This window comes from Streptomyces sp. TP-A0874 (genome assembly GCF_001748085.1).
Lineage (GTDB): Bacteria > Actinomycetota > Actinomycetes > Streptomycetales > Streptomycetaceae > Streptomyces.
The window spans coordinates 5657-236342 of the sequence record NZ_BBZK01000006.1; the positions used below are offsets into that span (position 1 = coordinate 5657).

General features: G+C 71.3%; 201 protein-coding genes, 7 tRNA genes, 4 pseudogenes and 1 riboswitch (1 of these 213 only partly in view). Of the genes and pseudogenes, 58 read left to right on the forward strand and 154 right to left on the reverse strand.

Annotated elements, in window-relative coordinates:
- Window positions 1-826: cupredoxin domain-containing protein (locus BGP73_RS23080; RefSeq protein WP_212732799.1), on the reverse strand; the 826-nt coding region annotated here is incomplete at its 3' end.
- Window positions 827-837: 11 nt separating this feature from the next.
- Window positions 838-3336: a ThuA domain-containing protein gene (locus BGP73_RS10480; protein ID WP_079127416.1), complete on the reverse strand. Its 2499-nt coding sequence runs from the start codon at window positions 3334-3336 to the stop codon at window positions 838-840.
- Between the two features lie 223 nt (window positions 3337-3559).
- On the opposite strand from BGP73_RS10480, the gene BGP73_RS10485 reads away from it, so the two are divergent.
- Window positions 3560-4525, forward strand: a complete 966-nt coding sequence (locus BGP73_RS10485) for a multicopper oxidase domain-containing protein (protein ID WP_069814027.1) — start codon at window positions 3560-3562, stop codon at window positions 4523-4525.
- 84 nt (window positions 4526-4609) lie between these two features.
- Here BGP73_RS10485 and BGP73_RS10490 read toward each other — a convergent pair whose 3' ends face one another.
- The gene (locus BGP73_RS10490) at window positions 4610-5245 is read right to left on the reverse strand and encodes an endonuclease (RefSeq protein WP_069814028.1); all 636 of its coding nucleotides are present in this window, start codon (window positions 5243-5245) and stop codon (window positions 4610-4612) included.
- A 182-nt stretch (window positions 5246-5427) separates the two neighbouring features.
- Here BGP73_RS10490 and BGP73_RS10495 point away from each other — a divergent pair, with 182 nt between their 5' ends.
- Complete coding sequence (locus tag BGP73_RS10495) at window positions 5428-6483, forward strand: glucose 1-dehydrogenase (RefSeq protein WP_069814029.1); 1056 nt, start codon at window positions 5428-5430, stop codon at window positions 6481-6483.
- A gap of 253 nt (window positions 6484-6736) precedes the next feature.
- Here BGP73_RS10495 and BGP73_RS10500 read toward each other — a convergent pair whose 3' ends face one another.
- A complete protein-coding gene (locus BGP73_RS10500; RefSeq protein WP_069814030.1) occupies window positions 6737-7240 on the reverse strand; it encodes a GreA/GreB family elongation factor in 504 nt (167 codons plus the stop codon).
- A gap of 535 nt (window positions 7241-7775) precedes the next feature.
- Here BGP73_RS10500 and BGP73_RS10505 point away from each other — a divergent pair.
- From BGP73_RS10505 to BGP73_RS10515, 3 genes are read left to right on the forward strand one after another with little or no spacing between them, the layout of a single operon-like run.
- Complete coding sequence (locus BGP73_RS10505) at window positions 7776-9095, forward strand: ABC transporter substrate-binding protein (protein ID WP_069814031.1); 1320 nt, start codon at window positions 7776-7778, stop codon at window positions 9093-9095.
- Window positions 9092-10030 carry a carbohydrate ABC transporter permease gene (locus BGP73_RS10510; RefSeq protein ID WP_069814032.1) on the forward strand — a complete coding sequence of 313 codons (939 nt, stop codon included), beginning with the start codon at window positions 9092-9094 and terminating at the stop codon, window positions 10028-10030. The genes BGP73_RS10505 and BGP73_RS10510 overlap by 4 nt, the downstream gene beginning before the upstream one ends.
- A gap of 5 nt (window positions 10031-10035) precedes the next feature.
- Window positions 10036-10926, forward strand: coding sequence for a carbohydrate ABC transporter permease (locus BGP73_RS10515; protein WP_069814308.1), 891 nt, complete (start codon window positions 10036-10038; stop codon window positions 10924-10926).
- Window positions 10927-11145: 219 nt separating this feature from the next.
- On the opposite strand, the gene BGP73_RS10520 is transcribed toward BGP73_RS10515, so the two are convergent.
- Both BGP73_RS10520 and BGP73_RS10525 read right to left on the reverse strand, forming a co-directional pair.
- Window positions 11146-11571, reverse strand: coding sequence for a PPOX class F420-dependent oxidoreductase (locus tag BGP73_RS10520; RefSeq protein ID WP_069814033.1), 426 nt, complete (start codon window positions 11569-11571; stop codon window positions 11146-11148).
- 41 nt (window positions 11572-11612) lie between these two features.
- Window positions 11613-12506, reverse strand: coding sequence for a universal stress protein (locus BGP73_RS10525; protein ID WP_069814034.1), 894 nt, complete (start codon window positions 12504-12506; stop codon window positions 11613-11615).
- 347 nt (window positions 12507-12853) lie between these two features.
- Between BGP73_RS10525 and BGP73_RS10530 the strand changes: the two genes are divergently transcribed.
- Window positions 12854-13471 carry an Rv1733c family protein gene (locus BGP73_RS10530; RefSeq protein WP_069814035.1) on the forward strand — a complete coding sequence of 206 codons (618 nt, stop codon included), beginning with the start codon at window positions 12854-12856 and terminating at the stop codon, window positions 13469-13471.
- A gap of 134 nt (window positions 13472-13605) precedes the next feature.
- On the opposite strand, the gene BGP73_RS10535 is transcribed toward BGP73_RS10530, so the two are convergent.
- The 3 genes from BGP73_RS10535 to BGP73_RS10545 form a co-directional block, all read right to left on the reverse strand.
- Window positions 13606-14280: a helix-turn-helix domain-containing protein gene (locus tag BGP73_RS10535; RefSeq protein ID WP_306303452.1), complete on the reverse strand. Its 675-nt coding sequence runs from the start codon at window positions 14278-14280 to the stop codon at window positions 13606-13608.
- A gap of 358 nt (window positions 14281-14638) precedes the next feature.
- Window positions 14639-15544 (reverse strand): polysaccharide deacetylase family protein, encoded by a 906-nt coding sequence (locus BGP73_RS10540; protein WP_069814037.1) that lies wholly within the window; start codon window positions 15542-15544, stop codon window positions 14639-14641.
- Entirely contained in the window at window positions 15538-16413 is an 876-nt protein-coding gene (locus tag BGP73_RS10545; protein WP_069814038.1) for a DMT family transporter, read from the reverse strand. The genes BGP73_RS10540 and BGP73_RS10545 overlap by 7 nt, the downstream gene beginning before the upstream one ends.
- A gap of 309 nt (window positions 16414-16722) precedes the next feature.
- On the opposite strand from BGP73_RS10545, the gene BGP73_RS10550 reads away from it, so the two are divergent.
- The 5 genes from BGP73_RS10550 (at window position 16723) to qcrB (ending at window position 22901) form a co-directional block, all read left to right on the forward strand.
- Entirely contained in the window at window positions 16723-17829 is a 1107-nt protein-coding gene (locus BGP73_RS10550) for an MGDG synthase family glycosyltransferase (protein ID WP_069814039.1), read from the forward strand.
- 220 nt (window positions 17830-18049) lie between these two features.
- Window positions 18050-18907 carry an SDR family NAD(P)-dependent oxidoreductase gene (locus BGP73_RS10555; protein WP_069814040.1) on the forward strand — a complete coding sequence of 286 codons (858 nt, stop codon included), beginning with the start codon at window positions 18050-18052 and terminating at the stop codon, window positions 18905-18907.
- Window positions 18908-19281: 374 nt separating this feature from the next.
- Complete coding sequence (gene ctaD, locus BGP73_RS10560) at window positions 19282-20919, forward strand: aa3-type cytochrome oxidase subunit I (RefSeq protein WP_069814309.1); 1638 nt, start codon at window positions 19282-19284, stop codon at window positions 20917-20919.
- Complete coding sequence (gene ctaF / locus BGP73_RS10565) at window positions 20916-21299, forward strand: aa3-type cytochrome oxidase subunit IV (protein WP_069814041.1); 384 nt, start codon at window positions 20916-20918, stop codon at window positions 21297-21299. Before ctaD ends, ctaF begins: the two co-directional genes overlap by 4 nt.
- 33 nt (window positions 21300-21332) lie before the next feature.
- Window positions 21333-22901: a cytochrome bc1 complex cytochrome b subunit gene (gene qcrB / locus BGP73_RS10570; protein WP_069814042.1), complete on the forward strand. Its 1569-nt coding sequence runs from the start codon at window positions 21333-21335 to the stop codon at window positions 22899-22901.
- A gap of 48 nt (window positions 22902-22949) precedes the next feature.
- On the opposite strand, the gene BGP73_RS10575 is transcribed toward qcrB, so the two are convergent.
- From BGP73_RS10575 to BGP73_RS10585, 3 genes are all read right to left on the reverse strand, one after another.
- Window positions 22950-24746 (reverse strand): thiamine pyrophosphate-requiring protein, encoded by a 1797-nt coding sequence (locus tag BGP73_RS10575; RefSeq protein ID WP_069814043.1) that lies wholly within the window; start codon window positions 24744-24746, stop codon window positions 22950-22952.
- A 372-nt stretch (window positions 24747-25118) separates the two neighbouring features.
- Window positions 25119-25409, reverse strand: a complete 291-nt coding sequence (locus tag BGP73_RS10580; RefSeq protein WP_069814044.1) for a hypothetical protein — start codon at window positions 25407-25409, stop codon at window positions 25119-25121.
- Complete coding sequence (locus tag BGP73_RS10585; protein WP_069814045.1) at window positions 25406-26119, reverse strand: HNH endonuclease family protein; 714 nt, start codon at window positions 26117-26119, stop codon at window positions 25406-25408. The genes BGP73_RS10580 and BGP73_RS10585 overlap by 4 nt, the downstream gene beginning before the upstream one ends.
- Window positions 26120-26331: 212 nt before the next feature.
- Between BGP73_RS10585 and BGP73_RS10590 the strand changes: the two genes are divergently transcribed.
- Window positions 26332-26529 (forward strand): antitoxin, encoded by a 198-nt coding sequence (locus BGP73_RS10590; RefSeq protein ID WP_069814046.1) that lies wholly within the window; start codon window positions 26332-26334, stop codon window positions 26527-26529.
- Between the two features lie 87 nt (window positions 26530-26616).
- Here the strand turns inward: BGP73_RS10590 and BGP73_RS10595 are convergent, their stop codons facing one another.
- Complete coding sequence (locus BGP73_RS10595) at window positions 26617-28029, reverse strand: peptidase C39 family protein (protein ID WP_069814047.1); 1413 nt, start codon at window positions 28027-28029, stop codon at window positions 26617-26619.
- A gap of 429 nt (window positions 28030-28458) precedes the next feature.
- Between BGP73_RS10595 and BGP73_RS10600 the strand changes: the two genes are divergently transcribed.
- Complete coding sequence (locus BGP73_RS10600; protein ID WP_244501164.1) at window positions 28459-29070, forward strand: uridine kinase family protein; 612 nt, start codon at window positions 28459-28461, stop codon at window positions 29068-29070.
- Window positions 29071-29700: 630 nt separating this feature from the next.
- Here the strand turns inward: BGP73_RS10600 and BGP73_RS10605 are convergent.
- From BGP73_RS10605 to BGP73_RS10630, 6 genes are read right to left on the reverse strand one after another with little or no spacing between them, the layout of a single operon-like run.
- Window positions 29701-31176, reverse strand: a complete 1476-nt coding sequence (locus tag BGP73_RS10605; RefSeq protein ID WP_212732801.1) for a class I adenylate-forming enzyme family protein — start codon at window positions 31174-31176, stop codon at window positions 29701-29703.
- Complete coding sequence (locus BGP73_RS10610; protein WP_069814048.1) at window positions 31176-31922, reverse strand: CoA-transferase subunit beta; 747 nt, start codon at window positions 31920-31922, stop codon at window positions 31176-31178. Before BGP73_RS10610 ends, BGP73_RS10605 begins: the two co-directional genes overlap by 1 nt.
- Window positions 31915-32742: a CoA transferase subunit A gene (locus tag BGP73_RS10615; protein ID WP_069814049.1), complete on the reverse strand. Its 828-nt coding sequence runs from the start codon at window positions 32740-32742 to the stop codon at window positions 31915-31917. The genes BGP73_RS10610 and BGP73_RS10615 overlap by 8 nt, the downstream gene beginning before the upstream one ends.
- Complete coding sequence (locus BGP73_RS10620) at window positions 32739-33461, reverse strand: enoyl-CoA hydratase/isomerase family protein (RefSeq protein ID WP_079127418.1); 723 nt, start codon at window positions 33459-33461, stop codon at window positions 32739-32741. Before BGP73_RS10620 ends, BGP73_RS10615 begins: the two co-directional genes overlap by 4 nt.
- Entirely contained in the window at window positions 33461-34624 is a 1164-nt protein-coding gene (locus BGP73_RS10625) for a CaiB/BaiF CoA transferase family protein (protein WP_069814051.1), read from the reverse strand. The genes BGP73_RS10620 and BGP73_RS10625 overlap by 1 nt, the downstream gene beginning before the upstream one ends.
- 3 nt (window positions 34625-34627) lie before the next feature.
- Window positions 34628-35401: an IclR family transcriptional regulator gene (locus BGP73_RS10630; protein WP_069814052.1), complete on the reverse strand. Its 774-nt coding sequence runs from the start codon at window positions 35399-35401 to the stop codon at window positions 34628-34630.
- 187 nt (window positions 35402-35588) lie between these two features.
- On the opposite strand from BGP73_RS10630, the gene BGP73_RS10635 reads away from it, so the two are divergent.
- From BGP73_RS10635 to BGP73_RS10645, 3 genes are all read left to right on the forward strand, one after another.
- A complete protein-coding gene (locus BGP73_RS10635; protein ID WP_069814053.1) occupies window positions 35589-36929 on the forward strand; it encodes an MFS transporter in 1341 nt (446 codons plus the stop codon).
- Between the two features lie 461 nt (window positions 36930-37390).
- Window positions 37391-39316: an AAA family ATPase gene (locus BGP73_RS10640; protein ID WP_069814054.1), complete on the forward strand. Its 1926-nt coding sequence runs from the start codon at window positions 37391-37393 to the stop codon at window positions 39314-39316.
- A 302-nt stretch (window positions 39317-39618) separates the two neighbouring features.
- On the forward strand, window positions 39619-40713 hold the full coding sequence (locus tag BGP73_RS10645; protein WP_069814055.1) for a PP2C family protein-serine/threonine phosphatase: 1095 nt from the start codon (window positions 39619-39621) through the stop codon (window positions 40711-40713).
- A gap of 30 nt (window positions 40714-40743) precedes the next feature.
- Here the strand turns inward: BGP73_RS10645 and BGP73_RS10650 are convergent, their stop codons facing one another.
- The 11 genes from BGP73_RS10650 to BGP73_RS10700 all read right to left on the reverse strand — a co-directional run bounded on the left by BGP73_RS10650 (window position 40744) and on the right by BGP73_RS10700 (window position 51364).
- The gene (locus tag BGP73_RS10650; RefSeq protein ID WP_079127419.1) at window positions 40744-41913 is read right to left on the reverse strand and encodes a hemolysin family protein; all 1170 of its coding nucleotides are present in this window, start codon (window positions 41911-41913) and stop codon (window positions 40744-40746) included.
- On the reverse strand, window positions 41910-43346 hold the full coding sequence (locus tag BGP73_RS10655; protein WP_079127420.1) for a hemolysin family protein: 1437 nt from the start codon (window positions 43344-43346) through the stop codon (window positions 41910-41912). Before BGP73_RS10655 ends, BGP73_RS10650 begins: the two co-directional genes overlap by 4 nt.
- Window positions 43347-43598: 252 nt before the next feature.
- Complete coding sequence (locus tag BGP73_RS10660) at window positions 43599-44036, reverse strand: PH domain-containing protein (protein WP_069814312.1); 438 nt, start codon at window positions 44034-44036, stop codon at window positions 43599-43601.
- A gap of 115 nt (window positions 44037-44151) precedes the next feature.
- Window positions 44152-45003, reverse strand: a complete 852-nt coding sequence (gene hisG, locus BGP73_RS10665; RefSeq protein ID WP_069814056.1) for an ATP phosphoribosyltransferase — start codon at window positions 45001-45003, stop codon at window positions 44152-44154.
- 91 nt (window positions 45004-45094) lie between these two features.
- Complete coding sequence (locus tag BGP73_RS10670; RefSeq protein ID WP_069814057.1) at window positions 45095-45367, reverse strand: phosphoribosyl-ATP diphosphatase; 273 nt, start codon at window positions 45365-45367, stop codon at window positions 45095-45097.
- Between the two features lie 37 nt (window positions 45368-45404).
- Window positions 45405-45890 carry a 6,7-dimethyl-8-ribityllumazine synthase gene (ribH, locus tag BGP73_RS10675; RefSeq protein ID WP_069814058.1) on the reverse strand — a complete coding sequence of 162 codons (486 nt, stop codon included), beginning with the start codon at window positions 45888-45890 and terminating at the stop codon, window positions 45405-45407.
- Between the two features lie 43 nt (window positions 45891-45933).
- Window positions 45934-47238 carry a bifunctional 3,4-dihydroxy-2-butanone-4-phosphate synthase/GTP cyclohydrolase II gene (locus BGP73_RS10680; protein WP_069814059.1) on the reverse strand — a complete coding sequence of 435 codons (1305 nt, stop codon included), beginning with the start codon at window positions 47236-47238 and terminating at the stop codon, window positions 45934-45936.
- Window positions 47235-47888, reverse strand: a complete 654-nt coding sequence (locus tag BGP73_RS10685; protein ID WP_069814060.1) for a nicotinamide mononucleotide transporter family protein — start codon at window positions 47886-47888, stop codon at window positions 47235-47237. Before BGP73_RS10685 ends, BGP73_RS10680 begins: the two co-directional genes overlap by 4 nt.
- Window positions 47885-48589: a riboflavin synthase gene (locus tag BGP73_RS10690; protein ID WP_069814061.1), complete on the reverse strand. Its 705-nt coding sequence runs from the start codon at window positions 48587-48589 to the stop codon at window positions 47885-47887. Before BGP73_RS10690 ends, BGP73_RS10685 begins: the two co-directional genes overlap by 4 nt.
- Window position 48590: 1 nt before the next feature.
- Window positions 48591-49697: a bifunctional diaminohydroxyphosphoribosylaminopyrimidine deaminase/5-amino-6-(5-phosphoribosylamino)uracil reductase RibD gene (ribD, locus tag BGP73_RS10695; RefSeq protein WP_069814313.1), complete on the reverse strand. Its 1107-nt coding sequence runs from the start codon at window positions 49695-49697 to the stop codon at window positions 48591-48593.
- A gap of 177 nt (window positions 49698-49874) precedes the next feature.
- Window positions 49875-50005, reverse strand: a riboswitch (FMN riboswitch).
- Window positions 50006-50140: 135 nt separating this feature from the next.
- A complete protein-coding gene (locus BGP73_RS10700; protein ID WP_069814062.1) occupies window positions 50141-51364 on the reverse strand; it encodes an ROK family transcriptional regulator in 1224 nt (407 codons plus the stop codon).
- A gap of 241 nt (window positions 51365-51605) precedes the next feature.
- Between BGP73_RS10700 and BGP73_RS10705 the strand changes: the two genes are divergently transcribed.
- Window positions 51606-52805 carry an MFS transporter gene (locus tag BGP73_RS10705; RefSeq protein WP_069814314.1) on the forward strand — a complete coding sequence of 400 codons (1200 nt, stop codon included), beginning with the start codon at window positions 51606-51608 and terminating at the stop codon, window positions 52803-52805.
- Window positions 52806-53203: 398 nt separating this feature from the next.
- Here BGP73_RS10705 and BGP73_RS10710 read toward each other — a convergent pair whose 3' ends face one another.
- From BGP73_RS10710 to fmt, 8 genes are all read right to left on the reverse strand, one after another.
- Entirely contained in the window at window positions 53204-53680 is a 477-nt protein-coding gene (locus tag BGP73_RS10710) for a phospholipase (protein WP_069814063.1), read from the reverse strand.
- Window positions 53681-54001: 321 nt separating this feature from the next.
- A complete protein-coding gene (locus BGP73_RS10715) occupies window positions 54002-55723 on the reverse strand; it encodes a flavin monoamine oxidase family protein (protein WP_069814064.1) in 1722 nt (573 codons plus the stop codon).
- A gap of 358 nt (window positions 55724-56081) precedes the next feature.
- A complete protein-coding gene (locus BGP73_RS10720) occupies window positions 56082-56525 on the reverse strand; it encodes an Lrp/AsnC family transcriptional regulator (RefSeq protein WP_069814065.1) in 444 nt (147 codons plus the stop codon).
- Window positions 56526-56636: 111 nt separating this feature from the next.
- A complete protein-coding gene (locus BGP73_RS10725; RefSeq protein WP_069814066.1) occupies window positions 56637-58076 on the reverse strand; it encodes a GuaB1 family IMP dehydrogenase-related protein in 1440 nt (479 codons plus the stop codon).
- A 98-nt stretch (window positions 58077-58174) separates the two neighbouring features.
- Window positions 58175-59167, reverse strand: a complete 993-nt coding sequence (locus tag BGP73_RS10730; protein WP_079127421.1) for a sugar-binding transcriptional regulator — start codon at window positions 59165-59167, stop codon at window positions 58175-58177.
- Between the two features lie 255 nt (window positions 59168-59422).
- Complete coding sequence (rpe, locus tag BGP73_RS10735) at window positions 59423-60100, reverse strand: ribulose-phosphate 3-epimerase (protein WP_069814067.1); 678 nt, start codon at window positions 60098-60100, stop codon at window positions 59423-59425.
- Between the two features lie 131 nt (window positions 60101-60231).
- Window positions 60232-61647, reverse strand: coding sequence for an RsmB/NOP family class I SAM-dependent RNA methyltransferase (locus tag BGP73_RS10740; protein ID WP_069814068.1), 1416 nt, complete (start codon window positions 61645-61647; stop codon window positions 60232-60234).
- Between the two features lie 115 nt (window positions 61648-61762).
- Window positions 61763-62731, reverse strand: coding sequence for a methionyl-tRNA formyltransferase (gene fmt / locus BGP73_RS10745; RefSeq protein WP_069814069.1), 969 nt, complete (start codon window positions 62729-62731; stop codon window positions 61763-61765).
- Between the two features lie 1089 nt (window positions 62732-63820).
- Between fmt and BGP73_RS10750 the strand changes: the two genes are divergently transcribed.
- Window positions 63821-64372, forward strand: coding sequence for a hypothetical protein (locus BGP73_RS10750; protein WP_069814070.1), 552 nt, complete (start codon window positions 63821-63823; stop codon window positions 64370-64372).
- A 255-nt stretch (window positions 64373-64627) separates the two neighbouring features.
- On the opposite strand, the gene BGP73_RS10755 is transcribed toward BGP73_RS10750, so the two are convergent.
- From BGP73_RS10755 to pyrR, 14 genes are all read right to left on the reverse strand, one after another.
- The gene (locus tag BGP73_RS10755; RefSeq protein WP_079127423.1) at window positions 64628-66793 is read right to left on the reverse strand and encodes a primosomal protein N'; all 2166 of its coding nucleotides are present in this window, start codon (window positions 66791-66793) and stop codon (window positions 64628-64630) included.
- A gap of 226 nt (window positions 66794-67019) precedes the next feature.
- Window positions 67020-68228 carry a methionine adenosyltransferase gene (gene metK, locus BGP73_RS10760; protein ID WP_069814071.1) on the reverse strand — a complete coding sequence of 403 codons (1209 nt, stop codon included), beginning with the start codon at window positions 68226-68228 and terminating at the stop codon, window positions 67020-67022.
- Window positions 68229-68469: 241 nt separating this feature from the next.
- The gene (coaBC, locus tag BGP73_RS10765; RefSeq protein WP_069814072.1) at window positions 68470-69678 is read right to left on the reverse strand and encodes a bifunctional phosphopantothenoylcysteine decarboxylase/phosphopantothenate--cysteine ligase CoaBC; all 1209 of its coding nucleotides are present in this window, start codon (window positions 69676-69678) and stop codon (window positions 68470-68472) included.
- Between the two features lie 93 nt (window positions 69679-69771).
- The gene (gene rpoZ, locus BGP73_RS10770; RefSeq protein ID WP_069814073.1) at window positions 69772-70050 is read right to left on the reverse strand and encodes a DNA-directed RNA polymerase subunit omega; all 279 of its coding nucleotides are present in this window, start codon (window positions 70048-70050) and stop codon (window positions 69772-69774) included.
- 50 nt (window positions 70051-70100) lie between these two features.
- Window positions 70101-70691 (reverse strand): guanylate kinase, encoded by a 591-nt coding sequence (gmk, locus tag BGP73_RS10775; RefSeq protein ID WP_069814074.1) that lies wholly within the window; start codon window positions 70689-70691, stop codon window positions 70101-70103.
- 38 nt (window positions 70692-70729) lie between these two features.
- The gene (locus tag BGP73_RS10780) at window positions 70730-71053 is read right to left on the reverse strand and encodes an integration host factor (protein WP_069814075.1); all 324 of its coding nucleotides are present in this window, start codon (window positions 71051-71053) and stop codon (window positions 70730-70732) included.
- A gap of 215 nt (window positions 71054-71268) precedes the next feature.
- Window positions 71269-72159, reverse strand: a complete 891-nt coding sequence (gene pyrF, locus BGP73_RS10785; RefSeq protein WP_280138148.1) for an orotidine-5'-phosphate decarboxylase — start codon at window positions 72157-72159, stop codon at window positions 71269-71271.
- Window positions 72160-72192: 33 nt separating this feature from the next.
- The gene (locus BGP73_RS10790; RefSeq protein ID WP_069814077.1) at window positions 72193-73308 is read right to left on the reverse strand and encodes a quinone-dependent dihydroorotate dehydrogenase; all 1116 of its coding nucleotides are present in this window, start codon (window positions 73306-73308) and stop codon (window positions 72193-72195) included.
- Between the two features lie 143 nt (window positions 73309-73451).
- Window positions 73452-76772, reverse strand: a complete 3321-nt coding sequence (gene carB, locus BGP73_RS10795; RefSeq protein WP_069814078.1) for a carbamoyl-phosphate synthase large subunit — start codon at window positions 76770-76772, stop codon at window positions 73452-73454.
- Window positions 76765-77922, reverse strand: coding sequence for a glutamine-hydrolyzing carbamoyl-phosphate synthase small subunit (gene carA / locus BGP73_RS10800; RefSeq protein ID WP_069814079.1), 1158 nt, complete (start codon window positions 77920-77922; stop codon window positions 76765-76767). Before carA ends, carB begins: the two co-directional genes overlap by 8 nt.
- On the reverse strand, window positions 77919-78509 hold the full coding sequence (locus BGP73_RS10805) for a PH-like domain-containing protein (RefSeq protein ID WP_069814317.1): 591 nt from the start codon (window positions 78507-78509) through the stop codon (window positions 77919-77921). Before BGP73_RS10805 ends, carA begins: the two co-directional genes overlap by 4 nt.
- Window positions 78510-78526: 17 nt before the next feature.
- The gene (locus BGP73_RS10810; RefSeq protein ID WP_069814080.1) at window positions 78527-79849 is read right to left on the reverse strand and encodes a dihydroorotase; all 1323 of its coding nucleotides are present in this window, start codon (window positions 79847-79849) and stop codon (window positions 78527-78529) included.
- Window positions 79846-80877, reverse strand: a complete 1032-nt coding sequence (locus tag BGP73_RS10815) for an aspartate carbamoyltransferase catalytic subunit (RefSeq protein WP_069814081.1) — start codon at window positions 80875-80877, stop codon at window positions 79846-79848. The genes BGP73_RS10810 and BGP73_RS10815 overlap by 4 nt, the downstream gene beginning before the upstream one ends.
- A gap of 215 nt (window positions 80878-81092) precedes the next feature.
- Complete coding sequence (pyrR, locus tag BGP73_RS10820) at window positions 81093-81677, reverse strand: bifunctional pyr operon transcriptional regulator/uracil phosphoribosyltransferase PyrR (RefSeq protein WP_069814082.1); 585 nt, start codon at window positions 81675-81677, stop codon at window positions 81093-81095.
- A gap of 306 nt (window positions 81678-81983) precedes the next feature.
- Here pyrR and bldD point away from each other — a divergent pair, with 306 nt between their 5' ends.
- Window positions 81984-82484: a transcriptional regulator BldD gene (gene bldD / locus BGP73_RS10825; protein ID WP_069814083.1), complete on the forward strand. Its 501-nt coding sequence runs from the start codon at window positions 81984-81986 to the stop codon at window positions 82482-82484.
- A gap of 289 nt (window positions 82485-82773) precedes the next feature.
- Here the strand turns inward: bldD and nusB are convergent, their stop codons facing one another.
- From nusB to rpsD, 15 genes are all read right to left on the reverse strand, one after another.
- On the reverse strand, window positions 82774-83202 hold the full coding sequence (gene nusB, locus BGP73_RS10830) for a transcription antitermination factor NusB (protein WP_069814084.1): 429 nt from the start codon (window positions 83200-83202) through the stop codon (window positions 82774-82776).
- A 2-nt stretch (window positions 83203-83204) separates the two neighbouring features.
- Complete coding sequence (gene efp, locus BGP73_RS10835; protein ID WP_069814085.1) at window positions 83205-83771, reverse strand: elongation factor P; 567 nt, start codon at window positions 83769-83771, stop codon at window positions 83205-83207.
- A 74-nt stretch (window positions 83772-83845) separates the two neighbouring features.
- The gene (locus BGP73_RS10840) at window positions 83846-84976 is read right to left on the reverse strand and encodes a M24 family metallopeptidase (protein WP_069814086.1); all 1131 of its coding nucleotides are present in this window, start codon (window positions 84974-84976) and stop codon (window positions 83846-83848) included.
- A gap of 65 nt (window positions 84977-85041) precedes the next feature.
- On the reverse strand, window positions 85042-85857 hold the full coding sequence (locus tag BGP73_RS10845; protein ID WP_069814087.1) for an AAA family ATPase: 816 nt from the start codon (window positions 85855-85857) through the stop codon (window positions 85042-85044).
- 124 nt (window positions 85858-85981) lie between these two features.
- Window positions 85982-86422 carry a type II 3-dehydroquinate dehydratase gene (gene aroQ, locus BGP73_RS10850; RefSeq protein WP_069814088.1) on the reverse strand — a complete coding sequence of 147 codons (441 nt, stop codon included), beginning with the start codon at window positions 86420-86422 and terminating at the stop codon, window positions 85982-85984.
- Window positions 86419-87507 carry a 3-dehydroquinate synthase gene (gene aroB / locus BGP73_RS10855; RefSeq protein WP_069814089.1) on the reverse strand — a complete coding sequence of 363 codons (1089 nt, stop codon included), beginning with the start codon at window positions 87505-87507 and terminating at the stop codon, window positions 86419-86421. Before aroB ends, aroQ begins: the two co-directional genes overlap by 4 nt.
- Window positions 87504-88040, reverse strand: a complete 537-nt coding sequence (locus tag BGP73_RS10860; RefSeq protein ID WP_069814090.1) for a shikimate kinase — start codon at window positions 88038-88040, stop codon at window positions 87504-87506. The genes aroB and BGP73_RS10860 overlap by 4 nt, the downstream gene beginning before the upstream one ends.
- On the reverse strand, window positions 88037-89254 hold the full coding sequence (gene aroC, locus BGP73_RS10865; protein WP_069814091.1) for a chorismate synthase: 1218 nt from the start codon (window positions 89252-89254) through the stop codon (window positions 88037-88039). The genes BGP73_RS10860 and aroC overlap by 4 nt, the downstream gene beginning before the upstream one ends.
- Before the next feature lie 134 nt (window positions 89255-89388).
- A complete protein-coding gene (locus tag BGP73_RS10870) occupies window positions 89389-90225 on the reverse strand; it encodes a shikimate dehydrogenase (RefSeq protein ID WP_069814092.1) in 837 nt (278 codons plus the stop codon).
- Window positions 90222-92027, reverse strand: a complete 1806-nt coding sequence (mltG, locus tag BGP73_RS10875) for an endolytic transglycosylase MltG (protein WP_069814093.1) — start codon at window positions 92025-92027, stop codon at window positions 90222-90224. Before mltG ends, BGP73_RS10870 begins: the two co-directional genes overlap by 4 nt.
- Window positions 92028-92152: 125 nt before the next feature.
- Window positions 92153-92638, reverse strand: a complete 486-nt coding sequence (ruvX, locus tag BGP73_RS10880; RefSeq protein WP_069814094.1) for a Holliday junction resolvase RuvX — start codon at window positions 92636-92638, stop codon at window positions 92153-92155.
- Window positions 92635-95301: an alanine--tRNA ligase gene (alaS, locus tag BGP73_RS10885; RefSeq protein ID WP_069814095.1), complete on the reverse strand. Its 2667-nt coding sequence runs from the start codon at window positions 95299-95301 to the stop codon at window positions 92635-92637. Before alaS (BGP73_RS10885) ends, ruvX begins: the two co-directional genes overlap by 4 nt.
- Entirely contained in the window at window positions 95301-95624 is a 324-nt protein-coding gene (locus BGP73_RS10890; protein ID WP_069814096.1) for a hypothetical protein, read from the reverse strand. Before BGP73_RS10890 ends, alaS (BGP73_RS10885) begins: the two co-directional genes overlap by 1 nt.
- A 7-nt stretch (window positions 95625-95631) precedes the next feature.
- Window positions 95632-96075: a DUF948 domain-containing protein gene (locus tag BGP73_RS10895; protein ID WP_069814097.1), complete on the reverse strand. Its 444-nt coding sequence runs from the start codon at window positions 96073-96075 to the stop codon at window positions 95632-95634.
- 163 nt (window positions 96076-96238) lie between these two features.
- A complete protein-coding gene (gene rpsD, locus BGP73_RS10900) occupies window positions 96239-96850 on the reverse strand; it encodes a 30S ribosomal protein S4 (RefSeq protein WP_069814098.1) in 612 nt (203 codons plus the stop codon).
- Between the two features lie 157 nt (window positions 96851-97007).
- On the opposite strand from rpsD, the gene BGP73_RS10905 reads away from it, so the two are divergent.
- Window positions 97008-97829 carry a DUF2470 domain-containing protein gene (locus tag BGP73_RS10905; protein WP_107474017.1) on the forward strand — a complete coding sequence of 274 codons (822 nt, stop codon included), beginning with the start codon at window positions 97008-97010 and terminating at the stop codon, window positions 97827-97829.
- 39 nt (window positions 97830-97868) lie between these two features.
- Here the strand turns inward: BGP73_RS10905 and BGP73_RS10910 are convergent, their stop codons facing one another.
- The 4 genes from BGP73_RS10910 to BGP73_RS10925 all read right to left on the reverse strand — a co-directional run bounded on the left by BGP73_RS10910 (window position 97869) and on the right by BGP73_RS10925 (window position 102328).
- Window positions 97869-99287 (reverse strand): replication-associated recombination protein A, encoded by a 1419-nt coding sequence (locus tag BGP73_RS10910; RefSeq protein WP_069814099.1) that lies wholly within the window; start codon window positions 99285-99287, stop codon window positions 97869-97871.
- A gap of 95 nt (window positions 99288-99382) precedes the next feature.
- Window positions 99383-100033, reverse strand: a complete 651-nt coding sequence (locus tag BGP73_RS10915; protein WP_069814100.1) for a vitamin K epoxide reductase family protein — start codon at window positions 100031-100033, stop codon at window positions 99383-99385.
- Between the two features lie 308 nt (window positions 100034-100341).
- Window positions 100342-101601: a histidine--tRNA ligase gene (gene hisS, locus BGP73_RS10920; RefSeq protein ID WP_069814101.1), complete on the reverse strand. Its 1260-nt coding sequence runs from the start codon at window positions 101599-101601 to the stop codon at window positions 100342-100344.
- A gap of 13 nt (window positions 101602-101614) precedes the next feature.
- Window positions 101615-102328, reverse strand: a complete 714-nt coding sequence (locus BGP73_RS10925) for an MBL fold metallo-hydrolase (RefSeq protein ID WP_069814102.1) — start codon at window positions 102326-102328, stop codon at window positions 101615-101617.
- A gap of 140 nt (window positions 102329-102468) precedes the next feature.
- Here BGP73_RS10925 and BGP73_RS10930 point away from each other — a divergent pair, with 140 nt between their 5' ends.
- Window positions 102469-103299: a peptidylprolyl isomerase gene (locus BGP73_RS10930; RefSeq protein ID WP_069814103.1), complete on the forward strand. Its 831-nt coding sequence runs from the start codon at window positions 102469-102471 to the stop codon at window positions 103297-103299.
- A gap of 266 nt (window positions 103300-103565) precedes the next feature.
- A complete protein-coding gene (locus tag BGP73_RS10935) occupies window positions 103566-104795 on the forward strand; it encodes a DUF349 domain-containing protein (protein WP_069814104.1) in 1230 nt (409 codons plus the stop codon).
- 155 nt (window positions 104796-104950) lie between these two features.
- Here the strand turns inward: BGP73_RS10935 and BGP73_RS10940 are convergent, their stop codons facing one another.
- From BGP73_RS10940 to pgsA, 14 genes are all read right to left on the reverse strand, one after another.
- A complete protein-coding gene (locus BGP73_RS10940; protein WP_069814105.1) occupies window positions 104951-107488 on the reverse strand; it encodes a RelA/SpoT family protein in 2538 nt (845 codons plus the stop codon).
- Window positions 107489-107756: 268 nt separating this feature from the next.
- Window positions 107757-108317 carry an adenine phosphoribosyltransferase gene (locus BGP73_RS10945; protein WP_069814106.1) on the reverse strand — a complete coding sequence of 187 codons (561 nt, stop codon included), beginning with the start codon at window positions 108315-108317 and terminating at the stop codon, window positions 107757-107759.
- On the reverse strand, window positions 108314-109414 hold the full coding sequence (secF, locus tag BGP73_RS10950) for a protein translocase subunit SecF (RefSeq protein WP_069814107.1): 1101 nt from the start codon (window positions 109412-109414) through the stop codon (window positions 108314-108316). The genes BGP73_RS10945 and secF overlap by 4 nt, the downstream gene beginning before the upstream one ends.
- A 1-nt stretch (window position 109415) precedes the next feature.
- Window positions 109416-111245 carry a protein translocase subunit SecD gene (gene secD / locus BGP73_RS10955; RefSeq protein WP_069814108.1) on the reverse strand — a complete coding sequence of 610 codons (1830 nt, stop codon included), beginning with the start codon at window positions 111243-111245 and terminating at the stop codon, window positions 109416-109418.
- A gap of 183 nt (window positions 111246-111428) precedes the next feature.
- Window positions 111429-111920: a preprotein translocase subunit YajC gene (gene yajC, locus BGP73_RS10960; protein WP_069814109.1), complete on the reverse strand. Its 492-nt coding sequence runs from the start codon at window positions 111918-111920 to the stop codon at window positions 111429-111431.
- Window positions 111921-112081: 161 nt separating this feature from the next.
- Complete coding sequence (ruvB, locus tag BGP73_RS10965) at window positions 112082-113182, reverse strand: Holliday junction branch migration DNA helicase RuvB (RefSeq protein WP_069814110.1); 1101 nt, start codon at window positions 113180-113182, stop codon at window positions 112082-112084.
- A gap of 100 nt (window positions 113183-113282) precedes the next feature.
- The gene (ruvA, locus tag BGP73_RS10970) at window positions 113283-113909 is read right to left on the reverse strand and encodes a Holliday junction branch migration protein RuvA (RefSeq protein ID WP_069814111.1); all 627 of its coding nucleotides are present in this window, start codon (window positions 113907-113909) and stop codon (window positions 113283-113285) included.
- Complete coding sequence (gene ruvC, locus BGP73_RS10975) at window positions 113906-114520, reverse strand: crossover junction endodeoxyribonuclease RuvC (protein WP_079127424.1); 615 nt, start codon at window positions 114518-114520, stop codon at window positions 113906-113908. The genes ruvA and ruvC overlap by 4 nt, the downstream gene beginning before the upstream one ends.
- A 198-nt stretch (window positions 114521-114718) precedes the next feature.
- Window positions 114719-115471, reverse strand: coding sequence for a YebC/PmpR family DNA-binding transcriptional regulator (locus BGP73_RS10980; protein WP_069814112.1), 753 nt, complete (start codon window positions 115469-115471; stop codon window positions 114719-114721).
- Window positions 115472-115731: 260 nt separating this feature from the next.
- Window positions 115732-116646: a pyridoxal 5'-phosphate synthase lyase subunit PdxS gene (pdxS, locus tag BGP73_RS10985; RefSeq protein WP_069814113.1), complete on the reverse strand. Its 915-nt coding sequence runs from the start codon at window positions 116644-116646 to the stop codon at window positions 115732-115734.
- Window positions 116647-116848: 202 nt separating this feature from the next.
- Window positions 116849-117394: a hypothetical protein gene (locus tag BGP73_RS10990; RefSeq protein ID WP_069814319.1), complete on the reverse strand. Its 546-nt coding sequence runs from the start codon at window positions 117392-117394 to the stop codon at window positions 116849-116851.
- A gap of 108 nt (window positions 117395-117502) precedes the next feature.
- Window positions 117503-118690, reverse strand: a complete 1188-nt coding sequence (locus BGP73_RS10995) for a glycosyltransferase family 4 protein (RefSeq protein WP_069814114.1) — start codon at window positions 118688-118690, stop codon at window positions 117503-117505.
- Window positions 118687-119640 (reverse strand): phosphatidylinositol mannoside acyltransferase, encoded by a 954-nt coding sequence (locus tag BGP73_RS11000; protein WP_069814115.1) that lies wholly within the window; start codon window positions 119638-119640, stop codon window positions 118687-118689. Before BGP73_RS11000 ends, BGP73_RS10995 begins: the two co-directional genes overlap by 4 nt.
- Window positions 119637-120365, reverse strand: coding sequence for a phosphatidylinositol phosphate synthase (gene pgsA, locus BGP73_RS11005; RefSeq protein ID WP_069814116.1), 729 nt, complete (start codon window positions 120363-120365; stop codon window positions 119637-119639). Before pgsA ends, BGP73_RS11000 begins: the two co-directional genes overlap by 4 nt.
- A gap of 382 nt (window positions 120366-120747) precedes the next feature.
- Here pgsA and BGP73_RS11010 point away from each other — a divergent pair, with 382 nt between their 5' ends.
- Window positions 120748-122406, forward strand: coding sequence for a hypothetical protein (locus BGP73_RS11010; RefSeq protein ID WP_069814117.1), 1659 nt, complete (start codon window positions 120748-120750; stop codon window positions 122404-122406).
- A gap of 172 nt (window positions 122407-122578) precedes the next feature.
- Here BGP73_RS11010 and BGP73_RS11015 read toward each other — a convergent pair whose 3' ends face one another.
- The 3 genes from BGP73_RS11015 to BGP73_RS11025 all read right to left on the reverse strand — a co-directional run bounded on the left by BGP73_RS11015 (window position 122579) and on the right by BGP73_RS11025 (window position 125598).
- The gene (locus BGP73_RS11015) at window positions 122579-123139 is read right to left on the reverse strand and encodes an HIT family protein (RefSeq protein ID WP_069814118.1); all 561 of its coding nucleotides are present in this window, start codon (window positions 123137-123139) and stop codon (window positions 122579-122581) included.
- 201 nt (window positions 123140-123340) lie between these two features.
- Window positions 123341-125317 (reverse strand): threonine--tRNA ligase, encoded by a 1977-nt coding sequence (gene thrS / locus BGP73_RS11020; protein ID WP_069814119.1) that lies wholly within the window; start codon window positions 125315-125317, stop codon window positions 123341-123343.
- Window positions 125318-125526: 209 nt separating this feature from the next.
- A tRNA-Val gene (locus tag BGP73_RS11025) sits at window positions 125527-125598 on the reverse strand.
- A 206-nt stretch (window positions 125599-125804) separates the two neighbouring features.
- Between BGP73_RS11025 and BGP73_RS11030 the strand changes: the two genes are divergently transcribed.
- Window positions 125805-126236, forward strand: coding sequence for an SCO7613 C-terminal domain-containing membrane protein (locus BGP73_RS11030; RefSeq protein ID WP_069814120.1), 432 nt, complete (start codon window positions 125805-125807; stop codon window positions 126234-126236).
- A gap of 153 nt (window positions 126237-126389) precedes the next feature.
- On the opposite strand, the gene BGP73_RS11035 is transcribed toward BGP73_RS11030, so the two are convergent.
- Together BGP73_RS11035 and BGP73_RS11040 are read right to left on the reverse strand one after the other, a co-directional pair.
- Window positions 126390-126461 (reverse strand) — tRNA-Val (locus tag BGP73_RS11035).
- A gap of 440 nt (window positions 126462-126901) precedes the next feature.
- The gene (locus BGP73_RS11040; protein WP_079127426.1) at window positions 126902-127384 is read right to left on the reverse strand and encodes a TIGR02611 family protein; all 483 of its coding nucleotides are present in this window, start codon (window positions 127382-127384) and stop codon (window positions 126902-126904) included.
- 189 nt (window positions 127385-127573) lie between these two features.
- Here BGP73_RS11040 and BGP73_RS11045 point away from each other — a divergent pair, with 189 nt between their 5' ends.
- Together BGP73_RS11045 and BGP73_RS11050 are read left to right on the forward strand one after the other, a co-directional pair.
- A complete protein-coding gene (locus BGP73_RS11045; protein WP_003959770.1) occupies window positions 127574-127987 on the forward strand; it encodes an SsgA family sporulation/cell division regulator in 414 nt (137 codons plus the stop codon).
- Between the two features lie 380 nt (window positions 127988-128367).
- Complete coding sequence (locus tag BGP73_RS11050; protein WP_069814121.1) at window positions 128368-128925, forward strand: CGNR zinc finger domain-containing protein; 558 nt, start codon at window positions 128368-128370, stop codon at window positions 128923-128925.
- Between the two features lie 3 nt (window positions 128926-128928).
- On the opposite strand, the gene BGP73_RS11055 is transcribed toward BGP73_RS11050, so the two are convergent.
- On the reverse strand, window positions 128929-129135 hold the full coding sequence (locus tag BGP73_RS11055) for a hypothetical protein (protein WP_069814122.1): 207 nt from the start codon (window positions 129133-129135) through the stop codon (window positions 128929-128931).
- Between the two features lie 69 nt (window positions 129136-129204).
- Window positions 129205-129675, reverse strand: a complete 471-nt coding sequence (locus BGP73_RS11060) for a hypothetical protein (protein WP_069814123.1) — start codon at window positions 129673-129675, stop codon at window positions 129205-129207.
- A gap of 315 nt (window positions 129676-129990) precedes the next feature.
- Here BGP73_RS11060 and BGP73_RS11065 point away from each other — a divergent pair, with 315 nt between their 5' ends.
- Window positions 129991-130503 (forward strand): DsbA family protein, encoded by a 513-nt coding sequence (locus tag BGP73_RS11065; RefSeq protein WP_069814124.1) that lies wholly within the window; start codon window positions 129991-129993, stop codon window positions 130501-130503.
- Window positions 130504-130543: 40 nt separating this feature from the next.
- Here the strand turns inward: BGP73_RS11065 and BGP73_RS11070 are convergent, their stop codons facing one another.
- Both BGP73_RS11070 and BGP73_RS11075 read right to left on the reverse strand, forming a co-directional pair.
- Window positions 130544-131431: a GNAT family N-acetyltransferase gene (locus tag BGP73_RS11070; RefSeq protein ID WP_069814125.1), complete on the reverse strand. Its 888-nt coding sequence runs from the start codon at window positions 131429-131431 to the stop codon at window positions 130544-130546.
- A 63-nt stretch (window positions 131432-131494) separates the two neighbouring features.
- Entirely contained in the window at window positions 131495-132322 is an 828-nt protein-coding gene (locus BGP73_RS11075) for an aminotransferase class IV (protein WP_069814126.1), read from the reverse strand.
- 290 nt (window positions 132323-132612) lie between these two features.
- Here BGP73_RS11075 and BGP73_RS11080 point away from each other — a divergent pair.
- The 5 genes from BGP73_RS11080 to BGP73_RS11100 all read left to right on the forward strand — a co-directional run bounded on the left by BGP73_RS11080 (window position 132613) and on the right by BGP73_RS11100 (window position 133108).
- A tRNA-Gly gene (locus BGP73_RS11080) sits at window positions 132613-132685 on the forward strand.
- A 27-nt stretch (window positions 132686-132712) separates the two neighbouring features.
- A tRNA-Cys gene (locus BGP73_RS11085) sits at window positions 132713-132783 on the forward strand.
- 1 nt (window position 132784) lies between these two features.
- A tRNA-Val gene (locus BGP73_RS11090) sits at window positions 132785-132856 on the forward strand.
- Window positions 132857-132933: 77 nt separating this feature from the next.
- A tRNA-Val gene (locus tag BGP73_RS11095) sits at window positions 132934-133005 on the forward strand.
- 31 nt (window positions 133006-133036) lie between these two features.
- Window positions 133037-133108 (forward strand) — tRNA-Val (locus BGP73_RS11100).
- A gap of 177 nt (window positions 133109-133285) precedes the next feature.
- Here the strand turns inward: BGP73_RS11100 and BGP73_RS11105 are convergent.
- Window positions 133286-133552, reverse strand: a complete 267-nt coding sequence (locus tag BGP73_RS11105; protein WP_079127427.1) for a TFIIB-type zinc ribbon-containing protein — start codon at window positions 133550-133552, stop codon at window positions 133286-133288.
- Window positions 133553-133614: 62 nt separating this feature from the next.
- Window positions 133615-134616, reverse strand: coding sequence for a phosphotransferase family protein (locus BGP73_RS11110; RefSeq protein WP_069814128.1), 1002 nt, complete (start codon window positions 134614-134616; stop codon window positions 133615-133617).
- Window positions 134617-135573: 957 nt separating this feature from the next.
- Between BGP73_RS11110 and BGP73_RS11115 the strand changes: the two genes are divergently transcribed.
- A complete protein-coding gene (locus BGP73_RS11115) occupies window positions 135574-136866 on the forward strand; it encodes a serine/threonine-protein kinase (RefSeq protein ID WP_079127428.1) in 1293 nt (430 codons plus the stop codon).
- 30 nt (window positions 136867-136896) lie between these two features.
- Here the strand turns inward: BGP73_RS11115 and BGP73_RS11120 are convergent, their stop codons facing one another.
- The 8 genes from BGP73_RS11120 to BGP73_RS11155 form a co-directional block, all read right to left on the reverse strand.
- Window positions 136897-137721, reverse strand: coding sequence for a TrmH family RNA methyltransferase (locus BGP73_RS11120; protein WP_069814129.1), 825 nt, complete (start codon window positions 137719-137721; stop codon window positions 136897-136899).
- Window positions 137714-138994: a uroporphyrinogen-III C-methyltransferase gene (gene cobA / locus BGP73_RS11125; RefSeq protein WP_069814130.1), complete on the reverse strand. Its 1281-nt coding sequence runs from the start codon at window positions 138992-138994 to the stop codon at window positions 137714-137716. The genes BGP73_RS11120 and cobA overlap by 8 nt, the downstream gene beginning before the upstream one ends.
- Before the next feature lie 249 nt (window positions 138995-139243).
- Entirely contained in the window at window positions 139244-143320 is a 4077-nt protein-coding gene (gene cobT / locus BGP73_RS11130) for a nicotinate-nucleotide--dimethylbenzimidazole phosphoribosyltransferase (RefSeq protein ID WP_069814131.1), read from the reverse strand.
- 279 nt (window positions 143321-143599) lie between these two features.
- Window positions 143600-144829 (reverse strand): precorrin-6y C5,15-methyltransferase (decarboxylating) subunit CbiE, encoded by a 1230-nt coding sequence (cbiE, locus tag BGP73_RS11135; RefSeq protein ID WP_069814132.1) that lies wholly within the window; start codon window positions 144827-144829, stop codon window positions 143600-143602.
- Between the two features lie 103 nt (window positions 144830-144932).
- The gene (locus BGP73_RS11140; protein WP_069814133.1) at window positions 144933-145571 is read right to left on the reverse strand and encodes a GNAT family N-acetyltransferase; all 639 of its coding nucleotides are present in this window, start codon (window positions 145569-145571) and stop codon (window positions 144933-144935) included.
- A gap of 157 nt (window positions 145572-145728) precedes the next feature.
- A complete protein-coding gene (locus tag BGP73_RS11145) occupies window positions 145729-146577 on the reverse strand; it encodes a MetQ/NlpA family ABC transporter substrate-binding protein (RefSeq protein WP_069814134.1) in 849 nt (282 codons plus the stop codon).
- A 14-nt stretch (window positions 146578-146591) separates the two neighbouring features.
- Window positions 146592-147407, reverse strand: a complete 816-nt coding sequence (locus BGP73_RS11150; RefSeq protein ID WP_107474019.1) for a methionine ABC transporter permease — start codon at window positions 147405-147407, stop codon at window positions 146592-146594.
- Window positions 147404-148483 carry a methionine ABC transporter ATP-binding protein gene (locus tag BGP73_RS11155; RefSeq protein WP_069814135.1) on the reverse strand — a complete coding sequence of 360 codons (1080 nt, stop codon included), beginning with the start codon at window positions 148481-148483 and terminating at the stop codon, window positions 147404-147406. Before BGP73_RS11155 ends, BGP73_RS11150 begins: the two co-directional genes overlap by 4 nt.
- 784 nt (window positions 148484-149267) lie before the next feature.
- Between BGP73_RS11155 and BGP73_RS11160 the strand changes: the two genes are divergently transcribed.
- Both BGP73_RS11160 and BGP73_RS11165 read left to right on the forward strand, forming a co-directional pair.
- On the forward strand, window positions 149268-149636 hold the full coding sequence (locus BGP73_RS11160; RefSeq protein ID WP_069814136.1) for a hypothetical protein: 369 nt from the start codon (window positions 149268-149270) through the stop codon (window positions 149634-149636).
- Window positions 149637-149673: 37 nt separating this feature from the next.
- The gene (locus BGP73_RS11165; RefSeq protein ID WP_069814322.1) at window positions 149674-150165 is read left to right on the forward strand and encodes a hypothetical protein; all 492 of its coding nucleotides are present in this window, start codon (window positions 149674-149676) and stop codon (window positions 150163-150165) included.
- 103 nt (window positions 150166-150268) lie between these two features.
- Here the strand turns inward: BGP73_RS11165 and BGP73_RS11170 are convergent, their stop codons facing one another.
- The 3 genes from BGP73_RS11170 to BGP73_RS11180 all read right to left on the reverse strand — a co-directional run bounded on the left by BGP73_RS11170 (window position 150269) and on the right by BGP73_RS11180 (window position 152767).
- Window positions 150269-150772 (reverse strand): GNAT family N-acetyltransferase, encoded by a 504-nt coding sequence (locus tag BGP73_RS11170; RefSeq protein WP_069814137.1) that lies wholly within the window; start codon window positions 150770-150772, stop codon window positions 150269-150271.
- Between the two features lie 120 nt (window positions 150773-150892).
- On the reverse strand, window positions 150893-151444 hold the full coding sequence (locus BGP73_RS11175) for an RNA polymerase subunit sigma (RefSeq protein WP_069814138.1): 552 nt from the start codon (window positions 151442-151444) through the stop codon (window positions 150893-150895).
- 159 nt (window positions 151445-151603) lie between these two features.
- Window positions 151604-152767: a glycerophosphodiester phosphodiesterase gene (locus tag BGP73_RS11180; protein ID WP_069814139.1), complete on the reverse strand. Its 1164-nt coding sequence runs from the start codon at window positions 152765-152767 to the stop codon at window positions 151604-151606.
- A 258-nt stretch (window positions 152768-153025) separates the two neighbouring features.
- Here BGP73_RS11180 and BGP73_RS11185 point away from each other — a divergent pair, with 258 nt between their 5' ends.
- Window positions 153026-153697: a lysophospholipid acyltransferase family protein gene (locus BGP73_RS11185; RefSeq protein ID WP_069814140.1), complete on the forward strand. Its 672-nt coding sequence runs from the start codon at window positions 153026-153028 to the stop codon at window positions 153695-153697.
- Window positions 153698-153797: 100 nt separating this feature from the next.
- Here BGP73_RS11185 and argH read toward each other — a convergent pair whose 3' ends face one another.
- Entirely contained in the window at window positions 153798-155252 is a 1455-nt protein-coding gene (gene argH / locus BGP73_RS11190; RefSeq protein WP_069814141.1) for an argininosuccinate lyase, read from the reverse strand.
- 144 nt (window positions 155253-155396) lie between these two features.
- A complete protein-coding gene (locus BGP73_RS11195) occupies window positions 155397-156593 on the reverse strand; it encodes an argininosuccinate synthase (RefSeq protein WP_069814142.1) in 1197 nt (398 codons plus the stop codon).
- Window positions 156594-156810: 217 nt separating this feature from the next.
- Here BGP73_RS11195 and BGP73_RS11200 point away from each other — a divergent pair, with 217 nt between their 5' ends.
- Window positions 156811-157383, forward strand: coding sequence for a hypothetical protein (locus BGP73_RS11200; RefSeq protein ID WP_069814143.1), 573 nt, complete (start codon window positions 156811-156813; stop codon window positions 157381-157383).
- A 93-nt stretch (window positions 157384-157476) separates the two neighbouring features.
- On the opposite strand, the gene BGP73_RS11205 is transcribed toward BGP73_RS11200, so the two are convergent.
- The 8 genes from BGP73_RS11205 to BGP73_RS11240 form a co-directional block, all read right to left on the reverse strand.
- Window positions 157477-158046 (reverse strand): arginine repressor, encoded by a 570-nt coding sequence (locus BGP73_RS11205; protein ID WP_069814144.1) that lies wholly within the window; start codon window positions 158044-158046, stop codon window positions 157477-157479.
- A gap of 17 nt (window positions 158047-158063) precedes the next feature.
- A complete protein-coding gene (locus BGP73_RS11210) occupies window positions 158064-159257 on the reverse strand; it encodes an acetylornithine transaminase (protein WP_069814145.1) in 1194 nt (397 codons plus the stop codon).
- A complete protein-coding gene (gene argB / locus BGP73_RS11215; protein WP_069814146.1) occupies window positions 159254-160201 on the reverse strand; it encodes an acetylglutamate kinase in 948 nt (315 codons plus the stop codon). Before argB ends, BGP73_RS11210 begins: the two co-directional genes overlap by 4 nt.
- Window positions 160198-161349 (reverse strand): bifunctional glutamate N-acetyltransferase/amino-acid acetyltransferase ArgJ, encoded by a 1152-nt coding sequence (argJ, locus tag BGP73_RS11220; RefSeq protein WP_069814147.1) that lies wholly within the window; start codon window positions 161347-161349, stop codon window positions 160198-160200. Before argJ ends, argB begins: the two co-directional genes overlap by 4 nt.
- Window positions 161350-161419: 70 nt before the next feature.
- The gene (gene argC / locus BGP73_RS11225) at window positions 161420-162448 is read right to left on the reverse strand and encodes an N-acetyl-gamma-glutamyl-phosphate reductase (RefSeq protein ID WP_069814148.1); all 1029 of its coding nucleotides are present in this window, start codon (window positions 162446-162448) and stop codon (window positions 161420-161422) included.
- A gap of 159 nt (window positions 162449-162607) precedes the next feature.
- Window positions 162608-163813: an MFS transporter gene (locus BGP73_RS11230; protein ID WP_139134553.1), complete on the reverse strand. Its 1206-nt coding sequence runs from the start codon at window positions 163811-163813 to the stop codon at window positions 162608-162610.
- Window positions 163806-165326 (reverse strand): class I adenylate-forming enzyme family protein, encoded by a 1521-nt coding sequence (locus BGP73_RS11235; RefSeq protein ID WP_079127429.1) that lies wholly within the window; start codon window positions 165324-165326, stop codon window positions 163806-163808. Before BGP73_RS11235 ends, BGP73_RS11230 begins: the two co-directional genes overlap by 8 nt.
- 48 nt (window positions 165327-165374) lie before the next feature.
- On the reverse strand, window positions 165375-166103 hold the full coding sequence (locus tag BGP73_RS11240) for a TetR/AcrR family transcriptional regulator (protein WP_244501173.1): 729 nt from the start codon (window positions 166101-166103) through the stop codon (window positions 165375-165377).
- A 265-nt stretch (window positions 166104-166368) separates the two neighbouring features.
- On the opposite strand from BGP73_RS11240, the gene BGP73_RS11245 reads away from it, so the two are divergent.
- From BGP73_RS11245 to BGP73_RS11305, 14 genes and pseudogenes are all read left to right on the forward strand, one after another.
- Window positions 166369-167325 (forward strand): amidohydrolase family protein, encoded by a 957-nt coding sequence (locus tag BGP73_RS11245; RefSeq protein WP_069814152.1) that lies wholly within the window; start codon window positions 166369-166371, stop codon window positions 167323-167325.
- Between the two features lie 66 nt (window positions 167326-167391).
- On the forward strand, window positions 167392-168450 hold the full coding sequence (locus tag BGP73_RS11250; RefSeq protein WP_079127431.1) for an ABC transporter substrate-binding protein: 1059 nt from the start codon (window positions 167392-167394) through the stop codon (window positions 168448-168450).
- Between the two features lie 11 nt (window positions 168451-168461).
- Window positions 168462-169325 carry an ABC transporter ATP-binding protein gene (locus BGP73_RS11255; protein WP_170837812.1) on the forward strand — a complete coding sequence of 288 codons (864 nt, stop codon included), beginning with the start codon at window positions 168462-168464 and terminating at the stop codon, window positions 169323-169325.
- The gene (locus BGP73_RS11260) at window positions 169325-170197 is read left to right on the forward strand and encodes an ABC transporter permease (RefSeq protein WP_079127432.1); all 873 of its coding nucleotides are present in this window, start codon (window positions 169325-169327) and stop codon (window positions 170195-170197) included. The genes BGP73_RS11255 and BGP73_RS11260 overlap by 1 nt, the downstream gene beginning before the upstream one ends.
- Window positions 170198-170254: 57 nt before the next feature.
- Window positions 170255-171400, forward strand: a complete 1146-nt coding sequence (locus BGP73_RS11265; protein ID WP_069814154.1) for an FAD-dependent monooxygenase — start codon at window positions 170255-170257, stop codon at window positions 171398-171400.
- A complete protein-coding gene (locus BGP73_RS11270) occupies window positions 171397-171819 on the forward strand; it encodes a VOC family protein (RefSeq protein WP_069814155.1) in 423 nt (140 codons plus the stop codon). Before BGP73_RS11265 ends, BGP73_RS11270 begins: the two co-directional genes overlap by 4 nt.
- Window positions 171816-173315, forward strand: coding sequence for an aldehyde dehydrogenase family protein (locus BGP73_RS11275; protein WP_069814156.1), 1500 nt, complete (start codon window positions 171816-171818; stop codon window positions 173313-173315). The genes BGP73_RS11270 and BGP73_RS11275 overlap by 4 nt, the downstream gene beginning before the upstream one ends.
- 19 nt (window positions 173316-173334) lie before the next feature.
- Window positions 173335-173682: pseudogene (locus tag BGP73_RS23915) on the forward strand (thiamine pyrophosphate-binding protein); the annotation flags it as partial.
- Window positions 173683-173721: 39 nt separating this feature from the next.
- A pseudogene (locus tag BGP73_RS23920) lies at window positions 173722-174198 on the forward strand (hypothetical protein); the annotation flags it as partial.
- Between the two features lie 351 nt (window positions 174199-174549).
- A pseudogene (locus BGP73_RS23925) lies at window positions 174550-174972 on the forward strand (thiamine pyrophosphate-dependent enzyme); the annotation flags it as partial.
- Entirely contained in the window at window positions 174969-176657 is a 1689-nt protein-coding gene (locus tag BGP73_RS11290; protein ID WP_069814159.1) for a thiamine pyrophosphate-binding protein, read from the forward strand. The pseudogene BGP73_RS23925 and the gene BGP73_RS11290, both read left to right, overlap by 4 nt.
- 3 nt (window positions 176658-176660) lie before the next feature.
- Complete coding sequence (locus BGP73_RS11295; protein WP_069814160.1) at window positions 176661-177077, forward strand: Zn-ribbon domain-containing OB-fold protein; 417 nt, start codon at window positions 176661-176663, stop codon at window positions 177075-177077.
- Window positions 177077-178216, forward strand: a complete 1140-nt coding sequence (locus BGP73_RS11300) for a thiolase family protein (RefSeq protein WP_069814161.1) — start codon at window positions 177077-177079, stop codon at window positions 178214-178216. Before BGP73_RS11295 ends, BGP73_RS11300 begins: the two co-directional genes overlap by 1 nt.
- Window positions 178217-178692: 476 nt before the next feature.
- Complete coding sequence (locus tag BGP73_RS11305; protein ID WP_069814162.1) at window positions 178693-179190, forward strand: nucleoside deaminase; 498 nt, start codon at window positions 178693-178695, stop codon at window positions 179188-179190.
- A 69-nt stretch (window positions 179191-179259) separates the two neighbouring features.
- Here the strand turns inward: BGP73_RS11305 and alaS (BGP73_RS11310) are convergent, their stop codons facing one another.
- From alaS (BGP73_RS11310) to BGP73_RS11320, 3 genes and pseudogenes are all read right to left on the reverse strand, one after another.
- The gene (alaS, locus tag BGP73_RS11310; protein ID WP_069814163.1) at window positions 179260-181905 is read right to left on the reverse strand and encodes an alanine--tRNA ligase; all 2646 of its coding nucleotides are present in this window, start codon (window positions 181903-181905) and stop codon (window positions 179260-179262) included.
- Window positions 181906-181977: 72 nt separating this feature from the next.
- Window positions 181978-182472 (reverse strand): annotated as a pseudogene (locus BGP73_RS11315) (tRNA (adenosine(37)-N6)-threonylcarbamoyltransferase complex transferase subunit TsaD); the annotation flags it as partial.
- A gap of 87 nt (window positions 182473-182559) precedes the next feature.
- The gene (locus tag BGP73_RS11320; RefSeq protein ID WP_069814164.1) at window positions 182560-184734 is read right to left on the reverse strand and encodes a SpoIIE family protein phosphatase; all 2175 of its coding nucleotides are present in this window, start codon (window positions 184732-184734) and stop codon (window positions 182560-182562) included.
- Window positions 184735-184976: 242 nt separating this feature from the next.
- Here BGP73_RS11320 and BGP73_RS11325 point away from each other — a divergent pair, with 242 nt between their 5' ends.
- Window positions 184977-185219: a DUF1918 domain-containing protein gene (locus tag BGP73_RS11325; protein WP_069814165.1), complete on the forward strand. Its 243-nt coding sequence runs from the start codon at window positions 184977-184979 to the stop codon at window positions 185217-185219.
- Window positions 185220-185329: 110 nt separating this feature from the next.
- Here the strand turns inward: BGP73_RS11325 and BGP73_RS11330 are convergent, their stop codons facing one another.
- Entirely contained in the window at window positions 185330-186589 is a 1260-nt protein-coding gene (locus BGP73_RS11330; protein WP_069814166.1) for a glycoside hydrolase family 10 protein, read from the reverse strand.
- 148 nt (window positions 186590-186737) lie between these two features.
- Here BGP73_RS11330 and BGP73_RS11335 point away from each other — a divergent pair, with 148 nt between their 5' ends.
- Complete coding sequence (locus BGP73_RS11335; protein ID WP_069814167.1) at window positions 186738-187598, forward strand: 3-hydroxybutyryl-CoA dehydrogenase; 861 nt, start codon at window positions 186738-186740, stop codon at window positions 187596-187598.
- 143 nt (window positions 187599-187741) lie between these two features.
- Here the strand turns inward: BGP73_RS11335 and pheT are convergent, their stop codons facing one another.
- From pheT to infC, 7 genes are all read right to left on the reverse strand, one after another.
- Complete coding sequence (gene pheT / locus BGP73_RS11340; RefSeq protein ID WP_069814168.1) at window positions 187742-190300, reverse strand: phenylalanine--tRNA ligase subunit beta; 2559 nt, start codon at window positions 190298-190300, stop codon at window positions 187742-187744.
- Window positions 190300-191421, reverse strand: coding sequence for a phenylalanine--tRNA ligase subunit alpha (gene pheS / locus BGP73_RS11345; protein ID WP_069814169.1), 1122 nt, complete (start codon window positions 191419-191421; stop codon window positions 190300-190302). The genes pheT and pheS overlap by 1 nt, the downstream gene beginning before the upstream one ends.
- 135 nt (window positions 191422-191556) lie before the next feature.
- Window positions 191557-192699, reverse strand: coding sequence for a PAS domain-containing sensor histidine kinase (locus BGP73_RS11350; protein WP_069814170.1), 1143 nt, complete (start codon window positions 192697-192699; stop codon window positions 191557-191559).
- A 208-nt stretch (window positions 192700-192907) separates the two neighbouring features.
- On the reverse strand, window positions 192908-193756 hold the full coding sequence (locus tag BGP73_RS11355) for a TrmH family RNA methyltransferase (protein WP_069814171.1): 849 nt from the start codon (window positions 193754-193756) through the stop codon (window positions 192908-192910).
- 189 nt (window positions 193757-193945) lie between these two features.
- Window positions 193946-194332 (reverse strand): 50S ribosomal protein L20, encoded by a 387-nt coding sequence (gene rplT, locus BGP73_RS11360; RefSeq protein ID WP_069814172.1) that lies wholly within the window; start codon window positions 194330-194332, stop codon window positions 193946-193948.
- 126 nt (window positions 194333-194458) lie between these two features.
- The gene (rpmI, locus tag BGP73_RS11365) at window positions 194459-194653 is read right to left on the reverse strand and encodes a 50S ribosomal protein L35 (protein WP_069814173.1); all 195 of its coding nucleotides are present in this window, start codon (window positions 194651-194653) and stop codon (window positions 194459-194461) included.
- A gap of 152 nt (window positions 194654-194805) precedes the next feature.
- Window positions 194806-195432, reverse strand: a complete 627-nt coding sequence (gene infC / locus BGP73_RS11370; RefSeq protein ID WP_079127465.1) for a translation initiation factor IF-3 — start codon at window positions 195430-195432, stop codon at window positions 194806-194808.
- Window positions 195433-195845: 413 nt separating this feature from the next.
- On the opposite strand from infC, the gene BGP73_RS11375 reads away from it, so the two are divergent.
- Window positions 195846-196232 (forward strand): DUF1844 domain-containing protein, encoded by a 387-nt coding sequence (locus BGP73_RS11375; RefSeq protein ID WP_069814175.1) that lies wholly within the window; start codon window positions 195846-195848, stop codon window positions 196230-196232.
- 23 nt (window positions 196233-196255) lie between these two features.
- Here the strand turns inward: BGP73_RS11375 and BGP73_RS11380 are convergent, their stop codons facing one another.
- The 5 genes from BGP73_RS11380 to BGP73_RS22620 all read right to left on the reverse strand — a co-directional run bounded on the left by BGP73_RS11380 (window position 196256) and on the right by BGP73_RS22620 (window position 201772).
- Window positions 196256-196993, reverse strand: coding sequence for an MIP family channel protein (locus tag BGP73_RS11380; RefSeq protein ID WP_069814176.1), 738 nt, complete (start codon window positions 196991-196993; stop codon window positions 196256-196258).
- A 55-nt stretch (window positions 196994-197048) separates the two neighbouring features.
- Complete coding sequence (locus BGP73_RS11385; RefSeq protein WP_107474022.1) at window positions 197049-197828, reverse strand: SseB family protein; 780 nt, start codon at window positions 197826-197828, stop codon at window positions 197049-197051.
- Window positions 197829-197887: 59 nt separating this feature from the next.
- Window positions 197888-199147: a type VII secretion-associated serine protease mycosin gene (gene mycP / locus BGP73_RS11390; protein WP_374701138.1), complete on the reverse strand. Its 1260-nt coding sequence runs from the start codon at window positions 199145-199147 to the stop codon at window positions 197888-197890.
- On the reverse strand, window positions 199144-199908 hold the full coding sequence (locus BGP73_RS22610; RefSeq protein ID WP_069814177.1) for a hypothetical protein: 765 nt from the start codon (window positions 199906-199908) through the stop codon (window positions 199144-199146). The genes mycP and BGP73_RS22610 overlap by 4 nt, the downstream gene beginning before the upstream one ends.
- A gap of 928 nt (window positions 199909-200836) precedes the next feature.
- On the reverse strand, window positions 200837-201772 hold the full coding sequence (locus BGP73_RS22620) for a DUF2510 domain-containing protein (protein WP_069814179.1): 936 nt from the start codon (window positions 201770-201772) through the stop codon (window positions 200837-200839).
- Between the two features lie 311 nt (window positions 201773-202083).
- Here BGP73_RS22620 and BGP73_RS11410 point away from each other — a divergent pair, with 311 nt between their 5' ends.
- Window positions 202084-203757 (forward strand): glycine/sarcosine N-methyltransferase, encoded by a 1674-nt coding sequence (locus BGP73_RS11410; protein WP_441350752.1) that lies wholly within the window; start codon window positions 202084-202086, stop codon window positions 203755-203757.
- A gap of 150 nt (window positions 203758-203907) precedes the next feature.
- On the opposite strand, the gene BGP73_RS11415 is transcribed toward BGP73_RS11410, so the two are convergent.
- From BGP73_RS11415 to BGP73_RS11425, 3 genes are all read right to left on the reverse strand, one after another.
- Entirely contained in the window at window positions 203908-204627 is a 720-nt protein-coding gene (locus BGP73_RS11415; RefSeq protein ID WP_069814181.1) for a helical backbone metal receptor, read from the reverse strand.
- 139 nt (window positions 204628-204766) lie between these two features.
- Complete coding sequence (locus BGP73_RS11420) at window positions 204767-207379, reverse strand: ABC transporter permease/substrate binding protein (protein WP_069814182.1); 2613 nt, start codon at window positions 207377-207379, stop codon at window positions 204767-204769.
- Window positions 207372-208499: a quaternary amine ABC transporter ATP-binding protein gene (locus tag BGP73_RS11425; protein WP_079127438.1), complete on the reverse strand. Its 1128-nt coding sequence runs from the start codon at window positions 208497-208499 to the stop codon at window positions 207372-207374. The genes BGP73_RS11420 and BGP73_RS11425 overlap by 8 nt, the downstream gene beginning before the upstream one ends.
- Window positions 208500-209004: 505 nt before the next feature.
- On the opposite strand from BGP73_RS11425, the gene BGP73_RS11430 reads away from it, so the two are divergent.
- Together BGP73_RS11430 and BGP73_RS11435 are read left to right on the forward strand one after the other, a co-directional pair.
- The gene (locus BGP73_RS11430; protein WP_170837822.1) at window positions 209005-209901 is read left to right on the forward strand and encodes a 5'-3' exonuclease; all 897 of its coding nucleotides are present in this window, start codon (window positions 209005-209007) and stop codon (window positions 209899-209901) included.
- A 135-nt stretch (window positions 209902-210036) separates the two neighbouring features.
- The gene (locus tag BGP73_RS11435; RefSeq protein ID WP_069814185.1) at window positions 210037-210915 is read left to right on the forward strand and encodes a siderophore-interacting protein; all 879 of its coding nucleotides are present in this window, start codon (window positions 210037-210039) and stop codon (window positions 210913-210915) included.
- 96 nt (window positions 210916-211011) lie between these two features.
- On the opposite strand, the gene BGP73_RS11440 is transcribed toward BGP73_RS11435, so the two are convergent.
- The 16 genes from BGP73_RS11440 to arc form a co-directional block, all read right to left on the reverse strand.
- The gene (locus BGP73_RS11440; protein ID WP_069814186.1) at window positions 211012-213834 is read right to left on the reverse strand and encodes a DEAD/DEAH box helicase; all 2823 of its coding nucleotides are present in this window, start codon (window positions 213832-213834) and stop codon (window positions 211012-211014) included.
- Between the two features lie 96 nt (window positions 213835-213930).
- Complete coding sequence (locus tag BGP73_RS11445; protein WP_069814187.1) at window positions 213931-214821, reverse strand: diacylglycerol kinase; 891 nt, start codon at window positions 214819-214821, stop codon at window positions 213931-213933.
- 40 nt (window positions 214822-214861) lie between these two features.
- Window positions 214862-215824, reverse strand: a complete 963-nt coding sequence (gene tatC / locus BGP73_RS11450; RefSeq protein ID WP_107474023.1) for a twin-arginine translocase subunit TatC — start codon at window positions 215822-215824, stop codon at window positions 214862-214864.
- A gap of 53 nt (window positions 215825-215877) precedes the next feature.
- Window positions 215878-216171: a Sec-independent protein translocase subunit TatA gene (tatA, locus tag BGP73_RS11455; RefSeq protein ID WP_069814188.1), complete on the reverse strand. Its 294-nt coding sequence runs from the start codon at window positions 216169-216171 to the stop codon at window positions 215878-215880.
- 212 nt (window positions 216172-216383) lie between these two features.
- The gene (locus tag BGP73_RS11460; protein ID WP_069814189.1) at window positions 216384-216587 is read right to left on the reverse strand and encodes a hypothetical protein; all 204 of its coding nucleotides are present in this window, start codon (window positions 216585-216587) and stop codon (window positions 216384-216386) included.
- Window positions 216588-216692: 105 nt separating this feature from the next.
- The gene (locus BGP73_RS11465) at window positions 216693-217646 is read right to left on the reverse strand and encodes a helix-turn-helix transcriptional regulator (protein ID WP_069814190.1); all 954 of its coding nucleotides are present in this window, start codon (window positions 217644-217646) and stop codon (window positions 216693-216695) included.
- A 33-nt stretch (window positions 217647-217679) separates the two neighbouring features.
- On the reverse strand, window positions 217680-218639 hold the full coding sequence (locus BGP73_RS11470; protein ID WP_069814191.1) for a helix-turn-helix transcriptional regulator: 960 nt from the start codon (window positions 218637-218639) through the stop codon (window positions 217680-217682).
- Between the two features lie 158 nt (window positions 218640-218797).
- A complete protein-coding gene (locus BGP73_RS11475) occupies window positions 218798-219172 on the reverse strand; it encodes an FKBP-type peptidyl-prolyl cis-trans isomerase (RefSeq protein WP_069814192.1) in 375 nt (124 codons plus the stop codon).
- A 54-nt stretch (window positions 219173-219226) separates the two neighbouring features.
- Complete coding sequence (locus BGP73_RS11480; protein ID WP_170837813.1) at window positions 219227-220231, reverse strand: FKBP-type peptidyl-prolyl cis-trans isomerase; 1005 nt, start codon at window positions 220229-220231, stop codon at window positions 219227-219229.
- 306 nt (window positions 220232-220537) lie between these two features.
- Window positions 220538-221899 carry a Pup--protein ligase gene (pafA, locus tag BGP73_RS11485; protein WP_069814193.1) on the reverse strand — a complete coding sequence of 454 codons (1362 nt, stop codon included), beginning with the start codon at window positions 221897-221899 and terminating at the stop codon, window positions 220538-220540.
- Between the two features lie 9 nt (window positions 221900-221908).
- Window positions 221909-223183, reverse strand: coding sequence for an MFS transporter (locus tag BGP73_RS11490; protein ID WP_069814329.1), 1275 nt, complete (start codon window positions 223181-223183; stop codon window positions 221909-221911).
- A 203-nt stretch (window positions 223184-223386) separates the two neighbouring features.
- Window positions 223387-224157 carry a proteasome subunit alpha gene (gene prcA / locus BGP73_RS11495; RefSeq protein WP_069814194.1) on the reverse strand — a complete coding sequence of 257 codons (771 nt, stop codon included), beginning with the start codon at window positions 224155-224157 and terminating at the stop codon, window positions 223387-223389.
- A 64-nt stretch (window positions 224158-224221) separates the two neighbouring features.
- A complete protein-coding gene (prcB, locus tag BGP73_RS11500; RefSeq protein WP_069814195.1) occupies window positions 224222-225067 on the reverse strand; it encodes a proteasome subunit beta in 846 nt (281 codons plus the stop codon).
- Between the two features lie 114 nt (window positions 225068-225181).
- Entirely contained in the window at window positions 225182-225400 is a 219-nt protein-coding gene (locus BGP73_RS11505; RefSeq protein ID WP_069814196.1) for a ubiquitin-like protein Pup, read from the reverse strand.
- A 120-nt stretch (window positions 225401-225520) separates the two neighbouring features.
- Window positions 225521-227032 carry a depupylase/deamidase Dop gene (dop, locus tag BGP73_RS11510; RefSeq protein ID WP_079127439.1) on the reverse strand — a complete coding sequence of 504 codons (1512 nt, stop codon included), beginning with the start codon at window positions 227030-227032 and terminating at the stop codon, window positions 225521-225523.
- Between the two features lie 282 nt (window positions 227033-227314).
- Window positions 227315-229081, reverse strand: a complete 1767-nt coding sequence (gene arc / locus BGP73_RS11515; RefSeq protein ID WP_069814330.1) for a proteasome ATPase — start codon at window positions 229079-229081, stop codon at window positions 227315-227317.
- Window positions 229082-229321: 240 nt separating this feature from the next.
- Here arc and BGP73_RS11520 point away from each other — a divergent pair, with 240 nt between their 5' ends.
- Window positions 229322-229648, forward strand: coding sequence for a ferredoxin (locus BGP73_RS11520; protein ID WP_069814198.1), 327 nt, complete (start codon window positions 229322-229324; stop codon window positions 229646-229648).
- A gap of 22 nt (window positions 229649-229670) precedes the next feature.
- Here the strand turns inward: BGP73_RS11520 and BGP73_RS11525 are convergent, their stop codons facing one another.
- On the reverse strand, window positions 229671-230297 hold the full coding sequence (locus BGP73_RS11525) for a hypothetical protein (protein ID WP_244501166.1): 627 nt from the start codon (window positions 230295-230297) through the stop codon (window positions 229671-229673).
- A 195-nt stretch (window positions 230298-230492) separates the two neighbouring features.
- Window positions 230493-230686: the final stretch of a tRNA (adenine-N1)-methyltransferase gene (locus tag BGP73_RS11530; protein WP_069814199.1), read on the reverse strand. Its footprint extends 733 nt past the window's final position; the window shows 194 of its 927 coding nt (coding positions 734-927); its start codon lies off the right edge, out of view — the gene reads right to left on this strand; its stop codon occupies window positions 230493-230495.

Below are 230686 nucleotides of genomic sequence, written 5' to 3' on the forward strand. Positions count from 1 at the left end.
TGACGGTGGCCCCGCCCACGTACGCACCATCGGAATCCTGCTCACCACTCACCTCAGCGGACACCTCCGGCGGCGTCGTGTCCTCCGCCGGCGGCTCCACCACCACGAAACCGACCGACTCCACCTCCGAGGCATTACCCGCCCGGTCCACCGCACGGTAATCCACCGAATGCTCCCCCACCGCGTCCACCAACACCGGCGCGGAATACCCGGCGTACTCACCACCGTCCAACGCGTACTCGATCCGCTCCACCCCCGACCCCGAGTCCGAAGCGGTGAGTTCGATGGTGGCTCCGCCGATGAAGGCGCCGTCCGGGTCCTTCTGGCCGGTCAGCTCGGCGGACACCTCGGGTGGGGTGGTGTCCTCGTCGCCGTCACCGGTGACCACGAGCACCCCGGACATCAGGGAGTGGCCGGGGATGGTGCAGTGGTAGTAGTAGGTGCCGGCGCTGAGCGTGACCTCGGCGGTGTGCCTGCCTCCCGTGGAGTCGCTCGGGCTGGCCAGGATGTTGAGCTGGACGTCGGAGTTGTGTTCGGGGTCGGTCGTGACGAAGGTCAGCGTGTGCGGCATGTCGGTGGTGTTGCCGGTCGCCTCGCTGTTTTCGAAGACGATCGTGGCGGGTCCGGCCACCGCGGTCTCGGGCGCGGTCTTGTACCGGGTGGTGTCGTTGTCGGCGGTCCAGGTCAGCACCTGCTCGGCGGCGCCGGCTCCCGGCGTCCCGGCCTCCTGGCCGTGGGCCGCCGGCGGGGCGGTCAGGCAGAGCGCGGCGAGCAGCACGGTCACCAGCGCGGCCGCGGCGCGCCGCGGCGCATAGCGGAGTCCCATCGCCGTCCCCTTCATCGGTCGTTCACCGGCTTCCGTCCGACCAGGTCCGCGGGGAGCGGGGTGGCCGGCCCGCCGCGGTAGGTGACGCGCCACAGGGCGGAGTGGTCGTCGAAGTTGAAGAAGCCCCGGCCGTAGTCGAGGACGTACAGCGTCCCGTCCGGGCCGAAGCGCCAGTCCATGAGGTTGCGGATACCGCTCTCACCGATCGGGACGATCTTCTTGAGACTCTCCGCGTGCACCGGCAGCCCGCCCTGGGTGACGGTCTCCGGGTCCATCTCCACCGCGTGCCGCGGCTGGTCGTCGTCGTAGAGGTCGCCGACGAACCACTTGCCGTCCCAGTACTCCGGCCAGCGGTCCGCACCGCCGCCGTCGGGGTCGTAGCGGTAGACGGGACCGTCCATGGCGGCCTGCCCCCCGCCCTTCAGCCAGGGCAGTCGGTACTCCGCCTCGTCCTGCTTGTAGCTGGGGACGCCGTTCCCGTCCCTGGGGTAGTCGGGCGCCCCGCCCTGCGGGGAGTACCAGATGTTGTTGGAGCGGGCCGGCGGGAGGTCGACCAGGCCGTCGTTGTTCGGGGACTCGTTCTTCAGGTGGTCGCAGTCGTACCAGTCGAGCGGCTGGCTGGGATCAGGCAGGTTGCGGTCCCGGTAGGGCTGCTTGTTGCCCATGCAGTACGGCCAGCCCTGGTTGCCGGCGCTACCGATCACCGCGAAGGTGTCGTACTTGGCCGGCCCCCAGGTCGTGCTGGGTTCGCCGGCGTCCGGCCCGACCCAGCCCGCGTAGAGCAGGTCGGTCTTCTCGTCGATGGAGATCCGGGCCGGGTTGCGCACCCCCATCACGTAGATCTCCGGCCGGGTCTTGCCGCCGCCCTCCTCCTGGCCGGTGAAGAGGTTGCCCTCCGGGATGCTGTACGTGCCGTCGTCCTCCGGGTGGATCCGCAGGATCTTGCCGTTGTAGTTGTTGGTGTTGCCGGCGGTGCGGCGGGCGTCGGCGAAGGACACCCCCTTGTAGTTGGGCTCCGGGTTGTTGCCCGAGTAGCCGTCGCTGAAGCCGGAGGAGTTGTTGTCGCCGGTGGCGATGTAGAGGTTGTCCTCGGAGTCCCAGGCCATCCCTCCGCCCGCGTGGCAGCAGCTGTGGATCTGTACCGGCCAGGCGAGGAGTACCTTCTCGGAGGACTCGTCGAGCCGGCCGGTCTGCGGGTCCACGGTGAACCGGGAGACCCGGCGTTCGGCCGAGCGGGCGTCCCGGTCGATCCGCGAGTGCGGGGTGTAGTGCAGGTAGATCCAGCCGTTGTGGAGGAAGTGCGGATCGAGTTCGATGCCGAGCAGCCCTTCCTCGACCTTGACCAGCTCTTCGCCGCCGCCCTTGTTGCCGAAGACGTCCAGCGCGCCGACGAGCCGGGACTTGCCCGTCTCCGGGTCCCACACGTGGATGGTGCCCTGGCCGAGCCCCACATCGGGGTCGTCCCAGTCGGTGACCACCGGTGCGTCGGGGCCTCCCCCGCCGCGGCCGATGTAGAAGACCCGGCCGTCCTCGGCGACCACCAGCCCATGGGGTTCGCCGATCTGGTCGGCCTGCCCCGGCTGGTTCGGCCGGGTGAGGCGGGTCGCCTCGTAGTTGGCGGTGATGGTGGCCTGGCAGTCGGCCCGGGAGAGGCGACTGGTCCACAGCAGGGCGCCGCGGAGGTGGTCGCGGAACTTCTTTTCGCCGAAGCTCCGTTCGGTGCCGCCCATCCCGGTGTAGAAGGAGCGTCCACCCCGGTAGTCGCGGCACCAGGAGATCGGATGGTCCGGGCCGTTGGCCCCGGCACCGGGCTGGTATCCGCGTTCCCGGACCCGGGCCACGGTGTGCACCTCGCCTGAGGGGTTGGGGGACCAGTTCAACCAGACGTCCGGCCGCTTCCACTCCACCGGGAGGTCCCTGGTCGCCGGGTGCGAGCGGTCTCCCACCTCGACCACGGCGTGCTGGGCGTCCTCGGGGCTGTCGGCGGGTCGGGTGCCGATGAGGCCGGTGAACCAGGAGGAGTCGGGCTCGGTCCGGGCCGCCTCGTGCACGCCCAGGAAGCCGCCGCCGCTCTCGATGTACTCCCGGAAACCGTCTTCCTGGGCGTTGTTGAGCACATCGCCCGCGGTGGCGAGGAAGACGACCGCGTTGTAGGCGCGCAGCGTCCGGCTGGTGAAGATCGCGGGGTCGGCGGTCTCGGTGACGGTGAAGCGTTCCTCGGCCGGTCCTTGGGCGCCGATCTCCTCGATGGCGTCGATCGCGGCCCTGGTCCGCGCCGCCGGGTCCCGGCCGTCTCCATCGTGGAAGACCAGTACGGAGACGTCGTCGCTCCCGGGCGGGTCGGCCCGCACCGACGTCTCGGCCACCGGATCGGGATCATGGGGGTCGGCGGAGGCCGGGGTCCCGCCTGACAGCAGGGCCACCGTCGCGGCCAGCGCTGCTGTGCTCCACTTTCGGCCGGTGCTCAACCCTCGTCTCGGCGAGGATCCTGACTGCGGATTGATCCGCATAGTTCCACTCACCCCTCTGCGGTTACAGCAACGTTATGAAGCTAGACCCCTTTTAACGAGCCGCCAATAGCTATGACCGCGAGTCAACTAACTTTGTCCTGGAGCTAGAAGAACTCCCGGACGGCCCGTTACCGTGAAAGCTCCGCACCCGTGGTCGCCCGTTCGGGCCCCCTTCGGTGCGGAGCTCTCCAGGCGTCGAAGATCCGTCACGGATTGGAGAACGATGAGCGGGACAGAACCAGGGAATTCTCGGCGCGGCTTCTCCCGGAGATCGTTCGCCGGCGGCGCGGCGGCCGCGCTGCTGCCGACGGCACTGGCCCCGTCCGCCGTCGCCGCGCCGAGAACCGCCTCAGCGGCACGCGCCGGTGCTTCGGACGAGGTCCGCTACCTGACCCTGTACGCGGAGAAGCTCTCCGACGGACGGCTCGGCTACGGCCTGAAGCCGGGAGAGGCCAGCGTGCCCGGGCCGCCGATCGAGATGTACGAGGGCGACACGCTCCACATCGAACTGGTCAATCTGCTGGACGTCACCGCGAGCCTGCATGTGCACGGGCTGGACTACGAGATCACCAGTGACGGGACGCGGATGTCCGACTCCGTCGTCGAGCCGGGCGAGCGGCGGACGTACACCTGGCGCACCCACCGCCCCGGGCGGCGGAAGGACGGCACCTGGGAGGCCGGCAGCGCGGGCTACTGGCACTACCACGACCATGTCGTGGGCACGGACCACGGCACCGGTGGCATCCGGCAGGGCCTCTACGGTCCGGTGATCGTCCGTCGGGAGGGGGACGTCCTGCCGGACAAGCAGTTCACCATCGTCTTCAACGACATGACGATCAACAACCGCGAGCCCGACGACCCGTACGACTTCACCGCACGGATCGGAGAGCGGGTCGAGATCATCTCCATCACGCACGGCGAGTACTACCACACGTTCCATATGCACGGTCATCGTTGGGCGGACAACCGGACCGGTCTGCTGGAGGGGGAGAACGACCCGAGCCGGGTGATCGACAACAAGATCACCGGGCCGGCGGACTCCTTCGGGTTCCAGATCATCGCCGGTGAGCGGGTGGGGGCCGGGGCCTGGATGTACCACTGCCATGTGCAGTCCCACGCCGACATGGGCATGGCGGGGACCTTCTACGTGACCGAGCGGGACGGCTCTGTTCCGGGAGACGGCCACTGACCGCGGCCGCGACGGCGAGAAGAGGGCGGGGCGGCGGTGAGCCGGCTCGTCGGGCCGCCGTACTCCCGCCCGGCCCGCGGCGGCTCACCGCCGCCCGGGCCGCACCTCCGCCACGATCTCCTTGTGCAGCGCCGCACGCACCAGACCGGCCGCCAACTGCGGCAGTTCCTCGTCGGAGACCAGGCCGGCGAGGGAACGTGAGCTCTTCGGCAGTCCGAGGCGCTCGGCGCCCTGCAGCGCCTTCCCGTCGATACGGGGCCGGAACTCGGGCCAGATCCCCTGCACCTCCCGGAGGAAGATGTCCGCTCCGGTCGGCCCGATCCCGGGGAACTCCTGGAGCCGCTCGGCGGTCCTTGCTCCGTCACGCAGCCTTCTGAGGTCGCCCCGGTAGTCCCGGAGCAGGAGTTCGGCGCCCTGTCCCAGCTGGGTCGCGGTCCGCTCGTCGTACCTGCGGTACCCGCCGACGCCCAGGGCGTCCACCCGCTGCTGCCAGGTCGCGTCCGCCATGCCCTGCGGCGTGTGCATACCCGCGTCGAAGAGCGCACGCGCGGTGGCGACCGCGATCTCCGCCTTGATCCGCGCCGAGAGCAGCAGGGAGAGGACCAGCAGCTGGTAGAGGGGCGCGGGGGTGTCCCGCAGGCGGATGCCGGCCTCCTGGGCGTAGGTCCGGCCGTGATCGTCGAGCAGGGCCCGCACCACGCTCTCGTTCTTCTCGCTCATGGCACCGCGAGTGCCCCCTCGCCCGCGAGGTAACCGGCCACCGGCCCCGGTTTGCCCGACTCCGCTGCCGGGGACCCGGGCGCTGCCGAACGGCTCGCCGACCGCCGTCGCGTGCAGCCGAGCCGCTCGGGTGCCGGCGGTCGGCGGCCACACCGGCGCGGGCGGAACGGGAGGAGAGGATGATGCGGGCACTGACCGTCCAGCCGCTCCGGCCGGACACCCTGGAGGTCCGAGAACTGCCGGAGCCCCAGCCCGGTGACGGGGAACTGCTGGTCGACGCGGTGGCCGTCGGGGTGTGCGGTACGGACAAGGAGATCCTCGCCGGCGACTACGGCGCGGCGCCACCCGGGCACGAGCGGCTGGTGCTGGGACACGAGTCCCTCGGGCGGGTCCGGCGCGCCCCCGCCGGCAGCGGCTTCGCTTCCGGCGACCTCGTGGTGGGGGTCGTCCGCCGGCCGGACCCGGTGCCCTGCGGGGCCTGTGCGCACGGTGAGTTCGACATGTGCCGCAACGGTCGCTTCACCGAGCGGGGCATCAGCGGCCTGGACGGGTACGCGGCCCAGACCTGGTGCGTGGAGTCGGATTACGCGGTGCCGCTGCCGTCCGAGCTGGAACAGGTCGGGGTGCTGTTGGAGCCGACCAGCGTGGTGGCGAAGGCCTGGGAGCAGGTGGAGCGGGTGGGCGCCCGCGCCTGGTTCGAGCCTCGACGGGCATTGGTGACCGGTGCCGGACCGATCGGCCTGCTGGCCGCGCTCCTCGGGCTTGAGCGCGGGCTCGAGGTGCATGTTCTGGACCAGGTGACCGAGGGCCCCAAGCCCGAACTGGTGCACGACCTGGGAGCCGCCTACCACTGCGAGGACATCGACGACGCGCTCTCCCGCGTCGAACCGGACATCGTCATCGAGGCGACCGGTGCCGGCCGGCTCATCATGGAGTCGTTCTCCGGGGTGTCGAACTACGGCATCGTCTGCCTCACCGGGGTCTCCGCCACGGGCGGCCGGCTGCCCGTCGACGCCGGCGCGTTGAACCGGGACATGGTCCTCGGCAACGACGCGGTGGTCGGGTCGGTCAACGCCAATCTCCGTCACTACCGGAAGGCCGTGGAGTCGCTCGGCCGCGCGGACCAGGGATGGCTCGACCGGCTCATCACCCGCCGGGTTCCGCTGGGCCGGGCGCCTGAGGCCTTCGAACACCGAGCGGAGGACGTCAAAGTGGTCATCACCATGGACGGCACTTAAGGGTTGTCCCGTAATCCCCGGTGGATCAGCGCACGACGGCAGATGCGGTACATCGCAAGGCGGAGGGACGTCCCGATACTGGGCGTATCAGGATGTTCCGACAACGCGGCGAGGTGCCGTAGCTGTCGTCGTGCGCCCACCGGGGATTGCGGGACAACCCTTAGGGCGTCCGCCGCCACGGCGCAGCCTCAGGGGAGCGAAACCGGGACGACGCGGCGAACAGCTCCGGGCCCGACCGTTCGGCCCGTCCCGGTCAGCTCCCCGCGGAGAGCTCCACCAGCGTGGCCCGGAGCTTCCCCTCGGGGGCGTCGTAGGTGATGCTGTCCCCGGTCGCCCGTCCGATGAGCGCCCGGCCGAGCGGGCTGCCCGGGGTGATGACATCGCCGTTCCCGCTCTCCTCGGCGATATCCCCGATGCGGAGGGTGGCGCGCCCCCCGTCCTCGTACTCCAGGGTCACGGTGGAGCCGACGGCCACGAAGTCGGAGGTCGGGGGTTCGGCGGTGCCGCTGTTCGCGAGCCGGTCGTCGATCTCGGCGATGCGGTCGTCGAACCGCCGGAGCCGGTCACGGTTCTCGATCGCCTGCGACTGGTCTCCGGTGTCGCCCAGCGGGTCCGCTCCCACCGCCCCCATGCTGTCGGCGAGGTCCCGCCGCTGTTCGTGTAGCAGTTCCCGTTCCTCTTCCAGGCGGCGCCGCGCCGTCTCGGTGAGCGGCGCGTGCTGCGGCCCCGTGGCTCTGGAACGCTCGGGCGTTGCCATCGTTTCTCCTTGGGACGGAGGGTGGGTGCCGGTGCCGGGCCCCGGCTTCACTCACGGCGGTCCGGCCGCGGGCGGTGACCGGTGCGCCACTCCCCCGGCCGCGGCCGGGGGTCGCTCCGAGGCGAGCGGGCGGGCTCCGCTGCCACCGCCACGGGCGGCGGGGCTAGGCCGACCACATCGCTGCAGTCCATGGTGGGAAAGATACTGCGGACCTGTGGTGACGGCGCGTCGAGTGCGGCAGGCGGGGTGGGCCGCTGAGCCGCTCGCCCGCGCCGACCGGCCGCCGCAGCCCGCTTCCGCTCGCCCTTCCCGTCCGGGAACTCCGGATGGCCAGGTGCGTGGACACACCCCCGGGCAGGCCCCCAGATCCCGGCGTCCGACGGGGGCCGGGAGCCCGAACAGCCATGCCCAGCCGGGCTGGTCCGGCTGGAAAGGGCTTCGCTCCCGCAGCCTTGACGGGCCTTCGAGCGGCTCCTAGTGTTCCCGCCACCGGTTTACATCACTGAAGGTCATTCACGCTGATGAACGGAAGGTCATGTCGAGAATCTCCACGGCCCGTGTCACGGCGGCCCTGCTGACCTCCGGGGCACTCATCGCAGCCGTCAGCGGATGCGGCTCCGACGGTGGCTCCGCCGACGCCTCCAAAGCCCCCCTGGAGGTCTGGACCCGGAGCGCCCCCGATCCGGCCGCCACCTACAAGAAGATCTTCGCCGCCTTCACCGAGAAGACCGGGATCAAGGTCAACTACCAGCCCGTCCTGGAGTTCGACAAACAGCTCCAGTCCCGCGCCTCCAGCAAGAACCTGCCGGACGTGCTGATCAACGACAGCGCCTCTCTGGGGACCTACCAGTCCCAGGGTCTGGTCCTGCCGGTCGACCCCGCGTCGGTGGCGGGCCATCAGGACATCTCCCGGGCGAACTGGGACGTGACCCGGGGCCTCGACGGCAAGCACTACGGTGTGCCCTTCTCCCGACAGGCCTTCGTCACCCTCATCCGCAAGGACTGGCGCGAGAAGGTCGGGCTTCCGCTGCCGAAGACCTGGGAAGACCTCACCGAGTTGGCCCACGCCTTCGCCACCCGGGATCCGGACGGCAACGGCAAGGACGACACCTACGGCATGGTGGTGCCGGGCAGCACCGACCGCGGCTACCTCGCCTGGTGGGCGTCCTCGTACGTCTGGCAGGGCGGCGGCGACTTCATCGAGCAGGCGGGGGATGGGAAGTACCGGCCCGCCGTCGACTCACCGGGCACCCGCAAGGCCGTGGAGTGGATCAAGGAGCAGTTCTGCACCAAGGGGAACGTCCAGCCGGGAGCCCTCACGGCGACCACCGCCAACGCCCTGCAGTTCCAGGAGAACGCCGCCGGGATATACCACACCGGCCCTTACTACATCATTCCGTACGACCACAAGCCGGGTAAGGAGACCTACGAGGTCATCCTCCCCCCTCGCGGTCCGGCCGGCACCACCACCCTCGCCGAGGGCGAGAACATCTATTTCGGGGCGGGTTCGCAGAAGACCGAGGCCGCGAAGAAGCTCGCCGAGTTCCTCATCACCCCCGAGGCGCAGCGGCTCGGGATGAAGAGCACCAACCAGCCGGTGGTCCGACTGCCGGTCAACAGGAAACTGGACGCGGCGGAGGTCCTGGGCGACGACCGTTGGAAGACGGTCCAGCAGGCCTACGACGAGAGTTCCCGGACCTTCCCCTCGGACATCGACTTCACCCCCGTCAAACAGACCGTGGCCGAAGGTCTCAACCGGGTCTTCGCCGACTGCGGCAGCGATGTGCCGGCGGCGTTGCGGAAGCTCGACGAAGAGGTGGCCGCCGAACTCCGGGCCCAGGACCTGCTGAAGTGACCGCACCCGCCGTCGACTCCCAGCCGGTCCGGCCCGCCGAGCGGGTCGGACCGGGTAGGCGAGAGCGCCGAAGCGCCCGGCGCTCGTGGACGCCGTGGGCCTTCCTCGCCCCGGGGCTGCTGCTGGCGCTCCTCTTCAAGTTCATCCCGATGGTGAAGGGGATCCGACTCAGCCTCTATGAGGTGCAGCCCTTCCTGGGCGACCGGTGGGTCGGACTGGAGAACTACCGCACCGTCCTGGGCGACCAGCGGTTCCGCGAAGCGCTTTCACACACCGTGGTGCTGGGCGTGGGGCAGACCCTGGGCGCGCTGCTTCTCGGTTTCCTGCTCGCCCTGCTGGTGGAAGGGCAGGCCCGCTCCCTCTGGCTCCTCCGCACCGCTCTCTTCCTGCCGGTGGTCACCGCCACCGCGGTGGTCGGGGAGATCTGGCGGATGCTCTACTCGCCCGGCAGCGAGGGGTTCCTGAACTCGCTCCTGGGCGTGGTGGGCATCGGACCGCTGCCGTTCCTCGACAGCCCGGACAGCGCTCTGTGGTCGGTGATGGGCGTCGGAGTCTGGATCGGCGCTCCCTACAACATGGTCATCATCCTCGCCGGCCTGGCCGGGGTGGACCGCACGCTCTACGAGGCGGCGGCGGTGGACGGGGTGTCCGTCCGGCAGCGGCTCCGGTACATCACCCTCCCGGCTCTCCGTCCCGCGCTGGCCATCGTGCTCACTCTCGCCGCCATCCGCAGCCTGCGCACCTTCACCGAGGTGTACGTGCTCACCGGCGGCGGGCCCGCCGGTTCCACCGAAGTCTGGATGACCCGCGTCTTCTCCCTCGGCTTCGAGCGCAACGACATCGGGGTCGCCTCGGCCGCCTCCGTCCTGCTGCTCGCCACCACGCTGGTGTTGACGGTGACGGTCAACGCGTTCCGTCGGAAGGCCGACCTGTGAAGCCGGTGAACACGCTCGACCGCCCGGTGGCCGTGGACAGCCGCTTCGACACGGCCCTGGGCTGGTCCGCCAAACCCGGCCCGGCCCTCGCCCTGCGGGTGCTGCTGTGCGCCGTCGCCCTCTTCGTCTTCGCGGCGCCCTTCGTCGTGATCCTCAGCGGGGCCTTCGACCACGCCGCACGCTCCGCGCAGCTCTCCCTCTTCCCGCACGAGGCGACGCTGCGGAACTTCGCCGTCGCGAGCGAGCGCGGGATCTGGAGCTACTTCGCCAACTCCCTGGTCATCGCCGGCGGGGGCCTGCTGCTCCAGATGACGGTCTCCGTCATGGCCGCCTACGCGCTCGCCCGGCGCAGGTTCCGCGGCCAGACGCTGGTCATGATGGCCTTCCTGCTCACCATGATGCTGCCCGAAGAGGTCATCGCGATCCCCCTGTCACTGGTCATCGGCGAGCTTCCGGTACTCGGCCTCAGCCTCAAGGGCACCGTCTTCGGCGTCATCCTGCCGGTCGGGGCCTGGGGTTTCTCCGTCCTGGTGATGGCCGAGTTCATGAAGGAGATCCCCCTGGAGATCGAGGAGGCCGCCCGTCTCGACGGGGTCGGGGAGTTCCGGCTGCTGTGGCAGATCGTGCTGCCGCTCTGCCGTCCGGCCCTCGGGGTCATCGGCATCTTCGGCTTCATCATGATCTGGGACCAGTACCTGCTGCCGCTGATCGCGGCCAACGATCCGAGCGACTACACCGTGACGGTGGCGCTCTCGGTGCTGCGCACCGACATCGAGGTGGGCTCCGGGGTGGTGCTGACCGGGGCGCTCATCGCCCTGCTGCCCAGCCTGGTCGTCTACCTCTGCCTGCAGGGCTCACTCGTGCGCGGGATCGCCTCGGGTGCCACGAAGGGCTGAGCCGGAGCAGCCTCACCGGTTCGTTCCCCGGTCGTCCGCGGCACCCGGCCTGCTGCCTCCGGCGGACGGCCGGACCACGGATCTTCGACCTGCCGACGGGTCGGCGCACCGCGGCCGAAGCCGTCTGCCGACCACCGGCCGCGGTCTCGGTCAGCCGCCGGGCCACTCCCCAGGCGATACGTGCCCGAGGTTGCGGCGGTAGGCGGCCAGCCCCCCCGATCAGCTCCGCGACCAGCCGTAGGTCCGGTCCACCGGCAAGGTGATGACCAGGCGGTGGTCGGCGACCATGGCGGCCCGGAACTCCTCCCAGTCCGGGTGCTCCCCCTGGATGAGCCGGTAGATCTCGACCAGTTCGTCGACCACGGCGCCGTGCGGGTCCGTCGCCACCGGTCCGACCTGGGCGGTGCCTTCGGCCACCACGTAGGCCCAGAGATCGGGGGTGGTCACGTAGTAGCTGGCCCGGGGATCGCGCCGGAGGTTGCGCGTCTTCACACGGCTCTCGGTGACGCTTATCCGGATCAGCCGGCGTTCGGCGTCCCAGGTGTGCGCCACGTTGGACAGTTGCGGGCGCCCGTCGTGCTTGAGAGTGACGAGCACGCCGCGTTCGCTCGTGCCGAAGAGGCTCTCCAAGCGTTCGTCCGTCATCTGGGCGGTCCTCCTTCGGATTCGGGTCGGCTGTCGGCACGTCAGCCACTGGGCACCACCGCGACCGGGCAGGCGACGTGGTGGAGTACGGCATGGGCCACCGGCCCCATCTGCGGGCCGTCGACGGGGTGCCGGGTCCGGCGACCGACCACCACCAGTCCGGCTCCGGTGGCCGATCGGACCAGATGCTCACCAGCATGGCCCACCAGCAGGTCCTCCGTGACGGGGACGTCCGGGAACCTGGTTCGCCAGGGCCGGGTGGCGGCTGAGAAGAAGCGCTTCTCCTCCTCCCTTCGCTCGGCGCCCTCCCGGTCGGTGGTGCCGGCCTCCGCGGTGGCGGGGAAGGTCCAGGTGTGCACGATGCGCAGGGGGGCGCTGCGGCAGGCGGCGGCCGTGAAGGCGAACTCGAGCGGCTCGTCCTGCGGCCGCCTCGGGTCCAGGCCCAGCACCACCTCCCGGCTGGGGGTTCTGGTGGAGCGATCGCCGTCCGCGTCCGGTACGTGGTCGCCGGCCTCTCCCCCGTCCGGACGGACCAGCACCACCGGCCTGACCGCCCGGACGACCGTGGCCAGCGATACCGAGCCGGTGAGGAACCCGGTGAGGCCGCCGAGGCCCCGGGACCCCAGGGCGAGCAGTTCTCCCTGGGCCGCCGCCTGCACGAGGGCCGTCGCCGGCGACTCCGCGACCTGGTCGACGATCACCTCCAGGCGGGGATGGCGCCCCCGTACGGTGCTCTCCGCTTCCTCGAGTACCCGCTGTGCCCAGCGCCGCCGGCCCTGTCCGGCGACCGGAGGAGCGGGCTGGTCGGGCTGTCGGTACCAGGCGTGCACAAGTCGGAGGGGGACCTCGCGGCGGAGGGACTCCCTGGCACCCCAGTCGGCGGCGGCGAGGCTCTGCCGGGTCCCGTCCACCCCGGCGGTGATCGGTCGGAGCATGGTTGCGACCTCCTGCCTCTCCGGTCCCGCCGGTCAGGGCTGCTTCCGGCCATGTCGAGTACCCCAGCCGCTGCCGCTCATGTGGCGGCGGGCCACCCCCCTGCGGGTGGCCCCGGACTCCTGCTGTTCCCCCGGTCCGATGGGGAGCGCCGGCGCTCTCCCTGCCACGTTTTCAGGCAGCTTCCCATGCGCTCCGACCCCCTCGTTGACCGGCGATCGGACACCGCGAGCCACTCGGTTGTTCGACCGACCCCGTGGCTGTGGTTTCGCTCCCCCCGGGGCGAGAACCCGGACTGCGTGAGATCAGTCCGTTCCTTCCCTGCTCGATGAGAGTGGGAGGCCAGACCATGAGTGCACAGGGTCCGTGGCCCATGCCGGGGCCCAACCCCTTCGACCATGCACACGCTCCCAGGAGCGGTAACCCACTGCGGCGCCGCTCCGACCGGCTCGAGTCCTGGTTCGGCGTCTTCCTGCTGCTGGTGCTGCTGGTCGCGCTGCCGGTGCTGTCGCTACGGGTGGGGTTCGCGGTACACGCCTCGGAGATGCGGGTCGTGCACAGCGAGTCGGCCGAGCGTCACCAGGTCAACGCCCGGCTCACCGCCGACGCCAGTGCCACGACACACGACAAGGAGGCCGCGAGCTCACAGAAGGCTCCGGTGCGCTGGTCCGAGAAGGACGGCACCAAGCGGCTGGGTACCGCCCGAGTGGCTCCCGGATCGAACGAGGGATCGACCGTGCGGATCTGGGTGGACCACCGTGGTTCGGTGACGAGTCCGCCCACCACCTCGACCGCGGCGGTCGGCGCAGGCTGGATGGCCGGCGCGATGACCGGTGCGGCCATCGGCACCTCGGTGCTCGCCTCCCGACTGGCGGTGCGTTACGTGCTGAACCGCAGGAGGTATGCGCGTTGGGAGGCCGAGTGGGCCTCGCTGGAGCCGCAGTGGTCGGAACGCTTCCGGGACTGAGTGCCGTCGCCCCGACACCCCTGGTGGTCGAGCCCGATCGAGGGCGCACCACCGGGGGTCGCGGCACGCCCGCGCGGGGCTCCCGTTCCGTACTGAGCCGACGAGGATGTGCCCCCGGCGCGGATGTGCTGAGCTCAGCGGCTGAGGATGCGGCGCCCGGTGAGGCGCTCGGGAAGGATGCGCAGCCACAGGTCGCGGGTGCCCCCGGCCCAGGGTCCGCTGTAGACGGCGGCAGCCAGCCTCCGTACCGCCTCCGGGTCGGTGACGTGCTCGGCGTGGCCGACGACGAGCACGCTCCAGCCCTCGCTCATCGCCTCGTCGATCCGGTCGACCTCGAAGGCGGCCTCGGTACCCGCGGGTACGGCGGCCGGGGAGCCGGGCGCTGTCGCGAAGACCACGGCGTCGTCGACCATGCTGTAGTTGACCGGGATGATGACCGGCCCCTCGGGGAGTGAGACGGCCACCCGACCGACTCCGTGCGTGGAGAGTCGCGCCCGGCACTCCTCCGTGTCCAACTCGACCAGCTCCGGGCGGCGTGCGGCGCGGCCCATCCCTTCCGGGAGGTCGACCTGCCCGCCCCGCAGCTGGTTCACCGAGGTCTCCAACGCCTCCGCCAGCCGGAAGAGCAAGCCCGGCCCGGGGGCCGCACAGGGTTGGCTCTCCAGGTAGCGCAGGTAACCGGGGGCCGTCCCGGCGCGGGATGCGGTCTCCTCGACACTCAGCCCCAGCTCTTGGCGCCGCAGGGTGACCCGACGACCGATGTCGCCGACTCCACTGCCGACCGCGCCGCTTTCCCTCCGATCAGCCACACCACTCACTTCCCTTCGTCGGTCGGACGTCCGGGGCCTCGGGGCCGCCCGTGACGGGGGGCCACCCGGGCGGAGCCTCCGCAAGGAGGCCCGGTGGGGCGACCGCCCAGCACCGGGCGGTACGGCGGAGCGCGGCTTCCCCGGACTCTCCTCTTGCCCGGACAGCGGCAGGCTTCCCCGTCCTCCCTGCGGCTGCCCCTCGGCGGCCGGGGCAGGGCCGGACGACGTGCCGCTCCGAGTACCCCTCCCCCGGTCCGCAACCGCTCCGGTCGGGCCGGGGGCGGCTCGCAAGGGAGTTCGATGCCCGGCTCATCCAGTTCCGGGGGCGGAGCGCCGCCGCGTCCGATCGCGGTGGCCGCTACGCACCGCGGGCGTCGGCGGGCTGTGTCGTCCGCCGGACGGTCTCCGTCGCACCACCGCTCCGGAGGCCGGCCACCTCGGCGGCTGCCCGCCAGCGGGCCCGCGCCCCGCGGGGCCGCCGGACGCCCACGCCGTGTTCGTCCAGCGGGCCGACCGTGAGCCCGGACGCGTGGCAGGCGTGCACCAGCCCGGGCAGCGCACCGAGGGCCGCGCGCCAGGACCCGGGGGCGCTCACCCGGTCGGAATCATGCAGCAGCACGGTCGATCCGCCGCGCACCCCGGCGAGCACCTCGGAGAGCACGGACACCGGGTCGGCGCGCTGCGTCCAGTCATGCCCCCAGGCCGACCAGAGCACCGGCCGGAGCCCGGACCGCCGGGCGGCGCTCCACCGGCCGGCGGTGAGGATGCCGTAGGGCGGCCGGTACCAGATCGGGCGACCACCGCTGATCCGCTCCACGACGGCGACCGCTCGCGCGATCTCCTGAGCGTCCCGTCGGGGTGCGGGCCGCCAGGGGCGTTCGTGGTCCCAGCCGTGCACGGCGAGTTCGTGTCCGCCGGCCAGCAGGGCGCGTCCGAGGTCGGGGTGGCGTTCCAGAGCGCTGCCGAGCAGGAAGAAGGTGGCCCGTACCGAGAGTTGCTCCAGCATCTGCAGGAAGTACGGCGTGCTGTCCGGATCCGGGCCGTCGTCGAAGGTGAGCGCCACATGGCCGGGGTGGCCCCGGCCGTCCAGGGAGGGGGTCAGCACCCTGCGGAAGGCCGGCAGCCAGGTGACGGCGGGGCCGATGTGCCAGGCCGCGGTGGTCAGTGCGACTCCGGCGAGGGCGCCGCCGGCGGTCCGTCGCCGGGAGCGTCCGCCGTGTGGGGCGCCGGCTGTGGGCCCCGGGTGGCGCACCGTGCTCACCATGACTTTCCCTCCTGTCCTTCCGTGCCGGAAACGAGAGGTGACCGGGCCAGCCCGACGCTGCCGAGAACGAGCAGGACCAGCGCCGCCGCCTCGGGCAGCATCCGGACGCCCAACACGATGCGCTCCCCGAACAGCAACACGCCGAGGAACACGCTGAGCAGGGAGTCCCCGAGTGTCAGCGCCGGCTGGGAGGCCACCAGGGGGCCGGCCCGCAGCGCGGTCTGCAGCAGGACGAAGCTGACCAGGCCGATGCCCAGCGCGGTGTAGAGCTGCCAGCTCGTCACCACGCCGACCAGGCCCTGTGCGAGGTTCCCGATCGCGTCCTTGACCAGCGCCGCCGTGAAGGCGAAGCCGATGGCCGTGGCCGCGCCGAGCACGGCGGCCCGTCCCGCGGGCTTCAGATGCCGCGCGATCAGGACCAGGAGGACGACGACCACCACCGCCGGCGGCCCGACCATCACCCAGTGGCTCGCCTTGGCCGAGTCGGCGCTCCCGCTGGGGGCGGCCAGCCCGAGGAAGGCCGCCAGTCCGACGGCCATGGCCAGGAAGGACCAGCGGGTGCGTCGGTCCGGTGGCCGCCGGAAGACGAAACTGCCGACCAGCAGAGTGAACAACAGTTCGGTGGTCATCACGGGCTGCACGATGGCGAGCGGGGCCGCCGCCAGCGCCACCGCCTGGAACAGGCCCGACACGGCCAGCGCGGCGGCTCCGAGCAACCAGAGCGGTCGGCGCACCAGCCCGATCAGCCAGGACAGTCTGCGTCCGGAGGAGCCGAGCGGGGCGGTCGCCGCGCTGCGGCGCTGCAGGACGGAGGCCGCGGCGTTGCCGAGTGCGGCGAGGAGTGCGAGCGTGAGCGCGAGTACGATCACCCCGGCACCGATTCCCCCGGCCACGGTGGCCCCGCGCCCGCCCTGCCGGGCCCGCGCACCGAGGGCGGGGGCAACGGGGGAACGTCACCGCCCACCGACAGCCAAGGCCGGATTGCCTGGCTCCGCCACGCAACCACATACCCCTCCCAGTTCATCGGAGATGCGCGGAGTTCCCGTCACCGTGGAGGCGTTTCACCATCCGCTCTCCGCCACCGCTTCGCACCATTTAGCAACCTATATAGTATTTGGTAAATTATGCGCACATTATCCGATCGGCCAGGGCGGGCGAGACCGAGCGCCGGGAGTCCGATGGAGCGCCGTTTCCTGATCATCAGCGCCAGCATGGGGGCCGGCCACGACGCGGTGGCCGACGAGCTGGCCCGCCGCCTGCGGCGCGACGGCCACCGGGCCGCGCGCCGGGATGTGCTCGCCCTGCTCCCGGCGGGCGTCGGCGCGGCGCTGCGCGGCGGGTACCGGGCGTCGATCCGGCATCTGCCCTCGCTCTACTCTGCGGTGTACGCCGCCTTCTTCGTCGGCTCGCCCCATCCGGACAGCGCCCCGCTGGCCGCGCTGGCGGGGCGGCGGCTGATGGCCGAGGTGGAGCGGTGGCGGCCGGACGCCGTGGTGTCGACCTTCCACCTCGCGGCCCAGGTCACCGGAAGGCTACGGCAGCGCGGCAGGTTGCAGGTCCCCAGCACGGTGGTCATCACCGACTTCGCGGCGCACCGGCAGTGGCTCCATCCGGGCAACGACCTCCACCTCTGCGTCACCGAGGCGGCGGCGGCGCGGGCCCGGGAAGGCACCGGGCGCCCCGCCGCGGCGCCGGGCCCGGTGGTGTCCGCGGAGTTCCGGGGAGCCCACCGCCCCGAGTCCGGATCGCGGTCGAGCTGGCGCGAGGTGCTGTCCGGCCTGGCTCCGGGCAAGCCCCCCGTCCTGATCTCCGCCGGGGCCTGGGGCACCGGCTCGGGGCTGCTGCCCTCGGCCGAACTGCTCGCCGGCGCCGGTTTCCTCCCGGTGCTGCTGTGCGGGCGCGACCGCCGGCTGCTGCGGACGGCCGCCCGGCGGCCGGGTGTGCTGGCGCTCGGCTGGGTGAACGACCTTCCGGAGCTCATGGCGTCGGCGTGTGCCCTGGTCGACAACGCCGCGGGGCAGACCGCGGTGCAGGCACTCGCCTCCGGGCTGCCGGTCATCGGCTACCGCCCGCTTCCCGGCCACGGCGCGGAAGGGGTGTACGAGATGGCGGCTGCGGGCGTCTCAGCGTACGCCCGGGACCCACGCGAACTCCTCACCTCGGTCCGCGACCTGGCCTCACCGGGCCCCGCCCGGGAGCGGCTGCTGACCGCCGCCTGCTCCGTCTTCGCGGGCGACACGGCCAGGCTGATCCGTGCGGCACGGACGGCGGCCACGGATCCGTGAATACGGCGCCCGCGTGCATCCGGGAGCACCGGCCCCGCCCGCGCTGATATCGCAGTGCGGGAAGGGCCGCCGGGGGCTCCGCGAGGCCGGCGAGGCATGCCGGGACGGCGCGCTCCCGGGGTTGCGCAACGACGATCGCGGCAGGGTCGAGCACTCCAGGAAATATGAGTGCTATGTTCCATTTATCCTCAGTGATCTCATCGTCCCGGGAGGAACATCCATGGCCGTGCGGGACCACGCCCCCCGGGAACCGGATGCCGCCGCCGGACCGCTCCCCGCCGGACCGCCGGAAGCGGCACCGGCCCCGACCTCGGTCGAGAGCCCCTCCGAGACGCTCCCGGTGGCGCTGGTCACCGGGGCGTCCTCGGGCATCGGCGCGGCGGTGGCCTCCCGGCTCGCCGCCTCGGGCCAATGGCGACTGCTGCTCAACGGCTGCGACCGGCAGCGTCTCAGCGAGGTCGCCCACCTCACCGGTGGACAGCCGCTGGCGGTCGACCTGGGCACGGCGGAGGGCGGGCCGGCCCTGGCCGAGCAGGCGGTCGCCGGGACCGGCCGGGTGGACCTGCTGGTGGCCGGTGCCGGAGTCGGCTGGGCCGGGAGCTTCGTCGACATACCACCGGCGGAGCTGGAGCAGTTGGTGGCCGTCAACGTCTCCGGCACCATGCACCTGGTGCGTGCCCTCCTGCCGGGGATGGTCGGCAGGGGCCGCGGCCATGTGGTGCTGGTCGCGTCGATCGCGGGTTCGGTGGGCGTCCGCGGTGAGGCGGTGTACTCGGCCACCAAGGCCGCGCTCTGCACCTTCGCCGACAGCCTCCGGTACGAACTGCAAGGGCACGGAGTGCATGTCTCCGTCGTCCTGCCCGGAGCCGTCGACACCCCCTTCTTCGCCCGCCGCGGCACCCCCTACCAGCGCAGCCGGCCCCGACCGGTCTCTCCCGAGCGGGTCGCGGAGGCCATCGAGCGGGCGGTCGCGGGGCGGCACAGGGAACTGTTCGTGCCCGCGTGGCTGCGCCTACCGGCGCGGTTGCACGGGGCGGCACCCGGCCTCTACCAGCGGCTGGCCTCACGCTTCTCCTGAGCCCCCGGGCATGGCGAACGGCCTCCCGGGCGTCCGGGTGACCTCGCCACCTCGATCGGCGTGGGCGGAGCGCCGCCGCCCCTCCCCGCCTTCTTCGCCGATTGCGCCCCGGTCCGGCCGCCGCAGACCGTGCGGACCGGACCGGGACGGAAGAGCCCCGTGGGACGAGGGTCTCCCGGCGTCGCCCCGTCCGGAACCGCGCCGAACCGCGCCCGGGCGTGCAAAAGCTGACGCTGAATCAGGAGAAGGAACCGAGGGGGCGCTCACTTCGACAGGCAGTTGGAGGTCAGCCGGTGGAGACGGAGGACGCTGTGACGGACGAAGAGGCGGAACGGCCCTCGCCCGAGGAGCGGCGGTTGCGGCTCGGCAAGGCGATGCTCCGCTACCTGACGACCACCGACCACAAGGTGATCGGGAACATGTACCTGGTCACCGCGTTCGCGTTCTTCCTGTTGGCCGGTCTCTTCGCGATGGTCATGCGCGCCGAGCTCGCCAGACCGGGCCTCCAGTTGGTGACCCGGCAGCAGTACAACGAGCTGTTCACCATTCACGGCACCATCATGATGCTGCTGTTCGCCACTCCGACCTTCACCGGTTTCGCGAACGCCATCATGCCGCTCCAGATCGGGGCGCCGGACGTGGCCTTCCCACGCCTCAACGCCTTCACCTACTGGGCCTTCCTCTTCGGCGGCCTGATCGTGGTCGGCAGCTTCCTCACCCCCGAGGGGGCCGCCGGGTTCGGCTGGTTCGCCTACGCACCGCTGAACAGATCAGAGTACACCCCGGGGCTGGGCGGCGACCTGTGGACCATAGGGCTGATCGTGGCGGGGTTGAGCACCATTCTCGGCTCAGTCAACTTCATCACCACCATCGTCTGTCTGCGCGCACCCGGCATGACCGTCTTCCGGATGCCCCTGTTCACCTGGAACGTGCTGTTCACCTCGATCCTGGCACTCTTCGCGTTCCCGGTCCTGACGGGTGCTCTGTTCGCCCTCGAAGCCGACCGGAAGTTCGGCGCGCACGTCTTCGACGCGGCCAACGGGGGCGCTCTGTTGTGGCAGCACCTGTTCTGGTTCTTCGGTCACCCGGAGGTGTACATCGTCGCGCTGCCGTTCTTCGGGGTGGTCACGGAGATCATCCCCGTCTTCAGCCGGCGGCCGCTCTTCGGCTACTTCGGCCTCATCGGCGCCACCATGGCCATCACCGGGCTCTCCGCCACGGTCTGGGCCCACCACATGTTCGCCACGGGCGCGGTACTGCTCCCCTTCTTCTCACTGATGTCGTTCTTCATCGCGGTTCCTACCGGAGTGAAGTTCTTCAACTGGATCGGCACGATGTGGCAGGGCTCGCTGTCCTTCGAGACGCCGATGCTCTGGTCGATCGGCTTCCTGGTGACGTTCCTGCTGGGCGGAATGACGGGGGTCCTCATCGCCTCGCCGCCGCTCGACTTCCATCTCACCGACACCTTCTTCATCGTCGCGCACCTGCACTACGTGCTGTTCGGCACCATCGTCTTCGCGACGTTCGCGGGGTTCTACTTCTGGTGGCCGAAGATGACCGGTCGCATGCTCGACGAGCGGCTGGGGAAGATCCACTTCTGGGCTCTCTTCGTCGGTTTCCACGGCACCTTCCTCGTGCAGCACTGGCTCGGTGAGGAGGGGATGCCGCGCCGATACGCGGACTACCTCGCCGCCGACCGGTTCACCACCCTCAACACGGTCTCCTCGATCAGCGCCTTCCTGCTCGGCATCTCCACGCTGCCCTTCCTCTACAACGTCTGGAAGACGGCGAGGTACGGCAGGAAAGTCACGGTGGACGACCCCTGGGGATGGGGCCGCTCCCTGGAATGGGCGACCTCCTGCCCGCCGCCCCGGCACAACTTCGACGCGCTTCCCCGTATCCGCAGCGAGGCCCCGGCCTTCGACCTGCACCACCCGGACGTCGCCGCGGGACGGATCCAGGCCACTTCACCCGCCTCACCGAAGAGCGCCGAAGAGGAGGTGCCCCGGTGAAGGCCGAGGCCCTGCTCTTCGCCGGGGTGGCGCTGTTCTTCGCCGCCACCGCCGCCGTCTACGGGCGGTACAGCACCGAACCGGCCGGCACGGTCGCCCTGCTGGTGTCGTTCCTGATGTCCGGCCTGATCGCCTTCTTCCTGTGGACCCAGTTCCTGCGGCACGGCCGCCGACCGCAGGACCGAAAGAACGTCCCCGTCCACTGGGGAAGCGGCCGACTGGCGTTCTTCTCCCCCCGTAGCTACTACCCGGTGTTGACCGGGGCCGGTGCGGCGGTCACCGCTGTCGGCGTGATCTACGGACTCTGGCTCTTCCTCATCGGCCTGGGCGTTCTCGCCTGCGGCGTCCTCGGATTCGTCTTCCAGCACAACAACCGCTGACGGTGCGCAGCGCAGAAGAGGGAAGGGTGGCGGATGGTGTTCGCGTCGAGAAGGTCTCGGCTGCGCGGCCGGGTCCGACAGGCGACCGAGGCCGGTTTCGGAGCCGTGGACGGCCGGCTGCCCGCCAGCGAGGCGGGCGGACTGCTGCGCAAGGCGTTCCCCGACCACTGGTCCTTCCTGCTCGGCGAGATCGCCCTGTACAGCCTGATCCTGCTCCTGGTGACCGGGAGCTACCTCACGCTCTTCTTCGATCCGGGCATGGCCGAAGCCCCCTACAGCGGGTCGTACGGACCGCTGAGAGGGGTCCAGGTCTCCGAGGCGTACGCCTCGACGCTGCACATCAGTTTCGAGATCCGGGGCGGACTCCTCATCCGTCAGGCCCACCACTGGGCGGCGTTGGTGTTCGTGACCGCCATGGGCGTGCACATGCTGCGGATCTTCTTCACCGGTGCCTTCCGCAGACCCCGGGAGGCCAACTGGGTGATCGGTCTGACGCTCTTCCTGCTGGGGGTGGTCGAGGGCTTCTGCGGCTACTCCCTCCCGGACGACCTGCTGTCGGGCACCGGCTTGCGGGTGGTCCAGAGCCTGTTGCTGTCGATCCCGGTGGTCGGCACCTACCTGAGCCTCTTCCTCTTCGGTGGCGAGTATCCGGGCAACGAGATCGTCCCACGGCTCTACGTGGTCCACATCCTCTTCATCCCGGGGCTGCTGGTCGCCCTGGTCGTCGTCCACCTGATCCTGGTCGTCTATCTCAAGCACACCCAGTGGGGCGGCCCCGGGCGCAGCAACCGGAACGCGGTGGGGCAGCCGATGTTCCCCCAGTTCACCGCGAAGTCCCTCGGGCTCAACCTGATCGTCTTCGGCCTGATGATGGTGCTGGCCGGTGTGGCGCAGATCAATCCGATCTGGAACTACGGGCCCTACCGGCCGGACCAGGTCAGTACCGGCTCCCAACCCGACTGGTACATCGGGTTCCTCGAGGGGTCGCTGCGGATGATGCCGCCCTTCGAGACCACCCTCTGGGGCCACACCTTCATGTGGAACGTCCTGGTTCCCACCGTGATCCTGCCCGCCCTGCTCTTCCTCCTGCTGTACCTCTATCCGTTCCTCGAGAAGTGGGTGACCGGCGACTCCGCCGAGCACCACCTGTGCGACCGACCGCGGAACCAGCCCTCCCGCACCGGCGTGGGGGTCGCCGGCATCACCTTCTACGCCGTACTCCTCCTCGGCGGCGGCAACGATGTGATCGCCAACGTCATGGGGGTCTCCCTCAACGCACTGACCTGGACCTTCCGTGTGCTGCTGGTGCTGGGCCCGGTAATCGCCTTCATGGTCACCAAGCGCCTCTGCCTAGCCCTCCAGGCCCACGACCTGGAGCGCGTCCGGGAGGGGGACGAGACCGGGCAGGTGCACCAGAACGTGGCGGGCGGTCTCGAAGAGGGGAGCGAGCCCCTCTCCCCCCAGCAGCGCTACACGCTGGCCCTGCGCGAGATCCCACGGCCGGTGCAACTCACCTCCGGGGAACGCGCGGCGGGCTCGTCCCGGAGACGACGACTGCGGGTGGCACTGAGCCGCTGGTACTACCGCGACCGCGTCGGGTGACACCCCGGGCCGCGGCAGCACGCGACCCGGGGCTCCGGGACGGGGCGCTCACCGGCGACTGGAGAGACGTTCGGTGAACTCGGTGAACTTCTGGCGCACCCCCCGGGTGACGATGCCGGTCCGCTCCGGGTCGTGCACGGTCGCCTTGGCCGCCTTCTTGCCCTGCTCCAGCATGATGTGCGGCGGGATGGGCGCGATCTCCGCGTCCACCTTGAACTCCAGGACCACCGGGCGCTCCGCGGCCAGCGCCCGTTCCCAGGCGGCACCGACCCTCTTCGGCTCGTCGCAGCTGATGCCCTCCAGTCCGAGCAACCCGGCGTACTCCGCGTAGGGCACGTCCGGAATGGTCTGCGAGCCGGGGAACTTGGGATCGCCCCCCATCGCACGCTGTTCCCAGGTCACCTGATTCAGGTCCTGGTTGTTGAAGACGCAGAAGATGAACGGCGCCGGGCCCGACAGCCGGTCCAGGTACCGCTTGACCGTGATCATCTCGTTCATGCCGTTCATCTGGAAGGCGCCGTCGCCGACGAAGGCGATCACCGGTCGGTCGGGGTAGGCGAAACGCGCGGCGATCGCGTACGGCACCCCCGGCCCCATGGTGGCGAGGGTCCCGGAGAGCGTGGCCCGCATGCCTTCCCGCAGCCGTAGGTGGCGGGCCCACCAGTTGGTGCCCGACCCGGAGTCGGCGGTCAGGATAGCGCCGTCGGGGAGGCGGTCGGAGAGTTCGGTGGCGACCGCCTGCGGGTTGATCTTTCCTCCGAAGTGCTGGTTGGAGCGGGTCCGGCAGATGTCGTTCCACTCCCGTACGTTCTTCTCGATCCGCTTCCGCCAGCCGCGGTCCTCCTTCGGCCGCAGCAGCGGGATGAGGGCCCTGAGCGTCTCCTTCGTGTCCCCGACGAGGTGGGCCTCCATCGGGTAGCGCATGCCGATCATGCGGCCGTCGTTGTCGATCTCGACGCCGCGGGCCTGCCCCTCGTCCGGCAGCCACTCGCCGTACGGGAAGCTGGTGCCGATCATGAAGAGAGTGTCGCAGTTGCGCATCATCTCGTCGCTGGGCTTACTGCCGAGCAGGCCGATCGGGCCGGTGACCCACGGCAGGCTGTCCGGCAGCACCTCCCGGCCGAGCAGCGCCTTGGCCACGCCGGCGCCCAGCAGTTCGGCGGTCTCCATGACCTCGTCCGGGGCCTCGGCCGCGCCCTGGCCGATGAGAATGGCGACTCGCTCACCTTCGTTGAGGACGTCCGCGGCGCGCCGCAACTCCTCCTCGTCGGGGAGCATCCGGGGGCGGCTCCACCCGACGCTGGAGAAGACGGCGCCGTGCGTCTTGGGCGGCGAGGGCTGGGCCTCCGCCTCCTGGACGTCCTCCGGGATGATGATCGTGGCCACCCCACGTCGGGTCAGAGCTGTCTTGAAGGCCCGGTCGATGACATGCCGGACCTGCCCGGGGTGGGTCACCATCTGGCAGAACTCGGACACGTCGGCGAAGAGCTGGTCGAGCGCGATCTCCTGCTGGTAGTGCGAACCGAGGCAGAGGCTCTTCTGCTGGCCGAGGACCGCGACCACCGGCTGGTGGTCGAGCTTGGCGTCGTAGAGGCCGTTGAGGAGGTGGACCGCTCCCGGCCCCGAGGTGGCGATGCAGCAGCCCACCTCACCGGTGAGCTTGGCGTGACCGCAGGCCATGAAGGCGGCCATCTCCTCGTGCCGGGGCTGGATGAACTCCGGATCCCCCTCAGCCCGGTCGAAGGCGCCCAGCATTCCGTTGATCCCATCGCCCGGATAGCCGTAGACGCGTCCCACCCCCCACTCCCGGAGACGGTTCAGCACATAGTCGGCGACCTGGGTCATCGGCCTCTCCCTGTTCCTCGGTGCTGCTGAGCTGCTGCACGGGGACCGGCAGCGGTCCACGGTCCTCCCGCCGTGAAGCCCGTTCCCGCTCCCGAGCCCGCGCCTCCGCAGGCTCTCCGGGCAGGATGGTCGACGAGCGGTCCGCCTGCCTGGGCGCCCGGGGCCCACCGGTGGGTGGACCGCCTCTGGGTACCCGGGAAGGGAGAGTCCTAACGACTCCGTTCGGGGCAGGGCAGCGGCCGGGGCGACCGCCGCGGCCGCGTGCGCCGGGACGGGCCCCGGCCGTGGCGGCAGCGACACCGCTGACAGGGGACGGCCCGGAGCAGGGGCCGTCCCGGAGAGTGGGTGCCGGTCATCGCTCCCGGCCGGAGGTCAGCGCGGCGCCTCCGCCCCGCCTCCCTGCCGCAGCCGCTCCAGCACCTCCGCGTGCAGTGCGGCCAGCCCCCCGGACGGCACCGCCACCGGGCTCCCGGTCAGCGTGTACCACTCGTCGGCTCCGGTGTACTGCACGGCGATCACCGCCTCCCCGCTCGCGGAGAGGCCGGTGACGACGGTGAGGTCGCCGGTGATGACGCCGACCTCGTCGGTCATCGCACCGCCCGGCCCGGCCGTGACCTGGTCCTCGTACCGGTCGCGTGCCGGCGCCGCGTCGCCTTCGGTCATGAGGAGCAGGTGTCCAGCATCTCGGTCAACTTCTCCTTCTCCGGCTCCGTCACCGACAGCTCGTAGGTGGCTTTCACGGAGGTCCAGGCCCGGCCGTAGGTGCACCAGTAGGTCTTCGCCGGCGGCTGCCACTCGTCCGGCCCCTGGTCGCCCTTGGAGCGGTTGGAGGAGGCCGACACGGCGAGCAGCTGGGGATGGGTCAGGTCGTTGGCGAATGCTTTCCGCTGCTCCTGGGTCCAGCCGTCGGCACCGGAGCGCCAGGCGTTGGCGAGCGGCACCATGTGGTCGATGTCGAGGTCCGAGGCCTCGGTGAACTTCTCGTCGTCGTACGCGCTCGTCCACGTGCCGGAGACCGCCCGGCACTGGGCGTCACGCTCCACGTCGGTGCCGTCCCGTTCCAGTACCGTCTCGCGGGTGTCGCAGTTCTCGCCCTGCGCGGCCCAGTGGGGGAACTTCGCGCGGCTGTAGCCGGACATCGACCCGTGGGGCGCCACCTTCAACTCGGCGAGTTGGGTCCGCGCCTGCTCGGCGGTCGGCAGCCCGGGCAGCCCGCTCCCGTCCTCGGCCGTGCCGCCACCCACCCCGCTGGAGGCCGAGGGCTTGTCGTCGCCCCCGCCCGGGGACGGCTGGTCGTTGACGAGTGAGCACCCCGCCACCGCGAGCACGGCACCGACCGCCAGCCCGCGCACCCACCACAGTTGACGCTTCATGACCCGCCCACTCCTCTCACCGACGACACAGTCGCGCAGCCTACCGACTCGGGCGGGGCCACCTCCCCGCAACAGCCCCCGGGTCATCCCGATGAGTCACCCGATGCCGCCGGCCACCCGCAGCGCGGCCGGCCGGTTCCGTCCTGCGCACGGTCTCCTCCGTGAAATCATGTCCCTGACCAGGACCGTGGTTGGAGGAGAGGGGTCCGCGCATGTTCGACAAGCTGAAGAGCCTCAAGGGGAAGGCCGAGGAGGTCGCCGGAGCCCACGGGGACAAGATCACCGACGGGCTGGAGAAGGTCGGGGAGTTCGTCGACGGCAGGACCGGCGGAAAGCACAGCGACAAGATCGACAGCGGCGTCGAGAAGGCTCAGGACTTCGTCGAGCGCTTGGGCGAGCAGAAGGACTGACCGTCTTCGCCGCCGGTGGCAACCAGCCGGTCCCTGCCTGCCCCGTCGGACACGGCAGGGACCGCGCTGAAGGCTCCGGGCACTCCGTCAGCAGACCCCCAGCTCCCGCAGGACGCGGAGCTGAGCCGGGGCCGGCCGGGCCGGGAAGTAGATGTAGCAGACACCGCCCGTGCCGCCCTTGACGTTGCCCTCGGCGTCGTAGCGCTTGGTGCGCAGCCAGATGTTCTCGAACTGCCGGCGCTTGTAGACGTTGCGGACGGCCTCGTTGCTGTCACTGGCCGGATCGTTGGCGACGACGTCACCGTCCTCGGTGAACCCGACCACGCACATCAGGTGGCCGGAGGTGCCGTACCCGGCGCCGTCCAGCTCCGATTCCAGGAAGGACTGCGAGGTGATCAGCGGGATTCCGGCCCGGATCAACTTCTCGGCGTCCGTCAGGGAGCCGAGACGCATGACCACCCCCTGCATGTCGCGGTAGGTGGCCGCATAGGCGGCGTTGAAGGACCAGTTGCCGCAGCCCTCGTACTGGTAGTCGAAGGTGTGGCGGGCCGCGTGGCAGACCTGCGGGTCGGCGTAGTCGGGGTCGACCCAGGCCAGGTCTTCCTCGCTCGGCTTGCGCCCCCAGTACTCGAGGACCATCTGTGAGGAGGTGGGGCTGCACCACGCCTCGCCCCCGTTGTCGTACTCCGGGTACTGGCCGACGTGGGTGTTCTGCGAGTAGCGGGGCACCGTCAGTTCGTGGCCGGTCGCCGGCCCGGGCTCGGAGGCCGGCACGGTGAACCGGTCGGGGATGTCGGAGGCCATCGCACCCACCCGCCACACCTTCGGCGTGCGGTTGGCACCGGGCTTGCGGTAGAGGGTGAGCCGCAGCCGGTAGGAGGCGAGGCGCAGACCGCTGTCGGTGTCGTCGATGGAGAAGGTGTCGGTCCAGATGCTGCTCTTGTCGTCGCTCTGACCGTCGACGGAGGTCCGGCGGATGTCCTCGTCGGCGTCTCCGGCCGTCCAACGGCCCATCACGTACCAGGGGGTGTCGGTCCCGTCGGTGTAGGTACCGCGCAACTCGACCTGGAGCCAGGTGCCGGCCGGCGTCAGCGCGTTCCAGGAGGTGACCACCTCGCTCGCCGGGACGGCGAGCCGGCGTACCGGGCTGGTCCAGGTGGCGTACTCCCAGGCTCCGCTGGTTCCGGTGTGCGGATCGGTGTAGTCGGTGGTGCCCGCCGGTCGTCCGATGACGACTGCGGGGCGCACCCCCGCCTCGACTCGGACGCCGCGAGCGGTGCCGGCGCGCCAGTCAGGAACACTGCTCCAACCGTGGTAGGCCACGCGGGGCACGTCCTTCGCTCGGTCAGGGGACGAGAGGGCGGGGTCGGCGGGGCCTCCGGTGGCCGAGCCGTCGGCGGAGCGCGGTGCGGCGATCGCCGAGGGGGCCGCCGCCGCGCCGGCCGCCGCCGCGAGTGCTGCGGCCAGGACGGTGCGCCGTGGAGTGGGTCTGGTGGTCATAGCAGGTGCTCCCCCAGTCACGGGTCGAGGGCTCGTACGAGGGCGGCGGTGCACGCCGGATGCACAACTATCTCTGCCGGAACGCTGTTCGACCAGAGCTTTCGAGCGCGCGCCATGATGATTATTGGTCAAGACCACTGATGTGGAGGTCGGGCCGTCCACTCGATCCACCGCCTTCCAGAAGATCCCGGTCGAGACGGCCCTGTGCCACCGTCAGGCTCCGCCGTCTCCGGGGCGGCGGAACTGCGCGATCTGAGGGCTGTCCCGTGATCCCCGGCGGATCAGCGCCCGGCGTCAGATGCGGTGCGTCGCAAGGCGGAGGGACGTCCCGATACTGGGCGTATCGGGGTGTTCCGACAACGCGGCGGGGTGCCGGAGCTGACGCCGGGCGCCCACCAGGGATTACGGGACAACCCTTAAGCTGGCCGGGTGGTGTGCCCGGACTTCGATCCCCCGGTCGGCGCCGACCTCGGCGCGCTCTCCCGGTGGCTGCGCGCCCAGCCGCCCTCCTGCGGGCCGGTTCGGCTGGTCGCCCTGGACGGGCACGCCGGTTCGGGTAAGACGACGCTCGCCGCGCGGTTGGCCGAGGAACTCGGCGACGCCCCGGTACTGCATCTCGACGACCTGGCCAGCCACACCGGGCTGTTCGACTGGATGGGGCGACTCCGGGAGCAGGTGCTCGCTCCGCTCTCCGACGGTCGGGTGGCCCGCCACCAGGTCTACGACTGGGTTGAACGGCGGTTCGACGCGGAACGCTCCCTGTCTCCGGCCCCCGTCGTCCTGCTGGAGGGGGTCGGATCCGGACGGCGCGCGGTCCGTCCGTACCTGAGCCGGCTGCTCTGGGTCGACGTGTCCCCGCGGAGAGCGTGGGCGCGGGGCAGGCTGCGGGACGGCGACGGGCTCAGCGAGTTCTGGGACGGCTGGACGGTGGCAGAGCGGCGGCACTTCGCAGCGGACCCCTCACGCCCCCACGCGGATCTGCTGGTCCGCCGCGACGAAGGCGGATACCGGCTGCTGCCGGGGCCGGCCCTCGAACACTGATGCGGCGTCACCGGGTCCTCAACTCCGTGCAGCTCCAGTGGGCGCGGATGACGGCGGCTCCGTCGGGAAACCCGGGAGCGGCGGCGGGACGTCGGATCCGGTCATCGTACGTCCGGCACAGTCGGCCGATGCGGCGCCTCCGAGCCACCATCCGCCCGGAGCAGCCGCCGCAAGTGGCCCGACCACAAGTCGGAGCTGCATCCCGTCGCCCTGAGCTCCGTTGCGGTGCTGGTGCCGGACGCGGCCGACGCAACGACGGTGTGCTCACCCACGCTCACCAAGCGCTTCCGTCCAGCTTGACCTGTCGACCGCCGAAGACTTACGTTCTCAGGGGTGGGCCTACGACCCGCCCCCGAGAACGCGAGGCCCCCGGTTGTTCCCCCGTGACCGGGGGCCTCGTCCATTCCACGTCGTATCCCTCCACGCGAGCGAGGGCCCGTGCCGAGCCGCACCACCGGTCGACGCGTGCGGCAGCTCCGCAGGAATCGCTCCGGAGAGGCTCCGGACTGCGGACACCCCGCGGCAGCTCGTTTTCCCAGCATTTCTGGAATCGATTCCGGCTGGGCGATGCCCGTGGTCGTCCCGGGGCGGTGAGCCGACCGGCGTGACCCGCACTCTCGTCTCGGGACTTCAGGTGCCTGCTCGGGCAAGGCTCCTGAGGCTCGTTCGGTCGATCTTGCCCAAGCCGTTCACGGGAAGCTGGTCGAGGACACGCACCTCAGCGGGGACGTACATCCGGCTGAGTCGCTCCGCGATCCAGGACCGGAGGTCATCGGCCGGGACCTCCCCCTCGCCGGTGGTGGAGACGAACGCGACAGGCACCTCACCCAGGTCCGGGTGCGGTCGGCCCACCACGCAGCAGTCGAGCACCGCCGGGTGGGTCACCAGGACCTGCTCGATGTCCGAGGGGACGATGTTCTCTCCGCCCCGGATGATCGTGTCCTTCAACCGTCCGGTGATCGTGAGATATCCGTCTGCGTCGAGGCGTCCCAGGTCTCCGGTGTGCAGCCATCCGTCCTCGACCGGATCCGCCGCGTCCGTGCCGACGTAACCGCTCATCACGGCCTCGCCGCCGATGAGGATCTCGCCCTCTTCGCCGACGTCCATCGCCCGGGTCGAGCCGGGCACCGCGATCCGGATCCGCTGCCCGGCCAGTGCCGTGCCCACAGACCCGAGCCGCGGCTCCTCCACCGGATTCATGGTGCTGGTGCAGGTGGCCTCCGACATGCCGTACGACAACACGACCGGCACCCCGAACCTCCGCTCGATCGCCGCCTGCTGATGCGCGGTGATCGGTGCGGAACCGCACCGGACGAACCGCAGCGAGGGGAAGGACTCGCCGTCGGCGATGTGCTCGAGCATCCGCAGGTACATCGTCGGGACGCCGGTCACGTACGTCGGCTGATGGACGCGGACGGCGTCGACCGCGTCAGCTGGTTTGAAACGGTCCATGAGGAAGACCGTGGCGCCGGCCAGCAGCGGTGCCAGGACTTGGTTGTTCAGTCCGTTCGTGTGGTGCACCGGCATGATGTGCAGCAACCGGTCGCTCGTGGTCAGTCGGGTCTGGGCGACGACTCCGGCGGCGTTCACCAGGAGATTGCGGTGGGAGAGCAGGACGCCCTTCGGGCGACCGGTGCTGCCCGAGGTGAAGAGCATGAGCGCCGGATCCCGTGGCCCGAGCACCGGCCGTTCCGCCGGCGACCCCGCGGCCGGGTCAAGCGTCGGCAGGCCGCGGCCCGACAGGGAGGCCGCGCGATCCTCGTCGGCGACCACCGCGGCCATGCCCACGGCTCGCGCCTGGTCGATGATCTTGTCGTCGGGCAGACGGGGGTCGAGGAAGCCCGGGCAGGCGCCGGCGAGCATCAGGCTGAGGAACGACGCCAGCGATCGCGGGCTCTTGCCCGTGAGCATCCCCACCACCGCGCCCGGCCGCAGCCCGGCATCGGTCAACGCCCCGAGGCCGGCGAGCACCTCGTCACGCAGGCGGGCGTAGCTGATCTCCGTCCCGCCGCTCACGAACGCGGTCCGTCCCGCCGCAGCGTGCTCGTCCAAGGCGACTGCCAGGGCATCCGCCATACCGGTGTGGTTCTCGGCGATGTTCCTCATCACAGGCGGACCCCCGCATCGGCTTCGAACGTCCCGTCGGGGTCGAGTGCCCGCAGGGCGGCGGTTTCGGCGGCGGTCGGGGCCGCGGTGGGCGGGACCCCCTCCGCGTCGACGGCGAATCCGGTGCGTTCCGCTACCTGCCCGGCGATGACGTCCGGATGGTGCGACATCAGCGTCATCCGGCCATCGACCAGCTGGAACACGCCCAGCGGCGTCACCAACCCGTGCATGCCCCCGGCGGCCGTGACGAAGTCCAACTGTTCGACCAGGGTGCGAGTGCTGTGTTCGGTGCGCCAGGTCACGGAACGTCGAGCGGTCGGCAGCATCACGGCTCCGCCGCCACCGCCCGGAAGGCGGACCTTCGGCTTGTCCCAAGGACCGATGCTCGACACGTTCGTGCGCCCCTGTCCGTCGATCTGGGCCGCGCCGAGGAAGCACAGGTCCATGCCACCACGGCAGCACAGGTCGTAGAAGTCCTCGTTGGCGAAGATCGAGGCCGATCCTAGGGTCAGCACCGGGTCCGAGCTCGAGATGGGGGCCCGGTGCGGTTCCGGGTCGACGCCGCCGGCGACGTTGATGTACGTGAAGTCGAAGTCGTAGGCGCGCTTGGCCAGCAGACAGGCCATCATCGGCAGTGTGGAGTTGACGCCGCTGAACGTCACTTCCCCCGGGCGCACGAAACGGGCGAGGTTCGTGACCACGTAGGAGAACGGGGACCAGGTGGTCGGCGTGGTCGTCTCAGGCACGGGTCGCCTCCTTGGTCTCCGGCGCCGCGGCGAGGTGGCGCTGCAGAGCCGCCTCGCCCTCCTCCAGGTAGGCGTCGATCGCGGGATAGTCCACCTCGTCCTCGGGCCAGCAGGAGCCCGGCCAGGCACCGCCGGGGACGACGGCATAGGCCTCCACGAGGAAGTGCGGCACCAGGGTGAGCTCGGGGCGAGCCTGGAACTCCGCCACCGGCACCTCGCGCTCGGCCACCACCAGGACCTTGCCGGCGGCGCGCGTCATGATCCGGTCCCAGTGCGTCGTCCCGGTGACCCGGGCATCGCCCTGAGGCGTCACCTCGTTGACGTGGATCACGGCGACGTCCGGCCGGATCTCCGGAATCACCCAAGCGGAACGGCCGGGCTGGTACGGATCGTCCAGCCGCACCCAGCCGTTCAGCCGTGCCAGGTCCGAGCCGTCGATCCCGGCGCACGGCTGGAACGGCACGCCGAAGGCCGCGGCGCGCAGCCCGGCGGTCAGTGTCGCGCACGCGTGCTCCTCGAGTGCCAGCGCGCCGGACTCGATCGCCCGCCGGTAGTGCGGGGCCAGACCGTAGTTGCCCTCCATCGCAACGATCCCGGTCTTGGCTCGCGTCGCCACGCCGGCGCGGCAGAGCAGATCGATGTCGTAGCCGGGCGACTGCTTCACGATCTCCAGATCACGGCGGGCCTGCCGGATCAGCTCCCGCACCAAGGCGTTCGGCCCTCGGTGCAGGAAGCTGCCTCCCAGGGTGATCGAGTCACCGTCTGAGACGAGCGCCGCGAGTTCGGACAGCGAGCGTCGCTTGGACGAGCGAGTGGTCATCGTGACTCCTCCTTGAAGGCCCGGATGCGGTCGACCAGGCCGGGCGCGGCCGCGGAGCGCACCAGTTCGGCGAGGTCACCGTCCCGGGTGTCCGGGGTGAGGCAGTGATGCAGACGGGCCGAAGCCGTCGGTGAGAGCGAGCGGGCGTGACGCGCGCGCTCCAGCACGACGCTCTCCCACTCCTCCCGGGCGGTGACGTGCGACGCCACGCCCGCCCGGAGAGCCTCGGCCGCGGAGATGGTGCGTGCCTCCTGCAGCATCGCCAGCGCGAAATCGCGGCCCGTCCGTTGGGCGAGACGGCGGGTGCCCAACGCCAGACCGAAACGGAATCCTGGCATCCGGAGCGTGGCCGACGGGTCGAAGACCCGGTGATCACAGGCCACGGCGAGATCCGCGCCGGCGCCGAAGGTAGGACCGTGCACCAGCGCCAACGTCGTCACCGGCGCGTGCGCGACGGCCTGCAGCAGTTGTTCGATCCGGATGAAACGGCGCAGCAGGGTTGCCTCGCCCTGCTCGTCGAAGCCCGAGAAGTCGAAGCCGGCGCTGAACGACTTGCCCGAACCGCGGAAGACGAGCAGGCCGGTGCCGTTGGAGCAGGCCTCCCGCACCTGATGGAGCAGCCCCTCGACCAGCGGTTCCGAGAGGCTGTTGCGCTTGGCGTCCCGGTTCAGTGTCAGGGTCGTGACGTCGCCATCGTGATCGACCAGCAGATCGCCCATCATGACGCCTCGGAGGAACGCAGGTCGGCGCCGTCAGGGCACACTTCCCCGGTGTGCTCTCCCAGCGCAGGAGGATGGCGGTAGACGGGGAAACCGCGTCCGTCGAACCGCAGCGGGGAGCCGAATGTGCGGGTGACCGTGCCGTTGGGCAGTTCGAGCGGTTCCACCCAGCCCATCGCCTCGACCTGGGGATCGTCGAGCGCCTCGGAGTACTTATTCAGCGGCGACCCGGGCACGCCCGCGTCGCGGAGCGCCTCCAGTACGTCGCTGCGATCGCGCGTCGCGAAGATGTCCTCCACGATCCGCTTCAGCTCGCCCTGGTGGGCCGCGCGGTCGACCGTGGAGACGAACCGCGGATCCTCGACCAGCTCGGGCCTGCCGAACGCCCGGCAGAAGGCCGCGAACAACCCGTCGTTGCCCGCCGCCATCGCCACGTGCCCGTCCCGGCAGGCGAACACCTCGTAGGGCGCGTTGCGCGGGTGAGCCGCGCCCAGGGCGACCGGGTCGACGCCGCTGCCGAAGAGCTGACTGGTCTGCAGCGCCGCGATGGCCAGGCTCGAACCCAGCATCGAGGCATCGATGTGGACGCCCCGGCCGGTCGCGCGGGCCTGGTGCAGAGCGCTCACGATGGCGAACGCCCCGTAGAGGCCGGTCGCGAAATCGGATATGGGGACACCGCACTTCACCGGATCCCCGTCGCGTTCCCCGGTGACGCTCATGATCCCGCTCATCGCCTGCACGGTGAGGTCGAAACCGGCCTCCGCGCGGCGCGGCCCTTCCTGTCCGAAGGCCGAGATCGAGCAGTAGACGATCGCCGGGTTGAGTGCTACGACCTCCTGGTAGCCCAGTCGGAGCCGGCCCATCACGCCGGGACGGTTGTTCTCCACGACCACGTCCGCACCGGCCATCAGGTCCAGAGCCGTTCGGCGCTGCCCGTCGTCCTTCAGGTCGAGCGCCACCGAACGCTTGTTGCGGTTCAGCGACGCGAAGTTCTCGCTGTAGCCGTCCGAGATCGGCGGCCAACTGCGCATGGAATCCCCGCCGGCAGGGTTCTCGATCTTCACCACGTCGGCGCCGAGGTCTGCCAGCAGCATCCCGCAGAACGGGCCGGACGCCACATGACAGACCTCCACCACCCGGAAGCCCTCCAACGGCCTGGTCATGCTTCAGTCCCCTTCCCACGTCGAGATCAACTGGTCGTATCTGGAGCAGCCCATCGCGATCGACGCGTCGCGAGCGGCCGTCCGGACGGCGGCGATGTGGTCGTCGGTGCCCGGCTCGATCCGCGACAGCGGACCGGAGACGCCGAGCGCCGCAGCCGGCACCCCGCCGGGCCCCAGGACGACGGCGGCCAAGCCCCCCACCTCGGCCCGCCACTCACCGCGGTTGACCGCGTACCCCTGCTGGCGGACCGTTTCCAGCTCGCCCCGTACGGCGTCGGCCTCGGTGGTCGTGGCCTCGGTGTACGAGTCGAGGACCGGCGGAAGCTCGGCCAGCAGCGAAGCCGGCTGGTACGCCAGCAGGGCCTTGCCGGAGGCGACGCAGTGCGCCGGCGCCCGACCGCCCACCCGGGAGTAAGCCCGCACCGGTTCGGAGCTCTCGATCTTGTGGAGGTAGATCACCTCCCACCCGTCGAGCAGCGCCAAGTGCACCGTCTCGCGCGTCTGCGCGGCCAGCCGCTCCATCGCGGGCTGCGCCAGGGTGCGCACATCGACCCGGTCCGCGATCGCGTTGCCCAGCTCGAACAGCTTGAGTGAGCAGGCGTACACGCCACCGGCCCCGGCCGTCACATAGCCGGCCGCCTGGAGCGACTGCAGCGTGCGGTGGATGTTGCTCTTGGGCCGGCCGAGTTCGCGGGCCAGGTCGCTGACGCCCCGCGGCTCGCTGCTCGCGGCGAGAGCCTCCAGCACTGACAACCCCTTCAACAATGTCGAGTCCATGGAACCAACCTAGCAGGCGTTCCATTATCTAGAACGCCGTTCCAGATAAGACGTTAGACGCAGGGCGCACGACCGGGCAAGGCGCCGGGTGGGCCGCAGACGTGACCGTTGACACGTTGGGAATGTCACGCTTCCATGTTCCGGAGGCCGAAACGGCGTTCTAAATATTGGAACAGAGGGAGGGTTCATGACGAAACCTCAAGGGCGGGCAGGAAAGGCGGGGGCCGTCGTACGTGTGACGAGCGGCAACTTCCTGGAGATGTTCGACTTCATGGTGTATGGCTTCTACGCCACCGCCATCGCGAACGCGATGTTCCCGTCAGGCAACGAGTTCCTCGCGCTCATGCTGTCGCTGGTCACCTTCGGCGTCGGTTTCCTCATGCGCCCGCTCGGCGCGATCGTCCTCGGCGCCTACATCGACAGACACGGCCGGCGCCAGGGCCTGATCCTCAGCCTGAGCATCATGGGAGTAGGCGTGCTACTGCTCGCCCTGACCCCCACTTACGCGACCATCGGCGCCCTCGCACCGATCCTCGTCCTCGTCGGTCGACTGCTTCAGGGCTTCTCCGCCGGAGCCGAGTCCGGAGGCGTCTCGGTCTACCTTTCCGAGATCTCCCCGCCCGGGCGCCGGGGCTTCTACGTCGCCTGGCAGTCCGCCAGCCAGCAGGTCTCGGTCGTGGTCGCCGCTCTCATCGGCGTGGCACTGCACTTCAGCCTCTCGGCCGACCAGACCGCCGCCTGGGGCTGGCGCATCCCGTTCCTCTTCGGTTCGCTGATCGTGCCGTTCCTGTTCTACGTCCGCAGGAGCCTGCAGGAGACCGACGACTTCGCGGACCGTGCCGCGCGCAGGCAGCGCCCCAGTTTCCGCGAGGTGTACCGCACGATCCTGCGGGAGTGGCGCATCGTCGGGACAGCAGTCCTCCTGGTGACCCTGACGAGCGTGATGTTCTACCTCATCACCGCCTACACGCCGACGTTCGGCGAACGCGAACTCGGCCTCTCCGCCATGGACAGCTACACCGTGACCCTGGTCGTCGGCGTGTCCAACTTCGTCTGGGTGCCCGTGATGGGAGCCGTCTCCGACCGCTTCGGCCGGATCCCGGTCCTGATCACCTTCTCCACACTGGTGGCGGTCACCGGATACCCGGTCATGGTCTGGCTGGTGGCCGACCCCAGCTTCGCTCGTATGATGACGACCCTGCTGTGGCTGTCCTTCCTGTACGGCGGCTACCAGGGCGTCATGGTGGTCACGCTGACCGAGATGATGCCGGCCGCCGTCCGCGCGACCGGCTTCGCCCTCGCCTACAGCCTCGCCCAAGCGGTCTTCGGCGGCTTCACCCCGGCGATCTGCACCTGGCTGATCGAAGTCACCGGAAGCCGCGCCATGCCGGGGCTGTGGCTCGCCGGGTCCGCCGTCATCAGCGTCCTCGGAACCCTTCTGCTCGCCCGGTCCGGAGCGTTGCGACGCGGCGCCGCGAACGACGGGCCCACCACGGCCGACCTCCCGCAGCCCTCACCGACGGCCTGAGAGGCACTGCCCGAGCACTCCGCCGGGAAGTCCCCGCACGTCCGTGATCCCGGCAGGTGGGCCGAGCCCCGGCCCCCAGGGGCTTCGGAGCGGCCGGGGCGGACGTCGAGGACGACCGACTCGTCCCCGCGGCCCCTCTCCGCCACCGACCGGCCTTCCCGGGATGCAACCCCGGAAGGCCGCACCGCTGGGCCCGGCACACCAGTCCAGGCTCCGCAAGAGACCACGAAGCCCGGGATATCCGGTCGACCACCGAACCGGGCTTCGCCCCGCCGACCCCGTGGGGAAACATCGGATACCGGCCTGGCTGGCCAACGCGCACCCTTCGGCGCGTGACGTCCCCGCAGGTACGATGCTTTCCGGGACATTGCGGCAAGTCCCGTCCACAGCACGGTGGTTCGGAAGGTGACAGCCGAGCGTACGGTGACGTACGCCGCGGGGGGCACGGTCTGGGGGACGCGATGGACTTCACGCAGGGCGCCCATGATCCGGCTGATCTGGCCTGGCTGCGCGGGGTGGACGCCTACACCATGGGCGCCTATCCGCAGGCCGAGGAGGAGTTCCGGTCCGCGGTGCAGAGCGACCCGGGTATGGCCGACGCCTGGCTCGGCCTGCACGCACTGCGGGTGGAGACCAGTACGGCGCTGCTCCGGATCTACCAACACCGGGAGCGCTTCGGCGAACAGCGCGCCCGGCACCGGCGGAAGCTGAACTCCTGGTACTGGCTGGGCTGGTGGGTACAGCCCGTGCTGGAGACCCCCCGGGACCTGCGCCTCGCGCACGCCTCCCACTGGCTCGACGGCCGGCACGTCGCGGAGCTCGACCGGGCGCTCGCCGCCTGCCCTCCGGTCGACGCCGACCCGCAGGCACGCTTCCTGCACGCCTGCCGCGCCTACCTCGTCAAGGACTGGGAACGTCTGGTGCTCCACACCGACCCACTGCTGGACGATCCGCTGCTGGGGATCGAGGCCAGGCTCTTCGCCGGGATGGCACGGGTCCGGCTGGAGATGTACCAGCAGGCGCAGCCGCTGCTGGACGCCGCGCTGATGCGCTGTCGCAGCGAGCAGCCGCAGCGCAAGGAGTTGCGCTACTGGCTGGCCCGGGCACATGAGGGCACCGGCCGCACCGCCGCGGCCCTCCCCCTCTACCGTGCGGTCCACCGCACGGATCCCACCTTCATGGACACCGCCGCCCGGCTGGCCGCGATCTCCGACGGCGACGGTTTCGAGGAGGCCGGCGGCCTCGCCGCGCTCTCCCTTTCCGGGGCCGCCGGCCCCGAGGGGCTGGAGGGCTCGCTGGAGCCGCCCGGCACGACCGGCTACGAGTTCGGGGACGCAGGCGAGTTCGCCGTTCCACCGGAGGAGGAGCAGCCCCCGGCCGGCGCCGCGCCCTCCGAGGCCGACAGCCCCCGGGAGAAGGGGGCGCCGCCGGGCCCGGATACGGCGAACGGCGCGGGATCCTCGCCCCTGCCGTCCGGGCCGGCCGACCCCGCCCTGCTCGAGGAGGCGCTGGCGGAGCTGGAGCGCATGGTGGGGCTCGAGCCGGTGAAGCGGCAGGTGCGGGCGCTGTCGGCACAGCTGCGGATGGCCCGGCTGCGGGTCAGCGAGGGGCTGCCGGTCCAACCGCCGAAGCGGCACTTCGTCTTCTCCGGCCCCTCCGGCACCGGGAAGACCACGGTGGCCCGCATCCTGGGCCGGGCCTTCTACTCGCTCGGTTTGCTCGGGGGCGACCACCTCGTCGAGGCGCAACGTTCCGACCTGGTCGGGGAGTTCCTCGGGCAGACGGCGGTGAAGGCGAACGAGCTGATCGACTCCGCACTGGGCGGGGTGCTCTTCGTCGACGAGGCGTACAGCCTTTCGAACACCGGTTACAGCAAGGGTGACGCCTACGGTGACGAGGCCCTGCAGGTGCTGCTCAAGCGGGCCGAGGACAACCGCGACCGGCTGGTGGTCATCCTCGCGGGCTACCCGGAGGGGATGGACCGGCTGCTGACGACCAACCCCGGGCTGGCCTCACGCTTCACCACCCGGGTGGACTTCCCCAGCTACCGGCCGCCCGAGCTGACCCGGATCGGGGAGGTACTGGCAGCTGAGAACGGCGACCACTGGGACGAAGAGGCTCTTGAGGAACTCCGGAGCATCAGCGATCACGTGGTGGAGCAGGGGTGGATCGACGAGCTCGGCAACGGCCGCTTCCTTCGTACCCTCTACGAGAAGAGCTGCGCCTACCGCGACCTCCGGCTCTCCGGCTACGGCGCCGAGCCGACCCGCGAGGACCTCGCCACGCTCCGGCTCCCCGACCTCATGCAGGCCTACGGCGAGGTGCTCTCCGGACGCGGACCGACCCGGCCCGGACCACCGGACTCCGGCCCACAGGACCGGTTGTGACCGTCGAGGACCGGGCGGGGCCGGGCCCCGCGGCATCCCACCACCGATCGGTCCGCCCGGGGGCACCGGAGCCGCCATCCGGCTGATGCCGCTCCGCCGGTCGGTGCGGCGCCGGACCCCACCGCGCAGAATGGCTCCGGCGGTGCGGGCGAGGTACGGACCGGGTCACCGCGGCGAGGACGGGAGGCAGAACCGATGGCCGGGGCGATCAGCACGTGCGGCCGGGCAGACCGGCAGTCCGGGTGACGGCCGACCTGCCTGACCCGCCCCACTTCCCGGGGCGCCGGAGAGCGGCCCCCGACGTGCAGCTGACCGACGACCGGAAGTTGGCCACCCTGGTGCTGGTGGTGACCGGGGTCGTGGTCTGGCTCGATGTGTGGACGGGCACGTCCGTACGTCTGGTCCGGCTGCTGGTCGTGCTGCCCGCCTTCGTGGCCGGGCTGGGGAACGTGCGGCAGACCACTGTGGTCGCCGGCTGGGTGTTCGTCGTGGTCACGACCGCGGCGCTCATCCCTCCGTACAACATGGGCGACACCTTGGCCGCGATCGTGCTGGAGCTGATGTTCTGCGGGTTGAGCGTCGGCGCCTGCCACTGGCGGATCCGGCGGGAGAGTGAGATCAGGCGGCTACGCTCCGCCGCGGTGGCCCTGCAGCGGCAGATCCTCCGCCCCTTCCCGCTGCGAACCGCGGAACTCTCTGTCGACGGCCTGTACGAGCCGCTGCAGGAGGACCGGCTGATCGGCGGGGACGTCTACGAGGTGGTGGCCTCGCCGTACGGCACCCGGGTGCTGATCGGCGATGTGCAGGGCAAGGGTCTGCCGGCGATCGGGGTCGGCTTCGCCGTGCTGGGCGCCTTCCGCGAGTCCGCGGTGCGCGAACCCACGCTCACCCGAGTGGTCGACGCGCTCGAGGAGGCGGTCGTCCGGCACAACCGCTTCTCGAAGCAGTCAGGTGATCTGGAGCGCTTCGTGACCGCCCTGGTGTTGAGCATCGACGACGGCCCCCGGGTGCAGGCCGTCAACTGCGGGCATCTCCAGCCTCAGTTGCTGAACGCCGACGTGGTGTCCGCGATCGACCTAGGGACGGCCGACGTGCCGTTGGGCATGGCGGAACTCACGGGTGGTGTGCGGTCCACGGCCGACTTCGGTTTCCCCTCCGCCGCGACGCTGCTGATCTGCACCGACGGGGTCACCGAAGCCCGGGGGCCGGCGGGCGACTTCTACCCCCTCGAAGAGCGGCTGCCGCGGTGGACCGGACTGGCTCCGGCAGAGCTGACCGAGGAGTTGCGGGGCGATCTGACCCGCTTCTCCCGGGGGGTGCAGCGTGACGACATCGCGATGCTGGCGCTGCGGCGGCGGCCGCAGCCCGCGGCGGCCGACGAGGGCAGCGCCGGCTGACGCGCTCCGGTCCCGAGGCCCCCGGTCCCGTCAGCCGATGCCCGCCCCGCTGCGCCGCCCTCCGGCCGGGCGCGGCTGCGGGGTAGGCGGGCCGCTCCCCGCTCGGCCGAGCGGTTCGGGCACTACGGGCCCGGCCACCGGACGGTGCCCGGGCGGGCCGCCCCGTGGGCCGTGGCGGTGGGCTGGGTCCCGCACCTCCCCGACCAGCATCTCCAGTACGTTCTCCAGGGCCACCAGGCCCAGCACCCGGCCGGAGGCGTCGGCCACCTGCGCCAGATGTGTCGCCGCCCCGCGCATCACGCCGAGCGCGTCGTCCAGCGGCAGATCGGCGGGGAGGGTGGCCATCGGCCGCCAGAGCCGGCGGGGCACCGCTCGGTCGGGTGCCTCGAGGTCAAGCACGTCCTTCACATGGAGGTAGCCCAGGAACGCACCGCCCGGGGCCCGCACCGGGAAGCGGGAGAACCCGGTCCGCACGGTCAGTTCCTCGATCCGGCTCGGTGTCACCGACGGATCGACGGTGACCAGTGCGGACGGGTCGAGAAGAACCTCGGTGACCGGCAGGCTACCCAGCCCCAGGGCGTCCGCCAGCCGCGCCCGCTCCCCCGCTCCGAGCAGGCCCGCCTCGCGGGAGTCGTCCACCAGCCGGGTGAGCTGCTCGCTGGTGCACACGGCGTCGACCTCGTCCCTGACCTCGACCCGGAACAGCCTCAGCACGGCACCGGCGCAGTTGCCGAGCAGTGTGGTGATCGGCCGGCACAGCCGTGCGAAGGCCACCAGGGCCGGGGCGAGCCGCAGGGCGGTCCGCTCGGGCGCAGCCATGGCCAGGTTCTTCGGCACCATCTCACCGACGACCAGGTGGAGGGAGACAACCGCCGTCAGGGCTATGGCGTAGCCCAGCGGATGGACCAGCGGCGCCGGCATCCGCACCGCTCGGAAGAGCGGTTCCAGCAGACGGGCGACGGTGGGTTCGGCGACCGCGCCGAGAGTGAGTGAGCAGACGGTGATACCGAACTGGGCGGCGGCCATCATCTGCGGGAGGTTCTCCAGCCCCCGCAGGACCGTCCGGGCGCGCGCCGAGCCCTCCGCGGCGAGTGGTTCGATCTGGCTGCGGCGCACCGACACCAGTGCGAACTCGGCGCCCACGAAGAAGGCGTTTCCCAGGAGCAGTAGAGCGGCGAAGAAGAGTTGGAGCAGGCTCACCGCAGCGCCGCCTCAGGGCTCGGCACGGGTGGCCGGCTCCCGCCACGCTCCTCGGGGCCGGCCCCGGCCCTCCGAACCGGGGGTTCGGGTCGCCGCCCGTGCGGGGGCCGGAAGGGGCCGGCAGGCACGGCGCCGGGTCGGACCACCCTGATCCGTTCGGCCCGGTGGTGCCCCACCGCCCGCACCCGCAGCTCCCAGCCCCCGGCCTCGGCGACGTCGCCGGGCACGGGAATCCGGCCGAGGAGGTCGGCCACCAGGCCGGCCACCGTCTCGTACGGCCCGTCAGGTGCCTGGAGGCCGATCCGGCGGAGGGCGTCCAGTCGGCAGCCGCCGTCGGCGTCCCAGGCGGACCTGCCGTCCTGGACGGGAGCGGCGACCAGTTCCGGCTGGTCGGCCAGGTCGTGTTCGTCGCGTACCTCGCCGACGAGTTCCTCGACGATGTCCTCCAGCGTCACCACACCGGCCGTACCGCCGTACTCGTCCACCACGACGGCTATCGGCTGCTCGCTGCGGAGCCGCTCCAGCAGCGGCTGCACCGGCAGCGTCCGGGGCACCATCAGGGCCGGCCGGGCGATCCTGGCGACGGGCGTGCGGAGCCGCTCCTCGACGGGCACGGCGAGGGCGTCCTTGAGGTGCACCATGCCGACCACCTCGTCCAGCCGCCCGCGGTGGACCGGGAACCGGGAGAGGCCGGTGGCCCTGGTGAGGTTCACGACGTCCTCGGCCGTCGCGGAGGCGTGGAGCGCGCTGACCCGTACCCGGGGGGTCATGACGTGGTGCGCGGTCAGTCCGGCCAGCGAGAGGGTGCGCACGAACAGGTCGGCCGTGTCCTGTTCGAGGGCGCCGGCTCGGGCGGAGTGCCTGGCCAGGGAGACCAGTTCGCCGGGGGTGCGGGCCGACTCCAACTCCTCGGTGGGCTCCACGCCCAGGGCCCGCACCAGTCGGTTGGCGAAGGCGTTGAGCACGGCGATGACCGGCCTGAACACGTGGGTGAAGGCCTGCTGCGGGCGGGCTGCGAAGCCGGCGACCCGCAGCGGCTGGGAGACCGCCCAGTTCTTGGGCACGAGTTCCCCGATCACCAGTTGCGCCGCCGAGGCGAGGAGCATGCCCACGACCACGGCGACGCCGGGCACCATCCCGGCGGGCAGACCGGTCGCGGTGACGGGGCCGGTGAGCAGTCGGGCGAGCGCCGGTTCGGCCAGCATGCCGACCGCCAGTGAGGTGATGGTGATGCCCAGTTGGGTGCCGGAGAGTTGGAACGACAGCTCGGGCAGGGCCGCCACGACTGATCGGGCTCTCCGGTCCCCCTCGGCGGCGGCGCGCTCGGCCTCGCCCCGCTCGACGGTGACCAGGCTGAATTCGGCGGCCACGAAGAAGCCGTTGGCGACCACCAAGAGGATCGCCGCAGCCAGCAGGAGCAGTGGGATGGTCATACCGCCGCCTCCGGGAGGGAGGCGGCGCAAATATTAACGGACGGGCCGTCCATTGTCGGAGGATTCACTCCTCGGTCAGCAGGTGCCCCGTGGGTCGCGGTCCGCGCGGCCCGGGTCGGTGCGGGGTGGGGCGCCCAGCGCGCCACCGGGGACCAGACTAATCACTGGGGAATTCGCTGCGAACCCACCCGGAGTAGCCGTCTTGGAGAGGCCGGTTGGACTGGCGGCGGGACCGACCGGGACCGTCCCGCCTCAGGCCCCGGGGCTTCCGGACCCGTAGTGATCGGCCAGAGCCCGCAGCGCACGGGCGTCGGCGATGGCCCGCCCCTTGGCCAGACCGGGCTGGATCCCCATGGCAGCCATATGGCTGCCGTCGGCGAGGTCGAGGTAGACCCAGGGGTCGCCGGCACGGAGGTTCACACGGATCACCTCCGCCCATTCGAGTCTGCGCACGGTGGTGATGTTGACGACGGTGATCCCCTCGCGGTCGGCGTCCACTCGGGGCCGGCTGAGCAGGCCGAGAACGCCGAGGAAGAGCAGCCCGACGAAGACGAAGCTGCTCCGCTCACCTCCTCCGAGCGAGGGCAGCAGCACGGCCACGGCCGTGAGCACGGCGAACAGCGAGCCGCCCACCGTCAGCAGCACCACCCGGGTGACGGTGGGCCGGAAGACGACCGGCAGGTCCGGCAGGTCCGCTGGGGCGGACCCGGCCGGTGTACCGCCGACCCCTTGCTGTGCCGCCGCGGGGGACACCGGACCGTCCGCCCCGGGCTGTTCGTCGTGGTTCACGGGATGAAGCTCCGTCTCAGAGCCGGCAGGCGTGGATGCCGGTGGTCAGGATGGCGCGGGCGCCGAGTTCGTAGAGTTCGTCCATGACGCGCTGGGCGTCCATGGAGGGAACCATCGAGCGGACAGCGACCCAGCCTTCATGGTGCAGCGGGGAGACCGTCGGCGACTGGAGACCGGGGGTGAGCGCCACAGCGCGCTCCACGTGTTCCACCCGGATGTCGTAGTCCATCATCACGTAGCGCCGGGCGACGAGGACGCCCTGCATACGCCGGAGGAACTGGCTCACCTTGGGGTCCTCGTCGATCTTCTGGCCGGTGCGCCGGATGACGACCGCCTCGGACTCCAGGATCGGTTCGCCGATGACCTCGAGCCCGGCGTTCCGCAGCGTGCTGCCGGTCTCCACCACGTCGGCGATGACCTGCGCGACCCCGAGCTTGATCGCTGTCTCCACCGCGCCGTCCAGCTGGACCACGGCCGCGTCCACCCCGTGCTCGGCGAGGTGCTTCCTGACCAGGCCGGGGAAGGAGGTGGCGATGGTCATGCCGTCGAACTCGGTGACGCCCGAGGCGGTGCCCGGCAGGGTCGCGTAGCGGAAGGTGGAGGCGGCGAAGCCGAGCTGCATGATCTCCTCCGCCTGCGCCCCGGAGTCCAGCAACAGGTCCCGGCCGGTCAGCCCGATGTCGAGTTGGCCGGAGCCGACGTAGACGGCGATGTCCCGGGGCCGGAGGAAGAAGAACTCCACACCGTTGGCGGAGTCCACCAGCACCAGTTCCCTGCGGTCCTTCCGCTGCTGGTAGCCGGCCTCATGGAGCATCGCCGCCGCAGGCTCGGACAGTGAACCCTTGTTCGGGACGGCGATGCGCAGCATGGGGCGGTGTTCCTTCGTCTGTTCGGAGATGTGGATCGACAAGTCGACAACAGGTTCGGGGAGCGGCCGGCAGGGATCCCGGCGTCCCGGCTCACAGATGAGCGTATACGTCGTCGAGGGAGATCCCTCGGGCGACCATCATCACCTGAAGGTGGTAGAGAAGTTGCGAGATCTCTTCGGCGGTACGGTCGGTGCCCTCGTGCTCGGCGGCCATCCACACCTCGGCCGCCTCCTCGACGACCTTCTTCCCGATGGTGTGGACCCCCGCGGCCACCAGCTCGGCGGTGCGGGAGGTGGCCGGGTCGCCGACGGCGGCCTTGTGCTGGAGCTCGGTGAAGAGCTCCTCGAATGTCTTGTTCGCCATGGTGGTGCCAACCTACCCAATCGCCGCGTCGGCCCGTTCAGCGACGGGGTCCTGCGATACGGCGGAGAGTGGTCGCCGTGGACAGCGCGGCCAGGACGGCTTCACGCCCCTTGTCCTCCTTCGATCCCTCCAGGCCGGCCCGCTCGACCGCCTGCTCCTCGGTGTCACAGGTGAGCACGCCGAAGCCGACGGGGACGCGCGTGTCCACCGAGACCTGCACCAGGCCCTGTGTGACGCCCTGGCACACGTAGTCGAAATGCGGGGTGCCGCCCCGGATCACCACCCCGAGGGCGATCACCGCGTCGTATCCGCGCTCCGCGAGCACCTTGGCGGCGACCGGCAGCTCGAAGCTGCCCGGCACCCGCAGCAGCGCGGGCTGGTCGACGCCCACCTCGCGCAGCGAGCGCAGCGCGCCGTCGACGAGTCCGTCCATCACCTGGGTGTGCCACTGCGAGGCGACGACGGCCACCCGCAGGTCCGCGCAGTCCGTCAGGGATACCTCGGGGGCTCCTTTACCGCTCACTTCTCTCCTCGGGGTGTTCGGGTTGTTCTGTCCACCGCTGGCCTCACTGGGCGGGTCCGGCGTCCGCCGCCAGCCAGGGGAGCTCGTGCCCCATCCGGTCCCGCTTGGTCAGCAGGTAGCGGATGTTGTGCTCGCCGGCCTGCACCGGCATCGGCTCCTGGCCGGTGATCCGCAGGCCGTGGCGGCGCAGCGCTGCCGTCTTCTCCGGGTTGTTCGTCATGAGCCGGGCGCTGACCACCCGCAGGTCGGCGAGGATGCCGGCGCCGGCGGCGTAGTCCCGGGCGTCCGCGGGCAGGCCGAGCTCCAGGTTCGCGTCGAGGGTGTCGTGCCCCCGCTCCTGCAGTTGGTAGGCGCGCAGTTTGGGGAGCAGTCCGATGCCGCGTCCCTCGTGGCCTCGGAGGTAGACCACGACACCGCGGCCCTCCTCGCTCACCCGGCGCAGGGACGCCTCCAACTGCGGCCCGCAGTCGCAGCGCAGTGAGCCGAAGACGTCTCCGGTGAGGCACTCGGAGTGCACCCGCACCAGCACGTCCTCGCCCGCGGCGACATCCCCCACGACGAGGGCGATGTGCTCGATCCCGTCGGCCGCCGACCGGTAGCCGTGGGCACGGAACTCGCCGTGGGCGGTGGGCAGCACGGTCTCCGCTTCCCTGCGCACCACCGGTTCGGCCCGCCTGTGCACCACTGGTTCGACGGACCGCCGGTAGGCGGCGAGGTCCTCGATGGAGATGATCGGCAGGCCGTGCTTCCGGGCGAAGGGCACCAGGTCCGGCAGTCGCATCATGGTGCCGTCGTCCGCGGCGATCTCGACGATCGCCGCGGCCGGGCGCAGTCCGGCCAGCCGGGCCAGGTCGACGCCGGCCTCGGTGTGGCCGGGGCGCTCCAGCACCCCGCCGGGACGTGCCCGCAGCGGGAAGACGTGGCCGGGGCGGACGAAGTCCGCGGGCCGGCTCCTGCCGTCGGCCAGCAGTCGGAGGGTGGTGGCGCGGTCGGCGGCCGAGATGCCGGTGCTGGTGCCGTGTGCGGCAGCGGCGTCCACCGACACGGTGAAGGCCGTGCCCATCGACTCGGTGTTCGCGGCGACCATCTGCGGAAGGTCGAGCCGGTCGAGTTCGGTGCCGGGCATCGGGGCGCAGATCAGCCCCCGGCACTCGGTCATCATGAAGGCCACCCACTCGTCGGTGGCCTTCTCGGCGGCGAGGACGAGGTCCCCCTCGTTCTCCCGGCTCTCGTCGTCGACGACGACGACCGGCCGGCCCTCCGCGATGGCGGCGACGGCCCGTCCCACCGGGTCCAGGGCGAGGTCGCGCTCGTCGGCGTCGTGTCGGACGCTCTGCGGGAGGCTCATGCCACCGCTCCTTCCGGGAGGGGCCGGGCCGCGGCCCGGGACCGTGCCCACCAGGACCGCAGCCCCCACAGGACCAGGCCGAGGTAGACGACGTAGACCAGGCCGGAGAAGGCCAGGCCGCTGCTGAAGGCCAGAGGGACGCCTACCACGTCCACCAGCAGCCAGGCGAACCAGAACTCGACGAGCCCTCGGGCCTGGGCCACCATGGCGGCGAGGGTGCCGACGAAGATGTAGGCGTCGGGCCAGGGGTTCCAGGACAGCGTGGGGACCGCGGTGAACAACGCGCCGACGGCCAGGGTGCCGAGGAGTGTGCCGCCGATCAGCCACCCGCGCTCCCGCCAACTGGCGAACCGCACCGCGATGCTGCCGTCCTGGGCCTGCCGCCGGCCCCGCTGCCACTGGCGCCAGCCCCAGCCGGCGACCCCGATGACCAGCAACTGCTTGCCCACACCACCGCTGAGCTGCGCGGAGGCGTAGGCTGCGACGAGCACCAGGCCGGAGAGAAGCTGGGCGGGCCAGGTCCATATGGAACGGCGCCAGCCGAGCGCGAGTGCGGCCAGCCCGATGAGGTTGCCGGCCATGTCGGACCAGATGACCTGCTGGTCGAAGGCTTCGAAGGCGACGCTGTTCAGCCAGTGCGCGAGGTTCATCGCACTCCCTCCGTTCCCACGCCGGGCTCCGGTCCCGCGCCGGGCACTGCAGTCGGTTGTTCGCCGTCAGCCGCGCGGTGGGATGCGGCCTGGAGTCCCGCGGGCAGGAGCCGTTCGACGTACTTCGCCAGTACGTCGACCTCCAGGTTCACCGCCGCGCCCGGCTGCTTGATGCCGAGGGTGGTCAGGGCGAGGGTGGTGGGGATCAGGCTCACGCTGAAGTGGTCGTCGGCGGCGTCCACGACGGTGAGGCTGACCCCGTCGACGGTGATCGAGCCCTTCTCCACCACGTAGCGGGCCAGGGAGGGCGGCAGCGAGACCTTGACGACCTCCCAGTGCTCACCGGGCAGCCGTTCGAGGATCGTCCCGGTGCCGTCGACGTGGCCCTGGACGAGGTGGCCGCCGAGGCGCCCGCCGAGCGGCACCGGCCGTTCGAGGTTGACCCGGGAGCCAGGGGCGAGGGCGCCGAGCGAGGAGCGCCGCAGGGTCTCCGCCATCACGTCGGCGGTGAACTCGCCGTCCGCCGTTTCGACGACGGTCAGGCAGACGCCGTTGACGGCGATCGAGTCGCCGTGCCGAGCGCCTGCGGTGACCTTCGGTCCGCGCAGCCGGAAACGGCTGGCGTCGGTGCCCGCGGCGGAGTCTCCGAGCTGTTCGACGGCGGTGACCTCGCCCAGTTCTTCCACGATTCCGGTGAACACTTCACTTCTCCTCTGGGCTGCTGGACAAGGCGCTGGAGGGGCGGGGGACGGCGGTGATGCGCTGGTCGGGGCCGATCGGAGCGGTGTCGATCACGTCCAGCCGCACGGCCTCGCCGATGGAGGTGATGCCGGCGTCCCCCAGGGCGGAGGCGCCCGACCCCAGCAGGACCGGGGCGAGGTAGCCGACCACCCGGTCGATCGCTTCTGCGGCGAGGAAGGCGCCGGCGAGCGTCGGCCCTCCCTCCAGCAGGACCGACCGGACCCCCCGTCGGTGGAGGGCGGCGAGGAGGGCCGGGATCCGCAGGCCTCGGCCGTCCGGGGAGCGCGGCAGCCGGAGGACTTCGGTGAGGCCCTCGAGGTGTGCGGCCTCGCTGTCCTCGGCCACCGCCACCAGGGTGGGCGCGGTGGCGTCGAGCACCCGGGCGTCCGGATTGACGGCGGTCGCCTCGCTGTCGAGCACCACCCGCAGCGGTTGCCGCAGGTCAGCGGTGTGCCGGCCGGGAGCCCGGACGGCGAGGTGCGGGTCGTCCAGCCGGGCGGTGCCGGATCCGACGAGGACCGCGTCCGCTTCGGAGCGCAGCCGGTGCACGTCGGCTCGGGACTGCGGGGAGCTGATCCAGCGGCTGCTGCCGTCCGCCGCGGCGATCCGCCCGTCGAGGGTGGCGGCGTACTTCCAGAGCACGAAGGGCCGGCCGAGGCGGAGCGCGGTGAGCCAGGCGATGTTGCCTTCCTCCGCCTCTGCGGCCAGGCCCCCCGAGACCACGTCCACTCCGGCGGCGGCCAGTGCCGCGGCTCCCCCGGCGGCCGAGGGGGTGGGGTCGGGGACCGCGTAGACGACCCGGGTGATCCCCGCGGTGAGCAGCGCCCGGGTGCACGGGCCGGTACGGCCCTCGTGGTCACAGGGTTCGAGGGTGACGACGGCGGTGCCGCCGCGAGCCCGCTCACCGGCCGTACGCAGGGCGTTCACCTCTGCGTGCGGGCCTCCGGCCCGCTGGTGGTATCCCTCCCCCACCGGCCGACCGGCTGTGTCGAGGACGACGCAGCCGACGACGGGGTTGGGGCTGGTGCGGCCGAGGCCACGGGCCGCGAGCGCGATCGCGCGACGCATCGCGTCGGTCTCCGACTGCACTGCTGTCGCGGGGGCCACCGGGTCTCCTGCCTCTTCGGCACGGACTCCGGGGCTGTCACGAAGGACAGAAGCGGAAGCAACGCATCTCAGGCGCGGGGTCCGGTTGCGGTCGCCCCTGCGGGGGCGGCTGCGGGACAGCGCGCCGACACGTGTCCGCCGCGCACTGCCTCCCATCCGGACTTTAACCGTCGGTCCAGGAATTTCACCTGGTCAACCGCCCACTGGCAGTGGGCGGGTCGCGGACTGTAACCGCCGGCTCGGACTTTCACCGACCCCGGAGTGCGCTGACGTATCTGTACGACATCAGTGTGCCACGTCCGCGGGGAGTCCGGGCGGGCGTGCCCTGTGGGCTGCCTCACGCGAGGCTCCGACTCCGGCCGCCGGCCCGGGCGAGGACGCTCTGGACGGTCCCCGCTCGGCGGTCAGTCGACGGAGCCGAACACCGCTTCCTGGGCCGCGTCCATCGCCGTCAGCACCGCCCCGCGCAGTACGGCCGCACCGCCCATCGCCCCGACCCGCACTTCGGTGGTCAGCGGTGAGATCCGGGAGAGCCGGTCGGCGGTCCGGCGGGCGAGTTCGGCGCCGCCGGCCCGGCCGACCTCGCCGCCGAGGACCACACACCCCGGGTCGAGCACGGCGCACACCGCGGCCACCCCGACGGCCACCCGCCCGGCGAGTTCGTCGAGGAAGGCGTCGGCGGCGGACCGGTCGGCCGACACGGCGGCCCGCACCACGGCCTCGGCCGCGGCGGCGTCCCCGGCCGTCGGTCCGGGGTCCAGGCCGTGTTCCCGTGCGAGAGCGCAGACCGCCGCGCTTCCCACCTGGGAGTGGAGACCGCCGGTGCATCCGGTCGCCGTGGGCAGGGCGGAGGTGCCCGGCACCGGCAGGAAACCGATCTCGCCGGCGCCCCCGGAGGCTCCCCGGCGCAGCGCCCCGTCGAGCACCACGGCCGCCCCGACACCGTGTCCCAGCCAGACCAGGACGAAAGTACGGCGGTCAGTGGCCGCTCCCAGTCGCTGCTCGGCGACGGCGGCCAGGTTGACCTCGTTGTCCAGGAGGACGGGCAGGTCGAAGCGGGCCCGGAGTTCGGTGACGAGAGCCCCGTGCCAGGCGGTGGGCGGGCCGCCGGTCGGGCGGAGACCTCCGGTCGCCGGGTCGACGAGCCCAGGGGCGCCCAACCCCACGGTGTGCAGTCGGGCGGCACCGGCTTCGGCGGCGGTCCGCTCCAGGAGCGTCGCGGCGCCCGCCACGATCCCGGCTGCGTCCTCCTCCAGGGGTTGGTCGACGGGCAAGGAGCCTTCCACGAGGGTTCTCCCGAGCAGGTCGGTGATGACGACGGTGACACGGTCGGTGCGGACGTCGACACCGGCCAGGTGCGCCAGGTCGGCGACCAGCCCGTACACCTTGGCGTTCGGTCCGCGCCGCTCGGCACCGGTCTCTCCGACGACCTCGACGAGGCCGGCGGCGCGCAACCGTTCGACGAGATCAGCCACGGTGGGCCGGGAGAGCCCGGTCTCGGCCTTGAGTTGCGCCGCGGTGAGCGGCCCCTTCCGCTGGAGCAGCCGGAGCGCTCGCCGGTCGTTGATGGCCCGGGCGGTGCTCGGGGAGGCCGGCCGGCCGAGCGGGTACTCGGAGATCGGTGTCATGGGGCCGGTCCTTCCGGGGGTTCTGCGGCAAGTTGCCTGGGCTCGCTGCCCGTTAATCATCAGGGAACCTTCCTGATAATTTAGCCTGGCTCAGCGGCTGACCACCGGCCCGGCGTCCCTGCGATCCCGGGCCTTGCCGTGACGGACTCATCGGGGAGGGAAGCCAGTGGACGGCATCGGCGTATCGGCCGGCGGCGACGGCCCGGGTACGCGGCCGGGACCCGAGTCGGGCCGGAGAACCGTGGCGGCGGCCCCGATCGCCTTGGCGTCCGGGCGGCTGCTCGCGGTGCGGAGGGCGGTGGCCGCGGTGTTCGCGGTGCACGGCGCGGTCACCGGAAGCTTCGCGACCCGGGTCCCGTGGGTCCAGGAGCACGTGGGGGCGAGCCCGGGACAACTCGGTCTGGCCCTCGCCTTCCCGGCCGTCGGCGCCTCGCTCGCCATGCCGCTGGCGGGCCGGATCAGCCACCGGTTCGGCGCGCGGAGGGCGCTGGGGACCCTGCTGGCGATGTGGACCCTGTCCTTGCTGCTACCGGTGCTCGCCCCCAACCTGCCCGCGCTCTGCTGCGCCCTCTTCGTCTTCGGAGCCAGCGCCGGCATGGCGGACGTGGTGATGAACGCCCTGGGAGTGGACATCGAGGAAGGTCTCAACCGGCCCATCATGTCGGGCCTGCACGGCATGTGGAGCGTGGGCGCGCTGAGCGGTTCGGCGGGCGGCACGGTCGCGGCACATCTGGATGTGGACGCCCGGGCCCATCTGGCCGCGGCCGCCGTGTTCCTGACGCTCCTGGGCCTGACGGCCTGCCGGGGCGTGACGGATCTGCGCAGCGCCTCCGTCGGCGATCCGCCGCCCCGGTTCGCCCTGCCGCCGAAGTCCGCGCTGGTGATCGGAGCGGTCGGCTTCTGCGCGGTCTTCGCAGAGGGGGCGAGCCTGGACTGGTCGGCGGTCTACCTGCGGGATGTGCTCGGCACCTCCCCGGGCCTGGCCGCGGCCTCCACCACCGCCTTCGCCTGCACGATGGCGCTGGCGCGGCTGATCGGGGACGCCGTGGTCAGCCGGTTCGGGGCGGTGCGCACGGTACGGCTGGGCGGGATGTCGGCGACGGCGGGCGGCGCGCTGATCGTCGGGGCGGCCCATCCGGCGATGGCCGTGGTCGGCTTCGCGCTCATCGGGCTGGGGATCGCGGTGGTGGTCCCGCTCGCCTTCGCGGCAGCAGGCCGCAGCGGCCCGGCCCCCAGTCAGGCGATCGCCGGGGTGGCCACCATCACCTACACCTCGGGGCTGGTCGCCCCTTCGGCGATGGGGACGGTGGCCGAGGCCACCTCACTCACCGGGTCCTTCGCCCTGGTCACCGTGTTGGCGCTGGGACTGGTGGTGGGGGCGGGCGTGCTGCGCTCGGCGGAGCGGCCCACCGGAACCGCCCCGCTGCCCGACCCGGCCTGAGGGGGCCGTACCCCCATCCACCCGTCCGTGGAGGAAGGGGGCCCCGACGAGGTGGCCGCAGGCTCAGCCCACCGGTGCCCCCGCGGTGAGAGTGCACTGCGGTAACGCGCCAGTCCGGCGGGGCGAGTTGAACCCCAGAGCGCCGGTCACCCGGCCGATCTCGGAGTGGACATGAAGGCCCCCGCCGCAACCCGCTCGCGGCAGCTCCGGCCGACCGGTCGCCCGGAGGCCGCCGGCTCGCACTGACGGCGGGCCCGGCCGACCGCACGAGGCCCGGACCGCGGCGGAGGCGGGACGCCATCGCCGGCGTCCCGCCTCCGTCACCTCCTGCACCGATGAACTCCGGGGCGCGGTCAGCGGACCCCCGCCCCGGAAACCGGGCTCACCGGGCCGTTCGTTCAGCCGACGGTCTCGGCGCCCTTGATGCCGAAGACCTTGACGGCCTGGTAGTACGTCCAGGCGGTGCCGTCGCAGCTGGTCTTGGTCGCACCGCTGTACTGGGCGCAGACGCGCTTGAGGTCCGCGTAGAACGCGTCGTCGAGCCGGGGCTTGTTGGCGTCGAACGCGCCCATGGCCTTGTAGTTGCGGTACCCGAAGTCGTGCCGGGCGCAGGACTCCTTGAACGGGAAGCCGAAGGGGTTGTCAGGCGAGCTGGAGCAGTAGTCGGTGGACCAGTCGAAGCCGTAGGCCGCCCACTGACCCTGGTTGGCGTTGGCGGTCCGCCAGGCGTTCTGGCTGCTCGCGCTGGTCTGGGTCCAGCTGGAGAGGACCTGGGCCTTGTCCGCCGGGGCGGCGTTCGCGGTGGTGGCGGCGCCGACAACGGCGAGGACCGCCGCCGAGGTAGTGGCCAGAGCAGCGGTGAGTCTGTGCCGCATTCGTACCTCCGTGGGGGGATGGTGACGGTGGGGAGAGCCCGGGGCATCGGGCCCGAAAGATATATGAGCACGTGGCTCCAACCGTCAATACCCCCCGTGCACTGGGAAGTTACCGCTGGGGCTATGCAGCTTGCTGCAACCGGGGAGAATTCACCGGAAGGTGTGCATCGCGTTGACACGACATCAGTTGACGCGCAGCCGGAACGTCCCACCTGCGGACCCGGCCGGACGGTCACCGCCTCTCCGTCTTTCTGCCTGCCCCCGGAAAAGGTTCGGGGCACGAGTCCCGCGGACTCGTGCCCCTGATCTGCCCCGGGCCGCTCAGTCTTCCGGCAGTTCGACCGGGGCGACGCTGTCGAAGACGTCACCCGGCCCAGGGTTGGCGGCGTCGGTCGCTCCACCGAAGTGCCGCATGACGCCCCACACGGCGTTGAGCGCCGTCTGCACGGCTCCCTCCGCCCAGCCGGCGGTCCAGGAGATGTCGTCACCGGCGAGGAAGAGCCCGCGCTGCTCATCGGGCAGCCGGTCCTGCATGAAGTGGGTGAACAGCCGCCGCTGGTAGCGGTAGTGCCCGGGGAGGTTGGCCTTGAACGCGCCCATGAAATAGGGCTCGTTCTCCCAGGAGACGGTGACCGGGTCTCCGATGATGTGCTGCCGGACGTCGACCTCGGGGTAGATCTGGGAGAGCGACCTGAGCATCACCTCCAACCGCTCGCCGGCTTCCAGCGGCAGCCACTTGAGGCTGTCGTCGCACCAGGTGTAGGAGAGGCAGATGGTGGCCGGGGCGTTCGGTCCCTCGTCGAGCAGGTAGGTGCCGCGGGTCATCCGGTCGGTCAGGGTCATACTCATCTTCTGCCGACCGGTCGCCTCGTCGACGTCCAGCCAGAACGGCCGGTCCACGGGCACGAAGAGCTTGCTCGACGCCATGTAGTGGGTTCGCTCGACCGCCGTCCAGTGGTCGACGGGCAGCAGCGCCTCATCGCATTCGATCTTGGAGAGCAGCATCCAGCTCTGCGCGGTGAAGACCGCGGCGCGGTAGGCCCGTTCCTCTCCGGTGGTGTCGGTGACCGCGATACGGCCGTCGGCCGTGCGCCGCAGGCGGGTGACGGCCGACCTCGGCTCCCCTCCCACGTGCAGTGTGGCGAGCGAGGTGCCGTGCGGCCAGTGCACCGCCTTGCCCGGTGCCCGGTCCCAGAGCCGCAAGGGCAGTTGGCGGCTGCCGCCGACGATGGCGCGGTGGTCGTCGTCGGCTCCGGTGTAGACCACCCGCAGGATCTCCAGGATGGAGTTCGGGAAGTCGGTGTCCCAGCCACCGGTGCCGAAACCCACCTGCCCGAAGATCTCCCGGTGGCGGAAGGAGCCGAAGGCCGGGGAGTCGCAGAGGAAGCCGTAGAAGGTCTGGTTGTCCAGCCGCTCGACCAGCCGGGACCAGATCCGCCGGATGGCGGTGACGTCGCGCTCCCGGATCGCCCGCTGCATGTCGGAGAAGTGGGCGCCCTCCTCCAGACAGGTGTTCCAGGCGCGCATCACCTCCCGGTAGACCTCGGGGAGGTCGTCCAGGGTGCGCGCGTAATGCGACTCGCCTTTGAGATCGACGACGGTGGAGGGGGTGGCCGGAGCCAGCGGGTTCGGGAACGGCCGGGTCTCCAGACCGACCAGGTCGATGTAGTGGCGCAGCGCGGTCGAGGACGGCGGGAAGCGCATGGCTCCCATCTCGGCCGTCAGCGGAGCCCCGCCCTCGGTGGCGCAGTCGTCGAAGGTGACGGTCCGCAGCCTCCCCCCGATCCGGTCCGCCTCGTAGACCACCGGCCGGAGCCCCATCTTCATCAGCTCGTAGGCGCTGATGACCCCGGAGAGCCCGCCCCCGATGACGGCGACCTCCGTGCCGTGTTGGGTGGGCGGCACCGAGCCCAGGCCCGCGGGATGGGCCAGGAAGTCGTCGTAGGCGTAGGGGAAGTCGGGGCCGAACATGGTCAGCGGCGGATCGGCCTGCCCATCGGCGAGTCGCTGGCGCTCGTGGGCGGCGGTGGGCACGGACGTCATCTCGGGACGCACTCCTAGCGGGACACGGAGGTGGAGGGCCGCGCGGCGGTACGCGGAGCGGCGCCGGGGACGGGGCGCGCTGCCGGTTCTCTCGCCGGGAAGGACTGCTTCCCGCGGCGCTTCGACCGTACGGCCGGGGGCGCGGCGGGGCCAGATGTGTCTGTTGCGCGTGGGTGAGCTGTTCGTTGCGTCTTTCCCGCGGGTTTCGCGGAAACGTTGCGGACGCCGCCGGTCACTGCCCGGTCGCCGTCCTCCGCCGCCGTGGCGACCCGGGCGTTGAGCGGTGATCGGCTACGGCGCGCGGCCCCGCCAGGCTCCTCGGTGACGGGCGCCGCCCGCTGCCCATAGCGTGTTCGGCTCAGGAACCGTGCCGGCGCAGCAACCGGGAGAGCACCAGCACCGAGCGGGTGCGCTCGACGTAGGCCTCGCCGGCGATCCGCTCCAGCACCTGCTCGAAGTGGCGCATGTCCGCGGCGAAGACCTGTGCGATGGCGTCGGCGTCGCCGGTCACGGTGGAGGCCGACACCACCTCCGGGTGCCGGGACAGCCCGCGGTGGATGGTTTCGGGAGAGGTGTTCCGTCGGCAGTACAGCTCGATGAACCCCTCGGTCTGCCAGCCGAGCGCCGCCGGATCGACTCGGACGGTGAAACCCGTGATGGCGCCCCTGGCCCGGAGCCGGTCGACCCGCCGCTTGACGGCCGGTGCGGAGAGTCCCACCTCGGAACCGATATCGGCGTAGCTGCGCCGGGCGTCTTCGGCGAGGGCCTGGATGATGCGCCGGTCCAGATCGTTCAGGGGCACTGCGGGCTGTTCTTTTCTCTGCTCGGTACCGTTTCTCCGCCGGTTTCACGCGGGGCCGCCGCGCCGGCCCGGTCGCGGCCGGGGCTGCCGGGCCGGTCGGGTGACACCCGCTCAGCTCCAGCTGACGTGGAGCGGTTGGCCCTCCGCGTAGCCCGCCGCGCTCTGCAGGCCGATCACGGCCCGCTGGTGGAACTCGGTCAGGGAACCCGCTCCCGCGTAGGTGCAGGCGCTGCGGACGCCGGCGATGATCGAGTCGATGAGGTCCTCGACCCCCGGCCGGGCCGGATCGAGGAACATCCTGGAGGTGGAGATGCCCTCCTCGAACAACCCCTTGCGGGCCCGGTCGTACGCCGACTCCTCGCTGGTCCGGGTCCGGACCGCACGCGCGGAGGCCATACCGAAGTTCTCCTTGTACAGACGGCCGTCCGCCGACTGCTGGAGGTCCCCGGGCGACTCGTAGGTGCCGGCGAACCAGGAACCGATCATGACGTTGGACGCTCCGGCGGCCAGGGCCATGGCCACGTCCCTCGGGTGCCGGACACCGCCGTCGGCCCAGACGTGCCTGCCGAGCCTGCGTGCCTCGGCGGCGCACTCCAGCACCGCGGAGAACTGCGGCCGGCCGACACCGGTCATCATCCGGGTGGTGCACATGGCGCCGGGGCCGACCCCGACCTTGACGACGTCCGCACCAGCCTCGACGAGGTCCCGCACGCCCTCGGCCGAGACGACGTTGCCGGCGACGACCGGCACCCGCGGGGTGAGCGACCGGACCGCCCGGAGCGCCGAGATCATGGACTCCTGGTGGCCGTGCGCGGTGTCCACGACCAGCGTGTCGACCCCTGCGTCGAGCAGGGTGCGGGCCCGTCCGGCCACGTCACCGTTGACCCCGACGGCCGCGGCGATCCGCAGGCCCCCCGAGGGGTCGACGGCCGGGGTGTAGAGCGTGGCCCGGAGAGCCCCCTTGCGGGTGAGGATGCCGGCCAGCCGGCCGGTGCCGTCCACCGCGGGAGCCAGTTTGCGGTGTGCCGCGTCCAGCCGGTTGAAGGCGTCCCGCGGGTCGATGTCGGCGTCCAGGAGCAGCAGCTCCCGGGACATGACCTCGGAGAGCTGGGTGAAGCGGTCCACCCCGTTCAGGTCCGTCTCGGTGACCACGCCGACCGGACGCCCGTCCTCGACCACCACCCCCGCACCGTGGGCCCGCTTGTGCAGGAGGCTCAGCGCGTCGGCGACGGTGCCGCTCGGTGCCAGCACGATGGGCGTGTCCAGGACGTGGTGGCGCCGCTTGACCCAGCTGACGACCTCAGTCACCACGTCGAGGGGGATGTCCTGCGGGATGACGACGAGTCCGCCCCGGCGGGCCACCGTCTCGGCCATTCGCCGACCGGCGACCGCGGTCATGTTGGCCACCACGATCGGGATCGTGGTGCCGGTGCCGTCGTCGCTGGAGAGGTCCACGTCCTGGCGCGAGCCGACCGCCGAACGGCTCGGCACCATGAACACGTCGTCGTAGGTCAGGTCGTACAGGGGCTTGAGGTCATTGAGGAAGCGCACGTGACTGAAGATTCCGCTCGTTCGGAGTTGGTCCTCGATCGAGTCGGCCGAGGAGAAGCACGTGTCTCATCTTCCCACGTGGCCCCCCGCGGGTACCGCTACGGGCCGTCGGGGTCGGCCCGGTCCAGGGCGGGTCTCGGCTCGGGCCCGGTGGTCAGCAGGTGGTCGGCGGCGGCGGTGTCGGTGACCAGGCTGGTGACCAGGCCGGAGCGGAGGACGGCGTCGATGGCCGCCGCCTTGCGTCGGCCGCCGGCGATGGCGACCACCTCGGGGATCCTCCGCAGCCGGTCGGCCTCGACGGTGATGCAGCGCTCCCCCAGGTCCCGCCCGATCCGGCGGCCGTCGGCCGCGAACAGGTGGGCGGACATCTCGGCGGCCGCCCCCAGGGAGGCGTAGTGCGCCCGCTCCTCCTCCGAGAGCATGTCGTAGACGGTGGAGATCCCTGGCTCCCAGGAGCCGATGGAGACGGCCGCCACGGTGACCTTGTCGAAGTACTCGAAGGCCCGCGCGATACCCGTCTGCCCGCGCAGGGCGGCGGCGGTGGTGGCGTCCGGCAGCAGCATCGGGGCGTAGATCGGGTGCGCCTCGCCCCCGGAGACCGCGGCCGCGCGGCGCACCGCCTCAACCGATCCGCGCTCGGCGGTGCCGGCGTCGTAGACGCCGGTGAGCTGGACGACGGTGCACGGCGGCAGCCGGTCGAGCGCGGCGGCCATGTGGATGGTGGACCGGCCCCAGGCCAGGCCCAGCACGTCCCCCTCGGTGACGAGCTCGCCCAGCAGGTCGGCGGCGACCTCCCCGAGGTTCTCGGGATCCGGTGTCTCGTCGGTCTCGTCGGCCGGGGACTCCACGACCACCGCGTGCCGCAGGCCGTACCGGGCCCGGAGGGCGTCGGACCGGTCGGCGTCCAGTTCCGCCGGCACCCTGATCTCGATCCGCACCAGATCGTGCTCCAGCGCCGTCTCCAGCACCCGCGCGACCTTGAAGCGGCTGACGCCGAACTCCTCGGCGATCTGGATCTTGGATTTCCCCTCGAGGTAGAAGCGACGGGCCATGGCCGCCGCCTGAACCAGTTCAGCGGGTCCCATCCGCATGGCTGACCGGCCCGTCGACACCGCGTTCTCCTCACTGTCCGGCCTCGTCGCCGGACCCGCTGTTCATCTTGTCAGAAGCCGTGGAGACCGCCCGTTCCCACGGCTGAGCGCCCTCACCCGGGTCCTCCGGGGAGGGCGGGCCCGGCCACCGGACCATGCGGTCGCCCGCGGCCGCCGGTGCGCACCAGCCGGCGGGCCGGCCGCCCCTCCCCTGCGGGAGGAACCGCCGCGCCCCGGGCGGGCCCGGCTCCTCCGCTACCTCCCGGGCCGGACGGAGGTGACCCGATCGGCCGTCTCGCGCAGGGCGCGGACGGCCGCGGCCGGGTCGTCGGCCCCGTAGACGGCGGACCCCGCGACGAAGACGTCGGCGCCGGCCTCGGCGCACCGCTCGATCGTCGCCGCGGAGACCCCGCCGTCGACCTGGAGCCACATCTCCAGCCCGTACTTGTCGATCAGTTCCCGGGTCCGGCGGATCTTCGGCAGCATGATGTCGAGGAACGCCTGCCCGCCGAAGCCGGGTTCGACGGTCATGACCAGCAGCATGTCGAGTTCCGGCAGCAGGTCCTCGTAGGGCTCCACGGGGGTGGCCGGCTTGAGCGCCATCGAGGCGCGGGCACCCTTGGCACGGATCTCCCTGGCGAGCCGTACGGGGGCGGCGGCGGCCTCGACGTGGAAGGTGACCGATCCCGCCCCCGCCTCCACGTAGGCCGGGGCCCAGCGGTCCGGGTCCTCGATCATCAGATGGCAGTCGAGCGGGGTGTCCGTCGCCCTGCTCAGCGCCTCGACGACGGGAGTCCCCAGCGTCAGGTTGGGCACGAAGTGGTTGTCCATCACGTCGACATGCAGCCAGTCGGCGCCCTGGACGGCCTTGGCCTCCTCGGCCAGGCGGGAGAAGTCTGCGGAGAGGATGCTGGGGTTGATCTGCACGGCCATGCCACCAGCCTGCCATGGCCGGCGCGGCTCCTCCGCCCGCGCATTCCGGCATTCCACCCGGGCCACCCCGAATCGCCCCCGAGATCGGCGGATCTGCCTCGTTCGGCGGCCGGGGACCGGCGGCCGGTGGTTCAGCCGGTGCGGCGCAACAGCGCCGTGTACATCGCGTCGGTGCCGTGCAGATGCGGCCACAGCTGCACGTCCGGCCCGTCCCCCAACGAGGGCACCCCGGGCATCAGCGGGCGGGCGTCGATCCACTCGGCCGAGACGTCCTTCAGCACGTCCTCGACCACCACCCGCGTCTCGGCGAGGTGCGGGGAGCAGGTCGCGTACCCCACCACCCCACCGATCCGCGCCGCGCTCAACGCCTGGCGCAGGATCTCCCGCTGGAGCGGCGCGAAGCCGGCGAGGTCCTCTGGCCGCCGCCGCCAGCGGGCCTCCGGGCGGCGGCGCAGGGCTCCCAGCCCGGTGCACGGCACGTCCACCAGCACCCGGTCGAAGCCGCCCGGCCGCCAGGGGGGCCGAGTGGCGTCCGCCGCGATCACCTGGGAGCCACCCGGGCTCCCGGCCAGCGCCCGCGCCACCAGCCGGGCGCGGTGCGGCTGCTTCTCCGAGGCCAGCAGCCGCGCTCCCCGCCCAGCCGCCAGCGCCCCCAGCAGGGCGGCCTTGCCGCCGGGGCCGGCGCAGGCGTCCAGCCAGAACCCGTCCGAGCCGTCGACCGGCGCGTTGGCCAGGGCCAGGGCGACCAGTTGGCTGCCCTCGTCCTGCACCCCCGCGCGCCCCGCGCGCACCGCCTCCACCGCTCCGGGCTCGCCACCCTCGGTGAGGCGCACGGCACAGGGCGACCAGCGGCCCGGCACAACCGCCTCCCCGCCCTGGGACGACAGCAGTTCCTCGGGGGTCGAGCGGCCCGGCCAGGCGGCCAGCGTCACCTCCGGGCGCGCGTTGTCGGCCCGCAGCAGCTCCTCCAGGTCGGCCCGGCCCCCGCCCAGTGCGTCCCAGAGCGCGGAGACGATCCACCGCGGATGGGAGTGGACGACCCCCAGGTGCTCCTCCGGGTCGTCCTCGTACGGCGGCGCGATCCGTTCCAACCAGCCGTCGAGGTCCTCGGCCGCCACCTTTCGGAGCACGGCGTTGACGAACTTGGCCCGTCCGTCGCCGAGGACCACCCGGGCCAGCTCCACGCTGGCGGAGACCGCCGCGTGCGGAGGGATCCGAGTACCGAGCAGTTGGTGGGCCCCGAGGGTCAGGACGTCCAGCACCGGCGGGTCGACCTCGCGCAGCGGCCGGTCGACGCAGGCGGCGACGACGGCGTCGTAGGTCCCCTGCCAGCGAAGGGTGCCGTAGACGAGTTCGGTCGCGAGCGCGGCGTCCCGGGCGTCCAGGGAGCCGTTCTCCCGGGCCTTGCGGAGCATCGGGGGGAGCACCAGGTTGGCGTACGCGTCCCGCTCGTCGACCGCCCGCAGCGCCTCGAAGGCCAGCATCCGTGCGGGGTCCCTGCGGGGGCGGCGGTGGGGTTTGCGACGACGTCGGGCCTGCTCAGTCACGAAATGTGCTCCGGAATCCGCTGTGTTGACTCCGGCAAGCCTACGTGCCGGGCCGACTTCCCCGGCCGCCGCCCGAGGCGCGGCCCGCGCCCCTCCGGTCCGGCGCGCCCTCGCCTCAGTGACCCAGCCGCTCGCCGCTGGTGATCCTGGCACCCCGCGCCCAGTCCGCCCCGCGCATGGGCCGCTTACCCTGCGGCTGCACCCACAGCAGTTCCACGGGGTGGGAACCCGTTCCGACGTGGACGGCGTTCTTGGTGACCGACAGTTCGCCCGGGGTCAGGTCTGCCTGAGCGTCCGTGCCGGAACCGCCGGGCGCCCCCGCCGCCTCCGGCTTCGGCACCGCGGACATCACCTTCAGCCGCTCTCCCCGGAAGAGCGTCCAGGCACCGGGGGCAGGCGCGCAGCCGCGGACCACCCGGTCGACGCGGAGCGCCGGGGCGGTCCAGTCGAGCTCCGCGTCGGCGACATCGAGCTTCGGCGCGAGCGTCGCTCCCTCGGCGGGCTGCGGCACCGCCTTGAGCGAGCCGTCCTCGATTCCGTCCATGGTGGCGGCGAGCAGTCCGGCACCGGCGAGGGCCAGCCTGGTCAGCAGGTCGCCGCTGGTGTCGGTCGGGCGCACCTCCTCGGTGACGACGCCGAAGACCGGGCCGGTGTCCAGCCCTTCCTCGATACGGAAGGTCGAGGCGCCGGTCACCTCGTCGCCCGCGAGGAGCGCGTGCTGGACCGGTGCGGCACCCCGCCAGGCCGGCAGCAGCGAGAAGTGGAGGTTGACCCAGCCGTGCACCGGGATGTTCAGCGCGGCCTTCGGCAGCAGCGCGCCGTAGGCCACGACCGGGCAGCAGTCGGGGGCGAGCGTGCTCAGCCGGTCCAGGAACTCCCGCTCGCTCGGCTTCGCCGGCTTGAGCACCTCGATACCGGCCTCCTCGGCCCGTTGCGCCACGGGACTGGCCACCACTCTCCGCCCCCGGCCGGCGGGCGCGTCTGGCCGGGTGACGACCGCCACGACCTCGTGCCGCTCCGAGGTGATCAAGGCGTCCAAGGCGGGTACGGCGACCTCCGGGGTGCCGGCGAAGACCAGCTTCATCTGGTTTTCTCCTTCGGGGATACCCGGCCTTCGGGCCGGGGAGGGAAACGGAGCTCCTGCGGGGCAGGGCGGGAACAGCCGGGGCGCGGCAGGGCGGTCCGGCGTTCACCTGCCACCGGACAACGGTTCTGACGCCCAAGGGGATTGACGGGGCTGTGAGATGTGCGGCGGCAGGTCAAGCGGGCTTTGAAGTTCCGTATCTGCCCCCGCAGCGCCTCCACACGGCTTTCGGGGAAGCCGAGGCCGGCGAAGACGGCCGAGCCGCTGGACGTCCGCGCCCGGACCTGCGACTGCGGCGCCGTACCCGACCGCGGCGGAGACGGTGTGGGACCTCAACGGGAACCCTCCGGAACGGGGCGATCGTCGGTGAAGCAGGAACCCGGCGGGCAACCACTGGGGTCCCCCTCCTTCAGGAGGGGAGAGAAGTCAACGATGCTGCACTGCCTCTCAGACGAGCTCTCCGGCGGATCCGCGCGGAAGGGGGGTTGGGCGGTCGGGTGAACGGTTCTCGTCCGCCCCTCCCCCGCGGTCTCCCGGGGACCGGGCGGAACCGGTGGGGACGGGGCGCACCAGTGTAGGGCTTGCGCCTCGCCCGTTCGGCGCGCACCTCTCGGCACACCTGGTGCCGCGTCCGGTCGGGTCCGCCTCTCCGTGACCTCCGCGGCGGTGCGTGCCTGCCGCCCCGGCCGGGAAGTCCCGTGATCACGTGGGGGGACGCTGCTCCGCAGCGGGCGGTTCACGGCCGGCCGCGGCACCCGGTTGGCCGTGTTCCCGGTGGACCGGCCGGTCCCCGGTGCGTCAGCGCCAGGCGGGGGACGGCCGATCACCTGGCCTGCCGGTCCACTTTCGCAGCGCGGCGAGGTGTCCCGTCCGGCGCCGTCCGTCCGCAGGGCTCGGGGCCGACTCCCGGCCTCCCTCCTGTGGGAGCGGAGCGTGACTCTGCGGGCAGTCAGGCGTTGGTCAAAGGAGATTGACCGAGCCGGGGAACCTCCCGCTTCGGCGGGCGCTCTCTTCGACCCATCTCATTCGTCTCAGCTCCATGCCTGTATTTCCATCCGTTTGCTTCACACCGGTTCGAGAGGCTTCCACATGGCCGACCACGCAACCCACGACGCCCAGGCCCGGGCCAGCCTGCATCTGCTGGTGCGGGACATCGAACGGGTCCGCCGGCAGGTGGACGCGCTGCGCACCCTCACCGCTCAGCTGGGCAATGTCTACCGCCCCCGCCGCAGCGGGCCCGCAGCCGGTTTCGTCGTCTACGGCAGAGCCCCGGCACCGACCGTGCGACTGGCCCAGGAACTGCGCGACAGCGTGGAGACACTGGTCACCGCGGCCGTGGAGTTCGACCGTTCGCTGGGCTTCTCCTGGGACGCCGTGGGTTCCGCGCTGGGCGTGACCAAGCAGGCGGTGCACCGCCGTTACGGGGGCCGTCGAGCGGTTCCGCAGGGTGGCCAGGCCGGCGGTCAGCCGGGAGGCCAGCCGGGCAGCCGCCCCTCCCCCGAGGAGAGGTCGCCCCGGGTCCCGGCTCAGGTGCCGGTCACGCGGTCCGCGACGGGCCGGCAGGCCGACACCGCCGCGCCGCCCGCGCTGCTCCAGGAGGAGACCGCCCCGGCCGCTTTCCCCGGCCCGCGCCGGGGCTGACGGACGCCTCCAGCGCGGCCAGCACCCGGGTGAGGGTGTGTTCGTCGCCGACGTTGCCCGGCAGCATGGTCGCAGCCCTCAACGGACGTCCGTGACCGGCACTTTCGCAGCCGGCCCGGTGCCCTGCGCCCGGTGGGCCCCGGAACGGACGCTCGTCTCGGACGGCCTTTTCCGGCTCAGGCCCCGCCGCCTCGTGGGGCTCGCCCGCGGCCCCCGACAGGACTCGCCGGGGGCTGCCGCCTGTACCGGGTTCGCTCAGCCGAGGTCCGGCGGATCGATGCGGACCCGCACCGGCTCCCCCTCACGGCGGGCCATCCGCGCCGCCTGCGCGCTCTTGAGCGCCGCCGCCAGTGCCGCACCGCTTCCCGGGCGGACGCGTACCAGAGCCCGCTCCCAGGTCTCACCGGAAGGTGGTTCCCCGGGTCGCCGCGGTCTGCCCGGCGGTGCGGCGGCCAGCGGGACCGGCCCCAGGATCTCGGCGTTCCCGGGCAACTCCGCGGAGCTGAGCAGTTCCGCGACGTCCGACGGCCGTCCGGTCACCGCGGCCATGCGGGAGACGGGCGGGAACGCCAGCTCCGCCCGTTCGGAGAGTTCGCGGACGGCGTGGCCGGCGGGGTCCCAGCGGACCAGGGCCTGCACCGGGCGCTGGGTCGGTTCGGCGAGCACCGCCACCGTCCCCCCGTCGGCCTGCCCTCGCACCAGTGCGGCGGCGTTCAGCCAGCGGCGCAACGCCTCCTCCTCGGCCCGCAGGTCGGGACGGCCCAGCATGGCCCAGCCGTCGAGCAGCAGTGCGGCGGCGTAACCGCCGTCTTCGGCGACGGGTTCCGCGCCGGGGGTGCTGACCACCAGCGCGGGTTCGGCGGGGACGGTGTCCAGCACGTGGTCCCGGCCCGAGGTCCGGACCGGAACACCCGGAAAGGCCCGGCCGAGCTCCTCCGCGGTGCGCCGGGCTCCCACGACGTTGGCCCGCAGTCTGAGACCGCCGCACTCGGCACAGCTCCAGTGCGTCTCCTCGCGCCCGCACCAGGCGCAGTCGAGCGTGTTGCCGGCCCCGGTGACCCGGAGCGGGCCCGCGCAGTGGGCACAGCGCGCCGGCGCCCGGCACCGTTCGCAACCCAGCCGCGGCACGTAGCCCCGGCGCGGCACCTGGACGAGGACCGGACCCTGGCGGAGTCCGTCCCTGGCCACCTGCCAGGCCAGGCTCGGCAACCGCGCCGCACGCGCCGCGGGGTCCCGCGCCTGGTCGAGGTCGCCGACGGTACGCACCAGCGGGGCGGTGGCGCGGACGGTCTCCCGCTCGGCCGTGAGGGGGCGGGCCCACCCGGACTCCACCAGTTGGGCGGCCTCCACGGTGTGCCCGTGGCCGCCGAGGAGGAACGCCGCCTGTCCCTGGACGGCTCGGAGCAGCAACACTTCCCGGGCGTGCGGCTGCGGGGCGTGGTCGTCGCTGTGGGACGAGTCGCCGTCGTCCCAGATGGCGAGCAGGCCGAGGTCCCGCACGGGGGCGAACATCGCCGCTCTGGTCCCGACGACCCCGCGGACCGAGCCCCGGCTGATCGCCAGCCAGCGGCGGTAGCGTGCCTCCGGGCCGGCGGCGGCGGTGAGCAGTACATGGTGGCCGGAGCCCAGCAGCGCGGTGAGCGCCGCGTCCACCCGGCCGGCGGCCCGGCCGTCCGGCAGGACGGCGAGGGCGCCGCGCCCGGAGGCCAGGGCGGCGGCCATCGCACGGGCCAGTTCCTCGGGCCACAGCGGGCCGGGGAGCGCCGTCCAGACCGCTCGGGGCGCCTCCCCCCGGGCGAGCGCGTCGAGGTAGCCGGCTCCGCCGGGGTAGCGGGACCAGCTCTCGGGTGCCGGGGCCGTCGGCGGCGGAAGCGGTTCGCCGGAGGGCTTCTTCTCCGCCCGGGCCATCCTGGGCGGTACCGCGAGCTGCACCACGTCCGCGAGCGCCCCGGCGTAGCGGTCCGCCACACTGCGGCACAGCCGTAGCAGCTCAGGGGTGAGGACCGGCTCCGGCGAGACCACCTGGGCGATCGGGGCGAGCACTCCGGGGAAGTCGCTCTCGCGGCAGCGCTCCACGATGAATCCGTTGACCAGTCCGCCGCCCTCGCGGCGGCCGCCCCGCTCCCCCGCGCCGAAGCGCACCCGTACCCGGACCCCCGGCTGGGCCTCGGCCGCCATCCCGGCCGGCACGGCGTAGTCGAAGTACCGGTCCAGGTGGAGCAGTCCCTTGTCGACGAGTACCCGGGCCACCGGGAGGTCGTCCGCCAGCGGAGCCCCCCGCCAGGTGCGCGGTCTGGCCCGGGGCACGTCCGCCTTCCGCACGGTCTCCCGGATGAAGGCGAGCTGCTCCGCCCCCGCCCGCCGGGCCGCCGGGTCCCGACTCCCCGCGCCCTCGCCGGCCGCCCCGTTTCCGCTGCTCACAGATCAGTACTACCAGATACCGGACGGGGGTCGGGTGGCGTTCCCCGGCCCCGCTGGGAGCGGCGGCTACCGGGCTTGACAGCGCAGGGGTGGATGGCACGGGGGTGAGAGGGAACGGCGGAGCCCGGACCGAATCGGGTCGGTCCGGGCTCCGCCGTTCGCTCTCACCCCCGTGCTGTTCGCCGAGGGAACTCTCCGTCGCGTTACAGGCCCACGGCCCGTCGCGTTACAGGCCCACGGCCAGCCTCAGGGCGTCCACCCGGTCCGTGCGCTCCCAGGTGAACTCCGGCAGCTCGCGGCCGAAGTGCCCGTACGCGGCGGTCTGGGTGTAGATGGGGCGGAGCAGGTCGAGCTCCTTGATGATGGCGGCCGGCCGGAGGTCGAAGACCTGGCTGATGGCCTGCTCGATCTTCTCCGCTTCCACGGTGGCGGTGCCGAAGGTCTCCACGAACAGCCCGACCGGCTCCGCCTTGCCGATCGCGTAGGCCACCTGGACCTCGCAGCGGGAGGCCAGCCCGGCGGCGACGACGTTCTTCGCCACCCAGCGCATGGCGTAGGCGGCCGAGCGGTCCACCTTCGACGGGTCCTTGCCGGAGAAGGCGCCGCCGCCGTGGCGGGCCATGCCGCCGTAGGTGTCGATGATGATCTTCCGGCCGGTCAGGCCGGCGTCGCCCATGGGGCCGCCGATCTCGAACCGGCCCGTCGGGTTGACCAGCAGCCGGTAGTTCTCGGTGTCCAGCTTGATGCCGTCCTCGATGAGCTCTCCGAGGACGTGCTCGACGACGTACTCCCGGATGTCCGGCGCGAGGAGGGAGTCCAGGTCGATGTCGGACGCGTGCTGCGAGGAGACCACGACCGTGTCCAGCCGGACCGCCTTGTCGCCCTCGTACTCGATGGTGACCTGGGTCTTCCCGTCCGGGCGGAGGTAGGGGATGGTCCCGTTCTTCCGGACCTCCGTCAGCCGGCGGGAGAGCCGGTGGGCGAGGTTGATCGGCAGCGGCATCAGCTCGGGTGTCTCGTCGCTGGCGTAGCCGAACATCAGCCCCTGGTCGCCCGCGCCCTGCTTGTCGAGCTCGTCCTCGTCGCCCTCCACCCGCTTCTCGTAGGCGGTGTCGACACCCTGGGCGATGTCCGGGGACTGGGATCCGATGGACACCGACACGCCGCAGGAGGCTCCGTCGAAGCCCTTCTTCGAGGAGTCGTAGCCGATGGCCAGGATCGTGTCTCGGACCAGCGTGGCGATATCGGCGTAGGCCTTGGTCGTCACCTCCCCGGCCACATGCACCAGGCCAGTGGTGATCAACGTCTCGACGGCGACCCGGGACGAGGGGTCCTCGCGCAGAAGAGCGTCGAGGACGGCGTCGCTGATCTGGTCAGCGATCTTGTCAGGGTGGCCTTCGGTCACGGATTCCGAGGTGAACAGGCGGCGGGACACATCGCTCCCTGGGGTTGCAGCGGCTGCTGTCTGAGCATCGGTGGATCCGAGCGGGAGCTGCGCCCGACACGGATCCGCCACAGTTTATCCGGCAGTTCCCCGGTTCGGCCATGGTGTCCGCCCCGCGGGCTGCTCTGACCTGCGGCGCCGCTCCGAAAATCGTTTCGGCGGGCCGCGTGTCCGCTGGACCGGGCGACCCTTCCCGGCCGCTCCGGCAGGCCCGGCGGGCAGCTGGAAAGCATCAACGCAGCCGCTCGGCCACCAGGTCCCACACCGTGTCGGCGAGGTCCTCCTTGGGGCCGTGCGGCACGGGGGTCTCGGTACCGTCCGCGGCGAGCACGACCGCTTCGCTCTCGTCGGCGCCGAACGTCTTCCGCTCGCCCACCTCGTTGACCACGAGGAGGTCGCAGCCCTTGCGGGCGAGCTTGGCGCGCCCGCCGGCGAGGACGTCGTCGGTCTCGGCGGCGAACCCCACGACGACCTGGCCTTCCCTCAGCCGCTCCGCGGAGAGTTCGGCGAGCACGTCCGGGTTGCGGACCAGGGCCACGGGGGCGGGCTCCTCCCCGTCCCGCTTCTTGATCTTGCCGGGGGCGTACCGCTCGGGCCGGAAGTCGGCGACGGCCGCCGCCATCACCACGGCGTCCGCCTCCGCGGCGGCTGTCAGCACCGCGTGGCGCAGTTCGGCGGTGGTACCCACCGGGACCACCGCGGCACCGGCCGGGTCCGGCAGCGTGGTGTTGGCCGCGACGAGCGTGACCCGCGCGCCGCGGGCCACCGCCGTGCGAGCCAGCGCGTAGCCCTGCTTGCCCGAGGAGCGGTTGCCGAGGAAGCGCACCGGATCGAGCGGTTCGCGGGTGCCCCCCGCGCTGATCACCACGTGCCGGCCCGCCAGGTCGGGTCGGACGCCCTCTGGTCCGCGGGCGAGCACCCGGCGGCAGACCTGGTAGATCTCCCCGGGGGCGGGCAGCCTCCCCTTGCCGGTGTCCGCGCCGGTGAGCCGGCCGACCGCCGGTTCGATGACGACCGCGCCGCGGCGGCGCAGCGTCGCGACGTTCTCCTGGGTGGCCGGATGCTCCCACATCTCGGTGTGCATGGCCGGCGCGAAGACCACCGGGCAGCGGGCGGTGAGGAGCGTGTTGGTCAGCAGGTCGTCGGCCATACCCTGGGCCGCCCTGGCGAGGGTGTCGGCCGTGGCCGGGGCGACCACGACCAGGTCCGCGTGCTGGCCGATCCGTACGTGCGGGACCTCGTGCACGGACTCCCAGACCTCGGTCGGGACCGGCTGCCCGGACAGCGCGGCCCAGGTGGCCTCCCCCACGAAGCGGAGGGCGGAGGCGGTCGGCACCACCCGCACCCGGTGTCCGGACTCGGTCAGCAGGCGCAGCAGTTCGCACGCCTTGTAGGCGGCGATCCCCCCGGCGACCCCCAGGACGACGTTCGGCTGGTCCATCGTTGCCCTCTCCCCGCTTCCGTCTACGCCTCGTCCCATGACACACCACGGGCCCGACAGCCGCGCTGCCGGGCCCGTGCGAGCTCTGTCGTACTACTGCTGGTGCGGGGCGCCTTCGGTCGCCTCGGAGGTCAGCAGGCCCGCGTTGATCTCACGCAGGGCGATCGACAACGGCTTCTCGTGGACGTGGGTGTCCACCAGCGGGCCGACGTACTCCAGCAGGCCCTCGCCCAGCTGCGAGTAGTAGGCGTTGATCTGACGCGCGCGCTTGGCGGCGTAGATCACCAGGCTGTACTTCGAGTCGGTCGCCTCGAGCAGCTCGTCGATCGGAGGGTTGATGATGCCCTCGGGCGTGGTGATGGGAGAGGACACGCTCTGCCTTCCGCTTGGTCAGGGGGTCGGAGTGGATACTCACTCACAGTTCAGCACAGCAAGGCTAGCAGTTCCCTGGCGACGTCCTCGACCGAGGTGTTCACCAGGGTGGTGTCGAACTCGGACTCGGCGGCGAGTTCGACCCGCGCGCTCTCCAGCCGGCGCTCGATCACCTCGGGCGGCTCGGTGCCCCGGCCGGTGAGCCGGCGGACCAGCTCTTCCCAGCTCGGAGGAGCGAGGAAGACCAGCTGCGCCTCGGGCATGGACTCCCGCACGAGCCTGGCGCCCTGGAGGTCGATCTCCAGCAGCACCGGCTCCCCCGCCTCCAGGCGGTCGAGGACCGCCTGCCGGGGAGTGCCGTAGCGGTTCCCCGCGAACTCGGCCCACTCCAGCAGTTCGCCGTTGGCGATGAGCTTGTCGAACTCCTCGTCGTCCACGAAGAAGTACTGGACTCCGTGCCGCTCGCCCGGGCGGGGCTTGCGGGTGGTCGCCGAGACCGAGAGCCAGACCTCGGGATGGGCCTTGCGCAGATGGGCGACGACCGTGCTCTTACCGACCCCGGAGGGGCCGGAGAGCACGGTCAGCCTTGGTTGTCTGTCCGGGGATGCGGGGGTCGCCCCCCGGGAGACTGGAGTACTCATACCGCGATTATCCAGGTTTCCGTCGGAGGCCTGGACCGTCAGGCGGCGTTGCCGCCGAACTCGCGCTCCAGAGAAGCGATCTGGTTCGATCCCAGACCACGGACCCGGCGGCTCTCGGAGATGCCGAGCCGCTCCATGATCTGCTTGGCGCGGACCTTGCCGACGCCGGGCAGGGACTCCAGGAGAGCGGAGACCTTCATCTTCCCGATGACGTCGTTCTCCTGGCCCTGCTTGATCACCTCGTGCAGGGAGGCACCGGAGTGCTTGAGCCGGTTTTTGACCTCGGCGCGCTCCCGGCGAGCCGCGGCGGCCTTTTCGAGCGCGGCTGCGCGCTGTTCAGGGGTAAGGGGCGGAAGAGCCACGCCTACGTCACCTCGGTTGTTGACTATCGGATACGGAACGTGAGGAACCTAGTCGCCCCGCAGCTACGGGGCAACGAGCAACGCGCTTTCGCGTTGGCTCCCGACGGAGACTAGCGGGCACAGGCGCTCCAGTCAGCGAGAACAGACGAAAAGTCCTGGTCAGAGTCGGCCAGCCCGGACATTTGCGGCAAAAGTCGTCAGGAAGCTGCAAGGATTCACCCGGCTCGGTCCTCGGTCGGCCGGTTCGGGTCGGCGCCCGCTCGCTGACCGGCGACCGCCTCCCGCACCTCGTCGACCAGTCGTGAGACGGCCGTCCGCAGCCCGCTGGGCGACGGGCCGTTTCGCAGCACCCCCCGGCTGACGCTCGGCAGCACGTTGTTGACGGACTCGCCGAACACCCGCGGAAGATCGGCCGGGGTGGCCCCCTGGGCCCCGATCCCGGGGGCGAGCAGCGGCCCGCCCACCACCAGCGACACCCCGGGGTCCTTCAACGTCGCCCCCACCACCGCGCCCACCGAGCCCAGAGGTGCGGCGCCCGCGTTCTCCCGCGCGATGTGGTCCAGCATCACCTGGGCGAGGCTCGCGCCCCCGGCCCCGGTCGCCCGCTGCACCTCGGGTCCCTCCGGGTTGGAGGTCAGCGCCAGCACGAAGACACCCGACCCACTGGCCCGAGCCGCGTCCAACGCCGGCCGGAGGGCCTCGAAACCGAGATAGGGGCTGAGGGTGACGGCATCGGAGAAGAGCGGGCTCCGCTCGGCGAGGTAGGTCTCGGCGTACGCGGCCATGGTGGAGCCGATGTCCCCCCGCTTGGCGTCCGTCAACACCAACGCGCCGGCCGCGCGGGCATCGGCCACGACGCGTTCCAGGACGGCCACGCCGCGGGAGCCGAACCGCTCGAAGAACGCCGACTGCGGCTTGAGGACGGCGACCCGGTCGGCCAGCGCCTCCACGACGGTGTGGCTGAAGCGCTCCAGACCCGCCACGTCGTCACCGAGCCCCCACTCCGCCAGCAGTGCGGGGTGCGGGTCGATCCCGACGCAGAGCGGTCCTCGGTCGTCCATCGCCCTGCGCAGGCGTGCGCCGAAGGGCGGGGCGGTCTCGGTCACGGCGTTCTCCTCCATGGATGGGGGTGGACGGGGTCAGGCGCGCCGGCCACGGGTCGCGGCGCCGACGGCCTCGCCCAGCGTGGAGTACGGGCTGTCGCGGAGCAGTCGGACGAGTCCCCGGTGAACGGACCGGCACCAGAACGGCCCCCGGTAGACGAAGGCGCTGTACCCCTGCACGAGAGTGGCTCCGGCGAGGATCCGCTCCCACACGTCCTCGGCGGTCTGCACGCCGCCGACGCTGACCAGGGTGGTCCGGCCGCCCACCCGGGCGTGCAGCCGGCGCAGGACCTCCAGCGAACGCGGCGCCAGGGGGGCTCCGGACAGGCCTCCCGCCCCGATGTCGGCCAGGACGGCCGGCTCGGTGGCCAGTCCGAGCCCGTCCCGGGCCACCGTGGTGTTGGTGGCGATGATGCCGTCGAGGCCCAGTTCGACGGCGAGATCGGCCACCGCGTCCACGTCCTCGTCGGCGAGGTCCGGAGCGATCTTCACCAGCAGCGGGACCCGGCGCTCGGTGACCGTCCGGTCCGCGGCCTGGCGGACCGCGCTCAGCAGCGGGCGCAGCCGCTCGACGGTCTGGAGGTTCCGCAGACCGGGGGTGTTCGGTGAGGAGACGTTGACCACCAGGTAGTCGGCGTGTCCGGCGAGGCGCTCGGTGGAGGTCACGTAGTCCTCGACGGCCTCCTCCTCCGGTACCGCCTTGGTCTTGCCGATGTTGACGCCGACCGTCGTCGGAATCACCGCCCGGCGGGCGGCGAGCCGGGCCGCCACGGCCGCCGAGCCGTCGTTGTTGAAGCCCATCCGGTTGATCAGCGCGCGGTCCGGTACCAGCCGGAAGAGCCGGCGGCGCGGGTTCCCGGGCTGGGGTCGGCCGGTGACGGTGCCGATCTCGACATGGTCGAAGCCGAGCATCGCCAGGCCGTCGATGCCGGTGGCGTTCTTGTCGAAGCCGGCCGCCAGGCCGAAGGGCCCCGGCATCCGCCGGCCCAGCGCGGTGACGCGCAGCTCCGGGTGGCGGGGAGCGAGGAGGCCGGCGACCAGCGTGCGCAGCCCCGGCAGGCGGGCGGTCAGCCGGATCCAGCCGAAGGCCATCTGGTGGGCCCGCTCGGGATCCATCCGCTGGAAGAGCAGCACGAAGAGGGTTCGGTACATATCAGGTCTCTCTCAAGGGGGACTCGGGCCGACGGCCCGGGGCCGGCTCCGGGAGCGGCCGGCAGGAGGTCAGGGATCCGCCGGGCCGGGGGCCGGGCCCACCTGCCCGGCCCCCTTTCCGGCCGCTCCCGTTCGTGCCGGGGTCACTCCCGGCGGGCGTCGGTGAGCCGCTCCGCGTGCTCCTGAAGCGACCGCACCCCCACCTCGCCGCGCCCCATCGCCTCGATGCCCTGGACCGCGGCGGCGAGCGCCTGGACGGTGGTCAGCAGCGGTACCCCGCGCGCCACGGCGGCCGTGCGGATGTCGTAGCCGTCCAGTCGGCCCCCGGTGCCGTAGGGCGTGTTGACGATCAGGTCCACCTCTCCGTCGTGGATGAGCTGGACGATGGTCTTCTCGCCGCTCGGCCCCTCGCCCTGACTGTGCTTGCGGACCACCGTGGCGCTGATGCCGTTGCGCCCCAGCACCTCGGCGGTGCCCGAGGTGGCGAGCAGTTCGAACCCCATGGCGACCAGCTCCCGGGCCGGGAAGATCATCGAGCGCTTGTCCCGGTTGGCGACGGACACGAAGGCTCGCCCGCTGGTGGGCAGCGCCCCGTAAGCACCGGTCTGCGACTTGGCGTAGGCCGTGCCGAAGACCGCGTCGATCCCCATGACCTCCCCGGTGGACCGCATCTCGGGGCCGAGGATGGTGTCCACACCGCGGCCGGAGGCGTCGCGGAACCGGCTCCAGGGCATCACCGCCTCCTTCACCGAGATCGGCGAGTCCAGCGGCAGGGTGCCACCGTCGCCGCTGCGCGGGAGCATGCCCTCGGCCCGCAGTTCGGCGATGGTCGCGCCGAGCGAGATCCGGGCGGCCGCCTTGGCCAGCGGCACCGCCGTCGCCTTGGAGGTGAACGGCACGGTGCGGGAGGCCCGGGGATTGGCCTCCAGGACGTAGAGGATGTCACCGGACAGCGCGAACTGGATGTTGATCAGGCCGCGGACCCCGACACCGCGGGCGATCGCCTCGGTGGAGGCGCGCAGCCGCTTGACGTCGAAGCCGCCGAGGGTGATCGGCGGCAGTGCGCAGGCGGAGTCGCCGGAGTGGATGCCGGCCTCCTCGATGTGCTCCATCACTCCGCCGAGGTACAGCTCGGTGCCGTCGTAGAGCGCGTCGACGTCGATCTCTATCGTGTCGTCGAGGAAGCGGTCGACGAGGACCGGGTACTCGGAGATGAGCCCGGCGTGCCGCTCCAGGTAGCCGGCGAGCGAGGGCTCGTCGTAGACGATCTCCATACCGCGCCCGCCCAGCACGTACGAGGGCCGGACCATGACCGGGTAACCGATCTCGGCCGCGATGCCCTTGGCCTCGTCGAAGGAGAAGGCGGTGCCGTACTTCGGGGCGGGGAGCCCGGCCTCGGTGAGCACCCGGCCGAAGGCCCCGCGCTCCTCGGCGAGGTCGATCGCCTCCGGCGAGGTGCCGACGATCGGGATGCCGTTGTCCTTCAGGGCCTGCGCCAGTCCGAGCGGGGTCTGGCCGCCCAACTGGACGACGACGCCGGCGACCGGCCCGGCCTGCTGCTCGGCGTGGACGACCTCCAGGACGTCCTCCAGGGTCAGCGGTTCGAAGTACAGCCGGTCCGAGGTGTCGTAGTCGGTGGAGACGGTCTCCGGGTTGCAGTTGACCATGACGGTCTCGTATCCGGCCTCGCGCAGCGCGAAGGAGGCGTGCACACAGGAGTAGTCGAACTCGATGCCCTGGCCGATGCGGTTGGGACCGGAGCCGAGGATGATCACCGCGGGCTTCTCCCGCGGGGCCACCTCGCTCTCCTCGTCGTAGGAGGAGTAGAAGTACGGGGTGGTCGCGGCGAACTCCCCCGCACAGGTGTCCACGGTCTTGTAGACCGGCCGGACGCCCAGGGCGTGCCGGACCTCCCGTACGACGTCCTCCCGGAGCGAGCGGATGCCGGCGATCTGCGCGTCGGAGAAGCCGTGCCGCTTGGCCTCGGCCAGCAGCCGCCGGTCGAGCCGCTCGGCGGCGGCGATCTCGTCCGCCACTTCCTTGATGAGGAAGAGCTGGTCGATGAACCACGGATCGATCCCGGTGGCCTCGAAGAGCTCCTGCGCGGTGGCGCCCGCCCGGACGGCCCGCATGACCGTGTTGATCCGGCCGTCGGTCGGCCGCCGGCAGGCCTCCAGCAGCGCCGTCTTCTCCCCGGCCGGGTCCGCCTCGGCGGTGAAGTCGAAGGAGGAGCCCTTCTTCTCCAGTGAGCGCAGCGCCTTTTGGAGCGCCTCGGTGAAGTTCCGCCCGATCGCCATCGCCTCACCCACCGACTTCATGGTGGTGGTGAGGGTGCTGTCAGCCGCCGGGAACTTCTCGAAGGCGAAGCGCGGGGCCTTGACCACGACGTAGTCGAGAGCCGGCTCGAAGGAGGCCGGTGTCTGCTCGGTGATGTCGTTGGGGATCTCGTCCAGGGTGTAGCCGATGGCGAGCCGGGCGGCGATCTTGGCGATCGGGAACCCGGTGGCCTTGGAGGCGAGGGCCGAGGAACGGGAGACCCGCGGGTTCATCTCGATGACGATGACCCGACCGTCCTCCGGGTTGACGGCGAACTGGATGTTGCAGCCGCCGGTGTCCACCCCGACCTCGCGGATGATGGCGATCCCCAGCTCCCGCAGGATCCGGAACTCCCGGCCGGTGAGCGTCATCGCCGGTGCGACGGTGATCGAGTCACCGGTGTGCACGCCCATCGGGTCGAAGTTCTCGATGGAGCAGACGACCACGACGTTGTCGTTCCGGTCGCGCACCAGCTCCAGCTCGTACTCCTTCCAGCCGAGGACCGACTCCTCCAGCAGCACCTCGGTGGTCGGCGAGAGCGCCAGACCCTGGCCCGCGATCCGGCGCAGTTCGTCCTCGTCGTTGGCGAAGCCGGAGCCGGCACCGCCCATGGTGAACGAGGGCCGGACGACCACGGGGTAGCCCCCGAGCTCGTCGACCGCGGCGAGCACGCCCTCCATGGAGTGGCAGATCACCGAGCGGGCGGACTCGCCGTGGCCGGTCCCGCCCCGGACGGCCTCGACGACCTCCTTGAAGAGGTCCCGGTCCTCGCCCTTGTGGATCGCCTCCACGTTGGCACCGATCAGTTCGACGCCGTGGGCTTCCAGGGTGCCGGACTCGTGGAGCGCGATGGCGGTGTTGAGCGCGGTCTGGCCCCCCAGGGTGGCCAGCAGGGCGTCGGGACGCTCCTTCTCGATGATCTTCTGGACGTACTCCGGGGTGATCGGCTCGACGTAGGTGGCGTCGGCGATCTCCGGGTCGGTCATGATCGTGGCCGGGTTGGAGTTGACCAGGATGACCCTCAGGCCCTCGTCCTTGAGCACCCGGCAGGCCTGGGTACCGGAGTAGTCGAACTCGGCCGCCTGGCCGATGACGATCGGACCCGAGCCGATGACCAGGACGGACTGGATATCGCTGCGCTTAGGCACGCTCGGCCTCCATCAGGCTGGTGAAGCGGTCGAACAGCTGGCCGGGTTCGTCCGGCCCGTTCCCCGCTTCGGGGTGGTACTGGACGCTGAAGGCGGGCCGGTCGAGCAGCCGGAGCCCCTCGACGACGCTGTCGTTGAGGCAGATGTGGGACACCTCCACGCGGCCGTAGGGGGTCTCGGTGACTCCGTCGAGCGGGGCGTCCACCGCGAAGCCGTGGTTGTGCGAGGTGATCTCGACCTTCCCCCCGGTCCAGGTCCCGCTCTCGTTGCGCGCCTGCACCGGCTGGTTGCCGCCGCGGTGCCCGTGCTTCAGCTTGCGGGTGGGGAAGCCGAGGGCGCGCCCCAGCAGCTGGTGGCCGAAGCCGACGGCGAACAGCGGTGTGCCGCGCTCGAGCACCTGGCGGACCAGGGCCGTCGGGTGGTCGGCGGTGCCCGGGTCGCCCGGGCCCTCGGAGAGGAACACCCCGTCGGGCTCGGGGGCGGCGACCTCCTCCGGGGTGGCGGAGGCGGGCAGGACGTGTACCTCGGCGCCCAGTCGGGCCAGCCGGTGCGGGGTGCTGCCCCTGACGCCGAGGTCGATCACGACGACGGTGAACCGCTTGGTCCCCACGGCCGGGACCACGTACCCGCTGCGGGTGGTGACCTCCGCGGTCAGGTCGGCGCCGGACATCGGCGGAGCCGACCTCACCCGGTCGAGCAGCGCCGCCTCCTCGGCGACCGCGGCTCCGGAGAAGATCCCGGCCCGCATCGTCCCGTTCTCCCGCAGGTGGCGGGTGAGGGCCCGGGTGTCGATCCCGCTGATGCCGACGACCCCTTGGGCGCGGAGGTCCTCGTCGAGGCTGCGGGCGGAGCGCCAGTTGGACGGGGTGCGGGCGGGGTCCCGGACCACGCAGCCGGCGGCCCGGATGCGGCTCGACTCGGCGTCCTCGTCGTTCATGCCGGTGTTGCCGATGTGCGGGTTGGTCATCACCACCACCTGGCGGTGGCAGGAGGGGTCGGTCAGCGTCTCCTGGTAGCCGGTCATCCCGGTGGAGAAGACCGCTTCCCCGAAGGTCTCCCCGACGGCTCCGTAGGCGCGGCCGCGGAAGCTGCGGCCGTCCTCGAGGACGAGTACGGCGGGGGCCTGGGCCCCCCGGGCGGCGGTCGTCATGACGATGCGCCTTCCTGGTCGTGCTGGGCGGCGGCCACGTCGGCGGGGCCGCGGGAGAGGTGGGAGAGGGCTTCGACCCAGGCGGGGTGGTCCGCCACTCGGTCGGAACGGAAGCCGGAGTCGATCGCCCGGCCGCCGAGTTCCCAGGTGACCACCAGCAGTCCGCCCTGGGTGAGGACCTTCCCCGCGATGCCCCGGTCGAGCCGGGCACCGCGGAGTGCGGCGGTGGGCACGAAGAAGTCCCGGGCGCCGGGTCGGACGACCTCGAGTCCCTCGTCGGTGAGGGTGAGTTCGGCCCGGCTGCGGGTGCCGAGGCCGTGGGCGACGATCCGGTCGAGCCACTGCCCGGCGATGGTGGAGCCATGGTAGCGGCCGGCCATGGTCAGCCGTGGCTCGCCCGCCGCGCCACTCGGGGACTGCCGCGGGGGTTCGGGGAGGTCGGCTTGGCGGCCGGCGCGCCGGCGCCAGCCCGAGGCCATGAGCAGGGAGACGACGACCACGAGCGACAGCAGCGCGAGGACCCAGCCGGTCCGGGCGGCCCAGTCGGTCACTTCCGCCGACTCCCGCCCGGCCGCCAAATATGCCATCGGTCCGAGGAGTTCTCTCACACCAGCTTCCCGTCCGCGACCGTCGCCCGTCCCCGCAGGAAGGTGTGCGTCACCCGGCCCGGGAGCTCTCGCCCCGCGTAGGGCGTGTTGCGACTGCGGGAGGCGAAGCCTGCGGGGTTCACCGTTCCACGGTAGTCCGGATCGACCAGGACGAGGTTGGCCGGCTCACCGGCGGTGATGGGCCGTCCCTGCCCGCTCAGCCGGCCGATGGCCGCCGGGCGCGCCGACATCCGGTCGGCGACCTGGCTCCAGTCCAGCAGCCCGGTGTCGACCATGGTGTGCTGGACGACGGAGAGCGCCGTCTCGAGTCCGAGCATCCCCATGGCCGCCGCCGCCCACTCGCAGTCCTTGTCCTCCTGCGGGTGCGGGGCGTGGTCGGTGGCGACGCAGTCGATGGTCCCGTCCGCGAGCCCCTCCCGCACGGCCATGACGTCGGCCTCGGTGCGCAGCGGCGGGTTGACCTTGTAGACCGGGTCGTAGGAGCGTACGAGCTCGTCGGTGAGGAGCAGGTGGTGCGGGGCGACCTCGGCGGTCACCTTCCACCCCTTGGACTTCGCCCAGCGCACGATCTCCACCGAGCCGGCGGTGGACAGGTGGCAGATGTGCACCCGGGAGCCGACGTGCGCCGCCAGCAGGACATCGCGGGCGATGATCGACTCCTCGGCGACCGCGGGCCAGCCGGCGAGGCCGAGCTCGGCCGAGACGACGCCCTCGTTCATCTGCGCGTTCTCGGTCAGACGGGGCTCCTGGGCGTGTTGCGCCACCACTCCGTCGAAGGCCTTCACGTACTCCAGCGCCCGGCGCATGATCACCGCGTCGTGGACGCACTTGCCGTCGTCGGAGAACACCCGGACGCCCGCGGCGGACTCGTGCATGGCCCCGAGTTCGGCCAGTTGCTCACCGCCCAGGCCCACGGTCACCGCCCCGACGGGCTGCACGTCGCAGTAGCCGGACTCCCGGCCGAGCCGGTAGACCTGCTCGACGACTCCGGCGGTGTCGGCGACGGGGAAGGTGTTGGCCATCGCGTGGACGGCGGTGTAACCGCCGACCGCGGCCGCCTTCGTGCCGGTGAGGACCGTCTCGGAGTCCTCCCGCCCCGGCTCGCGCAGGTGGGTGTGGAGGTCGACGAGTCCGGGCAGCAGGATCCGCCCCTCCGACTCGATCACCGTGGCGCCGGCCGCCTCGGCGTCCGGGCCGGTGGCGGCGATGATCCCGCCGTCGAGGAGTACGTCCTGCGGCTGACCGCCGAGGATCTTCGCGCCGCGGATCAGTGTCCGCTTCGGCCCCTGGGACTCCGTGGACGTCTTCGGCTGGCTCATGACTGGTTGTTCTCCTCGGTGCGTGGGGTGGCGGCCGCCGGCGCGACGGCCGGTCCGGCGCCGCCCAGCAGCAGGTAGAGCACGGCCATCCGGATGCTGACGCCGTTGGCGACCTGCTCGACGGCGGTGCAGCGGGGGGAGTCCGCGACCTCGGCGGTGATCTCCATGCCGCGGTTCATCGGCCCGGGGTGCATGACGATCGCGTGCCCAGGCATCCGGGCCATCCGCTCGGCGTCGAGGCCGTACCGGCGGGCGTACTCCCGCTCGGTCGGGAAGTAGGCGGCGTTCATCCGCTCCCGCTGGACTCTCAGCATCATCACGGCGTCGGACCCGGCGAGCACCGCGTCGAGGTCGTAGCTGATCTCGCACGGCCACCGGCCGGCGCCGATCGGGATCAGGGTGGGGGGTGCCACCAGCACGACCTCGGCGCCGAGCGTGGTCAGCAGGTGCACGTTCGATCGGGCCACCCGGCTGTGCAGGATGTCACCGACGATGGTGATCCGGCGCCCGGTCAGGTCGCGGCCGGTCCCGTCGCCCGGCCCGGCGTGGTGCGTCGGGCCGCCGTCGGGCGCGCCGGCCAGGTGGCGTCGGATGGTGAAGGCGTCGAGCAGCGCCTGGGTGGGGTGTTCGTGGGTGCCGTCGCCGGCGTTGACCACGGACCCGCCGATCCATCCGGAGGTGGCCAGCCGGTGCGGGGCGCCGGAGTCGGGGTGCCGGATGACGACCGCGTCGGCGCCCATCGCCTCCAGGGTGAGGGCGGTGTCCTTCAGCGACTCGCCCTTGGAGACCGAGGACCCCTTCGCCGAGAAGTTGATGACGTCGGCCGAGAGCCGCTTCGCGGCGGCCTCGAAGGAGATGCGGGTCCGGGTCGAGTCCTCGTAGAAGAGGTTGACGACGGTCCGACCGCGCAGCGTCGGCAGCTTCTTGATCGGCCGGTCGGCGACTCGGGCCAGTTCCTCGGCGGTGTCGAGGATCAGGACGGCCTCGTCACGCGTGAGGTCGGCGGCCGAGATGAGGTGGCGCTTCATCCGGTTTCTCCGTGGGTGGGGGTCTGGGTGGTCCCGGGGCCGTGGGTGCGGGTCCGGCGGGCTCGGGGTCGTGACGGGCGCGCGGGGGCAGGTCGGGCCGACACCCGGCCGCGGGCCGGTTCCGGATCCGCGGCCGGGTGGGCGCGGGGTTCGCCGGAGCACACTCGGCTCCCGGGTCACCGGTGCCGGGCGGGGCGGCGGCTTCGCCGGCTCCGCTAGCGCTCGCCGGGGTGGCTGGCGTCGCCCGCGCCGAGGAGCACGCTGTCGCGGCCGTCCTCCTCGGTGACCAGCACCTTCACCGTCTCCCGCAGGGAGGTGGGAAGGTTCTTCCCGACGTAGTCGGCGCGGATGGGCAGCTCGCGGTGGCCCCGGTCGACGAGGACGGCCAGCTGGACGGCCCGGGGGCGGCCGATGTCGCCCAGGGCGTCGAGCGCGGCGCGGATGGTCCGACCGGAGAAGAGCACGTCGTCGACGAGGACGACCAACCGGCCGTCGACCCCCTCGGGTGGGATCTCGGTGGGCGCGAGGGTGCGGGCCGGGCGGAGCCGCAGGTCGTCGCGGTGCATGGTGATGTCGAGGGAGCCGACGGGCACTGGCCGGCCGGTGATCTCCTCGAGCTTGGCGCCCAGCCGCCGGGCGAGGAAAACGCCGCGGGTGGGGATGCCTAGCAGGACCACGTCGTCGGCGCCCTTGGCGCGTTCGACGATCTCGTGGGCGATGCGGGTCAGTACCCGGGCGATGTCCGAGGCCTCGAGCACGGGCCGGGGCGGTCCGGATTTTCCGGGAAGAGCTGTGTCCATGGGGAACGGACCTCCTTCTCCGCCTCACGGGACGGTTATTAAAGGACGTCTGGGGGGTGCTCGTTTCACGGTATCAGGACGGTCACCTCGGCCCCCTTCTGGGGAGGGGGTGATTCCGCTACGGCCCGCGCCCGCTCCGCCCCCGGCGGCTGGAACGGGTCCCTGCCAGGGTGCTCACCGCGCGATTCCCGGGGTTGCCGACCGTCCGGTTCGCGGTGACGAGATGGACCATTCCGGCTTGACGGAGTCAGATTACGCTGCGTAATCTCACAGTGAGTGACAAAAGTCTTCGTCCCGGGGAGCTATATGTCCAGCGAATACGCCAAACAGCTCGGAGCAAAACTTCGAGCCATCCGCACCCAGCAGGGCCTTTCCCTTCACGGTGTCGAGGAGAAGTCCCAGGGGCGCTGGAAGGCCGTCGTGGTGGGCTCCTACGAGCGCGGTGACCGTGCGGTCACCGTTCAGCGCCTCGCCGAGCTGGCGGACTTCTACGGCGTCCCGGTGCAGGAACTGCTTCCGGGCACCACTCCCGGCGGCGCGGCCGAGCCGCCGCCGAAACTGGTGCTCGACCTGGAACGGCTGGCCCTGGTGCCGCAGGAGAAGGCCGGCCCGCTCCAGCGGTACGCCGCCACGATCCAGAGCCAGCGGGGTGACTACAACGGCAAGGTGCTCTCGATCCGTCAGGACGATCTACGCACACTCGCCGTGATCTACGACCAGTCTCCGTCCGTGCTGACCGAACAGCTCATCAACTGGGGTGTACTGGACGCGGACGCTCGCCGCGCGGTCGCCAACGAAGAGGGCTGAGCGGCCTCCGGCAGCGAGTTCTTCGGCCGACTCGGCCATCCGACCGCCGGGGCGGAGCCCACCACGGGCTCCGCCCCGGCGGTCGTCTTGCGTCCCGTGAGATCCTCCTCCGCCTGAGGGTGGTCCCGCGTTCCCGGTCGATCACGGGACCACCCTCAGTGCCGCATCAGGCGGGCACCAAAAACAGTGAACGGGCCCGGAGCGGATCGTCGTTCTTCCGCTCCGGGCCCGGAGAGCCGTGTGCTCACTGCGGCCGACCTGACCACCCGGGCCGGCCGGATCTTCGGCGTTACCCCCGCCGAAGCGTCGGCTTCAGTTCCTTGAGCCGCCCGAGGAGGCCGTTGACGAAGGCCGGCGAGTCATCCGTGGAGAACTCCCTGGCCAGTTGCACGGCCTCGTCCAGCACGACCCCGTCGGGGGTGTCGTCCTCCCACAGCAGCTCGTAGGCGCCGAGCCGCAGGATGTTCCGGTCCACCACGGGCATCCGGTCCAAGGTCCAATCGACCGCGTAGGTGGAGATCAGTTCGTCGATCCGGTCCGCTCGTTCGGCATAGCCCTCGACCAACCGCATCGTGAACTCGCTGACCGGCGGCTGACGGTTGTCGGTCCGAGCGAGCCGCAGCCAGTCCGCGAGTACCGTCCGCACGGGTGCGCCGCGCTGGTCGGACTCGAACAGGATCTGGAAGGCGCGCTTTCGGGCGTTGCTACGGGCAGCCACGGTTAGCTGTTCACCCGGCCGAGGTACTCACCGGAACGGGTGTCGACCCGGATCTTCTCACCGGTGGTGATGAAGAGCGGGACACCGATCTCGTAGCCGGTCTCCAGCCGCGCGGGCTTGGAGCCGCCGGTGGAGCGGTCACCCTGCACCCCGGGCTCGGTGTACTCGATGACCAGCTCGACGGAGGCGGGCAGCTCGACATAGAGCGGATTGCCCTCGTACATCGCGACCACCGCCTCGAACCCCTCGAGCAGGAAGCGGGCGGCGTCGCCCACGGTCTCCGGCTGGAGGTAGATCTGGTCGTAGGTCTCGGTGTCCATGAAGACGAAGTCGTTGCCGTCCTTGTAGGAGAACTGCATCCCACGCTTGTCGACGTTGGCCGTCTCCACCTTCACCCCGGCGTTGAAGGTCTTGTCGACCGTCTTGCCGGAGAGCACGTTTTTCAGCTTCGTGCGGACGAAAGCGGGGCCCTTACCGGGCTTGACGTGCTGGAACTCGACGACGGACCAGAGCTGGTCCCCTTCGAGCTTGAGCACCATGCCGTTCTTGAGGTCGTTCGTGGATGCCACGGTTGGGGTATCTCCTGCACTGAAGCTGGTGGAAAACCAAAGGTGCACGCGGTGCGCGGCGTGCCAGGCGCGAGCTAGAGCGCGAGCAGCTCCTTGGTCGTGATGGTGAGTAGCTCTGGTCCGCCGTCCGCCTCGGGACGGACGACGAGCGTGTCATCGATCCGGACGCCGCCCCGGCCCGGGAGGTGTACCCCCGGCCCGACGGTGACCGGCACGCAAGCGTCCAGTTTACCCATGGCCGTCGGGGAGAGCCGAGGGTCCTCGTCGTTTTCCAGCCCCACGCCGTGGCCCGAGGAGGGCGGGAGTTGGCCTCCGTACCCCGCCGTGTCCAGCCGCTGCCGGGCGGCCCGATCGACGACGCGGTACTCGGCTCCGGGCAGCAGCGCCTCACGCCCGGCGCGCTGGGCGGAGAAGACCAGCTCGTAGAGGTCGATCTGCCAGGTGTCCGGCGAGGTGCCGATCACGAAGGTCCGTCCCAGTTCGCTTCGGTAGCCCCGGTAGCCGGCGCCCAGGCGGACGCTGAGGAAGTCGCCCTCCTCGACCCTGCGGTCGGTGGGCGGATGTCCCCGGAGGCCGGAGTTCGGGCCGGTGCCGACGGAGATCGGGAAGGCCGCGCCGTCCGCACCGTGGTCGATCAGGCGACGCTCCAGTTCCAGGGCGAGATGCCGCTCGGTCCGGCCGACGAGGATGGACTCCAGGAGTTCGCCCAAGGCCTGGTCGGCGATCTCCGAGGCCACCCGGAGGCAGGCGATCTCCTCCTCGTCCTTGACCAGTCGGTGACGTTCCACGGTCCGGCCGAGGTCCGCCAGGTGCAGACGGGCGGCCACCGAACGCAGCGCCCGGTACCGGGCGACCGAGAGGTCGTGTTCCTCGACCACCAGGCTGTCGGCCCGGGAGGCGGCGGCCAGGTCCGCACCGGCCACCGCGGAGTCGGCCCCGGAGGCGGACAGCACGATGACGCGCAGGGTCTCGTCCACCCGGCCCTCCGTCGGGTCCCCGGTCGGCGCCGAGGGGCAGACCAGGATGTCCTCACGCTCGGCGTGCTCCTCGGTGGGCCCCAGCAGCAGCGCCGCCCCTCCGGGGACCCCGCCGGCCAGGTAGCGCACGTTCGCCGGCCGGGTCACCAGCACCGCGGCGGCGCCACGGGCCCCGGCCCCGCCGGCTGCGCGGAGCCGTGAGCGACGGGCCGCATGCACCTCTGACATGTCCCGAGCCTACGAACGCTCCCCGCTCTCGGCCGGTCGAGCGCGTCCAGACGGGGGCGGCGGACCTACCAGGCCGGCGGACTGCTGAGACTGCGGCAGACGGCCTCGTCCAGCAGCCGGGCGGTCTCGACGACGTCGCGCTGGGAGTTGTCGATGATCGGGAGCCCGGAGCCGTACCAGCCCGCCATCCGGCCGTGGATCCGGGCGACCTCCTCGTCGCTGAGCCGCCGGTTGCCGCTGCGCTGGGCGTTCCGCTCCAGGACGATCTCCAGCCCGGGCAGCAGCACCACAGGCATCAGCCCCGGGCCGACGTGGCGCTTCCATCCGCCCAGTCCGATCACCGGGCGGTCCGGGAAGACCGCGTCGTCGATGATGCAGGAGATGCCGTTGGCGAGGAAGTTGCGGGCGGCGAAGCCGCAGGTGCGGCGGGCGAGCCGGTACTGCGCCTCCGAGTGGTCGTTCCAGCCGGACTGCGGGTCCGCGAAGCCCGAGCGCACCCATTCGCGTACGTCGTCCAGGCTGATGTGCGCGGTCGGCGCACCGCGGGTGTCGGCCCAGTGCCGGGCGACCGTCGTCTTGCCCGCCCCCGCCGGTCCGATCAGCAGCACCGCCACGGCGGTGCCGGCCGGGCTCGGTGCCGACTGGCCGCGCAGCGGTACCGGCGCGCCCTTCGGCAGCCGGAAGTGCCCGGTGGGCTCGGTGGACGGTGGGGCGGCGGGGGGACGCTGCGGGGCGGGGCCGCCCCAGCCGCGGGCCGGCGGCGGGGCGGGCGGTCCCGGCTGGTTCCGTTGGAACTGCCCGCCCGAATGGGGCGGTTGGGCGCCGGGCCGCTGGTGCGAACCATGGGGTGGCGGCAGCGGAGCCCCCATCGCATGCTGCATCCGCTGTTTCTCCGTCTCGTGCGGGCACTGACCGGTGGTGTCGAACGGCTCGGTCGGTGACGACCGAACGTTACGTCCCCCGGTCGCCGCAGTGTAAACGGTCGGCCGCCGGCCAAAGTGCCCGTCAGCCGCCGATGTCCTCCGCCAGGGCGCGGAGGGCGAGACGGTAGGAGTCGATGCCGAAGCCCGCCACCGTGCCCGAGGCCACCGCCGCCACCACGGAGTTGTGCCGGAACTCCTCACGGGCGTGGGGGTTGGAGATGTGCACCTCGATCAGCGGGGCGGTGCGCTGGGCGGCCGCGTCCCGCATCCCGTAGGAGTAGTGGGTGAAGGCTCCGGGGTTGAGCACCACCGGGATCGCGCCGTCCGCGGCCTCGTGCAGCCAGCGGATCAGCTCGCCCTCGTCGTTGGTCTCCCGCACCTCCACGGCCAGGCCCAGCTCGGCGCCGAGCGCGGTGCAGGCCCGCACCAGGCCGGCGTAGGAGGTGGCCCCGTAGACATCGGGTTCCCGGGAGCCCAGCCGGCCCAGGTTCGGCCCGTTCAGGACGAGCACTCGGCGGCTCATGCGGCGATCTCCGCGTGTGCGGCGAGCAGCACGGCGGGATCGGGCCCCTCCAGGACGACCGGCTGCGCCAGCCCCTTCAGCACGATGAACCGCAGCAGGTCGCCGCGGGACTTCTTGTCCACCTTCATGGTCTCCAGCAGCTTGGGCCACTGGTCACCGCGGTAGGTGGTGGGCAGGCCGACGGATTCGAGGACGCCGCGGTGGCGGTCCGCGGTCGCGTCGTCCAGCCGACCGGTGATCCGTCCCAACTCGGCGGCGAAGACCATCCCGACCGAGACGGCCGCGCCGTGCCGCCAGCGGTAGTTCTCGTTCTTCTCGATGGCGTGGGCGAGCGTGTGCCCGTAGTTCAGGATCTCGCGGAGCCCCGCCTCCCTGAGGTCCGCGGAGACCACCTCGGCCTTCACCCGGATGGAGCGCTCGACCAGTTCGGCGGTGGCCGGCCCCTGCGGGGTGCGGGCCGCGGCCGGGTCCCGCTCGATCAGGTCCAGGATGACCGGGTCGGCGATGAAGCCCGCCTTGATGATCTCCGCGAGCCCGCTGACGTAGTCGTGGGTGGGCAGCGTCTCCAGGCTGGCGAGGTCGCAGAGGACCCCGGCGGGGGGATGGAAGGCACCGACGAGGTTCTTACCCTCCGCGGTGTTGATGCCGGTCTTCCCCCCGACGGCGGCGTCGACCATGCCGAGGACGGTGGTGGGCACCGCGATCCAGCGCACACCGCGCAGCCAGGTCGCCGCGACGAATCCGGCGAGGTCGGTGGTCGCCCCCCCGCCGACGCCGACGATGACGTCGGTCCGGGTGAAACCGGTCTGGCCGAGCGCCTTCCAGCAGTAGGCCGCCACCTCTGCGGTCTTCGCGTCCTCGGCGTCGGGCAGTTGGACGGCGATGGTCCGGTAGCCCCGGGCGGCGAGCTCCTCACGGATCGCCTCCCCGGTGGCGGTCAGGGCCTCCGGGTGGAGCACCGCGACCCGCCGGGCGGACCCGACCAGATCCGGCAGTTCGGCGAGCAGGCGGCGGCCGACGAGCACCGGGTACGGGTCGCTGTCCGCGGTGCCGCCGACTTCGATACGGAGCGGGGTGTCGGTCATGTCGGGTTCTCCGTGCCCGTTGCGGGCAGTCTCAGTTCCAGGGCGTCGAGGACCGCGTCGACGACCTCCTGCGGGGTGTGGTCACCGGTGCTGACCACCGCGCGGGCCACCTGGGTGTAGAGCGGCCGCCGCTCCTCCATCAGGGTGCGCCACTGCTGGCGCGGGTTGACGGCGAGCAGCGGGCGCGGGGCGTCGAGTCCGACCCGCTTGACCGCGTCGGCCAGGGCCACGTCCAGGAAGACGACGGGCAGTCCGAGGAGGAGTTCCCGGGTGCGCCGGTCCATGATCGCGCCGCCCCCGAGCGAGAGCACTCCGGGGTGTTCGGCGACCGCGGCCCGCACCGCCTCCCGCTCCAGTTCCCGGAAGTGCGGTTCGCCTTCGCTGAAGAAGATCTCCGGGATGGGCTTGCCGGCACGTTCCTCGACGTCCCGGTCGGTGTCCCGGTAGTCGGTGCCGAGCCGTTCGGCGAGGAGCGAGCCGACGGTCGTCTTTCCCGCACCGGGCGGACCCACGAGGACGGCCACCGGCGTCATCGGATGGCCAGCCCGTCGAGGAAGGAGCGGACGTTGCGGCGGGTCTCGACGAGCGAGTCACCACCGAACTTCTCGGCGACCGCGTCCGCGAGTACGAGTCCGACCATCGCCTCGGCGACGATGCCGGCGGCGGGCACCGCACACACGTCCGAGCGCTGGTGGTGGGCCTTGGCGGGCTCCCCACTGGCGACGTCGATGGTGGCCAGCGCCCGCGGGACGGTGGCGATGGGCTTCATCGCTGCGCGCACCCGCAGCAGTTCACCGGTGGACAGACCGCCCTCCGTACCGCCGGAGCGGCCGGAGGTGCGCCGGACGGCGCCGGGCACGGCCCCGCCCTCCCCCGCGGACCCGGGGTCGGCGAAGACGATCTCGTCGTGGGCCTGGGAGCCGGGGACCCGGGCCAGCTCGAAGCCGTCGCCGATCTCCACCCCCTTGATCGCCTGGATGCCCATGAGCGCCGCTGCGAGCCGGGCGTCGAGTCGGCGGTCCCAGTGGACGTGCGCGCCGAGGCCCACCGGAACGCCGTGGGCCACTACCTCGACGACGCCACCGAGGGTGTCTCCGTCGCGGTGCGCCTGGTCGATCTCGGCGACCATCGCCTTGCTGGCGTCGGGGTCCAGGCAGCGCACCGGATCGGCGTCCAGCCGTTCGACGTCCTCGGGTCGGGGGACCAGCCCCTTGGGAGCCTTGGCGCCGGCCAACTCGACGACGTGCGAGACGATCTCGATGCCGGCCGTCTCCTTGAGATAGGAGCGGGCTACCACCCCGAGCGCGACCCGGGCGGCGGTCTCCCGGGCGCTGGCCCGCTCCAGGATCGGGCGCGCCTCATCAAAGCCGTACTTCTGCATCCCGGCGAGGTCCGCGTGGCCCGGCCGGGGCCGGGTCAGTGGGGCGTTGCGTGCCAGACCGTCGAGTTCCGCGGGGTCGACCGGGTCGGCTGCCATCACCTTCTCCCACTTGGGCCACTCGGTGTTGCCGACCATGACGGCCACCGGCGACCCCAGGGTCAGGCCGTGGCGCACCCCCCCGAGGAAGGTGACCTCGTCACGTTCGAACTTCATCCGGGCCCCGCGGCCGTACCCCAGTCGCCGTCTGGCGAGGGCGTCCGCCACCATCTCGGTGGTGATCGGCACCCCCGCCGGGAGCCCTTCCAGCGTCGCGACCAGTGCCGGTCCGTGCGACTCTCCGGCGGTCAGCCAGCGCAACCTGCTCAACGGTTCTCCCTCATGCTCGCACCAAGGACTGCGGCGCGAACCGGTGCGCGGCCCGGCCCGCCGACCTCGATCCTGCCATGTCCCGGTGATCCTTCCGGACGCCCGTCCACAGGCCGGACGGGTGTGGCCGGGGCTCAGTCCGCCGAGCGGTCCGCCAGCGCCTGCTCGCCGGCGGCTCGCATCGCGGCCAGCGGGCCCGGAGACCGTCCGGTCATCTCCTCCACCTGGAGCACCGCCTGGTGCACCAGGAGGTCGAGTCCGCCGAGGACCGTCCCGCCGTGCGAGGACCAGGCCGCCGCGAGTCGGGTCGGCCAGGGCTCGTACAGCACGTCGAAGAGGGTGCCGGGGGTCTCCGGAACTGCTGTGGCCAGCGAGTCGGTGGCGCCGACCGGTGTGGTGGCGATCACCAGCGGTGCCCCCAGCCCCTCGTCGGCCCTGGACCAGTCGGCGGTCCGGACGGGCACGCCCAGCCGCTCGCCCCAGCCCCGCATCTCGTCGGCCCGGGCGGCGCTGCGCACGTAGCAGGTCACCTCGCCGGTGCAGACGTGGGCCAGCGCGGCGAGCGCCGAGGAGGCCGTGGCCCCGGCGCCGAGCACGGTGGCACCGGCGACCCGTTCCACACCGCGTTCCCGTAGCGCGGCGACCATCCCGGGGATGTCGGTGTTGTCACCGAGCCGGCGGCCGCCCGGGGTGAGGACGACGGTGTTGACCGCCTCCACGGACGCCGCGGTGTCGCTGACCCCGTCGAGCAGCGGGATGACCGCCCGCTTCAGCGGCATGGTCAGCGAGAGTCCGGCCCAGGAGGCGTCGAGGCCGTCGAGGAATCCGGGGAGGCCGGTTTCGTCCACCTCGAAGCGGTCGTACCGCCAGCCGGTCAGCCCCAGCGCCCGGTACGCGGCCCGGTGCAGCACCGGGGAGAGCGAGTGCGTGATCGGCGATCCGAGGACCGCCGCGCGGAGTGCCCCGCTCATCGGCCAGCCTGCTCGTTGTACTTCTCCACGTTCCGCTGGTGCTCAGCGTAGGTCTCGGAGAAGACGGTGTTGTCCGCGGAGATCGAGACGAAGAAGTACCAGTTCCCCTTCGCCGGGTGGAGCGCCGCCTCCAGTGCCTCGGCCCCGGGGTTCCCGATCGGGCCCGGCGGCAGGCCGAACTCGCTGTAGGTGTTGTACGGGTGGTCGAACTGCCGCATGGTCGAGGGGGAGGGCAGGTCCAGGGTGCTCTGCTTCTTGGCGTAGTTGTAGGTGGAGTCGAAGTCGAGCCTTCCGTTGGTCTCCGGATTGCCCTTCTCCAGCCGGTTGTAGACGACTCGGGCGACCTTCTCGAAGTCGTGCTTGTACTTGCCTTCGGCCTGCACCAGGCTGGCGACGGTGATGAGCTGGCGGGGCGAGTCGAGGTCCAGTTCCTCCGCCTGGGCCTCGAGGTCGTCCCCGTACTCCTTCTTCGCCCGGGCCACCATCTGCCGGAGCACCTCCTCCGGTGTGCTGTCCCCGCTCACGCTGTACTGCGCGGGGAAGAGGAAGCCTTCGTTCGGATCCTCCACCTGCTCGCCGTCCATCCACGAGGGCACGCCGAGGTCCTCCTCCGCCGCGACCTTGGCGGTGGTGCCGGACTTCACCGAGAGCTTCTTGTCGATGGCCGCGTAGATCTGGCTCGCACGCCAGCCCTCCGGGATGGTCAGCACGTTGCGGCTGGCGGGGTCGACCATCATCTTCACCGCCGCGGCGCCCGACATCTTCTTCTTCAGCGTGTAGGTGCCGGGCTGGATCAGTCCGCCCTTGGGGTTGTCGCCCGCCGCCTCCACGAAGGCCTCGACGCTCTTGACCACGCCCGCTTCCTTCAGGATCCGCCCCATCTCGCCGGTCCCGGCACCCTCCGGGATCTCCACCCGCGCCTCACCCGAGCCCTGCCCCGAGAAGTCCGGAGCCGCTCCGAAGTGCTCCTGCCAGAACTGGTAGCCGAGGTAGCCGGCACCGCCGACCGCTCCGCTGAGCACCACGGCGACGACCAGGCAGGCCACCCCGCTCCGCCGCTTCGGTTTCCGCTTCTGCTTGCCCCGCCGTGCCGACCGGCGACCCGGCGGCGGGCCGTCCTCCTCCTCGGGATCGTCGGGCTCGTACCCTGCGGTCTCCCGGGCGTCGACCGGGGCGTCGTTGAAGAAGGGGTGGTCCTCCTCCGGCTCGTCAGCCCACTCCGGCGGCGCGTCGGGGCCCGCCGGCCCGCCGTCCGGCGTCGGGTGGCTCGGCTGCCCGACGCCGTACGGCTCGGCCTGGTGCGGGAAGCCCTGGAGGGGCTGATTCCCCGGTGCGCCGTACCGCTGCTCCCGGTGGCCGCCGTCCGGTTCGGGGTAGGAGGGGCCGGGGCCGTAGGGGTCCTGGGGGAAGACCGGCTGGGCCGGAGAGTGGACCGCGGGGTACTGGCCGGTCGAAGTGGCGCCGTACAACTGCTCGCCGTAGCCGACCTGGTGGGTCCCGTACGGGTCACCGGGCTGCTGCCCGGTGTACTGCTCCGCGGGACCGCCACCCGGGCCCGGGTGGTATCCGGGCCCGCTGGGCTGGGCGCCGTCCCAACCGTACGGCGCGGCTCCGCCGGGGTGCTGCTGGTCCGGATAGCCACCGGGGTGGGCCGCCCACCCCGTCTGCTGCTCCGGGTGCTGCCAGTCTCCGTACCCCCCATGGCCGTTGGGGGCCTGCTGCGCCTCCCAGGCCTGGTCCCCGTAGAGGGGGTCCTCAGGGTGCCACGGCACTGATCCCGGGCCCCGGCCATAGTCAGTCATCGATCCCCTAGAGCTGCGAGGCAGCACCGGTCGCCCAGGTCTGCCTCGGGTCCGGACCGCCTCATGAGTTAGGTGCACCACTGTTCGAGCGTTGATGTGGCGCGCGAAACGTTACCGCATCGCGATCAGCCGACCGCTTCAACGCCTTCCCCAGGGGGCTCCCCCGAACTCCGCTCGGCTTCCAGGGCGTTCTGCAGGATGATCACCGCTGCCGCCTGGTCGACGACGGACCGGCCCTTCCTGGCGTTCCTGCCGGCGGCTCGAAGCCCCTGTGCGGCGGTGACGGTGCTCATGCGTTCGTCGACGAGCCGCACCGGCACCGGAGCCACGGCGGCGGCGAGCAGCCGGGCGAAGTCCCTGACCTTCGCCGCGGCCGGCCCCTCCCGCCCGTTGAGCGAGCGGGGCAGCCCCACCACGACCTCGATCGGCTCGTACTCCTCGACCAGCGCCGCCAACCGCCGCCGGGCGGCCGGAGCGTCCCGCCCCGGCACCGTCTCCACCGGCGTGGCCAGGATGCCGTCGGGGTCGCAGGAGGCCACGCCGATCCGTACGTCCCCGACGTCGATGCCGAGTCTCCGGCCGCGCCGCGGCTGCCCTTCCAGCGCCCTCATACCCGGTCGGCCACCAACCGCTCCACGGCGGCCACCGCGTCGTCGATGGCGGACGGGTTCTGGCCGCCACCCTGGGCGATGTCGTCCTTGCCTCCGCCGCCGCCCCCGAGGGTCTTGGCCGCGGTGCGGACCAGCTCGCCCGCCTTCACGCCGCGCTCACGGGCCGCCTCGTTGGTGGCGATGACGGTGAGCGGGCGGTCCTTGACCACGGTGAACAGGGCCACCACGGCCGGCCGGCCGCCCTGGATCCGGCCCCGGACGTCCAGCACCAGCTTCCGCAGGTCGTCGGCGCCGGTGCCGTCGGGCACCCGCCCGGTGGCCAGCGCCACCCCGCGGACGTCCTTGGCCCCCTCGGCGAGACCGGCGGCCGCCTGCAGCACCTTCTCGGCGCGGAACCGCTCGATCTCCTTCTCGGCCTCCCGAAGCCGGCCGAGCATGTCCGAGATCTTCTCCGGTAGCTCCTCGGAACGCCCCTTGAGCAGCCCGGTGAGCTGCGAGACGATCGTGTGCTCGCGCGCGAGGAACTGGTAGGCGTCCACACCCACGAGGGCTTCGACCCGCCGCACCCCCGAACCGATCGACGATTCGCCGAGCAGCTTGACCAGTCCGAGCTGAGCGGTGTTGTGGACGTGCGTGCCACCGCACAGCTCCTTGGAGAAGTCACCGATGGTGACCACCCGCACACGGTCGCCGTACTTCTCACCGAACTCGGCGATGGCGCCCTGCTTCTTGGCCTCCGTCATCGACATCACCTCGGCGGTGACGTCGAGATCCCGGGCGAGCACCTCGTTGATCTTCTGCTCCACGTCCAGCAGCACGCTGCCGGCCACCGCCGTCGGCGAGCCGAAGTCGAAGCGGAAGCGGCCTGGCGAGTTCTCCGAACCGGCCTGGGCGGCGGTGGGGCCGAGCGCGTCGCGCAGCGCCTGGTGGGTCAGGTGGGTGGCGCTGTGCGCACGGGCGATGGAGCGCCGGCGGGTGACGTCGATGCGGGCCTCCGCAGCGGCGCCCACGGTGACCTCACCGACCTGGACGACACCCTTGTGCACGCTGACGCCCGGCACCGGCTGCTGGACGTCGCGCACCTCGATGACCGCGCCGCTGTCGATCCGGATGCGCCCGGTGTCGGCGAGTTGCCCGCCGCCCTCGGCGTAGAAGGGGGTGCGGTCGAGGACCACCTCCACCTCGTCGCCTTCCTGGGCCGCGGGTGAGGGTGCGCCGCCCACCAGGAGGCCGACGACGGTCGCCTCGCCCTCGGTGTCGGTGTAACCGGTGAAGACGGTGGCGCCGGAGCGGTCGGCGACCTCGCGGTAGGCCGAGAGGTCGGCATGGCCCTGCTTCTTGGCCATGGCGTCGGCCTTGGCGCGCTCCCGCTGCTCCTTCATCAGCCGGCGGAAACCGTCCTCGTCGACCGAGAGGCCCTGCTCGGCCGCCATCTCCAGGGTGAGGTCGATGGGGAAGCCCCAGGTGTCGTGGAGCAGGAACGCCTTGTCCCCGGCGAGCACCCGGCCGCCGGCGGCCTTGGTCTCGGCCACCGCGGTGTCGAGGATGTTGGTGCCCGTCTTGAGGGTCTTGAGGAAGGCCGCCTCCTCACTGAGGGCGACCGTCTCGATGCGCCTGCGGTCCTCCAGCAGCTCCGGGTACTGCTGGCCCATCGTGGCGAGCACGGTGTCGACGAGTTCGCCGACGACCGGGCCGGTGGCCCCCAGCAGGCGCATGTTCCGGACGGCCCGCCGCATGATGCGGCGCAGCACGTAGCCCCGGCCCTCGTTGCCGGGCGCGACCCCGTCGCCGATGAGCATGACGGAGGTGCGCAGGTGGTCGGCGACCACCCGGAGCGAGACGTCGGAGTCCTCGCTGTCGCCGTAGCGGACTCCGGTGAGTTCGCTCGCCTTGTCCATGACGACCCGGAGGGTGTCGGTCTCGAACATGTTCCGCACGCCCTGCAGGATCATCGCCAGGCGTTCGAGGCCGAGGCCGGTGTCGATGTTCTTGCTGGGCAGTTCACCGAGGATCGGGTAGTCCTTGCCGGCGCCGGGGCCGCGCTCGTACTGCATGAAGACCAGGTTCCAGATCTCCACGTAGCGCTCGTCGTTGACCGCCGGCCCGCCCTCCTCACCGAACTCCGGGCCGCGGTCGTAGTTGATCTCCGAGCAGGGGCCGCAGGGGCCGGGCACGCCCATGTCCCAGTAGTTGTCCTCCTTGCCCAGACGCTGGATGCGCTCGGCGGGGACCCCGATGACCTCCCGCCAGATCCGGTCGGCCTCGTCGTCCTCCTCGTAGACGGTGATCCACAACCGCTCCGGGTCGAGGCCGTAGCCGCCGTCGGCGACCGGGCCGGTCAGCAGCTCCCAGGCGTACTTGGCCGCGCCTTCCTTGAAGTAGTCGCCGAAGGAGAAGTTGCCGCACATCTGGAAGAAGGTGCCGTGCCGGGTGGTCTTGCCGACCTCTTCGATGTCCGGGGTGCGTACGCACTTCTGCACGCTGGTGGCGCGGGCGAAGGGCGGTGTGACCTCACCGAGGAGGTACGGCTTGAAGGGCACCATGCCGGCCGGCACCAGCAGCAGCGTCGGATCGTCCGCGATCACGGACGCCGACGGGACGACGGTGTGTCCCCGCTCCTCGAAGAAGCGCAGCCAGCGACGGCGGATTTCAGCCGACTCCATCAGTGGTCCTCATTCCGGTCGTTCGAGGTGGGAAGGTTGTTCCGGTCCTGCGGGACCGGACGGGACGGTCCGGGCAGCTCCCTCGGTCCCCCGGCCCCGGCCGCGATGCCCAGGGCGTCGTTGAGTTCGAGCTCGCGGCGGGCCATCTCCGCCTTGACGTCGAGGGCGAACTCCTTGAGGCGGTGGCCGGTTTCGACGGCCTTGTCCGCCGCCTGCACGGCGAGGTTCTCGGGGGTCAGCCGGCGGAGTCGGCGTTGGACCTTGGCGGTGGCCCAGACGCCTGCCGCAGCACCGGCGGTGAACCAGAAAGCCCGGCGGAACATCGCTGCCTCAGTCCTTTCGACCGCGCCCGCGCCAGCCCCCCCGGCGCGGTGACGGCAGGGTACGGGAGACGATCACGGAGCGGGGCCGGTCGGTCCGCGGTCCGCGGTCCTGCCGGCCGAGCGCGCGTCGGACGCCGTAGCCGAAGGCGGCGACCTTGACCAGGGGGCCGCCGAAGGTGGAGGCCACGGTGGAGGAGAGCGCGGAGGCGTTGGAGGTGACCTCCTGGACGTCGGTGGTGATCGCGTCGACCCGGTCCAGTTGGCTCTGTGCGGACCGCACGGTCGCGGAGGCCTCGTTGAGGAGCGGGACGGCCCGCTCCGAGACCTCGGACACCAGCAGGGTGGCAGCCCTGAGCACCTGCGCGAGCCTCACCAGCACCACGGCGAGGAACGACACCAGGATCGCCCAGAAGACAGCCACGAGGATCCCGGCCACCTCTCCACCGGACACGTTCGCACCGCTCCCTGTAGTCGAAGATCGCCGCCACCGGGCGCGGACTTCCGGTCCGCCTGATCCGGGACGGCGGTCTTGACCTTATCGCGCGAGGAGGGCGCGGCTGAACCGACTTACGGCCGGTCCCCGCCAGGAGGACGGGGACGGGCGCCGGGCCGGTTCAGCGGGCGTAGAACTCGACGACCAACTGCTCGTCGCAGATCACCGGGACCTCCTTGCGCAGCGGGTCCCGGTCCAACCGGAACGCCAGCGCCTTGAGGTTGACCTCGAGGTAGCGCGGCGTCTCGCCGTCGGTGTCGTAACCGCCCTCGCGCGCCACCTGGAAGGGGTACTTCTCCCGGCTCCGCTCGCGGACCCGCACGACGTCGTCGGGGCGTACCCGGAAGGAGGGCTTGTCGACCTTGCGGCCGTTGACCTCGATGTGGCCGTGGCTGACCATCTGCCGCGCCTGGTAGATGGTGCGGGCCAGACCGGAGCGGAGCACCAGCGCGTCCAGCCTCCGCTCCAACTCGACGATCAGCGCGTCGCCGGTCTTCGTCTCGGACTTCCGGGCCCGCTCGTAGGCGCGGGCCAGCTGCCGCTCGCTGAGGTCGTACTGGGCGCGGAGCCGCTGCTTCTCCAGCAGCCGCACCTTGTAGTCGCTGTTCTGCTTGCGTCCACGGCCGTGCTCGCCGGGCGGGTACGGCCGGGACTCGAAGTACTTCACGGCCTTCGGAGTCAGCGGAATGCCGAGGGCACGCGACTTCTTGATCTTCGGACGTGGCTGGTTCACGGGGAACGATCCTCCATGTAAGTTAGGTGAGCCTTACCTTAGCGGAGGAGAACGCATGTATCGACCTGGGAGTCCTCGTTCCCGCGCTGTCCGCCCCCGCGCGGGTCACGGGTCCGGGAAGAGCGAGGACGGCGCGGAGCCCGCTCGGTCACACCCCGTGGACGACAACCAGCGGCCGACGGCCGCTGAACGGGTACGCACCCTCGCGGTGTCGAACGCTTCGGCCACGCTGGGAATTCCCGGCTTCGGGGCCGACGAACTCGGTAGCGGCACCCCCGCCGCGCGCACCGTCTCCCCCGACGGCGACGTGCTGCTGCTGATGCCCGCGGGCTGCCCTGCGGCCCGCGCCGCGCCGCACGCACAGGACGACGACCTGGCCGCCGTGGTGGAGATCACGGACGTGGCTCCGGTCGCGGTGCCGCACCGCATCCGCGGACGCGGCTGGATCGCCGGCTGGCTCACCGCGGTACCGGAGGAGGAGCGTGCGCTATGCGCCGAACTCCTCGCCGAGCAGCACCCGATGAGCGTGGCCGGGATCTTGGGTTCCGACGCCCCGCCCCCGCCGGGACCGAACTGGTACCCGCCGGCGGCCTGGGCGCTGCTCCGCCTGGAGGTGGCGGAGGCCGGGGTCGACGACCTCTGGGGCGAAGCGGTGGTGGACGCCGACGACTTCGCCGCGGCCACCGCCGACCCGCTCACCCGCCACGAGGCCGATCTGCTCCAGCATCTGGCCGCGGCCCACGGGGAGCAGCTGCGTTCGCTGTGCGGTCTGGTCACCCAGTACGGCGGGGAGTTCTGCGCGGCCCGGGCCCGGGTAGTGCCGGTGGCGCTGGACCGGTTCGGGCTGCGGGTCCGCTTCACCGAGTCGGACACCCGCTGCTTCGACGCCCGCTTCGACTTCCCCGAGCCGGTGCGCGACGTGATCGAACTGCGGGACGCGATGCACCTGCTGTTCCAGGCGGCGACGGAGACCGGCTGAGGGCCGGTTCCGGGCGGACGCCACCGGGCACGGGCCGGTTCAGCTCCCTTCCCGCCGGTCCTCCGACCGCGGCCGGGCGGGCCGGTCCGGCCCGGTGCCCCCCTCCGCTTCGGCGTGGCCCAGCCGGCCCCGTACCCGCTCCACCACATCGGCGTAGCGGGCTTCCGCCCCGTACCGCGTGGGGTGGTAGTACCGCTTGCCGTGCACGGCGTCGGGGGCGTACTGCTGGGCGGCGATGCCCCCGGGCAGATCGTGGGGGTACACGTAGCCCTGGGCGTGGCCCAGCTTGGCAGCCCCCCGGTAGTGCCCGTCCCGCAGGTGCGGCGGGACGGGCCCCGCCAGCCCGGCGCGTACGTCCGCCAGGGCGGCGTCGACCGCGAGGTAGGCGGCGTTGGACTTCGGGGCGAGCGCCAGCGCCACCGTGGCCTGGGCCAGGGTGATCCTGGCCTCCGGGAAACCGATCAGGGCGACCGCCTGGGCGGCGGCCACCGCCGTCTGCAGGGCGGTGGGGTCGGCCATGCCGATGTCCTCGCTGGCGGAGATCATCAACCGCCTGGCGATGAACCTCGGGTCCTCCCCCGCCTCGATCATCCGGGCCAGATAGTGCAGCGCGGCGTCGACATCCGAGCCCCGGATGGACTTGATCAGCGCACTCGCCACGTCGTAGTGCTGGTCACCGTCCCGGTCGTACTTCACCGCGGCCCGGTCGACCGCCTCCTCGAGGATCCGCAGAGTGATCTCGCCGCCGCCCTGGTCGAGTGCGGCGGCGGCGCCGGCCTCCAGGGCGGTCAGCGCGCGCCGGGCGTCACCGCCCGCGATCCGCAGCAGGTGCGCCTCGGAGTCCGCGGGCAGCGAGACCACGCCGCCTAGCCCCCGCTCCTCCTCCACCGCCCGGCGCAGCACGGTCCGCACGTCGTCGTCGGTGAGCGGTTCCAGCGTCAGCAGCAGGGAGCGGGAGAGCAGCGGGGAGATGACGGAGAAGTGCGGGTTCTCCGTGGTGGCCGCGATCAGCGTCACCCAGCGGTTCTCGACGGCGGGCAGCAGGGAGTCCTGTTGGGCCTTGCTGAAGCGGTGGATCTCGTCCAGGAAGAGGACCGTCTCCCGGCCGTAGCCGCCGGAGGCGCGGCGGGCCCCCTCGATGACCGAGCGCACCTCCTTGACTCCGGCGGTGATCGCGGAGAGCTCGACGAACCGGGCGTTGGTCGCCTGGCTCACCACGTGTGCCAGCGTCGTCTTCCCGGTGCCCGGCGGGCCCCACAGCAGAACCGAGGAGGCGCCTGCCGGCCCGCCCGCGCCCTGGCCGACCAGCCGGCGCAGTGGGGACCCGGGCCGCAGCAGGTGCTGCTGCCCGGTGACTTCGTCCAGGGTGCGGGGGCGCATCCGCACGGCGAGCGGACTGCTGGTCGGCTCCCGCTGCTGGCGGTCGTCGGCGGCTGCGGTGAACAGGTCGGGCTCCACACCTCGACCCTAACCTCGGCACACGGTGGCGGGTGGACCGGCGAGCGCCCTTGCGCTGCGGACCAGAGGAGGGTGGGCAGCGACGTCGACCGGCCTCAGCCGGTCCAGAAGTTCCACCAACGGGTCAGCACCATCATGCCGATGATCCCGATCCACAGGACCGGAGGCGCCCAGTGGAACTCCAGCAGTCCGCGCCGCAGCCCCTCCGGGGCCGGCAGCAACCGGTGCCGGACGTTGTGCACGGTGACATAGCAGAACATCACGATCGTGGCGACCCAGGCCAGGCAGCACCACAGGCAGAGCGAGCCGATGACGTACAGCGACTGGTACTGGAGCCAGCTGCAGAACCCGACCCCGAACAGGCAGCCGGTGTTCAGTCCGAGCCAGAACCACCGCTGGTAGCGGGCTCCCGCCAGCAGCCCCATGGCGATGGCGATGACCATGCCGTAGGCCACCAGCCCCAGCATGGGGTTGGAGAAGCCGAAGACCGACGCCTGGTCGCTCTCCATGACGTTGCCGCAGGAGACGATCGGGTTCAGGCTGCAGCCCGGGGTGAACGTCTTCCCCGCGGCCTTGGCCTCGAGGATCTTCTCCTTGTCGAGCGTGATGACCCACGCCGCCAGCAGACCCGCGGCCCCGGTGATCACCAGGAGCAGTGCGAGGCCGCGTCCGGCCCCGATGGTGGGGCGGCGGCCCGCCGCGCCGTCTCCGTCCGTGGCCGCCTCGTCAACCGCTGTCATGGTCATATCGCCGTTTCCGTCTCGCTCCCGCAACTACCGCCCGGTCGGGCAGGCACATTGTGCCCCAGCGGTGAGCAGGGCCACAGGAGTTCCCGCAACCCCGCGAGTGCCGCCGGGCCCCGTGCGGTACGCCCGCCGAGGAGCGGCGCGCGGTGCGGTCATCTCGGGACGGCCGGAAGCCCGGTGCCGCGCCTACCGGGGTTCCCGCCGCGCGGAGCGGAGACGTCCCCTCCGGCCGTGGCCGGAGGACGCCCGCCATGACGCCGACAACCTGGTCGGAGGCGGCCCCGACGTCACGGCTCTGCAGGCTCGCCTCAGCCCAGTCGCCGGCGTACCGTCTCGACCACCGCGTCCAGCTCCACCTCGGTCTGACCACCGCTTTCGAGGTCCTTGAGCTGCACCGTGCGCTGCTCGAGGTCGCGCTCCCCCGCGATGACGGCGAACCGTGCTCCGGACCGGTTCGCGGACTTCATCGCGTTCTTCATGCCCTTGCCGCCGTAGGCGAAGTCGGCCGCGATCCCGGCCCGCCGCAACTCGGTGACCACGCCGAACAGCGTCCGGCGCGCCTCCTCCCCCAGCGGCACCGCGAACACCTCGGCCCGCGCCGGGGCCTCAGGCGCGATCCCTTCGGCGCGCAGCGCGAGGACCGTGCGGTCCACCCCGAGCGCCCAGCCCACCGAGGGCAGCGGAGGACCGCCGATCATCTCGGAGAGGCCGTCGTAGCGCCCGCCGCCGCCCACCGCCGACTGCGAGCCCAGTCCGTCGTGCACGAACTCGAAGGTGGTGCGGGTGTAGTAGTCGAGTCCGCGCACCAGCCTGGGGTCGTCCTCGAACTCGGCGCCCGCCGCGGTGAGCAGGTCGCGTACCTGCTCGTGGTAGCTCTTGCACGCCTCGCAGAGGTGGTCGCGCATCATGGGGGCGTCGGCGAGCTGCCGCTGCACCGCCTCCCGCTTGTCGTCCAGCACCCGCAGCGGGTTGATCTCGATCCGCCGGCGGGTGTCCTCGTCGAGGTCGAGGCCGCGGAGGAACTCCTGGAGCGCGGACCGGTACTTGGGACGGCACTCCTGGTCACCGAGCGAGTTCAGCAGCAGCCGCACCTCGCGGAGCCCCAGGGCACGGTAGGCGTCCACGGCGAGCAGGACGAGTTCGGCGTCCAGCGCCGGGTCCTCGGTGCCCATCGCCTCGGCGCCGACCTGGGAGAAGTGCCGGTACCGGCCGGCCTGCGGCCGCTCGTAGCGGTAGTAGGAGCCGGAGTACCAGAGCTTCACCGGGAGCGCGCCGCGGTGGAGGTTGCGCTGGAGCGCGGCGCGGAGAACAGAGGCCGTGCCCTCGGGGCGGAGAGCCAGTTCGGTCCCGCCCTTGGTGGTGAGGGTGTACATCTCCTTGGTGACGATGTCGGTCGACTCGCCGACGCCGCGGGAGAACAACTCCACGTGCTCGAAGCCGGGGGTCTCGATGTAGCCGTAGCCGGCCCGGCGCAGCGGTGCGGAGATCGCCTCGCGCACCGCCAGGAAGGTCTCGGACTCCGGCGGGGTCAGGTCGTAGGTGCCCTTGGGGGCGGAGAAAGTGGTCACGGAGCGGATCTCTTCACATTCCTCGTCGTGGAGCGGCGCTGCCGGCCGCTCCCGGGCCGTCGGCCACCTCCCGCAGGAAGGGGTTGGTGGCGCGTTCCCGGCCGATGCTGGTCTGGGGGCCGTGGCCAGCCAGCACCACGGTCGAGTCCTCGAGCGGCAGGCAGACGCGGGCCAGCGACTCCAGGAGCTCGGCGTGGTCGCCGCCGGGCAGGTCGGTGCGTCCTACGGAGCCGGCGAACAGCAGGTCGCCGGAGAAGAAGACGGACGGGATGTCCGCCCCTTCCGGCAGCCTGAACGTCACCGACCCCTTGGTATGGCCCGGGGCGTGCGCGACGGTGAACCGCAGACCGGCCAGCTCCAGTTCGGCGCCGTCGGACAGTTCCCTGAGATCGTCCGGCTCACCGACCGCGAGTCGCCCCAGCAACTGCTGCCCGACGGCCTTGCCGAAGGCCTTCTCCGGATCGTTCAGCATGTAGCGGTCCTCGGGGTGGATCCAGGCGGGCACGCCGTGTGCACCGCAGACCGGGACGACCGAGGCGACATGGTCGAGGTGGCCGTGGGTGAGGATGACGGCGGCGGGCTTGAGCCGATGCTTGGCGAGCGCCTCCTCGACCCCCGGAGCGGCTTCGTGGCCCGGGTCGATGATGACGCACTCCTCACCCGCGGCGGGGGCGACCAGGTAGCAGTTGGTCCCCCAGGCCCCGGCCGGGAACCCGGCAATGAGCACGATCGTCCTTAGTGTCGTCCGGCATGTGTCTCTGAGCAGCTCAAAGCCTACCGGCGAGGCCCGTATCACAGCGAACCCGTATACGGTACGCGTCAAGCTCACGGGGACGGACGGGCAGCAACGAGACGAGGAGGGCACCGGTGCCCACGAAGGAACAGCGACGGCGTCAGCTCGCGAGGCAGAAGCACCTACGGCAGCAGGCCCGCCGCATCCAGCAACGACGGAAGGCCCGGCGGCGCAACGCCGTGGTGGCCGGAGCCCTCGCCGTGCTGCTGGCCGCCGGCGCGGCCGCGTACGCCGCGACGGCGCTCGGCGGCGGGGACGACAAGGCGGAGGCCGCGCCCAGTCCCAGCGCGCCGAGCAAGGCGCCGGACCCGTGTGACAAACCGGGGAAGGGCAAGCCCGCGGAGAAGACCTGGAAGAAGGAACCCGCACTCAGTGTGGACGAGTCCGCCAGCTACGTGATGAAGCTCCGGACCACCTGCGGGGACATCTCCGTCACGATGGACGCGGCCAGGACCCCGCACACCGTCAACTCCTTCCGGTTCCTCGCCGACGAGGGCTACTTCGACCACACGAAGTGCCACCGGCTGACCGACCAGGGCATCTACGTGCTGCAGTGCGGCGATCCCCTGGGCACCGGTCAGGGCGGGCCCGGCTACACGATCCCGGACGAGAACCTGAAGGACCCGCGGCTCAAGGGCGAGGTCTACCCCGCGGGCACCGTGGCCATGGCCAACAAGTACGACGCCCAGACCGGCAAGGGGCGGGACTCCGGCGGCAGCCAGTTCTTCCTGGTCTACGAGGACAGTCCGCTGCCGCCGGACTACACGCCCTTCGGCACCGTCACCGGAGGGCAGGACGTCCTCAAGAAGATCGCGGACGCCGGCGCGGCCCCCATGGACGCGATGCAGAACACCGCGCCCAACGCGACGGTCGTGATCGAGAAGGCGACCGTCGACAAGGCGTGAGCGTTCGGCGATGGTGGAATCCGGGGCGGCCGACTGCGGACGGCCGCCCCGAGTACCTCCGCGGCCGCGACGGGCGAGGTGGTTCGCTCGGAGGGCGCCGCGAGGTCGGCGTTGGATAGGGTTCCAGCGCTGAGGCCGCCCCGCGGGGGCGACGAGTGGGATAGGCAAACCGTCGGACCGGTCCGGGTGACGGCCCGGAGCGGAACAATCTGTGGACGATGTCAGCGGGCGGCCCGCCCGGATCGGCATCATGTGGAGGAGGCGCTGTGAGCAGCGACCCGTGGGGCCGCGTCGACGAGACCGGGACCGTGTACGTGCGTACGGCCGACGGCGAGAAGGCCGTCGGCTCGTGGCAGGCGGGCTCACCCGACGAGGCCCTTGCCTATTTCAAACGCAAGTACGACGGCCTGGTCGTCGAGATCGACCTGCTCGAACGGCGAGTGCGGACCACCGACCTCGCGGCGAAGGACGCGACGGCGGCGATCGAGCACCTGCGTGAACAGGTCGAGCAGCACCGGGCGGTGGGCGACCTCGACGCACTGCGGAAACGGCTCGGCACGCTGGAGGGCGAGGTCGCGGCGCGGCGCGAGGAGCGCAAGGCGGCCAAGGCCAAACAGTCCGAGGAGGCCCGCCGGTCGAAGGAGCGGCTGGTCGCCGAGGCCGAGGAGTTGTCCACCAGCGAGCAGTGGCGGGCGGCCGGTGAGCGGCTGCGGGGCCTGGTGGACGTCTGGAAGGACCTGCCGCGGCTGGACCGCAAGACGGACGACGAGCTGTGGCAGCGCTTCTCGCACGCTCGATCGGTCTTCTCCAAGCGCCGCAAGGCGCACTTCGCCGCGCTCGACGCCCAGCGGGAGGAGGCCCGGCAGGCCAAGGAGAAGTTGGTGTCCGAGGCGGAGGCGCTCTCCGGCTCCACCGACTGGGGGGCGACGGCGGCCCGTTACCGCGAGTTGATGGCCTCCTGGAAGGCCGCCGGCCGCGCGCAGCGCGAGGCCGAGGAGGACCTGTGGACCCGTTTCCGCGGGGCGCAGGACGTCTTCTTCCAGGCGCGCGCCGCGGTGTTCGCGGAGCGGGACGCCGAGCAGCGGGAGAACCTGACCCGCAAGGAGGAGTTGGCCGCCGAGGCGGAGAAGCTGCTGCCGGTGTCCGACCTGCGGGCGGCCCGCGCCGCGTTCCGCTCCATCAACGAGCGGTGGGAGGCGGTCGGCCATGTGCCGCGGGAGGCCCGGCCGAAGATCGAAGGGCGGATGCACGCGGTCGAGCGCGCTCTCCAGGAGGCGGAGGAGAGCGAGTGGCGCCGCACCAACCCCGAGGTGCGGGCGCGGGCTGCGGGGTTGACCGGGCAGTTGCAGGACGCGGTGGACCGGTTGGAGGCGCAGGTGGCCGCCGCCCGGGAGGCGGGGAGCACCGCCAAGGCCGACCGGTTGGCCAAGGAGTTGGAGGGGCGCAGGGCCCTGCTGGACCAGGCGCTGAAGGGCCTTGAGGAGTTCGGCGGCTGACCCGCCGGAGGCGAGCCCCCGTGATGGATCGGGGGGGGTGAGCCACCACGACGGCTCCGGTGCCCGGCACCGGAGCCGTCCTGCCGCTCGGACGTCCTGGCACTTCGTGGATCCCCGTTCGGGAACGGGGATCCACGAGGTGCGGCGCAGGTGGCTCAGGGCCGGCGGGCCGAGGTGACCCGGTAGACGTCGTAGACGCCCTCCACGCCCCGGACCGCCTTCAGTACGTGGCCCAGGTGCTTCGGGTCGCCCATCTCGAAGGTGAACCGCGAGGTCGCCACCCGGTCCCGGGAGGTCTGCACCGCCGCGGACAGGATGTTGACGTGCTGGTCGGAGAGGACCCGGGTGACGTCTGACAGGAGTCGCGACCGGTCCAGCGCCTCCACCTGGATGGCGACGAGGAAGACCGAGGACTGCGTCGGAGCCCACTCGACCTCGAGGATCCGCTCGGGCTGTTTGGTCAGCGAGTCGACGTTGACGCAGTCGGCGCGGTGCACCGAGACACCGCTGCCGCGGGTGACGAAGCCGATGATCGGGTCGCCCGGCACCGGTGTGCAGCAGCGGGCCAGCTTCACCCAGACGTCGTCCACACCCTTGACCATCACGCCGGGGTCGGCGCTGGAGCGGCGCTTGCTCCGGCCGTGCATGGGCGGCGCCGTCTCGGCCATGTCCTCGTTGGCGGCTTCCTCGCCGCCGACCGCCTGCACCAGTTTCTGGACGATGTTCTGCGCCGTGACGTGCCCCTCGCCGATCGCCGCGTAGAGCGAGGAGATGTCGGAGTAGCGCAGTTCGTGGGCGAGCGTGACCAGTGAGTCACCGGTCAGGATCCGCTGGATCGGCAGGTTCTGCTTGCGCATCGCGCGGGCGATGGCGTCCTTGCCGTGTTCGATGGCCTCGTCGCGGCGCTCCTTGGAGAACCAGGCCCGGATCTTGTTGCGGGCCCGGGGCGACTTGACGAAGCCCAACCAGTCGCGGGACGGTCCGGCGCCGGCCGCCTTGGAGGTGAAGACCTCCACGAGGTCGCCGTTGTCGAGAGTCGACTCCAGCGGCACCAGCCGCCCGTTGACCCGGGCTCCGATGGTCCGGTGTCCGACCTCGGTGTGCACGGCGTAGGCGAAGTCGACGGGGGTGGCGCCGGCGGGCAGCGCTATGACATCGCCCTTGGGGGTGAAGACGAAGACCTCGTGGCGGGAGAGGTCGAACCGGAGTGACTCCAGGAACTCTCCCGGGTCTTCGGTCTCCTTCTGCCAGTCCAGCAGTTGCCGGAGCCAGGCCATGTCGTTGACCGTCTCCTGCCCCTCGCCCCGGCCGTTCTTCGGAACGTCGGTGCGCACCTTGGAGGCGCCGGCGACGGCCTCCTGCTTGTACTTCCAGTGCGCGGCGATGCCGTACTCGGCGCGGCGGTGCATGTCGAAGGTGCGGATCTGCAGTTCGACGGGTTTTCCGCTGGGCCCGATGACCGTCGTGTGGAGCGACTGGTACATGTTGAACTTGGGCATGGCGATGTAGTCCTTGAACCGCCCCGGCACCGGGTTCCACCGGGCGTGGATGGTCCCCAGCGCCGCGTAGCAGTCGCGGACCGTGTCGACCAGGACCCGGATCCCGACCAGGTCGTAGATCTCGGCGAAGTCCCGGCCCCGGACGATCATCTTCTGGTAGACCGAGTAGTAGTGCTTCGGCCGCCCGGTCACCGTCGCCTTGATCCGTGCGGCGCGAAGATCGCTCTGCACCTGGTCGGTGACGACGGCCAGGTACTCGTCCCGCTTCGGGGCCCTCTCCGCCACCAGCCGTACGATCTCGTCGTACATCTTGGGGTAGAGGATGGCGAAGGCGAGGTCCTCCAACTCCCACTTGATCGTGTTCATGCCCAGCCGGTGCGCCAGCGGGGCGTAGATCTCAAGGGTCTCGCGGGCCTTCTTCTCCTGCTTCTCCCGCTTCAGGTAGCGCATGGTGCGCATGTTGTGCAGCCGGTCGGCCAACTTGATGACCAGCACCCTGGGGTCCCTGGCCATGGCGACGACCATCTTGCGGACCGTCTCGGCCTGCGCCGCCTCGCCGAACTTCACCTTGTCGAGCTTGGTGACGCCGTCTACCAGGAGCGCGACCTGCTCCCCGAAGTCCCGCCGGAGGGTGTCGAGGCCGTACTCGGTGTCCTCGACGGTGTCGTGCAGCAGCCCCGCCATCAGCGTCGCCGGGTCCATACCGAGTTCGGCGAGGATGGTCGTCACGGCGAGCGGGTGGGTGATGTAGGGGTCGCCGCTCTTCCGCCGCTGACCGCGGTGCCAGCGCTCGGCCACATGGTAGGCCTGTTCGATCTGGCGCAGGGTGGCCGACTCGATCTTCGGGTCGTTGGCCCGCACGGTGCGCAGCAGGGGCTCGAGTACGGGGTTGTAGGGGCTGGAGCGCTGCACGCCGAGCCGGGCGAGGCGGGCCCGGACGCGGCTGGAGGAGCCCGAGCGGGAACTCTGGCCTCCGCCACCGGGGTGGGGGCGGGCGGTGGCCCCGCCGTCGGCCGGGCGCTGCTCGCGCCCGGGCTGCCCATGCGCCGGCGGCGTCGGCTTGGGCGCCGTGAGCGGTGTCTCGTGCTGGGTGGCCCCGGCCTGCCGGGTGGCGGGCGCGTCGGAGGCCGCCGCCGGCTCCGCGGACGACTTGTCCACCGGTGCGGCGCCGAGTGGCTTGGCCTGGTCTGGCAAGAGGCTACTCCTCAGTGCGCCCCGCCTTCGCGACGGCGGGCGGGGAGGCTGGGCCGGGGCCCTCGATCACGTCCGGATTCCATGGTATCGACCCGCAGCCCGGTCAAGCCCGCCGCCCGTGGCGGCGACGGCCGCACCTCGGCGTTCGGCCACGTTCCGGAGCCGGCCGAACACCCACCGGAACGCGGCGGGCGGACACCCGGTCATCGATGCCGTACCGGGTGTCCGCCGCGAAGCCTCGGCGCCCGGCGGGTGGGCGCCGGTTCCATCAGATCGTGATCAGGGTCTCCAACGGCGCCCCGCCGAGCGCCGGCTCGACGCGCCCCCGGCCCCCGAGGAAGCCGAGCTCCATCAGCACCGCCAGTCCGGCCACCTCGGCGCCGGCCCGCCGGACCAGTCGCAGGGAGGCCTCCGCGGTACCGCCGGTGGCGAGTATGTCGTCGATGACCATGACCCGATCACCGGCCGCGAGGTCCTCCGCGTGCACCTCGATCTCGGCGGTGCCGTACTCCAGCTCGTAGGCCTGGGAGAGCGTGGCACCGGGCAGTTTGCCGGCCTTGCGCACCGGGATGAAGCCCACCCCCGCCCGCACCGCCACCGGAGCCGCCAGGATGAACCCACGCGCCTCCAGACCGGCGACCTTGGTCGCGCCGTGGCGCCGGCACAGCGCCGTGAGCGCCTCGGTCAGGAGCTCGAAGGCGGCCGGGTCGGCGAGCAGCGGGGTGATGTCCTTGAACACCACCCCGGGCTTGGGGTAGTCCGGCACGTCGCGGATCCGGTCGAGCAGCAGGGCCGGCAGTTCCGAGGTGGCGGTGGACGGGGCGCTCATCGGGACCTGCCGGGGTGACGGCCGCGCCCGGCGCCGGCGGCCGAGCGGGGGCTCTGGCCGACTACCTCGGCCGTCTCCGGGCCACCGGGGCCGGCGGGGACCGGTCCGCTGTCTCGGGCCGCGACGGCCCGTTTCGCGAGAACCCGCTTCTTGAGGGCCTTCATCTGTGGGTCATGCTCCTTCAGGTCGGCCACCAGCGGGGTGGCGATGAAGATCGAGGAGTAGGCACCGGCCGCGAGGCCTACGAACAACGACAGGGAGATGTCGTTGAGCATGCCAGCGCCCAGTACCCCACCGCCGATGAACAGCAGACCCGCCACCGGCAGCAACGCCACGATCGTAGTGTTGATGGAGCGGACCAGGGTCCCGTTGATGCTGTGGTTGGCCACCTCGCTGTAGGTCAGCCGGCTCTGCTTGAGGATGCCCTGGCTGCTCTCCTTGAGGCTGTCGAAGACCACGACGGTGTCGTAGAGCGAGTAGCCCAGGATCGTCAGCAGGCCGATCACGGTGCCGACGCTGACCTCGAAGCCGACCAGCGCGTAGACGCCGACCGTGATGGTGATGTCGTGGATCAGGGCGACCAGCGCCGCCACCGCCATCCGCCACTCGAAGGCGATGGCGAGGTAGAGCACCACCAGTCCCATGAAGATGCCCAGTCCGCTCCACGCCTTGTTGGCGATCTGCTCTCCCCAACTGGGTCCGACCAGGTCGGCGTTGATCTCCTTGGCCGGGATGTCCAGCGCCTCGGAGAGGTCGGCCTTGATCGCGTCCGACTTCTGCGTGTCCACTTCGCTGATCTGGATGCGCAGCCCGCTGTCCGCGCCCCCTCCGCCGAGCTTCTGCACCAGCGCCGGGTGGCCGGAGGCACGCTCGGCGGCCTCCTTGGCGTGTTCGGTGGAGACGGTGGTCCGAGGGGTGGTGAAGACCGCTCCTCCCGAGAACTCGATGCCCATGTTCAGCCCTCGGGTGCCGAGGCCGACCAGGGCCGCAACGGTGATCAGCACCGAGATCCCGTACCAGATCATCCGCTTGCCGATGAAGTCGTAGCCGATCTCCCCACGGTGGAGTCGGGCTCCCAGATGGCCCAGTCGTGACATCTCAGGCCTCCTTCGGGGCGCTGCTGACGGTGGTGGGGCGGCGACGGCCGCGGATCGGGGCCCGGGCCCCCAGGCGTCTGGGGTCCAGTCCCGACCAGGGGTGGCCGGAGGCGAAGAACTTCCGGCGGGCCAGCATCGTCATCACCGGTTTGGTGAAGAAGAAGACCACGACGACGTCGAGGACGGTGGTCAGTCCGAGGGTGAAGGCGAAGCCCTGCACCTTGCCGACGGTGGCGACGAAGAGCACCGCGGCGGCGAGGAAGGAGACGAAGTCGGCGACGAGGATGGTGCGCCGCGCGCGCGGCCAGGCCCGCTGTACCGCCGGTTGGAGCGTGCGGCCCTCCCGGATCTGGTCCTGGATCCGCTCGAAGTACACGATGAACGAGTCGGCCGTGATGCCGATCGCGACGATGGCACCGCAGACGGCGGGGAGGTTCAGCGCGAAGCCGATCCCGGGGCCGAGCAGCGTCATGATCGTGTAGGTGAGGACGGCCGAGGCCAGCAGGGAGAGCACGGCGATGGCGGCCAGCCCCCGGTAGTAGGCCACCAGGTAGAGCACCACGAGGATGAGTCCGATGGCACCGGCGATCAGGCCGGCCCGCAGCTGTTCGCCGCCGAGAGCGGCTGAGACGCTGGTGACGCTCGACTCGTCGAAGGTGAGCGGCAGGGCTCCGTAGGACAGCACGTTCGCCAGGTCCTCGGCGCTCTGCTGGGTGAAGTTCCCGGAGATCTCGGCGCTGCCGGTGAGCCGTTCGTGGACCGACGGGGCGGAGACGACCTGTCCGTCGAGTTCGATCGCGAACTGGTTCTGGGGCTGCGGCTTGTCCGCGAGTCGGCTGGTGATCTCGCCGAACTTCTTCGACCCGCTGTCGTTGAAGTCCATCTGGACGATCCAGCCCTGGCCGCGTTGGTTGTCGAAGGCGGCCTTGGCGCTGTCGACTCCGGTGCCTTCGACGGCTGCCGGGCCCAGCGCGTATTTGATCTTTCCGTCCTGGCCGCAGGCGACGGTCTGGTCACCCGGCCTGACGCCTACGCCGGCTGTGGCCCGTGCTTCGGGGTCCGAGCAGTCCAGCGCGTCGAGCTTCTTCTGCAGTGCGGATGGGATGTCACCTTCCGACTCCTGAGGGGGTGGTGACGGAGGTTGGGACTCGTGTTTCTGCGGTGGGTCGGACTCCGAGGAGGTGGCTCCGGTCTTCTCGGAGTCGCCTTCCGCGGAGCGGCTCTCCCCGCTGACGCCCTGGGAGGGGGCCGCGGTGGACTCGCCGGTCTCCTCGCTGTCGGAGCCTTCGGAGACGGCCTTGTCGGTCGCGCCACCGGGGCCCTTGCTCGGTTTCCCGCCCTTGCCGTCCTGGGCGGTGCCGTCTGCCTTCGACTCGCCCTTCTCCGCGGAAGGGTTCTTCGACGGAGCTGCGGTCGGTTTGCCGTCGGCCATCGCCAGGACCGGACGGAAGTGCAGTTGCGCCGTGGTGCCGACCTGTTGGCGGGCCTGCTTCTCGTCGGTCCCCCGGGGGATGTTGACGATGATGTTCCGGTCGCCCTGGGTCTGGACCTCGGCCTCGGACACCCCCAGACCGTTGACCCGCCGCTCGATGATGTTGACGGCGGTGTCCATGTTCTGCTTGTTGATGGCGTTCTTCGCGCCCGGCTGGTTCTTCGCCGTCAGGGTGATGCTCGTACCCCCGGCGAGGTCGATCCCCAGCCTCGGAGTGTTGGTCCCGGAGGCGAACATGCCTCCGGCGAGCGCCACCATGGCGACGAGAAACAAGATGAGAACACGCCCTGGCCTGCCCTGGGGCCCCGCGGACCCCCGGCGCTTCTTCGGTGCTGGCACCTTTTCGATTCTCCCTGTCCAACCGCTCCGCGCCGGTCGGCCGCGAGCGGCCACGAGGTGTCGCGGGGATGCTCCCCGCCGGTGTGTTAACTGCCCCAGGACCGACGCGCGCCCTCGGCCGCGCCGCCCCCGGTGACCGGGGGACGGCACTTCCGACGGGCGCGGATTGGTCCGAGGGAGGTCTTACTTCGCGTTGGCGTCGCCTTCGCTCTTGCTGCTCTTGTCCGGCTCGGCCTCGTCCGCCTCGCCCTTGGCACCGCCCTCGGCCTCGTCGTCCTTGGCCTCCGTGTCGGCGTCCGCGGTCTCCGACTTGCCCAGGTCCACCCGGGGCTCCTCGTCCGCGGTCAGCGCGGAGGCGTCGTCCGGCACCTCGATCTCCGCGGCGTCCGGGTCGATGCCGTGGATGATGCGGTTGTACTCGGCGTCGTCGAGGACGGCGGCGATGGCGTTCTTCGCGTAGACGGCGTGCACGGCCGGAGCGACCTCGAGGAGGACGGTGTCTTCGCTGACCTCCTTGACGGTGGCGTACATCCCCCCGATCGTCCGGACGCCGCTACCCGGCTGCATCTGGTCGCGCATCTGCGCAGCCTGACGCTGCTTGTTCTTGGCCGAGCGGGTCATCACGAACATGAACCCGAAGAGTAGGAGGAGGGGGAGGAGCATCGAGGTATTCACGAGCCGGCAATTCCTTCGCAACAGCCGCTCACGCGGCCTGGTCTACGGGGGGTGGGCACGCCGCCTGACAGGAGCGGCACCGGCGGAGTCTAGGGGAGTCCGCACCAGGGGAACAACGTCCAGCATGGCAGGGAAGTTCCCATTCAGGCGACTCCGCTCCGTTACGATTCGAACAGCTCCGGCTGTCCCGCTCCCCCGCCACCACCGCTCCGCTCCGGCGGTTCCAGGCCCAGATGGGCCCAGGCCGCCGGGGTCGCGACCCGCCCTCGTGGCGTTCTGGCCAGCAGTCCTTCCCGCACCAGGAAGGGCTCGGCGACCTCCTCCACGGTCTCCCGCTCCTCACTCACAGCCACCGCGAGCGTGGAGAGGCCGACCGGTCCTCCGCCGAAGAGCCTGAGCAGCGCTTCCAGCACCGCGCGGTCCAGTCGGTCCAGCCCCCTGCCGTCCACCTCGTACACCTGCAGGGCGCTGGCGGCGATCTCCCGGGTGATCCGGCCGTCCGCTCTGACCTGTGCGTAGTCCCTGACCCGGCGCAGCAGCCGGTTGGCGATCCGCGGGGTGCCCCGGGAGCGGCCGGCGATCTCCGCCGCGCCCTCCGGCTCGACCTCGACGTTCAGCAGCCGGGCGGACCGGTGTACCACCTGCTCCAGCTCCGCCGGCTCGTAGAACTCCATGTGGCCGGTGAAGCCGAAGCGGTCGCGGAGCGGTGGTGGCAGCAGCCCGGCCCGGGTGGTGGCTCCGACGAGGGTGAAGGGCGGCAGTTCCAGCGGGATGGCGGTGGCGCCGGGCCCCTTGCCCACGATGACGTCGACCCGGAAGTCCTCCATCGCCATGTAGAGCATCTCCTCCGCCGGACGGGACATCCGGTGGATCTCGTCCAGGAAGAGCACCTCTCCCTCGGTGAGTGAGGAGAGGATCGCGGCGAGGTCTCCGGCGTGCTGGATGGCCGGTCCGGAGGTGATCCGGATGGGCGCCCCCATCTCGGCGGCGATGATCATGGAGAGCGTGGTCTTGCCGAGCCCCGGGGCACCGGAGAGCAGCACATGGTCCGCGGTGGCGCCCCGTGCCCGGGCGGCGCGCAGTACCAGGTCGAGCTGCTCCCGGACGCGCGTCTGGCCGACGAACTCCTCCAGGTCCCTCGGCCGGAGCGCCGACTCGACCGCCTGGTCATCACCGTCCGCCTCAGCGCCGAGGAGGCGTTCCAGCGGCATGCCGCCAGGCTCTCCACCGCCGGTCCCGGCCATGGTCTCGTCCCCCTTCATGAGCTGCACCTCGCAGTGTCGTCAGTGTGGTCTCCGACCATCGGGCGGGGAAGTCCGGCACCGGGCGCGGCGCGGTGTCTCCCCGCCCGCAGCCGCCCGGTCAGCGGGTCCGGTTCAGGGTGCGCAGCGCGGTCCGCAGGAGTTCGGGGAGGCCGGGAGCCCGGCCCTCGGCAAGATCCGACTCGGCCTGGGGGGCGACCGCCGCCACCGCCTCCTCGGCCTCCCTGGCCGCGTAGCCCAGCCCGACCAGAGCCGTGTTCAGTTGCTCGCGCCAGGCCCCGGTGGCCGCACCGCCCGCGCTCGGCACCGCGGCCGGGGTGTCGACCGGCTCGCCGAGGCGGTCCTTGAGTTCGAGCAGCAGCCGCTGGGCGCCCTTCTTGCCGATGCCCGGAACGGCCGTGAGGGTCTTCTCGTCCCCCGTCGCCACCGCCCGCCGCAGGGTGTCCGGGCTGTGGGCGGTGAGCATCGCCTGCGCCAGCCGGGGGCCCACTCCGCTGGCGGTCTGCAGCAGTTCGAAAACCCTGCGCTCGTCGTCGTCTGCGAAGCCGTACAGGGTCAGCGAGTCCTCCCGGACGACGAGCGACGTGGCGAGCCTCGCGGGCTCCCCGACCCGCATCCCGGCGAGCGTGCGCGGTGTGCACTGGACCGCCATGCCCACGCCGCCGACCTCGACGACGGCGGTGTCCTGAGCGAGCGCGGCGACGGGGCCGCTGACGAACGCGATCACTTGGGTCCCTCTGGGAGCGTGCTGTCTGGTCGGCGGGCCGCTGTCGCGGCACCGCGGGGGTGGCGGTGGGTCGCCCAGGCGCCCGCACCACGCGGTGCCGCCTGGGCACGCACCCGCGCCTGCTGGATCCGGTTCTGGACCGGGGAGCGCCAGATGTGGCAGATGGCGAGCGCGAGCGCGTCTGCGGCGTCGGCCGGCCTGGGCGGCGCGTCCAGCCTGAGCAGCCGGGTGACCATCGTGCCGACCTGCTCCTTGCCGGCCCGGCCGCTGCCGGTGACGGCGGCCTTGACCTCGCTGGGCGTGTGCAGGGCGACCGGCAGGCCGCGGCGGGCCGCACAGAGCATCGCGACGGCGCTGGCCTGTGCGGTGCCCATCACGGTGCTGACGTTGTGCTGGCTGAAGACCCGCTCCACAGCGACGTACTCGGGCTGTTGCTCGTCGAGCCACTGCTCCATGCCTCGTTCGATGAGGACGAGCCGGTCGCCGATCGGAGCATCGGAGGGGGTTCGGAGGACGCCGACACCGGCCATGCGCAACCGTCGGCCGGCACCGCCCTCGACCACGCCAATCCCGCAGCGGGTCAGTCCCGGGTCAACGCCGAGTACGCGCACCGCGGTGGCCCTCCCTCTGTCCGCCGGCCATCCGTCTCCGCCTTTCCGCGCAGTCAGGGCCGATCCGCCCGGCCGGGCGCGATCCGATCATGGTCGTGCCGAAGACTACCGGGAGGCGCTGACAACGCCGACGGGCCGGCAGGTTCGCCCGCCGGCCCGTCCGTCAACACCGCGGCCGCGCAGCGGGCGGCCGGGGCCTCACGCCTCGACCTTCGCCATGATCTCGTCCGGCACGTCGAAGTTGGCGAAGACGTTCTGCACGTCGTCGCTGTCCTCGAGCGCGTCGATCAGCTTGAAGATCTTGCGTGCGCCCTCCTCGTCGAGCTCGACCTGCATGGTCGGCAGGAAGCTGGCGTCGGCCGAGTCGTAGTCGATCCCCGCGTCCACCAGCGCGCTGCGCACGCCGACCATGTCACCGGCCTCGCTGATGACCTCGAACGCCTCCCCGAGGTCGTTGACCTCCTCGGCCCCGGCGTCGAGGACGGCGCCCAGCACGTCGTCCTCGGTGAGCCCGGCCTTCGGCACGATCACGACGCCCTTGCGGTTGAAGAGGTAGGAGACGGAGCCCGGGTCGGCCATGGACCCTCCGTTGCGGGTCATGGCGACCCGCACGTCCGAGGCGGCGCGGTTGCGGTTGTCGGTGAGGCACTCGATGAGCACCGCGACGCCGTTGGGGCCGTAGCCCTCGTACATGATCGTCTGGTAGTCGGCGCCGCCGGCTTCCAGCCCGGCGCCGCGCTTGACGGCGCTCTCGATGTTCTTGTTCGGGACGGAGCTCTTCTTCGCCTTCTGGATGGCGTCGTAGAGCGTGGGGTTGCCCTCCGGGTCCCCTCCCCCGGTCCTGGCCGCGACCTCGATGTGCTTGATCAGCTTGGCGAAGAGCTTGCCACGCTTGGCATCGATCACGGCCTTCTTGTGCTTGGTGGTTGCCCACTTAGAGTGGCCGGCCACAGCCTTGCTCCTTCAACGACCCGACGATGGTGAACTGCAAGGATCCTACCGGGATCCGCTGCACCGCCCGTTCGCCGTGCCGCCGGGCCCGGGCGGGAGGCCGAAGGGCCGGGTGCACGCACCGCGCGGGGCGCGCCCCGCCGGGCAGCCGGAGAGGCAACCCTCCCGCTGCCCGGCGCCCCGGTGCGGACCCGCGCGCGACCACCGCGCCGCGGGCCCGGCCCGGGGCTCACAACGCGCTGTCGGCCACCGTCAGTCGGTCACCAGCCGCGCCCGGCGAAACGCTCGGCCTCGGGCAGGGTGTCGCAGTTGATGCCGACCATCGCCTCCCCGAGGTTGCGGGACACCTTCGCGATGACGGCGGCGTCCTCGTAGTGCGTGGTGGCCTCGACGATGGCCGCCGCACGCTTGGCGGGATCGCCCGACTTGAAGATGCCGGAGCCCACGAAGACGCCCTCGGCGCCGAGCTGGCGCATCAGCGCCGCGTCGGCCGGGGTGGCGACGCCGCCCGCGGAGAAGAGGGCCACCGGCAGCTTCCCGATCTCCGCGACCTCCCTGACCAGTTCGTACGGAGCCCTGAGTTCCTTCGCCGCGGCGAACAGCTCGTGCTGGTCGAGCGAGCGGAGTCGGCCGATCTCGTTCTTGATCTGGCGCATGTGGCGCACCGCCTCGACGACGTTGCCGGTGCCGGCCTCGCCCTTGGAGCGGATCATGGCCGCGCCCTCCGCGATGCGGCGGAGCGCCTCGCCGAGGTTGGTGGCGCCGCAGACGAAGGGCGTCTCGAACGTCCACTTGTCGCTGTGGTTGACCTCGTCGGCGGGGGTGAGCACCTCCGACTCGTCGATGAAGTCGACTCCGAGCGCCTGCAACACCTGGGCCTCGACGAAGTGGCCGATGCGGGACTTGGCCATCACCGGGATGGAGACCGCCTCGATGATCCCGTCGATCATGTCCGGGTCGGACATCCGCGCCACACCGCCGTCCTTGCGGATGTCCGCCGGGACGCGCTCCAGGGCCATGACGGCCACCGCGCCCGCCGCCTCGGCGATCTTCGCTTCCTCGGGCGTGACGACATCCATGATCACGCCTCCCTTGAGCGGGTCGGCCAGACCGCGCCTGACGCGCGCGGTGCCGGTCTCGGGGGCCTGGGGCGTGTTGGAGGGTGTGCTGGACACGGTGTTGACCTCACTCCGGATCAGGACTCGGTGACGGTTGCGAAGCGCGTGAGCACCGCCCCGTCCAGCGCCGGCGGACCGCCTCTCCTGGGGCATGTCCGACCAGTCGGGCTGGCGGGGGAAGCATCACGGTTACGCAGGTTTGACGAAACCGCCTCCGCCCCTCCCACGACAAGGGCCAATCAGAAACCGGTGGCCCGCTTCAGTCGGCGACCCGCACGTCCGCCAGGGCGGTGGGCGGCTCGTCGTCCATCTCGAAGGCGAGCGGGAAGGGCGCGTGTCCGGCGAGGCGGAACCAGCGGACCGCCCGGTGGCGGCGGAGCGCCCGGGCCGCGCGCACCGAGTCGTTGTGGAACCGCCGGGCCATCGGCACCCGGCGGACGGCGGCGGCCAGTTCTCCCGCGGCCTCCTCGCCACCGGGCGCCGCGCGCACCGCCGCCACCTGCCGGGTGTCCGCGAACACCACGCGCAGCGCCTGGCTCAGGTCGCTCTCGGCCACTTCGCGCTGTTCCTCCTCCGCCGACCGGGCGGCGTGCGCGGCCTGGTAGAGCACGATGGAGGCGGCGGGGTCCAGGACCTTCGCGGTGGCCAGTTCCTGGGCGACCGAGGCGCGGCGCAGCAGTTGGGCGTCGAGCGCGGCGCGAGCGGCGTCCATCCGGGAGTGCAGCCGGTCCAGACGTCCGGCCGTCCAACTCAGGTAGACGCCGATGAGGGCGAGGACGACCACGATCCAAATCAAGGTGCTCACGCGGTGCCACAGTACCGGCACCGGCTCCCCGCCCCGGGGCGGTGGGCCGGCGCCGGGCGGCGCCTCCTACGCCAGGCGGCCCGGCAAACGGAACCCGAGGGGTCCCCGTCAGTCCCGCCCCAGGCCGAACCGGGGCCGCCGGCCGACGGGTTCGTCGGGTGCCACGGAGGCGGCCCCGTCGGCGACGGTCTCGTAGACCGCGAGGATGTCGGCGCCCACGGTGGACCAGTCGAAGCGCCTGACATGGCGGCTGCCCCGCTCCCGCAGCTCCCTCAGGCGGGCCGGGTCGCCGAGGAGCCGCAGGGCGGCCGTGGCGAGGGCGTCGGCGTCACCGCTCGTGAACAGTTCCCCGGCCCTCCCCCCGTCCAGGACCCCGGCGAAGGCGTCGAGGTCGCTGGCGAGCACCGGGGCCCCGGCGGACATCGCCTCGGCCAGGATGATGCCGAAGCTCTCGCCGCCGGTGTTGGGGGCGACGTACAGGTCGATGCTCCGCAGCAGCCGGGCCTTGTCCTCGTCGGTGACCATGCCCAGGAACTCGATGTGCCCACGCATCCGGGGCGGCAGCCCCTCCACGGCCTCCCGCTCGTCGCCGCGTCCGGCGACCAGCAGTCTGGCGTCGGGGAACCGCTCGAGGATCGCCGGCATCGCCTTCATCAGGACTGGCAGGCCCTTCCGCGGCTCGTCGATCCGGCCGATGAACCCGATCGTCGGTCCGCCGTCGGCCGTTCCCCCGGCCCTGCCCTGCCACCGCGCGGCGGGCTCGCTCCGCTCGAAGAAGCCGACGTCGACCCCGTTGGGGATCACCACGGCGTCACCGCCGAGGTGTTCGACGAGGGTCCGCCGGGCGTACTCGCTCACCGCGATCCGGGCGTTGATCTTCTCCAGCGCCGGCTGCAGGATCGGGTAGGCGGCGACCATCGCCCGGGAGCGGGGGTTGGACGTGTGGAAGGTGGCCACGATCGGCCCCTGCGCGATCCAGCAGGCCAGCAGCCCCAGTGAGGGGGAGGTCGGCTCGTGGATGTGGAGGACGTCGAAGTCGCCGTCGTGTATCCAGCGGCGTACCCGGGCAGCCGAGAGGAACCCGAAGTTCAGCCGGGCGACGGATCCGTTGTAGGGGACCGGCACGGCCCGCCCCGCGGAGACCACGTACGGCGGCAGCGGCGTCTCGTCGTCCGCCGGGGCCAGCACGGACACCTGGTGTCCCAGTGCGCCGAGGTGTTCGGCGAGATCCCTGATGTGGAACTGCACTCCCCCGGGCACGTCCCAGGCGTACGGGCAGACGATGCCGACTCTCACGATCGTTCCCCCTCCCCGGCCCCGGGGTCCGCCGCGACTCCGGTATCCGGCGCCCGCCGCGTGCCGGGGCGCAGGTCGGAGAGCCACAGGCGCTGCAGCATGTGCCAGTCCTGCGGGTGATCGGCGATGCCGGCGGCGTAGACGTCGGCCAGCTCCTGCGTCATCCGGGCGGTGCGCGAGTGGCGGTCGCCGCTCTCCGGGACCTCCAGGGGCGGGTGCACCCTGGCCTTCATCACCGGCGAGTCGTCGTACCAGAGGGTGACCGGCAGCAGGAGGGCGCCGGTCTGCTGGGCGAGCAGCGCGGGGCCGGCCGGCATCCGCGCCGTCTCCCCGAAGAACTCGACCTCGATCCCGGAGGCGGACAGGTCCCGGTCGGCCACCAGGCAGACCATCCCTCCCTTGCGCAGCCGGCGGGCGAGCGTGCCGAAGGCGCTGCCGCCGGTGTGCGGGAGCACCTCCATCCCGAGTCCCTCGCGGTAGGCGACGAACCGGTCGTAGAGCGTCTCGGGTTTGAGCCGCTCGGCGACGGTGGTGAAGGAGATGCCCAGCCGGGTCGTGATCCAGGCACCCGCGAGGTCCCAGTTGCCCAGGTGGGGCAGGGCTATGACCACTCCCCGGCCGCTCGCCATCCCGTCCTCGACGTAGTGGACCCCCTCCACCTCCACACCGTCGCGGATCCGCTCCGCGCTCCAGACCGGCAACCGGAAGGATTCCATCCAGTAGCGCAGGTAGGAGCGCATCCCGGCCTTGGAGAGTTCAGCGAGGCGCTGCGGGGAGGCGTCCGGCACCACCCGGGCCAGGTTGGCCTCCAACTGCCGTACCCCCCGCCCCCGCCGCTTCCACACGGCGTCGGCTACGGTGCGGCCGAGCCGCACGGCGACGGGCTCCGGGAGGTGCTTCACCGCCGACCAGCCGAGTCCGTACAGCGAGTCGGTGAGGCGCTCCCTCATGCCGCACCGTTGTCCCGGGCGGACGGCTGCTCGGCTCGGCCGCCGGCGGGCGGTTCCACGGCGGGCCGTTCCGCGGCGGGACCGGAACCGGCGGCCGAGTCGGCCTCCGCCGCCTCCCGGCGGACGGTCACCACCCGCTGCACGAGGGTGATCAGACTGCCGGCGGCGACCGCCCACAGTGCGACCGGCAGCAGCACCTCGATGTAGGGCACCCCGAAGGCGTGCATTCCGGCGAAGCCCGCCGCGACGAGGGTGATCACGAGCCGTTCGGCCCGCTCCACCAGGCCGTTCACCCGCACCGGCAGTCCGATGCTCTCACCGCGGGCCTTGGTGTAGGAGACCACCTGCCCACTGGCCAGGCAGAAGATGCTCACCGCGCAGAGGACCAGGTCGTCACCGCCCCCGGCGTACCAGAGCGTGAGCCCGCCGAAGACCGCGGCGTCCGCCACCCGGTCCAGGGTGGAGTCGAGGAACGCTCCCCACCGGCTGGACCGGCCCGACTGCCTGGCCATGGTGCCGTCGACCAGGTCGGAGAAGACGAACAGCGTGATCACCACGGTGCCCCAGAACAGCTGCCCGCGGGGATAGAAGGCCAGCGCACCCGCCACCACGCCACCGGTTCCGATGAGTGTGACGGTGTCGGGGCTGACGCCGCGGCGGAGCAGCAGCGCGGCGAGGGGTGTGAGGACACGCGTGAAGAACGCACGCGCGTACTTGTTCAGCATGGCCTTCCCAGAGGGTCGGGGAGCCGGTGGCCCCGGTGGCCATCGGAGGGCCTATCGTAGTCACCCTTTTCGCCCCCTGACCGGCCGCCCGCTGTCGGAGCCGGGTGGCACGGCGGCGGCGTCCGGGAGCCGACCGCGGGCCCCGGGTGATCCGCGGAGCCGATCGTCCCGTGCCGGAACACCGGTCCGGATGGCTCGGGCCCGGCCCCTCGGGATCCGGCCAGATTCTCGATCAGCTTTTCTGACAACTCCCTTTCCGGGCAACCTCGCTGCGGCGGTGCGGCCTCCGGCGATACGCTGAGTCGCGGTTCGGAAGTGTGCCGGAAACGGATGCCGGGAAGAGGCCGCGCAGCGGACCAGTGACGGCACGTTGGGGGCGGTAGTGACCAGTGACGGTTTCGATTTCAGTCCCGGGGCGCAGGTCCCGCTCTCCGGGGCGGCCGGGTCGACGGCGGCGACGAACGCGCTCGCTTCCGCCGCGTACCGGGACAGCCCCGTCACCGAGCTTCTCAAGGCCGACAACGAGTGGCACAAGTCGAGCATCCAACCCCCGAAGCTCTCCCTCTTCGAGCCCAACCTGGGTGAGGCTTTCGCCCGCGCCGTGCAGTCGCGGATGCTCGGCGCGGGCCGGGCGGCGCTGATCCAGTCCTTCGGGATCGAACCGCAGGTGGTCGTCGAGCACTGTCTGGCCGCCAGCCGGATACGCAAGGAGCGGGACGTCCGGCTGACCGTCGTGATGGTGGTCTGCGGGCTGCTGTTCCTCCCCGGCCTGTTGGCCTGGCTCGCCGGCTTCCAGATCCGCAAGACGCTGGGACGGGTGGGCGGCGGCCGCGCGGGCGCCCTCGGCATGGTGCTGCTGGCGGGGCTGGGCGTGCTGACCCTCGTCTTCCTGGTCAGAATGCCGTTCTCCGGTTTCTGGGCGCTCTATCTGCGGGCCATGCTGGTGGCACCGGTCATCGGATGGGTGCTGGCCAAGCAGATCTGCGAGCGCACCGCGCAGGACCTGCGGGAGCGCTGGGACGGGCTCCTCAGCGGGGGCGGGGTGGCCGCCAAGGTCCCCGAGACCGTCCCCGGCCACCCGGGCGACACCTCGGCCGAGCAGCTCCGGCAGGACCTGGCGAAACTCTCCGCGGAGCAGCGCAGCAACCTCGTCTTCTACGCCGGTCCCAAGGGGATACTCGGCATGGGTACCCGGTGGGGCAGTTGGCATCTGGCCGAGGAGCTCCAGCCGAGCGACCCCACCAAGGAGATCAACCCGTTCCGCAGCTGGGACATCATCCGCGCCATGCACGACCAGCTCCGGCTGCTGGAGCGGGGCCCCCTGCACACCGGTGGGTTCCCGCAGCCCTCGGTGACCCATTGGGTGGTGGCGCCGGTCGGCGAGGGCGCCTCCTCGGTATCCCGGCCCAGCGCGGGGCCGAAGTCCGCCGGCTACCAGATCGGCGGCGGCGAACTGCAGCGGATCTGCAACGAGCAGCAGTTCGGCAGTGGGAACCGGCACTACCTGGGCGTGCAGTTCGTGCTCTGGGACGGCCAGTTGGTGATCACCTTGCTGGTGACCGTGACGGTGCTGCACCACACGCTCCGCATCGAGGTCACCGGGCATGCGCTCGGCCCGGTCCACTCGCTGTTCACCAGCAAGCCGAGCCCGAAGACCGAGACGGTCTCGAAGGCTTTCCGCTTCTGGGAGACCAAGACCCGCAACCTGCCGTTGGTGGAGCCCAGGGAAGTGGTCCGGCTGGCCGCCCGCGCCCCGCTGACCTGGTATCCCCCGCTGCTGGACTTCCTCGGCGGCAAGCTGGGCCTGCCCGAGCCGTTCGGGTTGCGGCACGCGTGGGCGGACCAGCCCTGGCGGCACCGCTTCATGGCCGACGACGCGCTGCGGGCCGCCACCCCGGTGCTGCGAGTGGTGCACCAGGCCGCGATCCGGGTCTTGGAGGAGAACGGCGTCGACACCGAGCGCTTCGGCAACCGCTCCTCCTTCCTCAGTGGCCAGGTGCAGGGAGCCGAGCCCCGGAAGGCGGACCTCTACAACACCTGAGGTCGGCCCCTCGTACCCGGTCGACCACCGCGGCCCGGGTTCGGGACATGGCAAGAGCCGGAACACCCGCATACCCGAGGTATGCGGGTGTTCCGTATGCGGTCGGCGGCCCTGGCCGAGCCTGTGCGCCCGGCCGTCGATCACGGAGTGCGCGTGCCCGGGGGCCGGGCGTTCAGTTCTCCGGCCAGGCCTCCGCCAGCAGCCTGCGGGTGTCGGCCAGCAGCTGCGGTAGGACCCGGGTGTGCCCGATGACGGGCATGAAGTTGGTGTCCCCGCCCCACCGGGGGACCACGTGCTGGTGCAGGTGGGCGGCGATGCCCGCGCCCGCCACGCCGCCCTGGTTCATCCCGATGTTGAACCCCTGCGCCCCGGAGGCCGTCCGCAGCGCCGTCATCGCCTGCTTGGTCAGCAGGGCGAGTTCGGCCGTCTCCAGGGTGTCCAGGTCGGTGTAGTCGGCGACATGCCGGAACGGCACGACCATGAGGTGGCCGCCGTTGTACGGGTAGAGGTTCAGGACGGCGTAGGCGAACTCGCCCCGAACCAGCACCAGGCCGTCCTCGTCCGACTTGGTGGGGATGGAGCAGAACGGGCAGCCGTCGCCCGACCCGGGTCCGGTCGGCTTGTTCTCACCTTGGATGTACGCCATCCGATGAGGCGTCCACAGGCGTTGGAAGGAGTCCTGGATCCCGACTCCGATCTGCTGCTCCGGCTCGCTCGTCATAGCCGCCAGCATATTCTCCCGGCCGGGCACCGGGGACGGCGAGGGCTCTTCTCCGGAGAGCCTCGACGGCTCCCCGCCGGTGTCCGGGGCGGGCCGCGGACCGGGCCCGCCCCGGAATCGGGCGGTCCGGTCCCGGCTCCGTGCCTTGGGGCGACGACGGGCGTCCCCGGGATCCGTCGGTCGTATGCCGGGTGGCCTCGCCACCCGGCCGGATCAGACCTGCTGGCGGCGCGCCACCGCGTCCAGGATCTCCGCGAGCGCCTCGTCCCGGGGGATACCGTTCTTCTGGGAACCGTCGCGGTAGCGGAAGCTCACCGCACCGCCGGCGACGTCCTCGTCACCCGCGATCACCATGAACGGGACCTTCTGCTTCTGGGCGTTCCGGATCTTCTTCTGCATCCGGTCGGAGGAGGAGTCCACCTCGAAGCGGAGCCCCAGCTTCTTCGCCTCCGCGGCAAAGTCCTCCAGGTAGCGCACGTGGCCGTCGCCGATCGGGATGCCCACCGCCTGCACCGGGGCCAGCCAGGGCGGGAAGACCCCGGCGTAGTGCTCCAACAGGACGGCGAAGAACCGCTCGATCGAGCCGAAGAGGGCGCGGTGGATCATCACCGGCCGCTGTCGGCTGCCGTCGGCCGCTGTGTACTCGAGGTTGAAGCGCTTCGGCTGCTGGAAGTCGACCTGGATGGTGGACATCTGCCAGGTACGGCCGATGGCGTCCCGCGCCTGCACCGAGATCTTGGGGCCGTAGTAGGCGGCACCGCCCGGGTCCATCACCAGTTCCAGGCCCTGCTTCCCGGCAGCCTGCCGCAACTGCTCGGTGGCTTCCTCCCACTCCTCCGGTTCGCCCATGAACTTCTCGGAGTCGTCCCGGGTGGACAGCTCGAGGTAGAAGTCGCTCAGCCCGTAGTCCCGCAGCAGCCCCAGCACGAAGGTGAGCAGTTCGTCGAGCTCCTCGGGCATCTGCTCCTTGGTGCAGTAGATGTGGGAGTCGTCCTGGGTGAAGCCACGGGCCCGGGTCAGCCCGTGTACGACGCCCGACTTCTCGTAGCGGTAGACCGTACCGAACTCGAAGAGGCGGAGCGGGAGTTCGCGGTAGGAGCGGCCGCGCGCGTCGAAGACCAGGTTGTGCATCGGGCAGTTCATGGCCTTGAGGTAGTAGTCCTGCCCCTCGAACTCCATGGGCGGGAACATCGACTCCGCGTAGTTCGGCAGATGCCCCGAGGTCTCGAAGAGCTTCCCCTTGGAGATGTGCGGGGTGTTGACGAACTCGTAGCCGGCCTCCTCGTGGCGGCGGCGGGAGTAGTCCTCCATCACCTTGCGGATCACTCCGCCCTTGGGGTGGAAGATCGCCAGCCCCGAGCCAAGCACCTCCGGGATGGAGAAGAGGTCGAGCTCGACACCGAGCTTGCGGTGGTCGCGCTTCTCCGCCTCCGCGAGGAACTCCAGGTGCGCCTTGAGCTCGTCCTTGGTGGGCCAGGCGGTGCCGTAGATGCGCTGGAGCATCGGGTTCTGCTCGCTGCCACGCCAGTAGGCGCCGGCGCTGCGCATCAGCTTGAAGGCGGGGATGGCCCGGGTGGTCGGCAGGTGCGGGCCTCGGCAGAGGTCCTTCCAGCACAGGTCGCCGGTCTTGGCGTCTAGGTTGTCGTAGATCGTCAACTCACCGCCGCCGACCTCCACATCAGCGCCGTCCGCGGCCGAGGCCGCCCCCTTGAGACCGATCAGCTCCAGCTTGTACGGCTCGGCCGCCAGCTCCTCCCGCGCCTCCTCGTCGGAGACGACCCGGCGGGAGAAGCGCTGGCCACGCTTCTGGATCTCCTGCATCTTCTTCTCGATGCGCTTGAGGTCGTCCGGGTGAAAGGGAGTCTCCACGTCGAAGTCGTAGTAGAAGCCGTCCTTGATGGGCGGGCCGATCCCGAGCTTGGCCTCGGGGAAGAGCTCCTGCACGGCCTGGGCGAGGACGTGGGCCGTGGAGTGGCGGAGGATGTCCAGTCCATCCGGGGAGTCGATCGCGACGGGCTCCAGCTCGTCGCCGTCGGCGACCTCGTATGCGAGGTCCCTGAGCTCCCCGGTCACCCGCGCCGCGACCGTGGACCGGTCACCGCCGAGCAGCTCCGCCGCCGTAGTGCCCGTCGTCACCACGCGCTCTTCCCGCTCGGAATCGCGTTTGATGATCACACGGACATCTGACACCGGTCTCTCCTGACTTCTCGGATACGGCAGCGGGTGCGCCGCGAGGTGAATCGTACCGACCAAGCGGGGCGGGCCGCGAAGCCATTGCGGAGAGGAGGACGGGTGCGCGAGTCCTGACGGAGCTCCGCCCGGCATTCCTGGAGATCCCTCCGGGACCGGCGCAGACGACAGAGGCCGGTCCGCTTGACGCTGGGACCGGCCTGCCAGGGTGGGCGATACTGGGTTCGAACCAGTGACCTCTTCGGTGTGAACGAAGCGCTCTCCCACTGAGCTAATCGCCCTGGGCCACCAGGGCTTCCCCCGGGGCACGGCGGAAACAATACAGCGGGCGCGGGTTTACTCCAAACGGCCTTCCCGTCCGCGGCCCGGCCGCCGTCCGCAGGCTCTCCTCGGGGCACCGTCCGACCCAGCGCGCCCACCCCGGCGGACCCGGGCCCCGAGGGACCCCGCGCCACCGGTCGCGCGCCGGGAGGCCGGTTACCCGGCGGTGGCTCTGCTGCTGTCCGCCGCCTGGCTCCGGTTGGCGGCCCCCGGGGAGGCCGTACCCGAGGCGTGCACGCTCCCGGTGACCGTTCCGCTGCTCGCCATCGGGCTGTTCCGCAGACGGCGGAGTGCGGCGGTCTCCTCCTGGGCGGCGCACGGTACCGGTACCGCTTTGGCGGTGACCCTGCTGCCCAGCGCGCTGCGGATGTGGGGCGGTGGCGGTTGGGAGCGCCCGCTCCTGCTCGGCCTGGCGGCTCTCGGGCTGACGCTGCTCGGGGCCTGGTACCGCTCCAGGCGCCCCTGCTGCCGGGAGGCGCCACGCTCGCCCCGGTCGCGCTCCACGAGCTGGCTCCCCACCTCGCGCAGTTGGCCGGCGCGGTGCCGCGTCGGCTGCCGCCCGCGCCGGTCGGACTGCTGCTGTCGGCGCGACCTGTGAGCAGCGGTCGCGCGAGGTGCGCCGGGTGCGGGAGTTGATCGGTCGGCTGCGCTGAGGCCGGAGGGGCGCGATCCCCAGGAGCGCGGCTCGGGCGGGGGATACCCGCCAACGCCACGGAGGCTGAGGCTTCCAAGCCTCAGCCTCCGTCTGTTGTGGGCGATACTGGGTTCGAACCAGTGACCTCTTCGGTGTGAACGAAGCGCTCTCCCACTGAGCTAATCGCCCTGAGCCACCAGGGGTTCGCCCCGGCGGGATCAAATGTTACCGCATGTCAGGGCCTTCACCGACACTCGCCGGGCGGCCCGGCGCCCATCCGATCCGGCGGGCTCTCCGAGCCCGGAGCGGCGGCGGGACCTGGCGGGCGGGTGGAGAGCGGCGCCGCCCGGCGGGCCACCTGGAGCAGGCTGCGGTACCGGCCGGCACCTCGGCAACCGGCACCTCGGCAACCACGCCGTGTCGACGAGCACCGCACAGGTCGGAGTTCCCCCATGTGCGCCCCACACACATACCGCCTCGTCGTCCGGAGGCCTGCCCCGTCGACCGATCTCCGGCGCGGCCTGGCCGATCTCGGTTGAGACCGCCCTCAAACACAGATCCCGCGGTTCCCGCGGCACGGTGAGAGGCAGCGGCCGCCGTCGTCCGCTCGTCGGGCCGGCTCGCCACCGCTACCGCCCGGAGCTCCAGGGCATGTGGAGACCGAAGCGCCACAGGTACCAGGCGACGGCCACTGCGAGCAGCACGGCGGCGACCGTTCCGATGGCCACGTTCCTCCGCCGCACCCTGGGGTCGAGCGCTCGTCGCGCGGCCTCGGAGACCTTGCGCCGGGTCCATCGGAGCGCCAGCTGCGCCCAGACGAACTCGGTGGCCCAGAGCGCCAGCCCCGCGAAGATCACAACCCATCCGGGACCGGGGAGCACCAGCATCGCGGCGCCGGCCGCGACGACGGCGAGGCCCACCAGGAAGACCCCTGCCTGCCAGAACAGGTGGAGCAGCCGGCGTTCCCGGACGAACCGCGGAGCCCGCGACCCGAGTGCCGGCTCCCGCACCGCCTTCTCCCGTCCGCCGTCCTCCGGCTCGAGCCGTCCGGTCGGTCGCTCGACGGTGGCCGTGTCGGTCACCGCGTGACCCCCGTCACTCTCCGCGTTCATATGGCCAACTTACCTGAATACGAACGTCCGTCAGCATGGAGATGGAGGATGGGGGAAGGGTCCGCCATGCGAGGTATGCGCACCGTCGCAAATAGGGCATAGGGGTTTACAAGGGAACTTTCGGTGGCATGTCGATTTCGCCGACGTGCGAATCCCCGAGCGCACACTGAGCGAAAGGCCATGGCGCTTATGAACACCACGGTCAGCTGCGAGCTGCACTTGCGACTCGTTGTGTCGAGCGAATCCTCCCTGCCGGTCCCCGCTGGACTGCGGTACGACACGGCCGACCCCTACGCCGTGCACGCCACCTTTCACACCGGAGCAGAAGAGACCGTCGAGTGGGTGTTCGCCCGCGACCTCCTCGCCGAGGGGTTGCACCGACCCACGGGCACCGGCGACGTCCGGGTGTGGCCGTCCCGCAGCCACGGTCAGGGCGTCGTCTGCATCGCGCTGAGCTCTCCGGAGGGCGAAGCGCTGCTCGAGGCCCCCGCCAGAGCCCTGGAGTCGTTCCTCAAGCGTACGGACGCGGCCGTGCCGCCCGGAACCGAACACCGCCACTTCGACCTGGACACCGAGCTCTCCCACATCCTGGCCGAGAGCTGACCGGCGAGAGAACCCCCACAGACCGAAGTCGACCACCCACCGTCCGCAGCCGTCCGACTCGGGGCGACGGCTCGGCCCGACACCCGCACACCCGGCGCAACCAGGACAGCTTCCCCGCCGCGGAGCTCCGCGGCGGGGAAGCCGTTTGCAAGACGTCCCACGCGGCCGCCACGGGGAGGCGTCCGCCCGCCGTCGGCCCTCCCCGCCTCTCGGCCGGAACCGCGATTCCGTCGGCGCCGGCGTCGGCGGGGGCGCGGCCGGTGCGGTGGCCACGGGGCCTCTGCGGATCGGTGAGGAACGCCAGGGGCGGCTAGGGTATGTCGCTCGGATGCCGTGGCTCCGCGGGATCCGGCAGCACTCCCGAGCCGCCAGGAGTAACCGTGCTGATCAATCACGACACCCGGTGTGCTCTCGACTGCGTCGTCGACCTGGTGAACAGCGCGGCACAGGGCTCGGAGCCCGACACCCTGGGGGACGTCTCCGCCCTGGGACGGTTCGTCGAGCGCAACGCCATCAGTGATGTGCGGACGCTGACCCGCCAGGACCTCACCGCGGTACGGGCCGTGCGGGCCCGGTTCACCGACGTCTTCTCCGCGCCCGACACCCGCACCGCTGCGGCCCTGTTGAACACCATGGTCGCGGCCGCCGGCACCACGCCCAGGCTGACCGACCACGACGGCTACGACTGGCACCTGCACTACTTCGCACCGGGCGCCTCCGTCGCCGACCACCTCGCCGCCGACGGGGGGATGGCCCTGGCCTTCCTGCTGGTCGCCGGCGAACGGGAGCGTCTGCGGCGCTGCTCCGCGCCGGACTGCCGACGGGCCTTCATCGACCTGTCCCGCAACCGCTCCCGGCGTTACTGCTCCAGCCGCACCTGCGGCAACCGACTCCATGTGGCCGCCTACCGGGCCCGGCTCCGGGAAGCCGCGCGATGAGCATCACAGCCGGTAGAGGTCGTGGATCGCAGCGAAGAGCAGCAGGGACCCGACCACGGTGAGGAAGAGCATCAGCGGCGGCTGGGACAGCGCGAAGAGGCAGCCGCGCCGTTCGGACCGCTCGGACCCGGCCGGGACCGGTGCCACGGGCGAACCGCCCGCGCCGGTGCCGGTCGGCGGGGCGCCCGTACGCGCGAGTTCATCGTTCATCTCGCGTTGATCATGACGCAGTTGCGACCCGGGGCGCCGCCAACACGCCCGTTTCGGGCGGGGGTTCGCTCAGATTCCGTGTTTCTTCAGAATGTCCTCGATGTCCTGGAAGTCCTCCAGGCCGGCAGCTCCTGAGCGTCCCTTGTCCGCGCCCGCGGCCGGCCGGCCCGCGCTGCCCAGCTCCGGGGCGGAGGCCCGCGGCGCGACAGCGGCCGCCTCGGCCCGGGAGCCGCCCTGCCCGGTGGCGGGGCCGGACCGGCGCTTGGCGATCCGGGCGACGAGGAACAGCAGGACGGCCAGGCCCAGGATGCCGAAGCCGGCCCAGACGGTCGGCTTGAGCACCAGTCCCGTGGACCAGCGGCCGACCGCGACCCCGACGTCCTTGCCCAGGTCGGTCAGGCCGGCCATCGCCAGGCCCACCGGGACCAGCGCGAAGGCCGCGATCCGGGTGGCGAGCAGCAGACGCCTGCGGTAGGCGGTGAGCAGTGCGGCGGCCAGTCCGGCCCCGGACAGTGCGACGCAGACTGTGGAGGTCAGCACTTCGCCCTCCCAGCGGTGGTCATGGACATCGACTCTCCCCCTATCGCCATCGGGCCCGCGGTCGAGCACCCCTTCCATCCTGCCTCGCCCGGCGGCTCGCTGACCACGTCGGCGCCGGGCCCCGGCGAATTCGCCCCTGACCGCCGGGCGCCGGACAGCCGGTGCGGAACGCGGGGCACACCTCCCGGCGAGAGCGGCGGCCGCCAACACCCGGCAGGACGCCGCGATGCCGCCCGGGCGTCCGGACTCCGCATCTCGCCGGCCGGTGCCGCGCCCGGTTTCCCGCGCCCGCGCCCGAACTGGGAGACTGCGGCCATGAGTCAAGCCACCCCGGACCGCCCCGTCCTCGATGTCTGGTGCGAACTGCAGTGCCCGGACTGCCACACGGCCATGGAAGACCTGACCGCCCTGCGGGCCCGCTACGGGGACTCCCTGGAGATTCGGCTGCGCCACTTCCCCCTGGAAAAGCACCCGCACGCACACGCCGCGGCCCAGGCCGCCGAGGAGGCAGCCGCCCAGGGGCAGCTCTGGCCCTACGTGGAGGCGGTGCTGAGCCGCACCGGTGAGCTGCGGCGGCGCGGCACCGAGTTCCTGGTCGCGGTGGCGGGGGAATTGGGGCTGGACGCCGAGGAGTTGGACACCGCGCTGGTCGACGGCCGCCACATCCTGATCGTCGACGCCGATCAGGCCGAGGGGCAGGCGATCGGTGTCACCGGGACGCCCACCTACGTGATCGGCGGCGAGCGGCTCGACGGCGGGGTGAGTCAGAAGGGACTGCGGGAGCGGATCCAGCAGATCGTGGACGAGTGGTTGGAGAACACGGGGTGATCCCTGGTCCCGGCGAGCACCGGCGGCCGGTCGGGTCCGCTCAGAGCAGCGTCTTGTAGAAAGAGTGCCGGGCCGTGACGTACCCCAGGGACTCGTAGAGCCCGCGTGCCTGCAGGTTCTCCAGGGAGACGTTGAGGGCCAGTCGCCCGACCCCGGCGGCCCGGCACTGCCGCTCGGCCGACAGCATGAGTTCCCGCCCGTGGCCCCGGCCCCGGTGTTCCTCAGCCACCTCGATGTCGAGCACGGCCCCGCCGATCCCGTCCTCGCCGGCGGTACCGGTGCGCCGTGCACCGCCGGGGAGACCCAGCACGCTCTCCTGCCCGTGCAGCGAGAGCCAGAGGAGGCCGACCTCGACACCGCTCCGGGCGAGCACCGTGAACCTCGCCCCGGGGGTCTCCAGGCCTTCAGGCAGAAGGACCCGGAGGTCCGCCGCGGCCCTTGCCGAGGCCTCCGCCTCCGGGACGCCTCCGGCGACGGCGGAACGGATGTGGCGCTCTGTCGACCGCTGGAGCCAGACGGCGAACTCCTCGGGCAGCATCGACCGTTCGACACTGCCAGCGGGGGGTTCCGGCACCCGCCGCGGCAACCGCTTGGACATCCCCCGGCTGCTCTCCCGGTATCCGAGCCCGTCGGCCATCCGCAGCGCGCCGTGGGCGGAGGCCGGGACGGTGATCTCTATCCGGCGGCAGCCCCAACCGCGCAGCACCTCCTCGGCGGCGAGCGCGGCCACGGTGGCCCTGCCCCGACGCCGCTCCGGGCCCTCGACCCGGAGGGCGGCGATGCGGCCCACCGCGAGGCCGGACCGGTCACCGGCGACCAGCCGGACGGCGCCGACCGGACGGCTGTTGACGCGGATCTCGTAGTCCCGGGAGCGCGCTCCGGCCGGCCCTCGGTGTTCCGGACCGGTCGGGCGGAGTGTGGTGGTCATGCCGGGTACATACCCTCGGGACCGCCGAGCCCCCCCCTGATCGGCTCCCGCGCGGAGGCGGGATCAGCCCACCGGATCGGGGTCGGCCGCCGCCCGCTCCGCGAAGATCCGCATCGCCTCGGCGGTGACCGGCCCGGGGGCACCCGCCAGTTCCCGGCCGTCGGCACGGTGCACGGCCTGGACGTCGCGGAGGGTGGACGTCAGGAAGACCTCTTCGGCCCGCTCCAGCACGTCCAGCGGCAGGTCCGTCTCCTTGGCCCCGGTCCACTCCGCGGTCAGCGCCCGGGTGATGCCCGCCAGGCAGCCGGAACTGAGGGGCGGGGTGTACAACTCCCCGTCGAGCACCACGAAGACATTGGATCCGGTGCCCTCACAGAGCTGCCCCACGGTGTTGCCGAAGATCGCCTCACTGGCGCCGTTCTCGTGCGCCCGGGCGAGAGCGACCACGTTCTCCCCGTAGGAGGTGGTCTTCAGGCCGCTGAGCGCTCCCCGCTCGTTGCGGGTCCACGGCACGGTGACCACCGCGGTGGTGTCCGGCCGCCTGCTGGCCTGGCCGAGCGCCACGACCAGCGTGGTCCCCTCCGCCCCGCGCTCCGAGCCGAGCGGCGAGAATCCGCCGGTGTAGGTGATCCGCAACCTGCCCAGCGGCATGGGATTCGCCTCCAGCACCGCCGCGCAGGCGCGCCGGACCTGCTCGCGGTCGGGCTCGGGGAGGCCGAGACCGCGTGCGGAGGACGCCAGCCGATCCAGGTGCCGAGTCAGCGCGAAGGGCCGGCCGTCGACCGCTTTTACCGTCTCGAACACGCCGTCACCGACGGTCAGTCCGTGATCGAAGACGGAGACCTGCGCGGTCGCCACGTCGCGCAGTCCGCCGTTGACCCAGATCTTCACTCGCTCCACCTCGTTCACGCCCGCCGGCAGCGGCGGAGTGCCGCGTACGACGTCTCGGCTCCGTACATATCCGACGCTACCGCGAGCCGGGGCCGCCCTGATTGCCGCCACGGTGTCCGCCCGGGGACGGAAAAGGGCGCCCGGGCGGCTCCTCCCCCGGGTAAGCGGTGCGGCACCCTGCGCAAACGGAATTTGAGCTGGCCCGGGAATCCGCTAGAGTTCACACGTCGCCGGTCGCGGAAGCACCCGGAGACCACAGGCAGCCTCCGAGATCGTTTCGGAGGGCGGCTGCGGACGTAGCTCAGTTGGTAGAGCATCACCTTGCCAAGGTGAGGGTCGCGAGTTCGAATCTCGTCGTCCGCTCGACGGGGGTCATTTCGGCCTCCGCTTGGTGGAGTGGCCGAGAGGCGAGGCAACGGCCTGCAAAGCCGTCTACACGGGTTCAAATCCCGTCTCCACCTCGGACGATTAGCTCAGCGGGAGAGCGCTTCCCTGACACGGAAGAGGTCACTGGTTCAATCCCAGTATCGTCCACTGGATCCGCGAGGATCCTCTTGTCACACCTGGTTTCCGACCTTCCACGCAGGTGAGGGGTCGGAAGCCCAACGCTCGCGCGGTTAGCTCAGCGGGAGAGCGCTTCCCTGACACGGAAGAGGTCACTGGTTCAATCCCAGTACCGCGCACGCGAGACCGGCATCCATGACGCCGGCGCCAGGACGATTAGCTCAGCGGGAGAGCGCTTCCCTGACACGGAAGAGGTCACTGGTTCAATCCCAGTATCGTCCACACTCACCGAGGGCCGGAGCGACAGCTCCGGCCCTCGGTGTTTCGGCTGTGACCTCGGTGTTTCGGCTGTGCGGTCCGTTCCGGCCCCGGTCTCCGCGCACGGCAGTGCCCGGCCCAGGAAACCGGTGCGGCCCCGGTCCGGGAACCGGGGCCGCCGAGGTACACCGGGGCCGGGGCTCAAGAGGAGAAGAGCATCCGCCCGAAGCTCCGGTGCCGGTGGTGGCCGTAATGCCCCTGCGGAGCTCCCCAGGCGGGCGGGGCCGGGTACCCCTGCGGACCGGGCGGCGGCGGAGGGGGCTGCTGGGCCCACTGCGCCTCGATCCGGGTGAGCGCTTCGAGTTCCCCGTAATCGAGGAAGATGCCCCGGCAACCGCCGCACTGCTCGATCTGAACGCCGTTGCGGTTGTAGGTACTCATCGGCGCATGGCACTTGGGACACTGCAAGTCCGGTTCACTCCTCGCCCGTTGGTGGCCGGGAAGGCACTCCCGACGCCGGTCGGTCCACCTTACGACGGCTCCCGCGGCGGCATGCGCCGAATCCGCTCGCAGGCGTCCACCAGCGCTGTCTCGACCTCGTCCGGGGCGCGTCCGGCCGCCGCCGCCTTGGCCAGGGAGACCGCGGCCGTCTGCACCGTGAGGGAACGGGCGGGGATGTCGAGCCGGGCCCAGGGGTCCGCGCCGGGCGGCCAGACGGGGCCGCCGGCCCGCTGGTAGGAGCCGAGGAATCGGCCCCAGGCCTCGGGGGCGAGCAGCCCGGTGGCGTACCAGGCGGCCGGGCGGGCGAGGTCCCACGCGGGATCCCCCACTCCGAGGTCGTCGACGTCGATCAGCAGCCACTCCCCGGTGCCGTCCGGGCCGCCGACCAACTGCCCGAGGTGGAAGTCCCCGTGGCAGAGGAGCCCGCTGCCCGGGTGGGACGGCGGCACCTCGCCCCGGGCCCAGGGCGGCACCAGGCTCCAGGCGGCCAGCACGGTGTCCGCGGCGGGGGACCGGCCGGCCGCGGCGAGCCGGGCGACGGCCCGGGCCGCCTTGACCGGGCCCCGCATAGCGGGGACCGGTCCGGGAAGCACTTCGGTCGGGACGGCGTGCAGTCGGGCCAGGAGTTCCCCGGCAGCCTCCCACGGCGCCGCGTCCGGCTCGTCGGGCTGGACGGGCGCTCCGTACGGCCAGAGGCTGATCGGCCGGCCGTCCCTGGTCGGGGCCGGCGGTCGGTCACCGGCTCCCGGCACCGCCAGCGGCGGAAGCAGGATGTCCCGCAGCCGCGGGTGGGCGGCGATCCGCAGCCGGGCGAGGAGCTCCGGGAGGTCGCTGTCCGCCGCGTGGGCCTTGGCTACGACGGGTCCGAGCCGCACGACGGTGCCGTCGGCGCGGTCGGCCAGCACCAGCGGCCCAGGATCCCGCTCTTCCCGACTCGCCGGCTCACACGGCTGACGAAGGAGCGCGGTGGTCTCGGCGGCCGCCGCCCTCCGGGCGACGGCCGTCAACTGCTCGGTCAGCGACTCGGCCAATCCGGCCCTCCCCCGGTACGGGCCCCTCGGCCCGGCGCCCGCATCCTATGTCGGCCGGGCCGCACGGCGGTGCCGGAGCGCACGGTGCCCGGGCACAGCAACCCCGAGTACCGTGCACCCGGGAACGCGCGCCGCGACGCCCGGACGGTCGGTGACCGTCCGGGCGTCGCGCCGTCCCCGCACCCCCGTCCCCACGGGGTTATGACCGGAGGCCCAGCTGGGACCGCTCTTCCGGAGCTGGGGCGGACTCAACACCGCGGTGCTCCGGCCACGGGTGACGTCTGGGCGGGCAGGATCCTCCGTCTCCGCGAGGGGGGCCGCCACGGTGCCCCGCTCGGCGCCGTCCCGGGACACCGGCGGGGCACCGGACGGCCCGGTACGAGCCCCGGAGGACGGAGGGCCGCGACCGTCGGCCCCACCGCGGCCCGCGAGCGGATCGCCCGGCCGTCACGGGGCTCTCGTCAAGTGACGGCGAGCGACCGACCTCCGCGGCGGCGAGCGTCTGTGCGTTCTGCGGCGGCGAGCGTCTGATCTCGGGGGACGAGCACTACGCCCGCCGCCTTCAGCCACCGTAGGCCGGCGGGAACGGGCGGACATCATGCCCTCGTACCGATCGGCGGACCTACGGAAGGATGAGCGGCACGGGGCGCACGTACTCCTCAGGGTGGAGACGGGGTGGAGGCCGGGTGAAGGTCATCTCCTCCACCCGGCCGGGTCGAGCCGGCGGATCACTCCACCGTGCCCTGGAACCCGGCCGCGGGCGCCAACACGGGGCCCGCGTCGCGGGGTTCGGCCGCGCGGTAGCACCGGCCCGCCGCCGCCGGACTGCCGGCCCCGTCACCCCGGCTTCCTTCCGGTCCACCGCCGGCCACGGCGCCGGCGACGCAGCGCGGCCTGTGCGCGCGGCGCGGTCCGGGTCCGTAAGCTGTGGCTCGTCAGATGGATCAGCAGGCGGGGATGGACATGACGATGATGCGGCTCCGGCGCGAGGACCCGCGTGTCGTCGGATCGTTCCGGCTCCATCGTCGGCTGGGCGCCGGCGGCATGGGAGTGGTCTACCTCGGGTCGGACCGGCGGGGGCAGCGGGTGGCGCTGAAGGTCATCCGTCCCGACCTCGCCGAGGACCAGGAGTTCCGGTCCCGTTTCGCCCGGGAGGTCTCCGCGGCCCGGCGGATCCGGGGCGGCTGCACAGCCCGTCTGGTGGCGGCCGACCTGGAGGCCGACCGCCCCTGGTTCGCGACGCAGTATGTGCCGGGGCCCTCGCTGCACGACAAGGTGGCTGACGACGGCCCCTTGTCGACCGCCTACACCGCCTCGGTCGGGGCGGCGCTGGCGGAGGGGCTGCTCGCCGTGCACGAGGCGGGGGTGGTCCACCGGGACCTGAAGCCGTCCAACATCCTGCTATCCCCCAAGGGGCCGCGGATCATCGACTTCGGCATCGCCTGGGCGACCGGGGCCAGCACCCTGACGCACGTCGGCACCGCGGTCGGCTCGCCGGGGTTCCTCGCCCCCGAGCAGGTCCGGGGCGCGGCGGTGACCCCGGCCACGGACGTCTTCGCGCTCGGCGCCACGCTCGCCTACTGCTCGACCGCCCACTCCCCCTTCGGCCAGGGCAGTTCGGAGGTGATGCTGTACCGCGTCGTTCACGAGGAGCCGCAGCTGCGGCAGGTCCCCGACGCTCTCGCCCCGCTGCTCCACGCCTGCCTGTCCAAGAGCCCGGAGGAGCGGCCGAACACCCTCCAACTGTCGCTGCGCCTGAAGGAGATCGCGGCCCGCGAGGTGCACGGCGGTGAGCCGGGGGCGAACCGCGCCCCTCGCCCCCGGCCGCGATCGGTCGGGACCGCAGAGGGGCAGCAGCCCCGACGGCAGCGGGCCGAGCGCGGTGCGCCGGCACCGCGCGCCCGGGTGGCCCGGACGCTGCCGCAGCCCGGAGGCGCGCCCCCCGCGCCGCGCACCCGCCCGGAGGGCGCGCGCGGCCCGACGGACACCGGTCCACGCTCCTCCGGGAGCCGCCCGAGAGCGGACCGGGCGGTCGGCCGCCCGACGGCCCGAGCCCCCGGCGGGCGCCGCCCTACGGGCGAGGAGCGAGGTCGGTTGCTGCGCCAGCGGCTGGTGATCTTCGTTACGGTGACGCTGATCGTGGCGCTCGCCATCGCCGCCGTGCAGGGCTGCCAGGAGGACACCGAAGGCCTCGGCCGGCTGGGGAAGGGGTCCTCGCCACAGCACAGCGCCGAGCACGCGAGCGGCTGAGGTGCCCCCTGGGCTCCGGCTGCCGCGGACTCAGCGCGGCGCCCGGCCCCTCCCGTTCGAGGCGACGTAGAAGGCCACGGCCGCCGCCGCGCCGACGTTCAGCGAGTCGATCCCGTCAGCCATCGGGATGCGGACCCACTCGTCCGCCGCGGAGAGCGCCTGCCGCGAGAGTCCGGTTCCCTCGGCGCCCAGCATCAGCGCGATGCGCTCGGGCCCCTTCGCCACGGCGGTGTCCAGGGGTACGGCCTTCTCGTGCGGGGTCAGGGCGAGCAGCCGGAAGCCGGCCCGGCCGGTCATCTCCAGTCCGCCCGGCCAGTTCTCCAGCCGGGCGTGGGGCACGGCGAAGACGGCTCCCATGGAGACCTTGACGGAGCGCCGGTAGAGCGGATCCGCGCAGTCCGGCGAGAGCAGCACCCCATCCATCCCGAGGGCGGCGGCGCTGCGGAATATCGCTCCGACGTTCGTGTGGTCGTTGACCGCTTCCATGACCACCACACGCCGCGCGCCGGCCAGCACCTGCGGGGCGCTGAGGGCCGGTTTGCGGCACATGGCGGCGAGCGCGCCACGGTGCACGTGATACCCGGTCACCTGCTCGGCGAGCTCCGGTCGAACCAGGTACACCGGCGCGGTCACGGTGTCGATCACATCGCCCATGGTCTCCAGCCACTTGGCCGAGAGGAGCATCGACCGCATCTGGTAGCCGGCCTCCAGCGCCCTTCGGATGACCTTCTCCCCCTCGGCGATGAACAGGCCCTCCGCCGGCTCGCGTCGGCGACGGAGCTCGACGTCCGTCAGTCCGGTGTAGTCGTGGAGCCTGGGGTCGCCGGGATCGTCGACGACGATGGGATCAGCCACGGCTCCCGCCCTCGCTGCCGGAGGACGCCTCCGGGCCGGGGCCGCCGGTCGGCGGCTGGAGCAGGCCCACGGTGGCCCCGACGACCACCACGGCGGGCGGACGCAGCCGCTCCGCCGCCACCTCGCGGGCGACCGTGGCCAGGGTGGCCACCAGCCGGCGCTGGCCGGCCGTCGTGCCCTCCTGCACCACGGCGACCGGTGTGTCGGCGGCGCGCCCGTGCTCGATCAACGTCTCCGCGATGGCCCCCAGTTGCTCGACCGCCATCAGCAGCACCAGGGTGCCCCGCAGCGCGGCCAGCGCCTGCCAGTCCACCAGCGAACGCGGGTCGTCGGGCGCCAGGTGGCCGCTGACGACGGTGAACTCGTGTGCCAGCCCCCGGTGGGTCACCGGAATGCCGGCGGCGCCCGGCACGCTGACGGCACTGGTGACGCCCGGTACCACCGTGCACGGGATGCCGGCCTCCGCCAGCGCCTGGGCCTCCTCCATGCCCCGACCGAAGACGAACGGGTCCCCGCCCTTGAGTCGGACCACGGCCTTCCCGGCCCTCGCGTGCTCGATCAGGGCCGCGTTGATGGCCTCCTGCGGCATATGGCGTCCGTAGGGGATCTTCGCCGCGTCGACCACCTCGACCTGCGGCGGGAGTTCGTCCAGCAGGTCCCGGGGGCCGAGCCGGTCGGCGATGACCACGTCGGCCTCGGCGAGCAGCCGCCGACCGCGCACCGTGATCAACTCCGGGTCACCGGGCCCGCCGCCGACGAGGGCCACTCCCGGCTCGCGTCCGCGGTGCCGGTCCCTGCCGCGCTCGGCGGCGATCCGGCCGTCCCTCAGCCCTTCCACCACGGCGTCCCGGACCGCCGCGGAGCGACGCGGGTCCCGGCCGGTGAGCACGGCGACGGTGAGCCCGTCGGTGCGCCCGGTGGCCGGGGTCCAGGCGGTCGCGGCCGTGGCGTCGTCGCTGCGCACGCTCCACACCCGGCGCTCCTCGGCCTCTGCCGAGGCCGCTTCGTTGGCCGCCGGGTCGTCGGTGGCGATGAGCACGTACCAGGCGCCGGCGAGGTCTCCCTCCCGGTAGCAGCGGCGTTCCCAGTGCAGCTCGCCCGCCTCGGCCATGGCCTGGACCGACACGGTGGCCTCGGGAGAGATCACCCGCAGGTCCGCTCCCGCGGCGAGCAGGCCGGGCAGCCGCCGCCCAGCCACCGCCCCGGCTCCGAGCACCACCACCCGGCGTCCGGCCAGGCGGAGTCCGACGGGGTAGACGGCGTGTTCGCTCATGGCTTCGCGGCTCCTGCTGAGAGGTTCGGGCCGCTGCGGCGGTGGAGCGGCGGGGAGAGACGGCCGCTCCCGGGGGCGGCCGCCGCGGTGCCCACCGGCGCGGCGCGCCGGGTCCGCGTTCCCGTCGCCGCTGGTGAGCGCTCCCAGCCTACTGCCGAGGCCAGCCGGCCATCGCCCGCGGCCTCCACCGCCGGCCGCCGGTCTCCGCGCCGGGGGCACCCGGTCGGCACCGCGCGGGCGGCGGTCTCCTCACGCCTTCCCGGTGATCCCGGCGGAGTCGAAGGTGGCCACCTCGTGCATCGCCCGCGCGGCGCTCTGGACCACGGGCAGCGCCAGCAGGGCACCGGTCCCCTCGCCGAGCCTGAGATCGAGGTCGACCAGCGGTCGCAGGCCCAGTTTCGTCAGCGCCGCGACGTGCCCCGGTTCGCTGCTGCGGTGGCCGGCGATGCACGCGGCGAGTGCCTCCGGCGCCATGGCCCGGGCCACCAGGGCCGCTGCTCCCGCGGTGACCCCGTCGAGGATCACCGGTGTGCGCAGCGAAGCACCCCCGAGGACGAGGCCGACCAGGGCGGCGTGCTCCAGCCCGCCGAACGCCGCCAGCACACCGATCGGATCGGCCGGGTCCGGCTGGTGCAGCTCCAGCCCCCGGCGGACGACATCGACCTTGCGGGCGTGGGTCTCGTCGTTGACGCCCGCGCCGCGCCCGGTCACCTCCGCCGGTGGTTGGCCGGTGTAGACGGAGACCAGCGCGGCGGAGGCCGTCGTGTTCGCGATCCCCATCTCACCGCTGACCAGGGCCTTGTTCCCGGCGGCGACCAGATCGCGTGCCGTCTCGATCCCCACCTCCACCGCCCGCAGCACGTCCTGCCGGGAGAGCGCCGGACCGGCGGTGAAGTCGTCGGTGCCGGGACGCACCTTGCGCGGCATCAGCCCCGGGGTCGCCGGCAGGTCGGCGGCGACGCCCACGTCCACCACGCACACCTCGGCCCCGACCTGACCGGCGAAGGCGTTGCAGACCGCTCCGCCGGCCAGGAAGTTGGCCACCATCTGGGCGGTGACCTCCTGCGGCCAGGCGGTGACGCCCTGGGCGTGCACCCCGTGGTCACCGGCGAAGACGGCGACGGCCGCGGGCTCCGGGATCGGCGGCGGGCACTGCCGGGAGAGGCCGCTCAACTGGGCGGAGATGATCTCCAGCATGCCGAGCGAGCCCGCCGGCTTGGTCATCCGCTTCTGGCGTTCCCAGGCCTCACCGAGCGCCTTGGCGTCCAGCGGCCGGATGCCCTGCAGTGTCTCCCGCAGCAGGTCGTGCGGGCCCTCGCCGGGCAGCGCCCGACGTCCGTAGGTTTCCTCGTGCACGACCCAGGAGAGCGGGCGCCGTTTCGACCAGCCGGTCTGGAGCAGCTCCGGCTCCTCCGGGAACTCGTCCACGTACCCCAGGCAGAGGTAGCCGACGATCTCCAGGTGCTCGGGGAGCCCCAGCAGGCGGACCAGCTCGCGCTCGTCGAAGAAGCTCACCCAGCCGACGCCCAGTCCTTCGGCGCGGGCCGCGAGCCACAGGTTCTCCACGGCGAGGGCCGAGGAGTACGGCGCCGTCTTGGGCTGGGTGTGCCGGTCCATGGTGTGCCGGCCACCGCGGGTCGGGTCGGCGGTGACCACGATGTTGACCGGGGTCTCCAGCACGGCCTCGACTTTGAGTTCCTTGAACTGCTTGGCCCGCCCCTTGGGCAGCGACCTGGCGTACTCCTCCCGCTGACGGGACACCAGTTCGTGGACCGCCTGCCGGGTTTCGGCGGAGCGGATGACCACGAAGTCCCAGGGCTGGGAGTGGCCGACGCTGGGCGCCGTGTGGGCGGCCTCCAGGACCCGGAGCAGGACGTCGTGCGGCACCGGGTCGGAGCGGAATCCGCTGCTGATGTCGCGGCGCTCACGCATCACGCGGAGCACTGCGGCCCGTTCCGCTTCGGCGAACCCGGTGGCCGCCTCCTCCGGCGACTCCGGGGCGTCCGACGCTGCCGGTTCGCTCCGTTCCTGCTCGGCCTGGTCTCCGGAAGCCTCCCTCGGTTCGACGCCGGCCGCGGGTTGTTCGGTCTCAGGCGTGCTGGCGGCCTGTTCGACTTCACCCGGACCGTCCTCGCCCACCTCCTGGTCGACTTCGCTCCCGGTCGTCGCCGCGGGCGCGGCGAACTCCGTTCCTTCCGCGGCGGTCTCGGCTCCCCTGGGCTCCGTGCCGGCCTGCGGAGTCGGCTCTCCGACCGCCGGCCCGGCCTCGTGCTCTTCCTCGGCGGGCTCCGCCCGCGCCTCCGCGGGGGCCGGCTCGGCGGACGCCTCCTCGGTCCCGGCGGGCTGTGCAGCGGTCTCCGCGGACTGCTCGGGCGCCGCTGCAGCGCCCGGGGCGGCCTGCGGCGATGCCCCGGACGGCGCCGTTCCCTCCTCCGTCCCGGCCTCGGCGCCCTGCTCGCCTTCCTCGGCGGACCGGGCGAGCGGAGCCGGCGGCTCGACCTGAGCGGCTTGCGCCTCGGCTGACGGGGAGGTGGGCGCGTCGTCCGGCCCGGCGTCAGCGGCGGTCCCGGTGGCGACGACGGGCTCCTCCTGCTGCACGACGCCCGACTCCGCGGGGTCGGCCTCCGGCGCCGGGCTGCTGTCGGCAGCGGTCGGTGCGCCCGCTGCTGCGGGGCCCGCCGGGTCCGCGGTGTCGGAAACGGCGCCGGGCTCCTCGGCCGTGGGCGGCGCGACCTGCTCCGCTACCACCTCCGCAGGTGCTGCCTCGACGGTGCTTCCGGTCGCTGTACCGGTCGTTGTGTCAGCTGCGCCCGGAACGACCATCTCCGGAGTGGGAGCTGCTTGCCCACCGGAGTTGGGTTCGGCGGGCAGTGGCTGGGAAGGCTGCTCGGCCGCCGGGGGCGGCGCGCCCTGCCCCGGCGCGGCAGCTTCCGGCACGTCCGGTCCAGGCGCGGCCTTCCCGGGGACGACCGACTCGGGGACGACCGACTCGGCGGCAACCGGCCCCTGGGCAACTGGGTCCGGGACACCCGACTCCGGGACTGCGCCCTGGACCACGGCAGTCTCGGCGACAGCCGCCTCGGGGTCCGTGGCCGTCTCGGCGTCGGCGGTCATCGGCGCTTCCGACGGCGGCACCGCGGGCCCCTGGGTCGCGTCGGGCGCCACGGGGACACCGCCCGGCCAGTGGGAACCGTCCGTGTGCTGCGCCGGGATCCAGGCCTCAGGCTGCTGCGGGGCCGGTACCGCCCCGGTGTCCGGCGGCAGTTGGCCGACGTTCTGTGCCGGCAGCATGACCGGATCGGGGGCCGGCTCTTCGACGAAGGGCGCGGCCTGCTGCTGTGACGCCGGCTCCGCTGCCCCGGGCGCTACGTAGGGGGGGATCTCCCCGAGCTGCGGACCGGGCAGCATGGCAGCCGGATCGTGGCCGTACGCCGTGGCTCCCGCCACCGGATCCGGCCCGGTGACCGCCCCGGAACCGGTGGGTGGTTGCGGTTCGACGGACGACGGCTGCGCCCCTGCGTCCGGCTCCGGGCCGGACGGCTCGGGTTGTTCGACCGGCCCCGTGTCACCTGCCGGCTCCCCGGGTGACACGTCGAGGTACTCGAGTCCGCCGGTGGGCGGCCCCAGGTGCCGGGCCGGGGAGCCCGCCGGGCCGCGATCGGCCAAGGAGCGCACCACCCCACCGGAGGAGGCGTCCGGGACCGGCGGCCCCAGGTGCAGCGGCCGGCGTACGGGGGTCGGCCGCGCGGCGGACCGCTCCTTCGGCCGATTGTGCTGAGCCGGTGTCGGCTGCTGGCCGGATGGGAACCGCCCCGTCTCCGGCTGGGCCTCCGCGGGGGCGGCGGACTGCCCGGTACCGCCGGACTGCCCGGGGCCGTCCGGGGCCACCGGCGCCTCCTGCGGCCCCGGGTCCGGTGCGAGTTCCAGCCCCTGTGGCGCGTTCTGCTGGTAGGCCGCCAGCTGCTCGTAGCCGGGCTGGCCGTACCCGGGCCGCGGTGCCGGTTCGTAGCCCGGGTGCACGGTGTGGGGCTGCTGCCCCTCGGGGGCCAGGCTCTCCTGGTAGTCCGGTACCCCGCCCACCAGTTGCCCCGACTCTCCCCAGGGCTGCTGGGGATCGGGGAACAGCAGGTCGTCCTGCCCCGGCCACGGCTCCACCGGCTCGGCGACGGGGTACCCACCGGATTCCGGAAAGCCTCCCGGAATCCCCGGCTGCTCCGACTGGCCGGCGCCCGCGGGAGCGGAGGGCGCCGCGTACTGCGGCGCCTCCGGCTGTCCGCCCGCGTTCTCCGGCAGTCCCTCGCCCGGGATCTGGCCGGTGTCAGTCATGCGTGCCCCTCGCCCATCGGTAGTGCTCCTTCGAACCGCTCATCCGCCGCACCCGCCCCCGACGCAGCGACCGCTCCCACAGCAAGAACGAGCGTCCGCGCCGGGCGGCACGTCGCAAGTACCCAGCCGACCCGGGGCCGACCCGGAAGCTGTGCATTTCCATCCAATTCAGGAGTCCATTCAGGACATTGACGAACGAAACCTCGAAAGGCCTGCGACAGTGCGACGGTCCGCCAGCCTACCCTCCGCGATCTCCCCGGAGGCCACCGACCGCTCTGCTCAGGAGGTGCGCCGGGGCAGGTGACCGCAGAGGAAGAAGGCCACCGAACGCTCCGTCTCCGCCCATCCGGAGTGGTCCGAGGTGTCCAACTCGACGGACTGGATCAGCGCGCACTCGACGCGGTACCCGGCCTCCGAGAGAACGCGTCCGACCGCCTCCGCCTCGTCACGGGTCGCCGCGTGGCAGACGATGCGCTCCGGGCGCCGTGCGGCGCAGGCGGCGACCACCGGGGGCCCGCCCCCGCCGACCCGGACGGTGTCCGGCTCCGGCAGGTCTTCGAGTACCTGGGGTGCCCGGCCCCGGACCACCTGGAGTTGGACGCCGAAGGCGCGGGCGGACGCCGCCGTCCGCTCGCAGGCGACCGGGTCCTGGTCCACGGCGATGACGGCCGCGCCGAAGCGGGCGGCCTCCACCGACACGGCACCACCGCCGGACCCGATGTCCCAGAGCAGGTCGCCCACCCGGGGCCCCAGCCGGGCGAGTTGAGCAGCCCGCAACTGGCCGCCCTCACCCTCGCCCAGCCGTGCGCCGTACTGATGGGCCGGGAGCGCCCAGCCTCGGGGTTCCTGCGGCAGATCGGGGTCGGGTCCCGAGATCCAGGGGCTGCCCTGCACGACGGGGGTGCGGAGCCCACCGATGGAGATGACGACGTTGGGGTGGCGCCATTCGTGGTCGGCGACCTTGTCGGAGGTGAGGACGGAGACGCGCTCGCGTTCGCTGCCCAGTTCCTCGCAGATGACGAAGGTGCGGTGCACCGGGCCGAGGAGCAGGGCCAGTTCGGCCGGTCCGGCGCCGGGCGAGGTGAGGACGGCGACTTTGGTGTGGGCTCGGCAGACGTTGACCGCGCGCCGCAGGTCCCTGCTGTGGGCGACCACGACGCGCGCGTCGTCCCAGGGCATGCCGACCCGTGCGAAGGCGGCCGCGACCGAGGAGACGGCGGGGACCACCTCCACCTCGAGCCCGTGCTGCGGGGCCCGCAGCGTCCGCACCACGCCGAAGAATCCCGGGTCGCCGTCCGCGAGCACCACGGCCGTACCCCGGTGCCCGGCGATCCGGCGGGCGGCCAGGGCGACGCTGCCCAACTGGATCCGCTCGGCTCCCCGGGGGATCTCGGGCAGCGCCAGGTGGTGCCGCGCTCCGGCCACCAGGGTGGCGGCGCCCAGCGCTGATCGGGCCGCGGTGGAGAGTGGCGAACCGTCCCATCCGATCACCGTGACCCGGTCGGCCATCGTCGTCAGTCTCCTGGGCTTCGCGGACTTCCGCCCGCGGGTGCGCGGACACCGGTGAGATTACTCTGGTCGGTGCGGCTCCGGTGCAGGTGGGGCGGGACCCTCACCGGGGATCCGGGAAGTGGGCGAACCCGCCGGCTCCCGCCGCGGGTTCGGCGAGGTCCTCGAGGTCCTCGGGGAGCAGGCCCCAGACGATGAGATCGGTGCGGATCTCCGTCCAGCCGCCGTCCTCGGTCTGGGTCCGGGCTATCCAGGCGTTGCGGAGGACCCCCTCGCTGATGCAGCCGACCTTCTGGGCGACCTGCTGGGAGGCGGTGTTGTCCGCCGCGGTCCGCAGCTCGACGCGCTCGAACCCCTGGTCGCGGAAGAGCCACTGGGCGACCGCCTGCACCGCCTCCGAGGCGTACCCCTCCCCGCGGGCCCAGCGGGCGGTGACGTAGCCGATTTCGGTGGATCGGCACCGCCAGTCGGTGTTGTGCAGGTGCACGCTGCCGACCAGCCGCTGGGTGAGGAACTCGACGACGGCGAGCACGATGCCGCGCCCCTCGGTGCGCTCCGCCGGGGCGAGCCGAGTGGCCCACTCGTGGGCGTGCCGGGGGGTGTACGGATGAGGCAGCGCGGTCCATGCGGTGACGAGTTCGTCGTCCATCATCTCCACGAGGGTGGGCACGTCCGCTTCCTCGAACGGGCGCAGCACCAGCCGCTCCGTACTGATGGAGACGTCCGGGAAGGTGGGTCTCATGCGCCTCTCCGTAGCCGTGGACTGGACAGCCCAGCATGCAGCATGGCGCGGGTCCGGTGCAGCGCCGGGTGGGCTGTGCGCCGCGTACGCGCGCCGAGGCCCGGCGTTCCGGTCTTCACCGGAAGCCGGGCCTCGGTCGGTCGCCGCCCTGGGCGGGTCAGGAACCGACGGCGCCGAACGCGGGGATGATCGCGCCGTCGAACTCCTTCTCGATGTACTTCCTGACCTCGTCGGAGTTGAGGAGTTCGGCCAGCTTCCGGACGCGCGAGTCGTCCTCGTTGCCGTCCTTGACGGCGAGGAAGTTGGCGTACGGGTTGCCCTCCGCGCTCTCCAGTGCCAGAGCCTGCTCGGCCGGGTTGAGACCGGCCTCGATGGCGTAGTTGCCGTTGATCACCGCGGCGTCGACGTCGTCGAGGGAGCGGGGCAGCTGGGCCGCTTCCAGCTCCTTGAGGTGCAGGCCCTTGGTGTCCTTGACATCGGCCAGGGTGGCCTCGCTGCCCTTGCCTGGCTTCAGTTCGATGAGGCCCTGCTCGTCGAGGAGTTGGAGCGCGCGCCCGCCGTTGGTGGCGTCGTTCGGCAGGGCGACGGTGGAGCCCTTGCGGAGGTCGCCGCTCTTCTCCAGCTTGCTGGAGTAGAGCCCCAGCGGTTCCAGCTCGACGTTGACGACGGGCACGATGTCGGTGCCCTTCTTCTTGTTGAAGTCGTCCAGGTAGGGCTTGTGCTGGAAGAAGTTGGCGTCTACCTCGCCGTTCTGCAGGGCCGTGTTCGGGGTGACGTAGTCGGTGAACTCCTTGACCTCCAGTTTCAGCCCCGCGTCCTGCGCCAGGTTCTCCTTGACGTAGTTGAGGATGTCGGCGTGCGGGGTGGGGCTGGCCGCGACGGTGAGCGGCGCCTCGGGGTCGGCTCCGCCGGCCTTGTCGGAGTCCGAGGATCCGCAGGCGGCGAGGGAGAGGGCGAGAGCGGCGGCTGCCGCCGCGGTGATGGTGGTTTTCACTGGGGTGCGCACGAAGAGTGCCTTTCTTACTGGGTGGTTCCGCCCGGCGAAGGGTCCGGGCTCGTGGGTGAGAAGGTCTTGGGGGCCGCCGCGGGGAGGTCGGCCGCTTCGGTCTGGGCCGCGCCGCGGGTGCCACGGGTCCGGAGCCGCCGGAGCGGAGTGCGGGGCGTGGCGGAGGTGGCCCTGCCGCGCCGCGCGATGGCCCGCGCGGCCAGGTCGCCCAGTACCTGCACGGCTGTGACCAGCACGATCAGCAGGGCTACGGTGACCAGCATGAAGTCGGTCTCGAAGCGCTGGTAGCCGTAGGTCAGCGCGAGGGAGCCGAGCCCGCCGCCGCCGATGGCGCCGGCCATCGCGGAGTAGCCGATGAGCGCGATCACGGTGGTGGTGAAGCCCGCCACCAACGAGGGCAGCGACTGCGGCAGCAGCACCTTGCGGACGATGGTCCAGGTGCCGGCGCCCATGGACTGCGCGGCTTCGACGAGACCGCCGTCCACCTCGCGGACGGCGGTCTCGACCAGCCGGGCGTAGAACGGGATCGCGCCGACCGCCAGCGGCACGACGGTCGCCTCCGCGCCGATGCTGGTGCCGACCACCCAGCGGGTGAAGGGGATGAGCGCGACCATCAGGACGATGAAGGGGAAGGAGCGTCCGATGTTCACCACCACACCGACGATCTTGTTCACCGGCGCGTTCTGCAGCAGTTCACCCCGGTCGGTGAGGACGAGCAGCACGCCCAGCGGCAACCCGCCGAGCACCGCGATGAGGGAGGACCAGCCGACCATGAAGAGCGTGTCCCAACAGCCCTCGGCCAGCAGTGGCTGCATCTGAGACCAGGTCATCGACGATCACCTTCCTTGGCGAGGCCCGTGCTGTGGACGAGGCCGCTGCCCGCGGCCTGCTCCACGGCGGCTGCCGGGCCGGCCACGTCCACCTGGAGTCCCTGTTCGCGTAGAAAGCCGATCGGCACCACGTTCTCCTCGAAGGCGCCGGGGAGTTCGATCCGCATCCGGCCGACCTGCCGGCCGCCCACGGTGTCCATCGCCGCCCCGAGGATCGAGATGTCGATGTTGTAGGTGCGGGAGAGCTGCGAGATGACCGGCCGGGTGGCCGCGTCCCCGTGGAAGGTGACGTCCACGACGGTGCGATCCGCCCCGGAGGCCTCCCCTCCGACCGGGAAGAGTTCGCGGGCCAGCTCGGAACCGGGCGTGGCCAGAAGGTCGGCGACCCTGCCGGACTCCACGATCCGGCCGCCCTTCATGAGCGCCGCGGAGTCGCAGACGGCCTTGACCACGTCCATCTCGTGGGTGATGAGTAGCACGGTCAGGCCCAGTTCCCGGTTGAGGTCGCGCAGTAGCTGCAGCACCGAGCGGGTGGTCTCCGGGTCGAGGGCGGAGGTCGCCTCGTCGGAGAGCAGCACCTTGGGGTCGCCGGCGAGGGCGCGGGCGATGCCGACCCGCTGCTTCTGACCGCCGGAGAGCTGGGCGGGGTAGGCCCTGGCCTGGGCGGCGAGGCCCACCAGGTCGAGCAGTTCCAGGGCCTTGCGGGAGCGTTCCCGACCGGAGAGGCCGAGGATCTCCAGGGGGAGTTCGACGTTGCGTTGGACGGTACGCGAGGACAGCAGGTTGAAGTGCTGGAAGACCATGCCGATGCGGCTGCGGGCCCGGCGCAGCGGGGCTCCGGCGCGCTGTCCCCGCCCGGCCAGGGCGGTGAGCTCCTGCCCGTCCACGGTCACGGTGCCGGAGCTGGGTCGCTCCAGGAGGTTCACGCATCGGATGAGGGTGGATTTGCCGGCGCCGCTACGGCCGACGACGCCGTACACCTCGCCCTCCCGCACGTGCAGGTCGACGCTGTCCAGGGCGTGGACCTCGCGACCGCGTGAGCGGTAGACCTTGGTCAAGTCCTTGGTGGTGATCACAGGATGTCCGTCACTCTCGGGTGCGCGGCGCGGGGCGGCCGGGCACGGCGTTGCTCTTGGACGCGGCAGGTGGGGTCCGGGGGAGTTCCGACGGGCGGTCACGGCCTTCGGCAGGGGTACCGCTGTGCGGCTTCGCCCCTGGTACGGCGGGTCACAACCCGGCGCCGCGCTGTCTCGCTTCAGGGCGCGAGCACGAACGTGGCCCTCAGCGGTCACACATTCGACACATGCGACAGGCCCCGGGGGTCGTCGTCGCCCCGGTCGCAGAGATGGCACTGCTGGTCGCGGTCATGGCTGCAAGTAAAACAGACAGCGGAACAAACCGATCAGCTTGTCTCACAGTATGGATAATCTGGCTCGCACTGTGGACATGCCGCACCTCAACCCCATCAAGGGGGCCAATAATCACCTCATTCCGGGGCAATTCTCCCCACCTTGGGGGTGCAGCCAGGTGACGGGCTCAGCGAGTCCGGGCCCCGTCGGACACCAAGCGGCGAACCCGGGCGGGAGGCAGGCCCCGAACCGGCCCCGGAATGTGGCCGGAACCACTCTTGGGACGCCGGGCCGTCTCAGAGTGCGGACCGGACCCATCCGGCGGACCGACGGATAGGTCCCCTCGGGCGTCCTCCAGCGTCCCGTTCGCACGCCCGGGGTTCCTCAGGGGCGGCTGCCGTCCCGCGTGTCCGGCGGATTAGAGTCGTCCCATGCCCACTTCGTCCGCTCGCCGCCCCGCACCGTGCCGGGCCGCCGTGGGGCCGCGTCCGGTCTCGCCGGAGGGGCTCGCGTGATCGGTTCCCTGACGCTCGCGGCCTCCCTCGCGGCGCTCGCACTCGCCGCCTGGTGCGGCCTGGCCGTCTACCGCGACCAGCCGACCAAGGACTGGCACTTCATCGGCATGGCCCTGGTGACGCTCCTGGTCCTGGTCCAGCTGACGATAGGCGTCGTACGTCTGGCCGGCGGCGAGAAGCCCGGCGGTGGCACCGCGATCTTCCTGGCCTACCTCCTCAGTGCCACGGCCGTGGTGCCGGTGGCCGGCGTCATGTCGCTGGCGGAGCGGACCAAGTGGGGCTCGGCGACGGTGGCGGCCGGGGCGGTCGTGCTGGCCGTGCTGGAAGTCAGGCTGTTCGACATCTGGGGAGGCTCGGGTGGCTGAGCGGAACACGACGGACGCGGAACTCGGCGGGGCCTCGGTGGCCACGCCCCGGGCCCCCGGCGGCAGCGCCGTTCCCGAAAGCACCGCCCGGGAGAACACCGCCTCCGGGGACCGCCGACCCGGCGCCCACACCCTGCGCTCCGGACCGGGGCGGCTGCTGGTCTGGTTCTACGGGGTCTTCACGGTGGCAGCGGTCTCCCGCTCCGCCGCCCAGATACTGACCAGGTTCGACGAGGCCCCGCTCGCCTACACCCTCTCCGCGGTCGCCGGTCTGGTGTACGCGCTCATCACCCTCTCCCTGGTACGGGGCGGCGAGGGCGCCCGCAGGGTGGGCCTGGTCTGCTGCACGGGCGAACTGCTGGGCGTGCTCGGCGTCGGCGCCTGGACGCTGGCCGAGCCGTCAGCCTTCCCGGACGCCACGGTGTGGTCCGACTTCGGCGTGGGCTACCTCTTCCTGCCCGTGGCCCTGCCGGTGGCCGGGCTCCTGTGGCTGCGCCGGAAGCAGCCCGCGGGCGAGGGCGGGCGCTGACCCAACCCGGCCGTCGCCCCCGCCGCCCCCTCCTCAGGCGCCATCGGCCGGCCGGCGGCCTGTGGCGCAGTCCGCCGGCCGGTCCCGGAGCGCCGCACCGGCCTCAGGCGCTCGCGGCGTACTTCTGCGGGAGCGCCTGCTTCTCCAGGGTGACCACGCTCAGCACACGGGAGACCTGCTCGGTGCCGACCGGGGCGTAGCCGCAGCGGCGGTAGAGCCGCATCAGCCCCTCACTCCGGTGGCCGGTGAGCAGCCGGTACCTCTTGGCTTCCGACTCCACGGCCATCTGCTGTTCGATCGCAGTGAGCAGCCGCCTCCCCAGCCCGTGGCGCTGCATCCGGGGGTGGACGATCAGGGCGGCCAGGCTCGCGGTTCCGTCGGCGTCCACCGCACCGCGCACCGAGCCGACGACCTCCGCGCCCAGCCGGGCCACCAGGACCCGGCTCCGACTCAGTTCGGCGCGCAGATCGGCGAGACTCTGGGTGAGCGGTTCGATGGCGTAGTCCCCGTACAGCTCGGCCTCCGGCTGGAAGCAGAGGTACTGCAGCTTGAGAATCTGCTCGGCGTCGTCGTCGGTCGCCGCAGAGATGGTCACGCTCATGCCCATGTGCGCATGCCTCCCCTTGTTCGGTCCGCCCGGGCGCGATGAGGGTGTGTTGGGTGCGCCCGGACCGTCGGCCAGGACGGAGTGCGGCCCCGCTCGCGGGCACCGCCTCCGTGGCGCCGGTCAACGCTCCCTTCCCCCGTCTCGGGAAGCGGCAACCTCCGCTGCGAGCATTCTGCGCAGACAGCTCAGGCAACGGGAACGGACCGGCCCCAGACTCCCCTGTGAGATACCCAACTCACCTGCGATTTCGCGGTATGTGGGATCGGCCGGCGACAGCATCGCCCCCAGCAGCCGGGGACAGCGCCCGGGCAGCCGGCGGACGGCCCTGCGCACCGCTCCCCGCTCCTCGCCGGCGAGCACACGGTCCTCCACGGGCACCGCCGGACGGCCCGGGGGGTCGCCCTGACCGTAGGACACCTCCCGGCGGCTCCTTCGCCGTGCTCCTCGCACCTCCGCCCGGACGGCGGCGCGCAGCCAGTCGGCCGCCTGTCCGGGCGGAGGCTGCACGGTGCCGGATCCGGTCTCAGCATCCGGCCCGCCGGACCGCTCCAGCAACCGCAGGAGGACGCCCTGCTCGATGTCGGCCGGATCCATACCCGTACCCAGGGCCTCGGCCGCCGCCTCGGCTGCGAGGAGCGGGCGAAGCGAGGTGAGGAGATCACTCAACGTCATAACCGCCGGGACTGAAGCCCGCCCCCGGCCGGTTTCGGGGCGCCGCCCATCTCACCCTTCCGAGCGGCCCGGAGCCGGTTCCGCCGTGCCCCGGCGCCCTTCCCCCGAGTACTCGGGGAGCGGGGCGGCACCGAGGGCCGGGGCACGGCGGCCGGACGGTCAGCCTCGGCCGGCGAGGAAGTCCTCCCGCGCGAGCAGCCCGGTGTCCGCGTTGTCGGTGAAGATCCCGTCGATCCCCGTCTCGAAGTACCGCTGGAAGACCCCGAAGGCGTTCCCGTAGGCGTTCGGGTCGGTACCGACCCGGTAGTCCGTCGGAAGGAAGGTGTTCTCGTTCCGCACGGTGTACGGGTGGAGGATCAGCCCGGCCGCGTGGGCGTCCTGGACGAGGGTGGTGGGCTCGCCCAGCGCGCCGTCCTCGTCCAGCGGGATGATCATCGTGAGGGAGGGTCCGATGCCCTGCGCGAAGCGGGCGATCCACTTCAGCCCCTCGGGCTCGACGAGATCCGCCACCGTACGCGGGTCTCCGGTCTCGACGAAGTCCCAGGGCCTGGAGTCGGGTGAGTCGAGGAGCACCACCCGGGGGCAGTCGACGAGTCCGGCGAGCCGCTCCATGCTGGTCGGTTCGAAGGACTGGAGAAAGTTCGGCGCGTGCTTCCGGTGCCGCCCGTGGCGGCGGAGCAGCTTCGCCAGCGGCTCCTCCAGACCGAGGCCGAGCTCGCGGAAGTAGGTCGGGTGCTTGGTCTCCACATGCAGCCACACCGGCCGACCGCGCCGCCGCCCCTCCCGTTCGGCCCAGCGCAGCACCTCCTCGAAGGTGGGCACCTCCCAGCGGCCGTCGTAGAGGGTGTTGCGCTGGCGGACGTCGGGGATCCGCTCGGTGGCCCGCAGCGTCTTCAGCTCGGCGAGGGTGAAGTCCTCGGTGAACCATCCGGTGATCGACACGCCGTCGACTTCCTTGGTCGTCTTCCGCCCCGCGAACTCGGGGTGGTCGGCGACGTCCGTGGTGGCGGTGATGTCGTTCTCGTGCCGGCAGACCAGATGACCGTCCTTGGTCGGCACCAGGTCCTGCTCGATGACGTGCGCGCCCATGTCGAGCGCCAGTTGGTAGGAGCCCAGGGTGTGCTCCGGACGGTAGCCGCTGGTGCCCCGGTGGGCGATCACGGTGGGGGTCGGCAGGTCGCGCCCGCTCCGGTCGTCGGCTCTCGCCACGCCCGTCCCGAGCGCCGTGCCGCCCGCCCCGCCGAGCACGGCGGCCCCCGCGCCCAGGGCGGCTGCCCCCAACAGGGCGCGCCGCCTCGGCCCCTGCTCCTGCGACTGCTCCATGAGCACTCCTTGTGTGTGTCCGGTACCTGTCAGGTCTTACGGTCAACGGGCTGATCGTAGGCGGCCGGAGGTTCCGCCGGAGTGAATTCGCGCGGAACGCCCCCCGACGGAGCGGCGACACCACGCATCCGGCCCCGCAACCCGATGTGCGGCCGAGGCACCACCGCGAGTATCGTCCTCACCTGCATACTTATAGGGGCGGCCGGAAAGGTGGCTGCCGGGTGTGCGCCGGAACAACCATCGCTACCGGAGGGCCCGTTGTCCCGCATTGTGCTCAAGGCGATTCTCGGACTGCTGATGCGCGTCCTGTACCGCCCGACGATCGAGGGCGCCGACCACATTCCGGAGGACGGCGCCGTGATCCTGGCGGGTAATCACGTCACCTTCATCGACTCGCTCTTCCTCGGGATCGTGGTCCGCCGGAAGGTCTTCTTCATCGGCAAGGACGAATACGTCACCGGCAAGGGCCTGAAGGGTCGGCTGATGGCCTGGTTCTTCACCTCCTGCGGCATGATCCCGGTCGACCGGGACGGCGGGCGCGGTGGGGTCGCCGCGCTGATGACCGGCCGCCGGGTGCTGGAGGAGGGCAGCGTCTTCGCCATCTACCCGGAGGGCACCCGCTCCCCCGACGGGCGGCTCTACCGCGGGCGGACCGGGGTCTCCCGGCTGGCGCTGATGACCGGGGCCCCGGTGGTCCCGTTCGCCATGATCGGCACCGACCGGGTGCAGCCGGGCGGCAAGGGCCTGCCCCGGATCAGCAAGGTGACGGTCCGGTTCGGCGCGCCGCTCGACTTCGCCCGCTACGACGGGATGGACCGGGACCGCTATGTGCTGCGCGCGGTGACCGACGAGGTCATGAGCGAGGTCATGCGCCTCTCCGGCCAGGAGTACGTCGACGTCTACGCCACCAAGGCGAAGGCGGCTGCCTGAGAACCCGCCGGACCTCGGCGGAGGCCGGCCCACAGCGAAGGAGGGTGCCGCCCGGTGTGGGCGGCACCCTCCTCGCGTGTCGGGTGATCTCGCCAGAGGTTCAGCGCTTCGCCTCGGTCCACCCCCGCTGGACGGCCAGGTCCTCCTTGACCTCGGCCAGCTGCACGGCCACCGCGGACGGCGCCGTGCCGCCCCGGCCGTCGCGCGCCGCCAGCGCGCCGGGGACGTCGAGGACGGTGCGGACCTCGGGGGTGAGGTGCTCGGAGATCGCCGCGAACTGCCCGTCCGTCAACTGGTGCAGTTCGATGCCCTGCCGCTCGCACTCCTTGACGCACTCACCGGCGACCTCGTGCGCCACCCGGAACGGCACCCCCTGTTTGACCAGCCATTCGGCGACGTCCGTGGCGAGCGAGAAGCCGGCCGGCGCCAGCTCCGCCATCCGCTCCCGGTTGACGGTGAGGGTGGCCATCATGCCGGTGAAGGCGGGCAGCAGGATCTCCAGCTGGTCGCAGGAGTCGAAGACCGGCTCCTTGTCCTCCTGGAGGTCCCGGTTGTACGCGAGGGGAAGGGCCTTGAGCGTGGCGAGCAGTCCGGTGAGGTTGCCGATGAGCCGGCCCGACTTGCCGCGGGCCAGTTCCGCGATGTCCGGGTTCTTCTTCTGCGGCATGATCGAGGAACCGGTGGAGAAGGCGTCGTGGAGGGTCACGAAGGAGAACTCCTTGGTGTTCCAGATGATGACCTCCTCGGCGATCCGGGACAGGTCGACGCCGATCATCGCGGTGATGAAGGCGAACTCCGCGACGAAGTCCCGGGCGGCGGTGCCGTCGATCGAGTTGCCGGACGAGCCGTTGCCGAACCCGAGTTCGGCGGCGACCGCCTCGGGGTCCAGCCCCAGTGAGGAGCCGGCGAGCGCGCCCGACCCGTAGGGGGAGACCGCGGTCCGCTCGTCCCACTGCCGCAGCCGCTCGGCGTTCCGGGAAAGCGCCTGGACGTGAGCGAGGAGATGGTGCGCGAAGAGGACCGGCTGGGCGTGCTGAAGGTGGGTCCGGCCGGGCATCGCGAGTTCCGGGTGCGCCTCGGCCAGGCCCACCAGCGCCTCCTGGAGGTCGGTGAGCAGACCCCCGATGATCCGGGCGTGGTCGCGCAGGTACATCCGGAAGAGGGTCGCCACCTGGTCGTTGCGTGAGCGGCCGGCCCGCAGCTTGCCGCCGAGGTCCGGGCCCAGCCGCTCCAGGAGACCGCGTTCCAGCGCGGTGTGCACGTCCTCGTCGGCGACGGTGCCGGTGAAGGAGCCGTCGGCGACGTCCGCCTCCAACCGGTCCAGCCCCTGGAGCATCCGCTCCAGCTCGTCGGCGCTCAGCAACCCCGCCGAGTGGAGCACCCGCGCGTGCGCGCGGGATCCCGCGATGTCGTAAGGGGCGAGTCGCCAGTCGAAGTGGACCGACGCACTCAGCTGGGCCAGCGCTTCCGCCGGCCCGTCCGCGAAGCGTCCGCCCCACAGCCGTACGTCACCGCCTCCGGCGACGGTGTGCGGGCTCTGCGGACTTGTCGTCATTCCTGCTCCTGGTACGCGTGGCTCGGCACGGCCGCCCCTCTTCCGAGGCCGACCCGCCGGCTGATGCCGATCGCCTCCGCCACCCTGTAGGGGTGGCGGAGGCGCCTTGGACGGTGGCGTCCGGCCGGGCCGGACGAGGGCAGGTTAACCCGCCAGGTCCCGCTTGGCGGCGATCTTGCTGCTCATACCGAAGATCTCGATGAAGCCCTTGGAGAGGGACTGGTCGAAGGTGTCGCCGGTGTCGTAGGTCGCGAGGTTGAAGTCGTAGAGCGACTGCTCCGAACGCCGGCCGGTGACCACGGCGCGGCCGCCGTGCAGGGTCATCCGGATGTCGCCGCTGACGAACTGGTTGGCCTCCTCGATGAAGCCGTCCAGCGCCCGCTTCAGCGGGGAGAACCAGAGACCGTCGTAGACCAGCTCGGCCCACCGCTGCTCGACCTGCCGCTTGTAGCGGGCCAGCTCACGCTCGACGGTGACGTTCTCCAGCTCCTGGTGGGCCGTGATCAGCGCGATGCCGCCCGGGGACTCGTACACCTCGCGGGACTTGATGCCGACCAGCCGGTCCTCGACCATGTCGATCCGCCCGACGCCCTGGGCCCCGGCCCGCTCGTTGAGCTGCTGGATGGCCTGCAGGACCGTGACCGGCCGGCCGTCGATCGCGACCGGGACACCCTTGTCGAAGGTGATGATCACCTCGTCGGCCTCCCGGGCGACGGCCGGGTTCTGGGTGTAGTCGTAGACGTCCTCGATCGGCGCGTTCCAGATGTCCTCGAGGAAGCCCGTCTCCACCGCCCGTCCGAAGACGTTCTGGTCGATGGAGTAGGGGGACTTCTTCGTGGTCGAGATCGGCAGCCCCTTCTCCTCGCAGAAGGCGATCGCCTTGTCACGGGTCATCGCGTAGTCCCGCACCGGGGCGATGCAGTCGAGGTCCGGGGCGAGCGAGGAGATCCCGGCCTCGAACCGCACCTGGTCGTTGCCCTTGCCGGTGCAGCCGTGCGCGACGGTGGTGGCGCCGTGCTTGCGGGCGGCGGCCACCAGGTGCTTGACGATGGTGGGCCGGGAGAGCGCGGAGACCAGCGGGTAGCGGTCCATGTAGAGCGCGTTGGCCTTGATCGCGGGGAGGCAGTACTCCTCGGCGAACTCGTCCTTGGCATCGGCCACCTCGGCCTCGACCGCGCCGCAGGCCAGCGCACGCTTGCGGATGACGTCCAGGTCCTCGCCGCCCTGGCCGACGTCCACGGCCACGGCGATGACCTCCGCCCCGGTCTCCTCTGCGATCCAGCCGATGCAGACAGAGGTGTCCAGGCCGCCGGAGTAGGCGAGTACGACGCGCTCGGTCACGGGGTGCTCCTTACGATGCATGCGCTGACAGGCATAAGTATGCACTGTGCCGTATGTTTCGTCAACGCGGCTCGCGGACGGGTGTCCCGGACCGTCGCGACCAGCGCTGTTCCACCGTGGGGGCCGCCCGTTGCCGTGCGGCACACCGCTGGTTGACTGGCCCACCATGGGCGGGGGAATCGAACGGCGTAGGCGGCGGAAACAGCGGGTCAGGGCCATGCGCCCCTACAGCCCCCCGACGCCCCCGGCCCCCCGACGACCGGCCCGCGGCCCGCTGCCGCCCCGGGGCCCGCTGTGGAAGCGCTCGCTGTCGGCGGCCGCCCTGCTGCTGGTCTGCGCGCTCGCGGTGCCGGTCACCGCGTGGGGGGCCCGGATGACCGCGGTGGGGGTCGGGGCGCTGGGCGAAGCGGGAACGGTCTCCGAAGTGGGCTGCGTCTCCAGGGAGGGGGCGAGGCGTCCGATCGTGGAGTGCGGCGGCTGGTTCCGGCCCGCTGACGGCCGGCGGGCGAGCTGGCGACCGGTCGACAGCGAGACCGAGCACTCCGCCGGCCAGCAGGCCCGTCTGCTGGGGAGCACGGTCTACCTGGTCGGCTGGCGGCAGGCCGGCCGCGGGGCGGCCCTGGCCGTCGGTGCGGCCGCGGTGGCGGCGCTCACCCTGCTGGGTTCGGCGACCTGCCTCAGCCGCCGCTGCCGGCGGCACCTCGGTGGCGGTGCCCTGTTCAGCCGGTTGACCTGGACGGCGGTGGCGAGCTCGGCGCTGTTCGTCCTGCTGGTCTTCCTGCGCCCCTGACATCCCGCGCCCGCTTCCCGGTGCACACGCCTCCCGGCTGACCTGCCCGTAGGCGAACCTGCCGTCGGCGCCGCCCGGTCGGCGGTGAAGGGCCTACCGGGCCTTCTGCGCGAGCTTCAGCAGGTGGTCGGCGAGCGCCTGGCCGCCGTCGGGGTCGCGGCTGATCAGCAGCAGCGTGTCGTCGCCGGCGATGGTGCCGATGATCTGGTGGATCTCGGCCTGGTCGATGGCCGAGGCGAAGAACTGGGCCGCGCCGGGCGGCGTCCGCAGCACCACCAGGTTGGCCGAGGCCTCCGCCGAGATCAGCAGCTCACCGGCGAGACGTGCCATCCGGCCCTCACTGGCGGACTCGCCGAGCGGAGCGCGCGGGGTGCGGTCCCCGCCCTCCCCCGGCACCGCGTAGATCAGCTCGCCCCTGGTGTTGCGGATCTTCACGGCACCGAGTTCGTCCAGATCCCGGGAGAGCGTCGCCTGGGTGACGGAGAGTCCGTCGTCGGCGAGGAGCTTCGCCAACTGGCTCTGGGAGCGCACCGGCTGTCTGTTGAGGATGTCGACGATCCGCCGGTGGCGGGCGGTGCGGGTCTGCGGCACGGCCTGGCCGGCGCGGTCGCCGGCGCTCCGGGGGCCGGGGGCGGCCTGGGTCTCGTCCTGCGCCTCGGTCATCGTCGATATTCTCCGGATCATCGGTCCTCGGCAGCGGCGGCCTCCAGGACGCTCGGCAGCAGCCGCAGGAAGGTGTCCACCTCACGGTCCGCGAGGATCAGCGGCGGCGCCAGCCGCACCACGTCGGGGGCGACCGCGTTCACCAGTAGACCGGCGTCCTGAGCCGCCTGCTGTACCCGGGGGGCGGCGGGCTCGGTGAGCACCATACCGAGCAGCAGCCCGGCCCCGCGGACATGGTGCACCAGCCGGTGGCCGACCTCCTCGATCCCGCGGCGCAACCGCTCCCCGGTCCGCTTCACCCGCTCCAGCAGGCCCTCGCTCTCGATGGTGTCGAGGACCGCCAGGGCAGCGGCGCAGGCGACCGGGTTTCCACCGAAGGTCGATCCGTGCTGGCCCGGGGAGAGCAGTTCGGCCGCCTCGCCGAAGGCGATGGTCGCACCGATCGGGAGGCCGCCGCCGAGACCCTTGGCGAGGGTGACCACGTCCGGCCGCACCCCGTGGGCCTGGTGCTCGAACCAGTGGCCGGTCCGGCCGATGCCCGTCTGGATCTCGTCCAGCACCAGCAGGGCGCCGCTGGAGCGGGTGATCTCCCGGGCCTGGGCGAGGTAGTCCGCGGGTGGGACGACCACGCCGTTCTCCCCCTGGATCGGCTCGATGACGACGAGGGCGGTGTCCGTGGTGACGGCGGCGCGCAGCGCCTCGGCGTCACCGTACGGGACATGGGTCACCTCGCCGGGAAGCGGCTGGAACGGCTCCTGCTTGGCGGGCTGCCCGGTGAGGGCGAGCGCCCCCATGGTGCGGCCGTGGAAGCCGCCCCGGGTGGCGACCATGTGCGGGCGCCCGGTGCGGCGGCCGATCTTGAAGGCGGCTTCGACCGCCTCCGCACCGGAGTTGGAGAAGAAGACCCGGCCCGGTCGGCCGAGGATCTCCAGCAGCCGTTCTGCCAGGTCGACCGGAGGGCGGGCGACGAAGAGGTTGGAGACGTGGCCCAGGGTGGCGATCTGCTCCGACACCGCCCGGACGATCGCCGGGTGGGCGTGCCCGAGGGCGTTGACGGCGATCCCGCCGACGAAGTCGGCGTACTCCCGGCCGTCGCCGTCCCAGACCCTGGCGCCTTCGCCCCGCACCAGCGGGAGGCTGGGCGTGCCGTAGTTGTCCATCAGCGCGCCCTGCCAGCGGCGGGTCAGCTCCTGGTTGGTCGCCTCGGTCATGCCGTTCCTCCCTGTGTCGCGAGCTCCTCGGGCCGGTCGGGAACGACCATCGTGCCGATGCCCTCGTCGGTGAACACCTCGAGCAGCATGGAGTGCGGGACGCGACCGTCCAGGACCCGTGCGCTGCCGACGCCGTTGCGCACCGCGTGCAGGCAGCCCTCCATCTTCGGCACCATGCCGCTGGCCAGGTCGGGCAGGAGCTTCTCCAACTCGCTGGCGGTCAGCCGGCTGATCACGTCGTCCTCGGTGGGCCACTCCGCGTAGAGGCCCTCCACATCGGTGAGGAAGACGAGCACCTCCGCCTCCAGGGCAGCGGCCAGCGCGGCGGCGGCGGTGTCCGCGTTGACGTTGTACACGCCGTGGTCGCCCGCGCCCTCCGCCTCCTCGTCGCCGCGTGCGATGGAGGAGATCACCGGGATCCGGCCGTCGTCGAGCAGCGCCCGGACGGCACCCGGGTCGACCCGGGTGACCTCTCCGACGCGCCCGAGGTCCACCCGCTCCCCGTCGACCTCGGCGTACCGCTTGACGGCGCTCATGGTGTGGGCGTCCTCACCGGTCATGCCGACGGCGAAGGCACCGTGCCGGTTCAGCAGGCCGACCAGCTCCCGCTGGACCTGCCCGGCGAGCACCATCCGCACCACTTCCATGGTCTCGGGGGTGGTGACCCGCAGGCCGGCGGTGAAGCTGGACTCCAGGCCGAGCCGGTCCAGGTAGGAGCTGATCTGCGGGCCGCCGCCGTGCACCACGACGGGGCGGATGCCGGCGTACCGGAGGAAGACCACGTCCTGGGCGAAGGCCGCCTTCAGTTCCTCGTCGACCATGGCGTTACCGCCGAACTTGATCACGACGGTCTTGCCGTGGAACCGCTCCAGCCAGGGCAGCGCCTCGATCAGGGTGCGGGCCTTGGGGAGGGCGGTGTGGTTGCGTGCGGTTGCTCGGCTCATGAGGAGTATGCGCTGTTCTCGTGTACGTAGTCGGCTGTGAGGTCGTTGGTCCAGATGACGGCCGACTCCGGGCCGGCCGCCAGGTCCGCGGTGATGCGCACCTCCCGGTAGCGCATGTCGACCAGTTCCCGGTCCTCCCCCACGGAGCCCCGTCGGCAGACCCAGACGCCGTTGATGGCGACGTTCAGTTCGTCGGGTTCGAAGACGGCGGAGGTGGTGCCGATCGCGGAGAGCACCCGGCCCCAGTTGGGGTCCTCGCCGTGGATGGCGCACTTGAGCAGGTTGTTCCGGGCGATCGAACGGCCGACCTCCACGGCGTCCTCCTCGCTCGCGGCCCCCACGACCTCGATCCGGATGTCCTTGGACGCGCCTTCGGCGTCACCGATCAGCTGGTGGGCCAGGTCCGCGCAGACCCCGGTCACCGCTTCGGCGAAGGCGTCGTAGTCGGGCGTTCGGCCGGAGGCGCCGGAGGCGAGCAGCAGCACGGTGTCGTTGGTGGACATGCAGCCGTCCGAGTCGACCCGGTCGAAGGTCGTGCGGGTGGCCGCGCGGAGCGCCTTGTCGAGTTCGGGGCCCTCGACGACGGCGTCGGTGGTCAGCACCACCAGCATCGTGGCGAGCCCCGGGGCGAGCATGCCCGCTCCCTTGGCCATCCCTCCGACGGTCCAGCCGTCGCCCTCCACCACGGCGGTCTTGTGCACCGAGTCGGTGGTCTTGATGGCGATGGCCGCCTTCTCGCCACCGTGTGCGGAGAGCGCGCCGGCGGCCTGCTCCAGACCGGTGAGGAGTTCGTCCATGGGCAGGCGGACGCCGATGAGTCCGGTGGAGGCGACGGCGATCTCGCCCGGTTCCCGGCCGAGTAGTTCGGCGGCCCGCTCCGCGGTCGCCCGGGTGTCCTGGAGGCCCCCGGGGCCGGTGCAGGCGTTGGCGCCTCCGGAGTTGAGCACGACCGCGGAGAGCCGGCCGCCGTCGGTGACCTGCTGGGACCAGGTCACCGGCGCGGCCTTGACGCGGTTGGCGGTGAACACCCCAGCCGCTGCCCGGTGGGGGCCGTTGTTGACGACGAGGGCCAGGTCCGCGGCCCCACTGCCTTTGATGCCGGCCGCGACACCGGAGGCCGTGAAGCCCGTGGCTGCCGTAACGCTCACTGCGTCTCCTTCTTCGCTCCGCCGTACGGGCGGTTGTCGGGGGTGTCTTCGCTCGGCCGTGCGCGGGGCGTCACGGGGCGAGCCCGGCGGTGGGGAGCCCCAGTTCCTCGGGGAGGCCGAGGGCGATGTTCATGCTCTGGACCGCGCCGCCCGCGGTGCCCTTGGCGAGGTTGTCGACCGCGGCGATCGCGATGATCCGTCCGGCGGCCTCGTCGTGGGTGACCTGGAGCAGCACGGTGTTGGAGCCGTGGACGGCCGCGGTGGACGGCCACCGCCCCTCGGGTAGCAGCTGCAGGAACGGTTCGCCGGCGACGGCCTTCTCGTAGGTCTCCCGGAGCAGCACCGCGTCCGTGCCCGGCTTGGCCTTCGCCGAGCAGGTGGCGAGGATTCCCCTGGGCATCGGCGCCAGGGTGGGGGTGAAGGAGACCGTGACCGGCTCCCCGGCCACCGCGGAGAGGTTCTGCGCCATCTCCGGGGTGTGCCGGTGGACACCGCCGACCCCGTACGGGCTCATGGAGCCCATCACCTCGCTGCCCAGCAGGTGCGGCCTGAGGGCCTTGCCGGCGCCGGAGGTGCCGGAGGAGGCGACGATCACGGCCTCCGGCTCGGTGAGCCCGGCGGCGTAGGCCGGGAAGAGGGCGAGCGAGACGGCGGTCGGATAGCAGCCGGGGACGGCCACCCGGCGGCTGCCGCGCAGCGCCTCGCGGGCACCGGGCAGCTCGGGCAGTCCGTAGGGCCAGGAGCCGGCGTGCGCGGTTCCGTAGAACCGCTCCCAGGCGGCCGGGTCGGTCAGCCGGAAGTCGGCCCCGCAGTCGAGGATCAGCACGTCCTCGTCCAACTGCTCGGCCAGCTCGGCGGACTGCCCGTGCGGCAGAGCGAGGAAGACGACGTCATGCCCGCCGAGCACCTCCGGGGCGGTCGGCTCGAGCACCCGGTCGGCGAGTGGCAGCAGATGCGGCTGGAGCTCGCCCAGCCGCCGCCCGGCGTTGGAGTTGCCGGTGAGTGCGCCGATCTCGATCTCCGGGTGGCCGAGCAGCAGTCGCAGCACCTCGCCGCCCGCATACCCGCTCGCTCCCGCCACCGCTGCCCGCATCGTCATGCAAAACTCCTCCCTGGATGGCATGACTATACGGAGCTATGCAGTTTTATGCAACACAGGCGGAGAGGCTGACCACCGGCCCGGGCGGCCCCGACGGTGGCCTGCGCTGTGGAAACCTGACCCAGCCGCTGGACGATGCCACACGGATTGCCCCGCGGACTACACAGCGGGTGGGTGTTGCTTGTCCGTGCGCCGACTCATCATGGCGCCAGCACAGGCGAAAACCACAAGGGTCGCCGACCAGCCGACGGTGTGACCGTAACGGTCGGCCAGCAGACCGTAACCAGGAGGACCGAGCCCGAGGCCGGTGAAGAAACCGAGCATGATCAGGCCTGAGGTGCGCATGGTCAGTGCGGGGTCGCCGGAGGCGGCTGCGATCATCATGCCCAGGGGGTTCCAGGACGACGCGGACATGCCCAGGAGCCATGCGCAGACGGCGGCCAGCGGTACGCCGCCCCAAACACTCGCGATCAGCCCGGCCGTAGCGACGGTCGCAATCAGTGCCATGACCAGGAGTTGGTGCTGAAGATGTCCGCCACGGCGGATCGCCCGGATCGCCAACGGACCCCAGAGGAACCTTCCGGCGATGGCCCCTACTCCGACGCAGGAGAAGACCAGACCTGCCATCACGACGTCCACAGCCAGTTCTGTGTGTATGTAGAAGGCCAGGTAGGTGGAAACAGCGGCGCCGCCCGTACCCATGAGCAGTGCGTACACGACCACCTGGAGGATGGAATATCGCCCTGTCGAGCCCGAGGGCCGGGCTGGTGGCGGCTTCGTCTTGCGGGTGCCCGTCCACCGCAACAGCAGGAGCGGAACGGAGCCGACAGAGACCGTGTAACTGAACACGGCTACGCGCCAGTCGGTGAGGGTGGCCAGCGATGGCAGTACCGCGCCACAGACGATCGTCGCCAACGCCACCCCGGACTGTTTGATGGCGATGAGCGGCTCACGGGCCTGCCCTGTAGCGAGCACAGCGCGATTGGTGATGGGGTTTGCCGCGGCGGTGGCAACCGCGGCGAGCATCAGTCCGGGGACGACATACAAGGAGTTCACCGCCACTGCGACGATTCCCATCCCCGCCACCATGAGCACGCTGACGGAAACGAAAGCCGTGTGCTCGCGTATCTGGGCCAGCGCCTTGGGCAATATGACGGAGAAGAAGGCCACGGAAAGGAAGAAGACAGAATTAAGCAGTCCGAACTGGGAGTTGGACAACGACAGGTCAGCGCGGATAGCCGGAGCGAGAGCACCGAGGCCGAACTGAGCCGTCGAGGCGACCATCATGACCGCGGTCAGCAGGATCCCCAGCGGGGCGAGGGCCCGGCGGCCCGCCGGGAGGGCTGCATCAGAGGGGTCAGTCATGGCCCAGTTGGGCCCGTGCACGGTCTCGTAGCTCTCGCTTGAGAATCTTTCCCGTGGGCCCGAGCGGTAGTTCGTCCACGATCACCACTCTGCTGGGTCTCTTGTAGCGGCTCAGCCGTGGCTCCAGGAAGTCAAGCAGGGCGTTCTCGTCGACTTGGCCGCTTGTCACCGTGTACAGCCACGGGGTCTCCCCCCACTTCGGGTGCGGCGCAGGCACGGCTGCGCAGGCGAGAACGTCGGGATGGGTACTGAGGGTGTTCTCCAACTCGGCCGGGTAGATGTTGAAACCCCCGCTGATGATGACGTCCTTCTTCCGGTCGACGATGTAGACGTAGCCGTCCTCGTCGATGTAGGCGAGATCACCGGTTCTGGTCCAGCCGTCGGTGAAGGTCTCAGCCGTGGCGACCGGGTCATCGAGGTAGCCCGCGATTTCCGCGGTCGAGCGTACGACGAGCTCCCCCACTGTGCCCGAAGGCGTTTTTGCGTCCGATGTGTCAAGGACGGCGACTTCGGTGCCGATCAGCGGTCTGCCGCAGGAACCCGGCTTGTCCACGCCCCACTGGGAACGCATGTAGGTAGCGCACATCGACCGGTGTGATGACCACAGTTCGGTCAGGCCGTACTGCTCGTTGAGGAGGTTCCCCAATATCTCCTTGGAGCGTTGCCGGGCTCCTCGGGAGGTCGGGGCGCCCGCATACCAGATGGCTCGCAGACCTTGCTCCACCAGGGCATTCGCGCCGGCCGGGGAGGCCTGGAGATGATTGACGAGGTCGGTGACCATCGTCGGCACCATCAGGGTGTGGGTAGCCTGATGCCTGGCAACCACGGCGCAGAAGGCCTCAGGGGTGAACGGATCGAGGATCACGCTGGTGGCCCCTACAGCGAGCATGGGCCACAGATATCCGATCGCCATGTGCGTCAGCGGAGTGACGATCAAATAGCGGGAAGAGGCGGTGGCATCGGAGAGTTGGTTCGCCAGCGTCGTCACCGCGTTGTCCACTACGCGGTGGTGCGGGGTGAGTACCCCTTTCGCTGTTCCCGTGGTCGCCGAGGTGTACATGATTCGCTGGATGTCATTAGGGCCCACCGCCGGCAACGGAGAGCACCCGGCGGAGACCGGGGCGGCGGTGGTGAACGGCAGACATTGGTGCCCGAGCGCCCGCAGCTCCGCTGCGGTGTCCTCGAAGGCCGGGGCGTAGACCAGTCCCGCGGCGCCGGCGTGCCGCAACTGCCAGTCCATCTCCTGTACCGACAGCCGGAAGTTGACCGGGAGGCAAGCGCGTCCGCTCAGTGACACCGAGGCTTCCCAGCAGACCCATTCGATGCTGTTACGGCCCAGCACAGCCACCGGGCCGGGGCGGTGCAGCAGAGCGTTGAGTGCCGTGGCGCCGACGACTGCCCGCTCCCAGAAATCCGCGAAGGACACCGTCTCCTCGGTGCTCGCGTCGACGAGGGCACTCCGTGGACCGTGGGCGTTCTTGGCGTTACGCAACAGTGCGTTCAAAGTGCTCACATCAAACTCCTTCAGATAGGCGACCCCTGAGACGAGCGCATACCGGTCTCAACCCGATGGTGAGACGTCGTCCGAGCCAAAGATCGACCGGTACCAGACACCCGCGAGAACCGCTGCCGCGGCGTCGACAGCGGCCTCATCGAGTGGCCCGAACTCCCCCTCGACGAAAGCTCGCTGCCCGAACCCGTCCACCATGGAGGTCAGTGTCGTGATCAGCAGCTCGGGCTCCAGCGCACTAATGCGGGACATCTGCTGGTGCTGGCACAGCCGCGTGAGCATTCCTTGGTGCAACTGCTCACGCATCGCCCACCAGGTGTTCCGGACCGTTTCGCTTGATGCCATCAACTCAATGGCTGAACCGATCACCTTGCGGTTGCGCTGAAAGGCGCGCAGATACTGGGCCGTGCTCATGGTGATGGACTCGCGCACACTGCCGTCTGAGGGACGGGTGCGGGCTGCGTTGTACATGTCGTAAAGCACATGGTCGAGTACCGAGATGAACAGCAGTTCCTTGGAGGGGAAGTAGCGGTACAGGCTCCCGGTGCTCACTCCGGCGCCCTCAGCGATCGACGCCATGCTGACGTTTGCGTACCCGGCCTCGGTGAACGCCTGGAGCGCCGCATCTACGATCTTGCCTTTCTGCTTGCGCCCCCGTCCGGATGAGGGTTGCCACCCGGCGGGCGGCCTCTTGCCGCCGTTGGTCTCGATGTCGCGAAGGCGGTGGGTGACCCACCTCGGACGCCGATGCGCGATCCCGGTGGTGTCTGCTTCGGGCATCTGCTCCACGCTCATACCGTCCTTGACGTGCCAGTGGGGGGTAGGCCGGCCGTTGCCGGCGTTGAAGTGGATGTGAATCCGCATTCATCTCGACAGAGGATAGCGCATCCTGCACCGCCGTCCAGTGGGCGACGACGCCCTTGATCACTCGAACCCCAGGTCAAACCGTCTTGTCATCCCTCTTGACAGAGTGGGGTCGGTACCCTTCACTCAAGGTGAACATAGATTCATGTTCGCTTGCGTATGCCTCTTGATGAGGAGTGCCATGAGCCGTGTGATTGATTCCCACGTTCACTTCTTCGGCCGGGGCTTCCTGCCGCAGGGATGGTTCCAGCCAGTAGCCCAGAAGTGGTCGGCCAGCAGGTACCCGCCGGTCGAACGTACGGCGTCGGACGTAGAGTCCGGTCTGCTCGATCCCGACGCCACTCTGCTGGTCAAAGAACTGTCCGACGCCGGTGTGGACGCCGCGGTATGCCTGGGCCTGGACTGGGGCGTGCATCTAGGGCCGGCCGAGGTCGACATCACCGAGGTGCACCGCACCTACGGGGAGATGCAGAAGGCCCTCAGAGGAAAGTTCTACGCTGTCGGGGGAGTCGACCCGAGGCGGGAGAACGCGGTCGAGATCGCCCGGTCCGCCCTCGAAGAGGATGGTCTGCGCGGCATAAAGCTCTACCCGCCGAGCGGGTTTCTGCCGGGGGACGAGCGGTGCTTCCCGATCTACGAGCTGTGTTCATCGCTGGGAAAGCCTGTGGTTTTCCATACAGCGCTCATCGGGTACCCGCACGACGCCTCCTACGCGAACCCCCTGGGAGTAATCAAAGTTCAGCGGGCCTTTCCCGACCTGACGATCGTGCTCGCCCACTCCGGATACTCCTCCTGGGCGGATGAGGCCATCGAAGTGGCTGCGGCGCATCCGCACACCTACCTTGAACTGTCCAACTGGAACCATGATCTGCACACGGACCACGGCCGTGAGCGGCTGCTGCGTGTGCTGGCGCAGATGCGTGGCCATGTCGGGGCCCACCGGATGCTGTTCGGCAGCGACCACCTGGGGGGCCGACGCTTCAGCGGTGGACGCTCGGGCATGGGGGCATGGCGGTCCTTCATCGCGGGCCTGGCGGGGAATCCCGCGTTCGGCAAACGGCCCCTGACCACTGACGAGATCGCCCTGATCCTTGGGGGCAACGCAGAGCGGGTCTTCTCCCTCAACGAGGAAGACTGAGACCGCGCATCATCTTCTACCCCTGAAAACCAGCGGGTACTCACTCAAGTTCGCCAAGGAGCGACGATGCGCAAGCGTGTGATTGGTGTGGCGGTAGTGTCCGCGGTGATGCTGACCGGCTGCGGGGCAGGCGGCGGCGAGGGCAACAAGGACAAAGTCTCTGTCCACTACGCGTCGGTAGGCGGACTTACCGACGCACCCATCTACCTGGCTGACGCCCTCGGTTACTTCGAGGACGAAGGGCTGGACATCCGGATCACCCGGATGCCCAATGCCGCCGCGCTCGCGACGGCGATCGCGACCGGAAACCTGGATGTCAGCGCGGTGTCGACAGCACCTGCCTTGTTCAATTCCATCGCCGAGGGCGTGGATCTCAAACTGGTTGCCGACAAACAGAGCAACCAGGGCGAGAAGGGATTCGGCCTGAAGCTGATCGCCCGGGAGAAGTACGTCAAGGAGAAGGAAACGAGCGGGGATGGCAAGGCTCTCCGGGGTGCCCGGATAGCGGTCTCGGCCCGCAACACCGCCTCGGACAAGATCCTGGTGGACCTGCTGGACCACTGGGGTCTCGCTGAGAAGGACATCACCGTCACCGAGCTGCCCTACCCGGACATGGCCGCGGCTCTGCAAGGCGGCAGGGTCGACGCGGCCATCGCGCTGGAGCCTTTCCTGACCCGCATCCAGTCCGCTGACCCCTCGATCAAGGAGTTCTCCGACCTCGGTGAGGTCGTTCCGAACGGCGCCCCGATCGTGCCGCTGGTCTACGCCGAGAAGTTTCTCGCCAAGCAGGAGCCTGGCGATGCGTTCATGCGTGCCTATCTGCGCGGCACCGGGGTGATGAACCAGGTGTTCGCGGGCGAGCACCCGGACACCGACGAGTTGGTGAAGGTGATCGCGGAGCGGGCCGACCTCACCGAGGACATCGTCCGTACTGCCCAGCCGCCGGGCAACAACCCGTGTGCGCCGCTGGACGTCGCCTGGATCAAGGAGGCCCAGGACTTCTTCGTGAAGCGGGGGGTGGTGAAGGAACCGGTCGGCGTTGAAGGGATCACTGACAACGGCTACGGCGAGCGGGCGCGTAAGACGCTTGCGGCGAAGGGCCAGCTCGACTTCTGCGAAGGATGATGTACTCCCCGATGGAGCGTGAGGCCGTGACGACTCAAATGACCGATATCCCGACGGAACTTCCGTCCCCGGCAGTGAGCATCGATTCCCTGTCGAAGCTCTACCTGACCAAGGCAGGCAATCCAGTCAGCGCGTTGACGGGAGTCTCCCTGACGGTCGACAGCGCGCAGACTCTGGCGATTCTTGGGCCGAGCGGCTGCGGCAAGAGCACGCTTCTCCGGGTTCTCGCCGGCCTGGACAAAGCGTACCGCGGAAGGGTCGAGTGGGACGAGGAGCCCACCGGGCTCGCCAACGGGAGACTGCGCACGGCGACGGTGTTCCAGCAGGATTCCACTTTGCCGTGGCTCACCGTGGCCGACAACATCGCTCTCGGCCTGACACGATTGCGGCTGCCGCGTAAGGAAGTCCGGGCCAGGGTCGAGGAGTACACCGCGCTGGTGGGCCTCGAAGGGTTCCGGTCGGCTTACCCGCATGAGCTGTCCGGTGGCATGAAACAACGCGTATCGATTGCCAGAGCGCTGGCAGCCAAGCCGACTCTGTTGCTGATGGACGAGCCGTTGGCCGCGCTCGACGCGCAGACCCGGATCGTGATGCAGGAAGAACTCGCCAGAATCTGGCGTACGGTCTCCTCGACGGTCGTCTACGTCACCCATGACATCGAAGAAGCGATCACTCTGGCCGACAGAGTGGTGGTCATGACGGCTCGGCCGGGCCGCATCCTTTCCGATCGCCGCGTGCCCGTCAAGCGCACCGGGCCCGCTGACGAACTCCTTTCTCCGCTGCAGGTGCGGGCCGACCCCGCATTCGGCGCATTCGCCCTTGAGTTGTGGGCCGACCTCGCCTCTCCCACCCGCGTCGAACGAGGTGACTCCTGATGTCCGGAATCAAGGGAACGACGCGGCATGAGCACCTGACGAACGAGCAGGCGGTCAAGGGCACCGACCAGGAAGCGTTCCAACACGCGCTACGGATGCGGCGCCGGCGCAGCGTCTACCGGGTCGCCCTGGGGATCGCGGTGCCCGCGGCCCTGATCCTGCTGTGGGAGACAGTGGGAGCGTTGGGCCTGGTCGACACCCGTTTCATCCCGAGGCCATCCACTGTCGTGGCCGAGATGGCCAGTGGTCTGGTCAATGGGACGTTGGCAGCGGAACTGGGCGAGCACGGCATGGCGTCACTGCTGCGTCTGCTGCCGGGGTTCTTCCTGGGCTCTGTCGCTGGGCTCATCATGGGCCTGCTCATGGGAATCTTCGACACGGCGAAATTCGGCTTCGGCCCCGTCATCTCCGCGACGTTCCCCATACCGAAGGTGGCGATCTACCCGCTACTGATCGTGCTGTTCGGAATCGGGGACCTCAGTATAGTGCTCGCCGTCGCGATCGGCGTGTTCTACATGGTTTGCGTGAACACGATGTCCGGAGTGATCTACAGCAATCCGGTCTACCGAGATGTCGCCAAGGCCTTCCGCATTCCCAAACGAGTCGAGTATCTGAAAGTGGTCCTACCCGGCGCGTTGCCGTCGATCATGGCAGGAGTCCGTCTCGGACTCGGCGTCTCGCTCATTGTTCTGGTAGCGACGGAGTTCGTCGGTGCACAGACCGGCATGGGCTACTACATCTGGTCCTCCTGGCAGACCTTGGACATCACCGCGATGTTCTCCGGCCTGGTGGTGATCTCTCTGTTCGGTGTGGTGAGCACATGGCTCCTCGACGCTATCGAGGTACGGCTCATTCCATGGTCGAAGCTGTGACCGAGAACAGCCGACGAGAAAACGCGAACCGGGGTACCGGGAGAGAAAGGGACAGCGATGAGGATCGCAATTATCGGTGCCGGCGTGGCCGGTCTCACTTCTGCCATGCTGCTGCGCGGCTCCGGCCATCAGGTCACCGTCTACGAACGAGCCACGGAACTGGCCGAGGTCGGAGCGGGTATCCAACTCGGCCCCAACGGAGTGCGGGTGCTGCGGGCGGCCGGTCTCGATGCGGCACTGCGCGAGACGTGCGTGGCGACGACCTCACTTGAAGGCCGCCAGTGGGATACCGGCGAGCTGGTCTACGAGATGAGGTACGGCGACGAGTCCCAGGCCCGTTACGGCGCGCCCTACTACGTCTGCCACCGGGCGGTACTGCAGAACCTGCTGCGGGAACAGGTCGGCGACGACCGGATCGTGCTGTCCCGGGAGGTCGTGGACATCACCCAGGACGACAGTGGCGTGTACATCACCTTCGCCGACCGCAGCACCGCCACCGCCGACCTGGTCATCGGTGCCGACGGCATTCGCTCCAAAGTCCGTGAGATCGTCAGCGGCTACGAGAGGCCTGCCTATTCGGGCATGTCCGCCTTCCGGGGCAACATCCCAGCCGAGCGGGTCGGCGCAGGCGACCTGGGCGCCGCGATGGTGAAGTGGTGGGGCCCGGTACCCACCCACCACATGGTCATGTACCGACTGAGTGATGACTCGGTGAACTTCGTCGCCGTGGTCCCGGACGAGGAGTGGACCAGCGATTCCTGGGTCACCCCAGCTGATCCTGACGATGTGCGCACGCGCTTCGCGGGGTTCGTGGAGCCGGTGCAGTCGCTGCTGGACGGCGTCGACACGGTCTACCGGTGGGCTCTGCACGACCGGGACGTGGAGCGTGGGTGGTCGAACGGCCGGACCGTACTGGTGGGCGATTCCTGCCATGCCATGCTCCCCTTCCTCGCCCAGGGCGCGGTCCAGGCCATCGAGAGCGCGGCCGTGCTTGCACGGTGTCTGTCGGCGGTCCCCGACGAGGTCGGTCTCACCGAGGCTCTCAAGGCCTACGAAGAGACGAGGTTCGACAGGGTCGCCCAGGTGCACGCGACGTGTCGCCAGCACGGGCTGTTCTCCTCGGCCACCGATCCGGACTTCGTCGATCAGCTTTACCACTACGACGCCGACACGGCCCCAATTGACTTCGGAGTGACACGATGACCTTCACCCGACTTGCCTGCGCCTCGATCGCGGTTCCCTCCATCGCCGACGCACTGCCCTCTTTCACTGACGGTCTTGGGATGCGGATCCATGGGGAGGTTCGAACCTCCCGGCGCGGCTACGGTCTGCGCTGGGTGGAACTGGGCAACGACAACGGTCCGATGATCGAGCTGATCGAACCGACCGGCGACGGCGGACCGGTGCGCAAGTTCCTCGACCGGCCGGGCTCTTCCCGGATCTACCAGATCAGGTTCTACACCGACGACCTCGACCACACTCTGAACGAAGCGGCTCGTCGCGGCGTGCGGGTGCTGCGCGGACCCGACGTCGAAGGGGAGCCCCGGCTGGGCTTCATCCACCCCGCGGGGACCGGCGGCGCGCTGATCGAGGTCATGGAAGTCCAGGAGAAGGCGCGATGACAACTGAAGAATCGATTTTTCTGTTCATCGGCGGCGAGGATGTCCGGGGAGCGGGAGCCCTCATCGAGCGGGAGAACCCAGCCATCACCACGATGACTGCTGGATCCGCCCAGTCGGCTTCACCGGAGCAGGTCGACAAGGCGGTGGGTGCGGCCTTCGGGGCCGGCAAGGACTGGAGCAGGCTGTCAGTCGAGGAACGGGCACGCCAGGTCCTTGAGGCATGGTCCTTCGACGAGGAGGACCGCGATCGCCTTGGGCGCCTACTCACCCTCGAACTGGGCAAGGTGCTCGCCGACGCCCGCGGCGAGTTGGGGTACGGCATCGCGAACGTGGCGTACGCCGCCGAACACGCCACCGTCCTCGACGGGCGCTCCGAGAGGCACCGGGAAGGGCGGTTCGAGTTCGGAACCGTGCCGTACGGCGTGGTCGCCGCGATCATTCCCTGGAACGCGCCGCTCGTACTCTCCTCGGTGAAGGTGGGTCCGGCACTGATGGCGGGAAACACGGTCGTGGTCAAACCGTCACCCCTCGCTCCGCTTGCGGTCACCACCTACCTGCGCCGGATCGCCGAGCGGTTGCCCCCGGGGGTGCTGAACGTGGTAAACGGTGACGGCGACACCGGCGCGCGTTTGGTGTCCGATCCCCGGATAGGCAAAATCGCGTTCACCGGATCCGGTCAGGTGGCCACCTCCATCCTGGAAGCCGCTGCCGGGAACATCACCCCGAGCCTGCTCGAACTCGGCGGCAACGACGCTGCGATCGTCCTGCCCGACACGGCCCTGACCGACGAGATGATGAGCCGGATCGTGTTCGCCAGCTTCCTGACCGCCGGCCAGGTGTGTATGGCGATCAAACGCCTGCTGGTGCACCGGAGCAGGACCAAGGAGTTCATCAGCCGCTACCGCGAGGTTGCCGAACGCGTCCTTGTGCTCGGGGACCCGATGGCTGAGACGACCACACTGGGTCCGGTGGTCAGTGGTGGGCAGCGCGACCGCGTGCGCGCTCTGGTGGACCGAGCGCGGTCGGACGGGGCCACGGTCGAGACGCTGGGCCGTCAGGGTGACAGCGGTTTCGATCTGTCCGGTGGCTACTTCCTCTCACCCACGCTGGTCCATGGGCTGGAGGCGGGCCATGAGCTCGTACGCACCGAGCAGTTCGGTCCGACGGTACCGGTGCTGCCCTACGACGACCTGGAGCAGGCCGTGACGATGGCCAACGACAGCCCGTACGGGCTGTGTGCCTCGGTGTGGACCAGTGATGAGGGACGTGCCTTCGAGATCGGGAGGCAACTGCATGTCGGCACCGTGTTCGTCAACACGCACAACCGCAGCGGGATGTCACTGCGCGCGCCCTTCGGTGGAGTCAAGAAGTCCGGTTACGGACGCGAATTCGGCGTCGCCGGACTGTACGAGTTCTCCCAGGACCGGGTGATCAGCCATCTCGCTGCCACAGAAAACGGCAGCGGGCCCGACGCGGGACGACGCTACCCATCATGAGCATGAGAAGGAGAGCGGAGTGAAGCGGAAACCGATAGCGGGGTTGTTCGCGGAGTCGATGGCCGAGGCCGGAGTCACGACGATGTTCGGCATCCTTGGTGACGCAAACATCGCCTTTATGTCGCGGATGTCGCAGATGCCATCAGTGCGCACCGTGCACACGCGACACGAGAGCGCGGCAGTGAGCATGGCAGCGGGGCACGCCAGGGTCACCGGCCGCCCAGCTCTCGCCTGCGTCACCTCCGGGCCCGGCCTGACACACACGATGACATCGGTGGTCGCGGCCTGCCGGGCGAACCTTCCCATGGTGCTGTTCGCAGGGGACACTGCGGCCGGCGGCGGGTTCATGGGCGGGCTCCAGGAATTCGATCAGCGAAGCTTCGCCGAGCTGTGCGGGGCTCGGTTCATGCGATACCAGGCCGGACAGGACCCTCGCCGGGTTGCCGCGGCAGCGGTAGCCAGCACCCTCGAGACCGGACTTCCCGTACTGCTGAGCGTCCCCGTGGATCTGCTGGAGTCAGAGATCGAGGTCGGCCCCGGCTCGGTGTTCGACGATACCGCCCCGCCGGCCACCGACGGATCGCCCAGGCCCGAAGTCGTTGCCGAATGGGCGGGAGGGCTGCGAACCGCGCTCGCCCAAGCGCGGGCACCGGTGCTGGTCGTCGGTGCGGAGGCGGTGCGCGCCGACGCCGTCGGTCGGATCAGCGCCCTCGCGCGGCGGACGGGGGCCCACCTGGCCGTCACCTACCGAGCCAAGGGGGTACTCGACGAGGACCCCGGCTGTCTGGGAATCATCGGCGCGCTCGCCCACGCCGCCGACCAGTCGGTCCTGGACGACGCTGATCTGATGGTGGGCTTCGGTGCGGATCTGACGGGGTTCGGTGCCTTCGGGTCTCGACTGTTCGCCGGGCGACAGCTGGAAATCGGCACGGAGAGCCCCTCCGCCCCTTCCGTGCGGTCGAGGGCGGGGGCCGAACTGTGCGCCGCGCTCGACAGGGTGCTCGCCGAACTGCCCCACACCGCGGTCGAGAGCCCAGCCGCGCCGAGCCGTGAAGCGGCGGTACGCGGTGACTTCGACGAACTGCCCGAACCCGATGATCCAGGCCGGGTGGATCCCCGCAGCCTCATGCGGAAACTGGACGCACTACTGCCCGACGACGCGATCGTGGTCGTCGGCGCCGGGCACTTCTGGTCGTTTCCGATCATGTACCTGCCCGTTCGCGATCGGCTGTTCCTCTACTCCATCGAGTTCGGCAGTATCGGCCTGGCCCTTGGGACGGGCCTCGGAGCCGCCACCGCGGTGCAGGGGGCCCGGCAGGTCCTGGTCGTGGAGGGCGACGGCGGGGTGATGATGGGGGTGCAGGAGCTGGAGACCGCGGTGCGCAGCGATATCCCGGTGACGCTCCTGGTACTCAATGACGCCGCGCTCGGAGCGGAGTACCACAAGCTCGCCGGCAAGAGCTTGGCCCCGGACGAGGCGGCGTACCCGGATATCGACTTCGCGGCCGTGGCACGTTCCATGGGCGCGACCGGTGTCGCGGTGACCCATCTTGACGATCTCGCTCCGGCCTGGGGTGCCGTGGGGAGCGTGCGGGTGATCGACGCCAGGGTATCGAGGAAGGTGACCAGCCGATGGTACCGCCGAATGTACCTGTGACCTCGATCGATGCGCCGAACCGGGACGGTACGCGCAGCGACGCGGACATGACCGTCGCACACCTGCTCGCCCGGCGTCTTGCCGAGGCCGGGGTGGAGGTGGTCTTCGGCGTCCCCGGCGAGGACTGCCAAGGACTGCTCGAAGCGATCGACGCCCGTCCGGACCTGACCTTCGTCGCCACTCGACACGAAGGCGCGGCGGCCATGATGGCTGAGGCACACGGCAAGCTGACCGGCTCAATGGGCTGTTGCCTCGCCACCTCAAGCGTGGGTGCCGTCAATCTGTTGTCCGGCGTAAACGTGGCTGATCACGACTCGACCCCGCTCGTGGTCCTCGTCGGGCAGGTCGACGCCGCCACGCGGGGGCGTGGCGGCTGGCAGGAGTGCGACATCCTCGGGCTGTTCCGACCCTTCTGTCGAAACGTGACGGAATTGGACAACCCGGCCCGTGCCGACCACGATCTGTGGAGGGCGGTCAACGCCGCACGGGCGGCTCGGCCGGGGCCCGTACTGGTCGCCGTTCCACGGGACTGCCAGGACCTGCCCGCTCCGCGGACCGCGCCGACGCTGCGCTCACTGATCCGCCCCGGCCCTGCCGCCGTGGATATCGCCGCAGCGACACGATTGCTTGGTGACGCCGAGCGGCCTGTGCTGATAGCGGGCGGCGGGGTGCGGGCGGCCGGGGCCACCGCCGAGCTGACTGCGTTCGCCGAGCGTCTGGGGGCGCCGGTACTGACGGCATTCCGGCGCACGGATGCGGTCGACAACCGGCATCCGGCATACGTGGGCGCACTGTCCCACAACCCTGGTCCGATAGTGCTGGAATGCCTCGCGGAAGCCGACGTATTCGCCGTGATCGGCAGCAGGATGACAGGAATCACCGCCCAGCGATACCAGTTCCCGCGCGACGACCAGCGTGTCGTACATATCGACATCGACGGTGCGGGGCTGGCGACCAGTTGGCTCGGAGCCGAGGTCGCGATCCACTCCGACGCACGATGTGCCTTGGAGGAACTGACCCGTGCCCTGCCTGTCCGAGGAGCGCCCCCTGCCCCGTGGTGGACGAGCTGGACCGCCGATCGGTCCGGGCATCGACAGCGGTCAGCAGCGACCCGCGAACAACAGATCATTGTCCGGGTCGCCGAGGTGCTCGACACCCTGTTGCCGTCCGACGCCGTCCTCTCCTGTGATGCGGGGGACTTCTCGATCGCCGCCGGTCCCGCGATCGCCGTCGGTGGGGGACGTCGCTACCTCGGTTCCACCTCAGGGTCGATGGGGTACGGCATTCCCGCCGCCATCGCTGCGAAGCGGGTCTGGCCGGACAGGGTCTGCGTCGCACTCTGCGGCGACGGCGGCGCGATGATGACCATTCAGGAGTTGGAGACGGCGAAACGGCTGGACGCGGGCATCGTCGTGGTCGTCTTCAACAACAACGGCTACGGCAGCATCCGCCGTCATCAAGACCGGAGACCAGGCGGTAGAAGAGTCGGCACGGAGCTGACCAATCCTGATTTCGCAGCACTCGCGCGGCTGTTCGGCTTCCGCGGACACCTGATCGTCCGGCCGGACGACATTCCGCGAGTCTGGCAGGCGGTACGGGACGAACCCATGGCTGGACACGTGATTGAGGTTGACATCCCGACGGCGCCGGTACCGCACCAGCGGACGGCACCAGGTGAGGAGTAGGGAATGAGCGCTGAACAGAGCATGCGAGGCGACACCGTGGACGTGGCGCCGGAATCCGACCTCTCGGAGAGCGCCGGCATCGTCGAGACCAGCCGAGGACGAAGGCTGGCAGGTAGCCGGTGCACGGCCTGTCCGGCGCTTGCCCATCCGCCGGTACACCGCTGTGTGGAGTGTGGTGAACCGACCTCGACGGTGGCTCTGGCGGATCAAGGCAACCTCTACGCGTTCACCACGGTCCGGGTGTCGAGTAGATCCACGACTCCTTACACGATCGGATACGTCGATCTCGACGATGGCGTACGTGTCCTCAGTCCCGTCAGTGAGCCGCAGCGGGCTCACGTCGACGGCCGGGTGGCGATCGAGGTGGCCCCCGGCGGCACCTATCTCGCCCAACCGCTGCCCGAGCAGGGAGGCAACTGATGGCTGCGAACGTGATCTCGGCCAGCATGATTCGGTTCGGCCGCTACCCGGAGTCCAGCTACGCGGGCCTGGCCACGGCTCCCGCTCGCGCAGCGATTCGTGGTTCCGGCCTCACACCCGACCAGGTGGAACGGGTTTATTGTGGCCACTCCTTCGGCGGGATGTTGGTGGGACAGCGTGTCGTGAAAAACCTCGGAGTCCGCGGGGTCCCGGTGGTCAATGTCGAGAACGCCTGCTCCGGCGGCGCTACCGCTCTGCACCAGGCCGTGAAGGCGATCGAATCAGGTGAATGCGAATCGGCCCTGGTCATCGGGGTGGACAAGCTGTCGCAGTTCGGTGGTGGCACCCTTCCGCTGGTCGCGGAAGACTCCGAGGTGAAGCTCGGGATGGTCATGCCGGCCATGTACGCGATGCGCGCGCAGCGATTCCTGCATGAGCGTGGTGCGAAGCCGGAGGACCTTGCCGCGGTCGCGGTCAAGGCACACGACCATGGCGCGGCCAACCCCTACGCGCAGTACCGCGAGCGTGTCACCGCGGATCAGGTGCTGCGGTCACGACCGATCGCCGATCCGTTGACGCTGTTGCAGTGCTGCCCGACCGGTGACGGGGCTGCGGCCGTCGTCCTGGTGTCCGAACGGCTGCGCATGCTTCTCGACCGGCCCACAGCACGCATCGCCGGGTCGGTGCTGCACTCGGGCAGCCTGACCTACGGATTCCGTGACATGGTCCGCCCGACCATCAGCTCCGACTCCGCTGCCGACGCACTCGCACAGGCAGGCATCGGCCCTGGAGAGGTGGATGTCGTCGAACTCCACGACGCCTTCACGGTGGCAGAGCTCATCTACTACGAGGCACTGGGCCTTTGTGATCCCGGGGAGGCTGTCGACTTCCTGCACCGCGGCGATTCGACCTACGGCGGTCAGGTGGTCGTCAACCCGAGTGGAGGACTTCTGTCGAAGGGGCACCCGGTCGGGGCGAGCGGCGTGGCCCAGGTGGTCGAGGCGTACTGGCATCTGACCGACCAGGCAGGGGCACGGCAGGTTCCTGGAGCGACCTGGGCGATGACCCACGTGACCGGCGGAGGTATCTCCGGTCTCGACCACGGGTCGTGCGCGGTGCACGTACTCCAGCGGATGTGAGCGAAGAAAACCCTGCTTGCGGGTGAGTCCCCCATGACAGCGGATGAGACCCGGGTACTGGGACGAGAGGTCGGGTCCCCGACAGCGTAGCGGCGCACGACGTCCGGGCTCTCCTCAGCATCCCGCTCGATCCGGGTCGTATCCGGTGGATACGACCCGGGCCCGTGGTAAGCGGCCTTCTTTCGCCAGGGTCCCACCGGCTGGACCGGTGCACGAACCGCGGAACCGGCCCCTGGTTCGGTCGGACGCGTAGTTCCGTGAAGGGGATGAGCGGTCCTGTCGGGCATCTTGAGATATGCGGACCTGATGGGAGCCGGAACTCCAGTCGGCCTTCTCAGCCGCCGCCGTCCCCGCCGAGCGTTGGAGCCGGCCGCTCACCAAGGCGGCGCCGGACCTGCGGCTGGTCAGCGCGGTCTGCGCGGTCAGCCGGCCGCGACCTACGCTGGCGGGCGGACAAGGGGCACGGGAGGTGTGCGATGAAGGACGACGAGCTGATCCATCTGCGCCGGTGCGTGGAGTTGGCCACGGAAGCACTTGAAGCAGGTGACGAGCCCTTCGGCTCCGTCCTGGTCGGGGAGGACGGCACCGTCCTGTTCGAGGACCGGAACCGCGTCGGCGGTGGCGATCACACGCGCCACCCCGAATTCACCATCGCCCGGTGGGCTGCCGAGCATCTGTCGCCCGGCCAACGGGCGACGGCGACGGTCTACACCTCGGGCGAGCACTGTCCGATGTGCTCGGCCGCGCACGGCTGGGTCGGCCTGGACCGGATCGTCTTCGTCTGCTCCGCGCAGCAGCTTGAGGGATGGCTCACCGAGATGGGCGTGCCGCCCGCGCCGGTGCGCTTCCTCCCGATCCCGGAGATCGCCCCGGGCGTACGGGTCGAAGGGCCGGTCCCCGAGCTCGTCGACCAGGTGCGCGCACTGCACCGGCGGTTCCACCAGGGCGCACAGAGGGCACAGGGCCGACCGTGACGCCGGGCCGGGCCGAGCGCGGCGCTCGAAGGCCACTCCTCCGATCCGCAGGCCTGTCCGCTTCCCCGCTCAGCCTCCGCGGATCAGCCGGGGCAACTCCGCCAGCGCCGCGCTGAGCTTCTCCGGGCTGAGGCCGCCGCCCTGGGCGAGCGCGGCGGAGCCGCCGCCGCGCCCCGGCAGAAGGTGCTTGACCAGCGTGGAGGCCGACAGGCCGGAGTCCTGGGCAGCGCTGTTCAGGGCCACTACCAAAGCCCCGGCCGGGGTGCTCACCGCGACCGCCCCCGGCTGGGTGGCGGGCAGCCGGCTGCTGACCGCGGTCGCCAGCGCTCGGGCCTCGTCGGTTCCTCCGTCGCTGGTGGCGACAGCCAGCCTGGCTACTCCGAGATCCTCGGCCCCAGCCGCCAGGTCACGCGCTCGGTCGGCGGTCGCCCGCTCCCTGAGGCGGGTGTTCTCCCGATCGGCCGCCTTGAGACGGTCGAGGAGCCCGGCGATCCGGTCGGGCAGTTCCGCCCGGGGGGCGCCGAGTTGTTCGGCGATGCGGGAAACCAGATCCCGCTCTCGGGCCAGGTAGGTGAAGCCCTCGATGCCGACCGCGGCCTCCAGACGGCGCATCCCGGCGCCGACGGACCCCTCGGCCGTCAGTGCCACGGTGCCGATCTGCGCGGCGCGCTCGACGTGGGTGCCGCCGCACAGCTCCCGCGACCAGGCCCCTCCGATCTCCACCACCCGGACCTGCTCGCCGTAGGTCTCGTCGAAGAGGGCGAGCGCGCCCAGCCGTTCGGCCTCCGGCCGGGTCATCCAGCGCACCGCGACCGGCAGGTCGCGGCGGAGCGCCCGATTGGCGACCTCCTCCACGTCGCTCCGCACGGCCGCCGACAGCCCGCCTCGCCAGGGGAAGTCGAGCCGCAGGTAGCCGGGCCGGTTGTAGGAACCGGACTGGAGGGCGGCGGGGCCCAGGACCTCCCGGAGCGCGGCGTGCAGGACATGGGTCCCCGAGTGTGCCTGGCGGGCCCCGAGCCGCCATTCGGGATCGACGGCCGCGTGGACGGCGTCGTCGACGGCGAGTTCGCCGGCGGTGACCCGCACCTGGTGCACCACCAGGCCGGGCAGCGGCCGCTGGACGTCGAGCACCTCGGCCTCCACCGACGCACCGCGCAGCCGCCCCGCATCGCTCTCCTGGCCACCGGACTCCGCGTAGAAGGGTGACCGGTCGAGTACGACCGTGACGATCTCGCCCTGGTGGGCCGCCGGTACGGGCCCGGTGGCGGCGAGCACCGACAGGACCCTGGAGTCGCTGGTCAGCCCCTCCCAGGCGCACCAGTCCGTCGGGCCGTGTTCGTCCAGTACGGCGCGGAGCGCCGAGGTGTCCGCCGTGCCGCCGGACCTGCGGGTCCGGGCGTCGGCCCTGGCCCGCTCGCGCTGGGCTTCCATCAGGGCGGTGAAGCCCTCCCGGTCGACCTCCACGCCCCGCTCCGCCGCCATCTCCAGGGTCAGGTCGATGGGGAAGCCGTAGGTGTCGTGGAGCAGGAAGGCCTGGGCTCCGGGCAGGGAACGTCCGCCCTCTTGCCTGACCTTGGTGACGGCGGCGTCCAACACGGTGGTGCCCTGTCTGAGGGTGGCCCGGAACGCCTCCTCCTCGCCCCGGGCCCGGTCGGCGATCCGGGTGAACCCCTCGGCCACCTCGGGGGAGCCGGGTGCCATGCAGTCCCGGGCCACCGCGAGCAGTTCGGGCAGTGCCGGGTCCTCGTAGCCGAGCTGCCGCAGGGAACGCACGGCCCGGCGGAGGATGCGGCGCAGGACGTATCCCCTGCCCTCGTTGCCCGGTACGACCCCGTCGGCCAGCAACATGAGCGCGGTCCGGACGTGGTCGGCGACGACCCGCAGCCGCACATCGGCCCGGGCGTCGGTTCCGTAGCGCACCGCCGCGAGTTCGGCGGCACGCTCCAGGACCGGCCGGGCCTCGTCGATCTCGTACAGGTTCTCCTTGCCCTGCAGGATGGTGGCCATCCGCTCCAGCCCCATGCCGGTGTCGATGTTCCGGCCGGGCAGCTCGCCCAGGATCGGGTAGCCCGACTTGCCGTGGCCCTCGCCCCGCTCGTACTGCATGAACACGAGGTTCCAGAACTCCAGGTAAAGGTCTTCGTCGACGGCCGGCCCGCCTTCGGTGCCCACCCCGGGGCCGCGGTCGTAGAACAGCTCGGAGCAGGGACCGCACGGCCCGGGGACCCCCATGGACCAGAAGTTGTCCTCGTCTCCCCGCGAGACGATCTGCTGTTCGGGCAGTCCCGCGACCTCGCGCCAGATGCTCCGGGCCGCCGCGTCGGAGTGGTGGACGGTCACCCAGATCCGTTCCGGGTCCAGGCCGTAACCGCCCTGGCTCCGTGGTGCGGTGGACAGCTCCCAGGCGAAGGCGATGGCCTCCTCCTTGAAGTAGTCCCCGAAGGAGAAGTTTCCGCACATCTGGAAGAAGGAACCGTGCCGGGTGGTTCTGCCGACCTCTTCGATGTCCAGCGTCCGCACGCACTTCTGCACGCTGGCGGCGCGCGGCCAGGGGGCTGGGCGCTCCCCCGCCAGGTACGGCTTGAAGGGGACCATGCCGGCGTTGACGAAGAGCAGCGTCGGGTCGGGCGTCGGCAGTGGCGCTCCGGGTACGACGCGGTGGCCGCGGGCGGCGAAGAAGTCCAGGAAACGGGCGCGGATCTCGGTGGTGCGCAATGGGTGCTCCGGGTGGGGTCGGGCGGGGAGCGGGGCGGAACGGCGCGGTATGGTCGCGGCGTTCCGCGCCGCTCACGCCGCCGGCGCGTGGGCGGGGCGGGTGACGGGTTGCAGGGAGGCGTGCCGGAGCGGCGCCGACGGATCGACCGAGAGCTCCGGGGGCGCGGGCGCCGCGCCGTCCCGGACCAGCAGGTCGCCGACCGCGGCGATCATCGCCCCGTTGTCCGTGCACAGGGTCGGCGGCGGGACCCGCAGGCGGATGCCCGCGGCGGTGCACCGCTCCTCGGCGAGCGCCCGTACCCGGGAGTTGGCCGCCACCCCTCCGACCAGTACCAGCGTCCGCACGCCGTGGTCCCGGCAGGCCGCGACCGCCTTCCCGGTCAGCACGTCGGCGATCGCCTCCCGGAGGGCGGCGGCTCCGTCCTCGAGCGGGAGTTCCTCCCCACGGTCCCGGTGCGCCTCCGCCCAACGGGCGGCGGCCGTCTTCAGGCCGGAGAAGGAGAAGGCGTACGGGTGCCTCCCGGCCCCGGTGAGGGGGCGCGGAAACGGCACGGCCCGCGGGTCGCCGGGTCCGGGCGCGCCCCGCGGTCGCGCTCGGCCGAGGCCCCCGCGGCTGGGCGGGCGATCGTCCCGGAGAGCGAGTCCGCCCCCGGGTCATCCGGGACGGCGAACCAGCAGGACCGCGATGTCGTCCATGGCGCCACGGGTGACCGCCGGGGCGATGATCCGGTCGGCCAGCCGCTCCAGCGCCGCCACCCCGCCGCCCGCCCGGTCCTCACCGGCGAGCACCTTCCCGATCACGTCCACCGCGGCGCTGTAGCTCTGGCCGCGGTGCTCGACCAAGCCGTCGGTGTAGAGCAGGAGCGTGGCACCGGGCCGTAGTTCGGCCTCCACAACCGAATAGCCCTCGGCCGGATCGAGGCCCAGCGGCAGGCCGCCCGCCTCGTCCAGCTGGCAGACGCTCCCGTCCGGCTCGACCAGCATCGGGTAGGGGTGGCCGGCCCGTGCCATCCGCACGACGCCGTCCCGCGGGTCGAGCTCCACCACGCAGCAGGTGGCGAAGAGTTCCGTGTCCAGGCCGCAGAGCATCCGGTTGCCGCGCCGCAGCAGCGACGCCGTGCTGTGACCCTCGTCGGCGTAGACCCGGAGCGCGGTGCGCAACTGCCCCATCACCGCGGCCGCCTCCGCGCTGTGCCCCTGGACGTCACCGATGAGCAGCCCCACCCGCTCGCCGGCGAGCGGCAGCACGTCGTACCAGTCGCCGCCGACCTCCATCCCCCCGGTGCCCGGCAGGTAGCGGACGGCGAGGTCGACCCCGGACAGCTCCGGCACGCTCTGCGGGAGCATCATCCGCTGCAGGTCGGTCATCTGCCGACGACTCTCGTCGAAACGGCGGGAGCGTGCCAGGGACTGGGCCAGGATGCTGGAGATCGCGGCGTAGACCATATCGTCGTCGGAGGAGAACGTGTGCTGCCTGCCCCAGGAGATCACACAGGCGCCGACCCTGCCCTCCGCCGTGCTCAGCGGCAGCATCGCCCATGCCTGGTGGTCGGCGGCGAGTTGCAGGGCGGGGTCCGGGAAGGCCTTCAGATAGTCCTCGCGGTTCTCGATCAGCTTCGGCGTTCCCTCCTCGCACAGGCCGCGCAGCAGCCCGCCTTCGCCCAGCAGTTCGGCGCTGCGGAGCATCGCCTCGTCCGCCGTCCGATATCCGGCGGATCCGGCCAGGGAGAGCCCGTCCTTCCCCTCCAGATACAGGGCGAGCGCCTGGGCCTCCAGGCCGGGCAGCACGTCGCCGGTGGCCGCGTCCACCACGTCCTGGGTGGACAGCGCCTTGCTGAAGGCGGCCGTCACGGCCAGGACGAACTCGCGCCGGCTGGTGCGGTTCATCTCGGCCTGGATGGCCTCGGTGCGGTCCTGGGAGATGCCGACCATCGCCTGCGGCCGCCCCACCGGGTCGAAGAAGAGGGTGCCCTTGGAGTCGAGCCAGCGGATCGTGCCGTCCGGCCGGACGATGCGGTGGACCACATTGCACTCGCCGGTTCCGTAGCTCTGCCGGACCGCCTCCTCGATCTGCGGCCGGTCCTCCGGGTGGATGGCGTCGAAGATGGACTCGATCCGCTCGTAGTCGTCGTGTTGCAGTCCGTAGATCCGTCCCAGCCGCTCGTCCCAGACCACCTGCCCGGAGCTGAGGTCCCAGTCGAAGGACCCCATGTCGGCGCTGGAGAGAGCCAGGTCCAGCCGGGCCGCCCGGGTACGGCCCTCCACGAAGCGCACGGCCTGGTCGAACTGCCTCCCCGCCGCGGGGAAGACCTCGTCCTCGGTGGAGAGCAGGTGGTCCAGGCGGTGCGCGCACACCGAGACGATCATGGAGAGGGTGCTGTTCTCACGCACCGAGGGCGAGCGGCCGGAGTCCAGTCGCAGCCCCATCATGCCGAGGCACTTGTCCCCGGTGAGCAGCGGGAACACGGCGAATCCAGCGGGGGCGCGGAGCTCGGCGATGTCTCTGAAGCGTTCCCTGAGCGATTCGGCCGACTCGAAGACCGGGCGCCGCTCCCGGGCGACGATGTTGAGGGGGAGCCCGCCGTCGGCGGGAAGGATGCGGAGCCGCTCCTCCAGCCGCTCGTCGAGTCCGGTCGCGGTGGCCAGCCGGAGCCCGCCGTCGTCCTGGAGGAGATGGATGGTCACCGCACTGGCGTCGACCTCCTCCTGCGCGGCCTCGATGACCGCGGTGAGCAGTGTCTGGGGGTCCGGGCAGGTCAGCAAACGGACGACGGTCTCGGACCGTCGGTCCGGGGCATCGAGGTCGACTCGCCGGCTCTGGACGGCCACGCTCTTCTCACTTCCACCTGACGTCTTCACCCCGGGTGAACGGGCGAAGCCTGATCTCTCGGGCATACCTATCTATATGCGCATAGATCATCCTATTCCGCATGGTCGCTCTCGCCCCGCCAGCGCATCGCCGCCGTCGCGGACCCGACGACGGCGCCACCCGGCTCGACGGGCCGGGCGGCGCCGTGCGCCCTACAGTGGAGGAGACGGCATCATCCCCTCTCAGCAGGAGGTCACCGCCGATGCGTGCGAGTGTGGGCGACCGGTTGTTGATGCACGGCAGGGTCGTCGGTCAGCACGACCGGGTCGCGGACATCGTCGAAGTGATGGGTTCCGGAGGCGAGCCCCCGTACCGCGTACGGTTCGAGGACGGCCGCGAGGCCGTGATGTCGCCGGGGCCGGACTCCGTCGTCCAGCATGAGGCAGGGTCGGACCGCCGGCCCGGTGCCACCCTCCGGGAGCGGCTCACCCGGCGCTCCCGGTAGGGCTTCGGGCGCGCCCGCTCCGACGGCCGGCCCCGCCCGGGTCCGGCCCGCCGGTGGGACGTCCCAGCGCGGGACGGACCCCGTCACCGGGGAACGTCCCGCCCACGAGTTCAGCCGGACCCTCTGCCCCGCCCGAGGTAGTGGTCGGTGACGACCCGGTCCATGGCGCCGATGGGATCGGCGGCGACCTCCGCGGCGGAGAAGTAGACATGGCCGCGCACCTGCCGGAAGCCCGCGGTCAGGTCGAGGTGCCGGGAGAGCTCCGCCGGGTCCTGCCAGACCTCGGGCTGCTCCGGGTCACCTGCCTTGTAGAGCGCCTCACCGACATAGAGCTCGACCCCGGTGCCGCTGACCGTCCGTGCCCACCACGGAACCAGCGCCGCGTAGTCGGCGGCCTCGAAGCCGATGTTCCAGTACAGCTGCGGTACGACGTAGTCGAGCCATCCCTCACGCACCCACCTGCGGACGTCGGCGTGCAGATCGTCGTAGGTCTGCACCCCCGCCGCGGTGTCCGAGCCCGCCGGGTCGGAGGTGCGGTTCCGCCAGACCCCGAAGGGGCTGACCCCGAGCCGGACGGACGGCCGGAGACGACGGCTCCGCTTGAGCCGGGCGATCCGCTGGGCGGTCTCCCACACCAGTTGGTCGACGTTGTGGCGGCGCCAGGCGGCCCGGTCGGGGAAGCCCCGGCCGTACCGTGCGAAGGCCTCGTCGTCGTCGAACTCCTCCCCGACGACCGGATAGGGGTAGAAGTAGTCGTCCCAGTGCACGGCGTCGATGTCGTAGCGGAGCGCCGCGTCGAGCATGGCGTCCTGGACGAAGCGGCGGACTTCCGGCAGCCCCGGGTTGTAGTACAGCATCCCGCCGTACTCCACGACCCACTCCGGGTGCAGCCGGGCCGGGTGGTCCGGCGCCAGCCGGGAGCGCTCCTGGTGGATGGCCACCCGGTACGGGTTGAACCAGGCGTGCAGTTCCAGACCGCGCCGCCGCGCCTCCCGGACCGCGAAGCCCAGCGGATCCCACCCGGGGTCCCGGCCCTGCGTCCCGGTCAGGTACTCGGACCACGGCTCGTACCGCGAGGGCCACAGCGCGTCCGCCGTCGGTCTCACCTGGAAGATCACGGCGTTGAGTCGACGCCGCACCGCCGTGTCGAGCAGCGACAGCAGTTCGCCGCGCTGCTCCGCCGGGGTGAGCCCGGGTACCGAGGGCCAGTCGCGGTTGTCGACCGTCGCCAGCCACATGCCGCGGAACCGCTGAGAAGGGGCCTCGGACTCCGCTTCCACCGCGTCGGCGACGGCGTCACCCGCCAACAGCATCCCCGGCAGTGCCCCGGCCAGTCCGGCGGCGAACCGCCTGCGCGCCATATGCGCCATTCTTCACTCCGTCCCCATGCACGCCGATGATGTGCGTAGCATGCCCTCCCGGGCCCCGCGACGCACGGGTGCGCGGGTAACCTCGCCCACGGCGGACGGGCGACACCCTACGAGCCGCCGGACGAGGAAGATCGGCGAAAGGCACGATGTGACCGACATCGAACGCGTCGGAGTGGTGGGCTGCGGCCAGATGGGCGCGGGGATCGCGGAGGTGTGCGCCCGTTCCGGCCTGGAGGTCATGGTCGCGGAGACCACCGGGGAGGCTCTGGAACTCGGCCGGACCAGGCTGATCAACTCCCTGGACAAGGCGGCGGAGCGCGGCAAGCTGACCGCGCAGGAGCGCGACGCGACGGTCGACCGGCTCAGTTTCACCACCGACCTGGGCGCGTTCGCCGACCGGGACGTGGTCATCGAGGCCGTGGTGGAGAACGAGCAGGTGAAGACGGAGATCTTCCAGATACTCGACCAGGTGGTGACCCGGCCGGACGCGATCCTCGCCTCGAACACCTCATCCATCCCGCTGGTCAAGCTCGCCGTGGCGACCTCGCGACCGGACCAGGTCGTCGGCATCCACTTCTTCAACCCGGCGCCGGTGCAGAGACTCGTGGAGATCATCCCGGCGCTGACCACCGGCGACGGAACCATCCAGCGGGCCGAGGAACTCGTCGTCGACGTGCTGGGCAAGCACCCGATCCGCGCGCAGGACCGCTCCGGCTTCGTCGTCAACGCCCTGCTGATCCCGTACCTGCTCTCCGCGGTCAGGATGTTCGAGTCGGGGATCGCCAGCCGGGAGGACATCGACAGCGGCATGGAACTCGGCTGCGCCCACCCGATGGGGCCGCTGCGACTCTGCGACCTGATCGGTCTGGACACCGTGGCGTCGATCGCCGACTCGATGTTCCAGGAGTACAAGGAGGGCCTGTACGCGGCCCCGCCGCTGCTGCAGCGGATGGTCGACGCGGGCCGCCTGGGCCGGAAGGCCGGCTCCGGCTTCTACGACTACGGCTGACCGGAGCTCCGCTCCCCCGATACCCCCTGCGCCCCGCCGCCCACCGGATGGGCTGCGGGGCGCAGGGGGTTTCCACGCTCGAACGGCGGAGCCGCATGGCGGGCCGTCCCCGGACAGCCGTACCGGGGACGGTCCACCACGGCTCACTCGCCGCGCAACACCGCTCCGGTGCGCTCGGCCGCGGCGGACACCGCGGAGTCCCGGGCGGCACTTGCCTCCTCCGCGGTGAGCGTGCGGTCGGCGGCCCGGAAACGGAGCGCGTACGCCAGGGACTTTCGACCAGCACCGATCTGCTCGCCGGTGAAGACGTCGAACAACCGCACCGACTCCAGCAGTTCTCCGGCCCCTTCCCGCAACGCCGCCTCCACCTCCGCGGAGGCCACCGCGGCCGGCACCACGAGCGCCACATCCTGGGTGGCCACCGGGAAGGTCGAGATCCGGGGCGCCTGGAGCACGCCCGAGGCAGCCCGCTCCAACTCGTCCAGATCGAGCTCCATCGCAGAGGTGCGCTCCGGCAGCCCCAGCGCCTTGACCACCCTGGGGTGCAGTTCGCCCGCGTGACCGAGGCGCACCTCACCGCCGGGGGCGGAGACGTACAGTTCGGCGCAGCGTCCCGGATGCCAGGGGGCCTGCTCGGCCTGACGGACCGCCAGCTCGACACCCGCTTCCCAGGCAACCGTGCGGGCCGCCTCCACCGCGTCGGCCCAGCCGGACCGGCGCTCCGGCCCCCACCAGCCGGACCGCTCACGCGCTCCGGCGAGCACGACGGCCGCGTGGCGTGGCTGGGTGGGCAGGGCCGCGTCCAGCCCGGCGACCTCCTCGTCGGTCGGGCGTCGGTCGACCGGTAGCCGGACGGTGCTGCCGGGACCATCGGCCGCCCGGAACACCAGCCCGGTCTCGAACAGTGCCAGATCGTGCTCGCCCCGGCCGTCGTTCCGACGCAGCGCGGAGAGCAGACCGGGCAGCAGAGTGGTACGGAGCGCCGGTTCCGCGTCGGAGAGCGGGTTCGCCAGCCGGACCAGCGCGCGCCTGGGGTCGGCGGCGTCGAGCCCGAGCCGGTCGAGGGTCTCCGGGCTGAGGAACGGGTAGTTGGGCGACTCGGTGTAGCCCGCGCCGGAGAGCGCGCGCCCCACCCTGCGGTGCAGTCGCTGCCGGGCGGTGAGGCCGAGGCCGGCCGGCGGCCGCGGCAGCGTGGCCGGCAGGTTCTCGTACCCCTCCAGGCGGATGACCTCCTCGGCGAGGTCGCTGGGGTCCGTCAGGTCGGGGCGCCAGCTTGGCGGCGTGACCAGCAGCCGGTCCTGGCCGTCGACGTGGCAGCCGATCTGCCGCAGCCGGCGGATGACCGTCTCCCGTCCGTACTCGACGCCGGCGATCCGGTCCGGATGGTCCGCGGGGATGCTGATGGTGTGCGGCTCACTCGGGGCGGCGACGGTGGTGCCGCCCTCGTCGGCGGTGCCTCCGGCCAGCCGCACCAGCAGGTCGACGGCGCGTTGGGCGGCCGCGGCGGCCGCCTGCGGGTCGACACCGCGTTCGAAGCGCCGGGACGCCTCGGAGGAGAGCTTGTGCCGCCGGGCGGTGCGGGCGACCGCCACCGGGGAGAAGTGGGCGGCTTCGATGACGACCTCGGTGGTGGCCGGCGGCGTGCTCTCCGCCGCCCCCTCCCCCTCGGCGGCGGTCTCGGTGTCGGCGACCTCGGTGTCGGCGCCGCCCATGACACCGGCGAGCCCGATTGGGCCCCTGTCGTCGACGATGACCAGGTCGTCAGGGTCGAGGAGCCGTTGGGTGCCGTCGAGCGTGGTGAGCTTCTCCCCCGCCGTGGCGCGGCGTACTCCGATCGCCCCGCTGATCCGGGAGCGGTCGTAGGCGTGCAGCGGCTGACCGGTCTCCAGCATCACGTAGTTGGTGATGTCGACCGGGAGGGAGAGCGGACGCATACCGGCCTTCTGCAGCCGGCGGCGCAGCCACACCGGGGACTCCGCGTCGGGCCGCAGCCCGGTGACGGTGCGGGCGGTGAAGTGGTCGCAGGCTGCCGGATCGCCGACCTCGACCGGGTGACCGCTCTCCCCGGGCTCCGCCACCTCCAGCAGCACCGGATCGCGCAGCGGCAGCCCGAAGGCGGTGGCGGTCTCCCTCGCCACACCGCGCAGCGACAGGCAGTAGCCGCGGTCGGGGGTGACGGCGATGTCGAGGACCTCGTCGACGAGTTCGAGCAGTTCGACGGCGTCGGCTCCCGGCCGGTGCTCGGGCAGCAGCACGATGATGCCGCCGCCTCCCCACGGGTCGGCGGCCGAGTCGGACATCCCGAGCTCGCTTCCGGAGCAGATCATGCCTTCGGAGACCTTGCCGTAGGTCTTCCGCGCTGAGATGGCGAAGCCGCCGGGCAACTCGGCCCCGGGGAGGACCACCACGACCTTGTCGCCTACGGCGAAGTTCCGCGCACCGCAGACGATGTTCTGCGGCTCACCGGTGCCGTTGGCGGTGCCGACGTCCACCTGGCAGTGTCGGATCGGCTTCTTGAACCCGGTCAGCTCCTCGATGGCCAGCACCTCGCCGACGACCAGCGGGCCCTTGAGGTCGCCGCCGAGTTGCTCGACGGTCTCCACCTCCAGCCCTGCGGCCACGAGCTTCGCCTGCACGTCACGGCCGGTGATGCCGGCCGGCAGGTCGACGTACTCCCGCAGCCAGGAAAGCGGGACCCGCATCAGATCTCCATCCCGAACGGCCGGGTGAAGCGCACGTCACCCTCGACCATGTCTCGCATGTCCTCGACGTTGTGGCGGAACATCAGCATCCGTTCGATGCCGAAGCCGAAGGCGAACCCGCTGTACTTCTCCGGGTCGACACCGCAGGCGACGAGCACCCTGGGGTTGACCATCCCGCAGCCGCCCAGCTCGATCCAGCCCTCGCTGGAGCAGGTCCGGCAGGGGCGGTCCGGGTTTCCGACGGACTCCCCCCGGCAGACGTAGCACTCCATGTCCATCTCGGCGGACGGCTCGGTGAACGGGAAGTAGTTCGGGCGCAGCCGGGTACGCACATCCGCGCCGAACAGCGAGTGGACCATGTGGTCCAGGGTTCCCCTGAGGTCCGCCATCGTCAGGCCCTCGTCCACGGCGAGCAGCTCCACCTGGTGGAAGACCGGGGTGTGGGTGGCGTCCAGCTCGTCGGTGCGGTAGACACGCCCGGGACAGACCACGTACACCGGGGGTTCCCGGTCCAGCAACGAGCGGACCTGCACCGGCGAGGTGTGGGTGCGCAGCACCACTCCGGACTCCCGATCCGGGTCCGGCCCCTCCACGAAGAAGGTGTCCTGCATGGCGCGGGCCGGGTGGTCGGGCTCGAAGTTGAGCGCGTCGAAGTTGAACCACTCGGCCTCGACCTCGGGACCTTCGGCGACCTCGTAGCCCATCGCCACGAAGACGTCCTCGATCCGTTCGGAGAGGGTGGTCAGCGGATGCCTCGCACCGGCCGGGAGGCGGTCGTAGGGGAGGGTGACGTCCACGGCCTCCTCGACGAGCACCCGCTCGTCGCGCTCGGCCTCCAGCTCCGCTTGGCGCGCCTTGAGCGCCCGGTTCACCTCACCGCGAGCGCCGCCGACCCGCTTGCCGGCGTCCGCTCGGGCCTGGGGCGGGAGGGCGCCGATCTCCCGGTTGGCGAGGGCGAGCGGGGAGCGGTCGCCGGTGTGGGCGACCTTCACCTCGCGCAGCGCCTCGAGGTCGCCGGCGGCCGCGATGGCGGCGACCGCCTCGTCCCGCAGCCGGGCGATCTCTTCCGGTTTCAGTGCCTCGACCTCGACAGGGTCGTACGACTTATTGGGTGCCGACATCTCTTCCCGTGTTTTTCGAATTGGCTTGGGTGGGCGCGGTCCCACACTCGACGGCCTGCTGCCCTCCGCTCGAGGGTGTCGAGGGTCGAGTCTAAGGGGAACGCGGTGGCCGGACGGCGGACGGGCCCGTGCCGCTCAGCTCAGGTAGGCCGGGGCGGCTACGGGCAGCACGAATCGGAACCGGGCGCCGCCGCCCGGCGCCCGGCCGACCTCGATGGTCCCGCCGTGCGCCTCCACCACGCCCTTCACGATGTAGAGGCCCAGTCCGGTGCCGCCGCGCCGGCTGCCGCGCCAGAAGCGGGTGAAGACCCGGCCCATCGACTCCTCGGGGATACCCGGCCCTTCGTCGCTCACCGTGACGACCGTTCCTTCCTTCGCCGCTCCGGAGGCGGCTGCCACCTCGATGGTGACGGTTCCCTCGCCGTGTCGCACCGCGTTTTCCAACAGGTTACCGAGGACCTGGTCGACCTTGTCCGGATCCGCCCATAAGTCCGGCAGCGGTCTGACGACGTTGACCCGGAAGAGCTCCGCCGGCTGTCCTGCTCCGACGTGCCCGCTCACATGCCGGTGGACGGCCGCGGCCATGTCCACCGGCTGCCGCCGCACCTCCAGCCTGCCGGAGTCGATGCGGGAGATGTCCAGCAGTTCGGTGATGAGCCTGGTGACGCGGTTGGCGTCGGCCTGGACGGTCTCCAGCATCAGGCGCTTCTGGTCGTCGGTGAACCGTTCCCACTTGGCCAGCAGTGTGGCGGTGAAGCCCTTGACGGAGGTCAGCGGGGAGCGCAGTTCGTGGGCGACGGTCGCCACGAGATCGGCTTGGGCGCGCTCGGTGCGCCGCCGCGCCTCGGTACCGCGGAGGGAGACGACCAGCCGTCGCAGCGGGCCCGCCGGCCTGTGCCGCACGTACCGGGCGGACACCAGCACCTCGCGCCCGCCCAGCAGCAGGCTCCGCTCCGGCTGGGCGACCCGGGTGGCCAGTCCGCCGTAGGGGTCGGTCACCGACCACCAACGGCGGCCCTCGAGGTCCTGGAAGGGCAGGGCGCGCTCCAGCCGCCGTCCCAGCACCTCCGCGGGCCGCAGCGCGGTGATCCGCGCCGCCGCGGCGTTGAAGCAGATGATCCGGCGGCTCTCGTCGGCGACGACCAGGCCGTCGGGCAGGTCGTCCGGGGCGAGCCCGAGGCTGCCGAGCGTCGGCTCGGGGCCGCCGGGCGGGCCGGCCCCGGCGGGGCCCGGCGGGTCGGGGTCCGGCACAGCCCCGCCGGATGTGCTGACGTCCATCCCCGCACCCCCTTGTCGCGCCCCCGCCTCGCAACCCTACTAAGGGTTGGGCGGTAATCCCGGACGGATCGGCCATGGGTCGCGGCACGCCTGCCGTGCGGCCGCGCGGCACCGCTCACGGGACGCGGGTTCGGCGGTTCCCCGCGAGGCGGCGCCGGGGGCACTCGGCGCCCACCGCCGACCGGGGGCCGGTCTCCGCGCCCGGGCGCTACATCACCCCGGCGGAACGGCAACCGCCGGGGGCCCGCTGCGCGCGGGCGGACGCATAGAGGCAGACTGCTGCCGCGGTGGCGAGGTTGAGGCTCTCGGCCCGGCCGTGGATCGGCACCCGCACCACCGCGTCGGCGAGGGCCCGGGTCTCCGCGGGCAGTCCCCAGGCCTCGTTTCCGAAGATCCAGGCGGTGGGCCGGCCAAGGGAGCCCTCGTCGAGTTCGGTGTCCAGGTCGCGCTCCCCGGCCCCGTCGGCCGCGACGATGCGCACCCCGGCCTCCCGCAGTCCGCGTACCGCCTCGGTCACCGGCACCCCGACAGCCACCGGCAGGTGGAAGAGGCTGCCGACCGAGGCCCGCACGGACTTGGGGTTGTAGAGGTCGACGGAGGCGTCGGTGAGCACCACCGCATCCGCCCCCGCGGCGTCGGCACAGCGCAGCACCGTCCCGGCGTTGCCCGGGTCGCGGACGTTGGCCAGGAGCGCCACCAGCCGTGGCCGACCGCTGAGGATCTCCGTCAGCGGGGTGTCGAGGAAGCGGCAGACCCCGACCAGGCCCTGGGGGGTGACGGTCTGCGAGACGGCCGCCAGCGTCTCCTCCGAGGCGGTGTGCACCCGGGCGCCGGCGGCGCGGGCGGCTGCCACGACGTCGGCGTGCCGCTCGGCGGCGTCGACGGTGGTGAAGAGCTCCACCAGGGCCGGGCCGCCGGAGTACTGGGCGGCCTCCCGCACCGCCTGCGGGCCCTCGGCGATGAACCGGCGCTCCTTGACCCGGAAGTTGCGGCGGGCCAGTCTGCGGGCGGCGGCGACGCGGGGTGAGCGGGGCGAAATCGGCTCGGCGGGGCCCATCGGGGCGGCTCTCTTCTGTCAGGTCCGGCTCGGGTTTCCAGGTGCGTGGCCGGGAGCGTTCCGCCCCCGGCCCGAACGCGCCGGACCCGCAGGCCCGATGGCCTGCGGGTCCGTGCCGTCGGTACGGCTCAGGTGCTGTCCCACGGGCCGCGGCGGGCGGTGTCCGCCGCGGCCCCCGGTGTACAGGACCTAAGCGGCGGCCTTCGGGGCGTTGACATCGCTCGGCAGCGCCTTCTGGGCCACCTCGACGAGCGCGGCGAACGCGTTGGCGTCGTTGACCGCGAGCTCGGCCAGCATCTTGCGGTCCACCTCGATGTTGGCGGCCTTCAGACCCTGGATGAAGCGGTTGTAGGTGATGCCGTTGGCGCGGGCCGCGGCGTTGATCCGCTGGATCCACAGCTGACGGAAGTCGCCCTTGCGCTTCTTGCGGTCGTTGTAGTTGTAGACCAGGGAGTGGGTGACCTGCTCCTTGGCCTTGCGGTAGAGGCGGGAGCGCTGCCCCCGGTAGCCGCTGGCCTGCTCGAGGATCGCCCGGCGCTTCTTGTGGGCGTTGACTGCCCGCTTGACGCGTGCCACTTGTTAACTCCTTCTAGGGGGCCGCGGAATGTCCACGCGGCCCGGAAACGAATAGGTCCCGGTATCCGGCGGCGCCTGCTCCCCGCCCCCCGCCGGGCGGAACCCGCGGGTGGACCGGGAGAAGCGTCACTTGCCCAGAAGCTTCTTGATCTTCTTGGCGTCGGCCGGGGCCGCCTCGACCGTGCCGGCCAGCTTGCGGGTCAGCGTCGACGGCTTGTGCTCCAGGTAGTGACGGCGACCGGCGCGCTGGCGCATCACCTTGCCGGAGCCGGTGACCTTGAAGCGCTTCCTGGCACCACTGTGCGTCTTGTTCTTCGGCATGTCGCCGTTCTCTCCTCGTCGGGTGGCGCTCCCCCGGCTGGGCCGGAACGCGGGAACGTCAGCTGTTGTCTTGGTGTCCGGGACCGAGGCCCCGCCATGCCCGGTCGGCGCGGACCGGTTCACCCCTGGCCTGGAAGGCCAGGGGAACCCGCCTAGGCGGCCCCGCCCTGGCTGTCCGCCTTGCGGGCGGCCTTGAGTTCGCGGGCCTCGGCCATGGCCTCGGTCTTCTTCTTGTGCGGACCGAGAACCATGATCATGTTTCGGCCGTCCTGCTTCGGGGTGGACTCCACAAAGCCCAGGTCCTGAACATCCTCGGCGAGACGCTGCAGCAGCCGGCGGCCCAGCTCGGGGCGGGACTGCTCACGACCGCGGAACATGATCGTGATCTTGACCTTGTCGCCCTGCTTGAGGAACCGGACGACGTGACCCTTCTTGGTGTCGTAGTCGTGCGGATCGATCTTCGGCCGGAGCTTCATCTCCTTGATGACCGTGTGCGCCTGGTTCTTGCGCGCCTCACGGGCCTTCATGGCCGACTCGTACTTGAACTTCCCGTAGTCCATGAGCTTGCACACGGGCGGGCGGGCGTTCGCCGCGACCTCGACCAGGTCGAGGTCATACTCCTGCGCGAGCTCCAGTGCCTTGGCAAGCGGCACGATGCCGACCTGCTCGCCACTGGGACCGACAAGTCGCACCTCGGGGACTCGGATCCGGTCGTTGATGCGGGGCTCGGCGCTGATGGGGCCTCCTCGGTTTACCCGGCGCGGCCGCCTGGCGGACAGCCGCGCGATGTCTGTTCTCCGCGACCAGCGCACAGGGACGAAAAAACGCCCCGTACGGTCACAGGCAGGACTCCGAGATTCCGGGGCCACCGCCACAGTTCACCGCGTGGGGCGTATCGGGCGGGTCCGTCGTCCGTACGGAACGACGGGCACCGCCTGACCGGTGACCCGCCGACCAAAGGTCGGCCAGGTGGGAGATCGGAGCCTCCACTTGCGGGTTGGACACAAGAATGCCCAACCGGTCGTATCCCCAGCATAGCAGTGCCGGGCCGGCCCTTCGCACCTTCTCGGCGGCACCCGGCGGCCGCCGAGAAGGCCCCTCCCGCCCACCTCCCCGGTGGAGCGCCGCTCGGCACGGCACGGGACAGCCCTTAGCCTGTCCACGGTCAACCGCCCACCGAAAGTGAAGAGCCATGAGCGACGCGATCCCCCAAGAACCGGCCGCGGCCACCGCCGACGGGCCGGGACCGGACTTCGACACCATGACCCGGGACATCGCCGACGTCCCCGCGGTCGAGGTGATCACGACCGTCGCCGTCCATCTGATGAGCGCCGCCGCCGTGAACCTCGGGCTCGCCGAGGGCGCCGCCGACCACAAGGACCTCGACGAGGCCCGCAAGCTGATCACAGCGCTGGCCGGCCTGGTCACCGCGAGCGCCACCGAGGTCGGCTCCTACCACGCCGCCCCGTTGCGGGACGGACTGAAGTCCCTCCAGCTGGCCTTCCACGAGGCCTCGGAGGTACCGGACGAGCCGGGGCGCGGCCCCGGGGAGCAGTACACCGGGCCGCTCTTCGGCTGATCCCGGCCGGCACCACCACGGGGCTACCGCTCCCCCGCCGCCACGGCGTCCGCGGTCTGCCAGTCGGCGTCCTGGAGCGGCTGCCCGGCTCCGTGGGTGGTCCGGTGCACAAGCGCGGCGATCGCACCGCCGACCAGCGGAGCGATGATGAACAGCCAGATCTGGGAGAGCGGCTGGCTGCCGGCGAAGAGCGCCGGGCCGATGCTGCGCGCCGGGTTCACCGAGGCGCCGGTCAGCGGGATGCCGATCAGCTGCGTCACCGCGTACGCCAGACCGATCGGCAGCGCGGCCAGCCGGACCACCGCGATCCGGTGGGTCACCGAGAGCACCACGTAGACCAGGAGGAACGTCAGCACCAACTCGGCGACGAAGGCACCGAAGGTGTTGACCCCGACCGCCGACCGGTAGCCGTAGCCGTTGGTGCCGAAGGCCCCGCTGATCCCGAGCCCGGGGATCTGGTTCGCCACCAGATACAGCAGCAGCGCGCCGACGATCCCCCCGACCACCTGCGCGACCCAGTACTCGACCGCCCGGTGGAACGGCATCCGGCCGGCCATCCACACGCCCAGGGTCACCGCCGGGTTGATGTGGCAGCCCGAGATGGGCCCCAGCGCGAACGCGAGGGCCACGAGCGTGAAGCCGAAGGCCAGCGCGATCCCGGTGCTGCCGATGTACTCGGCTCCGAAGACCGCTGCCCCGACGGCGAAGAACACGAGCAGCAGAGTGCCGAGGAACTCGGATACGGCCGCGCGCTTTTCCATGGCGCCCTCCTTGCAAAGATCGCGATCACTCTGCATTGTGGCGCGAACCAGGACATTACGCCTGTCGAACGTAGAACGGCTCCCTCGCGGTCGCCGTCTCCTCCGGGAGCAGGGCCAGATCCAGGCCGTAGACCAGTCGGGCACGGAGTACCTCGTCGGCGGCGAGCGCCGAGGCCACCGCTCGGACGACGTCCTGGGCCCGTGCTCCGGGGGTGAGGGCCAGCGCCAGTACACCGTCCACCCGGCCGCCTCCCTCCGCACCGCCCCCGACGGGGCCGCCGGCCGCGCCGGGCACCAGGTGAGCCAGCCGCACCCCGGGCTCCGCCGCCAGGACCGCCCGCAGGGCCTCGCCCACCGCGGGGTCGGCGAGCGGGTCGGCGCTCTCCCGGCCCTCCGCGAGCGCGAGCAGCTCCGCGCCGCTGAGCTGGTAGGGGACCGGCCCCGCCAGGTCGAGGACCACGGTGTCCGCCGCTTCCTGGGCGGCGGCCCGCAGCGCCTGGTGCAGCGGCACCGCGACCGGTCGGGCCGCCGGGTCCCAGCGGGCCAGGGCGTCGGTGGAGGTGAACGCCGGCAGTGCCCGGCGGCCGTCCGGTGCCCGCAGGGTCGGCACCGCCATATCGCTCGACTTCTCCTGGCGCAGCCCGCCCGGACCGGTCTCGACCTCGCCGAGGACCGCCACGACCGGTACCAGCAGCCGGGTTCCGCGCAGCGCTGCGAGGACCTCGGGACCGGCGGCGGGATCAGCCGCGTAGGCGGCGAGGGCGGCGGCGAGCCGCGGATCGGCCGAGCCGTCGTCGTCGGCGAAACCGGGGTCCGGGATGTTCTTCTCCAGCACGGAGAGAGCCTATCCGCACCGGCGGCCCGGCTGTGCCGGGCCCTGTCGCGCCCAGTCCGTCACCGCGGCGGCCCGAACGCTCCGGCGGCGCGGCGCCTCCGCCGCTCGGTGTACCAGAGCACGGCGCCCGCGACCAGGAGTACGCTCCCGGCCGCCCCGCTGGACAGCGCCGCGAGCCCTGTCCCGGTCGACAGCGACGACTTCTCGTCAGGGCCCGGGCCGAAGTAGCGGTTCCGGTACGAGGCCGCGGCCGGCCGCTGGGCCCGCGGCTTCAGCTTCCGACCGGCCTCGATGGCCGCCGCCGGATCGACGAGGCCGTATCCCCGGTCGTCGCTGCGACCGGTGTCCGGGGCGTCCCGTGCGGTGTCCGAGATCAGCTCCTTGATCTGGGCGGGGCTCAACTCGGGATGCGCTGAGCGGACCAGGGCCACGGCCCCGGAGACGTAGGCGGCCGCCGCGCTGGTGCCCCAGCCCTTGTAGTAGCGGCGGTCGGGATCGGCCATGACCACGTCCACCCCGGGCGCCGAGACGGTCGCGTACCAGCGGCTGGTGGAGAACGCGGCGCGGGAGCCGTAGCGGTCGACCGCGGTGACGGCGATGACGCCGGGGTAGGCGGCCGGGTAGGAGATGCGGTCGCCCTTCTCGCCACCGTTGCCGGCCGAGGCGACCACCACCGCCCCCTTGCTGAGTGCGTACTGGACGGCGGCGTCCTCCGCCTTCTCCGGGTGGGCGGACTCGCTGTCGTCGCCGAGCGACATGTTGATGACGTCCGCACCGTGGTCGGCGGCCCAGCGGATGCCCTCGGCGAGAGCGCCGCCGCGGGAGGTGCGCGCCTTCTTGCGGGAGGGGTCCTTGTCCTCCAGGATCACTCGCACCGGCAGGATCTTCGCCTCGGGGGCCACTCCGAGCACGCCCGCACCGTTTTCCGGGCCGTGGCCGTGACCGGCGATGATCCCGGCCATGGCGGTGCCGTGCCGGGCCCAGGACCGCTCGCCCCGGGTCGCACCGAAGCCGACGAGGTCCTTCCCCGGCAGGACCTGTCCGGCGAGGTCCGGATGGCTGTCGTCGACCCCGGTGTCCAGCACCGCCACGGTGACGTCCGCCCCTCGGGTGGTCTGCCAGGCGCGCTCGGCCCCGATGGCCTCCAGGCCCCACTCCTGGGCGCGGATGGTGTCGGCCCGGGCGGTCGCGGCGGGGAGCAGGGCCAGCAGGGCGGCGGCGAGAGCGCCCGCCGCCCGCGACAGTCCCGCCGGCCGGCGGCGGGTCCGGGCGGGCGGCCGCACCGCCGAGGGTGCCGGTGCGCTGCCCCGGGGGGTCACCGGGCTTCCTCCGCGGCCTTCGCGGCCGCCTTCCGGAAGCCGCCCGCGACCTGCTGGACGATTCCGTGCGCGTCGTGGCCCAGTCCAGCCTGGGCCGCCACGGAGGTGGCCCCCGCCGCCATGGCCTCCTCGGCGGGCTCTGGTTCGGTCACCTTCCGACCGTCGGCGAAGCCGGTGACGGCGTACACCACGGCCGGGAGCTTGGCGAGCACCTCGACGCTCCAGGAGGCCCGCTGCTCCGCGCCGAATTCGGCCGCCGCGGTGCCCTTCGCCGCGTAGGGCAGTGGGAGGGAGTCCTTCCGCCGGGTCACTCCGCGGTCTTCGAACCGGTCGTGCAGGGCCGCCATCTCCGCGGCCTCCGCCGTGGTGGCGACCAGACCGACCGTGGTCACGCTGGTGCTGGTCGCGTCCAGGTAGGTGGCCCGCAGCAACCGCTGGCACCCCGCGGCGGAGAGGGCTTCGCGGAGCGGGGCGTCGAAGGCGTCGGCGCAACCGCTGTCGGGGGCCACGGCGATGCGGATCCACACCCGGTCGGCCCCGCCGGGCCCCGCGCCGTCACCGCGCAGGGTGGGGGGGAATATCCGGTCCACCGGGAGGCTGTGCCAGAGCGATGCGGCGGCGTCGAATCGGTCGGCCGACGTCGCGGCTGACGCGCCGTCGCTGAGCAGGTCACCGGCGAGACCGCCGCCGAGGAGGCCGAGCCCCAGCACGAGGCAGACGGCGATGGCGGCGGTACGGGCCGGGCGGCGGACCGGGGCCACGGGGGGCGCGGGGTGTTGGGTGGGGAGGTGCTGGACCGGGGGGTGCTGCTGGCTCCACGGCCCCCTCAGCGGGGTGCTCGCCGGGGCGTACGGTCGCGGCGGGAGCGCCGGGGGCACGGGTGGTGGCGGGACGGCCGTCCGCTCGTTCCGGGGCTGGGGGGTCGGTGGCCTCCCGGGCGCTGCGGCGGGCCGCGGCGGGAGGGGGTCCGGCGTGCGCGCCGAACCCGGCGGTTCGGGGGCCCTCCCTTCGGCCGCGGCCTCCGGCGGCCGTCCGGCCGGGGACGGGCCGGTACCGCTCCGGGGCGAGGACGGCTTCGCGTCGCTCTGCCGCGTGCCCCCGGTTCCGGGAGGCGCTGGGCGGGACGCCGGTGGGAGCCGGTCGGCCGGTGAGGGCGGTGGCAGGTTGCAGGGCGCCGGCGGGGGCACCGCCGACGTCGGGGGGCGGGAGCCCTCCGGGGTGCTCCGTCCGCCCACCGGTCCGGGCTGAGCTGGTGTCCGGGGCCGCGGTGAGGGCACCCGGGGAGGCCGTGGGCGGGAGGTGCGTGGCGCTTCGGCGCTCATTCGCCCCCCTGAGGTTCCCTTGCTGGCCGTGCCACCGGCGCTCCTCGGGGCAGGCAGGTTCGTCATCGGTCGCCGACCTGCGGAGTCCCGTCCGCGGCATGGCGTGGCGTCACTCTACGGGCAGACCGCACCGGCTCGGCAACCGCTCCACCAGCGTGGCCGGTTTGCCCCAAGCACCCGGCCGGGTTCGGTCTCGACGGATCCGTCCGCAACCGGCGGCCCTTCCAGCAGCGCTCCGGAGCCGGTGAGTCGGGTCGCCAGGATCGGGCCCGGCGCTTCGCGGCCGTCCGATCGGCTGCCGAGGTCTGGCGGCTGACCGCACGGGGATCCGGCGACCGGGGTCCGCGGCTGGGGCTGGAGGTCGGCCTCAGACCGCCTGCCCGTCTCCGGGGCCCCGACCGCTACCGGTCAACGGTTTTATTCCGTCGACGATCCGGGTCATGTCGGCGACCGTCGGTGCCGTCCCACCTCTGTCGAAGCCGAACCGGAGGAGCACCATCGATTCGTGGTCCCGGGGTGAGGGGAAGGCCACCGACTGCACGTAGGCGCTGGTTCCGTCTCCGGTCTCCACCCTCCACCGGACCAGGTATCCCCTTTCGCCGGCGACCGTGACGGCCCTGGACCTGACCTCCTTGTGCGAGGCGACCCCGCCGTACGGCTGCTCGCTGCCGCCGGGCACCGTGCCGTAGGACAGCTCCGCGTTGACGGCTATGTCCTCCTTGGCCACCTCCTCGGCGGTCGCGCCCTCGAAGCCCTGCGCCGGCTGGGCGGAGACCCCGCCGCGCAGGCAGGTCAACTCGGGAGTGGCGGGGCACGGATACTCACCGGTGCCCAGTGAGGTGACGCCCCCTCCGCTGCTCGCCTCCCATCCCTCGAGGAGCGGCAGGCTGATGCCGTTGAGCTCGTCCTCGGCGACCGCCGCGTCCTCCGGTCCGTCCGAGCCCTCGTCGCCGGGCTGGGTCGGGGTGGCGCTGCTCACCGGCTGCCGTCCCTGCTCCTCCCTGTCGGAGCCGAGCCGGTCCATCACCACCAGTCCGCCGGCGACCAGCGCGGCGACGACGACGGCCGCCGCCCCCGCGGTGGCGGCGAGTCTGACCCCCCGGGCGCGGGGGGCGGCCGGCGGCGCTCCGGGCGGGGGCGGCGGCCCGAACGCCGGGGGCACCGGCGGACCAGGGGCCGGAGCCGGAAAGGGCTGACGGCCCCGGGTCTGTTCGGTCCAGGCGGTTCCGTTCCACCAGCGCTCGAGCGGCGGCTGGTTCGCTGGAGTATCCGGATCTGGATGCCATCCCGGCGGAGTGCTCATGCTCACCCGGTCAGCCTAAGGGCTGTCCCCGCGATCCCCCGCGGGCCTACGACGACGGCCGGACGGCGTTCCGCCGCACCGTACGGCGCTCGTCGGAATCCGCCGGTCCCGCGCGGACCGTCATACCACGCCATAACATGCCATTTCTCCCGGGTCTCTTGAGGTTTTACCCGTAGGCGGTCTTCCTATCCGAGTAGATCTGACTACCGTAGGGGTAGATATACAGAGAGTCCGAGCGAGTCTCAATCCTCTACCGACAGATAGAACCGCACACGTAGGGGCGCTGACGTCGCATCACTGGAGGTTTCGTCATTTCTGTTCGGCCGGTTCAGGGATTCGGAGACAATCCAGTCGAGGTACGGGAGACCGGACACTACACCGAGGAGTACATTCCAAGCTTCGTGGAGAAGTGGGATTCCCTCATCGACTGGGAGAGGCGAAGGGAGAGCGAGGGGACGTTCTTCGTCGACCTGCTCAGGAAACGCGGCGTCAAGAAGGTCCTGGACGTGGCCACGGGTACCGGATTCCACTCGGTACGCCTCCTGGAGGCCGGCTTCGAAACCGTCAGCGCGGACGGCAGCGCCGAGATGCTCGCCCAGGCGTTCGACAACGGGCTGAAGCGCGGCGACCACATCCTCCGGGTGGTGCAGGCCGACTGGCGGTGGCTGAACCGGGACGTGCACGGCGAATACGACGCGATCGTCTGCCTCGGCAACTCCTTCACCCACCTGTTCTCCGAGCGGGACCGCCGCAAGGCGCTGGCCGAGTTCTACGCGATGCTCAAACACGACGGCATCCTCGTGCTCGATCAGCGCAACTACGACGCCATCCTCGACCGCGGCTACTCGACCGACCAGAAGCACATCTACTACTACTGCGGCGAGGACGTCTCCGCCGAACCCGAATACGTCGACGAGGGTCTGGTGCGCTTCCGGTACACCTTCCCCGACGATTCGGTCTACCACCTCAACATGTTCCCGCTGCGAAAGAACTACACCCGGCGCCTGATGCAGGAAGTCGGATTCCAACGCATCGAGACCTACGGTGATTTCCAGCATACCTACCGCGACGATCAGCCGGATTTCTTCATCCACGTCGCGGAGAAGGAATACGTGATGGATCAGGACGCCGACGGCGAATACCCGGACGCCACCGACACCGCTCGCAGCTATTACAACTCCGCGGACGCAGACGAGTTCTACTGGTCGGTCTGGGGCGGCGAGGACATCCACATCGGGCTCTACGAAGACCCCGGGGAGCGGATCGACCGGGCCAGTCGCCGCACGGTGGAGCGGATGGCCGACCGGCTCGCGCTGACCTCCGACTCGACCGTCCTGGACCTCGGTTCCGGCTACGGCGGGTCGGCGCGGCACCTGGCCGGGACCTACGGCTGCCGGGTCACCGCGCTCAACCTCAGCGAGGTGGAGAACGCACGGCACCGCGCCATCAACGAGGAGCGGGGGCTCGCGCACCGGATCGACGTGGTGGACGGCTCCTACGAGAACCTGCCCTATCCCGATGACAGCTTCGACGTCGTCTGGTCGCAGGACGCCTTCCTGCACAGCGGGGATCGGGCCGCGGTGCTCCGCGAGGCGAGTCGGGTGCTGCGCCCCGGCGGCCACCTCATCTTCACCGACCCGATGGCCGCGGACGACACCCCCGTCGAAGCGCTCCGGCCGATCCTGGACCGGATCCACCTCGACGCGATGGGTTCTCCCGACTTCTACCGGCGGGAGTTGGCCCGGCTGGGGCTCACCGAGGTCGGCAGCGGATTCGAGGAGCACCGCGACCAACTCGTCAACCACTACGCCAGGGTCCTCGAAGAGACCGAGCGGCAGCAGGAGGCGGGGCTGCTCGAGGGGAAGGTGAGTCAGGAGTACCTGGAGAAGATGAAGACGGGGCTCCGGCACTGGGTCGACGGCGGCCGGGACGGACGCCTGACGTGGGGCATCTTCCACTTCACCCGGTACAGCACCCCCGAGTGACCACCAGGTGGCGTGCACGGCTTCTGCGGCGCCGGCCGCCATCCTTCCCCCTCGGAGCGGCCGGCGGAGAGCCCCGGTGCGCCGCGGCGCACCGGGGCTCTCCGCCGGCCGCCCGCGGTGGCGGGCGGCCGCGCTGTACGCGCGGCCGGTTCAGCCGCGCGCTGCTCGCAGCGCCTCACCGAGCACCGCGGGAGCCGCGCGGAGCGACGGCCCGTACCACGTCAGGCAGCGGCCGTCGACGAGCGCGGCCGGAAGGACGGGGAAGGCTTCGGGGCCGTCGTCGCCGGTGAACCTGTAGGGCTCGTCGGGCAGCACCACGAGGTCGGCTCCGGCGGAGTTCAACTCCTCGACGGGGACCCGGGGGTAGCGCTCGGGGTGATCGGCGTAGACGTTGTCCACCCCGAGCCGGGCCAGCAGGTCGCCCGCGAAGGTGTCACGGCCGAGGACCATCCAGGGCCGGCGCCACACCGGCACCACGGCTCTTTGCCGCCGCGCCGGCGCGGGGAGTTCCCGCCAGACCGCCTCCGCCTCGGCGAGCCACCGGGGCGGGTCCAGTCGGCAGCCGTCCACCAGGACCCGGCGCAGCTCCCGGAAGGCCTGCGGGAGCGTGCGGATCTCCGTCCGGAGCACCTGGAGTCCGGCGGCTCGGAGCGCCGCCAGGTCGGGCTCCCGGTTCTCCTCCTCGTTGGCGATCACCAGGTCCGGGGCGAGGTCGATCACCGCCGGCAGGTCCGGGTTCTTGGTTCCGCCGATCCGGACGACATCCAGCTCGGCGGGGTGGCTGCACCAGTCGGTGGCACCGACCAGCAGTCCGGGGGCGGTGTCGGCCACCGCCTCGGTGAGCGAGGGCACGAGGGAGACGACGCGCACAGGGGCTCCTTCCAACGCTGCGATGACCCGCCCTCCGGCCACGGCCCGGTCCCGGCTCGCAGGGCTGGAGGCATCCTGCCACCAACAAGGAGCCCCACCACCGGACAACCGGTGGTGGGGCTCTCAGAGGACGGTCCGGTCAGGAAGTGGCCGGTGTCAGCCTCTTGACGACGTCCGGGTGGGCGTCCATCCAGCGGCGGACGGACTCCTTCTCCTTGCCCTGGCCGCCGCTCTGGATCTCGACTTCAAGGGAGGCCAGCTCCTTCTCGGAGAGCTTGAAGTTCTTGAACCACTTGGCGAGCTCCGGGTTGTCGTCGCTGAAGCCCTTCCTGGTGACGGTGTGGAGCTTCTCGCCCTCGCCCCAGGCGCCCTTCGGGTCCTCGAGCTTCTTCAGGTCGTACTTGCCGTAGGCCCAGTGCGGCGACCACAGGGTGACCACCACCGGCTCCTTCTTGTCAATGGAGCGCTTGAGCTGCGACAGCATGGAGGACGTACTGGAGGAGACCACCTCGTACTCACCCTCCAGGCCGTACTCCTTGAGCACCTTCTTGTTCAGCGTGCCCATCATCCCGGCACTCGACTCGATCCCGATGATCTTGCCGTTGAACTTCTTCCCCTGACCCTTGAGGTCCTCCAGGGAATCGATGCCCTTCACATACGACGGCACCGTCAGCTCCAGCGAGGTCGGCCCGTACCAGGAACCGAGGTCCTCCATCTGGTCCCCGTACTTCTTCCAGTACGGATCGTGGGTGGTCGGCAGCCAGGCGTCGAACTGGGCGTCCATCTGCCCCTGGGCGAGCGCCGCGTAGAGCGGCCCCGGGTCGAGCTGCTTCACATCCGGCTTGTAGCCGTTGTCCTCGAGGATGTTCTCCCACAGGTGCGTGGTGGCGATGGCCTCGTCCCACGGGAAGTAGCCGAGCTTGACCGTCTTCCCCTTGCCCTGGTTCTTGCCGGCGTCGGGCAGCGGCGCCCACTTGTCGACGGCGCCCGGGTTCTTCCCCAGCCAGGCCCGGACGGCCTCCTGCTCCCTGCCCTGCCCGGCGTCCTGGATCTCGTTCTCCAGGGCGGCGAGCTGCTTCTCCGACATCTTGAAGTCCTTGAGCCACTGCGTGACCGTCGGCTCGTTCTTCGGGAAGCTCTTGCTGGAGACGATGTGCACGTTCTCGCCCTCGCCCCAGGCGCCCTTCGGGTCCTCGAGCTTCTTCAGGTCGTACTTGCCGTAGGCCCAGTGCGGCGACCACAGGGTGACCACCACCGGCTCCTTCTTCTCGATGGAGCGGTTGAGCTGCGACAGCATGGAGGACGTACTGGAGGAGACCACCTCGTACTCACCCTCCAGGCCGTACTCCTTGAGCACCTTCTTGTTCAGCGTGCCCATCATCCCGGCACTCGACTCGATCCCGATGATCTTGCCGTTGAACTTCTTCCCCTGACCCTTGAGGTCCTCCAGGGAATCGATGCCCTTCACATACGACGGCACCGTCAGCTCCAGCGAGGTCGGCCCGTACCAGGAACCGAGGTCCTCCATCTGGTCCCCGTACTTCTCCCAGTACGTGCCGTGGGTGGTCGGCAGCCAGGCGTCCATCTGGAAGTCGACCTGGTCCTTGGCGAGCGCCGCGTAGAGCGGCCCCGGGTCGAGCTGCTTCACGTTGGGCTCGAAGCCGCGCTGCTCCAGGATCTCCTTCCAGAGGAAGCTGGAGGCGATGGCCTCGTCCCACGGGAAGTAGCCGATGTCGACCTTCCGGCCCTGCCCGACGTTGGTCGAGGCGGTCGTCTCGGCGTCGTCCTTGGAGGCGATGTTCATACCGCCCGCCACGAGCGACAGGACCACCACTCCGACGACCGCGACGGCGGTTCCGGGGCGGTAGTGCAGGACCTTCATCCCGCTCACCGCGGCGCTCGCCTTGGCCAGCGCGCGACGGCCGAGCGGAGAGACCCGCTGGTTCAGCGCTCCGGTCATGCGGTCGAGGTACATGGCGAGGATGACGACGGCCAGACCGCTCTCGAAGCCGAGGCCGATGTTGACCCGGGTGACGGCGTCGTAGACCGACTGCCCCAGGCCCCCCGCGCCGGCCATACCGGCGATGACGACCATGGACAGGCCGAGCATGATGACCTGGTTGACACCGGCCATGACGGTCGGCAGAGCCAGCGGCATCTGGACCCGGAAGAGCGTGTCCCGCGGGGTGGTGCCGAAGGCCTGGGCGGCCTCGACGAGTTCGCCGTCGACCTGCCGGATGCCGTGCTCGGTCATCCGGACACCGGGCGGCATCGAGAAGATGATCGTGGCGACCAGCCCCGGCGTGATGCCGATGCTGAAGAACACCACGCCCGGGATCAGGTAGACGAAGGCGGGCATCGTCTGCATGAAGTCGAGGATCGGCCGCAGCGCGGTGCTGACCGCGCGGTTACGCGCCGCCCACACACCGAGCGGAATGGCGATCACCAGGGTGATCACGCTGGCCACCAGCACCAGCGACAACGTGGCCATGGCGTCCTGCCAGAGGCCGACGGAATCGATCACCAGGAAGCCGACGAAGGCCAGCACCGCGGGGAGCAGACCACGCAGCCAGAAGGCGATCACCGTGAAGATACCGGCCATCAGCAGCGGCTCGGGGGCGCCGAGCACGTTGTTGAGGCCGTCGTACATCCCCGTGAGGACGCTGTTGATCAGTTCGAAGAGCCAGCTCAGATTGGACTGCAGCCAATCGACGGCGCTCTCGATCTTGTCTCCGAGCTCGAGCTTAGGCACGTGCGACCACCTTGCCCTCGTCGCCGCTGTCCCGCTTCGGGCCGTCCCCGTTAGCGGTCTGCGGCTGCTCGGCGAGTGCGGCGAGCAGCGATTCGCGGGCCACGAGACCGATCAGGTCCCCGTCCGCGTCGGTCACCGCCACCGCCGCGCCGCTTCCGGCGCAGGGGGTGAAGAGCTCCGCGATCGGAGTGTCGGCGCTGACCGTCGCGGGCGCGGCGTCCAGCAGCTCCTGGTCCGTGCGGGGCTCGTCGCCCGACTCGGCGGCCGGGGCGCTGCCGGGCTCCTCCATGATCGAGCCCGCGGTGAGCACCCGCGAGCGGTCCACGTCCTGGATGAAGGAGGCCACGTAGTCGTTGGCCGGGGTCACGAGGATGTCCTCGGCGGTCCCGATCTGAACGATCTGTCCGTCCCGCATGACCGCGATCCGGTCACCGAGGCGCATGGCCTCGTTCAGGTCGTGGGTGATGAAGACGATGGTCTTCTTCAAGCGCTTCTGCAGTTCGATCAACTGGTCCTGCATGTCGCGGCGGATCAGTGGGTCGAGCGCGCTGAAGGACTCGTCCATCAGCAGCAGGTCGGCGTCGGTGGCCAGAGCGCGGGCCAGCCCCACGCGCTGCTGCATACCGCCGGAGAGCTCGTCCGGCCAGGAACTCTCCCAGCCCTTGAGACCGGCCAGCTCCAGCGCCTGCTGGGCACGTTCCCTGCGCTCCTCGGCCGGGACGCCCTGTACTTCGAGACCGTAGGCGGCGTTCTCCAGGACGCTGCGGTGCGGGAAGAGGGCGAAGTGCTGGAAGACCATGCTGATCTTCTTCGAGCGGACCGAGCGGAGCTCACGCGGACTGAGGGCGGTCAGGTCCTCACCGTCCACCAGCACCCGACCCGAGGTCGGCTCGAGCAACCCGTTCAGCATGCGCAGCAGGGTCGACTTTCCGGAACCGGACAGACCCATGACTACGAATATCTGCCCCTCCTCCACTTCGAAGGAGGCGTCGATCACGGCCGCGGTCGTCCCGTCGGCACGCAACTCGTCACGGCCGGCCCCCCCTTCTAGTTTCCGCACCGCCTCATTGGGTCGTCTGCCGAAGACTTTGTACAAGTGCTCGGCTTGCAGCCTGGCCACATACACCTCTCGGGTCCGAACTGAAACGACCCGCCTCCCCCGTGGGCGGGTCGTGGTCGTGAAGCAGCGACGCTTGTGCGCGTAGACCCGTAACGCATCGTTCACAACACGACCGGGTTTGCTCCAGGTGGGCGGCTGCCCAGACCCGATCAGCCCAAACTAAAATGTGACCCATACCACAATCAGCTTTTCCGTTTCGCTGGTGGAAGTATCCGCGGACCCCCTCCGACCAGGGAAGGAGCAGAACGGGGTCGGCGAGCGCCACCGGTCAGGAGTCGCCGATCCCCTCCTCCCCCGCGCCGCGGCCCGAGGAGCCGGGCCTCTGGCGAGGAGCCCGGGCTCCTCGCCAGGGGGTACCGAGCCAGGGGGTACCGAGCCAGGGGGTACCGAGCCAGGGGGCCCACCGAAGCGGGCGGAGTTCGGCGTCGGTGAGCGGCCGAGACCCGAGCGGGCACCGCGGCCGACGGTCCCGTACGGCATCATCGAGGCCGTGACCCGACACCTGATGCTCCTGGACACCGCCTCCCTCTACTTCCGTGCCTACTTCGGCGTGCCGGAGTCGGTCAGGGCCCCCGACGGCACCCCCGTCAACGCGGTCCGCGGGCTGCTGGACTTCATCGCCCGGCTCGTCCGCGACCATCGCCCCGACACCCTGGTCGCCTGCATGGACGCCGACTGGCGACCACAGTGGCGGGTGGACCTGATCCCCACCTACAAGACGCACCGGGTCGCCGAGGAGAGCACCGGCAGCGAGCAGGTCCCCGACACCCTCAACCCGCAGGTCCCCGTGATCGAGGCGGCACTGGACGCGATCGGCATCGCGCAGGTGGGTGTGGCCGGATACGAGGCCGACGACGTCATCGGTACGCTCACCGCCCGGGCGAGCGGCCCGGTCGACATCGTCACCGGTGACCGCGACCTCTACCAGCTGGTCAGCGATGTCCGGGGGGTGCGGGTGCTGTACCCGGTCAAGGGCGTCGGCAGCCTGCGGATCGTCGACGAGGCCGTGCTCCGCGAACAGTACGGCGTGGACGGCCCGGGCTACGCGGACCTCGCACTGCTCCGTGGCGACCCAAGCGACGGCCTGCCGGGGGTCCCCGGCATCGGGGAGAAGACGGCGGCCAAGCTGCTGGCGGCCCACGGAGATCTGAGCGGGATCATGACCGCGGTGGACGACCCTTCGGCCAAGCTCTCCCCCACCCAGCGCAGGCGGCTGGCAGAAGCCCGGGAGTACGTCTCGGCCGCTTCGAAGGTGGTCCGGGTGGCCGAGGACGTGCCGCTGCCACCGCTCGACGCCACGCTGCCCGAGTCACCCCGCCATCCGGCCGCGCTCCAGGACCTCGACACACGGTGGAACCTCGGCGGCCCCCTGCAACGGCTGCTGGCCGCACTCCGGGGCTGAGCCCGCGACGACAGCACCGCGCCGGGGGCCAACCAGCCCCCGGAACACGCCTGGCCGGAGGGCGCGCCACTGCCGCAAAAGACGAAAGCTGTTAGGTTAGGTAAACCTAACTTCAGCCGCCGCAGGGAGGCACCCGTGGTAGAGCGCCCGGCCCGCCAGAAGCGCCAGACCCATCACGCCCGTGTGGTGCGTCGGCAGCAACTGACACCGCAGATGGTCCGGCTGGTACTCGGTGGCGACGGCCTGACCGCCTTCACCCCGGCCGAGTACACCGACCACTACATCAAGCTGCTGTTCCCGGTCGAGGGGGTGGACTACCCGGAGCCGTTCGACATCGCCCAGATCCGCGCCGACCTGCCGCGTGACCAGTGGCCCCGGATGCGCACCTACACCGTGCGGAACTGGGACCCGGAGGCCCTGGAACTCTCGGTGGACTTCGTGATCCACGGCGCGGACGGGCTGGCGGGCCCCTGGGCGGCCGGCGCCCAGCCGGGTGACGAGATCCGCTTCCTCGGCCCCGGCGGGGGCTACGCACCCGACTCGGCGGCCGACTGGCACCTACTGGCAGGTGACGAGAGCGCGCTGCCGGCCATCGCCGTCGCCCTGGAGCGGCTGCACGGCGGGAGCACCGCACGCCCGGCCGACGCGGCCCAGGTCCGGGTCCTGCTGGAGGTCACCGGCGCCGAGGAGGAGCAGCCGCTGACCGTTCCCGACGGCGTAGTCGTCCAGTGGCTCCACCGGGGTGACGCACCGGCGGGCTCGAAGCTGGTCCCGGCGGTCCGCGCACTGGAGTTCCCGGCCGGCCAGCCCCACGCCTTCGTCCACGGCGAGGCCGGCTTCGTCAAGGAACTCCGTCGCTACCTGCGGGTGGAGCGGGAGATCCCGCGAGAGCGGCTGTCGATCTCCGGCTACTGGCGCGACGGCCATGACGAGGACGGCTGGCAGGCGTCGAAGTCCGCCTGGAACCAGCAGGTGGAGGCCGAGCAGGAGAAGGCGCTCGTCAGCTCCGGCTGACACCCCCGCTCCCTCCGGCGCGACCTCGCGTCCCGCACCGGAGGGAGCGGGTCCCGGGCGTCCCGGCCCGAGCCGCCGTCCGCTCCGCTCGACGGCTCAGCCGACCGAGGAGTACGCCACCACCCCGCGCAGCATGGCGTCGACGGCCTTCCTGGCGTTCCGCCCCACCGTGCCGCCGTCCGGTCCGGCCGCGCTGATCTGCCCCAACACGTCGATGACCTGCTTGCACCAGCGGACGAAGTCACCGGCCGGCATCTCCGCCTCTCGCAGCACCTCGTCGAGCCCGTGGCCGGAAGCCCAGCGGTAGGCGGCCCAGGCGAAGCCGAGGTCCGGCTCCCGCTGGCCGACGCCCTCGGTCTGGCTGATGCGGTGCTCCTCCTCCAGGGCATCCAGCCTGCCCCAGATGCGCACCATCTCGCCCAGCGCCCGTTGGGCGTCGCCGGTCGGGAGCCTGGGCGGCAGCGCGTCCTCGGCCGCCCGCGACTCGTAGACCAGGGCCGAAGTGCAGGCGGCCAACTCGGCCGGCCTCAACCCTTCCCAGACGCCCTCCCGGAGGCACTCCGAGGCCAGCAGGTCGAGCTCACCGTAGAGCCGGGCCAGCCGCTGCCCGTCCTGGGTGATCTGGTCTCCGTCCAGGTATCCGAGGCCGGAGAGCAGGGCGTAGACCCGGTCGAAGGTGCGGGCGATGGTGTTGGTGCGCCCCTCGATACGGCGCTCGAGTTGCTGGGTGTCACGGCGCAGCCGATGGTACCGCTCGGCCCACCGGGCATGGTCCTCGCGGTCGGCGCAGCCGTGGCACGGATGGGCCCGGAGCGCGGCTCGCAGCCGAGCGATCTCGGCATCGTCAGCCGCCTCCGACCGCTTCCTGCCCCGCTGCCGGGTCGGCTCCAGACTCCCCGCCTTGGTGCGGAGTTTCGAGGCGAGGTCGCGGCGGGACTGCGGGCTACGCGGATTGAAGGACTTGGGCACCCGCATCCGCTCCACCGCCTCCACCGGTACCGGGAAGTCGATCGGAGCCAACCGCTTGACCTGGCGCTCGGCGGTGAGCACCAGGGGACGCGGTCCGTCGTGGTGCTCGAAGCCTCGGTGGCCGTTGGCCCGGCCGGCGGGCAGGCCCGGATCCAGGACGAGCGCGAGGCCCGCGTACTTGCCGGTCGGCACATGGATGACATCACCGGGCCGGAGCTTCTCCAACGCGGCGGCGGCGGTGGCCCGCCGCTGTGCCACTCCCTGCTTGGCGAGCTCGGTCTCCCGGTCCTTCAGCTGGCGACGCAGTCGGGCGTACTCCTCGAAGTCGCCGAGATGGCAGGTCATGGAGGAGCGGTAACCCTCCAGGCCCTCCTCGTTGCGCTGCACCTGGCGGGAGATCCCCACCACCGACTTGTCGGCCTGGAACTGGGCGAACGATGTCTCCAGCAGTTCCCGGGAGCGGTGACGGCCGAACTGGGCGACGAGGTTGACCGCCATGTTGTAGGACGGCTTGAAGGAGGAGCGGAGCGGATAGGTGCGGGTACCGGCGAGCCCGGCGAGCGCCGCCGGGTCCATACCCCGTTGCCACAGCACCACGGCGTGGCCCTCGACATCGATGCCGCGTCGCCCCGCGCGGCCGGTGAGCTGCGTGTACTCACCGGGGGTGATGTCGACATGCTGCTGGCCGTTCCACTTGACCAGCTTCTCCAGCACCACCGACCGGGCGGGCATGTTGATGCCGAGCGCCAGGGTCTCGGTGGCGAAGACGGCCTTGACCAGTCCGCGTACGAAGAGTTCCTCGACGACCTCCTTGAAGGTCGGCAGCATGCCCGCGTGGTGCGCGGCGATCCCCCGCTCCAGGCCCTCCAGCCACTCGAAGTACCCCAGGACGTGCAGGTCCTGGTCCGGGATGGTGGCGGTGCGCTCCTCGACGATGGAGCGCACCCGCCGCCGGGCGTCCTCGTCGTTGAGCCGCAGCCCCGCGTAGAGGCACTGCTGGACGGCTGCCTCGCAGCCCGCCCGGCTGAAGATGAAGGTGATCGCCGGGAGCAGGTCGGCGGCGTCCAGGCGGTCGATGACCTCGACCCGGCTGGGCGTCCAGATCCGGCTCCGTCGGCGTCGCTCGCGCTCCCGGTCGGCCTCCCGCAGGTTCCTGCCGCGGCGGCGGTCCCGCTGGTCCGAGGGGCGGCTGTTCTCCATCCGGGCCAGCCGTACGAGGTCGGGGTTGACCTCCCGACGGCCGCCCCCGCGGCCGTCGCCGCGCTCCTCGAAGAGGTCGTACATCCGGCGTCCGGCGAGCACGTGCTGCCACAGCGGAACGGGGCGCTCCTCAGAGACGATCACCTGGGTGTCGCCGCGCACGGTGTCCAGCCAGTCGCCGAACTCCTCGGCGTTGGAGACCGTTGCGGAGAGTGACACAAGCGTCACGGACTCCGGGAGGTGGATGATGACCTCCTCCCACACCGCGCCCCGGAACCGGTCCGAGAGGTAGTGGACCTCGTCCATGACCACGTAGCCCAGGCCGAGCAGCGCACTGGAGCGCGCATAGAGCATGTTCCGCAGCACCTCGGTGGTCATGACGACCACCGGGGCATCGCTGTTCACGCTGTTGTCGCCGGTCAGCAGGCCGACCTTGGACGCGCCGTAGCGCTTGACGAGGTCGGAGTACTTCTGGTTGGAGAGCGCCTTGATAGGGGTCGTGTAGAAGCACTTGCGCCCCTGGGTGAGCGCCAGATGGACGGCGAACTCGCCCACGATCGTCTTGCCGGAGCCGGTGGGCGCGGCGACCAGCACACCGCTGCCGGCCTCCAGGGCCCGGCATGCCTCGACCTGGAACGGGTCCAGCTCGAAGTCGTACATCTCTCGGAACGGGGCGAGCGCGGTGTTGCGCTCCGCGGCTCGCGTACGGGCGGCGGCGTAACGTTCGGCGGGGGACATCTCCTGGGTCATCGTATTTACGAGCCTACCGGCCGGATCCGACAGAGCACGATCTTTATCCGGCCGGCGCACTCCACACCCGGTCCCGCCGGGACCGCCGGGACCGGGTCAGACGGCCAGCAGGCGTACGGCTCCGGGGACCGTCTCGGCGGTCAGCGGCAGCGGGCCGAGGGGCTCTCCGTCGGCGTAGCCGGTGACCTCCGGCGCGCTGAGCGTCACCTTGGCTGCCCGGTGGACGGCGACCACCGGGTGCGACAGGTGGCGGCCCCCGTAGACCCGGGGGAAGACCCTCAGCAGGGTGGCACGGCTGCACTTGCCCACCACGGTGATGTCGAAGAGGCCGTCGTCGAAGCGCGCCTCCGCGCACATCCGCATGCCACCGCCGTAGGACGGCCCGTTGCCCACCGCGACCAGCGTCGCCTCCAGTTCCTCCTCCGGTCCGTCGTCGAGGCGGATGCGGTACGGGATCGGACGCAGCGTGGCCAGTTCCGCGAGCATCGCGCAGTCATAGCGGAACCGGCCGACCGGTAGGCGTATCCGGTTGCCTCGGTCGTTGACCCTGGAGTCGAAGCCCGAGGCGAGCACGGTGGCGAAGTACCTCTCACCGACCCGGCCGAGGTCGACGAGCCGGGACTCCCCTCGCAGCAGGGCCGAGGCGATGAGCCGGCCGGCGGCCGCCGGCGCCCGCACCGGCAGGCCCTGGGCGCGGGCGAAGTCGTTACCGGTGCCGACGGCCACCACCCCGAGCGGGGTGTCGGTGCCGGCGACGGCCTGAAGCGCCAGCGAGACCATGCCGTCTCCACCGACGGCGATCAGGGCCTCGGTGCCCTCGGCGACCACCGCACGGGCCCGGACGAGCGCGTCCGGGGCGTCGACGCCCAGCACGGTCCGCACCGAGAACCCGGCGGCGCGGAGCGCGTCGGCCGCCGGGGCCGCGGCCCGGGAGCCCCGGCCGCGGCCGGCTGTCGGGTTGACGAAGAGGGTGATCTGACGGGTCACTGGCTCCCCCGGAAGGAGTTCGAGGGAGGACTGTACAAGATCAGGTCGCGTCGTCGTAACCGTTGAGCCGTCGGTTGTCCTTGTTCGCCTGTTCCGGAAGGCCGCGCGGTGGTTCCTCCACCGGTTCCACCTCGCCGATCTCCTCAGGGGTCAGGTCGAGGTCGGAGGCCTCGTCGTCCGCCGGTCCCGCGGCTGCCCGGAGGGCCTTCCGCCGGTCGTTCAGCAGGGCCACTCCGACCGCCCCGAAGTAGAGCAGGGTCACCGGGGCCGCCAGCGCGAACATGCCCAGCGGGTCGGTGCTCGGGGTGGCGACCGCGCCGAAGACCGTGATGCTCATGATCATCACGCGCCACCAGCCGAGCATCCGACGGCCGGTGACCACACCGCCGAAGTTGAGCAGCACCAGCACCAGCGGCAGTTCGAAGGCGAGGCCGAACACCACCACCATGCGGGTGAGGAGGTCGAGGAAGTCGTCCAGAGGCAGGAGGTTGTCCGCACCGACGGGAGTGAAGTCCAACAGCACGGAGGCCGTCTTCGGCAGGATCATGTAGGCGAAGAAGGCACCGGCGACGAAGAGCGGCACACCGGCGCCGACGAAGCCGAGCGTGTACTTCTTCTCGTTCTCGTGCAGACCGGGGGCGAGGAACCCCCAGAGCTGGTAGAGCCAGACGGGGGTGGCGCAGACGAGGCCGGTCATGAAGGACACCTTCAGCATGATGGTGAAGGGCGACAGCAGACCGTTCACCACCATGTGGGCGCACTTCTCGCCGGACTCCGACTCGGCGAGTGCGGACACCGACTGTCCTCCGCAACCGACGGAGTCCAGCACCGGTCGCATCAGGAAGTCGACGATGCCCTGGTAGAAGAAGAGCGCGACGATCGAGATCAGACAGATCGCCGCGACCGATTTCAGCAGCCGATTACGCAGCTCACGCAGATGCTCCGTGAGCGGCATCCGCCCCTCGGGGTCTCTCTGCTGTTTGCGGCGGACGGACTTGAGCAACCCACGTCCTCGTCTCGTGTGTCAGCTTCTCAACGACTCCGCGCTACCGGATGTCAGCGCTGGGTCGTACGGTCACTCGGCTCCGAGACGGGCCGCGAGCTGCTCACATCGCCGGGGGCGGCCTGGATCGTGCGGGGCGCCTCCTGGCCGCTGTGGTCGTTCGGCGGGTCCGAGGGGGCCGCGTCCGTCTTGTTGGCCTCGGCCTTCATCTGCTTGGCCTCGCTCTTGAGGATGCGGGCCGACTTCCCCAGGGAACGCGCCATGTCCGGAAGCTTCTTCGCGCCGAACAGCAAGAAGAGGACGACGAGGATGAGGATGATCTCGGGTGCTCCGAGCCTTCCGAACATAAGTGTTTACCTTCTCACCGAGGCGGCAGGGTGCATCTGGCGCGCTGTCGGAACGTACGTCCGACCGCCGTACTGTCGCGATCGTAACGTGAAGGGGTGAATGGCGGACAACCCCTCGGGTACTCCTTGCCGCGACCCACGCCTCGTTTCCGGGCCGCCGATACAGCGTACTCCGCTTGCCGGCGCGGTAGGAGGGCCCGCGGGGTGGGGCTTCAGTCACCCGGCGCGGTCCGGACATCGGCCGCGAGCGGCGCCACCGACCGCTCGAACTCCTCGGCCGCCCGCTCCACCAGCACCGATGCCTCAGCCAGCCGCCCGGCCAGTCTTCTGACCTCCAGGGCGACGCGAACCGCGAGAACGCCGAGGACGGCGGTTCCGGTGAAGGCGAGGGCGAGGGCGATCATGGGCCAGAACATGCCGTGAGCCTAGTGGAGCGTCCGGTCGGAAGAAGCCGGGACGCCCGTCGCGGAGGTGCGGTTCGGCCGCCGGACCGGGACCCGCAGGGGACGGCGTGGAGCCGCTCACCCTTCCTCGTAGGCCGCCAGCGCCTCGGCGGCAGCGGTCCGGGCGCTCTCCGCGAGTTCCCGCGGGGCCACGATGCGGCCGTCCCGGCCGAGGCGCAGCGCGAGACGGCGCAGCGAGGCGGGGTCGGGGGTGCGCAGGGTGATCCGCAGCCCTCCGTCCGCCCGCTCCTCGGCGCTGTCGTGCGGGTAGTACTCCGCGACCCAGCGGCCCGCCGGCCCGACCTCGATGACGACCTTCGGATCCTCGGCCGCGGGCTGGATCAGCTCCTGGGAGAGGTCGCGCAGTTCCAGCGGCGGCGGTTCGGCGGGCTCGTCCAGCACCCTGATCTCGGCAACGCGGTCCAGCCGGAAGGTGCGCCTGGCCTCCGAGAGCCGGCACCAGGCCTCCACGTAGGTGTGGCCGACCGCGAAGAGCCGGATCGGATCGATCTCCCGCTCGGTGAGCTCGTCCCGGGCCGGCGAGTAGTACCGCAGCCAGAGCCTGCGCCGGCGGGCGATGGCCCGGTCGACGTCGGCGAAGACCTCGCCCTCCGATTCGAAGGTGACGCTGAGCCGGGCGCTGGCACCCGCGGTCTCCCCGGCGGCCGCCTCGAGCTTGGCGGTCGCCCGGAGCAGCGCCTGCCGGTCGCTTTCGCGCAGGCCCGGCAGGGTGGCGACGGCACGGGCGGCGACCAGGAGCGCGGTGGCCTCGTCGGCGGCGAGCCGCAGCGGGGCGGCGACGTCGTCGGGGTTGTGCCACCAGATGCGGTCGCCGTCGGTGTCGATGTCGAGCAGGTCACCGCCCCGGAAGCTGGTGCCGCACATCGGGAGCACGTCGAGGTCGGCGATGAGCTGCTCCTCGGTGATGCCGAAGGCTCGGGCCACGTCGCTGACGCGGGCGCCGGGGCGCTCCCGCAGGTAGGTCACCAGGGAGAGCATCCGGCGGGTCTGGTCGATCGCGTTGGTCGCCATGGGCGGTCTGTCGTGTCCTTCTCTTCGTCTCAGTCAGCCCTTGGCGACGGCCCGGAGCCGGTCCACCACGTCGGCCCGGAGCTCGGCGGGCTCCAGCACCACCACGTCGGCGCCGAACTCCACGAGCCAGGCGTCCAGGCCGTGGCCGTAGGGGATCTCCAGCTCCTGCCAGCCGTCACCGGTGTCCCGGACGGCGAGCGCGCGGGCGCGGAGCGGGTAACCCGCGCCGTCGCGCAGCCTGATCCGGGCCTTGCTGGTGGCCACTTCCCCGGCCCAGCGCTCCACGGTCTCCCGGACGGTCACATGGTCGGGGACGGGAGCGGTGAAGGCTCCGGCCCGGGAACGGACCCGGCCGGTGATCCGGGAGAGACGGAAGACCCGTTCGTCCCCGCGGTCGCGGTCCCATCCGGCCAGATACCAGTGGCCCCGCCAGCACTCCAGCGTCCAGGGCTCGACCTGACGGGTCTCCGGATGGGCCGCGGTGGCCTTGCGGTAGTCGAAAGTGACCGGTCGGCGGTCGCGGCAGGCGAGCATCAGCGGTTCGAAGGCCGACTCCCGGGCCGGAATCCTCGGCTCCAGGGCGCTGTGCTCCTGGTGCGGGTCCTCGGCGAGCGGCATACCGGCGGCGCGCAGCTTCTGGAGCGCCCCGCTGGCGGCGCCGGCGAGCCGGGCGTGCTGCCACACCTTTGCCGCCAGGCCGAGGGCGGCGGCCTCCTCGACCTCCAGGGCCACCGGTGGCAGACGGTTGCTGTCGCGGCGAGCGAGGTAGCCGATCTCACCGTCGGCGCCCTCGACGGTCTCGATGACCAGTCCGAGTTCGCGCAGGTCGTCCTTGTCCCGCTCGAACATCCGGTTGAAGGCGTCCTCGTTGCCTTCCTCGACCTGGAGGTAGGCCTCGATGGAGCCACGCAGTTCGCGCTTGCTGAGCGGGCGGCGGGTCCCGAGCAGGCACAGCGCGAGGTTCATCAGCCGCTCGGCCTTGGCAATCGCCATCAACGCCCTCTCTCGTCGCGCTCCCCCAGTCGCTGACCGTACCGCTACGGGCCCTTCCCGGCCAAAGCCGAGGGCCCCTGGAGAAGCGCTCCAGGGGCCCTCGGCCCGGTCTGCCCGCGACCGGCCGTCTGCCGGCCGACGCCCACGGGAGGCGTCGATCAGACGGAGACCAGATCGCAGACGAAGATCAGCGTCTCTCCCGGCTTGATTCGGCCGCCCCCGGCTCCCCGGTCCCCGTAGGCGAGGTGGGCGGGGATGGTCAGCTCGCGCCGGCCACCGACCTTCATACCCTGGACGCCCTGGTCCCAGCCGGTGATGACCTGGCCGACGCCCAGCTGGAAGCGGAGCGGTGTACCACGGTTCCAGCTCGCGTCGAACTCCTCGCCGGTGCTGAACGCCACGCCGACATAGTGCACGGAGACCGTGTCACCAGCCTTGGCGACCGGGCCGTTCCCCTCCCAGACGTCCCTGATCTGCAGCTCCGTGGGGGGTTCTCCACCTGGGAAGTCGACCTCGGGCTTGTCGATGCTCACTACTGCTCCTACGAACGATCTTGTCGGCAACCGTGCCATTCTGGCAGAGGTCGATCACACCTTGCCGACGATGTCGACGCTGAACACCAACGTGTTCTTGTCGAGGCCGCTCTGCGGGTTGTTGGCGTAGCCCATCTCCGGCGGGATGACGATCAGCACCCGGTCACCGACCCGCTTGCCGACCAGGGCCTTGTCCCAGCCCTCGACCACCGCGCCGGTGCCGATCTGGAAGCTGGTGGCTCCGCCGTGGTCCCAGGAGGAGTCGAACTTCTCCCCGTCCTCCCACTTCACACCGGTGTACTGGGCGATCAGCCCGTCACCGGCCTCGACCTTCGGGCCGTCCCCCTTGCTCAGTACCTGCTGCTTCAGCTCCTTGGGAGCCTTCACGCCCTTGGGAATGGTGATCTTCGCGGCCTTCTTCGACGCGATCTCGACCTTGGGCATGCCCTCTCCCGGCTTGGCCGGCTCACCCTTGGCCTCGGCCTCCTTCTCGACCTTGCTGGCGCCGACCACGTCCAGCACCCACACCAGTCCGTCCGTCGGCTTGATGGCCGCGTCGGGGCCGAGGTTGCCGACGAGCGCCTCAGCGGTTCCCTCGACCGAGACCCGGCTGCCGACCTTCTTCCCGACCACCGCGTCAGCCACCGCGGACGGCAGCACGCCGGGCTGGCCCATCTGCTGGATGATCTGCTGCCGCGGGGCCTTCTTGTCGGTGGACGTCGCCCAGCTGTCGCCGAGGTTCTTGCCGTCCTTCATGCTCTCCAGGGCGGAGTCCATGCGCACGAAGTCGCCCTTGACGACCTTGGCGCCGTCGCCCTCGGTGATGGTGCTCACCACCGCCTTGCTGGCCGGTTCGGCGTCCTTGGGCACCGAGATCTTCGGCTTCTTGCCGAACTCTCCGGAGACCTTCGCGACCGCGGCGTCCTTGTCGTCGTCGTCGGACCCGCAGGCGGCGGCCGTGAACAGCAGCACCGGCACGGTGAGAGCCGCGACCAGGCGGCGGGCGTACTTCGCGTGGGAGCGGGGGCGTGGGGGGCGTCCCCCGGGTGTCTTCAACATCAATCCAACTTGGGGCTAGTGGAGGTTAAGCGCTGTCCCGTAATCCCTGGCGGGCGCACGACGACCGCCAGGACGCCTCGCCGCGCTGTCGGAACCTCCGGACACGCTCAGTATCCGAACGTCCCTCCGCTTTGCGACACACCGCGCCTGACGCCGTGCGCTGATCCACCGGAGATTGCGGGACAGCCCTTGGCGAACCGTTCAAGCCACTCTACGGCCTGCTGCCCGGGAGACGGCGGAAAGCAGTCGAGGCCGTCGCGCCCGGGGCCTGGAGCGCCCCGGCGCGCGACGGCCTCCGTGGCCGCCTCACATACCGGCGATGAGCTTCTCCACCCGCTCGTCGACCGAGCGGAAGGGGTCCTTGCACAGCACCGTGCGCTGGGCCTGGTCGTTGAGCTTGAGGTGCACCCAGTCCACGGTGAAGTCCCGGCGCTGCTCCTGGGCCCGTCGGATGAAGTCCCCGCGGAGCCGGGCACGGGTGGTCTGCGGAGGGACGGACTTCCCCTCGAAGATCCTCAGGTCGTCGCAGACCCTCGCCGCCTGACCGCGCTTCTCCAGGAGGTAGTACAGGCCGCGGGGGCGGTGGATGTCGTGATAGGCGAGATCTATCTGTGCGATGCGCGGGTGCGACATGGTGATGTTGTTCTTCGCCCGGTAGCCCTCGATGAGCTTGTACTTCATCACCCAGTCGATCTCGGTGTCGATCTTGTCCAGCTCGCCGGTGCGGATCGCCTCCAGACTCCGGCCCCACAGTTCCAGCACCCGCTCGATGGTGCCGGTGCGGAGACCGCGCCGCTCGCAGAAGTCCACCGCCTTCTCGTAGTACTCCTGCTGCACCTCCAGGGCGGACGCCTCGCGCCCGCTGGCCAGCCGCACCTTGCGCTGGCCGGTCGTGTCGTGGCTGACCTCCCGGATGGCGCGGATCGGGTTCTCCAGGGTGAGGTCTCGCATCACCGTGCCCGCCTCGATCATGCGGAGCACGAGGTCGGTGGCGCCGACCTTGAGCAGCATCGTCGTCTCGGACATGTTGGAGTCCCCGACGATCACATGGAGCCGCCGGTAGCGTTCGGCGTCCGCGTGCGGCTCGTCTCGGGTGTTGATGATGGGGCGGGAGCGGGTGGTCGCCGAGCTGACGCCCTCCCAGATGTGCTCCGCGCGCTGGCTGACGCAGTAGACCGCTCCCCGCGGTGTCTGCAGCACCTTGCCCGCACCGCAGATCAGCTGTCGGGTGACGAGGAACGGGATGAGGATGTCGGCGAGCCGGGAGAACTCCCCGTGCCGGGCCACGAGGTAGTTCTCGTGGCAGCCGTAGGAGTTGCCCGCCGAGTCGGTGTTGTTCTTGAAGAGGTAGACGTCGCCCGCGATGCCCTCCTCGTGCAGGCGTCTTTCGGCGTCGACCTGAAGTCCTTCGAGGATTCGCTCCCCGGACTTGTCGTGGGTCACGAGCTCGATCACGTTGTCACATTCAGGGGTCGCATATTCCGGATGCGAGCCGACATCGAGGTAGAGGCGGGCGCCGTTCCGCAGGAAGACGTTGCTGCTGCGGCCCCAGGAAACGACACGGCGGAAGAGGTAGCGCGCCACTTCGTCAGGCGACAGTCGGCGCTGTCCCCTGAAAGTGCAAGTGACGCCGTACTCGTTCTCCAGCCCGAAAATGCGGCGGTCCATGACTGAACATTACGCTTGTTGGCCTGCTCTGAAACCGGGTTCCGCCGTACCGTTTCGATCATTTTCCGGCAGGTTTTCAACAACCGCCTCAATGGTCGGGTTGTCACTCGCGATTTCGAAGGCCTTCGCCGTCATCAGCAGCACCAGCAGCGCCGCGGCCCCACCGGCCCCGGCGACCAGGAATCCCGCCGTGGTGCCGGCGTTTTCCAGGGCCGGTCCGGCGCCGGCGGTACCCACCGCCGCCCCCACGCCGAAGGAGGTCACCAGCCAGGAGAAGGCCTCGGTCACGGTCCCCCGGGGCGCGTGGCGGTCGACGACGACGAAGGCGCAAGCGATGGCCGGGGCGAGGAAGACCCCCGCGACCGCGGCGAGCACGGTCATCGCGGCCACCCCCGGGGTCAGCGCCAACGGCAGGTAGCAGAGCGCGAGCAGGGCGACGATCACCCGGAGCCGCGCCTCCGCACGGCCGGCCCACCGCACGGCCCCGTAGGCCACCCCGCCGACCAGCGCACCGAACCCGAGCGCGGCCATCAGCAGGCCGTAGACCAGGTCCTGCCCGCCGTGGTCGTCGGCGTAGGCGATCGCCGCCACCGTGATCGATCCCAGCGCGGTGCCGACGAAGAAGAAGGCCGCCAGGAGCGCGAGGAGTCCGCGTGACCGCAGGGCACCCAGCCAGTGCGCTTCCCGCGGGGCCGAACGCCAGGTGCGCGAGGGCTCCGAGACGACGACCGACAGCGCCCCCAGCACCCCCAGGAGGTTTACCACCAGCAGCGCCGTGGCCTCCGACCAGAGCGCCACGGCGAAGGTGAGCAGCAGCGGACCGACCGTGAACATCACCTCCTGGGCCACCGCGTCCAGGGCGTAGGCGGTCTGCACCCGGTCGGTGCGCCCCAGCACGCTCGGCCAGAGCGCCCGCAGCCCTCCCTCCAGCGGCGGGGTGCAGAGGCCGGCCACCACCATGGCGGCGTAGGCCAGCGGCAGCGGATCCAGCCCCGCGACGGCGAAGACGGCCATGCCCAGGGCGGACAGGAAGGCGGAGGGCAGCATGACCCGCGGTTGGCCGTACAGGTCGACGGCCCGCCCGAGCAGGGGCTGGCCGACGGCGTTGGACACGCCGTAGACGGCCGAGAGCACACCGGCGAGCGAGTAGCTGCCCCCCTCGGCCCGGGTGAACAGCACGATGGCGATGGCGGCCGTGGCGTTCGGCATCCGACCCAGCAGCGTCCCGAGCAGCAGGCGCGCCGCATGCCGGGTCCGCAGCAGTTCCAGGTAGCCCACCGCCACCACCCCCTCGCCTCGGGATCGCCGACTGCTCAGCTCCTGCGCCCGGGGGCGGCCCGCTCACGGCGGCCGATCGGACGGGTGCACGGCATGGTGCGGCCGGGCGGGGAACCGGTGCCCGCCCAGCACCAATGAGAGCACGTGGATCGGGCGGCCCTGCGGTCAGGGGCTCCCGGCGGCCTCCCCCACGGCGCCGGTCCCGGCCGCTACGCTTCGGAGTCCCCGTCGCCCCCGTCGGTCTTCTCTGCCGGCTCCGACCCCGAGTCGGCGTCCTGCGCGGTCTCTTCCAGGAGCCGGGACAGCTGGCTCCCCAGTACCCGCTTGAACTTGCGCTTCTGCGGACGGGTGCGGTCCAGTACGGCGACCTCCAGCTGCTCGGCGGAGAGGCTTCGCTCCCCGCCGTTGCTGTCCCGGGCCAGGGAGTCCACCGCCAGCTTGAGCGCCTCGGCCAGGGTCATCCCGTCCCGGTGGCGCTGGCCGAGGTAGCTGCTGATCTGATCGGCGTTGCCGCCGACCGCGACCGAGCCGTGCTCGTCCACGATGGAGCCGTCGTGCGGCAGCCGGTAGATCTGGTCGTCCTCCGGCCCCTCCCCCACTTCGGCGACGATCAGTTCGACCTCGTAGGGCTTCTCCGCGGCGCTGGAGAAGATGGTGCCCAGCGTCTGGGCGTAGACGTTGGCCAGGCCGCGGGCCGTCACGTCGCCACGGTCGTAGGTGTAGCCCCGTAGGTCGGCGTATCGGACACCTCCGATCCGGAGGTTCTCGAACTCGTTGTACTTGCCCACCGCCGCGAAGGCGATCCGGTCGTAGATCTCGCTGACCTTGTGCAGAGCGCGGGACGGGTTCTCGGCGACGAAGACGACGCCGTCGACGTACTGCAGGACGACCACGCTGCGGCCGCGTGCGATGCCCTTCCGGGCGTACTCGGCCCGGTCGGCCATGGCCTGCTGGGGTGAGACATAGAACGGCGTGGACACCGGCTATCCGTCCCTTTCCGTCTGTGACAGTGACACGTGCATTGGCTTCCCCGGCTCCCGGCCCTCAGAGCAGGGCGGCCCGCGGACCGTCCGGCTCCGCCATCCGCCGTTCGTGGACCTCGCGGGCGATCTCTGAGGACTCCGGCTCCGAGAGCCTGCGGAAACCCTCCGCGGTGATGACGGTGACCAGCGGGTAGATCCGACGGGCCAGGTCCGGGCCACCGGTCGCCGAGTCGTCGTCCGCGGCGTCGTAGAGCGCCTGGACGACGAGCGTCGTCGCCTGCCGTTCGGTGAGGTCCTCCCGGTACAGCTTCTTCAGCGCACCGCGGGCGAAGACCGAACCGGAGCCGCTGCTCGCGAACCCCAGCTCCTCCGAACGACCGCCGGTCACGTCGTAGCTGAAGATGCGGCCCTTCTCCCGGTCCACGTCCCAGCCGGCGAACAGGGGGACGATCGCCAGCCCCTGGAGCGCCATGCCGAGGTTGCCCCGGATCATCGTGGAGAGCCGGTTGGCCTTGCCCTCCAGGGACAGCTGGGCGCCCTCGACCTTCTCGAAGTGCTCCAGTTCCAGCTGGAAGAGCTTGACCATCTCGACGGCGAGACCAGCGGTGCCGGCGATGCCGACCGCGGAGTACTCGTCGGCCGGGAAGACCTTCTCGATGTCGCGCTGTGCGATGACGTTGCCCATGGTCGCCCGGCGGTCACCGGCGAGCACCACGCCGCCGGGGAAGGTCGCCGCGACGATGGTGGTGCCGTGCGGCGCCTCGACTGCTCCGTGCACCGGCGGCAACTGTCGGTTGCCCGGGAGGACCTCCGGCGCGTGCACGGACAGGAAGTCCATGAACGACGAGGAGCCGGGGGTCAGGAAGGCGGCCGGTAGACGCCCGGTGCTACGAGTGTTGGCTTCCACGCATATCCTTCCAACGGTCGATCTTGGGATCCGCATGGACCCTACCCGTGAAGGTCTCCGGGTACCGCCCCCCGGCCCGGGCTTCCGGAGCCGGGGGGCGACACTCGGCCGTCCCTACTCTCCGCCCTTCTGGACGAACGACCGGACGAAGTCCTCGGCGTTCTCCTCGAGAACGTCGTCGATCTCGTCCAGAACGGAGTCCACGTCGTCGTCCAGCTTCTCCTGCCGCTCCTTGAGGCTTTCGGAGCCCTGGGTGTCCTGCGCCGTCTCCTCCACCTCCTCGGTGGAGCGCGTGGCCTTCTGCTGACTGCCGCCGGTGTCCTTGGTCGCCATGTACCTCACCCCGCTCGGTTGGACGTACAAGATCAGACCCTACAGCCGGGGTCCGACATCGGCTCTGTACTTGCTGTAACGCCCGGGAGCCATCTCGATGATTCCCGCTTCCCGGCCGTTTCAGCCCCCGGAGAGCACCCGGACCAGTTCCTCGGCCGTTTCGCACCGGTCCAGGAGCTGCTGCACGTGGCTGCGGGTGCCGCGCAGCGGCTCCAGGGTCGGCACCCGTTGCAGTGAGTCGCGCCCCGGAAGGTCGAAGATGACCGAGTCCCAGGAGGCGGCGGCCACGTCGTCCGCGTACTTGTCCAGGCAGCGTCCCCGGAAGTACGCCCTGGTGTCCTCCGGGGGCTCCGTCCGGGCCGACTCGACCTCGGGCTCCTCCAACAGCCGCTCCATCTTCCCGCGGGCCACCAGGCGGTTGTAGAGGCCCTTTTCGGGGCGGACGTCGGCGTACTGGAGGTCCACCAGCGCCAACCGGGCGGCGTCCCAGTCCAGGCCGTCCCGCCGCCGGTAGCCCTCCAGGAGCTCCAGCTTCGCGACCCAGTCCAGTTGCCCGGAGAGCCCCATCGGATCGGTCTCCAGCCGGTTCAGCACCTCCTCCCAGCGGCTGAGGACGTCCTTGGTCTGCTCGTCGGCGTCCATGCCGAAGCGGTTCTCGACGTACTTCCGGGCCAGTTCGCAGTACTCCATCTGGAGCTGCACCGCGGTGAGCGTGCGGCCGCTGCGGAGCGTGATGAGCTGGGCCAGCGAGGGGTCGTGCGAGACCCGGTGCAGCGTGCGCACCGGTTGCTCCACCGCGAGGTCCACGGCGATGAAGCCGTCCTCGATCATGGAGAGCACCAGGGCGGTGGTGCCCAGTTTGAGGTAGGTGGAGACCTCGGAGAGGTTGGCGTCCCCGATGATGACGTGGAGCCTGCGGTACCGTTCCGCGTCTGCGTGCGGTTCGTCCCGGGTGTTGATGATGGGCCGTTTGAGTGTGGTCTCCAGACCCACCTCGACCTCGAAGTAGTCGGCCCGCTGGCTCAGCTGGAAGCCGTGCGCCTGCCCGTCCTGTCCGATCCCGACTCGGCCGGCGCCGGTGACCACCTGCCGGGAGACGAAGAACGGCGTCAGGTGCCGCACGATGTCGGAGAACGGCGTCTCCCGCTTCATCAGGTAGTTCTCGTGCGTGCCGTAGGAGGCGCCCTTGTTGTCGGTATTGTTCTTGTAGAGGTGGATCGGCTGGCCGCCGGGGAGTTCGGCGGCGTACTCGGCGGCCGCGGCCATGATCCGTTCCCCGGCCTTGTCCCAGCGCAGGGCGTCGCGGGGGTTGGTGGTCTCCGGGGCGCTGTACTCCGGGTGGGCGTGGTCGACGTACAGCCGGGCACCGTTGGTGAGGATGAGGTTGGCCAGGCCGATGTCCTCGTCCGTGAGCTGGCTCGCGTCCGCGGATTCCCGCGCCAGATCGAAACCGCGGGCGTCCCGCAGCGGGTTCTCCTCCTCGAAGTCCCAGCGGGCACGGCGTGCCCGGAGCATCGCCGCCGCATAGGCGTTGACGATCTGGGACGAGCTGAGCATGGCATTGGCGTTCGGGTGCCCCGGAACGGAGATCCCGTACTCCGTCTCGATTCCCATTACTCGCCGTACGGTCATGCGGCCCTCCTTGCCGGCCCCGGACCCGGACGGGTCGGTGCTCAAGTACCGCTGCGTCCGCAACGCCGCGGTGGTCCCGCGCCAGGCGGCTCCGTGGTACCGGAGAGCCTGCCACGCCTCTGCGGCACCGTGGAGATCATTTCAATCTTTGTCCCGGTCCGCATCCATACCTCTGCCCGCCGGACCCGTGTCCGGGCGGACGGTCGGTCGGGCAAAAGAGCCGGCTGCGGACGCCTTCCTCCCCTCTGCGTGGTGGGGAGGGACGTCCGCAGCCGGCGGTGGTCAGAGGTACTGGCCGGTATTGGCCACCGTGTCGATCGATCGGCCGGTGTCCGTGCCCTGCTTTCCGGTGACCAGTGTCCGGATGAACACGATGCGCTCGCCCTTCTTACCGGAGATACGCGCCCAGTCGTCCGGGTTGGTGGTGTTCGGAAGGTCCTCGTTCTCCTTGAACTCGTCCACACAGGCGGCGAGGAGGTGGGAGACCCGAATGCCCTTCTGCTTGTGGTCGAGAAAGGCCTTGATGGCCATCTTCTTCGCCCGGTCCACGATGTTCTGGATCATCGCTCCGGAGTTGAAGTCCTTGAAGTAGAGGACTTCCTTGTCACCGTTGGCGTAGGTGACCTCCAGGAAGCGGTTCTCCTCCGACTCCGCGTACATCTGCTCGACCACGGACTGGATCATGCCCTCGACCGCGGACTCCGGCGAGCCCTTGTGTTCGGCGAGGTCATCCGCGTGCAGCGGGAGCGAGGACTTCAGGTACTTGGCGAAGATGTCCTTCGCCGCCTCCGCGTCCGGCCGCTCGATCTTGATCTTGACGTCGAGCCTGCCGGGCCGCAGGATCGCCGGGTCGATCATGTCCTCGCGGTTGGAGGCGCCGATGACGATGACGTTCTCCAGCCCCTCCACCCCGTCGATCTCGGCGAGCAGCTGCGGCACGATGGTGTTCTCCACGTCGGAGCTCACCCCGGACCCGCGGGTGCGGAAGAGCGACTCCATCTCGTCGAAGAAGACGATGACCGGAGTGCCTTCGCTCGCCTTCTCCCGGGCACGCTGGAAGACCAGGCGGATGTGCCGCTCGGTCTCGCCGACGTACTTGTTGAGCAGCTCGGGGCCCTTGATGTTGAGGAAGTAGCTCTTCCCCGCCGGCTGGCCCGTCACTTCGGCGACCTTCTTGGCCAGCGAGTTGGCCACCGCCTTGGCGATCAGCGTCTTGCCGCAGCCGGGCGGCCCGTAGAGCAGCACCCCCTTCGGCGGGCGCAGCTCGTGCTCCTGGAACAGCTCGGGGTAGAGATACGGAAGCTCGACCGCGTCGCGGATCAGCTCGATCTGGTTCCCCAGACCGCCGATCCGCTCGTAGTCGATGTCCGGAACCTCTTCCAGTACGAGCTCCTCCACCTCGCTCTTCGGTACGACCTCGTAGACGTAGCCGGAGCGGGGTTCGAGCAGGAGGGCGTCGCCGGCGCGGATGGTCTGCCCCATCAGCGGTTCGGCGAGTCGCACCACCCGTTCCTCGTCGGCGTGCCCGAGCACCAGGGCCCGTTCGCCGTCCTCGAGGATCTCCTTGAGGGTGACGATGTCGCCGGCGCGCTCGAACTCCATGGCCTCAACGACGTTGAGGGCCTCGTTGAGCATGACCTCCTGCCCGCGGCGCAGCTTGTCGGCCTCGACGTCGGGGCTGACGTTCACGCGGAGTTTCCGGCCGCCGGTGAAGATATCGACCGTGTCGTCATCGTTGGCCTGCAGGAAGACGCCGAAGCCGGCCGGGGGCTGCGCCAGCCGGTCGACCTCCTCCTTGAGCGCCACGATCTGGTCGCGGGCCTCGCGGAGCGTGGTGGTCAACCGCTCGTTCTGAGCGGAGACACCGGCGAGATTGGTCTGCAACTCGACGATCCGCTCTTCGAGAATCCTCGTGTGCCGCGGAGAGTCGGCGAGCTTACGTCGCAGGACGGCGATCTCCTGCTCGAGATAGGCAACCTGCCCGGCGGGGTCCTCGGGCCCCCGCCCCGGCCGGATGCCGCGGTTGCTTTCGTCGTCGTGGGCTGCCACGGTCCTCACCTCCTCCAAGGGGAGCTGGACGCTTCCTGACCCTACCTGGGTGGGTCCGGGTTGAAACCCCTAGATCACAAAGACGGTCGAGGTGTGTCCGATCTTCACCCTTGCGCCCTCCCTATGTCAGGAATACCCACCCAGCGGCGTCGGAAAGCGGCCGGCTGTATCGTCGGGTCCGTCAACATCCGTCCGGGCTGGCTTCCTTTGCGTCCACCCCCGTCAGGAACGGCAGGCGAGATGACCACGCGGCAAGAGGCGAGCCAGGGCGGCGACGCCGGCACGGCGGCGACCGACGCCCTGGAGGTCTGGATCGACCAGGACCTGTGCACCGGTGACGGTATCTGTGCGCAGTACGCCCCCGACGTCTTCGAACTCGACATCGACGGACTGGCCTACGTGAAGGACCACGAGGACGAGCTCCTCACGGAGCCCGGCGCCACCACCCCGGTGCCGCTCCCGCTCCTGCGGGACGTGGTGGACTCGGCCAGGGAGTGCCCGGGCGACTGCATCCACGTGCGGCGGGTCTCGGACCGGGTGGAGGTCTACGGCCCGGACGCCGAGTGAGCCCCGGGCGGCCGGGCGGGTCTCAGACGCTCCCGGCCACGGGGAGCGCGGTGAGGACGAACTTGCCGTCCCTCCACTCCCACTTGACCCGGCGCTCCTGGTCCGGACAGCAGCGTGGCACGTCCTCCGAGGAGTAGCCGACCAGGGTCGCGGTGATGGTGCGCCCGCTGACGGCGAACTCCGTCACACTGATCGACTCCTGCGGGTCCAGGAGGGTCTCCACGATCCGCGGCTCCTTCCCTCCGTCCGCCGGGTGCGCGAGCACGTAGAGCCCGCTCGGCGGGGTGCCGACGCCGGCGTCGCAGCGCACCACCGCCGCGGTCTCGACGCGGCCGTCGCCGTCGAAGTCCGAGGAGCCCTCGCGGACCACCGCCACGCCGACCTTCCGTGATCCGCAGTCCAGTGGGTAGTCCGCCGTCGCCGGATCGGGGCCGGCGGCCGGCGGGGCGTCGGCCGGGGGTCGCGCCGCCGCGGCCGTCTGTTCGGCGGTGGCGGCGGCCGGTTGGAGCAGGGCCGTTCCGCCGAGCACGGCCGCGAGCGCCACGGCGGTGGAGAGCCAGTGCACGGGACGCGACTGCCAGCGGGCCGGGTGCGGATGAGGGGCCGGATGGGCCGGGCGGGGAGTCGCCGAGCCTGCCGAGGGCTGCACGCGGGATGTCTCCTGAGGATTGCGGAGCTGGAGGGGGTGGCCAGCATGGTGCCACATCTCACACCGCGCCGGAACGGCCGCTACGCCGCCGCCGTGTCGCCGTCCCTCGAACGGCTCCGCCGCCGGCCCGGGGATCGGGCCGGCGGCGGGAAGGGAAGTGTTGGCCGGGGCGGCGTGGGGACACCGCGGCGGGGCTCAGCCCCGACGGTCGGCGTCGTCCGCCGACCGGGCGGAGCGGGCTCCACCGGCCGGGACGTAGTCCTCACCGTAGGCGCCCTTGGCCGGGCGCCGCCTGCGCAGCGGCGGCTCCACGCCGTCGGCGAGTCGGCGGGAGGTGAGCAGGAAACCGGTGTGGCCGACCATCCGGTGGTCCGGTCTGACGGCCAGTC

Bases quoted from the DNA above. Each gene is read 5' to 3' on its own strand.
- BGP73_RS10480 (WP_079127416.1), bottom strand. From the start codon at position 3,336: ATGCGGATCAATCCGCAGTCAGGATCCTCGCCGAGACGAGGGTTGAGC.
- BGP73_RS10485 (WP_069814027.1), top strand. From the start codon at position 3,560: ATGAGCGGGACAGAACCAGGGAATTCTCGGCGCGGCTTCTCCCGGAGA.
- BGP73_RS10490 (WP_069814028.1), bottom strand. From the start codon at position 5,245: ATGAGCGAGAAGAACGAGAGCGTGGTGCGGGCCCTGCTCGACGATCAC.
- BGP73_RS10495 (WP_069814029.1), top strand. From the start codon at position 5,428: ATGCGGGCACTGACCGTCCAGCCGCTCCGGCCGGACACCCTGGAGGTC.
- BGP73_RS10500 (WP_069814030.1), bottom strand. From the start codon at position 7,240: ATGGCAACGCCCGAGCGTTCCAGAGCCACGGGGCCGCAGCACGCGCCG.
- BGP73_RS10505 (WP_069814031.1), top strand. From the start codon at position 7,776: ATGTCGAGAATCTCCACGGCCCGTGTCACGGCGGCCCTGCTGACCTCC.
- BGP73_RS10520 (WP_069814033.1), bottom strand. From the start codon at position 11,571: ATGACGGACGAACGCTTGGAGAGCCTCTTCGGCACGAGCGAACGCGGC.
- BGP73_RS10525 (WP_069814034.1), bottom strand. From the start codon at position 12,506: ATGCTCCGACCGATCACCGCCGGGGTGGACGGGACCCGGCAGAGCCTC.
- BGP73_RS10530 (WP_069814035.1), top strand. From the start codon at position 12,854: ATGAGTGCACAGGGTCCGTGGCCCATGCCGGGGCCCAACCCCTTCGAC.
- BGP73_RS10540 (WP_069814037.1), bottom strand. From the start codon at position 15,544: ATGGTGAGCACGGTGCGCCACCCGGGGCCCACAGCCGGCGCCCCACAC.
- BGP73_RS10550 (WP_069814039.1), top strand. From the start codon at position 16,723: ATGGAGCGCCGTTTCCTGATCATCAGCGCCAGCATGGGGGCCGGCCAC.
- BGP73_RS10555 (WP_069814040.1), top strand. From the start codon at position 18,050: ATGGCCGTGCGGGACCACGCCCCCCGGGAACCGGATGCCGCCGCCGGA.
- ctaD (WP_069814309.1), top strand. From the start codon at position 19,282: ATGCTCCGCTACCTGACGACCACCGACCACAAGGTGATCGGGAACATG.
- qcrB (WP_069814042.1), top strand. From the start codon at position 21,333: ATGGTGTTCGCGTCGAGAAGGTCTCGGCTGCGCGGCCGGGTCCGACAG.
- BGP73_RS10575 (WP_069814043.1), bottom strand. From the start codon at position 24,746: ATGACCCAGGTCGCCGACTATGTGCTGAACCGTCTCCGGGAGTGGGGG.
- BGP73_RS10580 (WP_069814044.1), bottom strand. From the start codon at position 25,409: ATGACCGAAGGCGACGCGGCGCCGGCACGCGACCGGTACGAGGACCAG.
- BGP73_RS10585 (WP_069814045.1), bottom strand. From the start codon at position 26,119: ATGAAGCGTCAACTGTGGTGGGTGCGCGGGCTGGCGGTCGGTGCCGTG.
- BGP73_RS10590 (WP_069814046.1), top strand. From the start codon at position 26,332: ATGTTCGACAAGCTGAAGAGCCTCAAGGGGAAGGCCGAGGAGGTCGCC.
- BGP73_RS10595 (WP_069814047.1), bottom strand. From the start codon at position 28,029: ATGACCACCAGACCCACTCCACGGCGCACCGTCCTGGCCGCAGCACTC.
- BGP73_RS10605 (WP_212732801.1), bottom strand. From the start codon at position 31,176: ATGAGGAACATCGCCGAGAACCACACCGGTATGGCGGATGCCCTGGCA.
- BGP73_RS10615 (WP_069814049.1), bottom strand. From the start codon at position 32,742: ATGACCACTCGCTCGTCCAAGCGACGCTCGCTGTCCGAACTCGCGGCG.
- BGP73_RS10620 (WP_079127418.1), bottom strand. From the start codon at position 33,461: ATGGGCGATCTGCTGGTCGATCACGATGGCGACGTCACGACCCTGACA.
- BGP73_RS10625 (WP_069814051.1), bottom strand. From the start codon at position 34,624: ATGACCAGGCCGTTGGAGGGCTTCCGGGTGGTGGAGGTCTGTCATGTG.
- BGP73_RS10630 (WP_069814052.1), bottom strand. From the start codon at position 35,401: ATGGACTCGACATTGTTGAAGGGGTTGTCAGTGCTGGAGGCTCTCGCC.
- BGP73_RS10635 (WP_069814053.1), top strand. From the start codon at position 35,589: ATGACGAAACCTCAAGGGCGGGCAGGAAAGGCGGGGGCCGTCGTACGT.
- BGP73_RS10640 (WP_069814054.1), top strand. From the start codon at position 37,391: ATGGACTTCACGCAGGGCGCCCATGATCCGGCTGATCTGGCCTGGCTG.
- BGP73_RS10655 (WP_079127420.1), bottom strand. From the start codon at position 43,346: ATGACCATCCCACTGCTCCTGCTGGCTGCGGCGATCCTCTTGGTGGTC.
- hisG (WP_069814056.1), bottom strand. From the start codon at position 45,003: ATGCTGCGCATCGCCGTCCCGAACAAGGGTTCACTGTCCGAGCCTGCG.
- BGP73_RS10670 (WP_069814057.1), bottom strand. From the start codon at position 45,367: ATGGCGAACAAGACATTCGAGGAGCTCTTCACCGAGCTCCAGCACAAG.
- BGP73_RS10680 (WP_069814059.1), bottom strand. From the start codon at position 47,238: ATGAGCCTCCCGCAGAGCGTCCGACACGACGCCGACGAGCGCGACCTC.
- BGP73_RS10685 (WP_069814060.1), bottom strand. From the start codon at position 47,888: ATGAACCTCGCGCACTGGCTGAACAGCGTCGCCTTCGAAGCCTTCGAC.
- ribD (WP_069814313.1), bottom strand. From the start codon at position 49,697: ATGCGTCGCGCGATCGCGCTCGCGGCCCGTGGCCTCGGCCGCACCAGC.
- BGP73_RS10700 (WP_069814062.1), bottom strand. From the start codon at position 51,364: ATGACACCGATCTCCGAGTACCCGCTCGGCCGGCCGGCCTCCCCGAGC.
- BGP73_RS10710 (WP_069814063.1), bottom strand. From the start codon at position 53,680: ATGCGGCACAGACTCACCGCTGCTCTGGCCACTACCTCGGCGGCGGTC.
- BGP73_RS10715 (WP_069814064.1), bottom strand. From the start codon at position 55,723: ATGACGTCCGTGCCCACCGCCGCCCACGAGCGCCAGCGACTCGCCGAT.
- BGP73_RS10730 (WP_079127421.1), bottom strand. From the start codon at position 59,167: ATGCGGATGGGACCCGCTGAACTGGTTCAGGCGGCGGCCATGGCCCGT.
- rpe (WP_069814067.1), bottom strand. From the start codon at position 60,100: ATGGCCGTGCAGATCAACCCCAGCATCCTCTCCGCAGACTTCTCCCGC.
- fmt (WP_069814069.1), bottom strand. From the start codon at position 62,731: ATGAAGCTGGTCTTCGCCGGCACCCCGGAGGTCGCCGTACCCGCCTTG.
- BGP73_RS10750 (WP_069814070.1), top strand. From the start codon at position 63,821: ATGGCCGACCACGCAACCCACGACGCCCAGGCCCGGGCCAGCCTGCAT.
- coaBC (WP_069814072.1), bottom strand. From the start codon at position 69,678: ATGGACCAGCCGAACGTCGTCCTGGGGGTCGCCGGGGGGATCGCCGCC.
- gmk (WP_069814074.1), bottom strand. From the start codon at position 70,691: ATGAGTACTCCAGTCTCCCGGGGGGCGACCCCCGCATCCCCGGACAGA.
- BGP73_RS10790 (WP_069814077.1), bottom strand. From the start codon at position 73,308: ATGTACCGAACCCTCTTCGTGCTGCTCTTCCAGCGGATGGATCCCGAG.
- carA (WP_069814079.1), bottom strand. From the start codon at position 77,922: ATGACGACCGCCGCCCGGGGGGCCCAGGCCCCCGCCGTACTCGTCCTC.
- BGP73_RS10805 (WP_069814317.1), bottom strand. From the start codon at position 78,509: ATGGCATATTTGGCGGCCGGGCGGGAGTCGGCGGAAGTGACCGACTGG.
- BGP73_RS10810 (WP_069814080.1), bottom strand. From the start codon at position 79,849: ATGAGCCAGCCGAAGACGTCCACGGAGTCCCAGGGGCCGAAGCGGACA.
- BGP73_RS10815 (WP_069814081.1), bottom strand. From the start codon at position 80,877: ATGAAGCGCCACCTCATCTCGGCCGCCGACCTCACGCGTGACGAGGCC.
- pyrR (WP_069814082.1), bottom strand. From the start codon at position 81,677: ATGGACACAGCTCTTCCCGGAAAATCCGGACCGCCCCGGCCCGTGCTC.
- bldD (WP_069814083.1), top strand. From the start codon at position 81,984: ATGTCCAGCGAATACGCCAAACAGCTCGGAGCAAAACTTCGAGCCATC.
- BGP73_RS10840 (WP_069814086.1), bottom strand. From the start codon at position 84,976: ATGTCAGAGGTGCATGCGGCCCGTCGCTCACGGCTCCGCGCAGCCGGC.
- BGP73_RS10845 (WP_069814087.1), bottom strand. From the start codon at position 85,857: ATGCAGCATGCGATGGGGGCTCCGCTGCCGCCACCCCATGGTTCGCAC.
- aroQ (WP_069814088.1), bottom strand. From the start codon at position 86,422: ATGAGCCGCCGAGTGCTCGTCCTGAACGGGCCGAACCTGGGCCGGCTG.
- aroB (WP_069814089.1), bottom strand. From the start codon at position 87,507: ATGACCGACACCCCGCTCCGTATCGAAGTCGGCGGCACCGCGGACAGC.
- BGP73_RS10860 (WP_069814090.1), bottom strand. From the start codon at position 88,040: ATGACGCCGGTGGCCGTCCTCGTGGGTCCGCCCGGTGCGGGAAAGACG.
- BGP73_RS10870 (WP_069814092.1), bottom strand. From the start codon at position 90,225: ATGAGCGGGGCACTCCGCGCGGCGGTCCTCGGATCGCCGATCACGCAC.
- mltG (WP_069814093.1), bottom strand. From the start codon at position 92,027: ATGACTGACTATGGCCGGGGCCCGGGATCAGTGCCGTGGCACCCTGAG.
- ruvX (WP_069814094.1), bottom strand. From the start codon at position 92,638: ATGAGGGCGCTGGAAGGGCAGCCGCGGCGCGGCCGGAGACTCGGCATC.
- alaS (WP_069814095.1), bottom strand. From the start codon at position 95,301: ATGGAGTCGGCTGAAATCCGCCGTCGCTGGCTGCGCTTCTTCGAGGAG.
- BGP73_RS10890 (WP_069814096.1), bottom strand. From the start codon at position 95,624: ATGTTCCGCCGGGCTTTCTGGTTCACCGCCGGTGCTGCGGCAGGCGTC.
- BGP73_RS10915 (WP_069814100.1), bottom strand. From the start codon at position 100,033: ATGACCATGACAGCGGTTGACGAGGCGGCCACGGACGGAGACGGCGCG.
- BGP73_RS10945 (WP_069814106.1), bottom strand. From the start codon at position 108,317: ATGAGCGCCCCGTCCACCGCCACCTCGGAACTGCCGGCCCTGCTGCTC.
- secF (WP_069814107.1), bottom strand. From the start codon at position 109,414: ATGTCACGACTGGGCCATCTGGGAGCCCGACTCCACCGTGGGGAGATC.
- ruvB (WP_069814110.1), bottom strand. From the start codon at position 113,182: ATGAAGGGGGACGAGACCATGGCCGGGACCGGCGGTGGAGAGCCTGGC.
- BGP73_RS11000 (WP_069814115.1), bottom strand. From the start codon at position 119,640: ATGAGGGAGCGCCTCACCGACTCGCTGTACGGACTCGGCTGGTCGGCG.
- pgsA (WP_069814116.1), bottom strand. From the start codon at position 120,365: ATGCTGAACAAGTACGCGCGTGCGTTCTTCACGCGTGTCCTCACACCC.
- BGP73_RS11015 (WP_069814118.1), bottom strand. From the start codon at position 123,139: ATGCTGGCGGCTATGACGAGCGAGCCGGAGCAGCAGATCGGAGTCGGG.
- BGP73_RS11040 (WP_079127426.1), bottom strand. From the start codon at position 127,384: ATGAACGCGGAGAGTGACGGGGGTCACGCGGTGACCGACACGGCCACC.
- BGP73_RS11045 (WP_003959770.1), top strand. From the start codon at position 127,574: ATGAACACCACGGTCAGCTGCGAGCTGCACTTGCGACTCGTTGTGTCG.
- BGP73_RS11055 (WP_069814122.1), bottom strand. From the start codon at position 129,135: ATGAACGATGAACTCGCGCGTACGGGCGCCCCGCCGACCGGCACCGGC.
- BGP73_RS11065 (WP_069814124.1), top strand. From the start codon at position 129,991: ATGAGTCAAGCCACCCCGGACCGCCCCGTCCTCGATGTCTGGTGCGAA.
- BGP73_RS11070 (WP_069814125.1), bottom strand. From the start codon at position 131,431: ATGACCACCACACTCCGCCCGACCGGTCCGGAACACCGAGGGCCGGCC.
- BGP73_RS11115 (WP_079127428.1), top strand. From the start codon at position 135,574: ATGGACATGACGATGATGCGGCTCCGGCGCGAGGACCCGCGTGTCGTC.
- cobA (WP_069814130.1), bottom strand. From the start codon at position 138,994: ATGAGCGAACACGCCGTCTACCCCGTCGGACTCCGCCTGGCCGGACGC.
- cobT (WP_069814131.1), bottom strand. From the start codon at position 143,320: ATGACTGACACCGGCCAGATCCCGGGCGAGGGACTGCCGGAGAACGCG.
- cbiE (WP_069814132.1), bottom strand. From the start codon at position 144,829: ATGGCCGACCGGGTCACGGTGATCGGATGGGACGGTTCGCCACTCTCC.
- BGP73_RS11140 (WP_069814133.1), bottom strand. From the start codon at position 145,571: ATGAGACCCACCTTCCCGGACGTCTCCATCAGTACGGAGCGGCTGGTG.
- BGP73_RS11150 (WP_107474019.1), bottom strand. From the start codon at position 147,407: ATGACCTGGTCTCAGATGCAGCCACTGCTGGCCGAGGGCTGTTGGGAC.
- BGP73_RS11170 (WP_069814137.1), bottom strand. From the start codon at position 150,772: ATGGGCATGAGCGTGACCATCTCTGCGGCGACCGACGACGACGCCGAG.
- BGP73_RS11175 (WP_069814138.1), bottom strand. From the start codon at position 151,444: ATGACGTTGAGTGATCTCCTCACCTCGCTTCGCCCGCTCCTCGCAGCC.
- BGP73_RS11180 (WP_069814139.1), bottom strand. From the start codon at position 152,767: ATGGAGCAGTCGCAGGAGCAGGGGCCGAGGCGGCGCGCCCTGTTGGGG.
- argH (WP_069814141.1), bottom strand. From the start codon at position 155,252: ATGACGACAAGTCCGCAGAGCCCGCACACCGTCGCCGGAGGCGGTGAC.
- BGP73_RS11200 (WP_069814143.1), top strand. From the start codon at position 156,811: ATGCGCCCCTACAGCCCCCCGACGCCCCCGGCCCCCCGACGACCGGCC.
- BGP73_RS11205 (WP_069814144.1), bottom strand. From the start codon at position 158,046: ATGACCGAGGCGCAGGACGAGACCCAGGCCGCCCCCGGCCCCCGGAGC.
- BGP73_RS11210 (WP_069814145.1), bottom strand. From the start codon at position 159,257: ATGACCGAGGCGACCAACCAGGAGCTGACCCGCCGCTGGCAGGGCGCG.
- argB (WP_069814146.1), bottom strand. From the start codon at position 160,201: ATGAGCCGAGCAACCGCACGCAACCACACCGCCCTCCCCAAGGCCCGC.
- argC (WP_069814148.1), bottom strand. From the start codon at position 162,448: ATGACGATGCGGGCAGCGGTGGCGGGAGCGAGCGGGTATGCGGGCGGC.
- BGP73_RS11230 (WP_139134553.1), bottom strand. From the start codon at position 163,813: ATGACTGACCCCTCTGATGCAGCCCTCCCGGCGGGCCGCCGGGCCCTC.
- BGP73_RS11240 (WP_244501173.1), bottom strand. From the start codon at position 166,103: ATGCCCGAAGCAGACACCACCGGGATCGCGCATCGGCGTCCGAGGTGG.
- BGP73_RS11245 (WP_069814152.1), top strand. From the start codon at position 166,369: ATGAGCCGTGTGATTGATTCCCACGTTCACTTCTTCGGCCGGGGCTTC.
- BGP73_RS11250 (WP_079127431.1), top strand. From the start codon at position 167,392: ATGCGCAAGCGTGTGATTGGTGTGGCGGTAGTGTCCGCGGTGATGCTG.
- BGP73_RS11255 (WP_170837812.1), top strand. From the start codon at position 168,462: ATGGAGCGTGAGGCCGTGACGACTCAAATGACCGATATCCCGACGGAA.
- BGP73_RS11260 (WP_079127432.1), top strand. From the start codon at position 169,325: ATGTCCGGAATCAAGGGAACGACGCGGCATGAGCACCTGACGAACGAG.
- BGP73_RS11265 (WP_069814154.1), top strand. From the start codon at position 170,255: ATGAGGATCGCAATTATCGGTGCCGGCGTGGCCGGTCTCACTTCTGCC.
- BGP73_RS11270 (WP_069814155.1), top strand. From the start codon at position 171,397: ATGACCTTCACCCGACTTGCCTGCGCCTCGATCGCGGTTCCCTCCATC.
- BGP73_RS11275 (WP_069814156.1), top strand. From the start codon at position 171,816: ATGACAACTGAAGAATCGATTTTTCTGTTCATCGGCGGCGAGGATGTC.
- BGP73_RS11295 (WP_069814160.1), top strand. From the start codon at position 176,661: ATGAGCGCTGAACAGAGCATGCGAGGCGACACCGTGGACGTGGCGCCG.
- BGP73_RS11300 (WP_069814161.1), top strand. From the start codon at position 177,077: ATGGCTGCGAACGTGATCTCGGCCAGCATGATTCGGTTCGGCCGCTAC.
- BGP73_RS11305 (WP_069814162.1), top strand. From the start codon at position 178,693: ATGAAGGACGACGAGCTGATCCATCTGCGCCGGTGCGTGGAGTTGGCC.
- BGP73_RS11325 (WP_069814165.1), top strand. From the start codon at position 184,977: ATGCGTGCGAGTGTGGGCGACCGGTTGTTGATGCACGGCAGGGTCGTC.
- BGP73_RS11330 (WP_069814166.1), bottom strand. From the start codon at position 186,589: ATGGCGCATATGGCGCGCAGGCGGTTCGCCGCCGGACTGGCCGGGGCA.
- pheT (WP_069814168.1), bottom strand. From the start codon at position 190,300: ATGCGGGTCCCGCTTTCCTGGCTGCGGGAGTACGTCGACCTGCCGGCC.
- pheS (WP_069814169.1), bottom strand. From the start codon at position 191,421: ATGTCGGCACCCAATAAGTCGTACGACCCTGTCGAGGTCGAGGCACTG.
- BGP73_RS11350 (WP_069814170.1), bottom strand. From the start codon at position 192,699: ATGGACGTCAGCACATCCGGCGGGGCTGTGCCGGACCCCGACCCGCCG.
- BGP73_RS11355 (WP_069814171.1), bottom strand. From the start codon at position 193,756: ATGGGCCCCGCCGAGCCGATTTCGCCCCGCTCACCCCGCGTCGCCGCC.
- rpmI (WP_069814173.1), bottom strand. From the start codon at position 194,653: ATGCCGAAGAACAAGACGCACAGTGGTGCCAGGAAGCGCTTCAAGGTC.
- BGP73_RS11375 (WP_069814175.1), top strand. From the start codon at position 195,846: ATGAGCGACGCGATCCCCCAAGAACCGGCCGCGGCCACCGCCGACGGG.
- BGP73_RS11380 (WP_069814176.1), bottom strand. From the start codon at position 196,993: ATGGAAAAGCGCGCGGCCGTATCCGAGTTCCTCGGCACTCTGCTGCTC.
- BGP73_RS22620 (WP_069814179.1), bottom strand. From the start codon at position 201,772: ATGAGCACTCCGCCGGGATGGCATCCAGATCCGGATACTCCAGCGAAC.
- BGP73_RS11430 (WP_170837822.1), top strand. From the start codon at position 209,005: ATGCTCCTGGACACCGCCTCCCTCTACTTCCGTGCCTACTTCGGCGTG.
- BGP73_RS11440 (WP_069814186.1), bottom strand. From the start codon at position 213,834: ATGACCCAGGAGATGTCCCCCGCCGAACGTTACGCCGCCGCCCGTACG.
- tatA (WP_069814188.1), bottom strand. From the start codon at position 216,171: ATGTTCGGAAGGCTCGGAGCACCCGAGATCATCCTCATCCTCGTCGTC.
- BGP73_RS11460 (WP_069814189.1), bottom strand. From the start codon at position 216,587: ATGTTCTGGCCCATGATCGCCCTCGCCCTCGCCTTCACCGGAACCGCC.
- BGP73_RS11465 (WP_069814190.1), bottom strand. From the start codon at position 217,646: ATGGCGACCAACGCGATCGACCAGACCCGCCGGATGCTCTCCCTGGTG.
- BGP73_RS11470 (WP_069814191.1), bottom strand. From the start codon at position 218,639: ATGGCGATTGCCAAGGCCGAGCGGCTGATGAACCTCGCGCTGTGCCTG.
- BGP73_RS11480 (WP_170837813.1), bottom strand. From the start codon at position 220,231: ATGTTGAAGACACCCGGGGGACGCCCCCCACGCCCCCGCTCCCACGCG.
- pafA (WP_069814193.1), bottom strand. From the start codon at position 221,899: ATGGACCGCCGCATTTTCGGGCTGGAGAACGAGTACGGCGTCACTTGC.
- BGP73_RS11505 (WP_069814196.1), bottom strand. From the start codon at position 225,400: ATGGCGACCAAGGACACCGGCGGCAGTCAGCAGAAGGCCACGCGCTCC.
- dop (WP_079127439.1), bottom strand. From the start codon at position 227,032: ATGACCGTACGGCGAGTAATGGGAATCGAGACGGAGTACGGGATCTCC.
- BGP73_RS11520 (WP_069814198.1), top strand. From the start codon at position 229,322: ATGACCACGCGGCAAGAGGCGAGCCAGGGCGGCGACGCCGGCACGGCG.